Source organism: Nocardia sputi, assembly GCF_023501985.1.
Map to the genome: position 1 here is coordinate 1 of NZ_JAMFLC010000023.1, position 179,362 is coordinate 179,362.

The following is a 179,362-nucleotide window of genomic DNA, read 5'->3' on the forward strand; positions in this document are numbered from 1 at the left end:
CGGACACCGGCTGAGTACGCTGCGGCCTGCACCCACACCCACCACCCGGTGGACTGCGGGATCAACTGACAACTGACGAACAACCCGGGCTCTACTCCCGGGTGGTCGCATTATCGGGGACCGGCCAATTGGAACAGTGATGTACAAAGGACTTGGCAAAAAGCCGAGCCGGGTATGCCCTGACGAGCGCATCCATGAAAGACGGGTGTCCGTTCCATGTGAACGTTGCGTTTGGTTAATTCGTTGGCCTGCGATCCGAAATCTGGACGATGTTTCGTTTCCCGGTTTTCCGGATCCAGTTGCCGATTATGTGATCTTCCCTGCCGCCGCCGTCCGCGGCTCATCCGAGCCGGACGGCCGCTGTCGCGGGCTCCCTTCACCGCCGGCTACCGTCGCCACGGAGTACACGGGCATCCTTGGATTAGGCCGCGTGGGAAATGTGGCGAGCAATATATATTAGTCAACGCGGCGGCTTCTGGAGTCCGCCGAAAACGCGTAGACTTCGAGCAGGTCGGGACTGTATCTGGAGCCCTATCATGTTCGAGAGAAAGAATTCACACACGAAGTTGGCCCGGTTGGCGGCCGCCGCCGGTATGGCCGCAGTTGCTGCGATTCCGGTTGTCGCAGCCGCGGCGCAAGCGCCTACCGCGCAAGCAACGACGCCCACGTCCGCAACCCAACTCGTCGACAGCCCCGGCTGGGGTAACAGCCCAGGTTGGGGTTGGGGTCGAGGCCAAGGCTGGGGTCGCGGCCCCGGTTGGGGTGACGGGCGCGGTTGGGGTAATGGCCCTGGCTGGGGATGGAATCCCGGCTGGGGGAATTGGTGGAACCCACCCGGCTGGGGTGGCTGGGGCGGCTGGGGCAGCTTCTAGCGCCGGTGATCGAGCCCGGACACGCACAGCGTGCCGGGCTCGGTTGCATCGAGGACCGATCATGTGAAGCCAGGTTCGACCGACCGTGCTGCAGCTGGTGACGAGATGAAGATCGTGTGTATCGGTGGTGGGCCGGCCGGCTTGTACTTCGCTATCTCGATGAAACGGCGCGACCCAGCCCATGACATCACGGTGATCGACCGCGATCCCCCCGGGTCCACCTATGGCTGGGGCGTCGTGTATTGGGACGACCTGCTCGACATTCTGTATCGGAATGACCCCGACAGCGCCCAGGCGGTGCGTGCCGGGTCCGTCATCTGGCGTGAACAGGCAATCCACGTGCGCGACAACCAGACCGCGCACTTCGGGGGCTACGGATTCAGCATGGGACGGGCGGCATTGCTCGACGTACTTTCCCGACGGGCGAGCGACCTGGGCGTCGATGTCCAGCACGGGCGAGAGGTCCACGATCTGTCCGGCTTCGACGACACCGATCTCATCGTCGCCTCCGACGGCGCGAACAGCCGGGTACGGCAGCTGGGTGATCATCGTTTCGGCACGTCGGTCACCTTCGGCGAGAACCGGTATCTCTGGCTCGGTACGGACAAGGTCTTCACCCGATTCACCTTCGCCTTCGAACACACCGCGGCCGGTTGGATCTGGTTCCATGCCTACCCGTCGGTCGCCGAAAAGATCAGCACCTGCATCGTCGAGTGCCAACCGCAGACTTGGCATGGACTGGGATTCGATTCGTTGGACAACCTGGAGAACCTGCGTGTCTTGGAGAACATATTCACGCGCCTTCTCGACGGTCACTCGTTGCTCAGCAAGACACGAGGCGAGTTCGCTAGGTGGAGCCGATTTTCCGAGGTAACCAACAAGACCTGGTATCACGACAACGTGGTGCTGCTCGGCGACGCAGCACACACCACGCACTTCACCATCGGTTCGGGCACCCGGTTGGCGATCATCGACGCCGTCGTCCTCGCACAGAACCTGTACGAGCATGCCGAGGTAGCCGACGCGCTGGAGAACTACGATGCGCAGCGGCGCGCTGCACTGCGCCCGATACAGGCCGCCGCCCGTTCCAGCATGGCCTGGTTCGAACACGCCGACCGGTACCTCGACCGCAGCGCCGTGCAGTTCGCCTATGCGATGGCGGCTCGACACGGGCTGCAAATGCCGTGGCGATATCAGCTACACCTGCTCACGCAGGTATCCGCTGTACGCAAGATCCGGCGTGGCATCGACTCCGGACAGCGGTGGTGGCGCGCTGCCCGACGGGGGGAACTCGCGATGGCACAGCCGCCGGGGGTGCCTGGCCGGTGACTCGTCCGGTCCGCCTCATCCCGAGGAACATCGCGCCCAGACCCACGCCGCGGAACCTCACCAGCCGCCGCAGCGCGGACCGAGTTCGGCCCACACCGTTTTGCCGCCGTCGTGGTAGTCGACACCCCAGCAGGTTGCGAGCTGGTCGACCAGGAGCAACCCGCGCCCGCCGGTGTGATCGGGCCGACGGATCCGCGCCGGCGCGGGCGAGCCGTCATCGACCTCCACACGGAACCGGTCGCGGCCGGCCACGATCAACCGGCAGCCACGCGGCGCCCGCGCATGCACGACCGCGTTGCCTGCCAACTCGTCACACACCTGTACCGCGTCCTCCACCCCGACACCGGCGAGCGGCTCGAGCAGACGCCGCACCTCCGCCCGGACCTGCCTCAACGGCACGACCCCGAGGTCCAACTCGACAACACCGCGGTCCACGGATCGACCGGCGTGTGCCGGATTCAATATCGAAACGCCCACCCTGCACCCCTCCTCTCACTCGCCCAGTGCCCCGACCTCCGCGGGGACAGCCATTACTTCGGCGACATACCCCCGCTAGACCCCCGAAAACCGCCGAGAAACCACACATCGGGACCGTCACAGAACGCTTCAGGTGCGGCCCTGTCCTCGGATTAGGATGCCGTCGTGGGATTGCTGTTCGAGACACGTGCGTCGGATTCGCCGTGGATCGCGTCGGTGTGGACCTGCCGGAGCGAGCAGGTCGCTGAGATGACCGCTGTGGCGACCGAGACCTGGGGGCTGGTCTTCTGGGAACAGGAAGGCACAGCGTACGCGTGCGTCACCGGTCCCGAGAGCCGCACCAGCACTGCCCCTGTGCCTGAAGGCGCGACCTTTGTCGGTATCCAGTTCGCGGTCGGCACGTCCCTTCGCGCGGTGGCCGCTCCTTCCCTGCTCGACAGCGGGATCGTCTTGCCCGAGGTAACCGCCCGGACCTTCTGGCTCGACGGTGCTCGCTGGGAGACGCCGCACCCGGACGATGCCGAGGCGCTCGTCGACCGACTCGTCCGAGGCGGAGTCGTGATCCATGATCGCTTGGTAACGGAGGCTCTGCGGGGCCACCGTCCAGCGGTTTCCGATCGGACGCTCGAGCGCCGCTTCCGAGCGGCGACGGGCCTCACCCGAGGCGCGGTGCGGCAAATCGCGCGCGTCCGCACCGCGGCGGCACTGCTGAGCTCAGGTGAGGCCGACAGCGATGTCGCCGGCCTGCTCGGGTATTACGACGAACCCCATCTTGCCCGCGCGCTGCGACGGTACGTCGGGCGCACGGCACGGCAGCTGCGCGGGGGCGTGGGCGGTGCGATCGCGCTCGATCCCGCTTCAGCGAACGACTTTGTAGACGAGTTTGGCCACTCCGTTCGAGTAGGTCGCCGACTCCTCGAGGCGTAGCTGCTGCTTGTCCCGGTCGGCGGTGCTGAACAGGCTTTTGCCCGCCCCCAGCAGCACCGGGAACACGAGCAGGTTGTACCGGTCGATCAGATCGGCGTCCGACAGGCGCCTGGCCAGTTCGGCGCTGCCGTGGATGAAGATCGCGCCGCCGTCGCCCTGCTTCAGTTCGGCGACATCCTCGATCGACCGCAGGATCGTGATCGGACCCCATCCGTCGATCAGGGCGTCGTCGGTGAGGCTGGTCGAGACGATGTACTTGGGGAGTTCCTTGTACGCGACATGATCTTCCGAAGCGGGCCACATCGGGGCGAACGCCTCGTAGCTGCGTCGGCCGAACATCAGCGCCGTGGTCTCGGCGAGTTCCTCCCCCTTGAGCGAGTAGGCCTCGGGCACGAACTCGGTGTCCATCACCCAGCCGCCGCTGCGATGTCCCTCGACCGCGCCGCCTGGCGAGTCGACTACTCCGTCGAGCGACATGAAGCCCGTGTAGACCAGTTCGCGTGTCACAAAATCCTCCAGAGAACGGACGGCGGAGATCGCCGGTGGTCAGTTGATACCGGCTCGGAGCCTACGGGCGGAGAGCTCTGCCGTCTTGGACGAAACCGACACCCACGCCACTCGCGGCATCGACCGCATCGCCGCCTTCCTCCCGTCAGCGGGAGTCATTCCGGGGGTGGCTCGGGGTCCAGCCGAGTTCGACTGATCGGTGGCAGGTGTCGGGGTCGTCGCCGCCGCTGGTGAAAAGAGCGGTGAGCATGGGTGCGCCGTAATCGAGCGCTTCGCGCGGTAAGGGGCCGGTTGCCACGAGGGACACCAGTCCATGGCCGATGGCCCAACTCTGGGTAGCGAGAGCCTGGGGGTCGACGTCGGAGCGGAACCGTCCGATGGTTTTCGCCCGTTCGACGGCGCGCACCAGGCAGTGCAGGGTTTCGTCGGCGGCGGCGGGGTCTTCGAGTGCGAAGTCGGCGTCGAACATGACCCGGTAGAGGCCCGGACCGGCAAGGGCGTTGGAGAGGTACGCGGCCCCGAGGGCGGCGAGGTCTCGGACCGGGTCCGCCGTCAGGGTGACCGCGTTGAGCTCGGCCGCCAGGCGAGTGAACCCTTCCTGGCGCATCGCCTGCCACAGGCCCTCCATCCCCCCGAAGTAGGTGTAGACGGCCATGGTCGACAAACCGGTTCCCGCGACGACCGATCGCAGAGTGATCGGTTCCCGGGCTCGAAGCATGCGCGCCGCCCGCTCGATCAGCTGGGTGCGGACCGCCGGATCTTTCGTTCTGACCACGGCACCACATTACATAGCGATGCTATGTTCAGAATCGTCGATCTTGCGTGAGTGAGGAGTGCGTTATGGCCGTGGAAATGGTCAACCCGGACGGATTGCCGAAACCCGAGGTGTACCGGCAGTTATCGATCGCCACCGGCTCGAGGCTGGTGTTCCTGGCCGGGCAGGTGGCCCGCGACGCTACCGGAAAGCCCGTCGGCGAGGGAGATCTGGCCGCACAGGTCGAGCAGGCCTATCTCAATGTCGGTACGGCCATGGCCGGGATCGGCGGATCGTTCGATGATGTGGCGAAACTGACCATCTATGTAGTCGACTGGTCCCCCGACAAGATGCCGTTGCTCGGCGAAGGCGTGGCCAGGGCGGCCGCGAAGTTGGGTGTCGATCCAGTCAAACCGATCACCCTGCTGGGGGTCGCTGCGCTGGGTGAGCCCGACCTGCTGGTGGAGGTCGAGGCCACCGCTGTTATCGACTGACATGCCACGCACCGCAGGGCGACCTCGGCGGCGGTGAGTCCGCTCGCCGTGCGGAGTTCGAGGCTCCCTCCGAAGCCGGAGCAGACCAGCCCGAGGATCGGATGCCGAGATCGCTTGCCGCTGCGGCCATTACCGTCTGCGGCAGTTGCCACTTCGCCTTACAGGTACCCGGTTCCCGCGCGGCGGGAGACCACGACAGGGCGGCCAGGCGCGCCTGATTCAATGATGTCCGTCCGTAGACCACGGTCCCACCGGCGAGAGTTGATCACGAAATGTCCACCGGGAAAACGGTTTCGTGGCGTGGCGCGGTCGGAATCAGCGGAGAATTCCGCTGGTGGCCGACCGGCCACGGTGGCGATGATGGACTCGAGTGGACGGGACAGGCATGGAGATCAGCGAGTTCTTGACGCGCAAGCTGGAGCGGCGGTTCGAGACGTTCGATTTCGACGGAGACGGCCGGATCGAGCGCAGCGATTTCGAGAGTTCGGCGCGCGCGGTGGCCGTGGAGTTCGGCCACGAACCGGATTCGCCTGCCGCGCACCAGTTGCTGCAACTGAGCTTGCAGCTGTGGGGCCGCCTGGCATCGGTGGGCGATGTGGACATCGACGGATCGGTCGATCTCGCCGAGTACAAGCAGGCTTTCGCGGAAGGCCTGCTGGTGACCGAGGAATCATTCGACCAGGGCTATCGACCGTTCCTCTCGGCGATCATGGCGATCGCCGACGGCGACGGCGACGGCAAACTGAATGCCGAGGACTACGCCCGCTGGACGGGGGCGCTCATGCACCTGCCTGCCGGCGATGCCCGCGAAATCCACCGCAGGCTCGACACCGACGGCGACGGCTTCGTCACCACCGAGGATCTGCTGCAAGCCATCCACGACTATTACTTCGACGAGAATCCGGAAGGTGTCGGCAGCTGGTTGCTCGGCAAACTTCGCGGCTGACGGCAATTCTCGCCGATCGCCGTCGCCTTCAAGTCGTCGATCGGACCGACCGATCGCGCGGCTTCATCCGCGTTCGCCGCCTCCGGACGCGGGTATGTTGCCCAGATCACACGCGAGGCCCCATCACACCCCGACGGCCCATGTCGTCTCCAGTTCGGTACCGCGTTCGCGGCCTGAGAAGGAGGCAACCATGAATCGTTCGGTCACCGTCGTCACCCTTGTGGCAGCGGCATCGATGCTGGGTATCGGGATCTGGTGCCGCATCGACCCGGCTGGTTTCGCCGAATGGGCCAACTGGCCGGAGCACGAGCATTTCCTGCACGACGCGGGCGTCTTCCAGATCGGGATCGGGCTGATGATGATCGCGCCTCGTCATCCGCCTGCGGGAACTGCGCACGCGGAATTCAGCCGCCACGGTCTCGAGGTGAAACCGTGAGGATCCTGCTCGCCGGCGCGACCGGCACGATCAGCTCCGCTTTGATCCCTCTGTTGCGGTCGGCCGGCCATACCGTGCTCGGCCTCACCCGAACAGCCGCCGGCGGCCATCGCCTCGCCGAGTCCGGTGTTCGTCCGGTGGTCGCGGACATCCTGGACGCCGCTGCGCTACGCAACGCCGTCGCGGGTCTGCGTGCGGACGCGGTGGTCCACCAGGCCACCGCGCTCACCAGGACACCGACCCGGCATCGGGACCTGTACGCCACCGACGAACTGCGTGACAAGGGCACCCGCAATCTGCTGCGGGCGGCGGAAACCGTCGGCGCCCGGCAATTCGTGACACAGTCGTTCTTCCTCGGCTACGGCTGGTGCAACCACGGCCCGGCTCCGCTCAGCGAGGATCATCCTTTCGCGCCCCTCGGTCACGGCCCATTCGAGACCCATATGCGCTCACTGCGCTCCAACGAGGAACAGGTGCTCGGATACGGCGGTATCGCACTGCGCTACGGCTTGTTCTACGGGCCGGAACCGGCCACCTTCGGGATGATGGACAGCCTCCGCCGCCGCAGGCTGCCGGTGCCGCGCGAACCCGGGACCCTGCACCCGATACACATCGCCGACGCCGCTTCCGCGACCCTCGCGGCCTTGGCACGTGGCCGGCCAGGCGAGGCCTACAACATCGCCGACCGGGAGCCGGTCGATATGGGCGACTACCTCGATGCTCTCGCGGCCGTGGCCGATGCCCCGCCGCCACGCCGCATCCCCGGGTGGCTGCTACGGGCGACACCTTATCTGCACGCCCTGCTGGTGAGCAGTCACATCCGACTGGACACCGCCAAAGCCGAACGCGAACTCGGCTGGTCCCCCGCCTACCCGACGTATCGGGAGGGCCTGCCCCCTCTCGGTGCCGCGCACGCGCCGAACGAACGCTGAATCCAGCATCCCGCGTCACTGCTCGACGATTGCCCGACCGAATCGAACGAGCGATCGATTTGCATTGCTAAGTTAGCATGCTAAGTTATGGAGGTGGAACCGACTCTGAGCTTCGACCTGCACGTGCTCACCGCCCGTCTGGATCGAGCGGCGGACCGCATTCTGCGAGCCGAGCACGGCGTGTCCTACAGCCGCTTTCTGGCATTGACGTTCGTGGGCGAGTTGGGAGCCTCGACGCAGCGGACTCTTGCCGACCGGCTCGGTGTGACGGAACCGTCGGTCAGTCGCATGGCGGCGGTCCTCTCCGCCGACGGGCTGCTCGACGTGCGCCCCGACCCGGGAGGCGGACGAAGCCGCCGGCTCAGTCTCACCGGCAAAGGGCAGGAGCTGGTAGCCGCGGCCCAGCGCGGCCTCGAAGAGCGGTTGGCGGCAGTCGTCGCCGAAAGCGGCGTGCCCTACGACGAATACGCGCGGCACACCGCGCGATTGCTGGCCACCTTCGAGCGCTTGGAGTCCCTCACATGAATGCCGACGTACCGGTCACACCGGCCATGCAGCGCTCGGTCGTCTCGACAGACGGCACACCGATCGGCTACCGAACCATGGGCAGCGGGCCGGGAGTGATCGTGATCGGCGGCTCACTGTTCACCGCGCAGGACTATCTACCGTTGGCATCGGCACTGGCCGAGTCCTGCACTGTGCATCTCCTCGAACGACGCGGGCGCGGCGCGAGCGGCCCACTCGGGGAGGACTACCTCTTGCGAAAGGAAGTGGACGACGTGCTCGCCGTGCAAGCTGAAACCGGCGCGCGGCTGGCGTTCGGACACAGCTATGGCGGACTCGTCGTTCTCGAGACGGAACGGTCGTCACCGGTGTTCGACCGCGTCGTGCTCTACGAGCCGGGGGTACCCGGCGGCCAGGTAGCCACCGGATGGATGGCCCCCTACCGTGAGCGGCTGGCCGCGGGCGACCCCTACGCCGCCTTCGCCTATTTCATCCAGGGATCCGGTGGCGCGCCGGGATTCGTTGCCAGGCTGCCCCACTGGTATCTGCGCACCGCGTTACGCATCGGATTCCGCGGGCGGCGATGGCAGCGAATGCGGCCGCTGCTCGCAGCCAACCTGGCCGAACACGAGCAATTGGCCGCGCAGCACGACCGGCTGCACGAGTTCGCCGACCTCACCACCGCGACCTTGATCCTTCGCGGAACTCGCACGCCGTCGACAACGCGTACAGAACTCGACGTCCTTGCCCGCACACTCCCCCACGCCACCCTCGACACCATCGACGGACTCGACCACTTCGGACCGGAGGGCAAGTCGGGATCAATCGTTGCGGAACGGGCGGCGGGCTTCCTCCTCGAACGTTGAGAGACGTCCGAGCGAATCTGTGAACTCGATTTCGGGCGGTCTCGAGCGCAGAATCGCGGACGCGGTCGCCGCGATCGTCCGGTCGTCGTCGGCAGTCAGCGCTATGAGGGCTTCCCGTGCCGCGGTGCCCGCAAGCTCGGCGAGCGCCTGCGTGATCCGCAGACGTGTCGGGGCGTCGACAGTGTTGTCGAGCCGGTCCCGCATCGCCCGGACGATGTCGTCGGCACAGGCCGCGTCCTGCGCCAACAATCCCAGCATCTCGGCGGCCTCGACATCGGACCGCCCCTCGACGACCATCTCGAGCAGGGCAGGCATCGCCTCGGCGACACGCCGGGAGCCCAGAGCCAGGGCAGCGCGGTCTCGCACCGTCGCGTCGCGGTCGTCCAGAGCCCTCCTCAGCAGCATCGTCGCCTCCGCGGCGGGCACTGCCGCTATCGCGACAGTCGCCCGCCGCCGGACCTCGACCGCCCCCGAATCCAGACCGACGGCCAGGTCCTTCAACCCCTCACCGGCCGCCCTCGCCAACGACCACCGCAGCGCTCCGGCGACATTCGGGTCGTTCTCCGACAGCGCCGCCTCGACCAGGGCTTCGACCGGCAGCGACGTGCGCTCGTTCTGCGACAGCACCGCTTGCTGACGGCGGGCTCCGGACTCCGATTCCAGCGCGTGCAACAACGTGACGATGCCAAGGACGTCCCCCCACTGCGCGGGCGCGGCCGCGTCGACGCGCTCGAGCTTCCTGAGCAGTTCCTCCTCGGACGCGATCCGCGCTCGCGTGTGCCGGATGAGCTCTCCCACCAATTCGGCCGGAGCGAAACCGGGTTCGTCCAGCGCCCGCTTGGCTTCGTTCAGCGACAGCCCGAGAGTCCTGAGGCACTCGACGTGGAAGAGGCGACGGATGTCGTCGGCGGAGTATTCACGGTAACCACCGGATGTGCGGAGCGTCGGTTTCACCAGACCGAACGCGTCGTAGTGGCGCAGCATGCGGGTGCTGACGCCGGAACGCCGCGAAACCTCACCGATCAACATCCATCGTCTCCTTTTATGCGTCCGGACCGGTCGCGGCGACGCGCTTGGCCATTTCCACCGAGAGGGTGAACCCGCTGTCGGGGTCACGACGCAGCCCCTCGGTGGCCTCCGCATGCGCGCGAACGCGTGGATCCGGATTCGCCATCGCGGCAACCAGAACCGGCGCGGCGGCCTCTCCGAGCGCCGCCAGTGCGCGGCTCAGACTGAGCTGCACATGGTGGTCACCCCGTCCGAGCGCGGTCGCCATATCGGCGGCGAGTTCGCCCTCCGCGCCGGGCGGAACGAGCACCACGGCGGCCCGCCACGCGCTTTGCGCGACCTCGTCGTGTTCGTCGTGCAGCAGTGTCGACACCGCGGGCCAGGCACTCCGGTCGCCGATCTTCGACAGCGTGTGCAGCGCCTGACTGCGGGCCTGGGCGATGTCGGACCGGAGTTCGGCGAGCAGCCTCGGTACCGTGATCTCGGGTGGCAACCGGCACAACGCCCAGGTCAGCATGTCCCGGACGAAGAAATCCGGTTCGACGGCACACCGGGCGGCGAGGATCTCCGCGAGACGGGGATCGCCCAGCGTGCCCGCCGATAGCGCCGCCCGCAGCCGAGCCGACGAATCAGTGTCGGCGAGAGCGTCGACAAGGCGAGCATCCGGCTCGCCGTGGTTGGTTGTGTTCACGACAACCACCTCCTTCGTCGACCACTCAAGTCCTTGTCACAGTGTCAGGGTCAAGCCGTGGAGTCACGCCGAGCCGCGCCGATCCGTCGCGCCGCGCCGATCCGGTTCCGAACGGGCGCGCGGCTCGGTGCGCTCGCGCGGGGATGGACGACGCTTCGGATGCGAGAGCATCCCTCGGGGAACTCGGTGTCATGGGGCCACGCCGAGTGCGTCGGGACAATTCGAGCGCGGCCCGGCAGAGCTATCGGCGGGCGTTGAGTCGGGCGGCCTGGCGCGGCAGGTCATCTCGGAGGTCACTCCGTGATGGGCGGCGCGGTCAGGAACGGCCGCGCCTCGAGTCACTCACCATCCAGCCGCCGACGAGGTCCTCGGTCTCGGCGAAAGGGCCGTCGGTGACCGGCGGTCGGCCCTCGCCTTCGCACCGGACTGACATGCCCTCGGGGGCGAGCGTCTGACTGTCGACGTACTCGCGGTCTCCTCGAGCCGGGCCGCGAAGTCGCGCATGTATTGCATGTGAGCCGAGAACTCCTGCGGCGTCCACTGGTCCATGGGCACGTCGTCGACCGGGGCACCCGTAGTGCTCGAGCAGCAAGTACTTCGTCATTGTGGTCGTATTCGTATCGGTCCCCGAGTTCTACACCACCATCCAGATTTCTCGGTTCTCATCGACGAATCGGGCGGAGTCGACTGTGGTGACCGGCTGCGCGATTCATCTTCTGATGGAAGCGTTCGAGAATTCCGTGCTTGCTCGTCTGTCGGCGGCACCGGACACAATGATCACCGCACTGCTCGAGTACTGCGATCGGGCCGTCGACCGAACGACCATTTCGCATGGCGAAGCCGAGCGGGTTCGTGGCCCGCTCGGCCGTGTCGACTATCTTGATTCGGTTCTTCCCGATATCGATCAGAACGGGGTGAAGAAGAAGCCGAACCAGGCACCTACCGCAGCACCGACCGCGCAGCCGATGACGGCGCCGACGACGAAGAACCAGATTCCGATGGCGATGCCGATCGCGCAGCCGATCGCCGCACCCAGCAAGGCGCCACCGAGCAGGGCATCGTGCATCAGGCCCTGCACCTCGGGTGTGACCGCGGCGGGTGACGGTGTGCCACCTGCCGGCGTCATCGTCAGCGTCCTACCCGACGGGTCGAGCGACGGTGTGACGCTGAAGTTCTGGCCGGTCTCCATACGCAGTGTCGTCGGGATCGTTCCGACAATCGCACCGTCGTCCGCGACCACGTTGACCGCGTCCGGCGTTACTTCGAATCTGCCGGAAGCGAGATCGACGACTGCGCTGCGGTGATCAGCCGCCAGAGTTGTCGTGTAGGCGATAGGCCCATCCACCCCGTTCATCGTGAGGTTTGCCAGGGTGCCCTCACCGTGTGCCGTTGCCATGGCAATGCCCGTTGACGCGATGGCCATCAGGGCGGTCGCCACTAATTTCTTGAATATCATCGGGAGTCCAATCATCGGGACCGATATGTGTTGGATTCCCCCCGGGCGGGCGACGTTGACCGTCAGGTATGATATTTACTCCTCAACTTGTTCTATGTCGATAGGTATCCGGTAGGGAGAATTTTTCGTACTTCAGGTCGAATATTCTCTCCACCTTTCCCCCTTCTTCTATAACAAGTCAGAACGCTCCGCAGCATTCTGTTATCCATCCGAAGCAGCATTCTGTTATCTATTCGCAGCGTCCGGGGACCGTGTTCACCGGTCCGTGGTCGCGGCAGTCGCAGCGGCCGTGTGGTCGCAAAGGGGCAGCAGGTCGGGGCGTTTGGCGGTACGGCCGTCGCCGGAAGACCGCCCGGTCAGCCGTCGCCCCAGCCAAGGGCCGAGGAAAGTCGCCGCCCAGCGCAGCTCGTTCGCCGCCACGGCCAACACACCGCGCTCGGGCAGCGCCGGTTGCAACGGGCTGGTCCAACGGTCGTCGGCGCCGGGCAGCCGCAGCGCGTGGGCGAGAGCGTCGGCGATGCGTTGATGGCCGATCGGGCTCGCGTGCAGCCGATCGGGGCTCCACAGGCGGGGATCGGTGACGACGGCGTGGGGGTTCGTTTCGGCGACGATGACGCCGTGCCGTTGGGCGCATGCGCGGATGCGATGGTTGAGTGCGATGACCCGGCCGCCGATCGGACGCGCCAGCGGGGTGATGCGCGTGACGTCGGGGAAGGTCAGCGTGGCCACCACGGCGCCGTGGGCGGTGAGCGCCGCGAACATGGCATCGAGGTGTCCGGCGACCTCGTCGGCGTCGAATCCCGGGCGCAGCATGTCGTTGATTCCGGCGACCACGGTGACCAGGTCCGGCCGTAATGCGAGGGCGGCCCCGAGCTGTTCTGCGTGGACCTCTCGAGCGAGTTTGCCGCGAACGGCGAGGTTGGCGTAGCGCAAATCCGGATTGATCGCGGCGAGCAGTTCGGCGAAGCGATCGGCCAGACCACGTAAGCCGCCTTGGTCGTCGCGATCGCCGACGCCTTCGGTCTGGCTGTCGCCCATGGCGACGTATCGCGAGTAGGTCGCGGCAGTGCTCGAGCCGGCGATGTCCGCGCCGATGACCGTCGCGTCGAAGTCGCTCACGCCTGCGCCGCCGGACGCCCGAGCTGCGCGGCGGCCTCGGCCTCGATGCGCTCGAACTGCTCCCCCATCCGCGCGGCCAGGGCGTGCGCGGCCGACAGCGGCCGCACCATGACCATGAAGTCGTCGATCTTCCCGTCCGCGTCGAAGTGCAGAAAGTCGCAGCCGGTCAGCTGCTTGCCGTCCACTCTCGCCTCGAACACGAACGCGTGGTCGCGACCGTTCGCGTCGGCGATCTCACGCACATAACGAAAGTCCTCGAAAACGCGGATCACCGCGCGCAGGATCGCCGCGGTCACGGCCTTGCCCGGATACGGCTTGAACGCCACCGGACTGGTGAACACCACATTGTCGGCCAGCAGCGCCTCGATCGCCGCTTCGTCCCGTGCCTCCACGGCTGCCCGGAAGGGATGCACGCCCACCTCCATAGTAAATTAGTTGAGTAGGTACTCCCAACGCTAGTGCGCATCATCAGCGGTGTCCAGGAGTCGGCGCGCAAATATTTGAATAGTCGCATGCGTGGTAATTTGACTGGATGGCGCTACGTAACGCGGTACTGGCCGCCCTGCTGGAGGGCGAAGCGTCCGGCTACGACCTCGCCAAGGGCTTCGACGCTTCGGTGGCCAATTTCTGGATGGCCACGCCTCAGCAGCTCTACAAGGAACTGGAGCGCATGGCTGCCGATGGCCTCATCGAGACCAGGGTCGTGCAGCAGGAGCGCCGCCCCAACAAGCGCCTGCATGCCATCACCGCCGCCGGGCGAGCGGCGCTGCACGAGTTCGTCCGAGCACCCGCCAAGCCCACCGCCATCCGCGACGAGATGATGGTGAAGGTGCAAGGCATGGACGTCGAGGACGCCCCGGCCGTGCGCGCCGCGGTGGCCGACAAGCTGGAGTGGTCGAAGGCGAAACTGGCCCGCTACGAACGCCTTCGCTCGCGGCTGCTGAACGGCCGCAGCGAGCAGGCGTATCTGGTCGAGGCCGAACGCGTCGGCCCCTACCTCACGCTGCTGCGCGGAATCTCGTTCGAGCAGGAGAACATTCGCTGGGCGGAGTTCGCGCTGGCGGTGATCGATCGGCGGATCGCCGCGCACGTATAGCGACTTGTTCCCCGCCCGTTCCACCCTGCCGGTCTCCAGGTCCGCGCAACCGTGGTCCGCGTGTGGCCGATGCGGTGCGTGACCACAGCGACAGTGCGTCGTGAGAACGTCACACATCGGTGCGGTATCTCGTCGAACCAGTGAAGACGGACGCGACCAGAGGAGCCGGTACACCATGACCACCAGATCCGAGCAGGCAGGCGGCTCGGCGGATCCGAGCCTGGGCGCGATCATGGACGAGCGGCGCCGGCTGATCAATCTCGCGTACCGGCTGCTCGGGTCCCTGGCCGAGGCAGAGGATGTCGTTCAGGAGACCTACGCCCGCTGGTACGCCATGCCCCGCCGACGGCAGGACGCCATCGAATCCCCCGGCGCCTGGCTGACGACGGTCGCCGGCCGCATCTGCCTCGACCTGCTCGGCTCGGCACGCGCCCGGCGAGAGCGCTATGTCGGCGAATGGATCCCCGAGCCGCTGCCGGAGCGTACGGAGTGGATCACCGGATGGTCCAGTGGCGGCATGGACGACCCCGCCGACCGAGTCACCCTCGACGAGTCTGTCAACATGGCATTCCTGGTCGTCCTCGAATCGATGACCCCGGCCGAGCGCGTCGCGTTCGTCCTGCATGACGTCTTCGGTTACTCGTTCGCGGAAGTGGCCGAGATCGTCGGCCGCAGCCCGGCTGCCTGTCGCCAGCTGGCTTCCTCGGCGCGTCGGCGCGTTCGCGCGTCGCAGGGCATCGCGGTTCCGCCGCTCCAACGCGCCGACATCGTCCGGGACTTCAAACGGGCGTGGGAAGCCAAGGACATCGACGCCCTTGTCGCCCTGCTCGACCCCGATGCCACGGCGATCGGCGACGGTGGCGGCCTGGTCAGCGCCGAACTCCACCCGATCGACGGAAGCGAGCGGATCGCGCGGGCCGTTGTCGCCATCGCGGCGAAGGCGCCGGATATGGCGATCCTGGAACGTACTGTGAACGGACAGCCCGGACTCGTGATTCAGCAGGCCGGTGCCACCGTGACGGTGATCGCGTTCGATATTTCCGGTGACCGGATCACCCGCCTCTGGGCGATACGCAATCCCAACAAGCTCCGACCCTGGACAAACGGCTGAGGCATACCCCCAACGCAGCGGTGAGCTCACGTCCGCGTCCTGCCGCATCGAGTAAGTCGTCCGTCACGCCACCGCGCCCGAATGACAGCAACTAACCGAACTTACTCGGACACGGTGATCAGGTGTACGCGGCATAGTCTCGTGACGAGGTCGACCCACACGTCAGGATCGGTCGACCACAGGTTGTGGGCCATGCCGGGTAGTTCCTCGAACCTGCCGTGCGGTACCAATGTGGCGAGCTGCCGCAGCGGCCACGACGGACGGATATCGTGCTGCGGGGCGACGAAAGTCATGACCACATCGGAGTCCGCCAGTCGGCGGAGCAGATCCGGTTCGTGGATCCACTCCACGAACGACGCACTCAGTGCGGCGTGGACGCCTGGGTCCCAGTCGATGTCGATGTCGGCTTCCAGATGCCGCGAGGACTCGTACGCCTGCGACCAGGTGCGGTCCTTGTGCAGGCCGTGCCCGGCGACGCCGACAACGGCCCCGACTCGGTCGGGGTGGTCCAGCGCGTAACGCACCGCCAGGTCCGAGCCCCAGGAATGGCCGAGCACTACCCAGCTGTCGACACCTCCGGCTCGCCGCACCGCTTCGATATCGGCGACTGCCTGGCGGAGGTCGTGCGGCCCACCCTGGGAGCGGCCGACGCCCCTGGGCTCCGGGTACCACGCCCGCATCCCGTGTGGCGCGAGCCCGTCATCCTCGAGGTAATGGACGCCGCCCGGTCCACCGGACAGGACTACGACATCCGGACCGTGTCCCGTGACGCCGACGTGCAGCAAGGCACCGTCGTCGGCGGGCACCATCATCGATCGCACATCGCCCCCTGCCGCCACGAGATCGGAGCACCGATTCGCCGTCTCCACCTTACCTATTGCCCCGCAGGCGACCTCCTGCGCGGACGTCGCTGCGCATCCGTCGCTTCCCCTGCGGCCGGTTCCCCGTCCTCGGCGCCATGGCCGTCAGCAGGCGGACGTTCCCGCCTCTAGTCCGGTGAGGATGATGCGCATCCCGGCTCGGAACTCGGCTTCGGGGGTGCTCGTGACCGCCGCGTGGGCGATTTCGATCAGTTTGGGAAACCGCTCGGATGACAGGGCAGCGACCCGGTCGGTGATCGTGGTGGCATCCTCGCCGCGTGCGAGGGACAAGGGCCCAGCGAGTTCGGCCTGGGCGAATCCGGTGACGAATCCGGACACCGCACGAAATGCCACCAGCAGTTCGGCCCCGGACCTGCCGCTGCGCGCGAGCGCCCGCAGAAGGGCTTCGGCGGGCAGCAGTGCCGCCAGATCGACGCTGCGCCGGGTGAGAATCAGCGGGATGGCGTGCGGGTGGGCGCGCACGGCACGCCACATACCCTCGGCGACCGCGAGGACCTCCGCACGCCAGTCCTCGGAGGGTGCGTGATCCCAGCGCGTTTCGTTCATCACGGCCTCCGTGACGAGCTGCTCGAGCCCCTCACGGCCGTCGACGTAGTTGTAGATCGTCATCGCGCCGGTGCCCAATGTCGCCGCGAGGCTGCGCATGGTCAAGCCGGCGAGCCCTTGGTCGTCGACGAGGGCGAGCGCGGCGATCTGTAACTGCTCCCGAGTGAATTTCCGGGGGGCGGGCATACTCCTCCTTGTTTACGTACGAAGTACGTGTTTAACTCTGCATGTTCACGTACAACGTACCTAAATCGAGGTGTCATGACCATGATCATCCGCACCACCTTCCCCTCCGGCGACGACCAGTGCGCCGCCTGGCTGACCCTGCCGGAGGGCCCCGGGCCGCATCCGGTCGTCGTGCTCGTCCACGGCGGGGGCGCGACCCACGAGATGACGCTCGGCCAGTACGAGAAGTGGTTCTCCGAAGCGGGCCTTGCCGTGGTGGCCTTCGACTTCCGCCACCTCGGTGAATCGGGTGGCCTGCCCCGCCAGCTGGTCAGCCATCGCCGGTATGCCACCGACGTCGACTCGGCGCTGGCGTTCGTCGGAACCCACCCCGAACTCGATGCCGGCCGAATCGCGCTGTGGGGAACATCGTTCGGCGCGAGCCATGTACTCGCCGCAGCGGCCCGTCACCCCGAACTCGCCGCGGCGGTCGTGCAGTGCCCGGTGTTCAGCGGGCGCGCGGTGGTCGCCAAAGCGGGAGTGCGGCACCTGGCCCGGTTCACTGTGCCGATCATCTCCGACCTGGTGCGCGCCGCGTTGCGGCTCCCCCGGCGATACGTGCCGCTGGTCGGTCTGCCAGGCGAGGCGGCCTTCGTCACCCAGCCCGGCGCTCTGGAAGGGTGGCAGTCAGTTACTCCCCCTGGCTACCGGTTCGACAACCGCATCACAGCCAGTTCCGGGCTGGGTATGTTGTTCTACAACGCCGCGGCTCTCGCCCCACGCGTGCGATGCCCACTGCTGGTGTGCGCTTGCGACCGCGAGAATCTCATCGATCCCGCCATCGCGGCGAAGGTGGCCGCCACAGCACCGCGCGCCGTCGTCGAGCACTACGACGCCGACCATTTCACCGTCTACCACCCACCGATCGTCGAGCGGGTCGTCGCCGATCAGCTCGACTTCCTCACCACACACCTCGAGTCGAAACAGCGCTGAGCAGAACAGCTTTCAACGCGGCCGCGCGAAGGGCTGCCACCACTGCCGAGGCCGCGACGTGGGCCGAGAGCCCAGCGAGTGCGATCGGGATACCCGCCGATCGCGAGGGCGTTGCTGCCAGCGCTTCGTCGCGCCTCTTCCAAATCCACCGCCGGGGCGATCCCGCGCGAAGGGGGATCGCTCCCGAGTCCTTGACCTCGAGCAAAGTTGAGCTTCTAGCGTCGACGGCGACGAGAGGAGTTCGAATGACAACACTGGTCACCGGCGCCACCGGGAACACCGGCCGCCACGTCGTGACAGAGCTGGTTCGCCGCGGCGAGCACGTCCGGGCGCTGACACGCGACCCCGTTGCCGCTGCGAGGCTTTTTCGCACCGGAGGTCGAGGTGGTGGCGGGCACGCACACTGCCCCGAATACGCTGGGCGCGGCCCTCGACGGCGTCGACCGGCTGCACATCACCGTGACGGCGGGGCTCGCCGAGACCGGCCCCGAGCTGGTGCGGCGAGCGGTGGACGCGGGCGTGCGACGAATCACCGTGGTGTGGGGCGGCGGGGTCGGGCCGGTCGAGCAGGCAGTGGCGGACTCCGGTGTGGAGTGGACGCGCCTGGAACCGCAGGAGTTCATGTCCAACACGCTGACCTGGATCGACTCCGTGCGGACCGAGGGCGTAGTGCGCGAACCGTACGACTCGCCCAGCGCACTGGTGCACGAAGCCGACATCGGAGCCGTGGCCGCGGTCGCGCTGCTGCACGACGGCCACGCGGGGCGGGCCTACAACCTCACCGGCCCGGAATCGCTGACGCCGCGGCAACGGATCGCGATCCTGGCCGAGGCCCTGGACAGAGAGATCACCTTCGTCCCGATCACGCACGAACAGGCCGTCGACAGATTGATCGCCACCGGCGTGTCCCGAGCGGACGCCGAGTACGTCATCGGCTGGTACGCCGCGGCCGATGCGGCCGCCACCACGGTCGTCGACACCGTCGAACGGGTGACCGGCCGACCGGCACGCACCTTCGCGCACTGGGTGGCCGAACACGCCGACCGATTCCGGAGCCCGCGGTCGCCGGGAGCCTGAGGATCGCCGAAGAACATTCGGCGAGTTAGGGCACCGGGCATCCCGTGACAGCCCGATGCCCACCGAGCGGAGGGTGCGAAGATCCGCTCGGTGGGCATACCGCCACGTGTCGGGGACGTGCGCGCCGGGCCAGGGGCGGGGTTGAGGGATCCTGTCCGGCGGGCGAAACGCGTGGCGGGCGGTGCTTCCGTCGAGCGAGCGCGCGGAGTCAGGGGCACAGGTCACGCCGCTCGACGCAAGCAAGTCATCCGGCGGTCACAGCGAGCCTCCGCCGCCGAGCAACCACGGGTTGAAGGTGCACTCCAGATTCGGATGCCCGGCCGGGTCCAGCGCACGCAACGCGATGGACAGTGCCCGTGGCGAGTACATGATCGTGAGGTGATCGGAGACGTCCTGCTCGCATCCTTCCTGCAGGGTGATGTTGTGCACCGTCACGCCGGGCGCCGCCTTCAAGAAAGTCAGATCGTAGGGATTGGTGATTTCGTCGTAGCGGGTGCCGACGATGGTGTAGTCCACGCCGGGGATGGTGTCGCCGTTCTCGTTGAGCTTGTTGACGAAGTCCGAGCCGATCGTCTGCTGGATGCCGGCGTGCCCGACGAAGATCTCGATGAAGCCCAGGATGTCGATGCCGAAGTTGTTGATCGCCCGGCCCAGCGCGCCGATGCCGATCAGGCTGGTGCCGTGGTGGGTGGCGCCGTAGGTGACCAGATTCTTGACCTTGGCCGCGCCGCCCTCGAACTTGGTGTACCAGTTCGACATCGAACCGCCCTGCGAATGCGCGACGATGTCCACCTCCGAGGCTCCGGTCGCGGCCAGCACCCGGTCGACGAACGTAGCCAGCTGCTCGGCCGAGTCCTGGATGTACCCGGTGCCCATCACGCCGGGCAGCACCGATCCGAGACCGCCGCCCTCGAGCAGGTTGGACCGCCCGTAATTGAAGGTGAATGTGCAGAAGCCCGCGTCCTTGATGGGCTGACCCATGAAGGCGAAGCCGTTGTAGGCGTTCATCCAGGTGCCGTGCACCATGACGACCGGGCGCGGGCGTTCGGCGGCCGGCTTGCAGTTCCAGTCGTTGGACCCGGGTGGCGCGGCGTCGGGATGGGTCAACCCGTAGCCGAACGCGGCCAGCCACGAGGTCATCGGCGGACCGTAACCCACGGTGTCGCTGGCGTAGCCGCCGGAGGACCCGGAGCTGCTGCCCGAACCGCCGTAGCAGTCACCGGACCCGTTGCCCGACCCCGCGCCACTGCCCGAGGTACACGCCGAGCCGGTACCCGCGCTGCCGGAGTCGGCTACCGGCGCCACTTTCCGTCCCGCCGCGATGTAGTCGGCCAGTTGCTGCTCGGTCGGTTGCGCCTCCGGCACCGCGTTCGCGCCGGTCGCACCGGCAGCGAGCACCGATACGCTCAGCAGCACCGCCGCCAGGGACGAGCGTCCGTAGGTACTTCGTTTCATTGGTTGCCTTCCTGCAGAACAACGGTGTTCGACGGCCGGCGCCGTTCTTGCCGATCGACGGCGCCGAAGCTGCGCCAACGCTAGAACCGGGGAACGCGACCGCCTACGCGGAACGGCTGGCTCTGGAGACCTCACGAATGCGTTTGTCGCGACTAGGGATTCGGCACAAAGGAGCGCGGGAAGCGCAATTCCGGGAATTCGACGAGTAGGTCGAGACGCACAAGCGGTCAGCCCGAAAACGGTGAATTATCCAAATCACCAGACGGTTACGGTTCCGAAACGGCCGATGGGCTCATCATGGACGAAGCTTCACACCAGCCATCGGTGGCCATCCGATGGCTAACCGCTTGGAGATCCCATGTCCGTCACCATGGTTCCCACCGCCCGCACCGCGGCTCGCGTCTTGCTGGGCGCGCTCGCGGTCACCGCCGCGCTGACCCACCTCCCGTACGCCTCGGCGGAGGGCTCGGGCTCCTCCGCCGCCCCTTCGGCTCTCGGCCCGCTCGGCCCGTTCGGCACGGCGCCGTCGCCTCCGCCGACAGTGCGCGGGCCCGTGACCGCCATCGTCGTGCTCGGCTACGGACTGCTGCCCGACGGCGGCATGCGCCCGGAGTTGGTCGACCGTCTGCACGCCGGCTACCTGCAGGCCCTGCTGGCGCCCTTCTCGCCGATCATCGTGACCGGCGGCAACGCGCGCAACGGCGTCACCGAGGCACGGGCCATGGCCGACTGGCTGATCGCCCGCGCCATCCCGGCCGCCCGGATCCATCTCGAAGCGGAGGCGGGCACGACCGTGCAGAACGCCGCGCACTCGGCCACGATCATGCGCGCGATCGGCGCACGCGACGCCGTGGTGATCACCTCCGCCGACCACGTCGACCGGGCGGTGGACACCTTCCACGACGCCGGAGTCGACGTCGTCGGCACCGTCACTCCCGAGCAGATGCCTGTCCGGATCTGGCGGTTCGGCCCGCTCGCCTGACGCGGGCAGGCCGTGATCCCCCGTTTCGCAACACAGGAGCAATTATGAACGACACCGCGGTGAACGCGGCCGATCAAGCCAGATCCCTGGTCGACCATCGTTACCGTTCCACCCTGCGCTACGAGGTCGAACGGGAAAAGATTCGCGAATTCGCCCGAGCCGTCCAGGATTCGCACCCCGCGCATCGCAGCGAGGCCGCCGCTGCCGAGCTCGGATTTCCCGGACTCGTCGCGCCCGCGACGTTCAGTTCGATAATTCTCACAAGGGTGCAGCGCGAAATTCTGGACACGCTGATCACCGGCTACGATCCGACCCGGATTCTGCACGCGGACCAGGTTTTCGACTTCGGCAGGCCGCTGGTGGCAGGCGACCGCCTGACCTGTGACATCTATTTCGAATCGTTCCGGCACTTCGGCGACTACGACGTCCTCGCGATCAAGAGCGTGCTCATCGACCAGCACGGCGCCGTCGTGCAGACCGGCTCGAGCGCGCTGCTCGCACGCGTCGGCGCACGTCATCCGGGATTGGCCGACGCCGTGCGCAAAATCGCCATGGGACAGGGAGATCCGGGCACACCGCGACCGGCGCGAGGCAACGCCGTCGTTCCGGCCGCCGCCGACTATCTCTCGCCGACGCCCACGCGCCGGGAACCGCGGTCACGCGTCGATTTCGCAGGCCTCTCGGTGGGCTCCGAATTGCCCGTCCGCACCATGCGCCTGTCCCGTGGAGACCTGGTCAACTATGCCGGAGTGACCGGCGAAGCCAATCCCGTGCTGTTCGACGAGCGAATCGCCGTCGCCAGCGGCCTGCCGACCGTGGTCGCGCCGGGCATGCTGAAACTCGGCCTGGCCACCTCGTTCCTGAGTTCCTGGCTCGGCGACCCCGCGGCGATCACCCGTTTCCGCGCGCAGTTCGCGCACAACACGCACTATCTGCGCATACCACCGTTGGGAGCCGGGACGATCCACTTCCGCGGCCGGGTCACCTCGATCGATCCGCGCAGGCGACGGGCCACCCTCGCGGTCGACGCGCGCGCCGACGGGCGCAAGCTGTTCGGCTACGCCGCCGCCGAAGTGCTCTTCGCGTGAGCGGTCGCGGTCACGCGCCGATCAGGCAGCGGTGCCGGATCGCGCATCAGCTCGATCGGGGGCGCCCGCCCGACGACGCGACAGGCCGGTGAGCAGCGCCAGGCGGCGATGGGACGCCAGCCGGGCAGCGCGATCGTAAGTACTGGTGTGTACGAGGATTTCGTCGGCGCCGGTCCTGCTCACCAACTGTTCCAGTTGGTCGGCGACCGAGTCTTCGGTGCCGTACAGATGGCCGCGCAGCCCGTCCTCGAAGAGGCAGCGTTCGCGATCGGTCATGGTGCGTGCCTCGATCTCCGAGGGCGGTGTCAGAGGCGGGAACTCACCGCGGGTGCGCGCGTACGCGGCCGACCACGCCTCCGGCAGCAACAACCGACGCGCCTGCGCGGTGGTGTCGGCGATGACGATCGATCCGGAGACCATCACGTACGGTCGCGCGCCCGGTAAGGCGGGGCGGAACTCGGCGCGATAGCGCTCGATGGCCTCGACCATGTGATCTTCGCCGCCGACCGCGGCGATCACCAGCGGCAACCCGAATCGCGCCGCGCGCTCGGCGCCGGACCCGGTCGCCAGCAGGAAGGCCGGGACCCGCAGCCCCTCGGCGGGCCAGGCGTGCACGCCCTGCCTGCCCTCGGTGAAATACGCCAGCAGTTCGGCCAGCCGGGTGTCGAGGTCTTCCGCGTCACCCTTGTCGTGCCCGAGCGCACGCCGCACGCCGTCGGTGAACCCGACCGAGCGGCCGAAGCCCATGTCGATGCGCCCCGGATAGAGCGATTCGAGCACGCCGAACTGTTCGGCGACCACCAGTGGCTGATGGTTGGGCAGCATCACCCCGCCAGTGCCGATCCGGATGCGGGAGGTCGCGGCTGCGGCCGCGGCCGCGAGCACGGTCGGCGCCGAACCCGCCACGCCCGGCACGCTGTGGTGCTCGGAGACCCAGAATCGGTGATAACCCCACTCCTCGGCGAGCCGCGCGAACTCGACGGTCTCGCGTAGCGCGTCCGGATGGCTCTGGCCGCGCCGGACGCGCGAGCGATCGAGAACGGAGAACCGGACGGAGGACAGCACCGAGGTCATATCGATGTCAACGCGGGCGCGCCGCGCTGATTCCGCCCCCGGCTCAGGAGGTGTCCGCCACTCCGAGCGCCTGCGCCAGCGCCTGCCACGCCTTCGGCAATTGCGCCTGGAAATCCGGCCAGGTGTGCATGCCCTCGGCGGTGTACTCCACGGTGGCGGGGATGTTCAGCTCGGACAGGCGGGCGGCGAACCGTTCGGTGCACGAACGGGCGCCCGCCTCCAGCGCGGCGCCGCCGCCCGCCGTCCGCAGCGCGTCCGCGATCGTCGGAGAGTTCGCGACCGCCACCAGATCGGCGCCGGTCGGCAGCCCGGTGGCCGCCGAGAGGTAGATGGCGGTGCCGCGCAGCGATTCCGCGTGCAGCAAGCTGTCGTGCGCGGCCCATTCCGGTGAGGTCGGCGGGCCCCAGAGGTTGTCGACGTTGCCGCCGCGCGAAGCGACCGTGATCGTGGTCACCGCGTGACCGAGCGAGTCGGCCGTGGAATAGCACCCGCTCATCCCGGCCACGGCGCGATACCAGCCGGGATGGCGCTGGGCGAGCATCATCGCGGCCTGCGCTCCCATCGACACTCCGGCGATGGCCCGGCGCCCGTCGGAGCGCAGCAGCGACTCCACGATGGGCGGAAGCTCGGTGGTGAGGAACGTCTCCCAGCGGTTGAGTCCCAGCGCGGTGTCGTGCCGGACCCAGTCGCTGTACATGCTGCCGGTGCCGCCGCCGGTCAGCACCACGTCGACCGGTTTGCCCGCGAAGAATTCCGCGGCCTTGCCCTTCGACAGCCAGGCCGACGTGGCGTCGCCGTCGACGCCGTCGAGCAGATACAACACCGGACGCGGTCCCTCGCCACCGCCGCGCAGCACATCGACCGTGATGATCCTGCGCATGGCCGAGGAGGCGATCGACAGCCGTTCCCGCCCAGCGGCGACCTTCTCGATCGAGAGCAACCCGGTGCGAGTCATGCCGGGATCGACCGCGGGCGGCGCAGTGGGCGGCGCCGGATCGGCGAACACGGGCGCAGCGGCGACCGCGGCGATGAGGACCATCGCCGCCGCGGTAATCGGCACGCGCGACTTCATCCTGCCAGGGGAGCCTGTTCCGCTCGTCTGGCCGCCGCGCGTTCGCGCTGCTCCTCGAACCGCCGCGCCCGGATCTCGAGGTCGTCGAGGTAGGCGTGCAGTTCCTCGCGCGCACGTTCGCCGTCGCCGGTCAGATCGGTCCGTTCGAACACGTGCCAGGCACGCAGCACGGGACGGACCAGCACATCCAGATGCCGGCGCAGGTCGTAGATACCGTGCTCGGCCGGCAGCACGGCGTTGCGCCGAAAGTTCGGCTGGGTCAGCCCGGGCATCTGGAAGCGCGTGACCACGTCGGTGATCGCGCGCAGCGCCTCGTTCGGCAACAGGTCGAGGGCCGCGGCGCTGATGTTGCGGTAGAAGATCATATGCAGGTTCTCATCGGCGGCGACACGCTGAAGCATACGCTCGGCGATGGTTGCTCGCACGCCGCGCTGGTGTTCCGGTGGCTGATCCTGGTCGCCGACTCCTGCACGGTGACATAAGCGACCGAACACAGGAACTGTTGTCCTTTCTCGGGTTTCACGACTCCGGCGGTCATGTGCGCCATCCTGGTCTGCTCCAGTAGCACCGGATCGACCGCGCGGGTGACCACCAGATAGTCGCGTCACGATGGCGTGCCGGTTCTCCTCGGCCGTCCACCGTCCCACCCAGGTACCCCAGACGCCGTCCAGGGAGAACGACTCCGAGATCTTCCGGTGATACGAGGGAGATTGTCCTCGGTGAGCAGATTCGTGATCATCGCGGTCTGCGCCACTTCGGAAAGCCGGGATTCCCCCGGCTTCCAATCGATTCCGCCGAGGGCAGCGAAATTGCGCCCCTCGTCCCATGGCACGTAATCGTGCGGATTCCAGGATTTTGCTTTGCGCAGATGATGGTTGAGCAGGCGTTCGGCGGTGGGCTCGGGTTCCCGCAGAATTTCGCGATCGGACAACGCGGTGGTCACTCGCACTCCTCAGCTCACCCCCGACAGCAGGGCACACTTCGACGATAGCGGCGAAAGTTCAAGCTGTTCGCCCTATCACGCGATCGTTGGGCGAGTCGACGATGGTCATGTGGCCCGGCTGGGGCGGTTCACAACCCGACGGCTCGCCGGCCTCGCCTACCGGGTACAGCCCCGGTGGCCTGCCCGCCGCCCGCAAGCGGTCCAGCAGATCGTGGGCGCGGCCGGCCAGCTCGGGAATGCGCGCGGTGCGCCCGGTGGTCACCGCGGCGGTCAACGGCACCTCGGCGGCCTCGCCGAGGATGGCCAGCACGTCGTCGGTCATGCTGAACGTTCCGGTTCGGGCAGGCACGTCGTCGATCGGCACCAGCACCGTGCCGCCTGCGGCCGACAGCACCGACAATGCGCGTGAGCCGAGCGGATCGGCCAGCGCAGCCTGGACGCGACGGAGTTTGCGCCGGGCCGCGTCCGCGCCGGTGCCGGGTCTTCGCTCGTCCGGGTGCGCCGGAATGCCCAGCGCCACGACCTGGTACGACCGTGCGATCGGAATACCGGTCTCCCTGGCGAGCTCGCCCACCGCGTGTCCGCCCAGCAGCGCCGAAACCAGCGTCTGGGCCGCGGTCTGATGTTCCCGCGCGACCGCGCGGTGCTCGTCCACATAAGCGGTCGAGGCCGCCACGGTCACCATCTCCAATAGGTGGACCGCCAGCCGCGCACCCGCGAGAAAATGATCGGCCTGGTCATCGGCGACCTCGTCGGCGAGGAATTCCAGTCCGTTGCGGATTTCGTCGTGGTACGCGCCGAGCACCGTTTCCAGCGCTATACCCTCCCGCGCCCAGCGCGAGGCGAAACCGGCGATCTCCGGTGGCCGCACCGCCGCCGGCGCCGGAGGCGGAGCCAGCAGTTCGACGGCGGCCGCCAAACAGTTCCGCGCGGTGGTCGTGACATCGCCGGACACGCCGTGGCCAGGGTGCTCGGCCAGGTGTTCGACGAGTTTCGATGTCAACGTCTCGGTACTCGGTCTCGGCTGCCTGCCCATCATGCCTCCCGAAGGTTAGCGACGGATCGTGATGGAATCGAGATGTGTTCGGCCGAATCAGGTAAGTCATCAGCGGCCGTCCTACCCGTTGGGCGGAATCACAAGCGTTTCGAGGCGATTTCGAGACGGAGGCGAGTCCTGCGCGAACAGCACTACCGGGGCACCGTACTATTCGGATCCGGCCCCTGACCGGGGGCGGACTCACCGATTTCCGGAGTATGCGACCCGGAGTAAGTGACGCAGCGCCGTCCGCGCATTTTCCGGCGCTGCGTCGAGATCACCCTAGATCCGTCCGCCCGCCCTGAGAAGGGCTCGCCGACGCCCTCGGGATGGTTCATCGGCGCCCGTGCCCGGGATTGGGACCTCGCACAACCGTGTCGCCGCGGCGGGCCGAACCCACGCCGTGCTATTAACCGTGAGGCGCACGGGCAAACCTGTGAGCTGTCCCATGACATCCTCCGAACGCCTGTGCGGCAGATCGCACCGCCGATAACATCGAGCGCCGCGCTGCCGTACGGCGTCGCGACGAGTTCGAAGGGCTACACCACATATGAGCGGTACGCGAGAAAAGCTGGATGAGCTGCGGGGGATCCTGGAGCTGGCCGAGGAACCCGCCGGCGAGACCGGCATCGCGAAACGCAAGAACAAGGGCATTCCGAGCGCGCGGGAACGAGTGCGCGCACTACTCGATCCCGGGAGTTTCGTGGAGATGGGCGCTCTGGTGCGCCAGCCCGGCACTCCCGGAGCCATGTACGGCGACGGCGTGGTCACCGGACGCGGCCGGATCGACGGCAGGCCTGTGGTGGTGATCGCGCACGATCAGACCGTCTTCGGCGGCTCGGTCGGTGAGATGTTCGGTCGCAAAGTCGCCCAAGCGCTGGACTTCGCCACCGCCAACGCCTGCCCGGTGGTCGCGATCAACGACTCCGGCGGCGCCCGCATCCAGGACGCGGTCACCTCGCTGGCCTGGTACGCGCTGATGAGCCGCCGTCAGGAAAGGCTGTCGGGTTTCGTACCGCAAGTATCGATCATGCTGGGCAAATGCGCGGCGGGGTCGGTCTACGCCCCGGTGAACACCGACATCCTGATCGCGACCGAGAAGTCGTACATGTTCGTCACCGGCCCCGAGGTGATCAAGGAGGTCACCGGCGAGGAGGTGACCATGGAGGAACTCGGCGGCGCGCAGGTGCAGGCGGCCAACGGCACCATCCACCACGTCGCCGCCACCGAGCAGGACGCGTTCGACTGGGCCAGGACCTATCTGAGCTATCTGCCCTCCAGCTGCCTGGAACAGGGACCGATCGTCAACCCGGGCCTGGAGCCGCAGGTCACGCCGCAGGATCTGGAGCTGGACTCGATCATTCCCGATTCCGATCGGGAGGGTTACGACATGCACGAGATCTTGCTGCGGCTGTTCGACGACGGCGACTTCCACGAGATCAGCGCCGCCACCGCGCAGAACCTGATCACCGGCTTCGCCAGGGTGGACGGACGCAGCGTCGGGGTGATCGCGAATCAGCCCTTGGTGCTCGGCGGCGCCATCGACGCCAGATGCTCGGACAAGGCGACGCACTTCATTCGTCTGTGCAATGTCTTCGGGTTGCCGCTGATCTTCGTCGTGGACACCCCCGGCGTGCTGCCCGGCGTGGAAGAGGAGCGCAGCGGGGTGATCAAGCGCGGCGGGCGGTTTTTCCGCGCGGTGATCGAGGCGACCGTACCTATCGTGACCGTCGTGGTCCGCAAAGCCTACGGCGGCGGCTACGCGGTGATGGGCTGCAAGCAGCTCGGCGCAGACATCAGCCTGGCCTGGCCCACCGCGCGCATCGCCGTGATGGGAGCGGAGAGCGCGGTGAGCATCGTCGGCAAGCGCCAGCTGGCCCAAGTAGCCCCGGAGCAACGCGCGGCCGTGCGGGACTACATGATCGACCAGTACAACGCGACGGTCGCCACGCCGTGGATCGCCGCCGAGCGCGGCTACATCGACGCCGTGATCGAGCCCTCGCAAACCCGGCTGGAGATCCGCAGGGCGCTGCGCCTGCTGCGCGAGAAAGAGGCGAGCGCCGAGCCCAACCCGCGCAAGCACAGCCTCTACCCGGTCTGAGACGACCTCGCGCCTCTGGTTATGTTGCCTCACAACGTAACCGGCCATTCGATGGATTCTTCGGTGATCCGCGCCGAATCGGACCACCCGGCACGCCGATGCCTTACTCTCATCAGCAGTGCCGGGTCCCTTCGTTCGCCGCGTCGTGGCTCGGCACGCGACGTGCCCGCTGCGCCTGTTCCCTACCCTCGCCCGGCGGGCACGCCGCACTAATACTGCAGCCGGTGCGCATGGACCCCGCGACTACGACTGGGCGCGGGTGCCGATCCGTATCGGGTGGGAACCCGGGCGCGGGCACTAGCTGGTCGACGTCATCGGCACGGCCCGCGACGGCCAGTGCGCGGTCCGGCCCGCCCAGTGTTTCCACCGGCACAACGGTCAACCGGTGGCCGAAACAGGGCTGCACCCCTCGAAACCCCGTCCAGCCCTGTTCGTGCGCGAAGGGCATCACGAAGCCCCGGCCTATCCGCGCGGTGCCCGGCCAACTGCATGGTCATGTCGGTGCTCCTCGGAGCCGACGGCGACGTGGACAACGACGCCACGCTGCGCGCATACACCCGACGCGCGGTGGTACAGGCCGAAACCGGAGCTGCGTCGTGGCCCCTGGTCGAGGCCCGTGACCCGAGGGAAACGGTTCTCGATCCGACGGATGGCACGCCTGCTCGGTGTGTCGGCGTGGGGCTGCTACCAGTATGTGAAGCGCAGGGCGGCAACGGTTTCCACGTGCGTCAGCAGCGGCGTGCCGATCTGACAGTGAAGATCGAGCGCGGGGGAGGGTTCACCGCGGGATTGACAGTGCAAGTCCGCCACCGTCACGGGTTGAAAAGATCAATGGGCGATACCGGAATCTATTGGGACAACAGCCCTGCCGAATCATTCTGGCCGACCTGCAACACGAATCGTACTACCGACACGTCTACGCCACCAAAGCCGAACTCGCTGCCGCCGGTTGACAATTGGAACCGAAGATACAACCATGACCGGCGGCACTCCGTCCTCGGGATGCTCAGCCCCATACGCTACGAGCAATCCCTGACAGACGCAGCCAAGGCCGCTTGGAACCCTCTCCACCATTCGGGGTGAACCTCAGCCGAGGCGTTCGCGCGTCCAGATGGCATGCTCGATCGCATCGAGCGGGGATTCAGCGCACTACGTCTTCTTCCCCAGGTGGGCATACTGCCGATCTACCGATGCGCGCCGTATACCTATCCCACGAGGATTCTCACATCACCCCTGCCGGGGGGTAGAAAGTGTCGAGGTTGGCCATGTTCGATGAATGGCATGAGGAATGCGTCAGGAGCCCGCAGTATCCGGCTCCCGAGCCCGGCCAGGACCTTTGGCTACGGCGAACCTGTCAGATTGCCCGGTGCCTGAATCTGGGTTGGCTGTTCTCGACGTGGAGCCTGTCTAAGCTGCGGGATATGCTTGCCCGCAAGGAGAGAGTCGATATCGGCCGGGAAACTCCGCGGCAGATCCTGAAAACCAGAGGGGTGTCGTGGCACGCTAGCAAGACTGGGGATGCCGGTAACGTCCCAGATTTCGCAGCGAAGATGGCACACGTACTCGATCGCCACAATAATCCACCCACTGACGGGCGAGTGGTGTGTGTCGATGAGTTCGGACCGCTGAACTTGCAGCCGCTTGGCAGCTGGTTTCCGCGGCGCCACCTGAATCGATTGTGCGCCACCCACAATCGCACACAGGGAGTGCGGCACACGTTCGATGCGGTGGACCCGGCGACCGGCCAGCTCTACTTCCGAATTCGTGACCGGAACCGCTGGATCGAGTTCCTGGCTTTCCCTGAGTTCCCGCGAGCGCGCCGGCCGCAGGAAGATCCCTATCTGATTCTGGACAACGACGCGGCGCACAAGCACCTCGAGGTACGGGAATGGCACCGGCGACGCGGTCGAGTCGGTGTTCGCGCTTATCTGTCCTTTCCGGTCAACCCGGATCGAGTCCGAGTTCGCCGCAATCGGCGACCACATCCGCCGGAGCGACCAGCACGCCGGGCCGATCCGCAACTTCGCCACCGGTTCAAAGGTCCGGCGCCCGGGTTACCTGACCTGTATTTCTCGACGATGTGACCGACCCCAGAATTCACCGACTAATGATGCCGGAATCAGCTGGCGCAACCAAGAAGATCGAAGCCATGGTGTCGATCGGCGATACGGTACAGCAAAATCCAATGCTGTGAGACCAAAAATCGCGCGGCTTCGCCAAGGGAGAATGCGTCGTCACCTGCCCTCTGGCGTTTTCCGATGCCTCCAGTCACCGGGAAGTCGAGGAATTGTTTTTGTAGTAGTTAAAAGCTTGACAATGTCGCTTGACTGCGTATATTCAGTATCGTCCTCGACGATGAACACACGGTCGGCAAGTTCGAGGGCGAATAAGGATCGGAAAGGAACTGATCATGCTCACCATAACCTCCACTAAGACAAGAAAAGTCGTTGCCTCGGTGGCCGTGGCGCTAGCCGCCTTCGGCACCCTTGGGTTCAGCGCGTCTGCAAATTCCACCACTCACCATCAGCCCGTCGGCAACTACTCCGGCGGCCTTTACGCCGGCTGTTGTTGACAATCCGCTGGCCAGCGGCATGTCCGCTGGCCAGCGGACATCCGCTTCTGTCGCGCCACACTCGGCTCTCTACTCGGTTTCCGCATGTTCGGGCCGAACTGCGCGTTGTTCTACAAATCTCGGTCACCGACGGCGACCTGGGCAGGCACGACCTGAAAACCGCGAAAGTCGAGTCCGTCGGTGCATGTCAGAAATCCTCGCCGAGTCACGCAGGGGATCACCGAGCCCGAGCCCATGCCTTTTAGATCGGAGTATCGGCGATGTACTGGTCTGTCGTCGACGCATTGTGGAGTGCCGCAATCCAGCCATTTCGGCTGCTACTCAGCACGAACGTCGATGTCGGTATCTTGTTCTACCCATTTCTACTGGTCGCCATGATATGGACATTCCGGCGTCAACCACGGGAGGAGAGCCTGACCAGCTATGTGACCTTCCAGCGTGCACTGCTCAGCCGGTCAGGAAGACTGGATATCAGATTCTATTTCACCAACATCATCCTGATGACATTGCTGTACACCTACAGCGATCCTTGGTATCGGCAGGTGCCCCATGTGGTGGAATCGGGCTGGGCGTGGCTGCTCCAGGAACCTCGTCTGTACCTGCTCAACGGTGGATTTCTCGCCAGTACGGTGGTGACCGTCCTTGTCTTCATGGCCGCCGATCTCTCCTTTTTTCTTTTCCATATGCTGATGCATCGGGTGTCGTGGTTGTGGGAGTTCCACAAGATCCATCATTCGGCAACCGAGTTGAATCCACTGACGAGCTTTCGCGCCCACCCGGTGCAGCTCTATCTGACCACCACGGCCGGGGTCGTCTTCTCGGGCGTTGTCCTCGGCAGCGCCGGGTACTTCTCCTCGGGCACGGTACAGGTGCTGTCCTGGCTAGGCTCCAATGTCCTGTTCATTGGCAGCGGAGCATTCCTGCTCGCCGCGCTCCGGCACTCCCACGTGTGGATACATTTCGGTCCCCGGCTCAACCGAATCCTCTACAGCCCGGCCCATCATCAGATACACCACAGCGGCGACAGCGCCGACTACAACACGAACTACGGCGGCCTGCTCGCGCTGTGGGACTGGATGGCGGGAACTCTCATCATTCCCGGACGTGAACGCCCGATCTACTACGGGCTGGGCAGTACCGAGCAGAACAACCAGTACACCAGCATCGCAATGCTCTACACGCGGCCGTTCGTCAATCTGTGGCACCGGGTGGTCAGCCGGCGAGACTTCAACAAGAACGAGTCTGGACGACATCGCCCACGTCTTGGCGACCCGCCGCAACGACACCCTGATCACCGGCCTGTTCACCGAGGCCCGCGCTGACGAGCTCGTTGCCGCGCTCGTTGTTCGAGCCATACCCGCAGGTGCAGTTCGCGACCAAGCCACGGCTGGTGATGGCGATGCTGGAACGGGCAGTGTCGGCGAAGGTGCCGTTTCGGTGGTTCACCGCCGACGAAGCCTACGGTCAGGTCAAGTAGGGGAAACAGCGCCAGCGATCAAGACATGATCGCACTCACGCTACCGGAGATCCGACGCCTCACCATCGCCCTGCTCCTCCCCACCATCCGCTGCACCCACCGCGTCTGGGCATGGTCGACCTGGCGCCGCCGACGACAACACCAAGCCCGCCTATCCCACTACCGACGACGAGGACACCCACTCACCTGACTGCCGTTGCAGCACTAAGCCCCCCACCGAGCCCTCGCAGCGAGACTCAGCCGTGGCCCCAGTTGAGGTCGGCAGCCATCCACTCGGATTCCCACTGTTGCAGCCGCCGCCGATCGAGTCCCCGGCGCACCAGCAGGTAGCTGCCCGCGAGCACGATCGAGACCCCGAGCAGCGCACCCGCGGTGAGCATCACCGCTTTGCTCGCGGGCTGGGACGGCGACGGCGGCTCCACGATCGCGCCGCCGTCGTTCAGCCAAATCGACACGGTGGATCCCGGCTCCACCACCGTCGTCGACTGATAGTCGCCGGTATGGATCACGCCTTCGGCGTCCTTCCAGGACACCCGCGCGGGTACCACCGGTGCGTACAGCGGCGCCTTGCCGGTCTCGATCACGGTGGCCTCCACTTGACGCAAGCGCGCCGTCTCGGCTCGCACAGCAGCCGTCTCCACCTTGTACACCCGGCCGCCGACAGTCACGACGAGCACGGGCACGATGATCAGGAACACCAGGGCGAGCAGGACCGCGCACGCGGTCTGCCAGCGGTCCTCCCTGCGACGCAGCGGATTTCGGTCCAGACCGACGCGCCGGCACGTCCGGCGGTACATGTTCACCGATCCGGTAGACATGACGGTGACTCCTCGTGACGGGATTCGGCGGTGAGGGTGACGAGGGTGTCGAAGAACTCTTCGACGAGGCCGGGCAGGCCCATCGGATCCGGGCCCGCCGCCCAACTCTGTAGCGCCGCGAGCAGCATGCCCGCACCGGCGGCGACGGCGACGGCGGGACGTGGATCCGTCAGCGGGTCCACCCCCAGCCGGGCCGCTGTGATCCGGACCGATTCGCGCTGCCCTTCGATACGGATGCGCTGATAACCGGCGAACAGTTCGGGTTCGTCCTCGAAGCGCTGGAACAGAGCCCAGCGGCGTGCCAGCAGGACGGCACGGGCGCCGCCATACTCGGTGGCCAGCCAATCGCGCACGGCGTTGCGATAGGCGAGCAACGGCGGCTCGTCGGGAGGGCGGCGGCACAGCGCCTCGTTGAACAGATGGACGTCCTGATCGACATCGCCGAGAATCGCCTCCTCGATGGAGGCGAAATGTCTGCTGAAAGTACGCCGAGTGACGCCGGCCCGCATCGCGATGTCCTCGACGGCCACCGCGTGCAGGCCCCGCTCGGTGAGCAGGTCGAACGCCGCGCGCGACAGTGCCTCGCGGCTACGCCGAGTGCGCAGCCGACGACCGTCCAGACCGACACCGTCGTCGCCCATGAGCACATGATACCGCTTATTGTCCCAATGAGACAATAATTCGCCCATCCCCGGCATCCGCATCACCTCATCACAGGAGATGCCCTGTTCAAGCCCGATTCATGCACGCCGAATCCGCGAGGAAGCCCATCCGGTCACCCCCTCGAGCGGTCCGCGGGTTCGTCGACGGTCGGCGGGACACCGTCACGCAGGACCTGAAGCAACCGGCGGGTGTGCTCCGGTTGCGGCGCCAGCAGCGAAAGTTGGTTCAGCACCGCGTAGTACACGTCCAGATCAGCGATCTTGTCCAGATACAAGGCGCTGGTGAGCTGCTGGAGGTAGACGATGTCGGGCAGATCGGTCTCGGCGAAGCGCAAGACGGTGAAGGCGCCGTCGGTGAGCGCCGGGCCGCCCACGTGGTCGGCCAAGATCTGGATGGTGATGTTCGGCTGCGCCTCGATGCGCAGCAGATGGTCGAGCTGGGCGCGCCAGACGGTCGAACCGCCGATCCTGCGGCGCAGCGCGGCTTCTTCGACGATCAGCCACAGCTGAGGCGGGTGCGGGCCGGTGAGAATGTCCTGCCTGCGCATGCGCAGCGCGACCCGACGTTCGATAGACTCCTCCGGCTCGCCCGGATGCGACAGTGTGAGCAGCGAGCGAGCGTACTCCGGCGTCTGCAGCAGCTCGGGTACCGCCCGCGGTTCATAGCCACGGATCCGGCGCGCCGCCTGCTCCAAACCGAGGTAGGTGTCGAACCATTTCGGCAGCCAATCGTTGTCCCGCGCCCACCATCCCGACGCGTTGGCCTGCCGGGCCAGCTCCAGGTACCGCTCCCGCTCCTCCGGATCGGCCACCTCGTAGAAGTCGAGCAGGTCGACCAGATCGCGTTGCCGGCAGCCGGTGCGGCCGAGTTCCAGCCTGCTGATCTTCGAATGCGACCCGCGAATGGCCTCGCCCGCGGCTTCGCGGGTGATGCCGCGATCCTCGCGTAGGCGACGCAGACGACCGCCGAGAACCATGCGTAGCACCGTCGGCCCGCCGCCGGACACCGGATGGGCGCCGAGTCCGGGCGAATCGGGCGCTTGTCGTTCCTTCGAAGCGCGCATGTCCCGAGTCTGCCACGTTCCCCCGGTCGTCATCTATGGTCGAAAGTCCCTGTACGAGCGGGTATTCCTGGTTCCATCAAGGTCATCCGACCGTTCGGTCGGCAATTCACCGACGGCTGGTCCACGATGTCGGGCTCACGCTCGCGCAACGCCGCGACGAGCTCGCGGGTGTACTCGGGTGGCGCGGCGTGCACCGAGAGCAGATTCGCCACCGAGCGGTAGGCCGCGAGATCGGCGTCCTTGTCCAGATACAGGGCGCCGGTGAGCTGCTGGAGATAGACGATGTCGGGCAGATCCGTCTCGGCGAAGCGCAGCATCGTGAACGCGCCGTCGGCCAGCGCGGGGCCGCCGACATGATCGGCGAGCACCTGCACCGTGATGTTCGGCGCGTCCGCGGCCCGCAGCAGGTGCTCGAGCTGAGCCAGCCACACCCGCGAGCCCCCCATCCTGCGGCGCAGCGCGGCCTCCTCGACGATCAGCCACAGTTGGGGTGGGTCCGGCCTGGTCAGGATTTCCTGGCGGCGCATCCGCAAGGCCACGCGCCGCTCGATCGACTCCTCGTCCTCGTGCGGATGAGCGAGCACGAACAGCGCTCGGGCGTAGTCGGGAGTCTGCAGCAGCTCCGGGACGACCCGCGGCTCGTAGCAGCGGATCAGCTGGGCGGCCTGTTCCAGCCCGAGGTAGGTGTCGAACCACTTCGGCAGCCAGTCGGCGTCGCGATGCCACCACCCCGAGGTGTTCGCCTGCTTGGCCAGCCGTTTGAACTCGGCGCACTCCTCCTCGTCGGTGACGCCGTACAGCGCGAGCAGGTCGACCAGGTCCCGCTCCCGGAAACCGGTACGCCCCAATTCCAGCCGGCTGATCTTGGAGTGGGAGCCGCGGATCGCCTCGCCCGCCTCCTCGAGGGAGATACCGCGCGCTTCCCGCAGCCGCCGCATCCGTGCGCCGAGAATCATCCGTAGGGCGGTCGGACCGCCCTCGGCGATGGGAGCCGTTCCGCGAGTGATGGATTCGTTCTGAGGCCGCACTACCGAAGCACGCATGCACCGAGTCTCGCATGTGCACGGCCCACACTCCAGCACCGCGCTCCTCGAATCGGAGCGTATGCGCAGGTGTAAGCACATCCGCAAGATCACCGACGTGACCGCTCGGCGCTCGCCCGCCCTGGGGCATTCAGGAGACGAGACGATCCACGCCGGCTCACGCACCGGAACGCTCGGGAGCTGTTCAGCGCAGCAGCACGTCCGCCGTCGCGCGACCGAACAGCTTGCGCTCCCCGCAGATCGCGGTCAACGCGATGGTTGCGGAGCGGGTGTCCGGATTCAATCGCATGACGCGGCCACGGAATTCGATCGCGCTCGCCTCGGTCGCCGGAACCGGCGCGAACCCGGCGAACCGCACCCCGTACCGCGTCACCGCGGCCGGGTCACCCAGCCACGATGTCAGATACCCGGCTCCAAGACCCATCGTCAGCAGTCCGTGCGACACCACGTCGGGCAGACCGGCACTGCGCGCGACCACGTCGCTGAAATGGATCGGATTCGAATCACCGGACACACCGGCGTAATTCACCAGATCGCCCCGTGAGAGCAGCACCGTTCGCGGGGCGAGTTCCATGCCCACGGACAGGTCCTCGAAAGCGGGGACCGTCCGCGGCGTCCGAGTCTCGTCGGGGGAATCCGGCTGCACCGCCTCGTCGAAGCTCTCGACCAGGCCGCTGTCCTCGCCGAGCTTCCGCGCGGCCGCCGCGTCCGACCGGTCGGTGGCCGACTGCCCGGTCATGATGACGCCCTCGACCGCCGCGCGCAGATCGGTGGCGAGGTCCACCCCGGTCTGCGCCACCGCTGTGGTGTGCGCGGTCTGCAACACTTCCTTGTGCTGGTTGCTCAGCACGTTCCTGGTGACCATGAAGTCCTTGTCACCGAACTGCCGGAACGACTCGATGTAGGAGTCGCATCGCACCTCGTCGCCCGCGACGATCGGACGGTGCACCTGGATCGACTGCTCGGTCTGCAGCACTTGCCCGAGGTCGTAGCCGGTGAGCACGGACTCGAACATCTTGCGCTGCGTCAACATGAGCAAGATCGAGGAGAAGGTCAGCGGCGCGACGAGCCCGTCGAAGCCCAGCGCCATGGCGGCGTCCTCGTGCCGGTGCGCCGGATGGCCGTCCTGTAGCGCTCGCGCGAATTCCCGGATCTTCTCGCGCCCCACCTCGTACGTATCGGTCAGGCGGTAATGCCGTCCCACCAGTGCCTTGGCTTGCTCGGACGCGGTGGTGGTGATGTCGTTCATGTGCCTCTCTCGGGAATTCGGGCGTAACCCCGCCCGGACCGGCCTACCGTACCCAAGCCGCGATGACGCCGCAGGGCGCCCTCGCCAGAGCTGGGCATGCGATCAGTCGGGTCGACGGGAGCCGGTCGCGATTGCGATCCCGGCGGATCGCGTCACCGGAATTCCGCCCGGCGCCGTCGCACGGTCAGCACTCGTCGGGCGCCCGGACCCCGCGCAACCGTTCGTCCAGCCAGAGCATGGCTTCCGGATAGCCGAGCGCACCCGCGATGATGTGCTCACCGAGCACACTACGGTACACCGCGGGCACCCCGAGGCGGCATTGCTCCAGATAGAGATTGCGCGCACCCTCGGCCGGAATCCAGAATTCCTGCTCTCCGTTGTAGATGAACAGCGGCGTCGCCGATTTCATGCCCGCCATCTTGGTCACCCGATAGATGTCCGCGGCCAGCGCCGAATTCAGCGGATCCGGAAAGTTCGCGGCGATATCGATCGGCAGCATGAGCACGCCGATCGCGCCATAGCTGCTGCCGCACATATCCTTCACCGGCGAGGTCGCCACCCACTGGGCGAGATTGTTCATCCTGGCCAGGATCTCCGGCCGTTCGCGGCCGATGCCGAACACCGCGCCCATGAAGATCGCCGACGCGAGGTTGCCGTTCATGCTGCGGGCCAGGATCTCGAAGTCGGCGGGAACCCCGCCCAGCACGGCGCCGACGATCACCTCCGCCAATTCCGGTGCGTATCCGTCGATCAGCTTCACCGCCCCGTGCGTGGCGATCGCGCCGCCGGAATATCCCGCCAGCCCGAACTCGGCGGCGCCGAACTCCTCCGGGAACAGATTTCGCACGGCCCTGATCGAGTCGAGCACGGCGTGCCCGGCCACGATCGGTTCGGCGTAGGCCATCGACGGCCCCTCGTGGTCCGGGATCAGCACGGCGTAACCGCGCAGCGCCGCCACGTGCGTCGTGGGTGGCAGGAAATCGGTGAAGCTGGTGTCGGGGTTGAGCCCGTGCGCGAGAGTGTATCCCGGCGTGCAGGTTCGGCCGAGGGCGTCGATCGGCAGATTGTTCACCACCACCGGCCGCGGGCCCGGGCCCGGCCAGTGCGCGGCGGGGACGATCAGCGTCGCCGTGGCGTACGACGGCGCACCGTGGGCGTCCGTCGTGCGGTACTTCACCAGGAGCGCGCGCTGGATCGGCAACAGCATCAACGGCGCGGTCGTCGCGCGTACGTCGCGGACTTCGATGACCTGCCCCTCGGCCAGTTCGTCCAGGTTCGCAGGCCGCACGTCGAATATCGGGTCGCCGATGGCGGAGGGTAGCGTGGCCAGGCGCAGCGCCGCCAGCGACGGGGACAGCGTAGTCGCCTCGTGCGTGGGCGAGTTCGGCTCCGGCAGCGGTGCGATCGGTGGTGGCGGGATCACCTGATCGATGAGTTGCTGGATTCCGGGCAGCAGCCCGCCGGGCGGCGGCTGCGCGGCGGCTGGTACGGCCGAGACCGAGCCGACAGCGAGCAAAGCGACAGCAATGGCACGCGATATTCTCATGGCACACGCCTCTGGGTGCGAACGGCAACGTCGTCTGGCACCCGGGCGCAATGGCCTTCGACCCCCGAAAATCCCCTGTCAGACCGGAAGCCAGGACGTCAGGCTACGTCAGCGGCCGTGACTCGACGCAAAAAAGCGTCCGAGTTGTGTTCTCGCGTATCCATATCGCAACAACCGGCCGAGACCCGTTTCCGGAGAACGGGTCCCGGCTCGGCCGTCCAGGTATCGACGCTCAGCAATTGCTCGGCGCAGGTTCCCCCCTGAATCGGGCGTCCAACCAGTTCAGTGCCGCGGGGATGCCGAGCGCCGCCGCGGTCAGGTGGTCCGGCACCGGGATCTCCTCGGATTGCACCTTGGCGCCCGCCGCACACCATCGCTTGTCGGTGTTGACCACCGCGTCGATCGGGATGAGACCGTCGATCGGCGAGTGCCACTCGAAGACCGGGGTCTCGGGCACGCCGTCGTAGAGCTCGAGACTGTTCTCCTCGACCACGGCGCGCGCGGTGTCGTCGTTGATCATCGAGGTCGTCTTGGCGAAGTCCAGCGCACCGCGGCCCGCGCCCGTGGAGAGGATGTCGTTGGTACAGCTGTTGGCGATCTGCGCGCGGGCCGCGAGCCCGCGCTCGTTCAGCTGGTCACTGAGCGGGAAGCGCGTCGGATACTCACGCTCCAGCCCGAACCCGGCGGCGAAAGCCAGCCCGAACACCGGGTGCGGGTTCAATCCCAGTCCTTCGAGCATCTTCACCAGATTCATCGGGACACCGCCCATGGCCGCGCCCGCGAGGTCCAGTTCCGGTGCGTATCTCGGCTGCAGGGCCGCCGCCCAGGCGGTGGCCATCCCGCCGCCGGAGTATCCGACCATCGCCACCGGGCTGCGCTGCACGCCGAGTTCGGTGACCTGCTTGACGGCGCGGATCCCGTCGAGCGTGATCTGCCCGCCGAGTTTCGCCGCGCCGTAGGCGAAGTTGGGGCCGAGGTGGTCGGGCAGCGCCACGCTCCAGCCACGCGCCAGCAGGATGTTCCAGCCCGGCGCTTCCCGCACGATCAGGTTCGGATCACCGGTGTAGAGCACCCGGGAGACCGAGCACTCCGAGCCGAGACCGTTGATGATGTGCTGGAACGACAGCAGCGGCCCGTCCGGGCGATGCGCCTTGGGCGTGAGCACCGTGGTGGTCGCGGCGATCGGCTTTCCCTCCGAACTCGTCGACCGGAACCTGACCACGGTCACCGTCGTCTCCGGGAAGATCGCCAGCGGGGGCATCACCCGGGTCGCGATCACGTCGCCGGGCTTGCGGTCGGCGATGTCCGCGGGTGTGGCGTAGAAGGGATCTGGATCGGGATCGGGGTACAACGGCGCGCTGGTCGCCGCGCCTGCCATGCTCGCGACGAGCACCAGGCCCGCGGCCATCGCTCCGATCGCACGTGCGAGACGTCTTCGCCCCACTCCCCTACCCAGCGAACGTGGGCCCTGACTCATCGACGTGTGCCTCCTGCATCGTTCAACGCTGTGCTCATCCTCGGCAACATCACGCATACAGGACATCACCCGACGCGAACATGTTGACAAATCACAAGTTTGGGGCGGCCATGCTGTGAGCGCGGCGCGCCCCGGCTGGTGACTGTACCCGACCGCGCGAGGTCCGTTCTGTGACATTTCCAGCCGATGATCTGGAACATGTTCTCAGCAGTGGCGGGCACTTACCGTCGATCTCACCGGCGCGGCTGCCGCGCCGGCCGGAAGGAGACGGTGGCATGGACGGCGCTGCGCGCAGACTCGCGGACCGCGACGACACCCAGGATCCGCCGAACCGGCGGATCACCGTCTACTTCGACGGACCCACCCCCGAGGACGCACTGATCCTCGAGTACGCCGCGACACGGACCGAGGCGGGGGAATTCACTTCGGCCGCCGTGCACGCCGGGCTCACCGTCACCGTGGACGGCCACGTTCGCCCCGGCCTTCGCAGGCTACCGTGCCGATCGCTCTGGCGCTGAGTACGCGGGCTCAGGGCCGATCGAGCACACCACTCAGGAACGTGAGCGCGTCGGGGAACGCTTCCCTGGCCGCCCCCAGGTGGTCGCCGGGATACCAGCCGACCCGCAGATCGGTCCCGGAGGCGTGCAATTCCGCCACCAGCTCGAGCGTCAGCGGCGCGGGCACCTCGAGGTCGGTCACCCCCTGGCCGAGGTACAGCGGCACCGAATAGCCGCTGGTCGGCACCCTCAGCATCGTGCGCACGGCGGCCAGCAGCGCGGGATCGTCCAACGGCCGCGACAACATGGCGCCGATGCCGATGCCGGACACCTGCGCGTCAGCCTCGGTGGCGCACTCCGTTTCCACGATGCGCAGGACGTCTCGGCCCACCGGTGTCAGGTAGCCGTCGATGTCGAGCTCCGGTGCGCTGTCGCGCAAGCCCGCCAGCAGCATGGCGAAGTAGGTGGTCGTCTTTTGCAGCGGCAGCCGCGGCAGCCAGGGCCCGGCCAGGGGGAAAACCCGATCCAGATTCGACGGCGTCCCGGTCGCGGCCGCGCCGCGCAGATCGAGCTCCGGTGCGTCGCCGGGTGCGAGGTGGGCGGTGAACAGCGCCGCCTGCCCACCCTGCGACTGGCCGAACACCGCCCAGCGCGTGCCGAGCGAGGGGGCGATCGCCCGTGCGGCCCGCACGCCGTCGATGATGCTGCGAGCCTCCGAGGGACCGTCCAGATAGGGGTGAACGCCGGGAGTGCCGAGCCCGACGTAGTCGGAGATCACGACCGCGTATCCCGCGCCGAGCAGAGCCGGGAACACCGAAGTCAGGTAGTAGTCCCGCGGGTGCACCGTGAACGCGCACTCGTCGGCGATCCCGGAGGTGCCGTGCGCGTAGGCGATGATCGGCCAACCACCCTGCGGCGGAGAGCCTTCGGGCAGGTACAGCACTCCGGTGCTCTGCATCGGTCCGCGCGGGCCCCGCGACCAATACGTCAGCCGCTCGGCGGTCGTCGCCCCCTGTACACGCAGCCGCCCGGCCAGCTCCACCCGATCCGTCACGGTGCCGGGCGCCTCGCCCACCCGCGCGTCCGCGGGCCCGGCCAACGCGACCGTCACCGACACCACGACGCCTGCCGCCCCTACCATGATCCGTCCACACCGCACCGACCGACTATCCCGGGTCGGAGCCGTACCGGCAAGCCACCACAATCGGTGGCCCTGCAGGAGAATCTCGCCGGGGCCGCTCGGGCTCGCTAGGCTCGGGTGAGCACGCCGGAAAGTGGTGCCGAGGAGGACACAGGAGGTTCGACCGTGGCGCAGCGGTACCCGCATCGCCTCCTCGCCCGGCGTCGGGCCGCCGCGCTGTTCTCGGCGGGCCTGCTGCCGTGGACGGTGGCCTGCGGCGCCGATGAATCCCCGCCTGCACCGGCCACGGCCACAGCCACGACGGCCCCGAGCGCCCCGCCATCGCCGGTGTCGACACCACTCGCCGCCGTACCGTCCGTCGACCCCTATGCGGGACAGCCTCTGGTGGATCACGTCGCCTGGACCGAGACGGTCGACGGGCCGCGGCTGCTCGTCTTCCCCACGCAGGCCGGTCGGCGGACCACCTTTCCCGGCTCGGACGAACGGGCGTGGCAGGAAGTGGTGGCCCGGTCGGCCGACGCCGACGCACCCGGCATGCGCGACCAGTTCGTCTGTCACTGGGCGTGGGCTCGGCTGGTCCAGCCGGACAAGCCGAGCTGGAATCTGGAACCGTGGCGGCCGGCGGTCGGCTACCCGGCCACCGTCGAAGCACGCTGTAATCCCGGCGGTCCCGAGCGCTGAGCGCGGGCGCCGCCCCGACCGGAAGGAGCGATCCATGCGCGTGGTCATCGCAGGCGGACATGGCAAGATCGCGTTGCTGCTGGCCCCCGTGCTCACCACGAACGGCCACGAGGTCGCCGCGCTGATCCGCGATCCAGGGCACGCCGACGACGTCCGCGCGACCGGCGCCGAGCCGGTGCTCTGCGACCTGGAGAACGCGGGCACCGACGAACTGGCCGAAGTCGTGAAAGGCTGCGACGCGGCGATATTCGCCGCTGGAGCGGGGCCTGGCAGTGGGGTCGAACGGAAATACACCGTCGACCTGGGCGGCTCGGTCCGGCTGGCCGAGGCGGCCGAGCGAACCGGGGTGCGCCGCTTTTTGCAGATCTCCACGATGGGAGCCGGTCGACCCCCTTCTCCCGGCACCGATGAGGTGTGGGCGGCGTATATCGACGCCAAGACCCAGGCCGAGAACGATCTGCGAGGTAGAGAGCTCGACTGGACCATTCTGCGACCCGGCCGGCTGGTCGACTCGCCCGGCACCGGGCTGGTGACCCTCGCCCCGCCCCCGGTCGAGCGCGGCGAGGTCCCCCGCGCCGATGTGGCGGCCGTCCTGGCCGGATTACTGCCCGCCGCGCACACCTTCTCGATGACGCTCGAACTCGTTTCGGGCGGTATTCCGAGTAACCAGGCGATTGCGCAACTGGCCGACTGAGCCGTCGTGAACCTCGCTAGTCCTTTCCGATTGACGCCAACGGTCACGATGGGAGAACAACCGTGTTCAGTCGTATCGTCTCGATGAAGATCCGCCCCGGGTCCCGCGCCGAGTTCCTCGCCGCCATATCACGCAGTGCCGAAGCCTCCGTACGGACCGAGCCGGGCTGTCTGCGCTTCGACATCTGCGCAGATCGGGTGGATCCTCACCGGTTTTTCCTCTATCAGCTCTACACCGACGACGAGGCGGCAGAAGCACACCGTTTCACCGAACATTTTCTGGCCTGGCATGCCGCGGCGGAGCAATTCGTCGAGCCGGGTACACAGATCGACTACAGCACGGACGTCCTCTTCGGACAGGAGTGAAAATTCCTCGCCGTGGCACCGTACCGGCAAACTTTTGGACGTGAAATCCGCACTGCGCACGTGCAATCGATCGTGCAGATGTGCTTGCATCTGAAAGGTACGGCGGCATAAACTCGGTCCCGCAACTCTTTACAGGGGACCACCAGGGGAGGCCGCGTGGGCGAGCCGAAGGCCGAAGCCGCCGTGGGTTTGCCGCCGCCACAAAAGCAGGGGCGTTCGAATGGAACAACCACTTACCGGCGGTCGGTTCGGATCAGCCGACACCGCACTGGCCGACCAGCCAGCGAACGGTAGACATATGAACACATCGTCGGCCCGCAGCGGCCACACCAATACCGCATTCTCCCGAGAAACCGCCGTGGCATACGTCATCCATGCCGTCGAATCCACCGGCGCGGCGACTCGGCACGATTTCGATATCGAACGAATCGTCACCACCGCACACGCGATGGCCGACGACTGGGATCTCGAGGCATTGCAACCCGCGACCTTCTGGCGCATTGCCTCCAGCTTCATCAAGCAGTAGCACCGCCCCGCCGTCCGAGACCGGCGGGTAACGAGTCATCCTGTGCCACGAGCACTTTCGTCGCGTCACCCGACGCCGGTGCACTTCCACCACAATGCCACCGACGCCGGGCGCCGACTTCATGAAGATATTTCCGGCGCGCCGTCGCCATTGATCCGAAGAGCGAACGCCAGATGACCACCTCCGCTTCGGAGGTGGTCATCTGGCGTTTACAGGTCTTCCGGCCGCACGGGATGTTGCCGCAGGACCTCAGTGTGCGTCGGCGTACTTCTCCATGATCTCGATCGACTTGTCCGGACGCTCGGCCTGGACGCTGAGCCGGTCCATGACCGACAGATACAGCGCCAGGTCCTGCCGCCGCTCGAGATACAGCGCGCTGGTCAATTGTTCGAGATACACGATGTCCGGAAGTTCGGACTCGGCGAAGCGCAGGATACTGAAGGAACTACCCGCCGCGGCGTGCTCGCCCGCAGTGAACGGCAGTACCTGGATCGTCACGTTCGGCAGCTTCGCAAGCCTGACGAGGTGCAGCATCTGCTCCCGATGGACCTGCGGTCCACCGACGGGCCGGTGCAGCACCGCTTCATCGATCACTGCCCAGACCACCGGCGGGTCCGAGCGGAACAGGATTTCCTGCCTGCGCTGACGCACCGCGACCCGCCGATCCGTGTCGGCGTCCTCGTGCCCGAGCGCCACGACCGCCCTGGCGTATTCGGGCGTTTGCAGCAGGCCGGGAACAAGATGCGACTCATAGGTACGGATCTTGCTCGCGGCCTGTTCCAGACCGAGGTAGGTACCGAACCACTGGGGCAGCAGGTCGCTGTAGCGATGCCACCAGCCGGGCTCGTTGGCCTGCCTGGCCAGCTCGAGGAACGACTCGCGCTCCTCGGGATCGTGGACGCCGTACAGGGTCAGCAGGTCGCGGATGTCGCGTTCCTTGAAGCCGGTACGGCCCAACTCGAGTCGACTGATCTTGGCATGCGAGCCTCGGATCGCATCACCCGCGGCCTCGCGGGTGATGCCCTTCTTGTCCCGAAGCTTGCGCAACTGGCCGCCCAATGCGATGCGTAGCACAGTCGGACCACGTTCCGCGACAACGGATTGCACGTGACCATCGTCATCGGGTTCAGCGATCATCGAGTTCGTCTCCGATACTCCGGGGTTTGCCCACAGTGTGTCACAACCAGCTGACGGGAGACACACCGTACCGACCGCTAATGCTACCGCTCAGCTAGTCAAATAGTCGAACTCTCCGGCCTTCGCGCCACGGACGAACGCATCGATCTCCGGACGCGTGTAAAGGAGGATACCGCCCTCCGGATCCCGCGAGTTGCGCACGGCCACCTGGCCGTTGGCCGCCTCGGCCACCTCGACGCAGTTGCCGCTGGGATTGCTGAAGGAACTCTTGCGCCAAGTTCCGATGATCTCGTTGGTGGATGTATCCGACATCTTCCCACTCCTCGGTTGCCGCAGTTAGGCGATTCGGTTCGTGCAGATGCACGTTCAAACGTTCTTGCATTTGCACCAACACCGGACGATAGCACGAAGTTCGCGCTCTGTGCGCCCGCAGATTCGGACCATCCGGACGGGATTGTGAAACACGATCACCTCGCCCAGAAACACCGAGATCAGCTCCCCCGTCCGGCCCGCTCGACGAGAGTGAATCTTGTACTGTCGCAGTGCACATCGGATGTACCAGTCATTCGCGACACCTCCACGCGCCCACCCGCACGGCCGTGCCGCGGACAGTTTTTTGCCGAGGAGTCCAACCCCATGCCCGAAGACCACAGCCCCCTCATCCGGACCGACATCCCCCACTCCGCGCGGATCTGGAACTACTGGATGGGCGGCAAGGACTACTACGAGATCGACCGCATCGCAGGCGACGCCGGCATCGAAGTCGATCCGGACATCACCACCATGGCGATGCAGTCGCGCCAATTCCTCATTCGCGCGGTGCGTTACCTCGCCGGCGAGCAGGGCATCCGCCAGTTCCTCGATATCGGCACCGGCCTGCCCACCATGCAGAACACCCACGAAGTCGCCCAGAGCGTCGCGCCCGAGTCCCGGATCGTCTACGTGGACAACGATCCCCTGGTGCTCACGCACGCGCGAGCGCTACTCACCAGCACCACCCCGGAAGGCGTGACCACCTACATCGACGCCGACTACCACGATCCCGAGCTGATCGTCGCCGACGCCAAGCACGTCCTGAACTTCAACGAGCCGGTCGCCGTGATGTTCATGGGCGTGCTCGGCCACGCCAAGACATACGACGATCTGCTCCGGATCGTGCACACCGTGCTGGACGCCGTTCCGTCGGGCAGCTACCTGGTGATGTGGGACGGCACCGACGACAGCAAGGCGTATGTCACGCTGTGCGAGAACTACACCGGCACCGGCGGCACTCCTTATGTCCCCCGCCCACAGGCGCAGATCAAGGCCGTCTTCGATGGTTTGGAGCTCGTAGAGCCCGGTTTCGTGTCGATTACGCAGTGGCGCTCGGGCGCGACCGAGGTCGGGGAGGCCCGGCCGATCTCCGCCTACGGTGGGGTCGCACGCAAGCCGTAAGACCCCTGGACACGAAATTACAAGCGGCACAGTGGCGGTCGCCGGTTCCATACCGGCGACGGCCACCGCTTTTTCTGCGACCGATCGTGCAGATGTACTTGCATCTGTAAGCGACGGAGGCATAGACTCGAAGACGAAATCAGGGAGATACGCAGGGAGTTCGAGCCCGCGTCGCCAGCACGCCGAGCACTCCCTGCCGCACGTTCGGACGCGAGGGGTAGTCGAATGATCGAGCCATTTCGAACTCCCCACCGGGTTGCCGTCATCGATGGCGCCGGTGCCGAAGCCTTGCGCCAATACCCTGCGCCCGATTTCTCCCTGTCCGACTGCGGGGTGGAGCCCCGTGGCCTCACCTACCGGCAGGCGCGCGACATCCTCTATGCCCACGAAGTCCACGGCCCGCAATGCAGGCAGTGGCTAGCCGCCGCCGCCTACTTGTCAGCCGGGCTGGAGGACGAGTAGACGAAGACTTCTTCTGACACGCAAAGACATCCACTCCAGCGCGTACCTCGCTCCAGCACGCTGAGCGGCGTGCGGCGTGCCCAGCGTCGGAGTCACGATCGCCGCATCGCGTAATGCGACGAGCAACCAATCGATCTCACAGATCACTCCCGGTGCCCACGGCCCTTTCGTATAGTGATCGATCGACTCGGGCGCGATTTCTCACACGCCTGGCGTGGCACTTGGAGCGAACTCGTAATGACCTACTCCGCGTTGGATCTGTCCGCCGACTCGTCCGACTCGGTACTGGAAATCGGCGGCCGACCGGCTTCGGCGCCCTTGCAGAACACCGACAGCGTGGCCACGCACATGGTCGGATACCTAGAGAACGTCATGGCTCCGTGCCGCAGCTTGCCCGGCGAACATGTACGCGGCGACGTCACGAAACTCACTCGCAGCTGCCTGAACCTCGCCGCCGAGATGTTCGACCGGCGTACCGTGCCGGACGAGCGACAGCTGGGCCCGGTACGCGCGACGGCCGCCCGCTGGGCCCGCGAGGGCGTGCCACTGAGCACTATCCTGCGCGCTTACCACGAGGGACTGCGCATTGCCTTCGGCCTGGTCACCGCGCGAGCCGAGGCCGACGACGTCGATGAGGTGCTCGTCGCCGCCGATCTGCTGTTGGAGCTGCTGGAGGCGATCACCGCGGCGGTGTCCGACGCCTACGTCGACGAACAGCACCTGGTGGCAAAGGAACATCAGACGGCGACACAGACGCTCGCCTCGGCGCTGCTCAGCGGTCGTGGCAGTTCGGCTCTGGCGCGCCAGACCGGCATTCCGATCGCGGAGTCCTATCAGGTTGTCGCGCTGTCGATTCCGGAGCATCCGGACGAGCGCGATCCGCGCGTCGACGGCAACGTCGCCGCGCGCCGCAAGCTACGGCGGCTGCAATCCGAGCTGGCCACCGTGTTCGCCTCGCGTGCGCTGGCCCTGCTCAGCGCCAAGGGCGGCACACTGCTCATCCCGTTCGGTGACGAGACCGATACCGTCCTCACGGAGACGACACTCGCGCTGCTGGCCGACGCCGCCGAGGTTGCGCTCACCGCCACCGTCGTCCCGACCGATACCGAGCAGATCCCCGAATCGGCCGATCAGGCGCACGAGCTGCTCAATCTCGTGCGCGTCGGCGCCCGGCCGCCCGGCCTCTATCAGATGTCCGATCTGGCAGTGGAATATCAGCTCACCCGCAGCGGCCCGGCGACGCGGCGGATCGCGACCATCCTCGACCCGCTCGACGCCCATCCCGAACTGTTCGACACCATGCGCGCCTACCTCGGCAACGACATGAACCGGCAGCTCACCGCGCGCCAGCTGTACGTGCATCCCAATACCGTCGACTACCGCCTGCGCCGCATCGCCCAGTTGACCTCGATCGATCTGGCGACCTCGGCGGGCATCTCGCAGGCGGCGATCGCCCTGCTCGCCCGCGACCTGGACCGCAGCGTCGCGCGCCGCCTCTGACGTGAGGCGAACCGTGGCCTGTAATGGATTCGTGCTGGTCACCGGACTACGAACTTGCGATCCTGGTAATGCCGCGACGTCTGGATGGTGAAACATGCGAATTTCGGAGATCCTGCGCAGGAAGGGCAGCGACGTGGCCACGGTCGCACCCGACACGACCGTCCGCAGACTGCTGGCCACCCTGGCCGAACGGAACATCGGTGCGGTCGTCGTCTCTCCCGACGGCGACGCGATCGCGGGGATCGTCTCCGAGCGCGACGTGGTACGCAGTCTGCACGCCCGCGGCGCGGCCCTGCTGGACACGCCGGTCTCGGCGATCATGACCTCCGAAGTACGCACCTGCACACCCGACGACCGGGTCGACGGCCTGCGCCGCACCATGACCGAACACCGCATCCGGCACCTGCCCGTGGTGCACGAGGGCAGGCTGGTCGGCATCGTCAGCATCGGCGACGTGGTGAAGAGCGCGATCTCCGAATTGGCGACCGAACGCGAACACCTCGTCGAGTACCTGCAGGGCAGGTACTAGAACTCGCTCGGGTTCCCCAGGTCGGCCGAGAGCCAGCGCTCCGGCCGCAGGAAGACCGCGACCTGCTCGCCGTAGGCCTCGGCCGCCTTCAGATAGGCGTCGACCGATTCGGCGGGCAGGTACCGCGCCGCCATCTCGCGGTGCTGCTCGTCGGTCATCGGGGTGATCCGGGTGACCGGGCCCTCCACACTCACATACCGCACCGTGGGTTCGACCTGCTGAACCATCAGACCGAACCGGCCGGCCTCCCGGATGTAGCGCATCTTCCGTGACTCCGGGCCGGTCAGGATCCACGCCTCGCCACCGGGGCTGTAGTGATACCAGATCGGGAGGGTGAGCGGGGCACGACCGGAACCCGCGGCCACCGAGAACGCGGCCACATGCGGCTGAGCCAGGAACTCTTGACGCTGTTCGGGGGTCAGAGGCATGTCGTCCAGGCTAGTCGTGAAAGCCCTTGTCCGCGAGAAAACTTCGAAGTCCGTACCAAAAATGCGTATCGTGGGTGACGTCCTGGTCACCGGTGAAGGGAGCGTCGCGTTGCGGTCCCCTGCCCCGAGATCGCCGGTGACGCGGGCCGAAGCGGCCACCCGGTTACCGGAGACGCCGCCGTTCGCGCCTACCACGGTCCGGTCGATGTTCCCGGCGCTCACCGCGGCCTCCGAGGTCTACCTCGACAGCGCAGCCACCACCCAGAAGCCGCTGCCGGTGATCGAGGTGATGAACCGCTATCACAGCAACGGCACGGCCAACGTCGGCCGCGGCACCTATCCCTGGGCAACCGGCCTGACCGCCCGGATCGCCCGGGTCCGGGAGCGGACCGCCGCTTTCATCGGCGCGGAACACCTGGACGAGGTGGTCTTCACCGGCGGCGCCACCGCCGCGCTCAACGCTGTCGCGCTGTCCTGGGGCCTGACCGCACTCGCCGACGGCGACCAGATCCTCTACAACGCCAGCGACCACGCGTCGAACGTGTACCCCTGGCAGCACCTGCGCGGGCTGCTCGCCCGGTTCGGACGCCGCATCGACCTGATCCCCTACCGGGTGACCGGCGCCGGTGAGGCGGACACCGACGACATCCTGGCCAAGATCACGCCGCGCACCAGGCTGATCACGGCCGGGCATCTGCACCACGTCTTCGGCGGTCTCAGCACCCTGGAGGAAGTGCGGGGGCGCATCGATCCGGCCATCCTGCTGTGTTTCGACTGCTCGCAGAGCGGCGGGCACCTACCGGTCGACGTGACAGCGCTCGGCGCGGACTTCGCGATCTTCGCCGCGCACAAGATGTTCGGCGCACCGGGCACCGGAATCCTGTACTGCCGCCGACGCGTGCACGACCAGTTGGTGCCGTTCCTGCCCGGCGGCAATTCCGGTGCCCGGCCCGGCCCGGCCGGGCTGGACTCGGGACCGATGCCCGCGCTGTTGGAAGGCGGTACCCCCAACATTGCCGGCATCCTCGCCCTCGGCAGCGCGCTCGAGGTGCTGGAATCACTCGGCATGGGCGTGATCGCCGCGCACAACCGAGCCCTGACCCTGCGCCTGATCGACGGCCTGCGCCCGGTTCCCGGGTTGGAGTTCCTGCCCGGCCCGGCACACGCCGCGTGTGAAGTCGGCTACGGCATCGTCTCCTTCACCCTGGACGGAATCTCGGCCGCCGACGCGGGCTTCGTGTTGAGCGAGCTGGGTTTTCTGGTGCGTACCGGCGCGCACTGCGTCCCCGCCGTGACCGATGGCGCGGACTCGGTGCGAGTCAGCACGCACATCTACAACACTCCCGACGAGATCGACCGATTCGTCGCGTGTGTGCGAACCATTGCCGAGGAGGTCACGTGAGTATCGACATCCCCCGCTACGACCGGCGGTCCGCGTCCAGGGTGCTTGCCGAGTTGGCGCAACCGGGGTTGTTCACCGCACCGGCTCCCGTGCCCCCGCCACGCCGGTTCGAATTCACCTGTACCGCACTACGTCCCGAGACGGACAGTCATCTCACCTATTCGCAGCGGCTGTATCTGGAGCGGTTCATGCGGCCGTGCCGCGCGGATCAGGTGACCAGCGCGACGCACCGGATCGCGTGGACCGACAGCGACGGCATCCCGAATACCGGCCACTTCCGCGCCGACGGTCTCGGCCCCTCGGTACCGATCGCGATGCGTGAGACCGTCCTGGCGCTGTGGCGCCACCTGGACACCGACCCCGGTTTCGCCGCGCGGGTCGCGGCGATCGGACCGGGCGAACACGCCGTGCTGGCGGGCACGACCACCGACCACGATCCGCGCGACATCTTCCGGGTCGGCATCGAGGCGGCGGGGCGCGTGCTGGCACAGCACGCGCTGCTGGCCGCCCAGACCCCGTACCGGGATGCCGCCGAATTCGCCGCGGGGATTCGCGATTCCGGGATCTTCACCGCGGTGGCCACTCGATGGTTCTGGGAGTTGCAGGCTTCGACCTATCGGCGCGGCATGATCCCGGTGACGCTCGTCGCACAACCCGACGGAACCGTCCGCTACACCGCGGAGACCGTGGCGACCCTGCGCGCGATGAAGGACGCCACCATCGCCGACGCGCACGCCGTGATGGAGCGCGCCACCACCGTCGAAGGCCGCACGGTCGCGGAGGCCATCGCCAAGTATCACGACGACCTGGACCTGATCTCCCGGCAATACGCCCTGCTGCCCACCGGAAGCCACCCTTCCTGCCTGGCGGCCACCCCACAGCAGCTCGACAGCGGGCACGTCAGCATCCTCCCGCAGCTGGCCGGCCGGTTCGTCGCGACGTTCACCGAGATCATCGGCCGCTGCGAGATGGTCGAAGTGCGCGCCGAACTGGACGAGACGACCGCCGACCGCGCCGCCACCGCCGAGGACCAGGTGTTCTACGTGCCGGATATGACCTGCAAGCACTGCGTTCGCACGATCGGCGGAGTGCTGGAATCGATGGACATCCGCGTGGTCGAGATCGACCTGGACAGCAAACGGGTTGTGGCCGAGTTCCGGAGCCCGCGCAATCGGGCACGCGCGTTCGAGGCGATCCGGGACGGCGGCTACAATCCGGCCGCGCAGCGTCCCGACGGCGCGGCACGGACTTCGGCCACCGAGCCGTCGGAAGCCGCCGTATGACGCCGTGGCCGCCGGCGCTGCCCGCGAAACTGCATCCGACGGTCCGCGCTTTTCTCGACACGCCGGGCGTCGCGGCGCAGGCGCTGACACGATTCGGGTCGCCTGCGCATCTGCTGTTCCCGCAGATCTACTCGGAGAATCTGCTCCGTCTGCGCACAGTCCTGGAGCGGCACCTTCCCGGATACCGGATCTGCTACGCGCACAAAGTGAACCAGTCCCGGGCGTTCGTCCGCACCGCCGAACGCGAGGGCATCGCCATCGACGTCGCGTCACCGCACGAACTGTCCAGTGCCCTCGGGGCGGGATTCGCGGCGGCGCGCATCGAGGTCACCGGCCCGAAAGGCGAAAGCTTCCTCCACGACCTCGTCGGCCGCGGGGTGACGGTCAACGTGGACAACTCGTGGGAACTGGGCCGCATCGCGGAACTGGCTCCCGGACATCCGAGAATTCCCGTGCTGCTGCGGGTTTCCGGCTTCGGCCCGGGCCAGGTGAGCCGGTTCGGGATGCCGCTCGCGCACGTCGGACAGGCCCTCGATCTGCTGGCTGCGCAGCGCGCGCGGATCGCCTTCCTCGGCTTCGCTTTCCACCTCGACTCGGGCGAGCTCGGCGAGCGGGTGCGGGCGATCGAGGCCTGCCTGCGCTTGATCGAGCAAGCCTACGATCGCGGTCTCGCCCCGTCGGTGCTCGACATCGGCGGCGGGTTCCGTCAAGTGTTCACCGCCGATGCCGAGCGGTTCGACGCCTACGTGCTCGCCCTGCGGGAATCGCTGCTGGGCCGGGGTGAGTCGATGACGTGGGGCAGCAACACCTTCGGCTATCACGTCGCGGGCGGCGCCGTGCACGGCACACCGGTTTTCCACAAGTACGCCAACACCGTCGCGGCCGACACCATGCTCGCGGAGCTTCTCGCCGCGCCGCTGGAGCGGCACGGCGGGCGCACGGTGGCACAGGTGACGGGCGACAATCTGCTGGAGATGTGGCTGGAGCCGGGCAAGGCGCTGGTCGATCACGCGGGCGTCACGGTCGCCACGGTCGAGTTCGTCAAGGAGGTCGCCGACGGCAGCGTGCTGGTGCACGTCGACCTCAGCCGCGACTCCGTGACGCCCGCCGACCAAGAGGTCATGGTCGACCCCATCCTGCTGCCCCGTGCGGGCGACGGGCTCACACCCACCCACGCCACCGCTGAAAGCGGTGGCGGCACAGGCCCGATCGGCGTCTATTTCGCCGGACGTCTGTGCCTGGAGCGAGACCTCATCACCAATCACAAGGTGTGGTTGCCCACCACGCCCCGGCCGGGCGACGCGGTGGTGTTCCCCAATACCGCCGCCTACCACATGGACCTGTCGGCCGCGCGGGCATCGATGCACCCGCTGCCCGTGAAACTCGCCGTCACCCACGGGCCCGACGGATTCCGGATCGTCCGCGACGCCGAGTACGAACCGGATTTCCCCGTCGAGTCGCCGCGATCACGCCATATCTCGCCGCATACCGCCCACCTTGCGACCAGCCCGGTCCGATCCGTCGAGGCTCCCTGATGCGATACGAGCACATCACCGAACTCATCGGCAACACGCCACTGCTGCGGCTCGACCCCGCGGTGCACGGGCTGGCGAACGTAGAGCTCTACGCGAAGTTGGAGTCGCACAACCCGTTCGGCTCGGTCAAGGACCGGGTGGCCTGGGGGATGCTGCGCGACGACCTGGCGGAGATCCGGGCCGGCGCTCGGACGCTCATCGAGGCATCCAGCGGGAACACGGCCAAGGCGCTGCGCGTCCTCGGCTCGATGTACAGCATCGACCTGCGCGCGGTGACCAACCGGATCAAGGTGGCCGAGGTCCGTGACCTGCTGCAGCTGCTCGGGACGGAGATCGTGGAACTGCCCGGGCTGTCGGAGTGCCCGGACCCGACCACGCCGAACGACGTCTACTCGGTGATCGAGGCGACCATGGCGCAGCACCCCGGCGCGTATCGGCATCTGTCGCAGTACACCAACGAGAAGAACATCGAGGCCCACCACCACGGCACCGGACGGGAGATCCATGAGGACCTGGCGGCCGATGGCATCACCAGGATCGATTATCTGATCGGCGGGCTCGGTACCACCGGGTCCACCCGAGGAACCGCCACCTATCTGCGTAAGTACAACCCCGAATTACGCACTGTCGCCGTGGTTTCCGAACGGTCCGACTTCATTCCCGGCATTCGGTCGGAGACCGAGATGTGGGATGTCGGGCTGTTCCAGCCTGATTTCTACGACCGGATCGTCACCGTGTCGGCGGGCGACGCCGTGGACGCGACGCTGCGCCTGGCGACCGGCTACGGCGTCCTGGCCGGGCCGACCAGCGGCGCGGGGTACGCCGCCGCGCTGGAAACGCTCGGCGCGCTCGATCTCTCGGCGACCGATCCGCAAGACCCGATCGTCGCGGTGTTCATCGTGTGCGACCGGCTCGAGCCCTACCTGTCCTACATCAAGAAGCGAAGGCCGGAACTGTTCGGCCGCGCCGGACGCTCAGCCGAGCCGACCGCGGCCGAGCTGGCCGCGGTACCGCGCCTGTCGCCCGAGCAGCTCGCCGAACTGGACCGGACCGCGCGTCCGACCATCGTGGACAGCCGGGGCGCCATGGCCTACCGCATCGGGCACGTGCCGGGCGCGGTGAACATTCGCGACGACCAACTCGACGAGATGTTCGGTCACGGCATCCCGTTCCCGCGATCGCGTCCTGTCGTCTTCGTCTGCCCGGTCGGCGAGCTGTCGGTGCGCTTCGCCGCACGCGCCCGGCAGGCCGGATACGACGCCGCCGGCTTGGCCGGTGGCGTGGTCGCCTGGCGCGATGCGGGCCTGCCTCTGGAACGAGGCTGACCCTCCGGGGATTCGAGGCGGCCGTCACCGCTGCCCGGCGGGGAAGCCGGACAGCAACGGGGCGATCGGTCCGCGGTAGCCGGTGGCGAGCAGTTCGACGGTAGCGGTGAACAGTTCGACGAAGGCGACCGCCGTGTCCTGCGCGAACAATGTGGTGACGTCGGCGCTGTCGGAGAACGCGCCGACCGCCACCGCGAAAGCGGTCTGCAACACCATGAACAGACTGGCCCGGGCGGCGCACGCCCGATCGAGCAGCGCGCGGTGCACGCCGGCGCCGAACGCTACCGGCACGACCGCCCCGGCGCCTGCCGCCCCGGCGCGGCGGACCGGACGTGGACGAGCACAGGGGAATTCGAGCACCGCGGGCCGACCGGCCAGTGTGTTCGCCCAGTAACGCAACTGCTGGGTGGCGCGGCTCCATTCGTCGGAGTAGTCGCAGAGTTGGGCGTGTTTCCCCAAGGTGTAGTCGGCGTAGTCGATCGGCAGGGGCGTCCAGTCCGGCGCGGCCCCGGCCTGCCTGGCGAGGTATGCCGTGCCGAGATCGCGCAGCAGCGGCCCCACCGAGCGTCCGTCGATCGAGATGTGGTGGACCACCAGCACCACTACGAGGTCGTGCGGACCGAGGGCGAACAGCCGGGCGCGCAACGGCAGGTCGGTCGCCAGATCGAACTCGCCCGCGGCGAAATCCGCGATGCGCTGCCGCAATTCGGTTCCGGTGGCCGCGACGACCTCGGCCTTCGGCCTGGCCTCGTGCACCGGAACGATCACCTGGGCAGGGCCCGAGGCGGTCTTCGGATAGCAGGTGCGCAGCGGTTCGTGTCTGGCGACGACATCGCCGATCGCGGCGACGAGCGCCTCCGGCGACAGCGCGGGCCCGGACAGGCGGACCGCTCGAGCCACATTCCAGTCACTCGAGTATCCGGCCCGCGCGGCGTGCCACATCCGTTCCTGCGCGGGGGCGAGGGGGATGTGCGCCGGACGTGGCCCGCGTGCGAGCGGCAGCGGGCGCCACGGCGGCGGGAGGTGCCGAACCGCTGGTCTCGCCCCGTGCACCGCCGTACGCCCGCGTCCGTCGCCGAGCGCATCGGACATGATCACCGCAGCGGAGTTGTTCACGCGCCATTACCCTCCACTACCGAACCACCGAGAGACCCAGGGTCGGTAACCAGACCGAGTAAACCGACAGTTACCACTCTGTGACGGCACGGGATCCGTTTCGGCAAGACGCCGCAGGCCGTGGCGGGTGAGCGCGGCGTCGAGGTACGCCGCCAGGCATTATCGTTGGGCCGTGCAGACAGGTCAGGAATCAAACGACGACGGGAGCCCGCGGATCTGGGGTGGGACGACGCTTACCGAGCGCAGGGAGACGCGACGGACGGCGCTGCTGGAGGCGGCGCTCGATCTGATCGGCGAGTCGGGTGCGAGTGGCGTCACCATGCGTGCGGTGTGCCGCAAGGCCAACCTCACCGACCGCTACTTCTACGAGAGCTTCGCCGGCCGCGACGAGTTGCTGGACGTGCTCTACCGTCAGGTCGCCGACGAGTTCCTGGAGCCGATGACGGCCTTCGCCGCCACCGACGACCCGTCCCGCGATCGCGCCCTATCGGAGATCCTGGTCGACAAGGTGCTCGCCGACCCGCGCAAATCACGGCTGTTCCTGGTCGAGCCGTATTCCAGCACCGGGCTCGGGCAGACCACCTTCGCGGTGATGCCGGTCTTCACCCGGATCATGCAGGACCATCTGTTCGGTCACATCGAGGACCCGGTCAAGCGCAGGCTGGCGGCCGTGACCATGGCCAGCGGGAACGCGGGCATGTTCTCGGCGTGGCTGAACGGCTCGCTGCGCGCCACCCGCGAGCAGATCATCGAGCACTGCGTGGCGACCCTCACCGTGTACCGCTCGCTCTACCGTTCCTGACCGCACGGCCGAGGCCACCGTCAGTCCACGTACTGGCCCCGCCAGTACGCCAGGGTGTTCCTGGTCCGGATGGTGTGGGCGTGATTGGGGCCCAGAGCGCGCAACTCCGCGACCAGCAGGACCTCCAGCTCCGCGATGGCGCGGGCGAGGTCGCCGTGACGAGCGCGGCAGCACACGAGATCGTGGCGGGTGTCGAAGGTGTCCGGGTGATCGGATCCGAGTACGCGCAACCGGTCGGCAAGCAGTTTCTCCAAGTCGGTGATCGCGCCCGCGAGATCGCCGCTGTCGGCGCGGTAGGTGGCCAGCCGACCGCGGGTGAGCAGAGTGTCGGGATGGTCCGGGCCGAGTACCCGCAAGCGATCGTCGAGTAAGCGGGTGAATTCAGTGCCCGCCCCGGCCAGGTCACCGCTACGAGCGCGAAACGCCGCGAGGTTGTTGCGCGCGCCGAGTGTGTCGGGATGGTCGGCGCCGAAGACGCGGAGATAGTCGGCCACCAGTTGTTCGAACTCGGCGCGGGCGCCGAGCAGATCGCCGCTGTCGGCACGCCAGTACGCCAGGCTGTTGCGGGTGCGCAAAGTATCCGGGTGGTCGGCCCCCTGCACGCGGGCGCGATCGGCACGCAGCCGTTCGAATCGGGCGATGGCCCCGGCGAAATCGCCGATGTCGCCGCGATTGGACGCCAGATTATTCCTGGTCCGCAGGGTTTCGGGATGGTCGGGACCGAGCAGTCGCAACTGGTCGGTGAGTAGTCGCTCGAACTCCTCGCCCGCGCCCGAGTGATCACCGCAGCGGGCGCGGTAACTGGCCAACCGGTCGCGGGTGTCCAAGGTGTCGGGATCGTCGGGACCGAAGACCCGCAACCGGTCTTCGAGCAGCAGCTCGAAATCGGCGACGGCGCCGACCAGGTCGCCGCTCTCGGCGAGGTGATAGGCGCGCCGCTCGCGCGTGGTGAAGGTATCGGGGTGGTCGGGCCCCAGTGTCCCGACGAAATCGGGCACCCACGCGGCCCACAGATCGCGATCGTCGGCCGACCTGCCGGTCTCCAGCTTCACCAGGAAGTCGACGGCCAAGGCGGAGGCGCCGTAGGCCAGGCAGTGGCGCACGGCCGAGCCGCGGGCGTAGTCCGCGGCCCGGTCGGTGTCGTCGGCCTGGATCGCCGCGACGAGGGCACGGTGCGCGTCCACGAGGCGCACCCCGAGACGATCGCATTCCGCGCCCAGCGCGGGCAGGAACGCGCTATGGCTCACACCGAGCGACTCGCGGACGGTGCCTGGATGGCTGCGGGTGACCAACGCGCCGAGATTCACGGCGACGTCGCGGATCCGGGCCGCACTGAGGTCGACGCCGAGCGACGACAACGCCGCGTCCAGCAACTCCAGCGGCAGCACGGGGCCGACCCCCGCCGCCACCAGCACTCCGAGCAGAGCCGCCGTCGCACTCGCGGTCTCGGGATCGACCCCGCGCAGCGCCGTCTCGACCCGCAGTGCGATGACCCGGTCCAAACCGATTCCGGAGGCGACCGCCCCGTCGGTCAACCTCGACGCGACCTCCAGCAGGATGCGCGCCACCAGCCAGCCGCCGGAGACCACCCGCGAACCGCTCGCGTCGGTCGGCGTCTCGGCCAGCAGCCGCTGGATCCAGCCGATCCAGTCGACGGGGCCGAGCGGGGCCGTCCCGCGCGCGGAGTCCACCACGGCGGCGATGTCGTCGGCAGCCGGTTCGGCGATTTCGATCCGGTACATGTGCGCCAGCTTCGGATCGTCCTCGACACCGGTCCCTGGCCGGATGCCGACGATCACCCGCACGTGCCGCAGATCCTCGCGCTCGGTCAGATCGACGATCGCGGCCACCAGCAGCCGCCTGGTCCCCTCCTGCGGTTGGTTCAGGCCGTCGAACACCAAGGTGACCCTGCGGCCCGCGGTGGACAGGCGGGCCAGCGGGCGGCGGACCAGGATTTCGAAGATGTCGGACTCGTCTCGGGGCCGATGCGCCCGTGCCGCTCGCGCCGCCTCCCGGAAGCCGGGCAGGCGGGCGTCGAGTTGCACGGCCAGTTCGGCGGCGACCGATTCCACGGAGCTGTTGACCGTCAGGAAAACCGCGGCGGTGATGTAGTCGGGGGTGACGGCGAGTCCGTCGACCAGGCTGGGACGGATCAGCATCGCCAGCAGCGTGGACTTGCCGACACCCGCGGGCCCCAGCACGGCCCGCAGCCGGTGGCTGCCCGCGTCGACGATCGCGTCGAGCCGCTCGCGCACATCGGGCGTCAGCAGCAGACGCCGGGTCAGCTGGTCGACGAACCCGGCCGCGGAACGTCCACTCACCGCGTCGCGATGACGCGCGGTGTTCGGCACCAGCCACAGTCCCGGGTCGACGCCCTGTGTCGTGGATACCGCGCCGGAACTGAAGGAAAGATGTTGCGGCTGTTGATACGTGCACTGCACGGCGATCGGATCGACCAGGTCCGAGGGCAGCAGATTCTCCCCGCGCAGCGGCAGGCCGAGGCCGAAGGTGGCGAGCATGGTGCGGGTGAAGCACCCGGAATACGCCGGCCCGTCGCCTGAGGCGACCAGCAGCTCCATCCGGCCGCCCGACTGCGCCAGGAGATCGGTCCACCGGCGGGCGGCGCCCTGCACACCCTGACCCGCCTCGCAGGCGTCGACGAGCATCACCAGCCCGTCGAGGGCGGCGCGGTCGAGCCGCTCCCTGATCGCCTGGGTCAGGTGGAAAGCGTTGTGCGAGTTCGGATCGCCGGGGGAATCGTGGCCGAGCAAGTAGAAGTCCTCGGCGGTCGTGGCCACTCCGTGCCCGATGAAGCCGAGCAGCAGCGTGGCCTGCTGCTCCGATGCCGCCGCGAAGGCCGTGTCGACCGCGGCGAACATCTGCGCCGCGGTCGGATTCAGGACCGGGCCGTCGAGTTCGATCGCCGATCGCCAGCCGCCGGTCTCGGTCAGGCTCCCGTACAGGCCGTTGGCGAGTTCTTCGGTGAAACCCAATTCTCCCAGCGCCGCGCATTCCGACCCCACCACCAGCGCTAGCCGTCCTCCCATGCAAGAAACATACCTGCGCCACCGCCTCCATTCCGCCCCACCGTCGGACCCGTCGATATCGAAAGGCGCTGTGCGAGACGTAGGGTGGCGATCCGAGAGGCGAAAAAGGAGATCGTGGGATGACCGACCCGGTGGTGGGTTTGACGGGTAGGCTCACATCGCCGATCCGGGGCGCCGGGATGCTGGGCGAGGTCCTGGTGGCGATTCGAGGGGGCACCGAGCTGTACATCGCGCAGGCCACCGAACCGATCTCGGCCGGCGCGGCCGTGCTGGTCATCGCGGTCCATCCGGGGCGCGTCGTCGACGTCGTCCCGTGGATTCCGCTCGACCCGGATCGGCCGCAGCAGACTTGAATTAGCAAGGGAGAAAAGACGTGCTGGGTTACCACGTGCCGGACCCGGACGAGGCGATGCTGGTCAGTGGCGCCAAGAGCCGCGACAACGCGCCGTTCGAAGTGATCATCGGGCGTGGCGCCTGGGTGATCCCGCTGTTTCGCAAGGTGCGCTATCTGTCACTGGCGATGTTCGAGTCCGAGATCAAGGAGCGCTGCGTCACCAAGCAGGCGATCCAGCTCGACGTTCGCGCGGTGATCGCGTTCAAGGTGGCCAACGACACCCAGTCCATCGTGAACGCCGCGCAGCGGTTCCTCTCCGAGCAGGAGCGGGAGATGTCGGTGCTGACCGGGCGGATCTTCTCCGGGCACCTGCGTTCGATCGTGGGCTCGATGACGGTCGAGGAGATCATCCGGGAGCGTCAGAGACTGGCCGACGAGGTGCTGGTCGCCTCGAAAGTCGAGATGAGCAATATCGGTCTGTGGGTCGATTCGTTCCAGATCCAGTCCATCGACGACGGCAACCTCGGCTACATCGCCGCGCTCGCCGCGCCGCACAATGCCGCCGTGCAGCGCGACGCGCAGATCGCGCAATCGCATGCCGCGCAGGCCGCGGCCCAGGCCGAGCAGGAATCCCAGCGCAGGCAGGCGGAATATCAGCGCGAGACGGCGATCCTGCGCGCGCAATACCAGCGCGATATCGACAAGGCCAACGCGGAGGCGGCGCAGGCGGGTCCGCTCGCCGAAGCGCTGGCGTTGCAGGAGGTGCTCACCGCACAGGCCGAGCAGGCGCGCAAGGAGGCCGAGTTGCGCGAGCAGCAGTTGCAGGCCGAGGTCGTGAAACCTGCTCTGGCCGAAGCGGATAGGGTGCGCATCCTGGCCGAGGCCGAAGCCGACCGCACCCGCATCCAGGCCGCTGCCGCCGCGTCGAACAACCGGATCGCGCTGGACCAGATGTTGATCGAACAACTTCCGGAAATCGTGAAGCAGGCGTCGAACGGGTTGGCGAACGCGCATCTCACCGTCCTCAACGGACCGGAAGGGGTGGGCGAACTGGTGAACGGAATGGTCGGTCAGGGACTGACCGTTTTCCATTCGTTGCAAAAGGCGCTTTCCTCCGACGACGGCGAAAAGGCGGGTTAAAGTTGCCCAGTAGCGACGGCGACGAGGAGCGGGTGTTGGTGTCCATCGGGAAATTGGTGTCGTTCGACAGCTCTCGGGGATTCGGATTCATTCGGCCGGAGGACGGTGGACCCGACGTGTTCGTCCACGTCAACGACATCGGTCTGGACGAAGACGAGTTGCGGCAGGGGCGGGTGTTCGAATTCGAGGTGACCGAGGGCGACCGCGGACCCAAGGCGGTCAACCTCAACGTGGTCGGCGCAGCCCCGGCGCCACCTGTCCGGCACAAGGGTAAGGATCGGCCGATTTCGGGACAGCTCACTGTCGCCGAGCACAAACGCCTGATCACCGAGCTGCTCCTGGACGCGAGCCCCGCGCTCACCGCGGGCGAGATCCTCACCATCCGCGACCGGCTCACCGCCTTCGCCGACCAGCACGGCTGGCTGGAGAGCTGACCGGCGAAGTCCACGTTCGGTGTCGGGGTGGCCGCCTACGATCGAGCCGAGGCCGCGACCACAGACCGATGAGTTCGCTCGGCGCGCGCCGTCGGTATGGGTGAGGATCGAACCCGAGGAGGATCGCGTGGACCTACCGGTGATGCCACCAGTACGGCCGATGCTGGCCAAATCCGCGCCCGTGGTGCCGCGCGAGCCGGGCCTGAGTTACGAGCCCAAATGGGACGGCTTCCGCTGCGTCGTGTTCCGCGACGGCGCCGAGGTGGAACTCGGCTCCCGCAACGACCGGCCGCTGACCAGGTACTTTCCCGAGGTCGCCGAGCTGCTGAAGCAGGCGTTGCCACAGCGCTGCGTGGTGGACGGCGAGATCGTGGTGGTCACCGAGCAGGGTCTGGATTTCGACACTTTGCAGAACCGCCTGCACCCGGCCGCGTCCCGGGTCGCCAAGCTGGCCGCGGAGACACCGGCCAGTTTCGTGGCCTTCGACCTGCTCGCGCTCGGCGACGAGGATCTGACCGGCAAGCCGTTCACCGAACGCAGGCGCCTGCTGGAGACGATCCTGGACACCGCGCTCGCTCGCGTCCACCTCACCCCGATCACCCATGACCCCGACGTGGCCCAGGACTGGTTCACCCGTTTCGAGGGCGCCGGATTCGACGGCGTGATGGTCAAGTCCGATGACCTGGCCTATCTCCAGGACAAGCGGGTCATGCTGAAGATCAAGCACGAGCGCACGGCCGACTGCGTGGTGGCGGGCTTCCGCTGGCACAAGGACGGCGTCGGCGTCGGTTCGCTGCTGCTCGGGCTCTTCGACGACGAGGGCCACCTGCACCACGTCGGCGTGGCCAGCAGCTTCACCGCCGCTCGGCGCAAGGAACTGGTCGAGGAGCTCGCGCCGCTGCGGAAGAACGCGCTCGAGGACCACCCGTGGCGGCAGTGGGCCGATGCCGCGGCACAGGCGGCGACGGAGGGCAAGATGCCCGGCGGCGTGAGCCGCTGGACTGGAGGCAAGGATCTGTCCTGGGAGGCGCTGCGGCCGGAACTGGTCGCCGAGGTCCGCTACGAGCACGTGCAGTCGGGCAGGCTGCGCCACGGCGGCAGGCTGGTGCGCTTCCGCACCGACCGGACCCCGCGATCGTGTACCTACGCGCAGCTCGACGAAGTCGCGCCCGCGGAACTGAGCACGCTGTTCGGCGAAGGCGCGGCGCGATGACCGAATCCGTCGACATCGAGACCGACGGCCGGACCGTCACGATCAGCCATCCGGACAAGGTCTATTTCACCAAGCGCGGCGAGACGAAACTCGATCTGGTGCGTTACTACCAGGCGATCGCCGAACCGTTCCTGAGTGTGGTCGGTGGGCGGCCGCTGCTGCTGGAGCGGTATCCGGACGGCGCGTCGGGCAAATCCTGGTTCCAGAAGCGGGTGCCGAAATCCGCGCCGGAGTGGCTGCGCACCGTCGAGGTGTCGACGCCGAACGGCACCACCAGTGACGCCCTCGTCGCACACGATCTCGCCCATATCCTGTGGGCGGTGAACCAGGGATGCCTGGGGTTCCACGTCTGGCCCAACCGCGCCGACAATCTGGACATCGCCGACGAGTTGCGCATCGACCTCGATCCCTCCCCCGGCATCACCTTCGCCGATCTCGTACAGGCCGCTTTCCGCACGAGGGACCTGCTCGCCGAACTCGGCATCGAATCATGGATCAAGACCTCCGGGTCACGCGGCTTACACCTCTACTCCGCGCTGGAACCGAAGTGGGACGGTTATCAGGTGCGGGCCGCCGCGGTAGCGCTTGCCCGCGAATTGGAACGCCGCTATCCGGACGACATCACCGCGCAGTGGTGGAAAGAAGAACGCGGAAACCGGGTATTCATCGATTTCAATCAGAACGCGCCGCACAAAACGGTTTTCGGCGCCTGGTGTGTGCGTCCGAAGGTCGGCGCGCAGGTCTCGACGCCGATCAGCTGGTCGGATCTGGATACGGTGGTGCCCGACGAGTTGACCATCGCGACCGTGCCCGCGCGCTACGCCGAAACAGGCGATCCGTGGGCCGACCGCGCGCCCCAGTCCATCGCCCCGTTATTGGAGATGTCCGACCGGGACATGGCGGCCGGGCTCATGGACGCGCCGTGGCCGCCACAGTACCCGAAGATGCCCAACGAGCCACCCCGGGTGCAGCCCAGCCGCGCGAAAAAGCACGAATAACGGCGCCCGCTATTCGGTCCACAGCACCCACGTGCCGCCGCGGCCACTGACCTCGCACACCAAGGCTCGGCCGTCGGCGGTGCGGCCGGTCTTGGCGCCCGCGGCGTCGCATTTGGATCCGGCCTGCTGCACCGCGGTCGCCACGGTGTGCGGGCCCGACCACTGATAGCCCCCCGCGGTGGTGAGACAGATGAGGGTGCCGCCGTTGGTGGCGCTGCCGATCTTTCCGAGCTGGGCCTCGGTGCAGGGCGCGCCCTTCGTGACCGGTTCCTGACTTTCCGGCGGCGTGGTCGTCACGGCGGGGCTCGGTGCGGCGGTCGTGGTGGTCACCACCCGAGGTTCGACGGTCGTGGGTACCGAGGCAAGAGGTGTCGGCTCGATCGCGGCTGTGCGGTTGGTCAGGTCGGGCAGCCAGTTGTTCGTCAGCAGGACGAATCCGGCCACCGCGGTGATCTCGGCTACGCCGAGCAGCAGGGCGAACATCGCCATGACCCGGCCACGCGGGTGGCTGAAGGCGATGAATCCGAACACGATGGCCACGGGGAACAGCCCGAGCAGGGCCGCCACCAGCGCGACGATCGCGTACGGGTTGACGATCGGCGGAATCTCCACGCGTAGTCGTCCGGTCCTGCGGCGGCTCGGCGGCTGCTCGGGCCAGCGTTCGTCCTCGTCGTCGGGCCAGGGGCCGTCGGGCTCCGGCTCCGGCTCCGACCAGCGGTCTTCCGATGCCTGCGGCCAGCGATCCGTTTCACGCCGTTCTGCCCGTGTCATCCAGGTCCTTTCACCAACACACCGCGCAGGAACCTCGGATTCGTCCGGACCCGCCCCGATATACCGACCCAGAATAGGACGCGCGAGGCGAGAAGTTGATCCGAAGTATCCGATATTCGTGATCGGGCCGTGATAACGAACTCTCCGCGACTCCGGCGAGCCCGTCAGCCGTGGTGCGTGCCGGTCCGTAAGCGCCCGGCCCGACCGCGACGCATCGGAGGTGGATTCGTTTCCGGCCAAGTGACGTCCGGCGGCCGAAACACCGGCAGTAGGCAGCAAGAGCGGGCAATTCGCTCGAGGACGCCGCACCTTGCCCCGGCACCCCGCGGGCATCACTGCCTGCGATCGACCTTCGGCAGCGACTCGGTGACCAGCGTCAGCAACATGTCGCACAGCAACTCGTGCACCTGCTCACGGGTGAGCGTGCCACGGGTGATCCATTCCCGGCCCGCCACCTTGACCAACCCGCCGTAGGCGCGCACCATCGCGCGCAGTTCGGCATCGTGTGCCGACTGGGCCAGCCCCACCATCAGCAGCAGACGCTCGGCCGCCGCGTCGTCGGCCGCGTCCAGGATCTGCTGCACCTCCGGATCGTCACCGACCCCCTCGTGACTGGTCACCTTCACCCAGGTGCTGCCGTGCTCGGCGATGGTGTCCAGCAGCCAGCGCACACTCGCCTCGACGCGCTCGCGCCAGGTTCCGGTGGGCACGATCATGTCGTCGAGCTTGGGCAGCGTCACCATCCGCCGCACCACCGCGAGGTAGAGATCGCGCTTGTTGCCGAAATAGTGGTTGATCAGGCCGCGGGCCACACCGGCCCGCTGCGCCAGTTCGGCAGTGGAGACGGCCGCGTACGGACGTTCGCCGAACATGTCGATCGCACAGGCGAGGATCTGCGCGCGCCGCTCGTCGGGTTCGAGCCTGCGGCGGCGCGGTAGCGCCGGATCGGCGCCACCGCCTGCGGTCGCGCTCGTGGTGTCAGAGAGACCGGGCAATGAGATCCTTCATCACCTCGTTGCTGCCCGCGAGGATGCGTAGCACGCGAGCGCCGGTGTAGAGCTGGGAAATGGGATACTCCGTCATGTAGCCGTAGCCGCCGAACAGTTGCAGGCAGCGGTCCACCACGATACCGAGCTGATCGGTCAGCCAGTACTTCGACATGGCAGCGCTGGGAATATCGAGTTCGCCGCGCAGGTGCTTGTCGATGCAGTCGTCGAGGAAGGTGCGGGAGACCTTGGTGATGGTCGCGCACTCGGCGAGTTCGAACTTCGTGTTCTGCATGGCGAACAGCGGTTTGCCGAACGCCTCGCGGCCCTTGGTGTAGTCCACGGTGAGCTGCACGGCCTTCTCCATCATGGCGACCGCTATGATCGCGGTGACCAGGCGCTCCTGCGCAAGCATCTGCATCATCTGGTAGAAGCCCTGCCCCTCGGCGCCGCCGAGTAGGTTGAAGGCGGGCACGCGCAGGCCGTCGAAGAAAAGCTCGGCGGTGTCCTGGGCCTTGCCGCCGATCTTGTTCAGGATGCGCCCGCGCTCGAAGCCGGGGGTGTCGTCGCCGACTTCGGCGAAGATCAGCGAGACGCCGGCCGCGCCTTTGGTCGGGTCGGTCTTGGCGGCGATGATGATGCCGTCGCAGAGCCAGCCGTTGGTGATGAAGATCTTCGAGCCGGTGATGACGTACTCGTCGCCCTCCCGCACCGCGCGGGTCTTGATGTTCTGTAGGTCCGACCCGGTTCCCGGCTCTGTCATGCCGATGGACAGCACGATCTCGCCGCTCGCGGCCTTGGGCAGTACACGCCGCTTGAGTTCTTCGGAGCCGAATTCGTACAGGTAGGGCGCGATGATCGAGCTGTGCACGGGAATGCCCATCGATCCGTCGCCCGCGCGCGCCTGCTCCTCGATGATCGCGGCCTCGTGGGCAAAGTTCCCGCCGCCACCGCCGTATTCGGCGGGGATCGCCGGGCACAGCAGGCCGAGTTCGCCCGCCCGGTTGTACAGCGCGCGATCGGGATGCCCTTGGGCGACGAATTTCTCCTCATGGGGCACAACCTCCTTCTCGAAGAAGGTCTTCGCCAGGTCTCGTACCGCCTCGACCTCGTCGTCACTCCACGCCGCGCGTGCCATCGCTGGATCCTTTGCTCGCTCCCGGTCCGGCCTCGTCGCCGGTTACGCCCAGATTCCCGAACTATTGGCGAGATGTCAACAAGAGCAGGAGCCATCCGGAGACGGTCCGGACAGTCGATGCCGGCCCAGGGATTTCGGCAACCTTTCGAAAGAGAGACCCGGGGACCTCGGCAATGTCGACGGTGCGCCAACGATGCCGCGCGACCGCGGGTGAGCTGCGCCATATTCGGGCGTTTCACCCCTGCCTCGAGCGGTCAATACTTCGTACTGTCCGTATGGGAATTACTGACGTCTGGCACGACGGCGACGTGCCTTCGGATCGGTAGCCGGCAGCGAACGAGGTAAGGACATGACCGAACTGCTCGACACCACCGAAACGCCCCGCCCCGACCGCACCTGGACGGTCGACCGGGACGGCGCCGATCTCGCTGTCTTCGAATGGGGCGACGTTGCCGCGGACCCCTTGGTTCTGGTGCACGGCCTCACCGATACCCATCACGTGTGGGCCACGGTCGCGGCCCTGCTGGCCGACGGATTCCGGGTGATCACCTACGACGTGCGCGGACACGGGCGGTCGGTCGCCTCCGAAGAGCTGTCGGAGTATCGCCTCGGTCGACTGGCGGAGGACTTCTTCGCGGTGATCGAGGCCGCCAGCCCGAACCGTGCGGTGCACGCGTGCGGCCACGGCTGGGGTGCGGTGCAGCTGTGGGAGGCGGTCTACGACGAGCGCGCCAACACCCGCGTCGCCTCGTTCACCGCGATCGCCGGACCGAACCTCGACCATCTGGGCCTGTGGCTGCGCGCCCTGGCGCCGCGCGCCGGCCGTGAAATCGGCGACCTGGGCTGGTGGCTGCGCGGGGCGCGCTGGGCACTCACCCCCGGCGCGATCGCCCGCAGGCTCTATCCGCCGCGCGTGCGCGGTCTCCTCGTGCGACAGCTCGGCGGTGTCGCGCCGTTGCCCGCGCGGGTGGCACGCACGTGGCGCACCGACCTGGTCGCGGGTGCGCGCATCGCGCACGCCAATCTGCTGCACCACCTGGGCAAGCCGCGGGTGCGGCGTACGGCCGTTCCGGTCCAGTTGCTGGTCGACGCCACCGACCCGTTCATCCCCGCCGCCGTATACGACGCCTCCGCCCGGTGGGTCGACAAGCTGTGGCGCCGCGCCGTTCCGGCGGACCACTGGCTGCCGATCACCGAACCTTTGCTGGTCGCCGAGGCGATCGCCAATTTCGTCGACGACCTGCGCGCCGACCGCGCCGCGATCACCCCGCGCAGCAACTGAGCGATGGTGGTCCGGCGCGTTCACCGGCGACCGGGCGGCTACCCCGCGGGCGGGTTTGCGACAATGGGCCGGTCGATTGCCCAGCTCGCCGAAGGATGTCCATAGCCGCGATGGCAGAAAGCATGATCGATCCCGAAGACCTCGCGACCTGCCTTCGGGTCCTGGAGCACGCCGGAACGCTGGAAAAGGATCATCCCGACTCGATGGCCGTGCAGCGGGCGGTCGGGCACATGTTCAAGAAGCTCAAGCAACGGCGCCGCTCGCAAGCGCGCGAGGCGGTCTCGGCCGCCGACCGCGCGGTGATCGCCGCAACCGCGACCGGCTCACCCAACCGGATCGACGACGAGACCGCGGGCATCCCGATCAGCTCGGCCACGACCGGGGCCAGCGCGGGGACGCTGACGCGCCCGCGGCCCTGCTACATCTGCAAGCAGCGCTACACCCGGGTCGACGCCTTCTACCACCAGCTGTGCCCGGACTGTGCGGCGAGCAGCCACGCGAAACGAGAGGCCCGTGCCGATCTGAGCGGCCGACGAGCACTGCTCACGGGCGGCCGCGCCAAGATCGGCATGTACATCGCGCTGCGGCTGCTGCGCGACGGCGCGCACACCACCATCACCACGCGCTTCCCCAACGACGCCATCCGGCGTTTCGCCGCTATGGACGACAGCGCGGACTGGCTGCACCGGTTGCGGATCGTCGGAATCGACCTGCGCGACCCCGCCCAGGTGGTCGCCCTGGCCGACGACGTCGCCGCCCAGGGCCCGCTGGACATCCTGATCAACAACGCCGCGCAGACCGTGCGCCGCTCCCCCGGCGCCTACAGCGCGCTGGTCGAGGCCGAGTCAGGACCGCTGCCGGCCGGCGCGTTGCCGGAAGTGGTGAGCTTCGGCAAGACCATGCAGGCGCACCCCACCGCGCTGACCGCCTCGCTCACCCCGGCCCTGACCGCCGCCGACGTCGCCGAGCTGGCCTTGGTCGCGGGATCGGCGACGCCGGAACGCATTTCGCGCGGCGTGGCGATCGACGCCGGCGGCCTGGTACCCGACCTCGCACACACCAACAGCTGGGTGCAGACCGTCGCGGAGGTCGATCCCACCGAACTGCTCGAAGTGCAGCTGTGCAACTCGGTGGCGCCGTTCATCCTGGTCTCGCGTCTGCGCCCGGCCATGGCCGCCGCGCGGGCGCGCCGCAAGTACGTCGTGAACGTCTCGGCTATGGAGGGGCAGTTCTCCCGTGCCTACAAGGGCCCCGGGCACCCGCACACCAATATGGCCAAAGCCGCGCTGAACATGTTGACCCGCACCAGCGCGCGGGAAATGTTCGAGCAGGACGGCATTCTGATGACCGCGGTCGACACCGGGTGGATCACCGACGAACGCCCCCACTACACCAAGATGCGCCTGGCCGAGGAGGGGTTCCACGCGCCGCTGGACCTCGTCGACGGCGCGGCGCGGGTCTACGACCCGATCGTGCAGGGTGAGAACGGCACCGATCTGTTCGGCTGCTTCCTCAAGGACTATCAGCCTTCCCCGTGGTAGCCGCCGCTCCAGCGTCCGCCGCGCGGCGAAAGGCTACCCTGGAGAGGTGCTCTATCGGCTGTTGGCCGACGCCGTCGCCGTCACGCATTTCCTGTTCGTGGCCTACGTGGTGATCGGCGGGTTACTCGCGTGGCGCTTTCCGCGCACGATCTGGCTGCACCTGATCGCCGCCGGATGGGGGTTCAGCACGATCGTGGCCGGATTCGACTGCCCCCTGACGCATCTGGAGAACTGGGCGCGCGAGCGCGCCGGCCAGTCGCGGTTGCCGTCGAGCGGGTTCATCGACCACTACATCACCGGTGTGATCTACCCCGAAGACGCGCTCGGATTGGTACGGGCATCGGCGGCCGCGCTGGTGGCGGCGTCCTGGATCGGTTACATGTGGATGATGCGCAGGCGGCCCGCCCCGGCCGTGCGGTAGCACCCGTCCAGCCGATCGAACCGTGCTCCCGCTGTCAGGGGCGGAGGTGGCGTTCGATGAAGTCCGCGACCTGCGCACCGTGCTCGTCCAGGTAGAAGTGCCCGCCGGGGAAGGTCGCCCGGTCGAATTCTCCGCCGGTGTGCGCCCGCCATTCGTCGGCCTGCTCGGGCCGCATCGTCGGATCCTCGGTGCTGACCAGCGCCGCGATGTCTGCGCGCAACGGCTCCCCAGGCTGATAGCGATAGGTCTCGACCGCGCGGTAATCGGCACGCACGGCGGGCAGCACCAGTTCGGCGATGCTCGGCTCGGCGCGCAGCATCTCGAGTGGCGCGGGGTCGAAGGCCAGCCGCACCAGGTCGTCGATGAGGTCGTCGTCGGAGGCCAGGTGCAGCCGCTGCGTCTCCTCGAATGTCGGCGCGGGACGGCCGGACACGAACAGCGTGGCCACCGGCTGCCCGGCACGCTCGAGCCTGCGTGCGGTCTCGAACGCCACGGTCGCGCCCATGCTGTGCCCGAACAACGACAGCCGCGCGACCGGTCCCTGCGCGAGCACCTGCTGGGCGATCCGGTCCGCGAGGACGACGAGGTCGGCGATCAAGTCCTCACCCAACCGGTCCTGCCGCCCGGGATACTGCACCGCGAGCACCGCGACACCCGCCCCGAAGCGCTGCGCGAGGTCCCGGTATGCCGTGGCCGATCCGCCACCCGGCGGGAAACACAGCAGGTGTTGCCGCACGACCGCCTCGGATCGCAGGGTCCGCAACCATTCCGAGTCGGTGATGGCGCCAGCCACGTTCGGTCTCCCTTCTTCGTCGTCGGCCCCGGCGCGAGCCGGACCAGACCACGGTAGCGGCCCGGCCACAGGGGGAGGACGATCAGGGCGTGATGGTCTGTAGCTGATCCACGGTGACGAAGGCGCTCCACGGGCTCGCCGCGACCACGGCGGCCCGAAGATCTACTGCGCCGATGCGGCATCCCGTCCCGGGCGGCGCGCACCGCACCGGGGTCACGGGAGCGGGGCGGACAGTTCAGAAACCGCCGGGACGATGCTGTGCCAGCCGCTGTTCGAGCTCGGCGATCCGCCGCCGATAACCGTCCAACTCGCTGAGACGCGAATGCATTTCGTCGGTGAGCTGGGCGATGCGGCCGAGGTAGCGATGGGCGGGCCGATCGGCCCAGTAGGCGCCGTCGCGGCCGTACTCCACCGCACGATCGACGTCGGCGGAGTCGACTCCCGCGGCGAACGCGTCCGCCGTCGCCGCCGCGAGCGCGACCTCGAGTTGCCGCGCGCGCAACCGCGTGGCCTGGTCGTGACCGGCGGTGCCGAGCGCGGCGCGCTCGGCCGCGAGATCCTGGATCTCCCGCAGGTATCCGGCGTTCTGTGCGTCCTGCACGGCCAGCAGTTCGTAGTCGTGGCTGATCGGTGCGCAGCGAACCCGGTCCGGGATCAAGGCGGTGCGCGTCTGCATGTCGTTACCGAAGGCCGGAATGCTTTCCCGCATCGGGAAGCTCTTGGTCCTGGTCGTCGGCACCGCATATTCCGCACTTCCGGCACGGACGTTCGTCATCGTCGCTCGACCTCACATATCTGAGCCGCGCGCTATCCCAGTGCGGCCGGTCATGCTCTGCCTCGATGTCCGCACGCGGCGGACAGGTCATCGGATCAGCGCGGCGTCCCGCGCCGGTTGCTGCGGCGCAGCATTCGAATATCCTGGCCAATTCGGCGGATTCACGCGCGGGTCGCTATCCTCACTGGCGAGAAGCCCGCTCCGGCAGCTTCTTTCAGCCCTGTGGAGTCCTAGTGGCTCTGACCGGAAACCATCAGATACGAGAAGCCGAAGTCCACTGGATGACACCGCCGACGAGCCGGGGCCCAGCACCTCATCCGCTATCTCGGCGACACACTCGTGCGATCGGACGGCCCGCGCGGCAGCGCCCTCGGCGAAACCACCCGCGCGAGCGCGCTATCGGATCCGTGCACACCCCGCCGTATCGAGCCACAGCGCACCGGCACGGGAGCCGTCCTCATGCGCGAGCCGGAACGCCCCAGGTCGCGTCTCGCAACGGCGGCGCGGCCCCGATATCGCGGTCTTCGCCTGCCGCGGCCGCGACGACCACCGCGGGCGGCGTCTCATAGGGAGCATCTAGGCTGAAGCGAGTGAACACGCACGCACGGCTCGTCCGCGACTACGAGGCCGGTATCGGTGTCACCGCCTCGCCCATCTCCCCCGCGCCCGATCCGGGTAGCAATCTCGCCGCGACACTACCAGTCTGGGCGCTGGCCGCCGGTTCGATCGCGGCGCTGACGGCGGCCGCGAACCGGATGCGGACCGCGCGCGGTCTCGACCCGGTGGCACACCGCATCGATCCGGCCCGCATCACCGCGGCCTTCTCCAGTGAGCGTCTGCTGCGCATCGGGGGCCGGGCGCCGACGTCGTTCGCCGACCTCTCCGGCTTCTTCCCCACCTTCGACGGGTGGGTTCGCACCCACGCCAACTATCCGCATCACCGGGCGCGGCTGCTGGCCGCGCTCGGGCTGCCCGAGTCCGCGCCGGTCGATCTCGCCGTCGCCCAGATGGCCATGCTCCGCGCCTCGGACCTGGAGGATCAGGCCGCCGCGCACGGCGCCATCGCGGTCCGCGTGCGCACCGAGGAGGAATGGACCGCCAGCCCGGAAGGACAGGCCGCCGCCGCGGGTCCGCTGGTGGCGATCGCACCGCGCGGCGACCGCGGCGAGACCGGCCTGCCCGCGGGCGCCGCGCCTTTGCGGCCCCTGCGGGGACTGCGCGTGCTGGACCTGACCAGGGTGATCGCGGGCCCGGTCGCCACACGGGCGTTGGCGTTGCTCGGCGCCGAGGTGTTGCGCGTCGATCCGCCGCGGCTGCCCGAGATTCCCTGGCAATTCACCGACACCTGCCAGGGCAAACGGTCCACATTGGTCGACCTGCGTACCCGCGGCATCGACGACTTGGTCGCCGCCGCCGACGTGCTGGTCACCGGATACCGGCCGGGCGCGCTCGAGCGCGCGGGCGTGCGGGCCGCCGCCCGTCCCGGCCTGGTGCACGGCCGGGTGTCCGCGTGGGGTGAGGCCGGCCCGTGGGGCGGACGGCGCGGCTTCGACAGCATCGTGCAGGCCGCGTCCGGCATCTCGATTCTCGAGGGCGCGCCCGCCGTGCCCGGCGCGCTGCCCGCCCAGGCACTCGACCACGCGTCGGGCTACCTGCTCGCCGCCGGCGTGATCGACGCTTTGGTGGCGCGCCGTGACGACGGCCGAGGACGGGACGTGCGCGTGGCTTTGGCCCGCACCGCGTCCTGGCTGCTCGACGCGCCGGAGCGCACGCCGCGCCACGCCACGGCGGCAGCGCCGAGCGCGGCGGAAGTGGTCCGGCACGGTCAGGTCGTCACCGCGCCGCCCGCGCTCGCCGAATACCCGGATTATTCCTGGCCCGCGCCCGCCTACGGCGCGGATAGTCCCGCCTGGCCACTGCCCGCGCACTGACCCCTCGCGCCGGGGCGCCGCGGAAAATCCTTTGCGGCGCCACCGGTGCGGGCGATGAAATGGTGCTTCTCGCGCCGTCTGAACCGGCATGACGCTCATCGACACCGTTTCGGAAGGAACCCGCGCCGTGGACACCACGCGCGACCGCGTCGCCGAACCGCTGGCAGGCAAGCGCGAGTGGATCGGCCTCGGTGTGCTGGCGCTGGCCTGCCTGGTCTACGCGATGGACATGACGGTGCTGCACCTGGCCGTGCCGATGATCAGCGCCGAACTGCGTCCGACCAGCTCGCAACTGCTGTGGATCATCGACGTCTACGGGTTCATGGTGGCCGGGTTGCTGGTCACCATGGGCACCCTCGGTGACCGCGTCGGCCGCCGCAAACTGCTCATGGTCGGCGCGGCGGCGTTCGCGGTGGTCTCGGTGGTCGCGGCGTTCGCGCCCAGCGCGGAACTGCTCATCACCTGCCGCGCGCTGCAAGGGGTCGCGGGCGCCACGCTTGCGCCGTCCACACTGTCGCTGCTGTTCAGCATGTTCCGAGACACCAGGCAGCGCTCGGTCGCGGTCGGGGTGTGGGTCGGCGCGTTCTCCGCGGGCGGCGCGGTCGGACCGTTGTTCGGCGGCGTGCTGCTGGAGCGGTTCTGGTGGGGCTCGGTGTTCCTGCTCGCCGTGCCGGTCATGGCGTTGCTGCTGGTCCTGGGGCCGAAAGTGCTGCCGGAGTATCGCGACCCGGATGCCGCGCGACTCGACCCGCTCAGTGCCGCGCTGTGCGTCGCGGCGATGATCGCGCTGGTGTTCGGCATGAAGAAGATCGCCCAGGACGGGCTCGGCGGCGGTGCGGCGCTCGCGATCGCCGGTGGTCTCGCGGTCGGCGTCGTGTTCGTGCGCAGGCAACTCGGCAGCCGGGACCCGATGCTGGATCTGCGGCTGTTCCGGTTGCGCACGTTCCGGATCGCGCTGCTGATCAACGTGGTCGGCGTCTTCGTCGCCTTCGGCTACTTCCTGTTCGTGGCCCAGTACTTCCAGCTCGTGCTCGGCCTGTCCCCGCTGGCCGCGGGCCTGGCGATGGCGCCGTCCGGTCTCGGCTTCATCGTCGGTTCCCAGCTGGCCCCCCGCATCGTCCGGGTGGTGCGCCCGGCGTACCTGATCGGCTCGGGCTTGGCGGCCTCGGCTGTCGGGCTGCTGCTGATGACGCGGATCGCCGTGACCGGCGGTGCGCTGCTCGCGCTCATCGCCTCGGTGATCATCGCGCTGGGTCTGGCCCCGGTGTTCGGCATCACCACCGAACTGATCGTCGGCTCGGCGCCCCAGGAGCAGGCGGGCGCCGCCGCGGGCGTCTCCGAGACGGGTGCGGAACTCGGTGGCGCGCTCGGTATTTCGATCCTCGGCAGCATCAGCGTCGCGCTCTATCGCGGCGATCTCGCCGACTCGCTGCCCGCCGGTCTGCCCGGCGAGGCCGGGCGCTCGGTGCGCGACACCCTCGGCGGCGCCGTGCACACGGTCGCCGGCTTGCCCGCGGAGCTGGGCGAGGCGGTTCTGCGTGCCGCGCGGGAAGCGTTCTTGCACGGGGTTCATGTGACGGCCTACATCGCTGCCGTGGCGGCCCTCGCGCTTTCGGTGGTCGCCGTGCTTCGTTTGCGCCACATTCCCGCCGGGGAGCTGTCGAGCGAGCACTAACCCTCGATTCCGGCGAGCACGGCGACCGCCTGTGCCAGGCGGTCGCCGTCCGGCAGGTTCGATTCCGGAACGAGGGTCTGCAGCACCCCGAGCCCCTGAACGAGCACGAAGTACAACTGCGCGAGCGCTCCGGCCTGGTCTTCGCTCAGCTGGGGGTGCGCATGCCGCAGCGCTTCCGCGATGTCCCGATAGGCTCCGGGCAGGCTCTGGGCGAAGTACTTCTGCGACTCCGGCGACCGGGCGACGCGCACCAGGTTCTCCATGCTCGCCAGCATGCTGTCACGATTCTCGATGAACACCGCGGGCATCTCGTTCCACAACGCGGCGAACGCCGCCAGCGGCGCCGTACCGCTGCCCTGGCGAATCTTCGCCTCCATGCTGTCGCCGATAGCGGTGCCCAGCGTGTCGGTCAGCGCCTCGGTGATCAATTGCTCCTTCGAGCCGAAGTGGTATCCGATCGCGGCCAGGCTCACACCGGCCGCCGAGGCGATGTCGCGGGCCGTCGCCTTGGCGACGCCTCGCTCGACGATGACTTTCCGTGCTCCCGCCAGCAGATCCTCGCGATTTCCCATGACCACAGGCTACCGCGTCTCAGACAAACGTACTAGACACATGTACTATCTGGCGCGACCACCTGGTTACCGTGACCTCCGCGCCGCGCCGGGGTCTCGGCTCGCTAGTCTCGTGCCGTGCGGCAGAAGATCATCCTGGACGTCGATACCGGCATCGACGACTCCCTCGCGCTGCTGTACCTGCTCGGTTCCCCCGAGGCCGAGATCGCCGGGATCGCCGCCACGGCCGGCAACGTCGGGGCGGCGCAGGTGGCGGCGAACAATCTGGCTTGGCTCGACCTCTGCGACGCGCCCGAGATCGAAGTGGCGCTGGGCGCCGCCGATCCCTTGGCGATCCCGCTGCGCACCACCGAGGACACGCACGGACCGCAGGGCATCGGCTACGCCGAGCTACCCGTGTCGGCTCGCCGCCTGTCTCCGCGATCGGCCGCGTCGATGTGGGCGGAACTGGCGCGCGCGCATCCCGGCGAGATCGTCGGCCTGTGCACCGGACCGTTGACCAACCTCGCCCTCGCCCTCCGGATCGAACCGGACCTGCCGCTGCTGCTGAACCGTCTGGTGATCATGGCCGGCGCGTTCAACCATCCGGGAAACACGACCCCGACCAACGAGTGGAACGTGCACGTCGACCCGGAGGCCGCCAAAGAGGTCTTCGACGCGTTCGCCGCCGCGCCCGCCGAGCGCAGGCCGATCGTCTGCGCGCTCGACATCACCGAGACCATCGAGATGCGTCCCGAGCACCTGGTCCGCCTCGCCGAACGCGCGAAGAGCTTCCCGGTGGAGATCGTCTCACCGGCCGATCCGCCCTGGAACCGCTCGGCCACGAGCAACCCGATCGTCCGGCACGTCACCGATGCCGTGCGGTTCTACTTCGATTTCCATCACGGCTACGACCTCGGATATCTGGCTCATATGCACGATCCGTTCGCGGCCGCGGTGGCACTGGACCCGGCGCTGGCCCGCACCCGCCCCGCGACAGTGGACGTGGAGTTGGCGGGCGCGATCACCCGCGCCACCACGGTCGCCGACTGGACGGGCATGTGGGGCCGGGAACCCAACGCCGAGATCGTGATCGGCACCGACCCGGAGCTGTTCTTCGACCGCCTGATCGCCCGCGTGGGCGACTTCGCGCGAACGGTGCACCCGCCCGCCGCTCAGGAGGTCCGATGACCGGCGCCGATGACACGGCCTACCTGTCCGCTTTCCGCGCCGGGCTGGGACTGCCCGGCATCATCGACGTTCACACCCATTTCATGCCCGACCGGGTGATGCGGAAAGTGTGGGCGTACTTCGACGCGGCCGGTCCGCTGACCGGCCGCAGCTGGCCGATCACCTACCGCGCCGACGCCCAGGTCCGGTTGAAAACCCTGCGCGACTTCGGTGTTCGCGCGTTCACCGCGCTGGTGTACCCACACAAGCCGGACATGGCGGCGTGGCTCAACGAGTGGACCGCCGACTTCGCCGCACGCACCCCGGATTGCCTGCACACCGCCACGTTCTTTCCCGAGCCGCAGGCGGCGAACTATGTCGGGGAGGCGGTCGAAGGCGGAGCCCGCGTGTTCAAAGCGCACGTCCAAGTCGGCGGCTATCATCCGGGCGACCCGCAGCTGGACCCGGTGTGGGGTCTGCTCGAGGACGCGCGCGTTCCGATCGTCATCCATTGTGGTTCCGGCCCCGCCCCCGGAACGCATACCGGGCCGGAGCCCATCGCCGGCGTGCTGCGGCGGTTTCCGCGCTTGCGGCTGATCGTCGCGCACATGGGCACACCCGAGTACTCCGAGTTCCTCGACCTGGCCGAGAACTACCCGGAGGTGCGGCTGGACACCACGATGGTGTGGACCGATTTCTCCGAGGCCGACGCGCCCTTCCCGAGCCACGAACACGGCAGGCTGCGCGACTTCGCCGATCGCATTCTGTTCGGCAGCGATTTCCCCAATATTCCGCATTCCTATAGTCATTCGATCGAGGCGCTGGAACGTCTCGATCTCGGTGACGACTGGTTGCGCCGGGTCTGCCACCACAACGCGGCGGCATTGTTCGGCATCGAATGACCGGCCGATCGGTTCAGGCAGCCGCCGACTCCTCGGCGACACAGTCCGATCGCGACCCGCGCGCACCACGGCCTCCCGGGCACGAACCGCCGGAACGCTCCGAACCATCGGTGTGTTCGAGTGTGGGTGTGAGATCGAAGGCCGTTCGAGTCGGTGTCGACCTGCTCGCGTGGATTGCCGCACTGACCGGGGCCGCGGGGGTCGCTCTGCACTTCAACGGGTCGTCATCCCGCGTTCTGGCCCTGGCGGCTTCGGGAGCGCCGTATCTGATGAGCTCCACGCTCGTGGGAGCGGCGGCGTTCCTGGCCAGGCGGCACTGGATCGGAGCGGGAGTCGCGATTCTCGTCGGCGCCACCGCGCTGTGGACACAAGCTCCGCTGTACGCCGGTAGCCCCGGCCACGAGGACGGTCACCCGGTCACGGTGATGCAGGCCAATCTCCTCTTCGACGGAGCTGATCCCAGGGCGCTGGTCGACGAGGTGCGCGCGCGGGACGTCGCCGTGCTCACCGTCAACGAGCTCACCCCCGCGGCGATCGAGGATCTCGGCCGCGCGGGCCTCGACCAGTTGTTGCCCTACCGGTATGTCTCCCCGGCCAGAACCGCGGCCGGGACTGGAATCTGGAGCAGCTACCCCTTGTCGGAGACCGTCGAATACGACGGCTACGTGCTCAACCAGCTCTCGGCGACGGCGCGGATCCCCGGCCTCGGACCGGTCACGGTGTACGCCTTCCATCCGGTGCCGCCGGTGTACGGCACGCGGGTCTGGGCCGACGAGTTGTCCCGGCTGCGCGCGATCCTGGAACGATCGCCCGCGGATCGACCGGCGATCGTCGGTGGCGATTTCAACGCGACCTACGACCACCGGCAGTTCCGCGCGTTGCTGTCCGGCCGCTTCGGCGACGCGGCCGAACAGGCGGGAGCCGGACATCTGGTCACCTATCCGACCGACAAGCGCTGGCCGCCGCTGGTCGGCATCGACCACATCCTGATCGCCGGTGGTCGCGCGGGCGCCGTCGACACGGTGGAACTTCCGGGTGCCGACCACCGCGCTGTGGTGGCGCGGGTCTACTTCAACGGCACGCGGCAGTAACCGACACCCGTGCCGCGGGCTTACCGGATCAGCGGCCGTCGAAGGCGCGAAGCAGTTCCTCGGCGGCGAGCGCGGCGGTGAGCGTGCCGTCGCGGACCTGCTTTTCCACCTGCGCCCGAATGGCTTTCACCTCCGGGTTGTCGGCGAGCCTGCGCAGCAACTGGTCGTGCACCATGGTCCAGGTCCAGTCGACCTGCTGGCGGCGGCGCTGCGCATCGAACTCCCCGGCGTCGGTGAGCACCCGGCGGTGTTCGAGCACCGTGTTCCAGAAGCGATCCAGACCGACGCCTTCCAACCCGCTCATGGTCAGCACCGGTGGACGCCACAGCGCGTCGTGCGGGTGGATCAGGCGCAGCGCACCCGCGAGCTCCCGCGCCGCGGCCTTGGCCTCGACCTCGTGTTTGCCGTCGGCCTTGTTCACCGCGACGACGTCGGCGAGTTCGAGCACGCCCTTCTTGATGCCTTGCAGCTGGTCGCCGGTCCGGGCCAGGGTGAGGAAGCAGAACACGTCGACCATGTTCGCGACGGTGACCTCCGACTGACCTACGCCGACGGTCTCCACCAGGATCACGTCGTAACCCGCCGCTTCCAGCAGTGCGATGGTCTCGCGCGTGGCCTTCGCGACGCCGCCGAGCGTGCCCGCGGTGGGCGAAGGCCGGATGTAGGCGTCACGTTCCACCGACAGCCGCGCCATCCTGGTCTTGTCGCCGAGGATGGAGCCGCCGGTCCTGGTCGAGGACGGGTCGACCGCGAGCACGGCCACCCGGTGCCCCTGCGCGATCAGGTACATGCCGAGCGCGTCGATGAAGGTCGATTTGCCGACCCCGGGAACGCCCGTGATGCCGACCCGGTTGGAGGGCGCGGCCGCGGAGCCCGCCTCCGGCGTGAGCTTCAGCAGCAGTTGCTGCGCCAGCGCCCGGTGATCGGCCCTGGTGGACTCCACCAACGTGATCGCCCGCGCCAGGGCGGCCCGCTCGTTGGCGCGGACCGCCGCGGCGAGGGCGTCGACGTCGATCGTCCGGCGCGCGGCCACCCTCGGGGTGTTCCGCGCCGCGGAACCGGCTTCGCTCATTCGGTCGCGGCGGAATCCGCGGCGCCGCTGCCGAGTTCGTGACCGAGTTCGGCGCCGAGCTTCTTCAGCAGGTCGATCGCCGCGTCGGCGATCACCGTGCCGGGCGGGAAGATCGCCGCCGCGCCGGCCTGGTAGAGCTCGTCGAAGTCACCCGGCGGGATGACGCCGCCGACGATGACCATGATGTCGGGGCGCCCGGCATCGGCCAGCGCCTGCCGCAGGGCGGGCACCAGCGTGAGGTGGCCTGCCGCCAGCGACGACACGCCGACGACGTGCACGTCGTTGTCGGCTGCCTGCCGCGCCACCTCTTCCGGGGTCTGGAACAGCGGGCCCACGTCGACGTCGAAGCCCAGGTCGGCGAAGGCCGTGGCGATCACCTTCTGTCCCCGGTCGTGGCCGTCCTGCCCCATCTTCGCGACGAGGATGCGCGGCCTGCGACCCTCCGCTTCGGCGAATTCCTCGACCAGCTCACTCGCCTTCGTGATGTTGCTGACCTTTCCTGCCTCGTCGCGGTACACACCGGAGAGCGTACGGATCTCGGCCTGGTGGCGGCCGAACACCTGCTCGAGCGCGTCGGAGATCTCACCGACGGTGGCCTTGGCCCGCGCCGCGTCGATCGCCAGCGCGAGCAGATTGTTCGCCATGCCGCCCTCGGAAGAGGCCGCTGCGCGGGTCAATTCGGCCAGCGCCCGCCGCACGGCGTCGGGGTCGCGCTCGGCGCGCAGCCGCCGCAGTTTCTCGAGCTGCTCGGCGCGCACCCGCGAGTTCTCGACCTTGAGGACCTCGACCTGCTGGTCTTCCTCGACCTGGTACTTGTTGACGCCGATCACCGGTTGCTGTCCGGTGTCGATACGCGCCTGGGTGCGGGCAGCGGCTTCCTCGATGCGCAGCTTCGGGATTCCCTCGCCGATCGCCTGGGCCATGCCGCCGTGCGCCTCGACCTCGGCGATGTGCGCGCGGGCGCGGTTGGCCAGCTGGTGGGTGAGCCACTCGACGTAATACGAGCCGCCCCACGGGTCGATCGGACGGGTGGTGTTGGACTCCTGCTGGATCAACAGCTGGGTGTTGCGGGCGATGCGGGCGGAGAAGTCCGTCGGCAGCGCCAGCGCCTCGTCGAGCGCGTTGGTGTGCAGCGACTGGGTGTGGCCCTGGGTGGCGGCCATCGCCTCGATGCAGGTGCGGGCGACGTTGTTGTAAGCGTCCTGCGCGGTGAGCGACCAGCCGGAAGTCTGCGAATGGGTGCGCAGCGACAGCGATTTCGCGCTCTTCGGGTTGAACCCCGCGACCAGCTCGCTCCACAGCAGGCGCCCGGCGCGCAGCTTGGCCACCTCCATGAAGAAGTTCATGCCGATGGCCCAGAAGAACGACAGCCGCGGCGCGAACTTGTCGACCTCCATGCCCGCGTCGATGCCGGCGCGAATGTACTCGACGCCGTCGGCGAGGGTGTAGGCCAGCTCCAGGTCGGCGGTCGCGCCCGCCTCCTGGATGTGATAGCCCGAGATGGAGATCGAGTTGAACTTCGGCATCTTCGCGCTGGTAAAGGCGAAGATGTCGGAGATGATCCGCATCGAGGGCTTCGGCGGGTAGATGTAGGTGTTGCGGACCATGAATTCCTTCAGAATGTCGTTCTGAATGGTTCCGGCCAGCTGCTCGGGAGCGACGCCCTGCTCCTCGGCGGCGACGACGTACAGCGCCAGGATCGGCAGTACCGCGCCGTTCATCGTCATCGAGACGCTGACCTGGTCCAGCGGGATGTGGTCGAACAGCTGCCGCATGTCCAGGATCGAGTCGATGGCGACGCCCGCCATGCCGACGTCGCCCTGTACCCGCGGATGATCGGAGTCGTAGCCGCGGTGGGTGGCCAGGTCGAACGCGACCGACAGACCCTTCTGGCCCGCCTGCAGATTGCGCCGGTAGAAGGCGTTCGAGTCCGCGGCGGTGGAGAAGCCCGCGTACTGGCGGATGGTCCACGGCTGGTTGACGTACATCGTGGGGTACGGCCCGCGCACGAACGGCGCGACGCCGGGCACGCTGTCGAGCGGATACCCTTCGGCCGCGATGGCATCCCGGTCGGCCTTGGTGAACACCGGCGGCACATCGATGCCTTCGGGCGTCGACCACACCAGCTGTTGCGGGGCGTACTGGTTGGCCGCCGCGGCGGCGCGCACGTACTTCGTCACCTGGGCCGCGTCGACCGCGGCGGGCTCCGGTGCGCGCTCGGTCAGCGGGACATCGGCGAAACTGCCGATCACGTGCTTGATCTCACGAGTAGTCATCAGGCTCCCACCTTCTCCAGCAGGCCGGACAGCGCGGCGACGGCGTCGATGCGGGCGGCGAGGAATCCGTCCGGCCGCTGCGCGTCCTCGAGTTCGGCGAGGGCTTTCGCCGAGCCGGCCAGCAGCACGGTGGGCACGCCCGCGGCGCGCAGTTGTTCCACCGCCGCACCGGCTTCGGACCCGTAGCGCGTGTCCGATCCGCACAGCACCGCGATCGGCGCCCCGGCTTCGGTTGCCGCGGAGGCGATTGCGCTCACCTCGAGCGGACCGGGGTTGATCGACTCGATGCCGCCCGAGGCCAGCAGGTTCGCGGTGAAAGTGACCCGTACGTTGTGCTCGGCCACCGAACCGAGCGGCACCAGCAGCGCCTTCGGCCGCGCACCGTGTGCGGCGAGGTAGGCGTCGGAGCGGTTGCGCAATTGCTCGAACGCGGCGCCGTAGCGGGCTACCCGTCCGGTCTGCCGCGCCGCCTCCGACAGCGGCTGCTCGGACAGGTTCGGGAATTCGTTCACGCCGGTGACGGCGGTCTTGCGGTGGGCGACATCGCTGTCGCGGGCGGCCTTGGTCACGGCGACGCGCTCGGCGAGCAGACCGGACTCCAGCGCGGCGAGGTAGCCGCCTGCCGCCTCGATCTCCTGGAGGAACTCCCACGCTTTCGCCGCCAGCGCGGCGGTGAGGTCTTCGATGTACCACGAGCCCGCACCCGGATCCAGCACATGGCCCAGATGCGATTCCTCGAGCAGCAGCAGCTGGGTGTTGCGGGCCATGCGGTCGGCGAACGCCTTCGAGACGCCGAGTTCGCCGGGCGGCAGGGCCGAGTCGAACGGCAGCACGGTCACGGTGTCGGCGCCGCCGATGCCCGCGCCGAACGCGGCGAGCGTGGTGCGCAGCATGTTCACCCAGGGGTCGCGCTGGCTCATCATGGCGGCCGAGGTGACCGCGTGCTGCGGCGCACCGCCGAAATCCGGTGCGCCGCACACCTGCGCGACCCGCCCCCACAGCTGCCTGGCGGCACGGAACTTGGCGATGGTGGCGAACTGGTCGTCGGTGGCCGCGAACCGGAACTCCAGTTGCCCCAGTGCGTCCGCGATGTCCAGGCTCTCGGTCAGCGACCGGAGGTAGGCCAGGCCCGCGGCGACGGCCGCGCCCAGTTCCTGTGCGTCGGAGGCGCCCGCGTCGTGGAACACGGTGCCGTCCACGGTGATCGCGCGGACCGTCTCCGGCCGCCCTGCCGCCTGCCCGGCGAGCGCGACGGCCTCGGCGAGGCCGATATCGGCGAGGTCGGCGAAGCGGCTGGTCAACGGTGCGGCGCCGAGGGCGATCCGGATGTCTTCGCGCTCGGGTGCCGCGTACTCATCGAGCACGGCGAACACCCGCGCCGCCGCGGCGGCGGCCTCGCCGCCCGCGTCCAGCGTGAGCGGGGCCAATTCGAACAGCAGGCCCGCCAGGGCGGTCGGCAGATCCGCCACCGGCACGCCGCGCTCCCCCGCGCCGAGCCAGATCGCGCTGATCCCGTTCTCCAGTCCGGCGAGGATCTCGCGATTGGCCGCCGCGGCGTCGTGTCGGACGACCCGCGCGCCGACGAACCAGCCCCGGTGCGGGTCGCGGGTGGCGTCCCGGCCGCGGACGAAGGGGAAGGTCCCGGGCAGCGGCTGCTCCGGCAGCTCGTCGCGCCGGGTGTAGAGCGGGGCGACGGTCAGCCCGTCGTAGGTGGTTTCGTCGAGCAGCCGCTCGGGCTCCTCGGGAAGGTCGGTGACATCGACGCGGCGAGCCTTCGCCAGCACCCCGGCTACACCCTTGCGCCATGCGGCGTATTCGGGCACCTGATCCGCACCCGGATCTGAAGCAATCGGCATAGCTTGCTGTTCCTCTTCCTCAACGCGGACGCACCGGCAGTGTGCGCCCGATTCCCTCACATTCGCCCAGCTCAGCGACTACTTCGGTTAACGAGCATTCGTCCCGCTTCCACTGATGCTAGCGGGCGGATTCGCGGCCGGTTGATCCTGCCCGCCACTACCAACCGGTAACCTGTCGCGGGTGACCGAGCGTGGCGAGGGACCAATCGAATACAGCGCCGATGGGCACGACGCCGATGAACACGACACAGCCGAACGCCGGCGAGGTGGAGTCGTGACGAGGCTGATCCGTGACCCGCGTATCGTCGCGCTGATCGTCGGGGCGGTCGCGTTGTTCGGCGCGGCGCTGCTGGTTCCGCTGCCGTCGCCGCGGCAGGTGCAGGAGTGGGCGACGTCCGTCGGCCCGGTCTTCCCGCTGCTGTTCTTCGTGGTGCACGCCCTGGTGACGGTCGCGCCGATCCCACGCACCGTGTTCACCGTGAGCGCCGGGCTGCTGTTCGGCCCGCTGCTGGGCATCACGCTGGCGGTGGGTGCCACGACTGTCAGCGCGGTGCTGGCGATCCTGCTCGTCCGGGCCCTCGATCGAGATCGAGTCGCCGCACGCCTCACCCATCCCGCGGTCCGCGCCATCGACGACCGTCTCGCGCGCCGAGGCTGGCTGGCGGTGGGCTCGCTGCGGCTGATCGCGGCGGTGCCGTTCTCGGTGATCAACTATTGCTGCGGATTGTCCTCGATCCGGTTCTGGCCGTATCTGGTCGCCACGGTGCTCGGCGTGCTACCCGGCACGATCGGCACCGTCATCCTCGGCGATGCGCTCACCGGGACGACTCATCCGGCGATGCTGGCGCTGTCGGGCGTCTGCCTCGCGGTCGGCATGGCCGGATTGATCTTCGACGCGCGATGGAGAACGGCGCCACCCGCGCCGATGGCCGCCGCCGAGCCCGTCGCCGCGAAGTAGGCCGCGCTCAGTCCGCGGCCAGTTCCACCGGGACCGCGATCACGTCCACCATGGCCCCGTTGCGCAGCACGGTCACGGGCAACTGCACACCGATCGCCTCGGCGAACAATTGACGCTGGATGCCTTGCGCGTCATGCACTTGCGCACGCGCCACGCTCAGCACGAGATCGCCGCGGCGCAGCCCGGCGTGCTCGGCGGGGCCGCCGCGGACCACCTCGACGATGCGCACCCCGGCGCCCTGCCCGGTGCGCGCGGCGACCGGCTCCGGCAGCGGCGCCGGCACACCGACCAAGCCGAGGTACGCGCGCCGGACGCGTCCCTCGGTGTGCAGCGTGCCGATGATCCGGCGCGTCGTCGCGTTGATCGGGATGGCCAGGCCGAGACCGATGCCGGCGACCGCGGTGTTGATGCCGACCACCCGGCCGGCCGAATCCGACAACGCTCCACCGGAATTACCGGGGTTGAGCGCGGCGTCGGTCTGGATCACGTCCTCGATCACCCGCCCGGCGCGGCGGGAGGCGACCGGAACCGCGCGCCCGAGCGCGCTCACCACGCCCGCGGTGACCGAACCGGCCAGGCCGAGCGGGCTGCCGACCGCCACCACCAACTGACCGACCACCAATCGGTCGGCGTCGCCGAGGGTGACCGCGTCCGGGGCGCCGTCGCGTGCGCGCAGCACCGCCAGATCCGACAGCGGATCCACTCCGATCACGTCGAAACGCGACTCCACCCCGTCGGCGAAGACCACCTCGCCCCCGCGCGCCACGCCGATGACGTGCGCGTTGGTCAGCAGATACCCGTCGTCGGTGAAGATCACCGCCGATCCGCTCCCCCGCCTGGTCCGCACACTGGCCACATGCGGCGTCACCGACGCCGCCACCGCGATCACCGTGCGCGAGTAGGCATCCATCGCGGCGTTGTCCACGCCGACCACCACCCTGCTTGCCGGATTGCACTCCTGGGGTCCAGGATGCCTTCAGGGCGCGGGCGACGCACCGTGTTCGCCATAGGCGCAACGGGACCGCTGGGCGCCGGGCGTGTCGTGGTGGCCTGCGCCTGGTGCGCGACCGGCCACCGCCATCTCCGCAGCGGCTTCGCGTTCGGAAGCGACACCGACGCGACTCGGTCCGACCGCGATTCCCGCAGTTCACCACGGACGGATTCGCGCATTCTCCGCTGTCGCTCCCGCACGTGTCGAGCCGAGCCGACGCAAGTCGAGGGGCAGACCCGTCAGGCCGAGGGCAGCCGGTCGAGAAAACCGTGCACATTCGTGATCCGCCCGTCGGCACCCAGGGTGATCACGTCCGACCCCGCGACCGGGGCGCTGCCGTCGGCCGCCGACACCAACTCCCAAGAGAAACGGGCGATGTCGTGGTGGCCGTCGACCTCGCCGAGGCGACGGAACTCGAAGCCGGGGAACTGCGCCTGCGCGCCTGCGATCGCCGCCGCCAACTCGGCGTGCCCGCTCACCTCGGCGAGCGGATCGGTGTACCCGCCGTCCTCGGCCCAGGCAGCCGCGACCGCCGCGGCCCTGGTCTGCTCGTCGGTGGCATTCCACGCGGCGAAGTACCGATCGACCGCTTCCTCGTAGCGCGACATGATGAATCCTCCTGTGCCGTAATTGTTTTCATCCGCCGACCCGCTCTTCCGTTCGGCTGTCTCCAACCTTGCCGTGCCGCGGGCCGCGCGTCGATTACGCGCGAGGTAATGATCGCCGGAAACGAGTGGCGGCCACGCGGCCCGGACTCAGCGCAGTCGGCCCTTCTTCTCGAGGTAGGCCCACGGGATCGCGGCGGCCAGCAGCGTCATCAGGGTCACCGCCAGAATCTCGTACGGCCAGGACAATGCGGCGACGAGGGCGAAATAGATTCCGGAGCAGGTGGCGATCAGCGTGGGCGGCAGGAGGACCGCGGTGATGAAGGTCCAGACCCCGAGTGCCCGGCCACGGTGCGCGTCCAACCGGATCTTCACGGCTTGCTGCAGGTAGCGGGCCTTCTCGTGCGCGAAGCCCGCTTGCTGCGCCACCCCTTCGATGTCGGCGGCGAGAATACGGATCGAACCGTTCAGCTCGTGGCCGGGCACCGTGTCGGCCGTCAAGTGGCGCGCGGCACGGGCCAGTTGCAGCTGGGCCTGCCGGGTGCGCGAGACGACCTGTTCGGTCGCGTTCATCCGCGATATGGTGCCGTGCAGGTCGGGAATCCCGATCGCACGCCCGCGCCGATCGTCGCCGTCCGCCGCCGTCTCGATCTCGTCGTTCATCGCCTCCAGCGCGTCGACGGCGTGGTGGATCACCCGCTCCGACTCCTCGTTCAGCGCCCACAGCAGCGCGTACATCACGCCCTGCGCGGAACCGGCGAGGGCGGGATCGCGGCGCATCTTCGTGACCGCTTTGTCGAACGGGAGGAAATGTTCCGACGGCTGCAACGTCACCAGGAACTCACCGCCCAGTGCGAAGACGATCGTCTCGCGTTCGATGGTCTCGCCGCGCCGGTAGGTGGCGGCCACCGGGAAATAGCGGAAGTTGTCGCTCTCCCACACCTGGGTGCGCGCGGCGGTGAAATCGATGCCGAGCCGTTCCCGGAGCACGGCCGCGGTGTCGGCGTCGTCGGCGGCGAGCGGAATCCAATGCTGCTGAAGCACTTCGGTGTCGAAGTGGTCGGCGGTCACGGCATTGAGAAAGGTCGTCATCGGCTACTGCTGCCCCGAGAACCTGTGTGACGAGGAGCAGGAGCCGACCGGCTGCCGCGGATGGCCGCCGTACACGGTCGGCACGCCCGGGCCGGTGGAGAGGGGGCGATCGGTGGTGGACCGGATCGCCTGATGCTCCAGATAGACTGGGTGAGGCGATATTTCGGCATTTCCGAGCAATGTGGCCATAGCGGGGGCTCCAATACTTACTATCGTTCGGGCTGGCGCGCGCCTCCCCCGGAGAGAGGACGGGCGCGCGGGGACGGGCAGCGTCGAGCCCCGACGAGACCAGACACGGTGACGCCGCGGGCAAAGGACTGCGCATCGGTGGAAATCGGATGCGCCGCCCTTACGCGTCGAAGAACTGAAAGGCGGATTCCGTGCCGCGTCGGGCGATCGGGGCGCCGTTGCCCGGCCGACGGTTACGCACGCAGATCAACAACGCGCCGGCGCAACCCGTTTCACGAGGGCGACCCGGCTGTGGACGTCGATACTGTCATCCGGCATCTGCCGCTCACCTCGCTTCGTTGGTCGACCGGCGCACGAATTGCGCCATCCATCATTAGAAACCCGTCGATCGGGGTACGTCAATCAGTTGCGCAAGTGTTCGACGGCGCGCCACTCGGTGGAAATCTAGCGGCACACTCCGCCCGGACGACCCTGCACGCCAACCGCTTTCGCCGACGCACCGGACAGGCCGGTCGGCGGCCAGCGGTTGCGCCGGCGAACAGGGTCGTGCCACCCTACCGACAGCTTTGGAGGCGGATGTGACCCAGCACGGCGAGCCGCCGGATCTCATCCCGGCGGACCGACTACAGGACGCCGCGGCGGTTTCGGCATGCTCGCGGCCACCGCCCGCTTGCAGATACTCTGGCTGCTCGCCCAAGGCGAGCACGATGTCGGCGCCCTAGCCGCCGCTGTCGGCCAGTCCCTGCCCGCCGTGAGCCAGCACCTGGCCAAGCTCGAACTCGCCGGACTGGTCCGCGCCCATCGCGACGGCAAGCGCAACATCTACGCGATCGCCGACCCCGACATCGCCGACCTCGTCCGGTTGGCATTCCGCCACCACCGCCGGCGTCCCGACTGACCCACCGTCACCCGCCGGACTCGGGCTCGTGTCTCAACGCCTTCGGTAGTACTCGGCCAGAGCGGTGAACGCGGCTTTGGGCTCCCACGGGAGGTCGGGGTAGGTTTCGCCGTGGCGGTCTTCGAAGACTTTGACCACGCCGTAGCTCGCCAGGTCCAAGTCGTCGCGGGGGCTGCCGCTTGGGCGGTGCACGTGGTCGTAGAGCGCGAGAACGAACACGAACGCGCTGTCGACGCCCTCGGCATCGAAGGTTTCCAGCAGTTCGCGTACGTACCGCGCCTGCCCGGGCTCGTCGCGGGCGTATTCGCCGTTCAATCGGACCGGTCCGTGGGTGTCGTCGTATTCGACGATCTCCAGGCCCCTCGCGCCCAGATCGCCCGCGCCCTGGAAGGTCGCCGCGCGGGCCGACACCAACAAGAACGCCATCTACCGGCGCTGGCCCAACCGCTTGGCGCTCGGCGTCGCCGCCTATCGCCTGCTGGCCACGATGGCGCAGCCGCCCGATACCGGAGACCTGCGCGAAGACGCACTCGAACTACTGCGCCAGGTCAACCGCCATTGGAGTTCGCCACTCGGCGCGATCCTGCGCGAACTCATCGCAGCCGCAGGTGGCGCGGCGGAACTGCTGGTCCAGCTGCCGGACCAATCCGGCGATGCCGCCACCGCGCCATGGCTCACCGTCCTCGGCCGCGCGGTGGCGCGAGGAGAAGCCGCTCCCGAATCGCTGCATCCGCGGGTCGCCACCGTCGCCCTTGTCCTGCTCCGCAACGAATTCGTCGTGCGCGGCGCGCCGAGCGCGCCCGACGACGTCCTGGTCGAGCTCGTGGACGAGGTCTACTTGCCGCTGATCCGCCGGCGCGCTCCGGCGTCGAGCTGAAACCGCCCAGCCACCCCTCGGTGGCCTATGGGCGCCCACCCACCCCAAGCGTCTCGGCTCTTTCTCGGCAACCCTGCCGCTGTCGGCGCCAGGACGGTGGCACGCGCGCTGAACAGTGCACTCTTGCGCGCCCCTGGCGCTGAGTCGCGCCGCTCTGCCCGGCACGTGAACACGAGATCAGCACCGAACCCGCCAGTAGGGTTGACCACGGCGTTGCCGGACCTGAATGCTCTGTGTTGACCGCAGCTCGAACGGGGTATGCGAACGATTTCCATCTTCGTATCGCCGAGCTGACGGCGACGACACCGGCGCACTCCTGCTCCGGCGTCCGGACTCGAGGGAGATTCGCGTGACCTACCGCCTGGACGACATCGACTCCGTGAGCGCACGGGGGCATGCCGCGCTAGGGGGGACTCTGGCCATACAGATCGTCTGGCGGTACGACCGTCCGGTGGACATGGCCGCCCTGGAGAGATTCCACGAGGCGTTGCGGCACGGCAGGATGGGGCAGGTGGTCGCGCCCGCGATGCTCTCCGCCGCCGGGGACCGATGGACCACCCGAGCCGAGTTCAGCCCCATCGAGGTCGCGGACGCGCCGATACCCCGTGGCGAACTCGAGGCCTGGATCGCCGAGCAGGGGCGCGCGCGGTTGCGCACCTTCGGCGGGCCGGCGTGGCGGTTGGCCGTGACCGACCTCGACAACGGGGAGAGCGCCGTGTCGCTGCTGGTATCCCACACCATCGCGGACGCCCAAGCATTCTGCGCGGCGATCGCGGAGGCGGTCGCGGGCGAGCGGCTCGATCCGCATTACCGGACCGACGAGTTCGGCAGGCTACGGTTGCTGACCAGCGATCTCCGCGCTGCCACGCGGCGTGCCCGTTTGCTGCCCTCGGCTCTCGGTTTGGCGCTGCGGCTGGCCGTCGCCAGGCGCGGCGCCGAGGCCCGGGATCTCGACGAGCAGGCTCAGGACTTCCGCCTGCCGACGGTCACCGCGACGGTCCCGGCACAGCTCTGGCACGCGGCGGCACGGAACCGAGGTGGAACCGGCACCACGTTGGCGGTGGCGATGATGGCGGCCATCGCCGCCGAGATCGGTCGCACCGACGAGCAAGGCCGGGTCCGCATGATGATGCCGGTCAGCACCCGCACCGCCGGTGATCAGCGCGCGAACGCACTGACCTCGATCGACTTCGAGGTCGACCTCCGTGACGGCGAACCGGCCGACCTCGCCCCGCTGCGCGCGGTGATGAAGGAAAAGCTCGTCGCGGCCGCTGCCGCGGGTCGCAACGTCCCACCGCTGATCCCGGTCGCGGTGGCGCTGCCGCGCGGCCTCTACGCGAAACTGGCGCGGCAAGCCGCCACCGACGCGGTCTCCACGGTGTGCTCCAGCGTCGGAAAGCTCGACCCCGACGTCCTTCGCATCGATGGCCGCCCGGCCTCGGCGATAACGCTCGGCTTGGTCAATCAGAGCCTGAACGACCGGACCGTGCTGACCGAACGCGGCGGCAACCTCTACGTCGCGCTGGTCGAAACCGCCGACGCGATCACGCTGCGCTTCAACGGTTTCCACCCGCCGAAACTCCTCGACGCCGAGCAGCTCACCGAGCTGGTGCGGCGGGCGCTCGCACAGTACGAACTCACGCCGACCTTCTGGTAGCGGTCCGGGCGGCAGGTCGGCTCAGCGGTTGCCGAGTTTCCGCAGCGCCTGCTCGGACGCCGAACCCGGCTCGGCGGCGAACAGGTCCAGCCCGCAACACAACGGCTCGTCGGGCAGCGCGACGAGTTCGCCGTGCAGGACCAGCTCGCCCACCACCGGGTGGTGCAGCGCGTAGGCCCGAGACCGGACCTGCGCGACCGAGCGCTCGTCCCACAGTCGGGCGAAATCGGCGCTCTCCTCCCGCAGGTGATCTATGTGTGCGGTGAGTGCGGCATCCCCTCGATATCGTCCGAGCAGAACGCGCAGATGCGCCACGTGATCGTGCGCCGCCCGCTCCCAACCGGTGCGGTACAGCGCACGTGACCGGGGTTCGCCGAACAGCAGATGCGAGAAGGTGCGGCGGTTCTCCGGCAGCGTGGGAAAGTCACCGAACACCGCCACGGCGAGCTGATTCCAGCCGACGATCTGGGTGTGTCGACCGACCAGCAGGGCGGGGGTCATCACGAACGACTCCAGCAGGCGGAGCAAGCCAGAGGTCACCTCCGGCGCGGCTCGCGTACATGGCCGGGGCCGCCGAGCGAGCCGGTGGAGGTAGGCGAGTTCGTCCCGGTCCAGGCGCAGTGCCGCGCCGACGGCATCCAGGACCTCGTCCGAGACGCGGTCACCGCTGCCCTGTTCCAAACGTGTGTAGTGGGCGACGCTCACGCCCGCCAGCCGAGCCAGCTCCTCCCGTCTCAGGCCCGCGACCCGGCGTACCGTGCCGTAGTCTCGCAGCCCGACGTCCCGCGGGCGCACGCGGGCACGGCGTGATTTCAAGAACTCGCTCAGCTCGGTCCGGTCGTCCACTCCATAACCCTATGTACGCCGGGACGTCCGAGGGTGCTCACACCGTGAGTACCCAGAACGCGGGGCTGGTCCGGCAGCCGGAACGGCTCGATGCTGTCGGACGAGTCACCGTCGCGAACCGGGCATGGCTTTCCGCGCTCGCTCGCCGCCGGTCTCACGATGTCCCCACGAACGAACGGAGCGAACGCGTGCCCCGAACCCTCGGACTCATCGGCAGCGGAATGATCGGTTCCACCATTGCCCGCCTGGCCCTCGCGGCCGGACTCGAGGTCATCCTCAGTAATTCGCGTGACCCTCGGACACTCGCCGCGCTGGTCGCCGAGCTGGGCGAAGGCGCCCGAGCGGCCACACCAGCGCAAGCGGCACGCGCGGCCGATCTGGTGGTGGCGGCCGTCCCGCTGAAAGCCCACGAACATCTCCCCGCCGAGGCGCTGGCCGGCAAGACCGTGCTGGACACCGCGAACTACTACCCCGAACGAGACGGTCACCTGTCCGAACTGGACGACGGCTCCCTGACCTCGAGCGCACTGCTGCAACGCCACCTCGCGGGCTCTCGAGTGGTCAAGGCATGCAACAACGTCACCCCGCACCAGCTGTTGTGCCTGGCCCGTCCCGCGAGCGCGCCGGATCGCAGCGCGCTGCCCATCGCCGGCGACGACGCGGAGGCGAAGGCGGAGACCACCCGGCTGTTGGACCTCCTCGGCTATGACGCGGTGGACATCGGCACACTCGCCACCAGCTGGCGCAGTGAACCGAACACACCGGTCTACGTCCAGCCCTATCTCGGCGAAGTACCCGCGATGAGCGTCGAGGCATTCCTTCGCTGGACTCTCGGGGCACCCGGGATCGCGGTTCCCGCGGCACGGGTGGCCGAGCTCGCCGAGATCGCGGTTCGCCGACCCGCCGGCGAGGCCAGGTTGCCGAGCGACTGACGCCGAACCGGGGAGGAAGGCACTCGAATCTCACCCGGCCGCCTTGGCGTGATGCCGGGCGGCCGCATCTGGACATGCGCCCGACTCGTCCCCCGGATGTGGCACGATCTGGTAGGTGACCAGCAGACCCGCCGCAGCGCAGCATTTGCACGACCTCGCGCGACTACGCCGCGTACGCGACCGTATCGACCGGGAGTATGCGCAGCCGCTGGACGTCGAGGCGCTCGCCCGGGACGCGCACATGTCGGCCGGACATCTCAGCCGCCAGTTCCGGCTCGCCTACGGCGAGTCGCCGTACTCCTATCTGATGACGCGGCGCATCGAACGCGCGATGGCGCTGCTGCGTCGCGGGGACCTCAGCGTCACCGAGGTCTGTTTCGCGGTCGGCTGCTCGTCGCTGGGCACCTTCAGCACTCGCTTCACCGAGTTGGTCGGCGTGCCGCCGAGCGTCTATCGCAGGCAGGAGGCGGACGCGGCGGCGGGGATGCCCGCGTGCGTGGCCAAACAGGTCACCAGACCGATCAGGAATCGAGAAGCGCCGGTTACCGAGCCGCAATTAGCCTGACTGCCATGGACATCACCATTCACTCGAGCTTCCTGCCGCACAACGACGCGGAGGCGGCTCTCGCCTTCTACCGTGACACCCTCGGCTTCGAGGTGCGCAAAGACGTCGGATACGAAGGGCTGCGCTGGCTCACCGTCGGCCCCGTCGACCAGCCCGAAACGTCCATCGTCCTGCATCCGCCGGGCGTCGACCCCGGCATCACCGACGACGAGCGCCGCACCATCACCGAGATGATGGCCAAGGGCACCTACGGCGGCATTCTCTTGGCAACCAAAGATCTCGATGGCGCCTTCGAGCGGCTGGCGGCCCACGACGCCGAGATCGTCCAGGAGCCGACCGATCAGCCGTACGGAGTTCGCGACTGCGCCGTCCGCGATCCCGCGGGCAACCTGATCCGCATCCAAGAACTGCGCTGAGGCGCAGCGCCCCAGCCACGACACCGGGCGATCACCGTCGCATCCGGCACCGGCACGTCGACGCAGACCAGCCGGCCCGCCCCGACCGAACAGATGGAGACACGATGAGCACGGCCACGAGGACGGACCCGCAGTCGACTGCGCCGCACGCTGCCGACAGCCACGATCTGATTCGCGTGCACGGAGCGCGCGAGAACAATCTGAAGGACGTCAGCATCGAGATCCCGAAACGCCGTTTGACGGTGTTCACCGGTGTCTCCGGCTCGGGCAAGAGCTCCTTGGTGTTCAGCACGATCGCCGCGGAGTCGCAGCGGCTGATCAACGAAACCTACAGCGCGTTCGTGCAGGGCTTCATGCCGACGCTGGCACGTCCGGAGGTCGACGTGCTGGAGGGGCTGACGACCGCGATCATCGTGGACCAGCAGCGGATGGGCGCCGATCCCCGCTCCACGGTCGGCACCGCCACCGACGCCAACGCCATGCTGCGCATCCTCTTCAGCCGGCTCGGGAAGCCGCACATCGGCTCCCCACAAGCGTTCTCGTTCAACGTCGCCTCGATCAGCGGAGCGGGCGCGGTGACGGTTGAACGTGCCGGGAAGTCCGTGAAGGAACGTCGCAGCTTCAGCATCACCGGTGGCATGTGCCCGCGCTGCGAGGGCCGGGGATCGGTGTCCGACATCGACCTCACCCAGCTCTACGACGACTCCAAGTCGCTCTCCGACGGCGCGTTCACCATCCCCGGCTGGAAGTCCGACAGTTTCTGGACGGTGCGGGTCTACGCCGAGTCGGGTTTCGTGGACCCGAACAAGCCGATCCGCGAGTTCACCAAACGGGAGATGCAGGACTTCCTCTACAAAGAGCCGACGAAGGTGAAGGTCGAGGGCGTCAACCTCACCTACGAGGGGCTGATTCCCAAGATCCAGAAGTCGTTCCTGTCCAAGGACCGGGAGGCGATGCAGCCGCATATCCGGGCGTTCGTGGACCGGGCGGTCACCTTCGCCGTCTGCCCGGAGTGCGACGGCACCCGGCTCAGCGCGGCGGCTCGATCATCCAAGATCGAAGGGATCAGCATCGCCGACGCTTGTGCGATGCAGATCAGTGACCTGGCCGAATGGGTCGGAGGCCTCGACGAGCCGTCGGTGGCGCCGCTGCTGGCCGCGCTCCGGCACACTCTCGACTCGTTCGTGGAGATCGGGCTGGGCTATCTCTCGCTCGACCGGCCCGCCGGAACGCTGTCGGGCGGTGAGGCGCAGCGCACCAAGATGATCCGCCACCTCGGTTCCTCGCTCACCGACGTCACCTACGTCTTCGACGAGCCGACCATCGGCCTGCACCCCCACGACATCCAGCGGATGAACAACCTGCTGCTGCGGCTGCGGGACAACGGCAACACAGTGCTCGTCGTGGAGCACAAGCCGGAGACGATCGTGATCGCCGACCATGTCGTCGACCTCGGCCCCGGAGCCGGTACGGCGGGCGGCACCATCTGCTTCGAGGGTACCGTCGAGGGCCTGCGGTCCAGCGGCACCGTCACCGGGCGCCATTTCGACGACCGGGCCACTCTGAAGGAGACGGTGCGCAAGCCCAAAGGCACGCTGGAGATCCGCGGCGCCAAGGCGAACAACTTGCGCGACGTCGACGTCGACATTCCGCTCGGGGTGCTCGTCGCCGTCACCGGTGTGGCCGGGTCCGGCAAGAGCTCGCTCGTGCACGGGTCGATCCCCGCGAGCGAGGGTGTGGTGGCGGTGGACCAGACCCCCATTCGCGGCTCGCGGCGCAGCAACCCGGCGACCTACACCGGGCTGCTCGAACCGATTCGTAAGGCTTTCGCGAAGGCCAACGGCGTGAAACCGGCGCTGTTCAGCGCCAATTCCGAAGGCGCGTGCCCCACCTGCAACGGCGCGGGCGTCATCTACACCGACCTGGCGATGATGGCCGGTGTCGCCAGCACCTGCGAGGAGTGCGAGGGCAAGCGATACCAGGCGTCGGTGCTGGAGTACCACCTCGGCGGCCGCGACATCAGCGAGGTGCTCGCGATGTCGGTGCTCGAGGCCGGGGAGTTCTTCGGAGCGGGTGCGGCGCGCACGCCCGCCGCGCACGCCATCCTCGAGCGCCTCGCCGACGTAGGGCTCGGCTACCTCAGCCTCGGCCAGCCGCTCACCACGCTGTCCGGCGGCGAGCGGCAGCGGCTCAAGCTGGCCACCCACATGGCCGACAAGGGCGGCGTCTACGTCCTCGACGAGCCGACCACCGGCCTGCACCTAGCCGACGTCGAGCAACTGCTCGGCCTGCTCGACCGGCTCGTCGACTCCGGCAAGTCGGTCATCGTCATCGAGCACCACCAAGCGGTCATGGCGCACGCCGACTGGATCATCGATCTCGGTCCCGGCGCGGGCCACGACGGCGGCCTGGTCGTCTTCGAAGGCACACCCGCCGATCTGGTCGCCGCTCGTTCCACCCTCACCGGGGAGCACCTCGCGGCATACGTCGGCGCCTGACCGCGCACACGACAGCACCTCCACCGGTAACGCTTTCCCGTATGACCTTCATGCGTTCACTGCTGGTCCTGCTCGCGCTGGATGGCCTCGGCGATCCGCTTGATACGCCGGAGCCTGGCGTCCCACGCCGCGCCCACCGAGGACAGCTGCGCGACCGCGCGGGCCAGTTGCTCCTCGTCCACCCGATACCTCCGCTCCCGGCCTGCGGGCGTGGCATGCACCAAACCGACGCGGTCGAGCACGCCGAGATGTTTGGCGACCGCCTGCCGGGTCACCGGCAGCCGCTCACTGAGACCGGTGGCCGTGCCGCCACCATCGGCCAGCAACAGGTCGAGCATCCGCCGACGGGTCGGGTCCCCGACCGCGGACCACAGGTCGTCGTCGACGGCGGCGGTCACGGGGTCGACACCAGCCGAGCCAGGTACTCCCCGAGCCGGGGAACGAAGGTGTCCCACCCCGTGCTGTGTTCGCGGTATTGCTCCGCAAGCTTCGCGGCCTCCCAGCCCATCTCCCGGAACCCGGTCTCGACGAGCCGGATCCTGGTGCCCGTGCCCGACGGGGTGAGCTCGAACGTCACCAGCAGCGCGTTGGCGGAGTCGTCGACCTTGCCCTCCGGATAGCACCAGCGGAACGAGAACAATCGAGGCGGCTCGGCGTTCACCACGGTCATCGGGACCACTTCCGCCCGGTCACCCCAGACGAGCTCACCGACCGCGCCGGGAGTCACGTCGAACGAGGCGTCGTCGGTCCACCATTCCGAGATGTGCTCGGGGCTGCTGACCACCTCGAAGACCACCTCGGGCGAGGCGTCGACGAATATCTCCCGTTCGATGCTGCCGTACTCCATATCGATCACCCTTCTCCATGTGCAACTTTCGGTTGCACATGAAGCTAGTCCACCGCGCGCCATCACGCAACCATTGGTTGCCCTTTTTCGGTGCACCCCGTGTGATCCGACGGCCGCACCCCTACACGCCGCTGTGTCGGAAGCCCCATCACCACTCGGTTAGCCGCCGGGGTTGGCGACCTGGTCCGGAATCGCCGGGTTCGGTGTCATGGTGCGGCCGTCGCCGCCGAGCGTGAACGTGATGACGACCGGACCGCTGGAGGGGCAGCAATTCGCATCGCTGCCCGCGAGCCACCGATACTGCACCTGCACACCGCGTTCGGTCGAACCGACCACCTTCGTATAGGACGTCGCTTTCGCCGTCGCGGTGCCGAGATAGCCGTCGTGGCTGAAGAACATCACATGCCAGGGTGAACTCGCGGTCCCGCGGGGTGTCGCCACCAGGACCCACAGCAGTGCGGGGCAGGACCCGGCGGGTGCGTCGGTGGCGCTGTCGACGACGTACGACGCGCCGCCCGGCGCGGGCCCGAGCGAGTTCACCGCTTCGGCGACCGCGCTCGAGTCCGGATCGACGCAGCGCCCCTTGCCGCTGGTAACAGGAACTTTCGGGGCGGGCGCCTCGGATGTGTCGCCTCCCTGTGCGGGCGTCGATCGAGTCGCCTCGATGGTGGACCGGCCGGGCTGGTTCGTTCCGGTCGCCGACGTATCCGATTCGCCCTGACATCCCCCCGCAGCGATGCTCACCGCGATCGCCGCCACGACCGCACCGATGATCGTCTTCATTCGCCTCCCTTTCGAATTCCCGACACCTGGGAGTCGGCTCGGGAAGAACGCTGTTACACCCCGGTTTTCGGGGCTTGCGTCCGTAGGACCGGATATGAAGGCGATCACCGCGCCTACCCGGCCGCACAGTTGGCGTCGAAATGTTTCGCGTCACGGTGTTTCGCGACGTTCGCGCGGTGATCGGTAGTGTCGACCGGGTGAGTAGCAGGGTGCGCCGGAAGTTCCACGGCATCGGACGAATCGATCGAGCGATCGGCGGCGTGGTCGCCGAACTGCCTGCCTCGGCGGTCGACCACGGTCTGTTGCGGATTACCGGCAGCGCGAATTTCAGCGGACTGTGGCTGGTCATCGCGGCGCTACTCGCCACCCGCCAGGGCGCGCCGCGGCGGGCGGCGTTCCGCGGTGTCGTCTCCGTCGCCGGCGCGAGTCTCGTCGTCAACGCGGGCCTGAAGCCGCTCGTCGCACGGCGCAGGCCTGCCGCCGAACTGCTGCCCGCGCACCGGCGGCTCACCCCTGCCCCGACGTCCTCCTCGTTCCCTTCGGGACACAGCGCCTGCGCCGCGGCCTTCGCCACGGCCGTGGCTCTGGAAAGTCCGCGCACCGCATTGGTTGTCGCCCCGCTGGCCGCCACCGTCGCGTACTCCCGGGTACACACCGGCGTGCATTGGAGTTCCGACGTGCTCGTCGGAGCGGCCGTCGGTTCCGGTGTCGCCCTGGCCACCCGCCGCTGGTGGCCGGTGCGCGAGTCGGACGAAGCGCAGGCCCGCCCGGTCCGCGAGGTACCCGCGCTGGTCGAGGGCAAAGGCCTTGTGGTCATGGTGAATCCGATCTCCGGCGACCCGAACTACGATCCCACCGACGACGTCGTCGCGGCGTTGCCCGCGGCCACCGTACTGCGCACGCGACCGGACCTGGACTGTGCCGAACAACTCGAGCAGGCCATCGCCGAACACGGCGAACCGGTCTCGGCGGTCGGCGTCGCGGGCGGTGACGGCACGGTGGCCGCCGTGGCCGCGGTCGCGCTGCGCCACGAGTTGCCGTTGGTCGTCATCCCGACCGGCACACTGAATCATTTCGCCCGCGACCTCGGCGTCTACGACCTGCGCGAGGTCATCGACGCCACCGGTGTCGGCGAGGCGGTCGCGGTCGATATCGCCAGCGTCGAGTGCGAGGATGAAACCGGTTCGCGCACCAGGTACCTGATCAACACCGCCAGCCTCGGCGCCTATCCGGATCTCGTGCAGCTGCGTGAGAAGTGGCAGTCGCGCTGGGGGAAATGGCCCGCATTCGCCGCCGCGCTCGTGGTCACGCTGCGCCGGGCCGAACCGATCGAGATCTGCTTGGACGGGCGCTGGCAGCGGGTGTGGTTCCTGTTCATCGGCAACGGCCCCTACCATCCGCACGGCGCCGTGCCCGCGTTCCGCGACCGGCTCGACGCCGGGCTGCTCGACGTACGCTGGCTGCGCGCCGATCTGCGCTGGTCGCGCACCCGTGCGGTGCTGGCGCTGCTGCTGGCGGCGATCGGCCACAGCAAGGTCTACGGCGAGCGCCAGTTACCCGAACTCTTCGTACAGCTACCCACACCGGAGGCGCTGGCCACCGACGGTGAGGTGGTCGGCAAAGCCACCCGCCTGCACTTCGCCATCGCGGGCCAGCTACCGGTCTACCGTCGCGACGAATCGAACCCGCTGTGGGCCGATCGCAGCCGCCCCCATCACCGCAGAGCCCCTTGGTTGCGGGACGTATTCCGGGCCCGCCCGTATCAGCGCCGAGCGGGCGAAGACTGAGCCGGCATTACAGGGCGCGCTATTCGTGGTGATCGCCATGGCACTTCCGGGCTGCACTGCGACCGCCGTTAAGCTCCTGCACCTATGGCACTCAGCGCGACACTGCACAACTTCGCCGTCCAACTGGCCGACGTCGATCGGGGCGTCTACCAGGAGTTGGAGTTGCGGGTAGCGCGTCACCCGTCCGAAACCGCGGAGTTCATGCTGACGCGAGTGCTGGCCTATTGCCTCGAGTACGAGGAGGGAATCGCCTTCAGCGACGGCGGGGTATCCTCCACCGACGAGCCCGCGGTGCTGGTGCGCGACCTCACCGGACGCCTCACCGCGTGGATCGAAGTCGGCGCGCCCGACGCCGACCGGCTGCATCGCGGGAGCAAACTCGCCGAACGCGTCGCGGTCTACACCCATCGTGACCCCGCGAAGGTGCTGGCGCAATACACCGGCAAGCGCATCCACCGCGCCGAAACGATTCCGCTAAACAGCTTCGATCGCGACGTCATCGATGCCGCCGTCGCCGCGATCGAACGCCGTAACATGGTCATCCTCTCCGTCACCGAACGCCTGCTGTACTTGGACATCAACGGCACAGGGCTGAGTACATCGATCCATGAGCATCGGCTCGAGTGATCCTTCGCTCGGCGCCTCGGCGATTGTTTGAGCCTGGTAGGCGTGCTTTTACCCCGCACTCCGCGTCGCTCACAGGGTGCACGGCTAGGTGCGCCCATTCGACGTTCCACGCACGTCTGTTTGTTGTGCCTCCCGTATCGCATCCGCGAGCTGCGACGGCTCGTCCACATACAGGCATATCGTGGTGACAGGCCCTGAGCTGCGCCATTTCTCGATGAAAGCGGGCGTGGCGTCAGTTCGCTGCCGGAGCGAAAGCTCGATGTTGGTGCCTTCATGATTCGGGAGGTGCAGACTGCCGCCCTCGATCACGGGTGCCGTACGCGAATACCGCCGCATGGTCACGACACGCGTTATGTGGTTGACCGGAACCTCGGCGACGACTTTCCCGGTCCGCCGAAGAACGAGCACGCCTCCCGACAAATAGTGCGGATGTACGACATCGTCGGCGATGAACGCGGCCAGCAGTACGAGGGACGACAGAGAGACCACTGCGAGAACGATCTTCAGCCAGACCCACGGAAGAACCAGATGCAGGACCACGACCTCGATCAGTGTGGCGGCCGCGAAGGCGACAGGCATCGTGAGCACGCCCGCTGACGCCGTGAATACCAGCCCGTTCCCTGGATCGGTCTTCCCTCGGATCCACATCCACACCGACCGATATGCCCTGAGCCGCGAACGAGCGAAGCGAAAGATCGGCGACATCATGAAGTCACCGGCTCAGGGTGCGTCGACAAGATCTCGAGAGCACGCAGTACGACCTGGCGCTGAGCATCGTCAGGAATGCATTCGTCGAGCCGGAGACCGCCGATTGTGTCGTCGTCGGGCACAGCGAAGACCGTCTCCGCAGGGAGCGAGCTGCTCAGATGACCGGCGAGCTCATTCGCAGCGAGTTCGATCTGTTCGGCGGCATCCCCGACCCGCCTCCCCTCGAGCTTTCCCCATGCCTGAAGGAGCTGCCGATAGACGACACGCGTGTCAGCGCAGCTCAACATCTGCGCGAACCACGTCAAGACCTGATCCGGCAGAGCGCTCGAAATCGCAAGGACCTCCAGTAGGTCCTTTTCGCGCTCGAGCGTTCGAATCTCTGCCTCGCAGCTTGCTTCCGATCGCACCGTATGGAACGCCGCAACCAGATCCGCTGGAAGAGCGGTCAGCTCCTCTCCTTGGACCGCGGATTGCAGCAGTCGCGTCAATCGCTGTCGCTTCAGTTCCAGCGTAGTGATCTCGCGCTCGCAGCTCGAGATGAGTGCGTGCAGATCGTCACGGAGATCGTCGGCGCCGGTGGTCGATCGTTTCTCGGCCAGGACCGTCGCCACGGAACCAAGCGGTAGACCGTTCTCGGCAAGCCAGCGGATACGCATCAGTCGCGCAAGGTCTTTGAGCGAGTAATCGCGATAGCCGTTTGCGCTGCGCGTGGGTTCTGCGAGTAGACCGAGCCGGTGGTAGTGGCGCACTGCACGAGGTGTCGTGCCCGCGGCCCTCGCGAGTTCGCTGGTTCTCATGCGACCCAGTCTCAACTATGACCTTGCGTCATGGTCAACGCTCCGAGAGTGGCTCGATTACAGGAAGCCTGTTGGCGTCCGCAGCGGTCCCGAGGCGTCAGACACCGAGTTCGTCGCATAGATCGAGGTAGCGGTGGAGGTAGTCGGGCGACGATCTGTGCGCCGACAATCCGACCGTGTCGAACTCGTCCAATCCCGCTGCCGCGGTGACACCCAGAGTCCGCAGCGCCGCATTGATCGTGCTCACGGAGAGCAACGGCCCACCCGCAACGGATACCGTGGCCCACTGCTCTCCGGCACCGGCGAAGTAGTCCGTGAACACCACTGCGAAGGTCGGATCGGGCCTGGCGGACAAGTCGGCGGCGAGTATGCGGAGAACGCCTTCGCGGGGGAACAGCCCAGACGCCTCCGATGGCAACTCGACATAGTCGGCAACCTTCCGCGTCGCTTGCCAAAAGGCCGTGTAGTAGTGCGTGAGATGAAAAAGCGTCAGGCCACCGTGCAGAGGCACCGGCACCAGGTCCCACCGGTCTGCCGCCGCAGTGTCGTGGGTCCCGGGAAGTATGAGCGCGGTAATGGCATGCGGCACAGTGGAATTCTATTGACGGCACGTCCCGGCCGGACCGGCTCGAAGCGTTGTCACGCCGACGTAGCGCGTCTCATCGGATTCGGCGTTCGCACTCTTCGAACGCCGCTCCCGTCTCGAAGCAGTCGTAACGGCCGCTCTGCATGTCACCACTGGTAGGAGGCTCACCACAGAGCAGCCCGCAGCGCTGATAGTTCGGAACGCCGGTGCCGTCGGGCCAGCGACAAGCATCCCTGTCGCAGGTGTAACCACGCGTGTTGGGATCGCGAGGGATCGGATCGCGGCTGTAGGACCACACGAACGCGTCGGCACCCCGCACCTGTGTGCAGTAGGCGGTGCGACCGTCGGCAAGTCGGCCGACCGCCCCGCGCTCCGGGCAGTAGTCGTTCAAGGTGACAGTGGGACCCGATGATTGCGATCCGGACCCACTCCCGGACGGCGGCGCTGCCGCGGAAGTCGCGAACATCGCAGTCAGAAGCACCACCACTCCAACGCCCCCCACGGCCAGCCGACGCCTCACCCCTCGCCCCTTCCTGTTTCGGCCACGAGTGGCACACCTGCGAGAGCCCTACTCACAACTCGCCCAGCCGTGTCCACTCCTGGACCTCGAATCGTGTCAGGCGGTGCACAACTCCCAGCTACCCGCCGGACAGGTCTCGCGATCGCGATTCATCGAAAGCTGTACGCCGAATGGCCGAAGCAATGTCATGGTAGCGCCGCAGATCACCGGCGTGCTCCATGTACAGGTCGGCCTCTGGCGTCTGTCCCGAAGTCGAGAATCCCGAACGCGCCGTGCAGAACACCTCCGTCTCCTGGCCCAGCAGCGCTCCGCCGACATGCGCTCCGACCTGCGCTCGGTCGAATGGCCGACGACCTGGACGGGTGGCGCACCCGTCCAGCCGCTCCCGCTCGCCGAAACACATCTCGCGATGCAGTTGCACCGCGAGCACGGCTGCGCCCGCGAGCGCGCCGCGTTCGCGGCGTTGGTCGCGGCCGGGCGCATCACGCCCGATTCGACCCGAGCACACCGATTTCGGGAGGACCTGATGACTGACAGCGAACGCCACCTGCCGGAAACGGAATGCCTGAGCCTGCGACTCCACCAGCTCACCGCGCGAGCCGGACGAGCGGGCTACCGCCTGCTGCGCGGCGGCTCGGTGCCCTACATCTGGGAACTCGTCGACGCCGACGACGGCGCACCCATCACCGCCGCGATCGACCTCGACCAGATCGAGCAGTGGCTCGACTCGTGAGCGCGATTCAGAAGAGGAAATATCGCTGCGCCATGGGCAGTTCGGTGGCGGGTTGTTCGCGCCAGACCTCGCCGTCGATGCGCACGGTGAAGGTGTCCGGCTCGACCTCGATGCGCGGCATGGCGTCGTTGTGCGGCATGTCGGTCTTCCGCACGCCACGGACGTTGCGGACCGGCGCCAGTTTGCGCTGGACCCGCAACCGGTCGGCGAGGCCGTCCTCGATCGCCTGCTCGGAGACGAAATGCAGCGAAGTGGCGGCGGCGGTCGCCGGGGCGGCGCCGAACATGGGGCGCGGCAGCACCGGCTGCGGCGTGGGAATGGAGGCGTTGGCGTCGCCCATCGCGGCCCAGGCGATCGCACCGCCCTTGAGCACGGCGTGCGGGCGGACGCCGAAGAACGCGGGCTCCCACAGCACCAGGTCGGCGAGCTTGCCGACCTCCACGGAACCGATCTCGTGGTCGAGGCCGTGCGCGACGGCCGGGCAGATGGTGTATTTCGCGACGTAGCGCCGCACGCGGGCGTTGTCGGCGGGGCCGTCGCCCGGCAGCGGGCCGCGGCGGCGCTTCATCACGTGCGCGGTCTGCCAGGTACGCAGCACGACCTCGCCGATGCGGCCCATGGCCTGCGAGTCGCTGCCGATCATCGAGATGGCGCCGAGGTCGTGCAGTAGATCCTCCGCCGCGATGGTGGACGGACGGATGCGGCTCTCCGCGAAGGCCAGATCCTCCGGGATCGAGGCACTCAGGTGGTGGCACACCATGAGCATGTCCAGGTGCTCGTCGAGGGTGTTGATCGTGTGCGGGCGCGTCGGATTGGTCGAGCTGGGCAGCACATTGGGATGGGCGGCGACGGTGATGATGTCGGGCGCGTGCCCGCCGCCCGCGCCCTCGGTGTGGTAGGCGTGGATGCCGCGGCCCGCGATGGCGGCGAGGGTGTCCTCGACGAATCCGGCCTCGTTCAACGTGTCCGAGTGCAGCGCCACCTGCACTCCGGCGGCGTCGGCCACGGTGAGACAGGCATCGATCGCGGCGGGCGTGGAGCCCCAGTCCTCGTGCAGCTTGAAACCCGATGCGCCGGCGCGTAATTGTTCCCACATTGCCTCGGCGCTGACGGTGTTGCCCTTGCCGAGCAGCACGATGTTCACCGGCCAGCCGTCGGTGGCCTCGAGCATCCGCGCCAGATGCCACGCGCCGGGCGTCACGGTGGTCGCCTTGCTGCCCTCGGCCGGGCCGGTGCCCCCGCCGATGAGGGTGGTGATGCCGCCGCCGAGCGCCTCCTCCAGCAGCTGCGGGCAGATGAAGTGCACGTGACAGTCGATGGCGCCCGCGGTGAGGATGCGGCCGTTGCCCGCGATGATCTCGGTGGAGGGGCCGACGACGAGGTCCGGGTGCACCCCGGTCATGGTGTCGGGATTGCCCGCCTTCCCGATGGCGCTGATCCGTCCGTCGCGAATCCCGACGTCGGCCTTGACGATCCCCCAGTGATCGATGATCACCACGCCCGTGATCACGGTGTCGGGAGCGCCGTCGGCGCGGGTCGCGCGGGACTGGCCCATCGACTCGCGCAGTACCTTGCCACCGCCGAACACGGCCTCGTCGCCCGCGCGGCCCGGTCCCCCGCTGCGGTCCTCGGTGATCTCGATCAGCAGGTCGGTGTCCGCCAGGCGGATCCGGTCGCCCGTCGTCGGCCCGAACAGTTCGGCGTACCGCGCCCGGCTCAGCTCACTCATCGCGTCCTATCTCCTGAGCCCTCGTCCGGCTGACACTCCTCGTCGCCTGCGCCTAGTCATCGAGGCGGCCCGGCGGGGTCAGGGTGATCCCGTGGACCTCACGGGCGCCGCCCAACGGCACGAGCCGAACCCGTTGTGCCAGACCGGGCTCGAAGCGCACCGCCGTCCCGGCCGGGATGTCGAGACGGCGGCCGTGGGCGGCGTCTCGGTCGAAGTCCAGGGCCGCGTTCGCCTGCGGGAAGTGCACATGGCTGCCGACTTGCACGGGGCGATCACCGGTATTGAGCACGTCGAGTTCGAGGCCCTCCGCGCCGGAGTTCAGCTCGATGACGCCCTCGGCGCAGAGATACTCGCCGGGAATCATGCCCGGCCTCGGCACGATCCGCAGGCGGCCTCGCTCTGATACCGCATGACGTCCGCCTAGCCGATCGGGTGGTGCACGGTGACGAGTTTGGTGCCGTCCGGGAAGGTCGCCTCCACCTGGACGTCGGGAATCATCTCCGGCACGCCTTCCATCACGTCGGCGCGGGTGAGCACCGTGCGTCCCGAGGACATCAGCTCGGCGACGGTGCGGCCGTCCCGCGCGCCTTCCAGCACGTGGTCGGTGATCAACGCGACCGCCTCCGGATGGTTCAGTTTGAGCCCGCGCGCCTGCCTGCGCCGGGCCAGCTCGGCGGCGTAGCTGAGCAGCAGGCGCTCCTGCTCATGCGGCGACAGTCGCATCCTGGCTCCTCACCGGTTCGCAGTGGCGGGTGACGGACATTCTGGCACGCTCGTTCAGCTGTCGCCGGACGAGCGCTCAGGAAGGCCGCGGCAGATTCTGCAACCGCACCTGACCGCGCGCCACGGTGCGTCCCTGCTCGTCGGTGATCACGACCTGCCACAGCTGTTGCAGCCTGCCGCGATGCAGGGGCGTCGCTTCACCCGACAGCGTGCCCTCGCGCACCGCGCGCAAGAAATCGGTGTTGTTGTTCACGCCGACGACCGTGCCCTGGTCGCCGAACCAGATGCCGCCGGCGATGCTGGCGAGCGTCTCGATGACGGTGCAGTACACGCCGCCGTTCTGGATACCCGCGGGCTGGTAGAGATGCGGTTTCACGACCCATTCGCCGCGCACGCGGTCGGGGGTCAGCTCGGTGTAGCGCAGGCCGATCAGGTCGGCGAAGGTGCCTTCGCTGTAGGCGTTCATCTGCTCCGGTGTGACGCCCGACAGCGAGCCGAACCGCTGCGTCTCCTGCTGTGTCATGCATTCACTGTCGCACAGCTCGCACGGCCCGCCGTCGCGGCCTCACCCGCCGGCAAGCGTGATCGGACGCCCGTTCAACGGCTGAGTCGGCCGATTGCTGTGCGCGAACAGCGTCCGGTACCGCTCCGCGTCGGCGGGGTCCACCGCGACCGGACTGCCGAGCACCGTCCACGAGACGCCCTCGCTGCACGGAGGGGTGGTGAGTGAACCCTCGTACCGGTACTGGTCGACGACGGCCGGCAACAGCGAGCGCAGGTCTATCGGGCCCGGCACGATGGGTCCGACGTCCACCGCTCGCGGCGCGACCGAGAGGATCGGCGCGTAGGCCGAGGGTCCCGGTGTGGCTTGCAGCAGCACGCCCAGCACGGCCAGCTTGCCCGTGGCGCTCTTGTGCACGAAGTGCGCTTCCATCGTGGTGCCCACGCCGTCCACGGTGTGCTCACTGGGCAGATGGAAATGGAACTGCGCGAGTTCGAACGGCACGCCGTCGACCATGACGCGGTTTCCGTTGCCCGGTCGCAGATTCGCCTGCACGGTGTGCCCGTTGTTCCGCAGCGTCACCGCGGGCACCGAGTGATAGTCGATGACGATGTGCTCGGACGACTCGAGCAGGGCGTGACTGGGCAGGTCGACGGGTGACTGCTGATGGCCGCTCTTGCAGGTCAGATAGTCCCGGTCCAGCTCAGCCCAATGGTCGGGCCCCTCGGCGTCGTAGTCCCAGTGCGGCGCGGCGTGCGGAGTCGGCTGGGCTGGACCGGTCCCCTCCCGCTCGCCGGCACCACAGGCGGGCAGGACGAGTACCGCGACAGCGGCCAGCGCGGCCGCGATCGAACGGGGACGGGACGGTCTGATGGTGAGCAAGTCGGTACAACCCCTCGAACTACCGTTGAGCCGCCGCGAACGCCGGTGACTCCGGCGGCGTCATCGGGACTCGGAGATAGGGCGCGCGACGATGCGCGCCGATGGTCGTGACACGGCACCGAGCGCAGCCGCGGCGTGGCGGTGACCTGCCGACGGCGGCCCGGACATCCAATGCTCCTGATGTGCAGGGTGTTCGGCGTTCGTGTCGGCGTCAGCGTAGATCCGAGACATGACGGCACGCCAGAGCCGAGCGGCGCGACATAGTTCACAGCGGGATACAGAGCGGCGGGCCCCACAAGGAGTGGAGCCCGCCGCGGCAAGGGATCGGGGGTCACCGCAGCCCTCGGGACTCTCACGCGATCCGTACGCCGAGAAGTAGTATAGGTCAGGCTTACCTAACTAAGCAAGACCCCGACCGGCGCACCGGCAGCCCCCGCTCGGCCATCGCCGCCAGCAGTCCCTGACCGCGCCGCGCACCGGCGGCGGAATCGGTCCGCGCCAGATCCGGCACGTAAGTCGATGCGCCCGCGACGGATTCACCCACCAGCGACCAGAACCGCCGGGCGCTCAGCCCCGAGCAGCGCGCCATGTTCTGCTGGACGACGGTCAGCGCGGACTCGCAGCGATGCGCCAGCCAGATGTACATCGCCTCCACGCAAGGCAGCGTGACCACACCCGGCCCGCCCGCCAGCGGATCGCCATCGACCACGCGAATCGTGGTGTCCGACAGGCCTGCCCAGTCGATTCCGCCGTCGTTGTCGGTATGGATCCAGAGATTCTCCAACCCCGGGTCCCACGCCCGCTCCTCCGCGACGAGCAGCGCGACCACCCGTCCCACGATCGCGTGGATGAGTGCTGTGGCAACCACTTCCGCTGCGATGTCGGCGCTGATCATCTCCGCCGCGTGCCGCCGGTACATGAGTTCGACCCGCCCCTCGCGCACTCCGTCCGCCAGCTGCCACCAGCGTCGTTTCCCCTGCTCGGCCATCGCCGCGACCGCGTATACCCGAGGATGTTCCGGTTGCAGCGTGCGAAGCCGGGCGCAGGCGCGTCCGAACGCCGTCATCGATCGATGTTCTGGCGTGGTGATGAGCTCGGTCATCGAACCTCCTCCGGGATCGGCTCCGTCGCAGGGCGCGGCGGACACTCGGCCATGCCCGTGTAGCGAAAGATAGGTTAGGCTTACCAGACCCAGCAACCATACCGCTGATTCCAGGAGCAGTTCGACGCCGTGACCCCTCTTGCCACCGTGAGGCGGCGACGTCTTTCCGGACTCCTCGTCTCGACCGTCCTGCTCCTGCTCGCCGTACTCGCCGGTGTCGCGGTCGGCGCGCGCTCCCTCGCGCCGGCAACCGTGTACGACGCCGTGCACCACGCGCTCACCTGCCCCGGCGGACCCTTCACCTGCGCGGCGGGGTCCACCGAAGAGCAGATCGTGCGCGGACTGCGCCTCCCTCGCACCGCGCTGGCGCTCGTCTGCGGGGCCGCCCTCGGCATCGCGGGCGCGCTGATCCAGGGTTACACCCGCAACCCGCTCGCCGACGCCGGATTGCTCGGACTCAACGCGGGCGCGGCGTTTCTCGCGGCGCTGAGCGTGTACCTGTTCGCCTTCACCGCGCCGGAGCAATACATCTGGCTCGCGTTCGCCGGAGCGCTGATCGCCGGGCTGGTGGTGTTCGGGACCTCGTCCGTCGGCGGCGGTAAGGCGAACCCGCTGAGCCTGGTGCTCGCGGGCGCAGCCGTCACCGCGTTCCTCCAGGCGATGACGAACGCGGTAGTGCTGTTCGACGCGTCGGCGCTGGACACCTACCGGTTCTGGGTGATCGGCACGGTCGCAGGCCGCGACGCGGCGGTGTTCTGGCAGGTACTTCCGTTCCTGGCGGCCGGCATGCTGCTGGCTGTGGCGGCAGCGCCGGGACTGAATCTGCTCGGCCTCGGCGACGACGTCGCTCGCGGGCTCGGCGTGCATGTGGGCCGGAGCCGGGCGCTCGGCCTCGCGGCCGTCGTGCTGCTGGCGGGCGCGGCGACGGCGGCGGTCGGGCCGATCGCGTTCCTGGGCTTGGTCGTCCCGCATCTCGCGCGGGTCGTCACCGGACCGGACTATCGCTGGCTGGTCCCCTACTCCGGCATTCTCGGCGCGTTGCTGTTGTTGCTCGCCGACGTGGCCGGTCGGTTGGTGACCCGACCCGGGGAGCTGGAGGTCGGGGTGATGCTGGCCTTGCTCGGCGTGCCGTTGTTCCTCGCGTTCGTGCGGCGGCGAAAGTTGGTGGATCTGTGACGATTTCGCTGCGAAACACGAGCGCGCGGCCCGCACTGCGCGTCGGACCGGTGTCGGCGGTGCTGCGGCCGCGGATGGTGCTGATCGTCGCGGCACTGATCGTGCTGGCGTTCGGACTGTTCTGCCTGGACATCGCGGTGGGCGAGTCCCCTCTGCCGCTCGGGCGCGTGCTGGACGTGCTGACCGGCGGCGGCACCCGGGCACAGCGGTTCATCGTGCTGGAATCCCGGCTGCCGCGCGCGCTGACCGCGCTGGTGGTGGGGCTGGCGCTCGGACTCGCGGGCGCGATCACCCAATCCATCCTGCACAACCCGCTGGCCGCCCCGGACATGCTCGGCATCACCACGGGAGCGAGCCTGGGCGCGGTCGTGGTGCTGGTCGGCACCGGCGGTGCGACCACCGGACTGGCCGCCTCCCTCGGCGCTCCGCTGGCCGCGATGACGGGCGGCCTGCTCACCGCGGTGGCCGTCTACCTGCTCGCCTGGGGACGCACGTCCACCGGCGCGTACGGCGCCACCGGGCTGCGGCTGGTGCTGATCGGCGTCGGCGTCAACGCGCTGCTGATGGCGGGCATCAGCTGGCTGCTCACCCGCGCCAACCTGATCGACGCGCAGCGCGTGCAACTGTGGTTGAACGGATCGCTCAACGCGGCCGACTCCGCGCACCTGGCGCCCGTCGCGATCGCCGCGGGCGCCGCCGCGCTCGTCGCACTGGGCTCCGCCCGCACACTGGCCGCGTTGCGCCTCGGCTCGGACACCACCCGAGCGCTCGGGGTGCGGATCCAGACCCAGCAGGCCGTCCTGATCGGCGCGGCCGTCGTGGCGGCTTCGGTCGCCACCGCCTCCGTCGGACCGGTCGGGTTCGTCGCCCTCGCCGCGCCGCAGATCGCGCGACGCGTTCTGAGCACTCCGGGCGAACCGCTCGTCGGCTCCGCCGTGGTCGGGGCCATCCTGGTGGTCGGCTCGGATGTCGCCTCCCGGACGCTGTTTCCGGTCGACCTGCCCGTCGGCGTCGTGACCGCGGCATTCGGCGGCCCGTTCCTGCTGTACCTGCTCGTGCGTATGAACCGGAAGGCGACGCTGACATGACGATCGCGGACATCACCACCTCCGAAGCCGAGGCACCGGCGAGCGCGACGGGCCACCGGCTCGGCGCCGAGGGGGTCACCCTCGGTTACGGCGACCGGGTGATCGTCGACGGACTGAGCTTGGCAATCGCCCCGGGCGTGGTCACGACCGTGATCGGGCCCAACGGTTGCGGAAAGTCCACCCTGCTGCGTTCGCTCGGCCGTCTGCTGCGCCCGCGCCACGGCCGGGTCCTGTTGGACGGCAAGGCCATTTCGACGATGAAGACCAAGGACGTCGCCCGCATCGTCGGCATGCTGCCGCAGTCGCCGGTCGCCCCGGAAGGACTCACCGTCGCCGATCTGGTCGCGCGCGGACGCCATCCCCACCAGTCCTGGTTCCGGCAATGGTCGGACACCGACGAATCCGAGGTGACGACGGCACTGGAACAGACCGGGATCGCCGACCTGGCCGACCGCGCGCTCGACGAGCTGTCCGGCGGACAGCGCCAGCGCGCGTGGATCTCGATGGCGCTGGCCCAGGGCACCGACATCCTGCTGCTCGACGAGCCGACCACCTACCTGGATCTGGCGCACTCCATCGAGGTACTCGACCTCGTCGACCGGTTGCACGCCGATCTGGGGCGCACCGTCGTCATGGTGCTGCACGATCTGAATCTCGCGATCCGCTACAGCGACCAGCTCGTCGTCATGCACGACGGACGCGTCGTGGCCACGGGGGCCCCGGGCGAGGTGGTGTCGGTCGAGCTGCTGCGCGAGGTGTTCGAGCTGGACGCCACGGTGCTCGAGGACCCGGTGTCGGGGCGGCCGATGATCGTGCCGATCGGCGCCAGGCACGTGCGCGGGAAGGTCGGTGGACCGGCTGCCGCGACCCCGGAATCCGCGCCCTATGAGAAATGACACACCAGCTATTTCATGGTTACGACACCCTGTAGTACGCATCGGCGTCGTTGAGTACCTAAAATTGTGGGATGGCAGGTCTTGGTGAACTCGAGAAAGCGGTCATGGACCAGTTGTGGTCGGCCGACGAACCACAAACGGTCCGGCAGGTGCACGAGGCGCTCGCCGCACGCCGTGAGCTCGCGTACACCACGGTGATGACCGTGCTGCAACGACTCGCGAAGAAGAACCTCGTGGTCCAGCGGCGCGACGACCGGGCGCACCGCTACGCACCCGTGCACACTCGCGACGAGCTCGTGGCCAGTCTGATGGTCGACGCGCTGCAACAGGCCGACGCGGCGGGCAGCCGCGCCGCCGCGCTGGTGCACTTCGTGGAACAGGTAGGCAAGGACGAGGCTGCCGCTCTCCGCGAAGCACTCGCTAAGCTCGAAGCAACCGAGGACGAGGACTCGGCGCCACCGCCGCAGTAGACGTAGACTCCTCGGGCGCCCTGGCCCCACAACGCAGTGAGCTGAGTCGATGAACGCAACCGCGCCGGTCTTCGCCGGACTGGCATTGCTTCTCGCGGGGCCTGCCCCGGCCTTGCTCAGCCGGGCGAGGTGGACCTATCGGACGCCCCGCGCAGCGCTGGTGCTCTGGCAGGCCATCGCGCTCGCCGCCGTGCTCAGCGCGTTCGGCTCGGGGCTGGCCATCGCCGCCGAACTGCTCGTACCCGGCCCCGACGGCCGCCCGACCACCGCGCCGACCAGGGAGATCGACGCGCTCGGCCTGCCGCTGTGGCTGGCGTACGTGTTCGTCTTCGCGCTCACGCTGCTGATCGGCGCCCGGCTGATCTACGCGATCATCCGGGTCGGCGTGCACACCCGCAGGCGGCGGGCGCGTCACCGCATGCTCGTCGACCTGCTCGACCAGAGCGGTCCGCACCGGCGGGCGGCCGACATCCGGGTCTTGGCCGCCACCGAGCCCATCGCCTACTGCCTGCCCGGCCTGCGCCAGCGCGTGGTGCTCAGCGAAGGCACCCTGACCAACCTCGCCGACGCCGAGATCACCGCCATCGTCAGCCATGAGCGTTCGCACCTGCGCGCCAGGCACGATCTCGTACTGGAAGCGTTCACGGCGGTGCACGAGGCCTTCCCCAGGGTGGTGCGCAGCAAGGCCGCGCTCGGCTCGGTCAAACTGCTCATCGAGTTGCTCGCCGACGACTCGGCCGTCAAGGTCACCGGCCCGAAACCGCTGGCCCGCGCCCTCGTCGCGTGCGCGAAATCCACCGCCCCGCAAGGCGCGCTCGCCGCGGGCGGCCCCACCACGCTGATCCGCATCCAGCGGCTCAGCGAGCGGATCGGCGACATCCGCATCGCCGCGGCCGCCTACCTCGGCTCGGCGGCCATTCTGGTGGTGCCGACGCTGGCCGTGGCCGTACCCTGGCTGGTGGAACTGAGTCGGCTGTTCCACGGCTGATTCGCGGACACGTATCCTGGACGTTCGGCTGACCTTCGGCCGGCCACACCTCTCGCTCCACCCGGCGCGCGTCATCGCCCGCGCCGCAGCGCGGTGAACCGCATCGTGCACCGCTCTCCATCCCACCGAACAGCACGTTCGTGTCGAACGCGCTGTGCGACGAAAGGCACACCCACCTCGTGACCTCCTCGACCACCGTCGCCGCGGAGCCCACCGCGACCTTCGCGGATCTGGGCCTGCCCGCCGTGCTCATACAGGCACTGCGACGCGACGGCATCGAGACGCCGTTCCCGATCCAGGCCGCCACGGCGCCGGATGTCCTGGCAGCCAAGGACGTCCTCGGCCGCGGACCCACCGGTTCCGGGAAGACCCTGGCCTTCGGCCTCCCGATGCTCACCCGTCTGTCGGGCGGCGCGGCCAAGCCGGGCCGCCCGCGCGGACTCGTGCTGGTGCCGACCCGCGAACTGGCCGCGCAGATCGAGCGGGCGCTCGACGAACCGGCGCTCGCGCTCGGCCTGCGCGTCGCCGCGGTGGTCGGCGGCGCTCCGATCAAGCGCCAAGCCGACCGCCTTGCCCGCGGTGTCGACCTGCTCATCGCCACGCCCGGACGACTCGCCGACCTGATCGCGCAGGGGTCGGCCGACCTGTCCGACGTGATGATCACCGCCCTGGACGAGGCCGACCACATGGCCGATATGGGCTTCCTCCCGCAAGTGACCAAGCTGCTGGACCGCACCCCGCGCGACGGCCAGCGCCTGCTGTTCTCGGCCACCCTGGACGGGGAGGTCGACAAGCTGGTCAAGCGCTACCTGCGCTCGCCCGTGACGCATTCCACCGCGCCGCCCTCGGCGTCGGTCACCACGATGTCGCATCATCTGCTGTACGTCGGCGACAAAGTGGCCAAACGGAACGTCGCCACCGAGATCGCCGCACGCGACGGGCTGACCATCATGTTCGTCCGCACCAAGCACGGCGCCGACCGGCTCGCCAAACAACTGCGCGGCGCGGGCATCGCCGCGGGCGCGCTGCACGGCGGCAAGGCGCAGAACAACCGCACCCGCACCCTCGCGGCGTTCGCCGACGGCTCGGTGCCGGTGCTGGTCACCACCGATGTCGCGGCGCGCGGCATCCACGTCGACGGGATCTCTCTCGTCGTGCACGTCGATCCGCCGCCGGAGCCGAAGGCCTACCTGCACCGGGCCGGGCGCACCGCCCGCGCGGGCGAGGACGGCGTGGTCGTCACGCTGGTGATGGACGAAGAGCGCCGCGAGGTCGAGACGATGGCACGCAAGGCGGGCGTCGAAATCGACGGAGTCGCGGTGCGTCCCGGCGACAGCACACTGATCGCCATCACCGGCGCGCGCCGCCCGTCCGGCGTTCCGGTCGAGGCGGCGGCCGCGCCCGTACCCGTTGCTGCCACGGATCCGGCGAAAACCGCGCGGCGCAAGCCGGGTAGGCGCGCAGAGCACGCGCCGTCCGGTGGCCGCGGCGGGAAACAGTCCCGGGGCCGGTCGGGCGAGACGGGCCGCGCCGAGCCGGTCACCGCGCCCGCGCGCCGCCGTGGCAACGCGAAAGCCGCCACGGGCGGCACCGTGGTCCGCGGTGTGGGCTCGGGCAAGAGCACGCCCGCACGCGGATCGGGCACGACTAGCGGGTTCTCCAGCCGCGCCGCAAGTCCCGCCTCCGGCGACACGCCGGGGCGGACACGGCGACGCGCCGTACGAACCCAGCAGTCCCCGACCCGAGGCAATCGAACAGCAAACTAATCGGGTGTCGAGTCATCCGGCGGCCGCCGTCGTCTGCGCACTGCTCGCGGCGCTGCTGTTCGCGGTCGCCGCGGTCGCGCAACAACGCGCGGCGGCCGCGGTGCCCGAGGGCGAGTCGCTGGTTCGCGCGCTGCTGCGCAACCCGCGCTGGTGGGCAGGCGTCGGCGGCGACACGGGCGGATACGCCATGCAGGTCGCCGCGCTCGCCCTGGGCGCGGTCCTGCTGGTGCAGCCGATCCTGGTGAGCGCACTGGTCTTCGCGCTGCCGCTGTCCGCCCGGCTCAATCGCCGCCGCGTGACGCCGGGCACCTGGGCGACGGCGCTGGCGCTCACCGCCGCGCTGGCCTGCTTCCTGCTCGTCGGCAATCCGACGGCGGGCAATGCCGATGCGCCGCTGCGGGATTGGCTCCTACCGCTGGGCATTGTGCTCGGCCTGATCGCCGCCGCCACCGCGGCGGGCGTCACCGCGCACGACGCGGGATGGCGCGCGCTGCTGCTGGGCGCCGCCGCAGGCGCGCTGTACGGGCTCGCCGCCGCCCTCACCTCCTACGTCACCGACCTGTTCGAACACGGTCTCGGCCACGTGCTCGGCGGCTGGCAGACGTGGGCGCTGATCGCGGCCGGCGGCACCGGCGTGTACCTGCAGCAGCGCGCCTACCAAGCCGGGCCGCTGACCGCGTCGCTGCCCGCCCTCACCATCGCCGAGCCGCTGGCCGCGGCGTTCGTCGGTTTCGCGGTGCTGGACGAGCGGTTGCGCGCCGATGCGGCCGGGCTCGTCGTCGCGGCGGGCGCGGTGATCGTCATGTGCGCCGCCACCGTCTCGCTGTCCCGCTCCCAAGCGGCCGCCTGAGGCGGCTCGCGCGGAAGAGCCCGCGTCGATCGGCTCGGCGGATATGATCGGTCGAGTGCGCTTTCTCCCCGGTCATCAGCCGCCGTACGACCTGACCTACGACGACCTCTTCCTCGTCCCGAACCGGACGGACGTGGCGTCGCGCTTCGATGTCGATCTCTCGACCAGCGACGGGTCCGGCACCACCATCCCGATCGTCGTGGCCAACATGACCGCCGTCGCCGGGCGCAGAATGGCCGAGACCGTCGCCCGCCGCGGCGGCATCGTCGTCCTCCCCCAGGACCTGCCGATCACCGCGGCCGCCGACACCATCGCGTTCGTCAAGAGCCGCTCGCTCACCGCCGACACCCCCGTCACCCTCGACCCCGACCGCTCGGTCTCCGAGGCGGTGGCACTCATGCACAAGCGCGCGCACGGCGCGGTCGTGGTGGTCGACGCCGGCCGCCCGGTGGGTGTGGTCACCGAGGCCTCCTGCGCCGACGTCGACCGCTTCGCCCGGCTCCGGGAAGTCGCGGTGACCGATTTCGTGCGAGCCCCCGCGAGCACCACCCCGCGTGACCTGTTCGACCTGTTGCACGCAGAGCACGCCGACTTCGCCGTGCTCACCGCCGAGGACGGCACCCTCGCCGGGATGCTGACCCGCACCGGCGCCCTGCGCGCGGGCATCTACCAGCCCGCCGTCGACGCCGCGGGCAAGCTGCGCGTCGCGGCGGCGGTCGGCATCAACGGCGACGTGGCCGCCAAGGCCAAGTCACTGGTGGATTCGGGCGCCGACCTGCTCGTCATCGACACCGCGCACGGTCACCAGGCGAAAATGCTCGAAACCCTCGCGGCGGTGCGCGATCTCGGGCTCGGCGTTCCGTTGGTCGCGGGCAACGTCGTCTCCGCCGAAGGCACCAGGGATCTCGCGGAGGCGGGCGCGGACATCGTCAAGGTCGGTGTCGGGCCGGGCGCCATGTGCACCACCCGGATGATGACCGGCGTCGGCCGCCCGCAGTTCTCCGCGGTGGCCGAATGCGCCGCCGCCGCCGAGGAACTGGGCGTGCACATCTGGGCCGACGGCGGTGTGCGCCATCCCCGCGACGTGGCGCTCGCGCTGGCCGCGGGCGCGTCCAACGTGATGATCGGCTCCTGGTTCGCCGGTACCTACGAGTCCCCCGGCGATCTGCGCGTCGATCGCGACGGCAACGCGTACAAGGAGAGCTTCGGCATGGCCTCCAAGCGGGCCGTCGCCGCCCGCACCGCCTCCGACAGCGAATTCGACCGCGCGCGCAAGGGGCTGTTCGAGGAGGGAATCTCCAGTTCCCGGATGCGGCTGGACCCCGAGCGTCCCGGCGTCGAGGACCTGCTCGACCACATCTGCTCCGGCGTGCGCAGCGCCTGTACCTACGCGGGCGCCCGGACGCTGGCCGAATTCCACGACAAGGCGGTGCTCGGCGTGCAGTCCGCGGCCGGATTCGCCGAAGGACGCCCGCTGCCCAGCGGTTGGTGAGCGCCGACACGCGCATCGCACCGGTACCGGCCCACGCCGCTCGGCACGTGGGCCGGTAGCATGGTGGTTGCCGGACACCGGCACCACGACTCGTTTGCGAAAGGATCCAGTTGTCACCCGCGTCCGAGGGCGCCGTACAGGAGGGCTCCTCTAGCGAGCCGGGTGACGAACCCGGCGTCCCCCTCCCCGCAGTAGTCCTATTCCGCACAGGCCCCGTCCCAGCACCGTTCGGGTGGTGCTGAGGATGTCGATCGCGCTCACCGCGCTCAGCCTGATCGGGTTCATCGCACTCACCGTCGGCACGGCCCTGTTCGTCGCCGCCGAGTTCTCCCTCACCGCGCTGGAACGCAGCACCGTCGAGGCGCACGCCCGCAGCGGCGACGTTCGCGCCCGGATGGTCCGCAAGGCGCATCGCACCCTGTCGTTCCAGCTGTCGGGCGCCCAGCTCGGTATCACCATCACCACGCTGATCACCGGTTACATCGCCGAGCCGGTGCTGGCCAGGCTGCTGAATCCGGTGTTCACCGGCATTGGGCTGAGTGAATCCGCGGCACACGGCATCGCCCTCGCGCTCGCCCTCATCCTGGCCACCTCGCTGTCGATGATCTACGGCGAGCTGGTGCCCAAGAACATCGCCATCGCCAAGCCGCTGGCGACCGCCCGCGTCACCGCCGGACCGATGATCGCCTTCTCGGTGGGGTTCAAGTGGATGATCCACTTCCTCAACGGCACCGCCAACTGGGTGGTCCGCAGGCTCGGCGTCGAGCCCGCCGAAGAGTTGCGCTCGGCCCGCTCCCCGCAGGAACTCGGCTCCCTGGTGCGCACCTCCGCCTTGCGCGGGGCGCTGGACCAGCCCACCGCCCAGGTGATGGACCGCTCACTGCAGTTCGGCGAGCGCAGCGCCGAGGAACTGATGACGCCACGGGTGAAGATCGAATCGCTCGACAAGGACGACACCATCGCCGATCTCATCGACGCGGCGGGCCGCACCGGCTACTCCCGCTTCCCGGTGATCGACGGCGACCTCGACAACACTCTCGGCTTCGTGCACGTCAAGCAGGCGTTCACCCGGCCGGTGCACGCGCGCAGGACCATTCCCCTGCACCGGCTCGCCCAGCCCGTCCCGATCGTGCCCGCCAGCTTGGACGGCGACGAGGTGCTCGAACGCGTCCGCTCCGACGGCATGCAGGTCGCCCTTGTCGTGGACGAGTACGGCGGTACCGCGGGCCTGGTCACCATGGAGGACATCATCGAGGAGATCCTCGGCGACGTCCGGGACGAGCACGACGAGGAGGAGCGCGACGTGCGGCGCGTCTCCGACGGATGGGACTGCTCGGGGCTGCTGCGCATCGACGAGGTCTCCCGGGCGACCGGATACGACGCCCCGGAGGGCGAGTACGAGACGCTGGGCGGCCTCGTCCTGACCAAGCTCGGCCGCATCCCGGTGACGGGCGACGAAGTGGTGCTGCCGAATCCCCGTTCGCAGCAGTGGTCGATGACCGACAGCCACGACGAGGGCGGCTGGATCGCCCGAGTGGAGCGCATGGACGGACGGCGCATCGACCGGGTGCGGCTGATCCCGGTCGACGCAGACGCCCTCGCGACCAAGGAGCACAGCCATGGGTGATGTGTTCGGCGTACTGCTCACCATCGTGCTGCTGGCAGGCAACGCCTTCTTCGTCGCCGCCGAGTTCGCGCTCATCTCCGCCCGCCGCGACCGGCTCGAAGCGCTGGCCGCACAAGGCAAACGCAACGCGAACACCGTCATCCGGGCGGGTGAGAACCTCTCGATCATGCTCGCGGCCGCGCAACTGGGCATCACCATCTGCTCGATCCTGCTCGGCCGCGTCGGCGAACCCGCCGTCGCCCACCTGCTGGAGGGGCCGTTCGAGCTGATCGGCCTGCCCGATCAGCTGCTGCACCCGGTGGCGTTCGCCATCGCGCTGACCATCATCGTCATCCTGCACATCTTGTTCGGCGAGATGATCCCGAAGAACATCGCGCTGGCCGGGCCCGAACGCAGCGCGCTGCTGCTGGTGCCGCTGCACCTGATGTGGCTGCGGCTGGCCCGCCCGCTCATCGCGCTCTACAACCTGGCCGCCAACTTGTCGCTGCGCCTGCTGCGAATCGAGCCGAAGGACGAGCTGGAGGCCACCGTCTCGACGGTCGAGCTGGCCGAAATGATCGGCGAGTCCCGCTCCGAGGGGCTGCTCGACGAGGAAGAGCACCGCCGCCTCACGCAGGCCCTCGGCACCAGCGAGCGGGTGGTGGCCGACGTGATGGTGCCGCTGGACACGACCCGATCGATCCCGCTGCGCGGCAACGGCACCACGCTCGGCGACATCGAGTTCGCCGTCGCCGAAACCGGGTTCTCGCGCTTCCCCGTACGGGCGAGCGACGGCTCACTGGTCGGCTACCTGCACGTCAAGGACGTCCTGGACAAGGTCGCCGACGAGAGCGCCGGTCCCACAACGCCGATCCCGCGCACCGATATCCGCCCTCTGCCGACAGTGGGCATGGGCACCGCCCTCTACGAGGCGCTGGCGCGATTGCGCCGCACCAACAGCCATCTCGGCCGCGTGGTCGACGCCCGGGGCAACACGACCGGCATCGTCGCCCTGGAGGACTTGGTGGAGGAGTTCGTCGGCACCGTCCGAGACGGGACGCACCGGGTGGGCGAATGACGACCTCGGCACTGCGAGGGGTGGGGTGATGCGGGTGTTGCCCGGCGCGCTGTGGCGAGCATCCGCCGCCGCGCATCGGGCCCGGCTGGACGAGCTGGTCGGGCCTTATCTCGAGCGGCGGGCGCAAGGTTCGTCGCACCCGGTGATCGACTTCTTGTTCACCTACTACGGACACAAACCCGCCCAGTTGCGGCGCTGGCATCCGGGATACGGCATCGGCCTGGCGGATGCGGCCGAATACGACGGCGCTCGGGGATATCATCGCGTCGTCACCGGCAATCCCGCTGCGGACGACGTTTTCACGGCCGACCCCGCTTACCTGGACAAACGCCGCGACACCCTCGCGTTCGTCGCCGACCTGTTACGCGCCACCGCATCCCGGCCCGCGCAGCTGTCCTGCTTCGGCCTGCACGAATGGGCGATGGTGTATCGCACCGATGACATCCGCCACCAGAAGGTGCCGCTGCGACTCGGGCGAGCGGGAACCGACACCGTGGTCGAATCGATGTCGCTGCGGTGCACCCATTTCGACGCCTACCGCTTCTTCACGCCGGACGCCGTCGGCCGCAACGCCGAACCGCTCACCCGCGCCGACCAGCTCCGCCGCGAACAGCCGGGCTGCCTGCACGCGAACATGGACTTGTACAAGTGGGGCTTCAAGCTGGTCCCGCTGATCTCCTCGGCACTGGTGCTGGACTGTTTCGAGCTGGCCTGCGCCGCTCGCGAACTCGACATGCGCGCCAGCCCTTACGACCTCGCCGAGTTCGGCTACGAACCGGTTCGCATCGAGACCGCGGCGGGACGGGCGGAGTACGTCCGGGCTCAGTCCGCGTTGGCGCAGCGCGCAACCGGATTGCGCCGGACGTTCCTGAGTGTCTGCGACGACCTTCTGGCGTCGGACGTCGATTCCGCCGCGGTCGAGGGCGCCGGATCAGCTCAACCGTGCTGACAGCGGAAAACTTCGCGAATCCGAACCGGAATCGGCGAAACCCACACCGGAGTTGTTGAGCATCACTACCATTCAGTCAGCTCAGCGGTGACTGTCCCAGTCACTCTGGGTAGTCAACTCGAAAGACGAAGTTGGGGGTCGCGATGATGCGCCCATTGGCCAGTCTGTGCCGTGCCAAACCCTTGGCCCTGCTCACGATCGGCATGGTCACGGCCATGCTGCTGCCCGTGAGCGCCTCGGCGGATCCGCACTCGGAAATCCAGAACACACTGCGGGAATTTCTCGATGTCGGGCGCACCTCGGTGCCCCGCGCCGACTGCGGACCGGGCGCCGCACCCGAGAACGGCCTGCAAGGCGACGTCACCGCCGCGGACCGCGACAGTGGGCGCAGTACCCAGGGCTACCGGTGCAATATCTCCCTCGTCGGCGGCTACGCGGGGCGCGGCGCAGGCATCACTTCCACCAGCTTCGAGCACTGCGCCTACCTGGGCTCGTTCTTTCCCGGCGCCCTGATCAGCGAAGGACGCGGCGTCCAAGTGCTCGACGTGTCCGATCCGGCGACCCCGCGCCCGACGGCCACGCTGACCGAACCCGCCATGCTCGCGGGCACCTGGGAGAGCCTCAAGGTCAATACCAAACGGAAGCTGCTGGTCGGGACCGGTGTTCCGCTGCTCGCGGGCGTGGGCTACCTGTCGGTCTACGACGTCTCCGACTGCGCACATCCGAGGCTGCTCAATCCCGGCCCCGGCACGAATCCGGCGATGCCGCTGCCGATCATCACGCACGAGGGCGGCTTCTCGCCGGACGGCAACACCTACTGGGCCTCGGGGATCGCGCCCGGTTTCGTCAGCGCGGTCGACCTGTCCGACCCCGCCGACCCGCGCGTGGTGTGGCAGGGAGTGACCGGCATCGAGGCGCACGGGTTCGGCATCAGCCCCGACGGCAACCGGATGTATCTCTCCGCCCTCGGCGGGTTCACCGTCCTCGACATCAGCGCGGTGCAACGCCGCGATCCGAACCCGCAGGTGCACCACCTCGGCCGGGTGTTCTGGACCGACGGCTGGGCGACGCAGCACAGTGTTCCGGTCAGCTACGACGGCAAGCCCTACCTCTACACCGTCGACGAAGGCGGCTCCGGGGGCGTCAAACTCGTCGACATCTCCGACGACACCGCGCCCAAGGTAGTCAACAAGATCAAGCTCGAGATCAACCTGCCCCAGCACATCGACAGCAATATCGGCTCCGCCATGGGGGGTTCCGCCTTCGCCTACGAAGCGCACTACTGCGCCGCGGACCGGCAGGAGAACCCGACCGCCCTGGCATGCGGATGGGTGTCCTCCGGCATCCGGGTATTCGACGTCCGCGACCCCTACGCCATCCGCGAGATCGCCTACTACAACCCGCCCGCCCGCACCGGGCAGAACCTGAGCCTGTGGAACTCGCCGCACGCGCTCGCCTCCCTCATCGGCGTTCCGCTGATGAGCGCGCCTCCCGCCGTGCGCGCCGCACTGGAAGGACAATTCCACCCGCTGGACGCCACGACCCCGCGCACCGGTCGTCTCGCCTTCGGCGACGTGTCCACCGACTGGTGTTTCTCGCCGCCGGAATGGCGCGGTTCGCAGCTCTACGTCGCGTGCTCGGACAACGGATTCATGGTGCTGCAACTGGACAACGACGTGTATTCGCCTCCGGCGGACCAGCGGTCGATCGTCGGGTCGTAGTGATGCGGCACTGGGCGCGAACCGCGGCCCTGGCTTCGGCGGCCTTCGCGCTGCTCGTGCTCGGCGCCGGGCTGCGGCCACTGATGTTTCCGGAGCATCCCGCCGCGACAACGCTTCTCGACGAGATCGAGATCGGCTTCGTCCAGGATATGACCGTCCATCACCAGCAGGCGCTGCTCATGGCGCAGCGGCTCGACCGCTCGGTCGATCCGGCGATCGCCCGGTTGGCCGAGCAGCTCGACCGCACCCAGCGCATGGAGATCGGCACCATGCTCGGCTGGCTGCGCCTGGCGGACGCGGCCCCGAGCTCCGCGCACCCGATGGCGTGGATGCACACCGCAGCCGCGCATCGGCACCCGGCAGCGGTCGCACCGACCGCCCCCGCACCGGTCATGCCCGGGATGGCGAGTACCGCGGAGCTGGATGCGTTGGCCGCCGCACGAGGCCGCGACGCGGAAGTCCTCTTCCTCCAGTTGATGTTTCGTCACCACCGAGGCGGAATCGCGATGGCCGAGGCCGCCGACGATCGTCTCCACTCCGGACCGGTCAAGGAGATCGCGCGTTCCATGATCCACGGGCAAGGCCAGGAAGCGGGGATGATGGGGCTGATGCTCACCCAGCGCGGGGCGGCCCCACTGCCCTGACCGCCGGGTCACGACGCCACATGCAGCCCGAATCCGGTCGCGCCTCGCCTCTCGCGCCCAGGCTCGAGACGCAAACTCCGGTCGTAGTCGCCCCCGCTCTGCGGGCGGTAGCGGATCGGCTCCAGCTCCGCCAGATCCGTCATCCGCTGCCGAAGGTCGTGGGCGACCTCGTCGAAGCGCGCGGAGCCGAGCCCGATCGTGCCGTGCACCAGAAACGGCGGCAGCACGTCCATGCCGGTGTAGTAGAGAATGCCGTGGTGGATGGGGAACAGCAGATCATCGACCGGGCCGTTGATTCCGCGATCGGAGTACGACGGCTGCTTGCCCCCGACCGAGACCACGAGCATCGCACGCCTGCCCGCCAGTACGCCCGCCCCGTATCTGGGCAGCGCCTTGCCTCCGGCGCCATAAGCGAAATCGCAGGTGAGGACGCGGTCCACCCACCCCTTCATGATCGCGGGCATGCCGAACCACCACAGCGGGAAATGCAGGACGACGGCGTCGGCCCACAGCAGCTTCTCCTGCTCGACGCGGATGTCGGGACTCAGCGTCCCGCCGCGGTAGGCCACGCCCGAGGCCAGCATGAAGTTGGGCTCCTCGACCCCGCCGAAATCGTCGGTGTCGGCGGCGGCCTTCCAGCCCATCGCGTAGAGGTCGGTGATCCGCACCTCGTGTCCGTCCGCCCGCAACTGGCCCACGGCAACGTCTTTCAGCGAGCCGGTGAGTGAGTCCGGCTTCGGGTGGGCGTACACGACCAGTACGTTCATTCCGGCTTTCGTCACGTCTCGGCGCAACAGCATCGAGCGCGCGGGAATTCCGGCCTGCCGCTGACCTGCGCGGACATGACGCGACTCGGCGTGGCCGCGTCGCCTGGCCGGTCGCCCGGCAACAAACCGTTCGTTCCGCGCGGGTATCGTCGGCGCAACGGCCGCAGAGATTGGGCGAGAGATGATTCGGACCGATGCGTTCACGGTGCCCGCGCATGTGCGCGGCTATCCGGGGGTGGCCTTCGGCGGGTACGTGGCAGGGCTGCTGGCCGCGGCGAGTGGCGCCGCGGAGGTGCGCGTCGACTTCCGGCGCAGAATCGCCGTGGACACCCCCGTAATGCTGGCCGCCGACGACTCCGGCGGCGCGAGCCTCACCGACCCGGACGGCGAAGTCCTCGCTGAAGCGTCCGTGTCGACGCTTGCGGTCACGCCGCGGCCCGCGCCTTCCTGGACGCAAGCCCGAGCCGCAGGAGCGACCGCCGATGCGCTGCGCAAGATGAGCCGCTGCTACGGCTGCGGCGCCGCCTGCGCGCCGGGCCGTGGCCTGCGCCTGTCGCCCTGGGCGATGTCCACGCACGACATGGTCGTCGCCGCCTGGACACCCGATCCCGCTCTCGGCGGCCCCGATGGCCTCCTTTCCACCGAGAACGTCTGGGCCGCTCTGGATTGTCCCGGCGGCTGGGCAGCGATGGCTCTGCGTGACATGCAGCCGGGAGCGGTCACCGCCGCCCTCACCGCCACGCAGCTCGAGCCCGTCCGCACCGGCGACCCCTACCTCTCCTACGGCTGGCCCATCTCCGAGAACGGCCGGAAACACACGGTCGGCGTAGCACTGGCCCGAGCCGACGGCACCCTCTGCGCGCTCGCCGAAGCCCTCTGGATCGAACCGCGCCAACCGCTGCCCTTCGAATGGTGACCCACCTCATCCGAACCTGTCGGTGGCTATCGGTACCGTCCCCGCCATGCCCTCGTCGGTACACGAAGTCCTCATCGAATTGGTCCGGCGCAGACCGACTTTGGTCGCCGAACTCCTGATCTCCACACTCGGGCTATCCCTTCCCGAATTCGATCACGCACGGGTCGATTCGGGCGACCTACCGGACATCGAACCGACCGAGTATCGCGCGGACCTGGTGGTCACGCTCACCGAGGCCGAGGTCCCTGTCCTCGGCATCGTCGTCGAGGTGCAACTGCAACGCGACGACGACAAAGCGTGGAGCTGGCCGGTCTACCTGACGACTCTGCGAGCTCGCCTGCGCTGCCTGGTCCTGCTCGTCGTCGTGTGCCCGAACGAGCGCGCCGCAGGCCACTGCCGCCGTCCGATCACTGTCGCGCCCGGATTCACCCTGTCGCCGATGGTTCTCAGCCCGGCCAACGTGCCCGTCGTCAGCGATACCTCCACCGCGCTCGCGCGCCCCGACCTGGCCGCCCTGTCCGCCATTGCCCACCGCAACGACCCGGAACGCGATTCGATTCTCACCGCCCTCGCCGCGACAGCGCACGACTCCGCGGACGGCAAAAGGTACATTGACCTGGTACTGGCCGCACTGCCCAAAGCAGCGGCCCGGCACTTCCTGGAGATGCTGATGACGACAGACACGTCCCCGTACTACAGCCAGTACTTCAAGCAGCTGTACGCCGACGGCATAACCGAAGGAATCGCCCAGGGCAAAGCCGAAGGTAAAGCCGAAGGAGAGGCCAAAGCACTGCTGACCGTCCTCGCGGCCCGCGGATTCGACGTCCCCGCAGCGCTGGCCTCCGACATCAACGCCTGCACCGATGACGCCCGCCTCACCGCCTGGATCACCCGCGCCGCCACGGCCCACACGCTCGAGGAGGTTTTCGGCGATCGGGATCAGTGAGTGTCGACGAACCGGTACCACTGGCCGTCGAAGGCGGCGTATTCGATGCCGTTGGTGGCCGGTGGACCGAGATGGGGCGGGGTGGCCGGGTCGCGGAAGTAGGCGAAGCCTTCCGAATTCGAGTCTCCCGCTTGGGTGTAGAACAGGCAGCCGCCGTCGCGGGGCGTGATGAAGGTGATGGTGTAGACGCCCAGACGGCCGCGGTGGCCGGGGTGGGCGCAGTCGAGGGCCTGGTCTTCGAGGATGCCGCGCGACAGCCGCCATCCGGTGTCCTCCGGGACGTCGTAGAGCGTCAGCGCCACGAGTACGCCGATGAGCACGGGCGAGGCGAGACTGTGGAACAGCGCGCGGTAGCGCAGCAGGCCGAGCAGTCCGAACAGGACGGCGATCCCGCCGAGCACACCGAGGACCACCCACAGCACGACGAGGGTCGGAAACGTGCCCTCGGCGGCGAGTTGCCAGAACAGCGCCGCGCAGCAGAGCGCGACCAAGGCGGTCAGCAGCCCCATCCACAAGACGAACCAACGAGGAATACGTGACCGTGTGCGCGACGACCCTGCGGAGTTCACGTGTTCAAGATACGAGGGGTCGCGGTTTCGCGCGCGGGATCGGTGACGAAAGCGCCCGGCCCGTGGCCGGTCACGGCGACGCGGCGGTCAGGACAGCGGCGACGAAAGCCGCGGGACCGGTATACGTCCAATTCCGAAGCAGCGCGCCCGAGTTCGTGTGGTCGGCACCGCGCTGCCTGTTGAATTCACGGCGAGCCGATGAGAACTTGCTGTCACGGCACAGTTGGGCCGGTCAGTGTGAAAACAAACATTCCGGAACGTTTGGGCGAATCCGGCCGAAATCGCCGAAATCCCCCGGCCAGTGTGCCTGGCCAGGGGATTCGCTACTACTCGAAGTCGATCGTGCGCCGCACGCTCACAGTGGCGGGAAGCCCGACGATCCGGTGGCCATCCAATTCCAGAACATCGCCGCGCGATTGGCGAGCAATGCCACGATGTCGAGCACAACGCTTCCCATAAATCTTCCTCACAAATCGACGATCTCGTGCGGCACCCAGGGTAACGGACCGATAAACGGGAGTCGAAACTCCTGATCAGCGGGGAATGCGCGAATCCCCCGGCCGACGGACCGGGGGACTCGCGATGCGCGGTGGCTAGACGCAGGCCAGCGCCTTCGCCTCACGGCGACGGCGGTGCAGGATCGGCTCGGTGTAGCCGTTGGGCTGCTTGGTGCCCTCCAAGATCAGCTCCTTGGCCGCCTGGAAGGCGATGCTGCCCGCGAAGTCCGGGGCCATCGCCCGGTAGTTCGGGTCACCGGCATTCTGCCGGTCCACGACCGGGGCCATCCGCTCCAAGCTGGCGACCACCTCGTCGGCGGAGACGATGCCGTGGCGCAGCCAGTTGGCCATCAGCTGGCTGGAGATGCGCAGGGTCGCCCGGTCTTCCATGAGCGCGACGTCTTTGATGTCGGGCACCTTGGAGCAGCCCACGCCCTGGTCGATCCAGCGCACCACGTAGCCGAGGATGGACTGCGAGTTGTTGTCCAGCTCCTGGCGCTTCTCCTCGTCGGTCCAGTTCGGCGCGGCGGCCAGCGGGATCTCGAGGATCTCGTCGACGGTGGCGCGCCGGCCGCCCTTGGCGATCTCCTGCTGCCGCTTGAACACGTCGACCAGGTGGTAGTGCGTCGCGTGCAGGGTGGCGGCGGTCGGCGAGGGGACCCACGCGGTGTTGGCGCCCGCGCGCGGGTGGCCGATCTTCTGGGTGAGCATGTCTGCCATCAGGTCCGGCATGGCCCACATGCCCTTGCCGATCTGCGCCTTGCCGGGCAGACCCGCCGCCAGGCCGGTGTCGACGTTCCAGTCCTCGTAGGACAGGATCCACTGCTGGGACTTCATGTCGGCCTTGCGGACCATCGGCCCGGCCTCCATGGAGGTGTGGATCTCGTCGCCGGTGCGGTCCAGGAAGCCGGTGTTGATGAACACCACGCGCTCGGCGGCGGCCTGGATGCAGGCCTTCAGGTTCACCGTGGTCCGGCGCTCCTCGTCCATGATGCCGACCTTGAGGGTGTTGCGCTCGAGCCCGAGCACGTCCTCGATCCGGCCGAACAGCTCGCTTGTGAACGCGACCTCGTCGGGCCCGTGCATCTTCGGCTTCACGATGTAGACCGAGCCGGTGCGGCTGTTCTTCAGCTTCACCTCCTCGGCAAGGCTGTGCTTGGCGATCAGCGAGGTGATCAGCCCGTCCATGATGCCCTCGGGCACCTCGTTGCCCTCGGCGTCGAGGATCGCGTCGGAGGTCATCAGGTGGCCGACATTACGCACGAACAGCAGCGAGCGGCCGTGCAGCACCAGTTCGCTACCGTCCAGCGCGGTGTACACGCGGTCGGGGTTCATGGTGCGGGTGAAGGTCTTCTCGCCCTTGGTGACCTTCTCCGCGAGTTCGCCCTTCATCAGGCCGAGCCAGTTGTGGTAGCACAGCACCTTGTCCTCGGCGTCGACCGCGGCGACCGAGTCCTCGAAGTCCATGATCGTGGTGACCGCGGACTCGAGCACGACGTCCTTCACGCCGGCGGTGTCGGTGCTGCCGATCGGGGACTGCGGGTCGATCTGGATCTCGATGTGCAGGCCGTTGTGCTTCAGCAGCACCGAGCTCGGCGACTCGGGGTCACCGAGGTAGCCGACCAGCTGGGAAGCGTCGGCCAGACCGATGCTGGTGCCATCCTCCAAACCGACCTCCAGCTCGCCGTCGACGATCTTGTAGGACGTCGAGCCGATGTGCGAGCCGGTGATCAGGGTGACCGAGTCGTCGAGGAAGTTGCGCGCCCACTCGATGACCTTGTCGCCGCGCACCTTGTTGTAGCCGGTGCCCTTCTCCGCGCCGTTGTCCTCGGGGATCGCGTCGGTGCCGTAGAGCGCGTCGTACAGCGAGCCCCAGCGCGCGTTGGCGGCGTTGATCGCGAAGCGGGCGTTCATGACCGGCACGACGAGCTGCGGGCCCGCGGTGACGGCGATCTCGTCGTCCACGTTCTGGGTGGCGATCCGGAAATCGGCGGGCTCGGGGCGCAGGTAGCCGATCTCGGTCAAGAAGTGTTTGTAGGCGGCTTTGTCGTAGTTCGCGCCGGGGTGCTCGGCGTGCCAGGCGTCGACCTTGCCCTGGATCTCGTCGCGTTCGGCCAGCAGAGCGCGGTTGCGCGGAGCGAGATCGTTGATGACCTGCTCGGCGCCGGCCCAGAACGCGGCGGAATCGACGCCGGAACCGGGGAGCGCCTCGTTCTCGACGAACTCGTGGAGAACGCGTGCCACCTGGAGCCCGCCGACCTGAATCCGCTCTGTCATCTACTGCCTCACTTCCGAAAAAGCCGAGTGGGAAAACAGTGCCATGTTACCCGTGGGTAGTGGTGCTACCGCGCGCCGGGTCGTCCGGCCGTCTGCCCATATCCGTCCGCCGCACCGAGGTGAGCTGGTCCTTCACCCGTCGGGTCGTCGAGCCGTCGGCGGTCGGCCGGACCGGCCGCTTGATCGTAACGCCCGCCCGATTTAATGTACTGATCGGAACATTAAGAGACAGGCAGGAGTTCAGGTGCCACTCACCGACAAGGTCGCCGTCGTCACCGGGGGGAGCCGGGGTCTGGGCAAGCAGATGGTTCTCGCGTTCGCCGAGGCGGGCGCGGATGTGGTGATCGCCAGCCGCAAACTGGACGGGTGCGCCGCGCTCGCCGAGGAGGTGACGCGGCGGTTCGGCCACCGCGCGCTGCCGGTGGCCTGCAACGTCAGCGACTGGTCGCAGTGCGACGCCTTGGTGGAGACCGTCTACGACGCGTTCGGCCGGGTCGACGTGCTGGTCAACAACGCGGGCCTCTCGCCGCTGTACCCGAGCTTGGACCAGGTCACCGAGGCGTTGTTCGACAAGGTCATCGGGGTGAACCTCAAGGGCCCGTTCCGGCTGTCGGCCCTGATCGGCAGCCGCATGGCGGCTGACGGCGGCGGCTCGATCATCAACATCTCCTCGATCGAGGCGACCAGGCCGGAGCCGTTCGCGGTCCCCTACTCCGCGGCGAAGGCGGGTCTCAACGCGCTCACCGGCGGGCTTGCCCAGACGTTCGCTCCCACCGTGCGGGTCAACACCATCCAGTGCGGCCCATTCGCCACCGACATCGCCACGGCGTGGCCCGACGAGCTGCGCGCGGAACTCGCCGAGCACAACGCGTTGCGCCGCGTCGGCGAACCGGAGGAGGTCGTCGGGGCGGCGCTGTTCTTCGCCACCGACGCCTCGGCGTTCTGCACCGGCGCCACCCTCGCGGTCGACGGAGGTTGGCGATGAAGGCGCTGACTTACGAAGGTCCGCAGCATATTTCTTACAGCGATCGACCGGAACCCGCTCTGCCCGGCCCCGACGGCGCGATCGTCCGGGTCACCGCGGCGGGCATCTGCGGCAGCGATCTGCACATCTACGGCGGACACGGATTCGTCGCGGGCGCCGGGTACGGCGTGGGGCACGAAGCGGTCGGCGAGATCGTCGAACTCGGGCCGCACACCCGCGGGTTATCGGTAGGCGACCGCGTGCTGGTCGCGGCCTCGGCAGGCTGCGACAGCTGCCCGCAGTGCCGCGCCGGGAAGGTCACCGCCTGCGCTCGCCACCCGCTGCCGGTCGACGCCTGCTACGGGCTCGGCGGCGCGCTGGCGGGGTGTCAGGCCCAGTCGCTGGCCGTCCCGCACGCCGCGGGCAATCTGGCGAAACTGCCCGACGAGGTGAGCGACACCGCCGCCGTAGCGCTCACCGACAACGCGCCCACCGCGTGGTACGGAGCCCGCCGAGCCCGGATCGCGCCGGGCGACACCGTGGTGGTGATCGGGCTCGGGCCGGTCGGTCTCATGGCGGTCCAGTCGGCCTTCGCGATGGGCGCGGCGCGGGTGCTCGGGGTCGACCTGCTGGCCGAACGCCGCGAGCGCGCCGCCGGCCTGGGCGCCGAGCCGGTCGAGTCGGACGACCCGAAACTCGCGATCCGCGAAACACTGCGCGGCGGAGCGGATGTCGCGATCGAGGCGGTCGGGGCGGACGAGACCATCAAGCTGGCGATCAGCGCGGTCGGACACGGCGGCCGGGTCAGCGTGATCGGCGTGAGCCACAATCGCGCCTATCCGTTCCATCTGATGGCGGCGCAGGTGAAGGACCTCGAGTTCCACATCGGATTGTGTTCGATCCAGTACGAACTGCCCGCGCTGCTGAAACTCACCGCGGGCGGCAGGTTGCGGCCGGAAGCCGTGGTCACTCACCACCTCCCGATGTCCGAAGGGCCCGCCGCGTACCGGATGTTCGCCGAGCGCGCCGACGGGGTGGGCAAAATCGTTCTGGATCCGTCGCGATGACCGCTCCGTCGCGCAGGCGCGGCCGCCCGCCCGCCGCCGAATCGACGGCGAGCGATACCAGGGAGCGGATCGTGGGAGCGGCGATCGACCTGTTCGCCGAACAGGGTTTCCACGGCACCGGCGTAGCCGAGATCGGCGAACGTGCCGACGTGCAACGCGGCGCGCTGTACTACCACATCGGTTCCAAAGAGGAACTGCTGTGGCAGATCCTGCGCGACTATATCCAGTTGATGCTGGCCGATGCCGAACAGATCGCCGACGGGCCCGGCGATCCGGTCACCAAGCTGCGCGAGCTGATCCACAGTCACGTGCGGCTGATCATCCGTCATCAGCGCGAGGTGGCCATCCAGGTGCGCGACGTCGGCGCGCTCACCGGCGAGCGCGCCGCGCAACTGCAGGACCTGCGCGACCGGGTGCAGCACTGCTGGCAGCGGGTCGTCGACGCCGGTCACGCGGCGGGGCTGCTGCGCACCGACGACCACGTGGTCACCAACAGCGTGCTCGGCATGCTGAACATGGTGTCGTTCTGGTACCGCCCGCACGGTGACCGCTCGCCCGGCGAGATCGCCGACATCCTCGCGACCACTTTGCTCGACGGCGTGGTGACCGGCACCGCGCGGGACACGAAAGGCTGACCATGGCTTGGGATTTCGAGACCGACCCGCAGTACCAGCGCAAGCTGGACTGGGCGGCGGAGTTCGTCCGCACCGAGGTGGAGCCGATGGATCTGCTCTACCTCAATCCGTACGACCGCACCGACACCGAGGCCATGGCGCTGCTGCGGCCGCTGCAGGAGCGGGTCAAGGAGCAGGGCCTGTGGGCCTGCCACCTCGGACCGGAACTGGGCGGCCCCGGCTACGGGCAGATGAAGCTCGCACTGCTCAACGAGGTGCTCGGCACCTCGGTGTGGGCGCCGTCGGTATTCGGCTGCCAGGCACCGGATTCCGGCAACGCGGAGATCCTCGCCCACTACGGCACACCGGAGCAGAAGAAGACCTATCTCGAGCCGCTGCTGGCCGGGGAGATCGGCTCCTGCTACGTCATGACCGAGCCGACCGGCGGCTCGGACCCGACACTGTTCCGTACCCGCGCGGTGCGCGACGGCGACGACTGGGTGATCAACGGCGAGAAGTGGTTCAACTCCAACGCCCAATTCGCCGCCTTCCACATCGTCATGGTGGTGACCGACCCGGACGTCGGTCCGTACCAGGGCATGTCGATGTTCATCGTGCCCGCCGACACCCCCGGTCTGGAGATTGTGAAGAACTTCCACGTCGCCGGGTTCAGCGAGCACGAGGGCCATCTGCGGTTCACCGACGTCCGCGTTCCCGCCGACCACCTGCTAGGTGCCGAGGGCCAGGGCTTCGTCGTCGCGCAGACGCGACTGGGCGGCGGCCGCGTGCATCACGCGATGCGCACGGTCGCCATGGTCGGTAAGGCGTTCGACATGATGGCCGAGCGGGCGGTGTCGCGCCCGATGCGCGGCGGCACGCTCGCCGGACTGCAGATGACCCAGGAACGCATTGCCGACAGCTGGATCGAGATGGAGCAGTTCCGGCTGCTGGTGCTGCGCACGGCGTGGCGCATCGACAAGGAGCAGGACTACAAGAAGGTGCGCAAGGACATCGCCGCCATCAAGGTCGCCATGCCCAAGGTCATGCACGACATCGCCCAGCGGGCGCTGCACCTGCACGGCGCGCTCGGCGTCAGCCAAGACCTGCCGTTCGTGGACATGCTCACCTACGCCGAGGTGATGGCGCTGGCCGACGGCCCCACCGAGGTGCACAAGGTCACCCTCGCGAAAGAGGTCCTGAAGGACTACGCCCCCTGCGACCCGGTGTACCCGAGCGGCTACCGGCCCGCGCTGCGCGAAAAGGCGCGCGAACTGGTCGCCCGGCGTCTGGAGCACGTCGTCGGCAACCTCTGAGCGCAGGGAGGCGTGTTTCCGCTCGGGCACTCCCCGATCGGATGACATCGTTCCGATTCGTCGACGCCGCCACCGCTGGCCCCCATAATGCGATGGAGGGCGAAACCTCTGCACAGTGACCTGCACCGGTCGCGCGACCACGCTGCGAGGAGAAGTCATGGTATCCGCACGCAGGATCGCTCGATCGCCGATCACCTGGGCCGTGGCGGTGCTGCTGGTGGCGGGGCTCGGCGTGGGGCTTGCCGCATTCCAGCCGTGGCGGCTGTTCACCGACACCACCGTCCACGAGGCCGCGCCGTCCGCCGCGCCGGCGCGCCCGGGCGATGCGCCGCCGCAGCCGCGGGTCATCGCGCGGGGCGCGTTCGTCTCCCACGAGCACGCCACCTCGGGTTCGGTCGTGGTGCTGCGGCTGCCCGATGGCGGCACGGTGCTGCGGCTGGAGAATCTCGACACCTCCGATGGCCCTGACCTGCACGTCTGGCTCACCGACGCGCCGGTGCGTGAGGGTCGCGACGGGTGGTTCGTCTTCGACGACGGCGCGCACACCGACCTGGGCGAGCTCAAAGGCAACCAGGGCGACCAGAACTACACCGTTCCCGCCGACGCCGACCTGGCACAGCTGACCAGCGTCGCGATCTGGTGCGACCGGTTCGACGTCTCCTTCGGCGCGGCCGAACTGCGACCGGTCTGATCGCGGCGCGGCCGCCCGGCGGCCCCGGCCGCACCGCCGAAAAATGACCCGACAACGGCGGGTGCGCTGTGCCACCATGTGTTTCGACAACGACCACCGCCTCGAGGTGGTCGCCGAGCAGTGGAGAGGAGGGGCGGCAGTGATTCCGGATACGACGAAGCGAATGGATGCCGAGACGGCGCGACCGTCGGCCGTGGGCTACGCGTTCGGCGAACCGATGCGGGCACCGCACGGCAAACCGGGCGACAGCCGCCTCCAGGCCCTCGGCTGATCGCCGAATTCCTCTCCTCCTTCGCTCCATTCCGCACGAAACATGGTGATTCCCATGACGTTCCGCCGTGCCGCCGATCAGGCGGCGATAACCGCCGACAACTGGATACACACCGGGGTCCTCGTCCTGAACGCCTCCTACGAGGCGCTCGACGAGATCAAGGCCGATCGGGCCGTGGTGCTGCTGGTCGCGGGAGCCGCGGAGTCGGTCGCCGACCGCGAGCCGCACTTCCCCATCCGGTCGCGGCACGTGGAACTCGTACTGCCACAGACGATTCGGCTGCTGCGCTACGTGTATCTGGAGCACACCGTGCTGGTACACGACGAGAGCAGGGCCACGCTGGCGGGCGTTCTGCGCCGCGACAGGAACCGCTGCGGTTACTGCGCGGGGTGGGCGCGCACCGTGGACCACATCCGGCCGCGGTCGCGAGGCGGCCCGAACACCTGGAGCAACCTGGTGGCCTGCTGCGCGCCGTGCAACGCGGCCAAGGCGGACCGCACCCCGGAGGAGGCGGGCATGCGCCTGCTCTGGGAGCCGAAGGCCCCCACCCATCAGGTCCGGCAGCAGCGCCGGATCTGGAAGCAACTCGCCGCGACCTGACCACGACCCGAGAAAGGAGAAGATCGCGATGACGCGCACCGAGACCACCGCCGTCGCGGAGCTGACCTTGGCCGACCTGCTCCCGCTCTCGGATTCCCGAGGGTGGCACCGGGCGGCCTGCCGCGGCGACCCCAACCACGAAGCCTGGTTCCCGTACCCCTCGCAGGACTTCGATTACGCGCGGGAGGTCTGCGCGCGCTGCCCCATCCGGGACGCGTGCGGTGACTTCGCCGCGCGCACCGGGCAGTCGGGTGTCTGGGGCGGGCACGAGTTCGACCGCGGACGAGTGATCCGCCACTGAGGTTCCGTCGTCGCGCAGCTTCCGGTGCGACGGCGGGCCGGTGCTGCCAACCGGCTCGCTCCCGGGCAGGGGAGCCTTGCCGAGTTCGTCGGGAGCCGGTGACCATACACTGAGGCGCGTGGGCACTCATCGCAGCGGAACCAGGTCCCGGGGCGTCAGCAAAGGTCCGGTTATCGTGATGGTCGCCGTTGCGTTACTGGCCGCGATCGTCGTCGGCTGGTTTCAGTTGCGCGATCGCGCGGCGAGCCAGGACAGCGCGGCGGCGGCCGAATGCGTAGAGGGGCCCGCGACCCTCTATGTGACGGCCGATCCGAGCATCGCGGCGCAGGTGCGGGCCGTCGCGGACAGCTACAACGCCACCCAACCCAAAGTGCGCGACCACTGCGCTCGGGTCACCGTGACGGCGCAGCCCTCCGAGGCGATCGTCGCCGCGTTCACCAGCGGCAAACCGTGGGATCAGGCGCTCGGGCCGCAACCGGCGCTGTGGATCGCCGATTCGACCCGTTCGATCGAATCCATGCGCGTCCCGGGCCTGATCGAGGGCGCGCCGGTATCGATCGCCGCCAGTCCGATCGTGCTGGCGGTGCCGGAGGAACTGCACCGCGCACTGGAGCAGGCGGAGGCCTCCTGGGCGGATCTGCCCCGGTTGCAACAGGGTTCGCTCGGCGAGATCGGGCTGAGCGGATGGGGCGGGCTGCGGCTGGGCCTGCCCGCGGGTGACGCCACGCTGGCCGCGGCCGCGGCGGTCGGGTCCGCGGTGTCGGGCGCCGAGCCGCTCAGCGAGCAGGCGGCGCAGTCCGGTCAGGTCGTCGCCGCTGTCTCGGGGCTCGCCGCAGACGCACCGCAGGTCTCGGACACCGCCGCCGCGCTGACCGAGATCACGACGCAGGACGCGCCGATGCACGCGATTGTGGCTACCGAACAGCAACTCAGAGGCCTGCCCGGCGTCGTCGCATTCCGCCCCGCCGGATCGGCGCCGGTAGCGGATTATCCGGCCGCCTTGATGTCCGGCGCCTGGGTGGACAAGACGCAGAACCTCATCGCCGGGCGATTCACCGACTACCTGCGCAGGCCCGAGCAGGCCCAGGCCTTCGTCACCGCGGGTTTCGGCGGTGCGCCGCAGACCACGGCCGCCGTCCCGACCCGCGCCGCACTCGACAAGGTACGCGCCACCCTGGCGAATCCCGTTCTCGGCGTGCGGTCCACGGTCCTGGTCGACGTGTCGGCGTCGATGGGGACCGCCGAGGGCGCGACGACGCGACTGGCGAACGTCCTGGCCGCCCTGAACTCGACCATGACGGTCATGCCACCCGATTTCGGCCTCGGGGTATGGACCTTCGGCAAGAACCTCGACGGCAACAACCCGTACCGGGTGGCGGCCGCCACCGCCTCGCTCAGCCCCGACCAGCGGACGAAGATCAGTACCGCGCTGAGCGCAGTGCGGCCCGGTGAGAGCAAATCCGACCAGGCGTACCCGTCCCTGATCGCGGCGTACAAGAGCGCGGCCACCGGGTACACGCCGGGCCGCACCAATTCGGTGCTGCTGATCACCGACGGGCCCGACGACGATTCCACGGTCACCGGCGCCCAGCTGGCCGCCGACATCGCCGCGGCGACCGACCGTGCCCGACCGGTGCGCGTCGACGTCATCGTGCTCGGCGGCAGCGGCACCCAGACACTCCAGGCTGTGGCGCAGCAGACCGGTGGGAGTTACACCCGGCTGGCGAGTACCGACGATATCGCCTTCGGTTCCGCCGTCGTCGAGGCGCTCACCACACCGTAGCCGCCTCCGAGTACCCCGGAGGCACGGCCGGTGCGGACATCAATTCGCGTACGCCTCCAACGGCGGACAAGCGCACACCAGGTTTCGGTCGCCATAGGCGCCGTCGATCCGGCGCACCGGCGGCCACACTTTCGCCCTGGCATGCCCGAGACCGCGGGGATAGACGGCCACTTCCCGGCTGTAGGGGTGCTCCCAGTCCCCCACCAGCGACGCCGCGGTGTGCGGCGCACCGCGCAGCGGGTTGTCGGTCGCCGGCCACACGCCCGCGGCGACCTGGTCGATCTCCGCGCGGATCGCGATCATCGCCTCGATGAAATCATCCAGCTCGGCGAGGTTTTCGCTCTCGGTGGGCTCTACCATCAACGTGCCCGCCACCGGGAAGCTCATGGTGGGCGCGTGGAAACCGTAGTCCGCCAGGCGTTTTGCCACATCGTCGACGGTGACGCCGGTCTGTTTGGTGATCTCGCGCAGGTCGAGGATGCACTCGTGCGCCACCATGCCGTGCTCGCCGGTGTAGAGCACCGGGAAGTACTCGTCCAGCCGCCGCGCAATGTAGTTCGCCGAGGCGATCGCCGACAGCGTGGCCCGGCGCAGTCCGTCGGCGCCCATCATGCGGATGTAGGCCCAAGTGATAGGCAGGATCGACGCCGAGCCGTACTTCGCCGCCGACACCGCGTGCGATCCCGATTCCAGCGGGTCGCCGGGCAGGTACCGCGCCAGGTGCGCGCGCACGGCGACCGGGCCGACGCCGGGACCGCCGCCGCCGTGCGGGATGCAGAACGTCTTGTGCAGGTTCAAGTGGCTCACGTCGCCGCCGAACCGGCCCGGCCTGGCGAGGCCGACCAGCGCGTTCAGATTCGCGCCGTCCACGTACACCTGGCCGCCCGCGTCGTGCACCAACGCGCACAATTCGGCGACCTCGTGCTCGTAGACGCCGTGCGTGGAGGGGTAGGTGATCATGATGCAGGCCAGCCGGTCGGCATGGTCGGCGATCTTGGCCCGCAGGTCGTCGAGGTCGACGTCGCCGTTGGCGCGGCACTTCACCACCTCCACGCGCAGCCCTGCCATGGCCGCCGACGCCGCGTTGGTCCCGTGCGCGCTGGACGGGATCAGGCAGGTGTCGCGGTGGGTGTCACCGCGGTCGAGGTGGTAGCGGCGGATCGCCAGCAGCCCGGCGTACTCACCCTGGCTGCCCGCGTTGGGTTGCAGGCTCACCGAGTCGTAGCCGGTGATGTCGGACAACCAGCGTTCCAGGTCCGCGATCACCTTCAGCAGACCTGGGGCGTCTTCGACCGGCGCGTAGGGGTGCACGCGCGCGAAGCCGGGCCAGGTGATGGCCTCCATCTCCGCGGTGGCGTTGAGCTTCATGGTGCAGGAGCCGAGCGGGATCATGCTGCGGTCCAGCGCGATGTCTTTGTCGGACAGCGTGCGCAGGTACCGCAGCATCGCCGTCTCGGTGTGGTACTTCGTGAACGCGGGGTGGGCCAGGAACTCCGAGGTGCGGTTCTCGATCGCCGCGACGGGCGCGGGCGCCCCCGGGTCCGGCGACACCGCGGTGCCGAAGGACTCGAGCACGGCCGCGACATGCGCGTCGGTGGTCGCCTCGTCGCAGGCGATGCCGACGTGGTCGGCGTCGACCAGCCGGAGATTGATGCCGCGCGACTTCGCTTTCGCGACAACGGCTTCCGCGCCACCGGGCACGTGCGCGAGCACCGTGTCGAAGAAGCTGTCGTGCACGACCGCGCCGTCCAGACCGGCCGCGATCGCCGCCGCGTGCCCGTGCACCCTGCGGGCGATGGCCCGCAGACCGTCGGCGCCGTGGTAGGAGGCGTACATCGCGGCCACGACGGCCAGCAGCACCTGCGCGGTACAGATGTTGGAGGTCGCTTTCTCCCGCCGGATGTGCTGCTCGCGGGTCTGCAAGGCGAGGCGGTAGGCGACCGCGCCGTCGGCGTCCACCGAGACGCCGACCAGGCGGCCGGGCAGTTGCCGGGCCTGCGCCTGCCGCACCGCGAGGTATCCGGCGTGCGGGCCGCCGAAGCCGAGCGGGACGCCGAAGCGCTGGGTGGTGCCGAAGCAGACGTCGGCGCCCTGCTCACCGGGCGGGGTGATCAGCGTCATCGCCAGCAGGTCGGCGCCGATCGCCACCAGCGCGCCGCGATCGTGCGCCGCCGCGATGAGGCCGGTCCGGTCGAGAATCCGGCCGGAGGCCCCCGGCGTCTGTGCCAGGACACCGAAGAACTCCCCGTCGGGCAGTTCGCCCGTGGACAGATCCGCCTCGACGATCTCCAGGCCCAGCGGCTCGGCCCTGGTGTAGAGCACTGTTCTGGTCTGCGGGAACAGGTCGGTGTCGATCAGTAGCCGGGCGGAAGAGGACCGGCCCGCGCGACGCAGCAGCGTCATCGCCTCGGCGGCGGCGGTGGCCTCGTCCAGCATGGACGCGTTGGCGACGTCCATGCCCGTCAGCTCCGACACCATGGTCTGGAAGTTGAGCAGGGCCTCGAGCCTGCCCTGGCTGATTTCGGGTTGGTAGGGGGTGTAGGCGGTGTACCAGGCCGGGTTCTCCAGGAGGTTGCGCACCAGCACCGGCGGGGTCAGCGTGTCGTAGTAGCCCAGGCCGATCATCGAGGTGGCCACGGTGTTCGACTTCGCGAGCGCCGCGAGTTCGGCGAGCACCTCGTGCTCGGAGCCCGCCGCGGGCAGTCCGGCAAGGCCGTCGCTGTCCAGGATGCTCGCCGGGAGCGCCTCGACGGCCAGCTCGTCGAGCGACGGCACGCCGACGACGTCCAGGATCCGGGCTAGTTCGTCCCGGTCGGGTCCGATATGGCGGTCGGCGAATGAGCGAGTCACAACAGCTCCCAAGGTCGGGCGGGTCGACCGGGCGGTCGACGGGTACCTGCCCTCCCCCTCTGTCGTGGCGCCTGAGAGATTCGGGTGCCGCGACCGGTGGCCGAGCCCCTTTCCCCATGGGCGGGCGGCTCGAAGCCACCGCTTTCCAGAGGCGCCGAAGCCCGCACGGTCCCTGTTGCCTGAGAGATTGACGGGGAGGTGCTGCTCCTTCGGCGCTCGGACTCGTTTCGAGACCGAGACTCTCCCGCACGGCGGCGACGCACCGTCAGTTTATGCCGCCGCCACGCCGGGGCGCGCCACCGGACCCCGCCTGGGCCGTGTCGTCCTGGTCACTCGCCAGACCGAGGGAGAATGACCGTCAGACGGCCAGGCCCGCGCGCAACCTCGTCGCGGCGAGCACGATCGACTCCGCTTGGATGCCCACCAGACGAGCCAGCGGTACCGCGACACCTGGCGCGTTCTGCTCCACGTCGGCGCACCACTGGTCGAATATCGCGGCGAACCGGTCGCGCTCGGCGGCCAGCACCGGTGCGGCGTCGCGAGCGTATTCGTCCTCGAGCAGACGCAGCAGCATGCCGCCCAGCCGCAGGCGCAGCATCGCGGTCCAGTCGTAGCGCCCGACGAATATCTCGCCCCTGGTCGCGATGCGGTTGCGTTCCGGTGCGGCCTGTCTGCTCACCGCGAGACCGGGCAGCCCCGCGACCAGCGCACGGACCGACCGCTCGAACGGGCTACGGCCGCTCAACCGGCCGTCGACGCGGGCGAGCACCTCGGAGGCCACCTCGGCCATGGCCCGGTAGTCGGCGGCGGTGGCGTCGAGCAACTCGCCCAGTACGCGGTCGCCCGCCGAGGCGTCGCCGATGCGCGCGTCGACCCAGAGCGGCAATTCGCACACCAGGATCGCCGTGCCGTAACGCGCCGCGTAGTCGCGGCAGCCACCCCCGCCCAGCGCGGCGACCGAGTCCAAACCCTGCGCGGCGAGCAGGTCGGCCATCGCCGCGAAGGATGGCAGTTCGAAGACTCCGGGGGCCAGCGTGCGGGCGCCGGGTGAGTCGGGTTCGCCGTGGTAGATCGGCACGTCGGCGGCGGCGAGGCGAGCGGTCAGCGCCGACCAGTACTCCGGGTCGCCGCCGGATGTGTAGAAGAACCCGCCGCCGAATTCGGCGTTGTGCAGCGAGGCGATCAGTACGGGCCGCGTGCGGTCGATCAGCGACATCATCGCTCTCGTCTCCGGGAGCGGGATGCCCACGCGGCGGCCACGCCACACGGTCGGGAAGCACCATTCCGGTTGCTCGGCCGCGGGTGGGCGGTAGAAGCCGCGTGCGACGCCGGTCCTGGTGTGCGGACCGGCGAACCACCCTTCGTTCAACCGGGTTCCGTCCGGGTCGACGCACAGCACGAAATGCCACGTCGCGCCCACGGTCGCCGTCTCGTCCACGACCATCCGGCCGAGCAGGTGGCGGATCGTGGCCATGCCGATGGGCTCGTTCGGATGCGGATTGCCGAAGACCAAGATGTGCCGGTCACCCGATCCGACCGTCACCTCGCGGATCGGGTCGCCCCCGCGGGAGCGTCCGAGTTCGGTGATGGAGATCCGGTCGGGATGGCCGGCGGCCAGTGCGTCGGCGAATCCGTTCAGTTCGTCGACGGTCGGGAACGCGTCGATCCGGCCGATCGGCCCGACGAGCCCGGTGATGTCGCCCAGTCGCACGGCGGCCCCCCTCTCGCTGCCGCCACGGCCCGGTCACCCCGCCGGACGGCGCTCTCACACACGCACGGCCGGGAGACTGCCCCGCTCTACCCGGCCGTGTGTGCGCATCACCTGTTTCTTTCCGCGCCGAACGGCGCGGGGTCTAGCCGGTCTTGCGGTTCATCCGCGCCTTGCGGCGGAACGACAGCTCGTCCTCGGGACGTTCGGTGATCGCCGACGCGCGCTCCGCGGGGAAATTCGCGATGGCGCCGGTCAGTTCGCGCATGGCGCCGCTGACGGCTATCCCGAAGACCCCCTGCCCGCCCTGCAGTAAATCGACGACCTCTTCGGCCGAGGTGCACTCGTAGACCGAGGTGCCGTCGGAGAAAAGCGTGATCCCCGCCAGGTCCTGCACGCCACGGCTACGCAGATGATCCACGGCTATCCGGATGTTCTGCAGCGAGATGCCCGCGTCGAGCAACCGCTTGACGATCTTCAGGACCAGAATGTCCTTGAACGAGTACAGCCGCTGACTTCCCGACCCCGCCGCGCTCCGGATGGAAGGCACCACCAGACCGGTGCGCGCCCAGTAGTCGAGCTGCCGGTAGGTGATTCCGGCCACCTGGCATGCACTGGGAACGCGATAGCCGACCAGATCGTCAGGTACCGAGTCGTCGGGGAACAGGCCTGGCTGTACCACATCCTGCGATTGCTCTGCCACTGACCACTCCCTTGCCTCGCCGACGCATTCCCAGCCTCATCAATGACCCGGCTCCGTCACCGACCGAATCGGTGCGGATTCGGCCGAAACGGTCGTGGCCCAACTGTCGAGATTACTCCCCACGATTGTCCAGGGAGCGACGTCATCGAGCCAAACGCGACGCGCGGTAAAAGTCTCGACCTCTACTTCAGCTGTCGGTCGCCTTGAAGTCGTCGGGGGACACCGACTCGAGGAACTCCTTGAACTTCTCCACCTCGTCCTCACGCTCGTCCGGCATCACCAGCCCGGCCTCCTCCAGAACCGACTCCTCGGCATGGATCGGGCAACCCACCCGCAAGGCGATCGCAACCGAATCCGACGGCCGCGCCGAGATCCGCAGATCGTTCTCGAAGACCAGATCCGCGTAGAAGGTGCCCTCCTGCAGATCCACGATCCTGACCTCCTTGAGGGTGTGCCCCAGTTCGGTGATCAGGATCTTGATCAAGTCGTGCGTCAGCGGGCGGATCGGCGTCACCCCCTCCTGCTCGAGGACGATCGCAGTCGCCTCGGCTTGCCCGATCCAGATCGGCAGATACCGGTCGCCCGCCACTTCGCGGAGCAACAGCACGGGCTGGTTCTGTGGCTGCTCGACACGGATGCCGATCACGCGCATTTCGCTCATCGCACTGCCTCCCATACTCGCCGCCGGCCCGGCATGACCGCTGCAGAGCTCGCCGTACCACGAGTCTAGGCGAACCCGCACCGGTCCAGCGATCCGTCTGCACAGCCGAAATCACAGTGCCGGTTCGGCGAAACCTCCGAGCCCGGGGCGCGCCGGGGATCAGCCCCCGAGCGACCCCCGGACCGAGGACTTCACCAGACAGGTGTGCAGGGTCAGCGACAGCGCGGCCAGTTCGCGCACCGTCTCCTCCGCGCGGGCGCGCGCACCCGCGTCACGGCTCTTCGCGATCGGGGCGACGATCTGCGCCACGAGCGCGGCTTCGCGGTCGGCGGCGAGTTTGAAGGCACGCAGATGCCGTGCCTCCAAACCGAATTCGGCCATCGCCCGCGCGGTCTTGGCAAGCGTGACCGCATCGGCGTCGAAGTAACCCGCCGGACCGGGCGTGATCAGGTTCGCCCGGATGAGATCGATGAGGAACCTCTCATCGATCCCGGCCTGGTCGAGCAGATCAGCCCGGGTCACCCGGATTTCGTGATCGAACCGCAGATCTTCCGGGGAGACCTCGCTCGGCACGACGCCGAGCCGCCGAGGCGGGGGCACCGGGCGCCCGCCACGGTCGGAACCCGGTACGGCCTGTTCGGCATCGGGTGCGCCGGGTCCGGGCTCCGGCGCCCCGGACCGGACGGAGTGCGCTCGGGCGCGGGCTTCCCGCACGCCGAGCGTCGCCGCACCGCTGTCGATGGCCTCGAGCTGTTCCTTGATCACCTTCAACGGCAGGTACTGATCGCGTTGCGCGGTCAGCACGAACCGGAGCCGTTCGACATCCGCCACGGAGAATCTGCGGTAGCCCGAAGGCGTCCGCTCCGGCCGGATCAAGCCCTCCGCTTCCAGGAAGCGGATCTTGGAGATGGTGACGTCGGGAAAGTCGGGGCGCAGCAGGTCGAGCACGGAGCCGATCGACATCCCTCCGCGTGCCCACTGCGCCGCACCGGTCACAGCGCCAGGTCCTTCATGATCACGAGCCTTTCATGAGGTATACGACCCAGCGCCGACGTTGTCATAGACTCCCCGCGCCCGCCGACGAGTCGGTCACCTGGGCGCGCGGTCCGGTGAGGAACACCAGCCGGAACTTGCCGATCTGCACCTCGTCACCGTTCTGCAGTTCCGAGGAGTCCACCGGCTCCCGGTTCACGTACGTGCCGTTCAGGCTGCCCACGTCGACGACCTGGAACGAGTCGTCGTCCTGACGGAACTCGGCGTGCCGACGGCTGACGGTGACGTCGTCGAGAAAGATGTCACTGTCGGGGTGACGGCCGGCCGACGTGGTCGGCTGATCCAGCAGGAACCGCGAGCCCGCGTTCGGGCCGCGCTTGACGACCAGGAGGGCCGCGCCAACGGGCAGACCCTCGACCCCTTGGACCGGCTGCTCGCCGGTCTGCTCTCCGGAGCGCGACGCGTCGACCTCGTTCAGGAAATCCGCGCGGAAGACCGACGTCGTCTCGGCCGCGGTCTCCCCGTAACCCGGGTCTTTGTTCTCGCTCACCGTTTCTCTCCTCCTCGAACCTGATTATCCCATGCAAGCAGGTGATACCTCTGGCACCACGACCTGCCGTCGAGTCTCTCGGATTCCCGGCGGGGGCGCCGGGGCATCTGTTGGCATTGACCGTACCCTGCCGGGCCGCACCCGTGCAGGTAGAACTGGGAAGGCTGCTTCAGCCCCCGATAACTCCTTGATAACCTGCGGCATCCAGCAGTTCACCGAGTGTCGCGTCGAGGCTCGCCGCATCGCGAACCTCCAACTCGAACAACCACCCCTCACCGTAGGGGTCGGCGTTCAACGTCTCCGGCTCCGAGGTCAGCTTGTCGTTCACCGCAACGACTTTCGCGCTCAGAGGGGCGTAGATGTCCGACACGCTCTTGGTCGACTCCACCTCCGCGATGCTGTCCGCGGCGGCCACGTCCGCGTCCGTCTCGGGCAGCTGCACGAACACAACGTCACCGAGTTGAGACTGGGCGTAGTCGGTGATGCCCACCCGCACCCGGGTCGGGGCGATCCGGCGTACCCACTCGTGCTCCTCGGTGTAGAGCAGATCCTCGGGGGTCTGGGTCACGGGCCGTCCTTTCTTTTGAACGTTGCACGCAAACTCTATCGGCTACGCCGTTCGGTGCCCCACAGCCGGTATCGCTCTTGCGACCGCGATGGCTCTAGCGGTGTAGAGCACGCCGGTCCACACATAGACCGCCGTGCCCCAGATCAACAGCGCCCCGCCGAAGGCGCGCCCGAAACCGGCGGCCGCCCAGTCCATCTGCCCGGCCAGCAGCCAGGGCAGGGCGGACATCAGCGCGAAGGTGGCCGCCTTGCCCAGGTAGATCACCTCCGGCGGAGGCAGGTCGCGGCGTTTGTACACCGGCAACGTCGCGGTGAGTACGAGGTCGCGCCCCACCAGGATCGCCGCCACCCACCACGGCATCAGACCGCGGATCACGAAGGCCGCCAGCGTGGTGACCAGATAGAGCCGGTCGACGAACGGGTCCAGCAGCTCCCCCAGCCGCGAGGACTGGTCCAGCAGCCGGGCCAGTTTGCCGTCCAGGAAGTCGGTCAGGCCGCTGGCGACCAACAACGCGAACGCCCAGCCATCGGCCCGCTCGATCAGCAGCAACCACAGGAACAGTGGCACGCCCAGCAGGCGCAGCACGCTCAGCGCGTTCGGCACGGTCAGGATGCGGTCGGCGAAGACGCCCCGCACTCCGCCGGCGCGTTCCTCCGGTTGCGCTGTGCCCGATTCGGTTGTCACGACCCGTGCATACCCCATCGACCCGGTTCCCCGCCATCTCCACGCGCCGAATTTCCGGCTATCGGCGCGCCGGGCCCGTGCGAGGATGGTTTCCGCCACAACGCGGCGGTGACAGAATGATCGGAAAATTTTCTCATCGTGCGGGCCGCTGTGTGGCGCCCGCAACTCGCTGACCTCGTTCCGCAGGCGTGGGCGGCTGCGCACCAGGCAGGGCACCGGCCAGCCGAACCCCTACCTGGATCCCGCTGGCCCACGACATCGGCCGCCGGTTCGAGGCGAAGGTCGACGGCGACACCCACGGATTGATCATGGACGTGTTCGACATCCCGGCCACCGCGCACTACATCGGTGGATGCGTGATCGGCGACAGCCCGCAGACCGGCGTGGTCGACCCGTACCAGCGGGTCTACGGTCATCCCGGCCTGCATGCGGCGGACGGGTCGGCGGTGACCGCCGACCTCGGCGTGAACCCGTCGTTGACGATCACCGCGCAGGCCGAGCGCGCGATGGCGTTCTGGCCCAACCGTGACGAGCCCGAGACCAGGCCGGAGCTGGGGTCGCCCTACCGGCGCATCGCCGGCGTCCCCCGCGCGTCCCGCGGTCCCCGCGTCGGGACCGGGCCGCGCTGCGGCTGCCGATCGAGCCCGTGCCGCCCCGCGCGCCGGTGCGGTGCGGCGACACCACGCGGCGGTGGCGGTCCGCACCGGCTAGCGTGATCCGTTGTGTCAGACAGTGGTATCGACCTGCGCTCCTACGTGCCCGCCGAGGAGGTCCACGCGCGGGGCCGCGCGCTGCGTCAGCGGGTTCCGGTCATCGCCAGGGACAGGGAGGCGACCAGCGTGCGGCGGCCGGGCGTGCTCGACTTCGTCGAGGCGAGCAACGCCGGGCGGCTGCCGCACCTGATACCGCTGCGCATCGGGCGGATGATCAGCTCGCCGTTCACCTTCTACCGGGGCGCGGCGGGTTTGATGGCGGCCGATCTGGCGGGTGGCCCGGACAGTGGGCTCCCGGCCCAGCTGTGCGGTGACGCGCACGCGGCGAACTTCGGCCTGTACGGCACGGCGCGCGGCGAGATCATCATGGACATCAACGACTTCGACGAGACCGTCGAAGGACCCTGGGAATGGGATCTGGAGCGCCTCGCGGCCAGCCTGGTACTGGCCGGGCGCGAGGCGGGCGCCGACGAGGACGAGTGCCGCACCGCGGCGCGCGATGCCGCCCGCTCCTACCGCCTGGCCGTGGACGAGCTGGCCGCGATGCCGTTCATGACGTCCTGGTGCGCGCTTCCGGACGAGTCGGTGATCACCCAGGCCAAGGCCGACGCGCTGCTCGACGATTTCCAGAAGGCCGCCAAGAAGGCGCGCAAGAACACCAGCGCCAAAGTGGTGGCCAAGTGGACCGCGCACCTGGAAGATCACCAGACCGGCATCCGCAAGCACCGCTTCGTCAGCGATCCCCCGATTCTCACCACGGTGGACGAGCGCGTCGCCGAGGCGGTGATCGGCGGGCTGGAGCGCTACGCCGACACCCTGCCCGAGTCGCGGCGCAACCTGCTGGCTCGATTCGCCGTGTCCGACATCGCTTTCCGGATCGTCGGGACCGGAAGCGTCGGCCTGCGCACCTATCTCGCGCTGCTGCACGGCAACGACGGCGAAGCGCTTGTCCTGCAGGTGAAGCAGGCCCCTTCCGCGGCACTCGCCCCGTTCCTGCCGACGCCCCCGGTGCGGCACGAGGGTGAGCGAATCGTGCGGGGAGCCAGGCTGGTTCAGTCCGAATCGGACATCCTGCTCGGATGGACGTCTCTCGATCCGGACGGAGGCGGCGCCGAAATGCCGTTCATCGTACGGCAATTCCGCAATCTCAAGGGCAGCATCGATCCCGCCGAGCTGCCCGCGAGCGACCTCGACGACTACGGACGGCTGGCGGGCGCGTTGCTGGCCAGGGCTCACTCCCGCTCGCTGGATCCGCGTCTGCTGTCGGGATATCTGGACGGCGACGAGCGCTTCGACGACGCGGTGGCCGCCTTCGCCGTGCGCTATGCCGACCGCACCGAAGCCGATCACGCCGAGTTGCTCGCGGCCGTGCGGGCGGGCCGGATCCCGGCCGAAGAACCGGCGTAGAGCCCGCGCGACGGGAGCGGCGCCGACAGCCGACACGCCATGCGTCGGCGTGCGCGCGGCGAACCCGTTGCGCCACCTCGTATCCTGTCCTCTGTCGAGTGTCGACGTGAAGGGCGGTCGCCAATGCTCGTGCGAGTCCAGAACGCCGCAGGCACCAATGCCGAGCGCGCGCTGATCGATTGGTTGCGCACCTGGAAGGACCCCGACAGTCCGCATGGTGTCGCGACGATCACCTGCAGCCTGTTCCACAAGAATCGGCTGCACCAGTTCGACGCTGTGATCTGGACGCCGACCAGCTGCGTGGTGATCGAGGCCGACGCGCTCGTCTCCCGCCAGGACGGTGTGCTGGAGGTCCCGCTGAACGGGCCGTGGTCGATCAACGGCGAGCCGGTCGCGACGGAGAGCCGCGATCGCCGCACACCGGTGGACAAGTCCCGCGAGCACACCTTCGCGTTGCAGGAGTGGCTGGCCGCCCGTGGTCTCGGGCAGCGCGTCGTCCACGGCGTCGCGCTGTTGGTCACGATGCCGGGCGCTCAGCTCCAGCTCGAACAGCGATGGGCCGATCCGAGCTTCGACGTGATCCTCGGCGACGATCCCGGCCGCTTGCGGCACTACTTCGAAGCCCTCGCCGCGCAGGAGAAGCACCTCTGGACGGCCAACGACGTCGCCGTCGCGTTCCGCGGACTCGGCATCCTGCCCTATCTCCCCGCCCCGCAGGACCTGCTCAACGAGGGCTTCCTCGGCCCGATCGACATCACGCTCTGGCACGGCGGTCCCAACCAGGCGCAGGCCGAGGCGTACGCGGAGGAGCTCGCGCAGGCCGAACGGGAGGCGCAGGCGTCCGCCTTCGCCATCCGGGCGCCGTGGTACAGCCCGTGGAAGCTGTATCCCCGAGAGGCCGGTGACCTCGACTTCGGCCGGGCGGTGATGCGTACTGTCCTGGCGATCGGGATGGTGGTCGGCTTCGTCTGGATCGTGTGGTTCGTGGTCACCGCGATCACCGCGTACGGTCCGGGCTGACCGGCCGCGGTGTAGCGCGGACGGCCTGGCCTGCGCGGGCGCAACCTGACCAGTGCCCGCGGCAGAAGCCCGCGGTCCCCGACCAGGGCGTCTGTTACGAGGGCGCCGAGATCGGCTGGTTCCGGTCGAAGACGCTCGCGTCGTCGAGCATGGCGGCGCGCAGCATCGACTCCGGCACACCCATGGCCTCGACCAGCGTCAGAGCGTGCGGCCGTAGCCGGTCGACCAGCTCGTTGACGCCACGGCGGATCGCTTTCGCCCGCTCCACCGACATGAACCGGTGCATGATGAACCAGGCCTGGTTCTCCTCGATGGTGGTGTAGACGAACAGGTCGCACATCCACTCGGCGAGTTCGCGCGCGTCCGGATCCTCGATGTCGGCGATGCCCTCGATGAACGCCTCGAGCACGAGGCGCTCGATATGCGCCGACCCCGCGGCCAGGATGTGGTCCTGGGCGTTGTTGAACGCCTCGAACGGACCGGTCTCCTCGGCCCTCGCGCGCAGCCGGTGCGCCGCCGTGCGGACCAAGTAGTCCTCGCGGTCGGCGAACAACTGCAGCTGCACCGACCGGCGCGACAGATCGCCTTCATCGATGGACTCGCCGCTGCGGTCGCGCAGCGTCTGGATCAGCTGACGCACGCCGGATCGCTTGCGCACCACGTCACCGGCCATGGTCGCGGCGAAGCGCACCCAGCCCAGCGCGTCCAGGTCGCGCACCTCATCGGCATAGGCGGTGAGCAATTCCTTGGCCACCAACTGGGTGAGCACGACGTTGTCGCCCTCGAAGGTGGTGAACACGTCGGTGTCGGCCTTCAAGGTGACCAGCCGGTTCTCCGTGAGATACCCCGCGCCGCCGCATGCTTCGCGGCATTCCTGGATGGCGCGAGTGGCGTGCCTGGTCTGCGCGACCTTCAGGCCGGCGGCGCGCTTCTCCAGCGCGCGTTGCGCGCCCGCCTCGAGATTCTGGCCGGTCTGCACCAGGTGCATCCGGCGCACCAGGTCGTTCTGCGCGAAGGCGAGTGCGTAGGACTTCGCGACCAACGGCAGCAGCCTGCGCTGATGGCTGCGGTAGTCCAGCAGCACCGTCTCCACCCCGGTGTCCGGGTCGGAGAACTGGCGGCGCTGCAGCGCGTAGCGCACCGCGATGCTCAGCGCGACCCGCGCGCCGGCCGCGGCCGCGCCACCGACGCTGACCCGGCCGCGCACGAGGGTGCCGAGAGTGGTGAAGAACCGACGGCTCGGGTTCTCGATCTCGGAGCTGTAGGTGCCGTCCGGCGCGACGTCGGCATAGCGGTTGAGCAGGTTCTCCCGTGGCACTCGCACGTGATCGAAGACGATGCGCCCGTTGTCCACGCCGGGCAGGCCGCCTTTGAGACCGTCGTCATAGGTGGTCACGCCGGGCAGGTCGGCGCCGTTCTCGTCGCGGATCGGCACCAGCAGGCAGTGCACGCCTTTGTTCTCGCCACGGGTGATCAACTGCGCGAACACCGCGGCCATCCTGGCGTGTTCGGCCGCGCCGCCGATGTAGTCCTTGCGGGACGACGGAGTGGGCGAGTGCACGACGAATTCCTGGGTCTGCGGATCGTAGGTCGCCGTCGTCTCCAGGTTCGCGACGTCGCTGCCGTGCCCGGACTCGGTCATGGCGAAGCATCCGAGCAGGTCCAAGGAGATCAGGCGCTCGATGTACTCCCGGTGCCGTTCGGTGCCGAGGTTCTCCACGGCCCCGCCGAACAGCCCCCACTGCACGCCGGCCTTCACCCACAGCGACAGATCGGCGTAGGCCAGCATCTCCATGCCGACCACCGCCGCTCCCGGCTCGCTGGTGCCGCCGTTCTCCCGGCGGAAGCCGCGCTCGGCGAACCCCATCGTGGAAACGGCCTTCATCTGGTCGAGCACCCGGGCCCGAGCGGCCTTGAAGTCGAGGTAGGGGTCGCCGGTGAACTCCTCCCCGGCCAGCAAGATCCGGGCTTCCTCCCGGACGGCCGCCCAAGGTCCGTCGAGTGCCGCGCGTAGGTGGTCCGCCGTCGTTGCCGTGCCGCTAGTCATAACTCGACGATAGCCCCGTACACCGGCGGCAAACCGTGATGCGCGACAAGTCCGCGGGAGGGTCTTGCTAGACCGTTGAACAACTGTTTAATATACTGAACATGTGTTTAATCAACAGCCCGTTCCGCAAGGATCCACCGAGGACCTGACCACCGCGGCCCGCATTCGCGATACCGCGATCGAGGTCTTCGGCGAACACGGATTCCAAGTCGGAGTCCGCAAGATCGCCGCCGCCGCCGGCGTCTCCCCCGGGTTGGTCAACCATCACTTCGGTTCCAAGGACGGCCTGCGCGCCGCCTGCGACGAGCGGGTCCTGCAGTTGATCCGCGACGAGAAGGTCAAGGCGATCACCGCGTCGTCCATGAAGGCGGGGATGCTCGAGTCTCTGGCCGAACTCGAGTCGTACGCACCGCTGGTCGCCTATATGGTGCGCAGCCTTCAGGCGGGGGGACCGATGGCGGAATCATTGTTCGAGCACATGGTCGCCGACGCCGAGGGGTACCTCGAGCGGGCGGTTCAGGCGGGCGCCATCAAGCCGAGTCGCGACCCCGCGGCGCGCGCGCGTTACCTGATGATGCTGAACGTCGGCGCGACCATGCTGTACATGCAGATGCGCCAGCACCGCGACGAAAAGATCGACTATCGCAAGGCGATTCGCGAGCTCAGCGATGAACTCACCCCACCGGCCCTGGAGTTCTACACCCAGGGTCTGCTCACCGATCCCACGATCTTGGACACTTTCACCAAGGAGAAGTGATGTCCGACATCATCGAAGTCCGCGGCCTCCGCAAGACTTTCGGTCACGTCACCGCGCTGGACGGCCTCGACCTCACGGTCGCCGAAGGCGAGATCCACGGCTTCCTCGGCCCCAACGGCGCGGGCAAGTCCACCACCATCCGGGTGCTGCTGGGCATCCTGCGCGCCACCGGAGGACAGGCCCGGCTGTTCGGCCGCGATCCTTGGGCCGACGCGGTCGCCCTGCACCGCGAATTAGCCTATGTGCCGGGCGATGTCACGCTGTGGCCCTCGCTCTCCGGCGGCGAGACCATCGACCTGCTCGGCCGGATGCGGGGCGGCATCGACGAGAAACGGCGGGACGAGCTGATCGAGCGCTTCGACCTCGACCCCCGCAAGAAGGCGCGCACCTACTCCAAGGGCAACCGCCAGAAGGTCGCGCTGGTCGCCGCACTGGCCTCGGACGCGCGGCTGCTGCTGCTGGACGAGCCGACCTCGGGCCTGGACCCGCTGATGGAACAGGTCTTCCGGGAGTGCGTGCACGAGGCGCAGCAGCGCGGCGCGACCGTCCTGCTGTCCAGCCACATCCTGTCCGAGGTCGAAGTGCTGTGTGAGCGGGTGACCATCATCCGGGCCGGCCGCACGGTGGAGAGCGGTTCGCTGTCGGAGCTGCGCCATCTGTCCCGCACGTCGATCACCGCCGAATTGACCGGCGACGCGGGCGATCTGAGTCGCATCCCTGGTGTGGCGGACATCGAGTTCGATGACCACACGCTGCGCTGCCAGGTCGACAACGAACACCTCGGCGAGCTGATCCGGGTGCTCGGCGATGCCGGCGTGCGCAGCCTGACCAGCACCCCGCCGACGTTGGAGGAGCTGTTCCTGCGGCATTACCACGTCGACGGCCACAGCACCGAGACCGCGACGGCCACCGGGGAGCAGGTGCGAGCATGACCACCGCCACCGCCACCGCCATCGCGGGCCGCGCCGCCGCCGCGCCGGTATTCGGCGTATCCGGCGACTTCGCGGGCACCGGGCGATTGCTACGGCTGTACCTGCGGCGCGATCGGGTCGTGCTGCCGCTGTGGACGCTGCTCATCGGCCTGATGCCCGCCTTGCAGGTCGTCAGTGTGAAAGATCTGTACGACAACCAGGCCGCCCTGGACAGTTTCGCGCGCACCACGGCGGACAGTCCCGCGCTGATCGCCATGTACGGACCGGTCTTCAGCTCCGCGCTCGGATCGATCGGCACCTGGAAAGCCGGCGCGATGTACACCATGATCGCCATCGCCACGGTGCTCACGGTAATCCGGCACACCAGGGTGGAAGAGGAGACCGGGCGCGCCGAACTGGTGGGCGCCACCAGCATCGGACGCTACGCAGGTCTCACCGCCACGCTGATCATGACCTACTCCGGGGCGCTGCTGGCCGGGATCGTGTGCGCTGTGTCGCTGTCCGCCGCCGACCTGCCCGGCGCGGGATCGGTGTCCTTCGGCGCCGCCCTCGCGGCTTCCGGCATCGTCTGGGCGGCCGTCGCGGGAGTCGCCGCCCAGGTGAGCGCCGGTGCGCGAGTGGCTCGCGGCGTGGCGTTCAGCGCCCTCGGCGCGGCCTTCGCCCTGCGGGCCGTCGGCGACGCCGGAAACGGCGTGCTCTCCTGGTTCTCGCCGATCGGTTGGTCGCTGCAGATCCGTCCGTACGCCGACGAACGGTGGTGGGTGCTGATCGCCTCGGCCGCCGTCGCGGTGCTGGGCACCGCTGTCGCGTACGCGTTGCTCGGCAACCGCGACATCGGTTCGGGGCTCATCGCGGAGCGCCCCGGGCCACCCGCCGCCGCGCCCGGCCTGTCCGGCCCGTTCGGTCTGGCCTGGCGGTTGCAGCGTGGCACCCTGCTGGCCTGGACGGTGGGCTTCGCCCTGTACGGCCTGCTGATCGGCGGCGCGGTGAGCAGCGTCGGCGACATGCTCGACGGCAGCGCGTCCATTCGTGACATGGTCACCCGGATGGGTGGCTCCCAGCAGCTGCAGGATTCCTTCGTCACCTACGCGATCACGATGCTGGCCGCGGCCGCGGCCGCCTACTCGGTCTCCGCCGCCCTGCGGCTGCACGACGAGGAGTCCAGCGCGCGGGTGGAGGCCACGTTGTCCGGCGCCGTCGGCCGCGGTCGCTACGCGCTGAGCCACATCGGCTTCGCGCTGCTGGGTCCCGCGGCGGCGCTGCTGGTCTCCGGTGTGGCGATCGGCATCGTGTACGGCGCCTCGGACGGCGATCTCGGTACGAAGTTGCCCCAGTCGATCGGCGCCGCGGCTGTGCAGGTGCCCGCGGTCTGGGTCGTCACGGGCATCGCGGTGGCGCTCTACGGTCTGGCGCCGCGGTTCGCTCCGGTCGCGTGGGGTGTGCTCAGCACCATGGTGGTGATCTTCTTCGTCGGTTCGCTGGACGGGCTGCCGCAGTGGATGGTCGATCTGGTGCCGTTCGTCCATCCGCCGAAGGTGCCCGGCGCCGAGTTCCATGCCCAGCCGGTGCTGTGGCTGCTCGCGGTCGCCGCGCTCCTGCTCGGTATCGGCGTCGCGGCGTTCCGCAGACGTGACCTGCGCTGACGACGCCCTCCCGGCCCGCGCGAAGCTTCTTCGCGCGGGCCGCTTCCCGTCAGGGGGCAGTTCGGCTCGCGGCGCGGCAGGATCGGCCAATACGGTCACCGGGACCCGATTTGCCGTGCCGTGCGCCATCGCAGGCGAACCCATCGACGAGGACCATGCCGAGAATCACCCAGTTCATCGCCGCGCTCACCACCTGTCTGATCGGCGCGGCACTCGCCGCGCCCGGTGCGGCTGCCCAGCCGGACCGCACCGAACAGCCACCGCGGTACGCCCCGACCATGTTGATCCTGGATGCCTCCGGCTCGATGCTGCGGCCGGATCCTGCGGGCACCATGATGGACGCCGCCAAGAACGCCGTCCGCGCCTTCGTCGGGTCCGCCCCCGCCGAGTCGAAGGTCGGGCTCGTGGCATACGGCACGAGCACCGGGAGCGCGGAGTCGGACAAGGCCGCCGGATGCCGGGACGTCCACCTGCTGCGGAGGGCCGACCCGCTCGACAAGGTCGCGCTGACCGCCGCCGTCGACGGCATCCGGGCGCGTGGCTGGACGCCCATGGGCCCCGCGCTGCGTACGGCCGCCGACGCCCTGCCCGGCTCCGGTCCGCGCTCGATCGTGCTGGTCTCCGACGGCGAGGACACCTGCGCCCCACCTGACGCGTGCGAAGTGGCGCGGGAAGTGAAGCAGCGCGGGATCGATCTGGTCGTGCACGCGATCGGGTTCGCGGTGGACGCCGCCGCCCGATCCCAGCTGACCTGCATGGCGCAGGCCACCGGCGGCACCTACACCGATGCCGCCGACGGGCGGGCACTGGAGCGGGTCCTGCCGCGCGTGAGCGCCGCGGCCCTGCGCAACTACCGCGCCGCGGGAACGCCCATCACGGGCACGAGCAGTCACGAGACCGCACCGATCGCCGCGCCCGGCCAGTACCTCGACACCATCGGACAGCGCGAGAAGCGGTACTGGTCGGTGGACGTGTCCGCGGGCGCGACCGCCTATTTCAGTGGCACGGTGTCGTTTCCCCGTCTCCGGGACGTCTCCGCCACCGACGACATGAACACACTGCAACTACGCGTCTACGGCGCGAACGGTCAGGACTGCCACGTCTTCGAATCCGAGCTGACCACCAAATCCAGTGACGGCGTGGCGCTCACCATCGCCAAAGCCTTCGACGGCGCGACCAAGGAGCGCGGCGGCAGCGACGACTGCCGCGGCGGCGGCCGCTATTCCTTCGGGCTGACCTGGGACAAGGTCTCCGCCGGAGTACCGGAGCGTTTGCCGATCGAACTGCTGGTGGGCATCGAGCCTGCCGCGGCCGCCACGGGCACAGCCCCCACGACGACGCCGACCGCGTTCACCGAGCCGACCGGATCGGACACTCCCGTGTCCGGCGGCGGATCGTTCAACGTGGCCGCGCCGCTGACAGGTAGCGGCCGCTACAGCGACACCCTGCGGCAAGGCGAGTTCGTGTTCTACCGTGTCCGGCTGGACTGGGGTCAGGGCCTGGCCTACCGGGTGCGCTTCGTCGGCAACGGCGGGCGCGGGCTGGGCAACCTGTCCAATATCAACACCACGCTCTACAACCCGATCCGCCAGGAGATCGGCTCCGACTTCGCCGCCTACACCGGCACCGACCAGGTGTTGCCGAACCAGGACCCGATGGCGACGGTTCCGATCCGCTACGCCAACCGGACCGCGGGCGACAGCAAGGCGCGCAGGCAGGCGGTGCCGGGCTGGTACTACATCGCGGTGAAGCTCGGCTCCACCTTCGAGGAGGGCGACGCGGCGCCGGTGCCGATCCGGCTGGATCTGAGCGTCACCGGCCATCGGGAACCAGGGCCGACGTACTCCTCCGGCGTCGCCGATGGCGTCTTCGGGGAGAAAGCCGATACGCAGCGGGCCGCGCAGCGCACGGAGGCAGCGGGCGCGGACTCCGGGCCGAGAAGCCGATGGCCTCTGTTCGCGGGACTCGGCGCGACCGCCGTCGTCGTGGTCGGCGTCATCGCGGGTGTGGTGGCGCTGCGCAGACGCGATTAGTGTGCTGAGTTGTCGATTCGCGTTTCTACTATCGGCTGTGGCGGTGCCCAGCCCGAATTCATACAGGCCTGCCCTGCCTCAGCCGATCCGACAAGTCAGCCCCGTCCGGGTGTCTGCCGCCCGGTGCGGGCTCGGAAATACTCACCAGGAGACACCCTCAATGAGCACACGGCATCGCTGGATCACCGTCGACGGCATCGAAACTTTCTATCGAGAAGCGGGCCCCGCCGACGGCCCGATCGTCCTACTGCCCCACGGCTACCCCTCGTCGTCATTCGAATTCCGCGACCTGATGCCCGCACTCGCCGATCGTTGGCGGACGATCGCACCGGATCTGCCCGGTTTCGGCTACAGCGATGCCCCGGCGAACTTCGCCTATACCTTCGACGGCTACTCGGTGTACCTACGCCGCTTCGTCGAGACGCTCGACCTCACCGAATACGTGATCTACCTCCACGACTACGGCTCCCAGTTCGGACTGCGTCTGGCGATCGACGCACCCGAACGAGTCCGCGGCCTCATCGTTCAGAACGGCGATATCTACGAAGACGAACACGGACCGAAATACGCACCTCTCAAGCAGTTCTGGAACAATCCCACCGAGCAGGGCCGGACCGACCTCGCGGCAGCGGTCAGCGAAGCGGGCTTCCGGGGCGAGTTCCTCGGAGAGTTACCCGACCATCTCGCCGATCGGGTGAGCCCGGACCTCTGGAAACTCGCGTGGTCGGTGACGAGCCCACCGCAACGGCAGGCCAACCTCGTGAATCTCCTCGCCGACCAACGCCATACCGTCGCTTGGTTCCCTATCCAACAGGCCTACCTGCGCGAGCATCGCCCACCGACCTTGATCATCTGGGGCCGCAACGACGGCTACATGCCCGAACCAGCTGCCCGCGCCTATCACCGCGACCACCCCGATGCCGAACTCCACGTCTTCGACGGTGGCCATTGGCTGCTCGAAACGCACCTCGACGAGGTCGTCCCACTGATCCGCGAATTCCTCGGCCGGTTGTAGGTGATGTTGTCAGGCGAATCTCGCTAGATAACCAGCAGCCCACAAGGTGTACTGGCGGTGCATGCCGCGTAGTGTCCGAAGTAGGCCGGTACGCACGTGCGCGATCGCGCGCGTAGAAAAACGAGGGGCATCGCCGCGTTCACGATCATTGATGACACCGGTTGACATTTTCACTCCCGCCGGCTGTCCGAGTTGGGACTCTACGCACTCTTCCACGAATCCGGCCTTGTGGCCGTAGCAGCAGTGACCCGACATCCCGGCCGGAAGTCAAGCAACCACCCGTACCAACACTCATCAGCCGGATATCGTTGTGATGATTCGTTTCTCGAACCAGTGATGAGCGTATGGCTCGTCATTGAAGGCGGCGGTTTCCGTGAAGCCGTAGGAGCGGTAGAGGTTGATGGCGGGAGTCAAGGCCTTATTGGTGTCCAGGAGGAGCGTGCTGTGCCCGAGCCGGGCGGCCCGCGCTTCGAGTTCGGCGAGAAATCTGCGGGCGAGGCCGAGATTGCGAACATGGGGAGCTACCCACATTCGTTTGATTTCCGGTGGCGTGCAGGGCGGCAGTTTCAGTCCGGCACAACCGACGGGTTGACCGTGGAGGCGAGCGATCAAGAGCAGGCCGTGCGGAGCCGCTAGTTCATTCGCGTCGGGCAGCAGGCTTTTGGCAGGATCGAATCCGGTATCGAAGAGTTCCCGCATTTCGGCGTAGTAGGACTGCAAGCAGTATTCGGCGTCGGGGTGATCGGGAGCGACGGTGTCGAGGGTGACCATGGTAGCGGTCAGCAGTCGGCCCACTTCCTCCATTGCCGTCACAAGTCGGTCACGCTGGGCGGGGTTGAGCGGCTCGAGCAGACGGCCCGCCAGCTCGTCGCTGCGTTGATCGAGAAGATCACGTTCGATCCGGCCGATGGGGGTAAGTCGCACAGTGCGGACTCGTCGGTCATCGGCTTGCGGTTCGACGGTGATCAGCCCATCGGCCTGCATGGAGCGCAGTAGCCGGCTCATGTAGCCGGAGTCCAGGCCGAGCCGTTGCCGCAACCAACGCACGTCACGCCCTGGTTCGTCGATCTCCCAGAGCAGTCTCGCCTCTCCGATGGGTCGGTCCATACCCAGGTAATCGTCTTGGAGTACGCCGACCCGCTCGGTGACGATGCGGTTGAACTGACGCACCTGGTCGATCTGCCCCTTGTTCATTTATCTGACTTTAGTCAGATACTTCAGTCCTTGCCAAGTGGCCTCCAGCTGACTCCCCTGCTGCAGATGACAAGGTGCAGATCGGGTGTGCATCGATAGAAGAGCACGGGTCTGTCCCTCGGGTTTCGATGGCCCGATACCGCTAGAGCCGGTTGAAGCAGCCCGCGTCCACGGCAGGTGCGTCGCAGGCGGCGCGCAGCCGGTGATCCGTGACGGTGGCGGCATGCCGCGGATCGGACTGTGGGTGTCGGACGGCATCTGTCGTGGATTGTGGCTTGCCGACAACGCCCGGCGGCACCGTCGATGCGTCACCGGGTGTGCTCGATCCCCAGTTTCCCGGCCAACCGGGTGAGGTAGGCCCGCACGTCCTCCACCGGACGGTCGGGCAACCCGAAAACCGCTTCGGTGACGCCGGATTCGGCCCAGCGCGTCAATTGCTCGGCGTCGTAGCGACCGGCCAGCGCGACGACGTCGGGCCTGCCTGCGCGGTCGTGCTCGTCCCAGATCCGCCGCAACGAAGCGATTTTCTCGTCCAGGCCGTCCTCGGTCGGCGTGGTGATCCAGCCATCGGCGTGTTTCGCCAGCCAGGTGAAGTTCTTCTCGGTGCCCGCCGCACCGAGCAGGACCGGAATGCGCTTCTGCACCGGCTTCGGCCAGGACCAGCTCGCGCCGAAGGTGACGAACTCGCCGTCGAAGCCGGCCTCCTCCTCGGTCCACAGCACCCGCATGGCCTCCAGATGCTCGCGCAGCACGGTCCTGCGCTTGCCCGCGGGAACACCGTGATGGGCGAGTTCGTCGGTATTCCAGCCGAATCCGACGCCGAGGCTGACCCGGCCGCCGGACAGGTGGTCCAGCGAGGCGATGGTCTTGGCCAGCGTGATCGGATGGTGTTCCGCGGGCAGCGCCACCGCGGTGGACAGCCCGATGCGCTCGGTCACCGACGCGGCGGTTCCGAGCGCGACCCACGGGTCCAGGGTGCGCAGATAGCGATCGTCGGGCAGGCTCGCGTCGCCGGTGCGCGGGTGCGCCGCCGCACGGACCACCGGGATATGTGTGTGCTCGGGCACATAGAACGTGTCGAACCCGGCACGCTCCGCGGCCAGCGCCGCATCCGCGGGGGTGATCCCCCGATCGCTGGTGAACAACACGATTCCGTACCGCACCGTACGCGCTCCCATCGCTGAAACTAGAACAAGTTCTACCACGATTCGGCGTTCCGACCAAGGGCGCAGCGCGACCGGCCCGCCCGCCCGCGACCCGCACGGATGCCAAGGGCACGCCGGATGACTAGGTTCGCCTCCATGAGTCCTGACGCATCTTCCGTAGGCGATGTGACCACCGGACGGGTGGATCACCTCGGCTGGCGTCGCGGGCTTCGCCTGCGGCGCGCCCGGCCGATTCCCGTCGTCAGCCAGGCCGTGGGTTTGCTGGTCGCGGACCGGCAGGCGACCGCGGACACCATCGTCACCGCGCCGACGCCGTTGCAGCCGATCGATCTCACCGACGACGCCCGGGTCACCGAAGTCCTCGATCTCGCCGTCCGGGTCGGCGAGGTGGTGCTGTCCTCCGGCACCGGCGTGGTGGACACGACCAACGCGGTGCGCTTCATCGCCGCCACCTACGGGCTGTCGCGCTGCAGCATCGACGTCACCTACGACGCCATTCGTATCTGGGCCGACCGCGGGCCCGCGCTGCCACCGGCCAGCACCATGCGGATCGTGCACTACCGCGCCCTGGATTTCACCCGGCTCGCCGCCGTGGACCGCCTGACCCGCCGCATCCGCAACGAAGTGGTCCCGCCGGGCGAGGCTCGCGCCGCGCTCGACGCGATCACGCAGGCGCCGCACCCCTACCACCGGTGGACCGCCACCGCCGCGTGGTCGCTGATGGCGGCGGCGATCGCCGCGCTGCTCGGCGGCGGTGCCGTGGTGGCCGCGGTCAGCTTCGCGACCACCGCGGCGATCGACCGCACCAATCGCGTCCTCAATCGCTATGGTCTGCCGTTCTTCTTCCAGCACATGGTCGGCGGCGCCATCGCGGCGATCCCGGCCATCGTACTGGCGGGCCTGGCCGCGCGCCTGCGGATCGATGTCGACCCGACCCTGATCATCGCGGCGGGGATCACCGTGCTGCTCAGTGGGTTACAGCTGGTCGGCTCGGTGCAGGACGCGATAACCGGCGCACCCATCACCGCGACGGCCCGCATGCTCGAGGTGATGATGATGACCGGCGGCATCATCGCGGGCATCGCGCTCACCCTGCGCATCGCCGACCTGCTCGACGCCACCGTGCCGCCGGTGTACCTAACTTCCGCCGGCGACATCACCGACCTGCCGGTGAAGATCGTGGCCGGCGCGGTGGCGGCGTTGGCGTTCGCGCTCGCCTGCTACGCCGAACGCCGGGCCCTCGCCGCGGCCGCGGGCAGTGGCGCGGCAGGCACCATCTGTTTCCTGCTCATCCAGCAGGCCGGGTTCGGTCCGGTGATGTCCTCCGGCGTCGCCGCGACGCTCGTCGGCCTGGCGGGTGGTCTGATGGCCCGCCGTGCGCTGACTCCCCCGCTGGTCGTCGCGGTCGCGGGCATCACGCCGCTGCTGCCGGGCCTCAAGGTCTATCGAGGGCTCTACGCACTGCTCAACGACGAACTGCTGATCGGAGCAAACCAGCTGCTGTCGGCCTTCGGCATCGGCTGCGCGCTGGCGGCAGGCGTCACCCTCGGCGAGTGGTTCGACCGCACCGTGCGCAGACCGCGGATTTTGCGCCGGTTCGGCTCGGTGCGGCGCCCGATCGTGCGGCGTCGCCGCCGGTCGGCGCCCGTGCACTGAACCGCGAGGTGCATGCGCGGCCAACGCCCGCCCGGTAACCTCATATCGAACTGGTCAGGGTGGCCTCCTTCGGCGGCGGCCCCGGTGTGAGGTGAGGTGTTTCGGATATGTCGGAAGCAGTGCCGTTCTCGACGCAGATCCGCACCGCCACCGCGCAACAGCATGCGGAGGCGGAGAACTCCCGCTTCATGAGCGACATGCTCGGCGGATCGCTCGGCGTCGATTCGTATCACCGCTACACCGGCCAGCTCTGGTTCATCTATCGCGCGCTCGAGGGCCGGTGGGCGACGCTGGCCGACGACCCGGTGGCCGGACCGTTCATCCGGCCCGAGCTCGCCCGCACCGCGGAACTGGAGCGCGACCTCGCACATCTCATGGGCTCCGACTGGCGTGCCGGCCTGGAACCCCTGCCCGCGACCGCGGCCTACGCCGAACGCATCGATGAGTGCGCGCGCAATTGGCCCGCCGGGTACATCGCCCACCACTACACCCGGTACCTGGGCGATCTGTCCGGCGGACAGGTCATCCGCGGCACTGCGGAGAAGTTGTGGGACCTGCCGCATCGCGGCGACGGCGTCCGTTTCTACGTCTTCGACGGCGTCGGCAATCCCGCGGCGTTCAAGCGGGAGTACCGCAGTCTGCTCGATGGCCTGCCGCTCGACGATCTGGAGCGCCGCCGCGTGCTCGATGAGGGGCGGCGTGCCTTCGCGATGAACACCGCGCTCTTCGAGGAGCTCGCCGAGGAATTCCCCGCCGCGCAGTAGCCGGCCGAACGCATCGTGCTGGGCGGAGCGGCATTTCGGCCGTCGTGCGCGAACGACGCGGACGTGCGACAGTCATGGCATGAGAGCGCGCCGTCGCATCGCCGTGGTCCTTGCCGGTCTTGTAGGCGTCGGTCTGGTGGGGGGTTGTGGCACGACATCCGATCCCGGCGCCGGTCCCGGCTCGTCGACTGCGGCCCGGATAGTGCCGTTGATCTCGACGAACGACTTGCGTCCCGCACAGTCGGACGAAGTGCACCTGTTCGGATTCAACGATCTGCACGGGAATCTGCAGCCGCCGGGGGGGTCCACCGGAAAGATCGCGGGGCACGACGCGGGCGGCGCCGCCTATCTCGCCACTCATCTGGCGCGGCTGAAGGCCGCGTATCCCTCCAGCGCCGTGCTGGCGGCCGGAGACAACATCGGGGCCAGCCCCTTGGTCTCCGGGCTGTTCCACGACGAGCCGACGATCACCTTCCTGAACAACGTCGCGGTGGCGGCGTCGGCGGTCGGCAATCACGAATTCGACGATGGGGTACTGGAATTGGCGCGCTTGCAGCGGGGCGGCTGCGCGGTGGACGGATGCTCTCCCGGCGCGCCGTTCACGGGCGCGCGGTTCCCCTATCTGGCCGCCAACGTCGCGGACGCCCACGGCGACCTTCCGCCCGCGCTGCGGCCGTGGACGTTGCTCGAAGTGGGCGGGCACAAGATCGGCGTCATCGGGACGGTGACGCCGGACACGGCCCAGATCGTCCTGCCCGAGGGGATCCGGGGCTACTACTTCGGTGACCAAGCCGCCGCGATCAACCGTCATGTGCCGGAGATGAAAGCGGCGGGCGCCGAGGCGATCGTGGCGCTGGTGCACGACGGAGGCGCGCAGCGGCCCGAGAGCGACGCACCCCTGGACTACAACGGATGCGCGAACGTCACCCCGAACGTGACCGGGCTGGCCGAGCGGATCGACCCCGCCGTCCGCGCGGTGTTCACCGCCCACAGCCACCAGCCCTACGTATGCACCGTCGGCGGCAAGGTGATCACCCAGGCGGCCTCGTACGGCCGGCTCATCACCGATGTCACGCTGCGTTTCGGCGGCGACGGCGTGCAGGCGTCGGCGGTCAACCGAGTCGTGACCCGCGAGGTGACGCCCGATGGCCCCACGACCGCGCTGATCGATTTCTACGCCGAGCAAGCACGGCCCCGCGCGGGCCGCGTCGTGGGCGCGACCGCGGATGCTCTCCCGCACAACCCGCGCCCGGCGGGCACCTCGCCGCTGGGCGACGTGATCGCGGATTCGATGCTGTCGGCCACCGCGGGGCCCGCCGCCGCCGTGGCCGCCTTCATGAATCCCGGCGGTGTCCGCGCCGATCTGAAGCAAGGACCGATCACCTACGGCGACATCTTCACCGTCCAACCGTTCGGCAACCAGGTCGTCACGCTCACCCTGACCGGCAGTCAGATCCTGCGTTTGCTGGAACAACAGTGGGACGACTCCGGCAATCCGACGGTGCTGTCTCCCGCCGGCATCACCTACGCGTACTCCGACATCGCACCCAAGGGCGCGAAGGTGGTCCCGGACAGTGTCCGGATCGCCGGCGCGACGCTGAACCCGGTCGCCACCTATCGCATCACGACCAACAGCTTCCTCGCTTCCGGAGGAGACGGGTTCACCGTCTTCACCGAGGGCACCGAAACCACGGTGGGTCCGACCGATCTGGACGCCTTCGAGACGTTCCTGCGCGGCAAGCCGCCGCTGCGTACACCGCCCGCCCGCGTGGAGAAGAAATAGCCGGATGGAAGTAGCCGTACCGGACGCTGCCAGATTGCTGGACACTCGACCAGAATGTCGGTAACTGGAAATTCCTGTAACACATACCGTTTGACCTGCACCGACAGGTGATCAGTCCCACAAGCCGAACGGGTCATGATCGCTTGCCGGTGCCGCGCACGGTCGATTACTGTTCAGTAATAAGTCAGGACGAAGGTGTTCCTACTTTCGGCCCGACGTCTGTCGCTGGGGGCCGAATCAACGCTGTCCGCATTCATTGCCGCATGCCGGATGACTTGTGCGACAACATGGTTCGAGTGAACAGCAGGAGAGTGCGATGGCCACTTACATCGTGACGGGCGGAACCGGATTCTTGGGGCGGCGGGTCGTTCAAGACCTTCTGGATCGCGACGCCGAGGCGATCGTCCACGTGCTGGTGCGTGAGACGTCCCTGGCGAAATTCACCGACATCGCGGCGGGCTGGCGCGGCGCCGAACGAGTCTTCGCGCTGATCGGCGATCTCACCGTCGACGGGCTGGGACTGGCGTGCGAGGCGCCGCGGGCCGACCACGTCATACATCTGGGCGCCGTCTACGACATGACCGCCGACGAGGACACCGCGCACGCGGCCAACGTCACCGGCACGCGCTCGGTGCTGGCCTTGGCCCGCGAGCTGGGCGCGGTGCTGCATCACGTCTCCTCCGTGGCGGTCGCGGGCGACCACAAAGGCAAGTTCTTCGAGGAGGATTTCGACCTCGGCCAGCAACTGACCTCGCCATATCACCGCACCAAGTTCGCCGCCGAGAAGCTCGTGCGCGAATCGCGCGGCGTGCGCTGGCGGGTCTACCGGCCCGCGATCATCGTCGGCGATTCCCGCACCGGTGAGATGGACAAGATCGACGGCCCGTACTACTTCTTCAGCGCGATCGCGAAGCTGAGCGCGCTACCGTCCGATCTGCCGTTGCCGCTGCCCGACCTCGGTGCGACGAATATCGTGCCGGTCGACTATGTCTCGGCCGCGATGGTGGAACTGATCCGCCGCCCCGGCCTGGACGGACGCACCTTCCACCTGGTCAACCCGGAGCCGCAGCCGTTCGGTGAGGTGTACGGCGCGCTCGCCGCCGCGGCGGGGGCACCGACCGGCGTGGGCACGGTTCCCGGCAGCGGACTGGCGCTCAGCGGCCTCGCGCAGATCCCGGGTATCGCTTCCGTGCGCGATTTCCTGCTCGAGCAGGTGGGCATCCCCGCCGAAGTCGCTCCGCACACCTCGTTCTCCGCGGAGTTCATCAGCGACTCCACTCGCGCCCAGCTGCGCAGCTCCGGTCTGACCGTGCCGCCGTTCGACAGCTACGCCGAGCGGCTGTGGCAGTACTGGCGCGACCACCTCGACCCGCAGCGTGGACGCGTGTCCATCACCGGTGACCCGCTCGCCGGGCGGATCGTGCTGATCACGGGCGCGTCCTCCGGTATCGGGCTGGCCACCGCGCACGCCGTCGCGCGGCGCGGAGCCACGGTCGTGATGGTCGCCCGCGGTCACGACGACCTGGCGGCCGCCGCCGACGCCGTGCGCGCCGAAGGCGGTGTCGCGCATACCTATCCGTGCGACATCACCGACTCCGAAGCCGTCGAGAAGCTCGTGCAGTGCGTCCTCGACGACCACGGTCACGTCGACTACCTGGTGAACAACGCGGGCCGCTCGATCCGCCGCTCCGTGCTCAACTCCACCGACCGGATGCACGATTTCGAGCGCACCATGGCGGTGAACTACTTCGGCGCCGTGCGGCTCATCCTCGGACTGCTGCCGTCCATGCGGGCACGCCGGTTCGGGCACGTGGTCAACATCTCCTCGATCGCGGTGCAGACCAAGGTGCCCCGGTTCGCCGCGTACGTGGCGAGCAAGTCGGCGCTGGACAACTTCAGTGAGATCGCGGCGGTCGAGAACCGGGATGCCGGTGTCACGTTCACCTCGGTGCGGATGCCGCTGGTGCGGACCCCGATGATCGCGCCGACCGATCTGTACCGGTCGCTGCCGGTGCCGGATCCGGAACAGGCCGCCGCGATCGTGGTTCGTGCGCTGGAGGACCGGCCGCACCGCATCGACACCCCGGTCGGCACCTTCGCCCAGGCGGTCGAGTTGCTGATGCCGTCGGTGAAGCGCCAGATCATGCACCAGGGCTTCCGCATGTTCGGGGAATCCAGCGCCGCTCAGGGCGACTCGGACCGCCGTTCCGGCGCCGATTCGCCGACCGCTGCCGCTCCGGCGCCCAGCCGTGGCCCGCTGTCCGCTCTCGCCCCGGTGGTCATGCCGCTCATGGCGTTGCCCGCACCCGCGGCGCGCCTGGCCCGCGTGGTCCCCGGCTTGCAGTGGTAGCTGCGCGACCCACGACCGACGGTGGGGCCGCCCTCGGACGGCCCCACCGCGCGGATTCCCGGTTCCGCGACGTCACACCCGGTCCACCGCGAACTCGACGGCCGGCCACATAGCCCACCGGTAGTCGGTGTGCGCAGCCGGACGGATCCCGCCCTCGCACACCGGATCACCGCTCGCGCAGTAGTTTCCGGTCCGCCAGGCGTAGTGCTGCGGCACATTCCAGCCGATCAGCCGGATGGGATCGCCGAACAGCAGCACCGCGGCCACCCGGGATTGCAGCTGCGCGGGCAGCGAATGGATGCCACCGAGCGCGGTCACCACGCCGGTGCCGAGCACCCCGTGCGTCACGACCGCGCCTTGCGAGAAGCCGACCAGCACGAACCGCTGCCCCGGGCACCTCGCCGCTTGCCACATGATGTGGGCGGTCATGTCCTGGGTGCCGCGGCTGATCGAGGACGGGTCGAGCAGGTCGGCGGGATAGTCCACCCGGTAAGCCTGCGAATCGGCTGGAAGTGCCTGCCACAGTGCGTCATAGAACGGGTCGCCCACCACCGAACCCAGATATCCGGGTTCGTGGGTGCCTCTCGCGACGACGACGTCGACCGACGCGCACGACGTCGCCCATGCGTGCAATCCCGTCGCGGCCCCGAATCCCGCGACGAGCAGCAGCACAGCGAATGCCCTTACTACACGCCACTTCTCGAAGTGAATTACCTTCCGGTTGGCCATCGTACTCACCTACTCACGCCGTTGTGAGACAGCCGATCGACACTTGTCAGTGACAATTACTCGCTATATCCGCGAAGGTAAGAACGGCGGAAGGGGCCGTCAAGGAACTCCACCCGACCGATACGGAGTCAGCGCCGAATCGTGTTCTACGGATTCCTACGGCACGAGAACCGCTGCGCCCGTGAATCGTCCGTGCGCGAGATCGGTCAACGCTCGATCGGCCCTGTCCAGGGAGTACCCGTGCGTGGTCAGATGTATCCGGTGTTCGCCGGCGAAAGCCAGGAATTCGCGGGCGTCAGCGCGGGTATTCGCGGTGACGGAGCGAATTTCGCGCTCTTGGAACAGATGCCGCTGATAGTTCAGCGCCGGAATGTCGGTGAGATGGATACCGGCGATGGCCAGGATCCCGCCGCGATCCAGTGCCGCCAGCGCGGCTGGCGCCAACTCGCCGACCGGCGCGAACAGGATCGCCGAATCCAGCAGCACCGGAGGCGGTTCCGCCGCGCCCCGCACCGACGCGGCCCCCAGCGCGGTCGCGAGCTCCCGGGCAGCGGGATCGCGTGTCATCACGTGCACCTCCGCTCCTCGGGCGGCGGCTACCTGAGCGGCGATGTGGGCGCTGCCGCCGAAGCCGTAGATGCCCAGCCGCCCGCCCGGCGGCACGGCGGCCCGCAGCAGCGCGCGGTACCCGATGATGCCCGCGCACAGCAGTGGGGCGGTGTCCGCATCGGAGTATCCGGAGGGCAGCCTCAGCGCGTAATCCCATGGCACACAAGCTAATTCGGCATAACCGCCGTCGGCGTCCCAGCCCGTGTAAGCGGAATGCGGACAGAGGTTCTCCGCCCCGCGCAGGCAGAACTTGCATTCCCCGCAGGTGTGCCGCAGCCAGGCGATTCCCACCCGATCCCCCACCGCGAAGCCCTTTCCCTGCGCGTCTCGCCCGACCACGACGACCTCGCCGACCACCTCGTGCCCCGGCACCACCCCGGTGCGGCGCACCGGAAGATCGCCTTCGGCCACATGCAAGTCGGTCCGGCACACGCCGCAGGCCAGCACACGCACCATCAGATCGCCGGGTCCGGGTACCGGGACAGGCGTGCGCTCCGCGTCCAGCGGGCCGGTTTCGATCGGGCCGGGCCTGCGCACCCGCCAGCTACGCATGAAGGTGTTACCGCCGTGGAACTCGCTCATCATCGCCTCACCTCACCTCGCCTCACCTCGCATCGCTCGGATCGACCCGGATCACCCATCCCGACCTGGCGGAATACGCCGGAATCACCCTACTCGGCGAAACCCGCCACACCGGACGACGACACCTGATACGTTTCTGTATCGAGTACATTCCTGTATTCGATGCCGGGTCGAGGCCGAACCGAGGAGGTGCCCGATGACGTCCGATGCCGCGCAGGCCGCGCCCGCCCGGGTCACCCGCCGCCGCGCCGAAACCAGGAACCGGCTGCTCGTCGCCGCGTACGAGGCGTTCGCCGAGGAGGGCTTCGGGCGCGCCACCGTGGAGCGGGTGTGCGAGCGCGCCGGATTCACCCGTGGGGCGTTCTACTCGAATTTCAGCTCACTGGACGAACTGTTCCTGGCCATGTGGGAGCAGCGCTCGACGACGATGCTCACCGAGGCGAGCGCCATCCTCGACGAGATCGCGGCCGAGGGCACCGACGACGTGCGCACCGCGGTCGAGCGCCTGGAACGAGCTGTCCCGGTGGACGAGAGCTGGTACCGGATCACCGCCGAATTCACCGCGCACGCCCTGCGCACTCCCGCGCTGCGCAGGGTGATGGCCGCCCGCGAGGAGGCCATCGTCGCCGCGCTCATGCCCACGATCGTCGCCGCGCTCGCGCGCGGCGGCCGCACCGTGCCGGATCCGGAGGCGTTCGGCCAAGCACTCATCGCCGTCCATGACGGCACCAGCGTGCAGGTGCTGATGGAGCCGGACAGCCACGTCGTGCGCGAGCGCCGCACCGAACTCTTCCACCACGTCGTGCTGGCCTACAGCACCGCAACCGAAGGATCGACATGTCTCACCACAGTCCCGAAGTGACGCCGGAGGCGGACGTCCTCGTCGTCGGCGCCGGGCTGGCCGGCCTGGTCGCCGCGCACGAATTGGTCAAGGCGGGCCGCACAGTGCACATACTCGACCAGGAGAACCGCAACAACCTCGGCGGCCAGGCGTTCTGGTCGCTCGGCGGGCTGTTCTTCGTCGACAGCCCCGAACAGCGGCGCCTCGGCATCGAGGACTCCTACGATCTCGCCTTGCAGGACTGGCTCGGCTCGGCCGGGTTCGACCGCGACGACGAGGACAAGTGGGCCCGCCAGTGGGCGCAGGCGTACGTGCGGTTCGCGGCCACCGAGAAGCGGGAGTACCTCCGCGAACTCGGCCTGCGCGTGACGCCGCTGGTCGGCTGGGCCGAACGCGGCGGCGCCCGCGCCGACGGACACGGCAACTCGGTGCCGCGCTTCCACCTCACCTGGGGCACCGGCCCCGAGGTGGTCCGGGTCTTCGCCGAGCCGGTGCTCGAGGGCGAGCGGCGTGGCTTGGTTCGTTTCAGCTTCCGCCATCAGGTGGACGAATTGGTCGTGGAGGACGGCGCCGTCGTCGGCGTGCGCGGCACGGTGCTCGAGGACACCGATCTGGATCGCGGCCGCGCTTCGTCCCGGACCGGAGTCGGTGAGTTCGAATTCCGCGCCGAGGCCGTCATCGTGGCCTCCGGCGGAATCGGCCACAATCACGAACTGATCCGGCGCAACTGGCCCACCGAGCGGCTCGGCCCCTGCCCGCAGACCATGATCTCCGGCGTGCCCGCACACGTCGACGGCCGGATGCTCGGTATCACCGAGACCGCGGGCGGCGCCATCGTCAACCGGGACCGCATGTGGCACTACACCGAGGGCATCGTCAACTGGGACCCGATCTGGCCCGACCACGCCATCCGCATCATCCCCGGACCGTCCTCGCTGTGGTTCGACGCGAACGGGAAGCGTCTGCCCGCGCCGTGTTTCCCCGGATTCGACACCAACACAACGATGAAGGAGATCTTGAAGACCGGCTACGACTATTCGTGGTTCGTGCTCACCCAGTCGATCATCGAGAAGGAGTTCGCGCTGTCGGGCTCCGAGCAGAACCCGGACATCACCGGCAAGGATCTCAAACTCACTCTGAAAAGCCGCGTGGCCAAGGGCGCCCCTGGCCCGGTGGAAGCCTTCAAACAGCACGGTGTCGATTTCGTCGTCGCGGATACGCTGCGGGAACTTGTCGCGGGCATGAACAAGATCGCTCGCGGTCCTGAGCTGGACTACGACGACCTGGAACGCCAGATCGTGGCGCGCGACCGGGAAGTGGCGAACAAGTACAGCAAGGACAGCCAGCTGATGGCGATGGCCAACGCACGCCGGTACATCGGCGACAAGGCCGGCCGGGTCGCCAAACCCCACCGCATCCTCGACCCGGCCGCGGGTCCGCTGATCGCCGTTCGGCTCAACATCCTCACCCGGAAAACGCTGGGCGGCTTGCAGACCGACCTGAATTCCCAGGTGATCAGGCCGGACGGTACGCCGTTCCCGGGTCTGTACGCCGCGGGCGAGGTCGCCGGTTTCGGCGGCGGCGGCGTGCACGGGTACAACGCGCTGGAGGGCACCTTCCTCGGCGGGTGCATCTTCTCCGGCCGGGCCGCGGGTCGTGCGCTGGCCACGAAACTCGCCTGAGCGCTACGCCCCGCAGCGGGAGGCGACCCTGCCAGGTCCCGTCGAGGTGGCCAGGGATGGCGCCGACGACGCGAACGACGGCGCGCCGACGTAGAGCCGGGCACCCGCCGAGTGGCTCCCCGGTTCCGCCGTGACGCCGGGGATCTCGGCCTCGTTGCCGAAGACGTCGGTCACCCGAGCCGTGAACGGGCCGAGCCCCGATCCGGAAATCGTCCAGTAGTTGTCGGCCCGGCGGGTGAGCGGTCGCCACGGTCCGCCCGCCGCCGGGCGAACGGCCGCCTCGCGCAAGGGGTTTCCGGTGCCGCCGAACAGGATGCCGAACCAGGTCCTGGTCGAGTCCGGTCTCACCTCGTAGGTCAGTTCCCGAGCAGGCTGCGGGTCGCGAACCAGCCGGTAGCGGACTTGCGTCACGCCGGCGGCGGGATCGGCGATCTGCTCGAACGCCGCCGCGCTCAAATCAAGTTGTCCCGCGGCGCATGCCGCGCAGCGATCGACCACCAGTGCCCGGACCGACCCGTATGGACCCTGGATGTCCAGATACGCCCCGCAGAGATCGGCGCGCCCGTAGTCGGAGGTGGACAGCCCGGCATAGTAGCCGTCCGGCGGCAGCTCGCGGAAGGAACACGACACCTGCTCGCCGAACACGGAGTAGCGCGCCTCGACGGCCACGTCCGGGCCGATCGGGGCGAAAGTCACGGCGGACACCGGAAAACGCGACGGCGCGGACGCCTCGTTCGGCGAGTTCCCGGCAACGCAGGTCGGCGCCGACGGCCGCACCAGCCAGACGACCACCGCGACGGTGGCCAGCACGCCTGCCGCAAACCACAGCCATTCGGAACGCAATGGCCGCTCTTGAATGGGTACCCGGTGCATCGCTTCCCCGACTCCGGCTCACCTGCTCGCGAACTGTTCATCCTGACTGCACCAGGAAAGCAGCCCGACCGCTCGTGCACCTGGCGAACGAAAATTCTTCACTGTGAAAGATTCCCAGTTCAGCAACAACCCGGCTATTGCAGCTGTCGCGGGCGCAGCGGCGCCGGCCGATCGGAAATGATCCGGCGCTTTCGGCGAACGACGCCGGGCCTGCGCGGTGCCGCTAGCGTCCGCGCGCGTGCCGGGGAAAGAGGTCTTGCCCCGCCTCGTGGGCCACGTCGACCAGCGCGCGGGCCAATCGCGCGGTATCCGGCACCGCTCGGTCGGCGCCGATCCGGATCGACAGCGACACCGCGGCCACCGCCGCGCCGCGACCACGGATCGGCACCGCCACGCACGTGATGCCGGACACGGTCTCCTCGTTGTCGACCGCGACACCCCGCCGGTTTCGGATGCGGCCGAGTTCGCGATGCAGTTCGGCGCGGTCGGCGAGCGTGCGCGCGGTCAGCTGCGGCAGGCGATCCCGGAAGGATGCCTCCACGATGCTCGGCTCCAACGTGGCCAGCAGCGATTTGCCGAGAGCCGTGCTGTGCGCGGGCATCCGGCCGCCCAACCGTGTGGGCACGGTCGCGGCGAACCGGCCGCCGACCTTGTCGAGATACAGCACGTCGCGCCCGTCCAGGACGCCGACGTGGCCGACCATGCCGGTCTGCTGGCACAGATCGTGCAGCAGCGGACTCACCGCGTCCCGGATCTCGTTGTGGTCGGCGGCGAGTCCGCCCAACTCCAGCGTGCGCAGGCCGAGCCGGTAGCCGCCGGGCGCGTGCGCGAGCCAGCGCAGCCGGATCAACTGGTCGAGGATGCGGTGCACGGTGGACCGTGGCAGCCCGGTGCGTTCGGCGAGTTCGACAAGAGTGAGCGTCGGCGTCGCGGCGTCGAATGCCTCCAGTATCAGCGTCATCCGCTCGATCATCGACACCGGTGGCCGGCCCGGCCGCGCTGCCTGCCCGGAACCGGGCCATAACTCCCCGGGTTCGGGATCGGTCATCACCTCGACCGTCATTGCCAACCTCCACGCGTGTTCGCGTAGAGCTTAGGAGTATTACCACCAGACATGGGTGATTCGAGCATCCTTTCGGCGCGGCGGCGCCGACCGGGCGCGGCGCGGCGCGGACGAGCGCCTCCCGCGCCGATCACCTGTGCACACGTGGCCGCGCCGGTGCAACCGCTACGCGGGCCCGTGTGCGGCATCCGCGAGGCTGAACAGCCACTCACGGGTGTACCGTTCGGCCAGCAGCGGCAAGTAGTTCGTGACGGTGGCGTGGTCGGCGAAACGGTCGTACGACGAGTACAGATGATCCTCGATCGCGGCTTCGCTGACGCCGTCGAATTCGTCCTCCAAGCGCTGTGCGGCCGCTTTCAAGGCGATTTCCTGGTCGAGAAGGCTTTCGTGGTTCGAGTGGTGGGTGGCTGGACGGTCGGTCATCGCGAATTCCCCTGGTCGTGACGAGATCGGTGCCTGGGACGCCGTCGTAGCAGCGATAGCGCCCGTCACGCGGGTACCCGGTCGTGCCGGTTCGACACCCCATCCGCCATCCGGTTCCGCAGACGAGGCCTGAATCGAGCTTCCACGCCGACACCCGCGGTCGTTCTCACAGCCGGCCGTAGCCTACCGGTGCGCCGCGCCCACACCGGCAAAGTAGAACACGTTCTTGTCCGAATGGCCCGCGCGTGCCAGGCTCTACAGATGGATCTCGACGCCATCGAAGCCGTCCGCCGACTGAAGTACCGCTACTTCCGGACCCTCGACCTCAAAGAGTGGGACGAGTTCGCCGACACCCTCGCCGTCGACGCGAAAGGACGCTACGGCACCCATGCCATGGGTGAGCCGCTGCACCTCGACGGCCGCGACGCAATCACCGCGTTCATGCGGGAGAACCTCGGTCCCTCGGTCGTCACGGTCCACATCGCCAACCATCCGGAGATCGGCGTCGACGGCGAAACGGCCACGGGATCCTGGGCATTCGAGGACACCGTGATCGCCACCGAGTACGGAGTGCTGATCCGAGGGGCCGGCTACTACACCGACACCTACCGCCGCGACGCCGACGGCGAGTGGCGCATCGCCTCCACCGGTTACCGGAGAATCTACGAATCCATGCAGTCGCTGGCGGACACGCCCAGCTTCCAGCTGCTGTCCAACATGTGGGCGCCGAAGCCCTGACCGCCGGGCGTAAATCGGTCCACTATTCGCCCGGTGGCGCTGGACGGTCCACCCGCGCCCGGCGGATGCTGCGGATATGCCCTCCCTAGCGCCCGGCGAGTTCGCCCCCGAAACCACCTACCTGAACACCGCCTCCTATGGCCTGCCGTCCACCCGCGCCCTGACCGCGGTGCGCGACGCGAGCGCGACCTGGGCGACCGGCCGGGGTGGGCCGACAGCCTCGCTGGATCAACTGGTCCCCGGCCTGCGCGCGGGTTTCGCCCGGCTGCTCGACGGCGCGGCGGCCGACGACATAGCGCTCGGCAGTGGTGTCGCGGGCCTCATCGCCCCCGTGGCCGCCGCGCTGCCCGCGGGTGCGGAGGTGCTGCTGCCGGAAGGCGAATTCGCTTCGGTTTCCATGCCTTTCGTCTATCGGGGTGATCTCGTCGTGCGCTTCGTCCCCTTGGCGGAGCTGGCCGCACAGGTGCGGCCGGAGACCGCGCTGGTGGCCGTGAGCGTGGTGCAGTCCGCAGACGGCCGCGTCACCGATCTGGCCGAGCTGCGCGCTGCCACCCGGGCCGCCGGCGCGCGCCTGCTCGTGGACGCCACCCAGGCCGCCGGCTGGTTGCCCTTGCGCTTCGCCGACGCGGACTACTGGGTCTGCGCCAGCTTCAAATGGCTGATCGGCGCGCGCAGCGTCGCGTTCCTGGCCACGACGCCCGAACTCGTCCCGCAGCTGCGTCCGATCGGGTCCAGCTGGTACGCCGCCGAGGACCGCTGGGCCGAGCTCTACCATCCGACCGCACTGCCCGCGACGGCGCGGCGGTTCGACACGACACCCGATTGGCTCGGCGTCGTGGCGGCGGCGGCCGGGCTGTCCCTGATCGAGGAACTCACCGTCGACAAGATCGGCGCGCACAACGTCGAACTCGCCGACCGGTTCCGCGCGGGGCTGCGACAGCTGGGTTTCGAGCCCGTCACGGAACGTTCCCCGATCGTTTCCGTCCCCGGCGCGGGAAACATGGCGGCCCGGCTCGAACAGGCCGATGTGATCGTCTCGGCGCGTGGGGGCGGTCTGCGATTCGCCTTCCACCTCTACAACAGCGACGACGACGTCGAACGCGCGCTGTCCGCGCTGCGGGCCGGATAGTCCGGCGCGCAGCGGGGCAGCGCGACCCCCGGCGTTCGGTCAGTGACCAGAGCGCTGTGCCGGCGCGGTGATCAGCGGGAGATCGAGCGCGGTGAGGATGCCTGCGGGGGCGGCGACCACCGCGGGGACGGCGTTGACGATGCGCATGCCGGTCGCCAGCAGGGTCGCGTGGTTGTGATCGCCGTTGCCGCTCGAGGTCACCAGGTCCATCGCGTAGCTGGGCTCGCCGGTGATCTCCACGCGGTAGGAGCCCTCGGGGTGCGCGGGCTGCGGCCAGTCGGGGCACAGATCCGGCCGCAGCCGGGTCACGTGCTCGAGCACGGTGACGGGCACGTCACCGACCATGCCACGAACCTCGAATCGCAACGCGGCCGCGGTTCCCTCGGCGATGTGTCCCGTCGCGATGTCGAACGACTCAGGAGCCGGAATCCGTTCGTAGGTCTCGGTGACTGCGTCGAGGGTGACCCCGATCCCGGCCGCGAGTTGACGGACCGTGCCGCCCCAGGCCAGCGACAGCACCCCGGGTTGCAACAGCATGGGAATCTCGTCGACGGGCTTGCCGAAGCCCATGATGTCGACCATCACCGCACGATTGTCGTAGCTGGCGTAATCGACGATCTCGAGGCAGCGCACCTGGTCGACACGCAGGCAGGTCCCCGCGAGCGCGAGCGGCAGCAGATCGTTGGCGAAGCCGGGATCGATGCCGTTCACCCACAGCGACGAGTTCCCTTGCGCGGCGGCCTCCCGCACCGGCTGAAGCAGCTCGTCGGGCAGCACGCCTTGGGGGTACTGGAAGAACACCGGCGCGCACGCGACGACGTTGATTCCGGCGGCCAGGATGCGCTGGAGGTCCTGCACGGCCTCCACCAGCCGGTTGTCGGTCATGGAGCAGTAGACGACGCAGTCCGGACGCGACGCGAGCAATGACTCGGCGTCGGTCGTCGCGGTGACCCCGACCGCACGGTCGAGTCCCGCGAGCAGGCCCGCGTCGGCTCCGTCTTTGGCGGGCCCGGAGACCCACACGCCGGTCAATTTCAGTTCGGGATGGGCGATGACGCCGGCCAGGGCATGTCTGCCCACATTGCCGGTGCCCCACTGCACTACGCGATATGTCATGTCACAGATCCGGAATCGGGAGGTCGAGGTTCGGGACGATCAAGCCGCCGTCGGGCTCGAGGATCTTGCCGGTGAGGTACTTCCCTGCGGGCGATACCAGATAGAGCGCGGCCGCGGCGATGTCTTCGGGTTCACCGATGCGGTGCAGGGGCGTCTTGGCCTCCAATTCGGTGCGCATGGCGTCATTGCTCGCGACGATCTCCAGCGCGGAGGTCAGGATCGAGCCGGGTGCGATGGCATTCACCCGGATACGGGGGTTCAGGTCCAGGGCGGCGAGCTTGGTGTAGTGGGCGAGAGCGGCCTTGGCGGTGCCGTATGCCGCGAACGCACGCCCCGGCAGCCGCCCCATCGTGGAGGTGATGTTCAGAATGGAACCGCCTCCCGCGGTTTCGAGCATGCGCGGCACGGCGGCCCTGACCAGTGCGTGCGCATTGACGACGTTGAAGTCGAAGGCCTGCGCCAGCGCCTGCGGCGTGGTGTCCAGCAGCGGGCACGGCAGTGCCCCGCCCACGTTGTTGACCACGATGTCCAGCCGCCCGAAGCGTTCGACCGCCGACGCGGCGAGGGCCGCCGTGGCATCGGCGTCGCTCAGGTCCGCAGGCACCACATGGGCCTGTCGCCCGGCAGTGGCGATCCGCTCGGCGACCTCCTCGAGCTGGCTCTCCGTGCGTGCGGCGATGACGACGTCCGCGCCCGCCTCCGCGAACGCGACCGCAATCGCCGCGCCCAGACCGCGGCCCGCACCCGTCACTATGGCGACCTGATCGTCGATTCGGAACCGATCCAGGATCATGCGCACTCCCTACTGTCGAATATTCGACAGGATAATGATCTAATATTCGTCATAGTAAGTCGCTCGCTCGATAGAGAACAAGAGGTTGTGCCGATGCCGGACCGGTCCGCCTCGCCACCGACGCGTCGCGTCGTCGACATCGTGTCGCTGCTGGCGACTTCCGGGGAGCCGATCAGCGTCGCGGGCATCGCCGAGCGTCTCGGCATCGCCCGCGCGACCGCGACCGCGATCCTGGCCGAACTGGACGCGGCCGGTTGGGTGGCTCGCGACCAGGCTCGCGGCTACGTAACCGGGCCAGCCCTGGCCGGGTTGCACGGTGCCGCCCTCCCGCACGGCGTCGGCGATCTCCTCGCCGGCCTCGCCGCCCGGACCGGGTACGGCGCCACGTTCAGCCGCATCGAACCAGACCGGCTGACGGTGCTCGACGTGCGGCACGGCGTCGACCGTGTCGTTCCCGGAATCCCGGTGGGCCAGCGCATTCCGCTCCAGTTCCCGGCCGGTGCCAGCGTGATGCCGTGGCGGCCTGCGAGCGAGCAGAACGCCTGGCTGCGCACCGCCACCGATGACGATCAACGGACCGCCGGTGAGCTACTGACGCTGGTACGCGATCGTGGGGTGGCCGTCTTCCGGCCACGCGCCGACGACGCGGGGATGGTCGATCTGCTCGCCGATCTGCTCGGCGCGGTGGGATCCGAACTGCTGCAACCTCATTTGCGCACTCGCGCGCTTCGGCAGCTCGCCGCGCTCACGTCACGGCCCTTCACCCGGGCAGAGCTGGATTCGGAGGAGGTATTGCCGCTGAGTTATCTGGCGGCGCCGGTTTTCGACGCTCGCGGCACCGCGGCCTACGAAGTGCAGCTGGGACCGTTGCGCGCCGCGACAACGCGAGCCGAACGCGAGCATTTCATTGATGCGACACGCAGCGCGGCGAATGAATTGACGAACGCACTCGCCGTCGATCGGTAAGAAAGTAATTCCGGGATAAACGACGAAAGGCCCTCAACAGTGTTGAGGGCCTTTCGTGAAGGATGTTCCGGCGGTGTCCTACTCTCCCACACCCTGTCGAGTGCAGTACCATCGGCGCTGGCAGGCTTAGCTTCCGGGTTCGGAATGGGACCGGGCGTTTCCCTACCGCTATGGCCGCCGTAACTCTATGAAACTATCCACACACCCCCGCGCGCTCCCACCCACCAACCCCACCCAGGTAAAGAAAGGGGAGGTTCATGGGAAAAAGCCGGGGTATCTGTGTGTTGTTTCAGATACCGCACAGTGGACGCGTAGCAACCTTTGTCAGTAAGTCCTCGGCCGATTAGTACCGGTCACCTCCACACGTTACC

At 68.4% G+C, this 179,362-nt stretch carries 170 protein-coding genes, 1 rRNA gene, 4 pseudogenes and 1 riboswitch; of the genes and pseudogenes, 97 read left to right on the top strand and 78 right to left on the bottom strand.

All coding sequences use genetic code 11. From position 1 onward, the window contains the following. The first annotated feature begins 1,031 nt into the window (after positions 1–1,031). Complete coding sequence (locus tag M8859_RS27535; protein ID WP_249645035.1) at positions 1,032–2,201, top strand: FAD-dependent monooxygenase; 1,170 nt, start codon at positions 1,032–1,034, stop codon at positions 2,199–2,201. Between the two features lie 57 nt (positions 2,202–2,258). On the opposite strand, the gene M8859_RS27540 is transcribed toward M8859_RS27535, so the two are convergent. After that, positions 2,259–2,636 carry an ATP-binding protein gene (locus tag M8859_RS27540; protein ID WP_195141337.1) on the bottom strand — a complete coding sequence of 126 codons (378 nt, stop codon included), beginning with the start codon at positions 2,634–2,636 and terminating at the stop codon, positions 2,259–2,261. Between the two features lie 291 nt (positions 2,637–2,927). On the opposite strand from M8859_RS27540, the gene M8859_RS27545 reads away from it, so the two are divergent. After that, positions 2,928–3,605, top strand: a complete 678-nt coding sequence (locus tag M8859_RS27545; protein WP_249645074.1) for a helix-turn-helix domain-containing protein — start codon at positions 2,928–2,930, stop codon at positions 3,603–3,605. On the opposite strand, the gene M8859_RS27550 is transcribed toward M8859_RS27545, so the two are convergent. Beyond that, the gene (locus M8859_RS27550) at positions 3,537–4,112 is read right to left on the bottom strand and encodes a dihydrofolate reductase family protein (RefSeq protein WP_249645036.1); all 576 of its coding nucleotides are present in this window, start codon (positions 4,110–4,112) and stop codon (positions 3,537–3,539) included. The genes M8859_RS27545 and M8859_RS27550 overlap by 69 nt on opposite strands. 145 nt (positions 4,113–4,257) lie before the next feature. After that, the gene (locus M8859_RS27555) at positions 4,258–4,887 is read right to left on the bottom strand and encodes a TetR/AcrR family transcriptional regulator (protein WP_249645037.1); all 630 of its coding nucleotides are present in this window, start codon (positions 4,885–4,887) and stop codon (positions 4,258–4,260) included. Between the two features lie 65 nt (positions 4,888–4,952). Here M8859_RS27555 and M8859_RS27560 point away from each other — a divergent pair, with 65 nt between their 5' ends. The 6 genes from M8859_RS27560 to M8859_RS27585 all read left to right on the top strand — a co-directional run bounded on the left by M8859_RS27560 (position 4,953) and on the right by M8859_RS27585 (position 9,044). Next, on the top strand, positions 4,953–5,360 hold the full coding sequence (locus M8859_RS27560) for a RidA family protein (protein ID WP_159930482.1): 408 nt from the start codon (positions 4,953–4,955) through the stop codon (positions 5,358–5,360). Between the two features lie 370 nt (positions 5,361–5,730). Further along, a complete protein-coding gene (locus M8859_RS27565) occupies positions 5,731–6,306 on the top strand; it encodes an EF-hand domain-containing protein (RefSeq protein ID WP_249645038.1) in 576 nt (191 codons plus the stop codon). 190 nt (positions 6,307–6,496) lie between these two features. After that, a complete protein-coding gene (locus M8859_RS27570; protein WP_159926530.1) occupies positions 6,497–6,742 on the top strand; it encodes a hypothetical protein in 246 nt (81 codons plus the stop codon). Further along, on the top strand, positions 6,739–7,674 hold the full coding sequence (locus M8859_RS27575) for an NAD-dependent epimerase/dehydratase family protein (RefSeq protein ID WP_159926528.1): 936 nt from the start codon (positions 6,739–6,741) through the stop codon (positions 7,672–7,674). Before M8859_RS27570 ends, M8859_RS27575 begins: the two co-directional genes overlap by 4 nt. An 87-nt stretch (positions 7,675–7,761) precedes the next feature. Then, positions 7,762–8,199, top strand: coding sequence for a MarR family winged helix-turn-helix transcriptional regulator (locus M8859_RS27580; protein WP_159926526.1), 438 nt, complete (start codon positions 7,762–7,764; stop codon positions 8,197–8,199). Next, positions 8,196–9,044, top strand: coding sequence for an alpha/beta fold hydrolase (locus M8859_RS27585; protein ID WP_159926524.1), 849 nt, complete (start codon positions 8,196–8,198; stop codon positions 9,042–9,044). The genes M8859_RS27580 and M8859_RS27585 overlap by 4 nt, the downstream gene beginning before the upstream one ends. Here the strand turns inward: M8859_RS27585 and M8859_RS27590 are convergent. From M8859_RS27590 to M8859_RS27615, 6 genes and pseudogenes are all read right to left on the bottom strand, one after another. Beyond that, a complete protein-coding gene (locus tag M8859_RS27590; protein WP_159926522.1) occupies positions 9,000–10,073 on the bottom strand; it encodes a MerR family transcriptional regulator in 1,074 nt (357 codons plus the stop codon). The genes M8859_RS27585 and M8859_RS27590 overlap by 45 nt on opposite strands. 13 nt (positions 10,074–10,086) lie before the next feature. Then, positions 10,087–10,752 carry a HEAT repeat domain-containing protein gene (locus M8859_RS27595; protein ID WP_195071470.1) on the bottom strand — a complete coding sequence of 222 codons (666 nt, stop codon included), beginning with the start codon at positions 10,750–10,752 and terminating at the stop codon, positions 10,087–10,089. Positions 10,753–11,080: 328 nt separating this feature from the next. Beyond that, a pseudogene (locus M8859_RS27600) lies at positions 11,081–11,347 on the bottom strand (YciI family protein); the annotation flags it as partial. Between the two features lie 300 nt (positions 11,348–11,647). Further along, on the bottom strand, positions 11,648–12,139 hold the full coding sequence (locus M8859_RS27605) for a DUF8020 domain-containing protein (RefSeq protein ID WP_223516195.1): 492 nt from the start codon (positions 12,137–12,139) through the stop codon (positions 11,648–11,650). A 315-nt stretch (positions 12,140–12,454) separates the two neighbouring features. Next, positions 12,455–13,318 carry an SGNH/GDSL hydrolase family protein gene (locus M8859_RS27610; RefSeq protein WP_249645039.1) on the bottom strand — a complete coding sequence of 288 codons (864 nt, stop codon included), beginning with the start codon at positions 13,316–13,318 and terminating at the stop codon, positions 12,455–12,457. Continuing rightward, entirely contained in the window at positions 13,315–13,731 is a 417-nt protein-coding gene (locus tag M8859_RS27615; RefSeq protein WP_159926580.1) for a nuclear transport factor 2 family protein, read from the bottom strand. The genes M8859_RS27610 and M8859_RS27615 overlap by 4 nt, the downstream gene beginning before the upstream one ends. A 119-nt stretch (positions 13,732–13,850) precedes the next feature. On the opposite strand from M8859_RS27615, the gene M8859_RS27620 reads away from it, so the two are divergent. Together M8859_RS27620 and sigJ are read left to right on the top strand one after the other, a co-directional pair. Further along, a complete protein-coding gene (locus M8859_RS27620) occupies positions 13,851–14,414 on the top strand; it encodes a PadR family transcriptional regulator (RefSeq protein ID WP_159926518.1) in 564 nt (187 codons plus the stop codon). Positions 14,415–14,589: 175 nt separating this feature from the next. After that, complete coding sequence (sigJ, locus tag M8859_RS27625) at positions 14,590–15,525, top strand: RNA polymerase sigma factor SigJ (protein WP_195071469.1); 936 nt, start codon at positions 14,590–14,592, stop codon at positions 15,523–15,525. 101 nt (positions 15,526–15,626) lie between these two features. Here sigJ and M8859_RS27630 read toward each other — a convergent pair whose 3' ends face one another. Next, entirely contained in the window at positions 15,627–16,337 is a 711-nt protein-coding gene (locus tag M8859_RS27630) for an alpha/beta fold hydrolase (RefSeq protein WP_249645040.1), read from the bottom strand. Between the two features lie 153 nt (positions 16,338–16,490). Then, entirely contained in the window at positions 16,491–17,138 is a 648-nt protein-coding gene (locus M8859_RS27635; protein WP_159926514.1) for a TetR/AcrR family transcriptional regulator, read from the bottom strand. A gap of 75 nt (positions 17,139–17,213) precedes the next feature. Here M8859_RS27635 and M8859_RS27640 point away from each other — a divergent pair, with 75 nt between their 5' ends. Both M8859_RS27640 and M8859_RS27650 read left to right on the top strand, forming a co-directional pair. Continuing rightward, positions 17,214–18,110: an alpha/beta hydrolase gene (locus M8859_RS27640; protein ID WP_201295271.1), complete on the top strand. Its 897-nt coding sequence runs from the start codon at positions 17,214–17,216 to the stop codon at positions 18,108–18,110. A 348-nt stretch (positions 18,111–18,458) separates the two neighbouring features. Next, complete coding sequence (locus M8859_RS27650; RefSeq protein ID WP_249645041.1) at positions 18,459–19,187, top strand: Rossmann-fold NAD(P)-binding domain-containing protein; 729 nt, start codon at positions 18,459–18,461, stop codon at positions 19,185–19,187. Between the two features lie 255 nt (positions 19,188–19,442). Here the strand turns inward: M8859_RS27650 and M8859_RS27655 are convergent, their stop codons facing one another. Then, positions 19,443–20,642 carry an esterase/lipase family protein gene (locus M8859_RS27655; protein WP_159926510.1) on the bottom strand — a complete coding sequence of 400 codons (1,200 nt, stop codon included), beginning with the start codon at positions 20,640–20,642 and terminating at the stop codon, positions 19,443–19,445. A gap of 358 nt (positions 20,643–21,000) precedes the next feature. Here M8859_RS27655 and M8859_RS27660 point away from each other — a divergent pair, with 358 nt between their 5' ends. After that, a complete protein-coding gene (locus M8859_RS27660) occupies positions 21,001–21,624 on the top strand; it encodes a YdcF family protein (protein ID WP_159926508.1) in 624 nt (207 codons plus the stop codon). A 44-nt stretch (positions 21,625–21,668) separates the two neighbouring features. Beyond that, entirely contained in the window at positions 21,669–22,712 is a 1,044-nt protein-coding gene (locus tag M8859_RS27665) for a fused (3R)-hydroxyacyl-ACP dehydratase subunits HadA/HadB (RefSeq protein ID WP_249645042.1), read from the top strand. 21 nt (positions 22,713–22,733) lie between these two features. Here the strand turns inward: M8859_RS27665 and M8859_RS27670 are convergent, their stop codons facing one another. The 4 genes and pseudogenes from M8859_RS27670 to M8859_RS27685 form a co-directional block, all read right to left on the bottom strand. Then, on the bottom strand, positions 22,734–23,786 hold the full coding sequence (locus M8859_RS27670; protein ID WP_249645043.1) for an LLM class flavin-dependent oxidoreductase: 1,053 nt from the start codon (positions 23,784–23,786) through the stop codon (positions 22,734–22,736). Between the two features lie 43 nt (positions 23,787–23,829). Then, positions 23,830–24,858, bottom strand: a complete 1,029-nt coding sequence (locus tag M8859_RS27675; RefSeq protein ID WP_249645044.1) for an alpha/beta hydrolase — start codon at positions 24,856–24,858, stop codon at positions 23,830–23,832. Further along, a pseudogene (locus M8859_RS27680) lies at positions 24,855–25,807 on the bottom strand (acyl-ACP desaturase). Before M8859_RS27680 ends, M8859_RS27675 begins: the two are co-directional and overlap by 4 nt. A 52-nt stretch (positions 25,808–25,859) precedes the next feature. Then, positions 25,860–26,840: an RsbRD N-terminal domain-containing protein gene (locus M8859_RS27685; protein WP_223516210.1), complete on the bottom strand. Its 981-nt coding sequence runs from the start codon at positions 26,838–26,840 to the stop codon at positions 25,860–25,862. A 547-nt stretch (positions 26,841–27,387) separates the two neighbouring features. Between M8859_RS27685 and M8859_RS27690 the strand changes: the two genes are divergently transcribed. Next, a complete protein-coding gene (locus M8859_RS27690) occupies positions 27,388–28,938 on the top strand; it encodes an acyl-CoA carboxylase subunit beta (protein WP_159926500.1) in 1,551 nt (516 codons plus the stop codon). 495 nt (positions 28,939–29,433) lie between these two features. Next, positions 29,434–30,021 carry an integrase core domain-containing protein gene (locus tag M8859_RS27695; protein WP_159926498.1) on the top strand — a complete coding sequence of 196 codons (588 nt, stop codon included), beginning with the start codon at positions 29,434–29,436 and terminating at the stop codon, positions 30,019–30,021. Positions 30,022–30,278: 257 nt separating this feature from the next. Here the strand turns inward: M8859_RS27695 and M8859_RS27700 are convergent, their stop codons facing one another. After that, on the bottom strand, positions 30,279–30,968 hold the full coding sequence (locus M8859_RS27700) for a hypothetical protein (protein ID WP_249645045.1): 690 nt from the start codon (positions 30,966–30,968) through the stop codon (positions 30,279–30,281). Positions 30,969–31,770: 802 nt separating this feature from the next. Here M8859_RS27700 and M8859_RS27705 point away from each other — a divergent pair. After that, on the top strand, positions 31,771–32,832 hold the full coding sequence (locus tag M8859_RS27705) for a sterol desaturase family protein (RefSeq protein ID WP_159926494.1): 1,062 nt from the start codon (positions 31,771–31,773) through the stop codon (positions 32,830–32,832). Between the two features lie 38 nt (positions 32,833–32,870). Beyond that, positions 32,871–32,984, top strand: a pseudogene (locus M8859_RS27710) (IS701 family transposase); the annotation flags it as partial. A gap of 239 nt (positions 32,985–33,223) precedes the next feature. Here M8859_RS27710 and M8859_RS27715 read toward each other — a convergent pair. The 7 genes from M8859_RS27715 to M8859_RS27745 all read right to left on the bottom strand — a co-directional run bounded on the left by M8859_RS27715 (position 33,224) and on the right by M8859_RS27745 (position 40,777). Next, positions 33,224–33,805, bottom strand: coding sequence for an Rv1733c family protein (locus M8859_RS27715; RefSeq protein ID WP_159926492.1), 582 nt, complete (start codon positions 33,803–33,805; stop codon positions 33,224–33,226). After that, positions 33,787–34,446 (bottom strand): TetR/AcrR family transcriptional regulator, encoded by a 660-nt coding sequence (locus M8859_RS27720; protein WP_159926490.1) that lies wholly within the window; start codon positions 34,444–34,446, stop codon positions 33,787–33,789. Before M8859_RS27720 ends, M8859_RS27715 begins: the two co-directional genes overlap by 19 nt. 134 nt (positions 34,447–34,580) lie before the next feature. Further along, complete coding sequence (locus tag M8859_RS27725; protein ID WP_195071464.1) at positions 34,581–35,531, bottom strand: Sco1979 family transcriptional regulator; 951 nt, start codon at positions 35,529–35,531, stop codon at positions 34,581–34,583. Positions 35,532–35,560: 29 nt separating this feature from the next. Further along, the gene (locus M8859_RS27730; RefSeq protein WP_249645046.1) at positions 35,561–36,574 is read right to left on the bottom strand and encodes a Sco1979 family transcriptional regulator; all 1,014 of its coding nucleotides are present in this window, start codon (positions 36,572–36,574) and stop codon (positions 35,561–35,563) included. Positions 36,575–36,758: 184 nt separating this feature from the next. Then, positions 36,759–37,823 (bottom strand): fused (3R)-hydroxyacyl-ACP dehydratase subunits HadA/HadB, encoded by a 1,065-nt coding sequence (locus tag M8859_RS27735; protein WP_159926488.1) that lies wholly within the window; start codon positions 37,821–37,823, stop codon positions 36,759–36,761. A 184-nt stretch (positions 37,824–38,007) separates the two neighbouring features. Then, entirely contained in the window at positions 38,008–39,369 is a 1,362-nt protein-coding gene (locus M8859_RS27740) for a lipase family protein (protein WP_159926486.1), read from the bottom strand. Positions 39,370–39,601: 232 nt separating this feature from the next. Continuing rightward, positions 39,602–40,777 (bottom strand): lipase family protein, encoded by a 1,176-nt coding sequence (locus M8859_RS27745; RefSeq protein WP_159926484.1) that lies wholly within the window; start codon positions 40,775–40,777, stop codon positions 39,602–39,604. A 344-nt stretch (positions 40,778–41,121) separates the two neighbouring features. On the opposite strand from M8859_RS27745, the gene M8859_RS27750 reads away from it, so the two are divergent. Continuing rightward, the gene (locus tag M8859_RS27750; RefSeq protein ID WP_159926482.1) at positions 41,122–41,364 is read left to right on the top strand and encodes a hypothetical protein; all 243 of its coding nucleotides are present in this window, start codon (positions 41,122–41,124) and stop codon (positions 41,362–41,364) included. A gap of 10 nt (positions 41,365–41,374) precedes the next feature. Here M8859_RS27750 and M8859_RS27755 read toward each other — a convergent pair whose 3' ends face one another. Beyond that, a complete protein-coding gene (locus M8859_RS27755) occupies positions 41,375–42,484 on the bottom strand; it encodes a lipase family protein (protein ID WP_159926480.1) in 1,110 nt (369 codons plus the stop codon). Between the two features lie 165 nt (positions 42,485–42,649). On the opposite strand from M8859_RS27755, the gene M8859_RS27760 reads away from it, so the two are divergent. From M8859_RS27760 to M8859_RS27775, 4 genes are all read left to right on the top strand, one after another. Continuing rightward, entirely contained in the window at positions 42,650–43,165 is a 516-nt protein-coding gene (locus tag M8859_RS27760) for a DUF2599 domain-containing protein (protein WP_236565539.1), read from the top strand. A gap of 34 nt (positions 43,166–43,199) precedes the next feature. Next, positions 43,200–43,859, top strand: coding sequence for an SDR family oxidoreductase (locus tag M8859_RS27765; protein WP_159926478.1), 660 nt, complete (start codon positions 43,200–43,202; stop codon positions 43,857–43,859). Positions 43,860–43,921: 62 nt separating this feature from the next. Continuing rightward, positions 43,922–44,224 (top strand): putative quinol monooxygenase, encoded by a 303-nt coding sequence (locus tag M8859_RS27770; RefSeq protein ID WP_159926566.1) that lies wholly within the window; start codon positions 43,922–43,924, stop codon positions 44,222–44,224. Positions 44,225–44,522: 298 nt separating this feature from the next. Further along, positions 44,523–44,750, top strand: a complete 228-nt coding sequence (locus M8859_RS27775; RefSeq protein ID WP_195071461.1) for a hypothetical protein — start codon at positions 44,523–44,525, stop codon at positions 44,748–44,750. 249 nt (positions 44,751–44,999) lie between these two features. Here the strand turns inward: M8859_RS27775 and M8859_RS27780 are convergent, their stop codons facing one another. Both M8859_RS27780 and M8859_RS27785 read right to left on the bottom strand, forming a co-directional pair. Continuing rightward, positions 45,000–45,887 carry a Sco1979 family transcriptional regulator gene (locus tag M8859_RS27780; RefSeq protein WP_159926474.1) on the bottom strand — a complete coding sequence of 296 codons (888 nt, stop codon included), beginning with the start codon at positions 45,885–45,887 and terminating at the stop codon, positions 45,000–45,002. A gap of 90 nt (positions 45,888–45,977) precedes the next feature. Beyond that, entirely contained in the window at positions 45,978–46,199 is a 222-nt protein-coding gene (locus M8859_RS27785) for a DUF397 domain-containing protein (protein ID WP_159926472.1), read from the bottom strand. A 324-nt stretch (positions 46,200–46,523) separates the two neighbouring features. On the opposite strand from M8859_RS27785, the gene M8859_RS27790 reads away from it, so the two are divergent. From M8859_RS27790 to M8859_RS27805, 4 genes are all read left to right on the top strand, one after another. Continuing rightward, positions 46,524–47,321 (top strand): SAM-dependent methyltransferase, encoded by a 798-nt coding sequence (locus tag M8859_RS27790; protein ID WP_159926470.1) that lies wholly within the window; start codon positions 46,524–46,526, stop codon positions 47,319–47,321. 225 nt (positions 47,322–47,546) lie between these two features. Continuing rightward, the gene (locus M8859_RS27795) at positions 47,547–47,783 is read left to right on the top strand and encodes a hypothetical protein (RefSeq protein ID WP_249645047.1); all 237 of its coding nucleotides are present in this window, start codon (positions 47,547–47,549) and stop codon (positions 47,781–47,783) included. 237 nt (positions 47,784–48,020) lie between these two features. Beyond that, positions 48,021–49,283, top strand: coding sequence for a PucR family transcriptional regulator (locus M8859_RS27800; RefSeq protein WP_195071460.1), 1,263 nt, complete (start codon positions 48,021–48,023; stop codon positions 49,281–49,283). A 94-nt stretch (positions 49,284–49,377) separates the two neighbouring features. Next, positions 49,378–49,812 carry a CBS domain-containing protein gene (locus M8859_RS27805; RefSeq protein ID WP_159926464.1) on the top strand — a complete coding sequence of 145 codons (435 nt, stop codon included), beginning with the start codon at positions 49,378–49,380 and terminating at the stop codon, positions 49,810–49,812. On the opposite strand, the gene M8859_RS27810 is transcribed toward M8859_RS27805, so the two are convergent. Next, on the bottom strand, positions 49,809–50,240 hold the full coding sequence (locus M8859_RS27810; RefSeq protein ID WP_159926462.1) for a pyridoxamine 5'-phosphate oxidase family protein: 432 nt from the start codon (positions 50,238–50,240) through the stop codon (positions 49,809–49,811). The genes M8859_RS27805 and M8859_RS27810 overlap by 4 nt on opposite strands. Before the next feature lie 70 nt (positions 50,241–50,310). Between M8859_RS27810 and M8859_RS27815 the strand changes: the two genes are divergently transcribed. From M8859_RS27815 to M8859_RS27830, 4 genes are read left to right on the top strand one after another with little or no spacing between them, the layout of a single operon-like run. Next, entirely contained in the window at positions 50,311–51,642 is a 1,332-nt protein-coding gene (locus tag M8859_RS27815) for an aminotransferase class V-fold PLP-dependent enzyme (protein WP_236565538.1), read from the top strand. Beyond that, positions 51,639–52,925 carry a heavy-metal-associated domain-containing protein gene (locus M8859_RS27820; protein WP_159926460.1) on the top strand — a complete coding sequence of 429 codons (1,287 nt, stop codon included), beginning with the start codon at positions 51,639–51,641 and terminating at the stop codon, positions 52,923–52,925. The genes M8859_RS27815 and M8859_RS27820 overlap by 4 nt, the downstream gene beginning before the upstream one ends. Beyond that, positions 52,922–54,460, top strand: coding sequence for a type III PLP-dependent enzyme domain-containing protein (locus M8859_RS27825; protein WP_159926458.1), 1,539 nt, complete (start codon positions 52,922–52,924; stop codon positions 54,458–54,460). The genes M8859_RS27820 and M8859_RS27825 overlap by 4 nt, the downstream gene beginning before the upstream one ends. Then, positions 54,460–55,785, top strand: coding sequence for a pyridoxal-phosphate dependent enzyme (locus M8859_RS27830; RefSeq protein WP_159926456.1), 1,326 nt, complete (start codon positions 54,460–54,462; stop codon positions 55,783–55,785). The genes M8859_RS27825 and M8859_RS27830 overlap by 1 nt, the downstream gene beginning before the upstream one ends. A 24-nt stretch (positions 55,786–55,809) precedes the next feature. Here the strand turns inward: M8859_RS27830 and M8859_RS27835 are convergent, their stop codons facing one another. Beyond that, a complete protein-coding gene (locus M8859_RS27835; RefSeq protein ID WP_249645048.1) occupies positions 55,810–56,901 on the bottom strand; it encodes a condensation domain-containing protein in 1,092 nt (363 codons plus the stop codon). 172 nt (positions 56,902–57,073) lie between these two features. Between M8859_RS27835 and M8859_RS27840 the strand changes: the two genes are divergently transcribed. Beyond that, positions 57,074–57,703: a TetR/AcrR family transcriptional regulator gene (locus M8859_RS27840; RefSeq protein WP_249645049.1), complete on the top strand. Its 630-nt coding sequence runs from the start codon at positions 57,074–57,076 to the stop codon at positions 57,701–57,703. Positions 57,704–57,723: 20 nt separating this feature from the next. Here the strand turns inward: M8859_RS27840 and M8859_RS27845 are convergent, their stop codons facing one another. Beyond that, positions 57,724–60,750 (bottom strand): tetratricopeptide repeat protein, encoded by a 3,027-nt coding sequence (locus M8859_RS27845; RefSeq protein ID WP_249645050.1) that lies wholly within the window; start codon positions 60,748–60,750, stop codon positions 57,724–57,726. 119 nt (positions 60,751–60,869) lie between these two features. Here M8859_RS27845 and M8859_RS27850 point away from each other — a divergent pair, with 119 nt between their 5' ends. From M8859_RS27850 to ligD, 5 genes are all read left to right on the top strand, one after another. Continuing rightward, positions 60,870–61,103, top strand: coding sequence for an NfeD C-terminal domain-containing protein (locus M8859_RS27850; protein WP_159926450.1), 234 nt, complete (start codon positions 60,870–60,872; stop codon positions 61,101–61,103). Positions 61,104–61,123: 20 nt separating this feature from the next. Continuing rightward, entirely contained in the window at positions 61,124–62,224 is a 1,101-nt protein-coding gene (locus M8859_RS27855) for an SPFH domain-containing protein (protein WP_159926448.1), read from the top strand. Between the two features lie 2 nt (positions 62,225–62,226). Beyond that, positions 62,227–62,658: a cold-shock protein gene (locus M8859_RS27860; RefSeq protein ID WP_283780132.1), complete on the top strand. Its 432-nt coding sequence runs from the start codon at positions 62,227–62,229 to the stop codon at positions 62,656–62,658. Between the two features lie 127 nt (positions 62,659–62,785). Beyond that, positions 62,786–63,871 (top strand): ATP-dependent DNA ligase, encoded by a 1,086-nt coding sequence (locus tag M8859_RS27865; protein WP_195071457.1) that lies wholly within the window; start codon positions 62,786–62,788, stop codon positions 63,869–63,871. Further along, positions 63,868–64,869, top strand: coding sequence for a non-homologous end-joining DNA ligase (gene ligD, locus M8859_RS27870; protein WP_159926446.1), 1,002 nt, complete (start codon positions 63,868–63,870; stop codon positions 64,867–64,869). Before M8859_RS27865 ends, ligD begins: the two co-directional genes overlap by 4 nt. Before the next feature lie 9 nt (positions 64,870–64,878). On the opposite strand, the gene M8859_RS27875 is transcribed toward ligD, so the two are convergent. The 3 genes from M8859_RS27875 to M8859_RS27885 all read right to left on the bottom strand — a co-directional run bounded on the left by M8859_RS27875 (position 64,879) and on the right by M8859_RS27885 (position 67,764). Then, positions 64,879–65,640 carry a DUF4190 domain-containing protein gene (locus M8859_RS27875; RefSeq protein WP_249645051.1) on the bottom strand — a complete coding sequence of 254 codons (762 nt, stop codon included), beginning with the start codon at positions 65,638–65,640 and terminating at the stop codon, positions 64,879–64,881. A 332-nt stretch (positions 65,641–65,972) separates the two neighbouring features. Continuing rightward, positions 65,973–66,635 (bottom strand): TetR/AcrR family transcriptional regulator, encoded by a 663-nt coding sequence (locus tag M8859_RS27880; RefSeq protein WP_159926442.1) that lies wholly within the window; start codon positions 66,633–66,635, stop codon positions 65,973–65,975. Beyond that, positions 66,619–67,764 carry an acyl-CoA dehydrogenase family protein gene (locus M8859_RS27885; RefSeq protein WP_195071455.1) on the bottom strand — a complete coding sequence of 382 codons (1,146 nt, stop codon included), beginning with the start codon at positions 67,762–67,764 and terminating at the stop codon, positions 66,619–66,621. The genes M8859_RS27880 and M8859_RS27885 overlap by 17 nt, the downstream gene beginning before the upstream one ends. Positions 67,765–68,113: 349 nt before the next feature. Between M8859_RS27885 and M8859_RS27890 the strand changes: the two genes are divergently transcribed. The 3 genes from M8859_RS27890 (at position 68,114) to M8859_RS27900 (ending at position 71,008) form a co-directional block, all read left to right on the top strand. Beyond that, positions 68,114–69,046, top strand: a complete 933-nt coding sequence (locus M8859_RS27890; protein WP_159926438.1) for an alpha/beta fold hydrolase — start codon at positions 68,114–68,116, stop codon at positions 69,044–69,046. Positions 69,047–69,156: 110 nt separating this feature from the next. Then, complete coding sequence (locus tag M8859_RS27895; RefSeq protein ID WP_249645052.1) at positions 69,157–70,587, top strand: SDR family NAD(P)-dependent oxidoreductase; 1,431 nt, start codon at positions 69,157–69,159, stop codon at positions 70,585–70,587. Positions 70,588–70,633: 46 nt separating this feature from the next. Next, complete coding sequence (locus tag M8859_RS27900) at positions 70,634–71,008, top strand: DUF2784 domain-containing protein (protein ID WP_159926434.1); 375 nt, start codon at positions 70,634–70,636, stop codon at positions 71,006–71,008. Positions 71,009–71,042: 34 nt separating this feature from the next. Here M8859_RS27900 and M8859_RS27905 read toward each other — a convergent pair whose 3' ends face one another. Both M8859_RS27905 and M8859_RS27910 read right to left on the bottom strand, forming a co-directional pair. After that, positions 71,043–71,801 (bottom strand): thioesterase II family protein, encoded by a 759-nt coding sequence (locus M8859_RS27905; RefSeq protein WP_236565536.1) that lies wholly within the window; start codon positions 71,799–71,801, stop codon positions 71,043–71,045. A gap of 235 nt (positions 71,802–72,036) precedes the next feature. Then, positions 72,037–72,576, bottom strand: a complete 540-nt coding sequence (locus M8859_RS27910) for a hypothetical protein (protein WP_195071453.1) — start codon at positions 72,574–72,576, stop codon at positions 72,037–72,039. Positions 72,577–73,166: 590 nt separating this feature from the next. On the opposite strand from M8859_RS27910, the gene M8859_RS27915 reads away from it, so the two are divergent. Both M8859_RS27915 and M8859_RS27920 read left to right on the top strand, forming a co-directional pair. Continuing rightward, complete coding sequence (locus M8859_RS27915; RefSeq protein ID WP_159926430.1) at positions 73,167–74,507, top strand: CoA transferase; 1,341 nt, start codon at positions 73,167–73,169, stop codon at positions 74,505–74,507. Positions 74,508–74,595: 88 nt separating this feature from the next. Beyond that, positions 74,596–76,182 carry an MFS transporter gene (locus M8859_RS27920; RefSeq protein ID WP_283780133.1) on the top strand — a complete coding sequence of 529 codons (1,587 nt, stop codon included), beginning with the start codon at positions 74,596–74,598 and terminating at the stop codon, positions 76,180–76,182. Here the strand turns inward: M8859_RS27920 and M8859_RS27925 are convergent. After that, entirely contained in the window at positions 76,179–76,754 is a 576-nt protein-coding gene (locus tag M8859_RS27925) for a TetR/AcrR family transcriptional regulator (RefSeq protein ID WP_159926426.1), read from the bottom strand. The genes M8859_RS27920 and M8859_RS27925 overlap by 4 nt on opposite strands. A gap of 117 nt (positions 76,755–76,871) precedes the next feature. On the opposite strand from M8859_RS27925, the gene M8859_RS27930 reads away from it, so the two are divergent. The 3 genes from M8859_RS27930 to M8859_RS27940 all read left to right on the top strand — a co-directional run bounded on the left by M8859_RS27930 (position 76,872) and on the right by M8859_RS27940 (position 79,896). Beyond that, positions 76,872–77,924, top strand: a complete 1,053-nt coding sequence (locus M8859_RS27930) for a nucleoside hydrolase (RefSeq protein ID WP_159926424.1) — start codon at positions 76,872–76,874, stop codon at positions 77,922–77,924. Continuing rightward, entirely contained in the window at positions 77,921–78,805 is an 885-nt protein-coding gene (locus tag M8859_RS27935; RefSeq protein ID WP_159926422.1) for an amidohydrolase family protein, read from the top strand. Before M8859_RS27930 ends, M8859_RS27935 begins: the two co-directional genes overlap by 4 nt. A 128-nt stretch (positions 78,806–78,933) precedes the next feature. Beyond that, complete coding sequence (locus M8859_RS27940) at positions 78,934–79,896, top strand: endonuclease/exonuclease/phosphatase family protein (RefSeq protein ID WP_195140030.1); 963 nt, start codon at positions 78,934–78,936, stop codon at positions 79,894–79,896. 28 nt (positions 79,897–79,924) lie between these two features. Here M8859_RS27940 and meaB read toward each other — a convergent pair whose 3' ends face one another. Genes meaB through M8859_RS27955 form a run of 3 tightly spaced genes read right to left on the bottom strand, consistent with a single transcriptional unit; the run spans position 79,925 to position 85,100 of the window. Further along, positions 79,925–80,968, bottom strand: coding sequence for a methylmalonyl Co-A mutase-associated GTPase MeaB (gene meaB / locus M8859_RS27945; protein WP_195071450.1), 1,044 nt, complete (start codon positions 80,966–80,968; stop codon positions 79,925–79,927). Then, positions 80,965–83,244, bottom strand: coding sequence for a methylmalonyl-CoA mutase (scpA, locus tag M8859_RS27950; protein ID WP_159926416.1), 2,280 nt, complete (start codon positions 83,242–83,244; stop codon positions 80,965–80,967). Before scpA ends, meaB begins: the two co-directional genes overlap by 4 nt. Further along, entirely contained in the window at positions 83,244–85,100 is a 1,857-nt protein-coding gene (locus M8859_RS27955; protein ID WP_249645054.1) for a methylmalonyl-CoA mutase family protein, read from the bottom strand. Before M8859_RS27955 ends, scpA begins: the two co-directional genes overlap by 1 nt. Before the next feature lie 274 nt (positions 85,101–85,374). Here M8859_RS27955 and M8859_RS27960 point away from each other — a divergent pair, with 274 nt between their 5' ends. Next, the gene (locus M8859_RS27960) at positions 85,375–86,058 is read left to right on the top strand and encodes a TVP38/TMEM64 family protein (protein ID WP_195071449.1); all 684 of its coding nucleotides are present in this window, start codon (positions 85,375–85,377) and stop codon (positions 86,056–86,058) included. Between the two features lie 7 nt (positions 86,059–86,065). On the opposite strand, the gene M8859_RS27965 is transcribed toward M8859_RS27960, so the two are convergent. The 3 genes from M8859_RS27965 to M8859_RS27975 form a co-directional block, all read right to left on the bottom strand. Continuing rightward, on the bottom strand, positions 86,066–86,968 hold the full coding sequence (locus M8859_RS27965; RefSeq protein WP_195071496.1) for a S1C family serine protease: 903 nt from the start codon (positions 86,966–86,968) through the stop codon (positions 86,066–86,068). A gap of 320 nt (positions 86,969–87,288) precedes the next feature. Continuing rightward, positions 87,289–87,657: a nuclear transport factor 2 family protein gene (locus tag M8859_RS27970; RefSeq protein WP_159926410.1), complete on the bottom strand. Its 369-nt coding sequence runs from the start codon at positions 87,655–87,657 to the stop codon at positions 87,289–87,291. Between the two features lie 147 nt (positions 87,658–87,804). Beyond that, a complete protein-coding gene (locus tag M8859_RS27975; protein WP_195071448.1) occupies positions 87,805–88,746 on the bottom strand; it encodes a CorA family divalent cation transporter in 942 nt (313 codons plus the stop codon). Positions 88,747–89,584: 838 nt separating this feature from the next. On the opposite strand from M8859_RS27975, the gene M8859_RS27980 reads away from it, so the two are divergent. After that, positions 89,585–89,833 (top strand): ArsR/SmtB family transcription factor, encoded by a 249-nt coding sequence (locus M8859_RS27980; protein ID WP_159926406.1) that lies wholly within the window; start codon positions 89,585–89,587, stop codon positions 89,831–89,833. A 33-nt stretch (positions 89,834–89,866) separates the two neighbouring features. Here M8859_RS27980 and M8859_RS27985 read toward each other — a convergent pair whose 3' ends face one another. After that, positions 89,867–90,259 (bottom strand): hypothetical protein, encoded by a 393-nt coding sequence (locus tag M8859_RS27985; RefSeq protein WP_249645055.1) that lies wholly within the window; start codon positions 90,257–90,259, stop codon positions 89,867–89,869. Positions 90,260–90,281: 22 nt separating this feature from the next. Here M8859_RS27985 and M8859_RS27990 point away from each other — a divergent pair, with 22 nt between their 5' ends. Both M8859_RS27990 and M8859_RS27995 read left to right on the top strand, forming a co-directional pair. Then, positions 90,282–90,710 (top strand): TetR-like C-terminal domain-containing protein, encoded by a 429-nt coding sequence (locus M8859_RS27990; protein WP_249645056.1) that lies wholly within the window; start codon positions 90,282–90,284, stop codon positions 90,708–90,710. 349 nt (positions 90,711–91,059) lie between these two features. Further along, positions 91,060–92,367, top strand: coding sequence for a hypothetical protein (locus M8859_RS27995; RefSeq protein ID WP_195071446.1), 1,308 nt, complete (start codon positions 91,060–91,062; stop codon positions 92,365–92,367). Between the two features lie 21 nt (positions 92,368–92,388). Here M8859_RS27995 and M8859_RS28000 read toward each other — a convergent pair whose 3' ends face one another. After that, positions 92,389–93,213 (bottom strand): helix-turn-helix domain-containing protein, encoded by an 825-nt coding sequence (locus M8859_RS28000; protein ID WP_159926400.1) that lies wholly within the window; start codon positions 93,211–93,213, stop codon positions 92,389–92,391. A gap of 188 nt (positions 93,214–93,401) precedes the next feature. On the opposite strand from M8859_RS28000, the gene M8859_RS28005 reads away from it, so the two are divergent. The 4 genes from M8859_RS28005 to M8859_RS28020 all read left to right on the top strand — a co-directional run bounded on the left by M8859_RS28005 (position 93,402) and on the right by M8859_RS28020 (position 97,624). Beyond that, positions 93,402–94,145, top strand: coding sequence for an NADPH-dependent F420 reductase (locus tag M8859_RS28005; RefSeq protein WP_195071445.1), 744 nt, complete (start codon positions 93,402–93,404; stop codon positions 94,143–94,145). A gap of 115 nt (positions 94,146–94,260) precedes the next feature. After that, on the top strand, positions 94,261–94,710 hold the full coding sequence (locus M8859_RS28010; protein ID WP_159926396.1) for a helix-turn-helix transcriptional regulator: 450 nt from the start codon (positions 94,261–94,263) through the stop codon (positions 94,708–94,710). Positions 94,711–94,715: 5 nt separating this feature from the next. Beyond that, complete coding sequence (locus M8859_RS28015) at positions 94,716–95,126, top strand: VOC family protein (RefSeq protein WP_159926394.1); 411 nt, start codon at positions 94,716–94,718, stop codon at positions 95,124–95,126. Between the two features lie 104 nt (positions 95,127–95,230). Beyond that, positions 95,231–97,624, top strand: a complete 2,394-nt coding sequence (locus tag M8859_RS28020) for an ATP-binding cassette domain-containing protein (RefSeq protein WP_249645057.1) — start codon at positions 95,231–95,233, stop codon at positions 97,622–97,624. A 56-nt stretch (positions 97,625–97,680) separates the two neighbouring features. Here the strand turns inward: M8859_RS28020 and M8859_RS28025 are convergent, their stop codons facing one another. The 3 genes from M8859_RS28025 to M8859_RS28035 form a co-directional block, all read right to left on the bottom strand. After that, a complete protein-coding gene (locus M8859_RS28025; RefSeq protein ID WP_159926390.1) occupies positions 97,681–98,022 on the bottom strand; it encodes an ArsR/SmtB family transcription factor in 342 nt (113 codons plus the stop codon). Further along, on the bottom strand, positions 98,019–98,471 hold the full coding sequence (locus M8859_RS28030; protein WP_159926552.1) for an SRPBCC family protein: 453 nt from the start codon (positions 98,469–98,471) through the stop codon (positions 98,019–98,021). Before M8859_RS28030 ends, M8859_RS28025 begins: the two co-directional genes overlap by 4 nt. A gap of 159 nt (positions 98,472–98,630) precedes the next feature. Then, positions 98,631–99,254, bottom strand: a complete 624-nt coding sequence (locus M8859_RS28035) for an LppP/LprE family lipoprotein (protein ID WP_249645058.1) — start codon at positions 99,252–99,254, stop codon at positions 98,631–98,633. Positions 99,255–99,451: 197 nt separating this feature from the next. Here M8859_RS28035 and M8859_RS28040 point away from each other — a divergent pair, with 197 nt between their 5' ends. Then, the gene (locus tag M8859_RS28040) at positions 99,452–101,041 is read left to right on the top strand and encodes a bifunctional phosphatase PAP2/diacylglycerol kinase family protein (RefSeq protein ID WP_236565533.1); all 1,590 of its coding nucleotides are present in this window, start codon (positions 99,452–99,454) and stop codon (positions 101,039–101,041) included. Positions 101,042–101,125: 84 nt separating this feature from the next. Then, positions 101,126–101,668: a YaeQ family protein gene (locus M8859_RS28045; protein ID WP_249645059.1), complete on the top strand. Its 543-nt coding sequence runs from the start codon at positions 101,126–101,128 to the stop codon at positions 101,666–101,668. Positions 101,669–101,752: 84 nt separating this feature from the next. Here the strand turns inward: M8859_RS28045 and M8859_RS28050 are convergent, their stop codons facing one another. The 3 genes from M8859_RS28050 to M8859_RS28060 all read right to left on the bottom strand — a co-directional run bounded on the left by M8859_RS28050 (position 101,753) and on the right by M8859_RS28060 (position 103,762). After that, positions 101,753–102,376: a hypothetical protein gene (locus M8859_RS28050; protein ID WP_249645060.1), complete on the bottom strand. Its 624-nt coding sequence runs from the start codon at positions 102,374–102,376 to the stop codon at positions 101,753–101,755. Continuing rightward, the gene (locus tag M8859_RS28055; RefSeq protein WP_159926382.1) at positions 102,373–103,173 is read right to left on the bottom strand and encodes a MerR family transcriptional regulator; all 801 of its coding nucleotides are present in this window, start codon (positions 103,171–103,173) and stop codon (positions 102,373–102,375) included. The genes M8859_RS28050 and M8859_RS28055 overlap by 4 nt, the downstream gene beginning before the upstream one ends. Before the next feature lie 97 nt (positions 103,174–103,270). Continuing rightward, positions 103,271–103,762, bottom strand: coding sequence for a hypothetical protein (locus tag M8859_RS28060; protein WP_159926380.1), 492 nt, complete (start codon positions 103,760–103,762; stop codon positions 103,271–103,273). Between the two features lie 833 nt (positions 103,763–104,595). Between M8859_RS28060 and M8859_RS28065 the strand changes: the two genes are divergently transcribed. Then, positions 104,596–105,012: a hypothetical protein gene (locus M8859_RS28065; RefSeq protein ID WP_159926378.1), complete on the top strand. Its 417-nt coding sequence runs from the start codon at positions 104,596–104,598 to the stop codon at positions 105,010–105,012. A gap of 7 nt (positions 105,013–105,019) precedes the next feature. Here the strand turns inward: M8859_RS28065 and M8859_RS28070 are convergent, their stop codons facing one another. The 6 genes from M8859_RS28070 to M8859_RS28095 form a co-directional block, all read right to left on the bottom strand. Beyond that, positions 105,020–106,741 (bottom strand): urease subunit alpha, encoded by a 1,722-nt coding sequence (locus tag M8859_RS28070; RefSeq protein WP_159926376.1) that lies wholly within the window; start codon positions 106,739–106,741, stop codon positions 105,020–105,022. Positions 106,742–106,793: 52 nt separating this feature from the next. After that, a complete protein-coding gene (locus M8859_RS28075; protein WP_195071495.1) occupies positions 106,794–107,105 on the bottom strand; it encodes an urease subunit beta in 312 nt (103 codons plus the stop codon). A gap of 56 nt (positions 107,106–107,161) precedes the next feature. Continuing rightward, entirely contained in the window at positions 107,162–107,464 is a 303-nt protein-coding gene (locus M8859_RS28080; RefSeq protein WP_040778027.1) for an urease subunit gamma, read from the bottom strand. Between the two features lie 76 nt (positions 107,465–107,540). Then, positions 107,541–107,987, bottom strand: a complete 447-nt coding sequence (locus tag M8859_RS28085; RefSeq protein WP_159926363.1) for a PaaI family thioesterase — start codon at positions 107,985–107,987, stop codon at positions 107,541–107,543. Between the two features lie 42 nt (positions 107,988–108,029). Next, positions 108,030–108,848 (bottom strand): carbonic anhydrase, encoded by an 819-nt coding sequence (locus M8859_RS28090; protein ID WP_236565532.1) that lies wholly within the window; start codon positions 108,846–108,848, stop codon positions 108,030–108,032. Positions 108,849–109,239: 391 nt separating this feature from the next. Next, on the bottom strand, positions 109,240–109,950 hold the full coding sequence (locus M8859_RS28095; RefSeq protein ID WP_195071440.1) for a hypothetical protein: 711 nt from the start codon (positions 109,948–109,950) through the stop codon (positions 109,240–109,242). A gap of 129 nt (positions 109,951–110,079) precedes the next feature. On the opposite strand from M8859_RS28095, the gene M8859_RS28100 reads away from it, so the two are divergent. From M8859_RS28100 to M8859_RS28160, 13 genes are all read left to right on the top strand, one after another. Continuing rightward, positions 110,080–111,126, top strand: a complete 1,047-nt coding sequence (locus tag M8859_RS28100; RefSeq protein ID WP_249645061.1) for a FecCD family ABC transporter permease — start codon at positions 110,080–110,082, stop codon at positions 111,124–111,126. Beyond that, positions 111,123–112,214, top strand: coding sequence for a FecCD family ABC transporter permease (locus M8859_RS28105; RefSeq protein WP_236565531.1), 1,092 nt, complete (start codon positions 111,123–111,125; stop codon positions 112,212–112,214). The genes M8859_RS28100 and M8859_RS28105 overlap by 4 nt, the downstream gene beginning before the upstream one ends. Continuing rightward, positions 112,211–113,110 carry an ABC transporter ATP-binding protein gene (locus M8859_RS28110; RefSeq protein WP_159926357.1) on the top strand — a complete coding sequence of 300 codons (900 nt, stop codon included), beginning with the start codon at positions 112,211–112,213 and terminating at the stop codon, positions 113,108–113,110. The genes M8859_RS28105 and M8859_RS28110 overlap by 4 nt, the downstream gene beginning before the upstream one ends. Positions 113,111–113,181: 71 nt before the next feature. Then, the gene (locus M8859_RS28115) at positions 113,182–113,580 is read left to right on the top strand and encodes a BlaI/MecI/CopY family transcriptional regulator (RefSeq protein ID WP_040866505.1); all 399 of its coding nucleotides are present in this window, start codon (positions 113,182–113,184) and stop codon (positions 113,578–113,580) included. Between the two features lie 49 nt (positions 113,581–113,629). Further along, entirely contained in the window at positions 113,630–114,568 is a 939-nt protein-coding gene (locus M8859_RS28120; protein ID WP_159926355.1) for a M56 family metallopeptidase, read from the top strand. Positions 114,569–114,747: 179 nt separating this feature from the next. Then, positions 114,748–116,334 (top strand): DEAD/DEAH box helicase, encoded by a 1,587-nt coding sequence (locus M8859_RS28125; protein WP_159926353.1) that lies wholly within the window; start codon positions 114,748–114,750, stop codon positions 116,332–116,334. Positions 116,335–116,338: 4 nt separating this feature from the next. Next, positions 116,339–117,184 (top strand): DMT family transporter, encoded by an 846-nt coding sequence (locus M8859_RS28130; RefSeq protein ID WP_249645062.1) that lies wholly within the window; start codon positions 116,339–116,341, stop codon positions 117,182–117,184. A 55-nt stretch (positions 117,185–117,239) separates the two neighbouring features. Then, a complete protein-coding gene (locus M8859_RS28135; RefSeq protein ID WP_159926349.1) occupies positions 117,240–118,676 on the top strand; it encodes a GuaB1 family IMP dehydrogenase-related protein in 1,437 nt (478 codons plus the stop codon). 244 nt (positions 118,677–118,920) lie between these two features. Continuing rightward, the gene (locus M8859_RS28140; RefSeq protein WP_195071439.1) at positions 118,921–120,303 is read left to right on the top strand and encodes a hemolysin family protein; all 1,383 of its coding nucleotides are present in this window, start codon (positions 118,921–118,923) and stop codon (positions 120,301–120,303) included. Next, the gene (locus tag M8859_RS28145) at positions 120,296–121,360 is read left to right on the top strand and encodes a hemolysin family protein (RefSeq protein WP_195071438.1); all 1,065 of its coding nucleotides are present in this window, start codon (positions 120,296–120,298) and stop codon (positions 121,358–121,360) included. Before M8859_RS28140 ends, M8859_RS28145 begins: the two co-directional genes overlap by 8 nt. A gap of 28 nt (positions 121,361–121,388) precedes the next feature. After that, positions 121,389–122,309 (top strand): 3-methyladenine DNA glycosylase, encoded by a 921-nt coding sequence (locus tag M8859_RS28150; RefSeq protein ID WP_249645063.1) that lies wholly within the window; start codon positions 121,389–121,391, stop codon positions 122,307–122,309. Positions 122,310–122,452: 143 nt separating this feature from the next. Further along, on the top strand, positions 122,453–124,030 hold the full coding sequence (locus tag M8859_RS28155; RefSeq protein ID WP_321212610.1) for an LVIVD repeat-containing protein: 1,578 nt from the start codon (positions 122,453–122,455) through the stop codon (positions 124,028–124,030). A 2-nt stretch (positions 124,031–124,032) separates the two neighbouring features. Further along, a complete protein-coding gene (locus M8859_RS28160; protein ID WP_249645064.1) occupies positions 124,033–124,674 on the top strand; it encodes a DUF305 domain-containing protein in 642 nt (213 codons plus the stop codon). Positions 124,675–124,682: 8 nt separating this feature from the next. Here the strand turns inward: M8859_RS28160 and M8859_RS28165 are convergent, their stop codons facing one another. Then, complete coding sequence (locus tag M8859_RS28165) at positions 124,683–125,441, bottom strand: NAD(P)H-dependent oxidoreductase (protein ID WP_249645065.1); 759 nt, start codon at positions 125,439–125,441, stop codon at positions 124,683–124,685. Positions 125,442–125,622: 181 nt separating this feature from the next. Here M8859_RS28165 and M8859_RS28170 point away from each other — a divergent pair, with 181 nt between their 5' ends. Together M8859_RS28170 and M8859_RS28175 are read left to right on the top strand one after the other, a co-directional pair. Next, positions 125,623–126,357: a PaaI family thioesterase gene (locus M8859_RS28170; RefSeq protein WP_159926320.1), complete on the top strand. Its 735-nt coding sequence runs from the start codon at positions 125,623–125,625 to the stop codon at positions 126,355–126,357. Positions 126,358–126,403: 46 nt separating this feature from the next. Next, positions 126,404–127,303 carry a hypothetical protein gene (locus tag M8859_RS28175; RefSeq protein WP_249645066.1) on the top strand — a complete coding sequence of 300 codons (900 nt, stop codon included), beginning with the start codon at positions 126,404–126,406 and terminating at the stop codon, positions 127,301–127,303. Here M8859_RS28175 and M8859_RS28180 read toward each other — a convergent pair. Together M8859_RS28180 and M8859_RS28185 are read right to left on the bottom strand one after the other, a co-directional pair. Continuing rightward, complete coding sequence (locus M8859_RS28180) at positions 127,297–127,812, bottom strand: hypothetical protein (protein ID WP_159926318.1); 516 nt, start codon at positions 127,810–127,812, stop codon at positions 127,297–127,299. The genes M8859_RS28175 and M8859_RS28180 overlap by 7 nt on opposite strands. Before the next feature lie 653 nt (positions 127,813–128,465). Next, positions 128,466–130,646: a malate synthase G gene (locus tag M8859_RS28185; protein ID WP_249645067.1), complete on the bottom strand. Its 2,181-nt coding sequence runs from the start codon at positions 130,644–130,646 to the stop codon at positions 128,466–128,468. A 244-nt stretch (positions 130,647–130,890) separates the two neighbouring features. Here M8859_RS28185 and M8859_RS28190 point away from each other — a divergent pair, with 244 nt between their 5' ends. The 9 genes from M8859_RS28190 (at position 130,891) to M8859_RS28230 (ending at position 138,250) form a co-directional block, all read left to right on the top strand. Continuing rightward, positions 130,891–131,631 (top strand): SDR family NAD(P)-dependent oxidoreductase, encoded by a 741-nt coding sequence (locus M8859_RS28190; RefSeq protein WP_195140003.1) that lies wholly within the window; start codon positions 130,891–130,893, stop codon positions 131,629–131,631. Beyond that, entirely contained in the window at positions 131,628–132,677 is a 1,050-nt protein-coding gene (locus M8859_RS28195; protein WP_249645068.1) for an alcohol dehydrogenase catalytic domain-containing protein, read from the top strand. The genes M8859_RS28190 and M8859_RS28195 overlap by 4 nt, the downstream gene beginning before the upstream one ends. Continuing rightward, positions 132,674–133,312 carry a TetR/AcrR family transcriptional regulator gene (locus M8859_RS28200; RefSeq protein ID WP_159926310.1) on the top strand — a complete coding sequence of 213 codons (639 nt, stop codon included), beginning with the start codon at positions 132,674–132,676 and terminating at the stop codon, positions 133,310–133,312. Before M8859_RS28195 ends, M8859_RS28200 begins: the two co-directional genes overlap by 4 nt. Before the next feature lie 2 nt (positions 133,313–133,314). Further along, positions 133,315–134,604: an acyl-CoA dehydrogenase family protein gene (locus M8859_RS28205; RefSeq protein ID WP_159926308.1), complete on the top strand. Its 1,290-nt coding sequence runs from the start codon at positions 133,315–133,317 to the stop codon at positions 134,602–134,604. A 157-nt stretch (positions 134,605–134,761) separates the two neighbouring features. Continuing rightward, on the top strand, positions 134,762–135,295 hold the full coding sequence (locus M8859_RS28210) for a DM13 domain-containing protein (RefSeq protein ID WP_195071432.1): 534 nt from the start codon (positions 134,762–134,764) through the stop codon (positions 135,293–135,295). Positions 135,296–135,338: 43 nt separating this feature from the next. Then, positions 135,339–135,566, top strand: a complete 228-nt coding sequence (locus tag M8859_RS28215; protein ID WP_159926304.1) for a hypothetical protein — start codon at positions 135,339–135,341, stop codon at positions 135,564–135,566. Positions 135,567–135,620: 54 nt separating this feature from the next. Then, complete coding sequence (locus tag M8859_RS28220; RefSeq protein WP_159926302.1) at positions 135,621–136,166, top strand: HNH endonuclease; 546 nt, start codon at positions 135,621–135,623, stop codon at positions 136,164–136,166. Between the two features lie 28 nt (positions 136,167–136,194). After that, positions 136,195–136,467 (top strand): WhiB family transcriptional regulator, encoded by a 273-nt coding sequence (locus M8859_RS28225; RefSeq protein WP_063019924.1) that lies wholly within the window; start codon positions 136,195–136,197, stop codon positions 136,465–136,467. A 178-nt stretch (positions 136,468–136,645) separates the two neighbouring features. Then, positions 136,646–138,250: a VWA domain-containing protein gene (locus M8859_RS28230; RefSeq protein WP_159926542.1), complete on the top strand. Its 1,605-nt coding sequence runs from the start codon at positions 136,646–136,648 to the stop codon at positions 138,248–138,250. Between the two features lie 39 nt (positions 138,251–138,289). Here the strand turns inward: M8859_RS28230 and gcvP are convergent, their stop codons facing one another. The 8 genes from gcvP to M8859_RS28270 form a co-directional block, all read right to left on the bottom strand. Next, complete coding sequence (gene gcvP / locus M8859_RS28235; RefSeq protein ID WP_249645069.1) at positions 138,290–141,100, bottom strand: aminomethyl-transferring glycine dehydrogenase; 2,811 nt, start codon at positions 141,098–141,100, stop codon at positions 138,290–138,292. 156 nt (positions 141,101–141,256) lie between these two features. Continuing rightward, positions 141,257–141,357: riboswitch (glycine riboswitch) on the bottom strand. 101 nt (positions 141,358–141,458) lie between these two features. Further along, entirely contained in the window at positions 141,459–142,811 is a 1,353-nt protein-coding gene (locus M8859_RS28240; protein ID WP_159926298.1) for a M14 family zinc carboxypeptidase, read from the bottom strand. Positions 142,812–142,953: 142 nt separating this feature from the next. Then, positions 142,954–143,511 carry a MerR family transcriptional regulator gene (locus M8859_RS28245; protein WP_039797830.1) on the bottom strand — a complete coding sequence of 186 codons (558 nt, stop codon included), beginning with the start codon at positions 143,509–143,511 and terminating at the stop codon, positions 142,954–142,956. 187 nt (positions 143,512–143,698) lie between these two features. Further along, positions 143,699–144,172 (bottom strand): bifunctional nuclease family protein, encoded by a 474-nt coding sequence (locus M8859_RS28250; protein WP_040866482.1) that lies wholly within the window; start codon positions 144,170–144,172, stop codon positions 143,699–143,701. A gap of 159 nt (positions 144,173–144,331) precedes the next feature. After that, positions 144,332–145,135 (bottom strand): transcriptional regulator FtsR, encoded by an 804-nt coding sequence (gene ftsR, locus M8859_RS28255; protein WP_159926540.1) that lies wholly within the window; start codon positions 145,133–145,135, stop codon positions 144,332–144,334. A 94-nt stretch (positions 145,136–145,229) separates the two neighbouring features. Further along, positions 145,230–145,715, bottom strand: coding sequence for an oxoglutarate dehydrogenase inhibitor Odhl (gene odhI, locus M8859_RS28260; protein ID WP_159926296.1), 486 nt, complete (start codon positions 145,713–145,715; stop codon positions 145,230–145,232). Between the two features lie 169 nt (positions 145,716–145,884). After that, entirely contained in the window at positions 145,885–146,283 is a 399-nt protein-coding gene (gene gcvH / locus M8859_RS28265; RefSeq protein ID WP_159926294.1) for a glycine cleavage system protein GcvH, read from the bottom strand. 42 nt (positions 146,284–146,325) lie between these two features. Beyond that, positions 146,326–146,919, bottom strand: a complete 594-nt coding sequence (locus M8859_RS28270; RefSeq protein WP_236565544.1) for a CDP-alcohol phosphatidyltransferase family protein — start codon at positions 146,917–146,919, stop codon at positions 146,326–146,328. Between the two features lie 211 nt (positions 146,920–147,130). On the opposite strand from M8859_RS28270, the pseudogene M8859_RS28275 reads away from it, so the two are divergent. From M8859_RS28275 to M8859_RS28285, 3 genes and pseudogenes are all read left to right on the top strand, one after another. Then, positions 147,131–147,616, top strand: a pseudogene (locus M8859_RS28275) (GMC oxidoreductase); the annotation flags it as partial. Between the two features lie 73 nt (positions 147,617–147,689). After that, positions 147,690–149,087, top strand: a complete 1,398-nt coding sequence (locus M8859_RS28280) for a DUF2252 domain-containing protein (protein ID WP_195140000.1) — start codon at positions 147,690–147,692, stop codon at positions 149,085–149,087. A 123-nt stretch (positions 149,088–149,210) separates the two neighbouring features. Continuing rightward, a complete protein-coding gene (locus M8859_RS28285) occupies positions 149,211–150,107 on the top strand; it encodes a nuclease-related domain-containing protein (protein ID WP_195071427.1) in 897 nt (298 codons plus the stop codon). A gap of 94 nt (positions 150,108–150,201) precedes the next feature. On the opposite strand, the gene M8859_RS28290 is transcribed toward M8859_RS28285, so the two are convergent. Then, positions 150,202–152,154, bottom strand: coding sequence for an acyl-CoA dehydrogenase family protein (locus M8859_RS28290; RefSeq protein ID WP_159926286.1), 1,953 nt, complete (start codon positions 152,152–152,154; stop codon positions 150,202–150,204). A 103-nt stretch (positions 152,155–152,257) separates the two neighbouring features. Here M8859_RS28290 and M8859_RS28295 point away from each other — a divergent pair, with 103 nt between their 5' ends. From M8859_RS28295 to M8859_RS28315, 5 genes are all read left to right on the top strand, one after another. After that, entirely contained in the window at positions 152,258–152,911 is a 654-nt protein-coding gene (locus tag M8859_RS28295) for a TetR/AcrR family transcriptional regulator (protein WP_159926284.1), read from the top strand. Then, positions 152,911–153,843, top strand: coding sequence for an ABC transporter ATP-binding protein (locus tag M8859_RS28300; RefSeq protein ID WP_159926282.1), 933 nt, complete (start codon positions 152,911–152,913; stop codon positions 153,841–153,843). The genes M8859_RS28295 and M8859_RS28300 overlap by 1 nt, the downstream gene beginning before the upstream one ends. Further along, positions 153,840–155,486, top strand: a complete 1,647-nt coding sequence (locus M8859_RS28305; RefSeq protein ID WP_195071426.1) for an ABC transporter permease — start codon at positions 153,840–153,842, stop codon at positions 155,484–155,486. The genes M8859_RS28300 and M8859_RS28305 overlap by 4 nt, the downstream gene beginning before the upstream one ends. A gap of 155 nt (positions 155,487–155,641) precedes the next feature. Then, complete coding sequence (locus M8859_RS28310; protein ID WP_195071425.1) at positions 155,642–157,519, top strand: vWA domain-containing protein; 1,878 nt, start codon at positions 155,642–155,644, stop codon at positions 157,517–157,519. A 160-nt stretch (positions 157,520–157,679) separates the two neighbouring features. Then, positions 157,680–158,534: an alpha/beta fold hydrolase gene (locus tag M8859_RS28315; RefSeq protein WP_159926276.1), complete on the top strand. Its 855-nt coding sequence runs from the start codon at positions 157,680–157,682 to the stop codon at positions 158,532–158,534. Positions 158,535–158,828: 294 nt separating this feature from the next. Here M8859_RS28315 and M8859_RS28320 read toward each other — a convergent pair whose 3' ends face one another. Both M8859_RS28320 and M8859_RS28325 read right to left on the bottom strand, forming a co-directional pair. Beyond that, positions 158,829–159,728, bottom strand: a complete 900-nt coding sequence (locus M8859_RS28320; protein WP_159926274.1) for a bifunctional helix-turn-helix transcriptional regulator/GNAT family N-acetyltransferase — start codon at positions 159,726–159,728, stop codon at positions 158,829–158,831. 308 nt (positions 159,729–160,036) lie between these two features. Beyond that, on the bottom strand, positions 160,037–160,891 hold the full coding sequence (locus M8859_RS28325; protein ID WP_159926538.1) for an LLM class F420-dependent oxidoreductase: 855 nt from the start codon (positions 160,889–160,891) through the stop codon (positions 160,037–160,039). Between the two features lie 138 nt (positions 160,892–161,029). Between M8859_RS28325 and M8859_RS28330 the strand changes: the two genes are divergently transcribed. From M8859_RS28330 to M8859_RS28345, 4 genes are all read left to right on the top strand, one after another. After that, a complete protein-coding gene (locus M8859_RS28330) occupies positions 161,030–162,550 on the top strand; it encodes a threonine/serine exporter family protein (protein WP_195071424.1) in 1,521 nt (506 codons plus the stop codon). A 107-nt stretch (positions 162,551–162,657) separates the two neighbouring features. Next, complete coding sequence (locus tag M8859_RS28335; RefSeq protein WP_159926272.1) at positions 162,658–163,314, top strand: biliverdin-producing heme oxygenase; 657 nt, start codon at positions 162,658–162,660, stop codon at positions 163,312–163,314. Between the two features lie 79 nt (positions 163,315–163,393). Continuing rightward, a complete protein-coding gene (locus tag M8859_RS28340) occupies positions 163,394–165,097 on the top strand; it encodes a bifunctional metallophosphatase/5'-nucleotidase (protein ID WP_195071423.1) in 1,704 nt (567 codons plus the stop codon). Between the two features lie 316 nt (positions 165,098–165,413). Further along, positions 165,414–167,447 (top strand): SDR family oxidoreductase, encoded by a 2,034-nt coding sequence (locus tag M8859_RS28345; RefSeq protein ID WP_249645070.1) that lies wholly within the window; start codon positions 165,414–165,416, stop codon positions 167,445–167,447. A gap of 72 nt (positions 167,448–167,519) precedes the next feature. Here the strand turns inward: M8859_RS28345 and M8859_RS28350 are convergent, their stop codons facing one another. Continuing rightward, on the bottom strand, positions 167,520–168,176 hold the full coding sequence (locus tag M8859_RS28350; protein ID WP_159926266.1) for a cutinase family protein: 657 nt from the start codon (positions 168,174–168,176) through the stop codon (positions 167,520–167,522). A 156-nt stretch (positions 168,177–168,332) separates the two neighbouring features. Continuing rightward, positions 168,333–169,337: a zinc-binding alcohol dehydrogenase family protein gene (locus tag M8859_RS28355; RefSeq protein WP_195071494.1), complete on the bottom strand. Its 1,005-nt coding sequence runs from the start codon at positions 169,335–169,337 to the stop codon at positions 168,333–168,335. A 226-nt stretch (positions 169,338–169,563) separates the two neighbouring features. On the opposite strand from M8859_RS28355, the gene M8859_RS28360 reads away from it, so the two are divergent. Together M8859_RS28360 and M8859_RS28365 are read left to right on the top strand one after the other, a co-directional pair. Then, positions 169,564–170,229, top strand: coding sequence for a TetR/AcrR family transcriptional regulator (locus M8859_RS28360; RefSeq protein ID WP_159926264.1), 666 nt, complete (start codon positions 169,564–169,566; stop codon positions 170,227–170,229). Beyond that, positions 170,205–171,890 (top strand): FAD-binding dehydrogenase, encoded by a 1,686-nt coding sequence (locus tag M8859_RS28365; protein WP_195071421.1) that lies wholly within the window; start codon positions 170,205–170,207, stop codon positions 171,888–171,890. The genes M8859_RS28360 and M8859_RS28365 overlap by 25 nt, the downstream gene beginning before the upstream one ends. 3 nt (positions 171,891–171,893) lie before the next feature. Here M8859_RS28365 and M8859_RS28370 read toward each other — a convergent pair whose 3' ends face one another. The 3 genes from M8859_RS28370 to M8859_RS28380 form a co-directional block, all read right to left on the bottom strand. Further along, positions 171,894–172,733 (bottom strand): expansin EXLX1 family cellulose-binding protein, encoded by an 840-nt coding sequence (locus M8859_RS28370; RefSeq protein WP_249645071.1) that lies wholly within the window; start codon positions 172,731–172,733, stop codon positions 171,894–171,896. A gap of 253 nt (positions 172,734–172,986) precedes the next feature. Beyond that, positions 172,987–173,826 carry an IclR family transcriptional regulator gene (locus tag M8859_RS28375; protein WP_195071419.1) on the bottom strand — a complete coding sequence of 280 codons (840 nt, stop codon included), beginning with the start codon at positions 173,824–173,826 and terminating at the stop codon, positions 172,987–172,989. 165 nt (positions 173,827–173,991) lie between these two features. Beyond that, entirely contained in the window at positions 173,992–174,249 is a 258-nt protein-coding gene (locus tag M8859_RS28380; RefSeq protein WP_195140482.1) for a three-helix bundle dimerization domain-containing protein, read from the bottom strand. 261 nt (positions 174,250–174,510) lie between these two features. On the opposite strand from M8859_RS28380, the gene M8859_RS28385 reads away from it, so the two are divergent. Together M8859_RS28385 and M8859_RS28390 are read left to right on the top strand one after the other, a co-directional pair. Further along, positions 174,511–174,987 (top strand): nuclear transport factor 2 family protein, encoded by a 477-nt coding sequence (locus tag M8859_RS28385; RefSeq protein WP_159926256.1) that lies wholly within the window; start codon positions 174,511–174,513, stop codon positions 174,985–174,987. A 76-nt stretch (positions 174,988–175,063) separates the two neighbouring features. Then, positions 175,064–176,116 (top strand): aminotransferase class V-fold PLP-dependent enzyme, encoded by a 1,053-nt coding sequence (locus M8859_RS28390; protein ID WP_159926254.1) that lies wholly within the window; start codon positions 175,064–175,066, stop codon positions 176,114–176,116. 39 nt (positions 176,117–176,155) lie between these two features. On the opposite strand, the gene M8859_RS28395 is transcribed toward M8859_RS28390, so the two are convergent. Both M8859_RS28395 and M8859_RS28400 read right to left on the bottom strand, forming a co-directional pair. After that, on the bottom strand, positions 176,156–177,232 hold the full coding sequence (locus tag M8859_RS28395; RefSeq protein WP_249645072.1) for an NAD(P)H-dependent amine dehydrogenase family protein: 1,077 nt from the start codon (positions 177,230–177,232) through the stop codon (positions 176,156–176,158). A gap of 1 nt (position 177,233) precedes the next feature. After that, entirely contained in the window at positions 177,234–178,025 is a 792-nt protein-coding gene (locus M8859_RS28400) for an SDR family oxidoreductase (protein ID WP_159926250.1), read from the bottom strand. Between the two features lie 93 nt (positions 178,026–178,118). Here M8859_RS28400 and M8859_RS28405 point away from each other — a divergent pair, with 93 nt between their 5' ends. Continuing rightward, complete coding sequence (locus M8859_RS28405; RefSeq protein WP_249645073.1) at positions 178,119–178,991, top strand: helix-turn-helix domain-containing protein; 873 nt, start codon at positions 178,119–178,121, stop codon at positions 178,989–178,991. Between the two features lie 65 nt (positions 178,992–179,056). On the opposite strand, the gene rrf is transcribed toward M8859_RS28405, so the two are convergent. Beyond that, a 5S ribosomal RNA gene (gene rrf, locus M8859_RS28410) occupies positions 179,057–179,173 on the bottom strand. Between the last annotated feature and the right edge of the window lie 189 nt (positions 179,174–179,362).

Bases quoted from the DNA above. Each gene is read 5' to 3' on its own strand.
- M8859_RS27535 (WP_249645035.1), top strand. From the start codon at position 1,032: ATGAAACGGCGCGACCCAGCCCATGACATCACGGTGATCGACCGCGAT.
- M8859_RS27545 (WP_249645074.1), top strand. From the start codon at position 2,928: ATGACCGCTGTGGCGACCGAGACCTGGGGGCTGGTCTTCTGGGAACAG.
- M8859_RS27560 (WP_159930482.1), top strand. From the start codon at position 4,953: ATGGCCGTGGAAATGGTCAACCCGGACGGATTGCCGAAACCCGAGGTG.
- M8859_RS27570 (WP_159926530.1), top strand. From the start codon at position 6,497: ATGAATCGTTCGGTCACCGTCGTCACCCTTGTGGCAGCGGCATCGATG.
- M8859_RS27580 (WP_159926526.1), top strand. From the start codon at position 7,762: ATGGAGGTGGAACCGACTCTGAGCTTCGACCTGCACGTGCTCACCGCC.
- M8859_RS27585 (WP_159926524.1), top strand. From the start codon at position 8,196: ATGAATGCCGACGTACCGGTCACACCGGCCATGCAGCGCTCGGTCGTC.
- M8859_RS27590 (WP_159926522.1), bottom strand. From the start codon at position 10,073: ATGTTGATCGGTGAGGTTTCGCGGCGTTCCGGCGTCAGCACCCGCATG.
- M8859_RS27605 (WP_223516195.1), bottom strand. From the start codon at position 12,139: ATGGCAACGGCACACGGTGAGGGCACCCTGGCAAACCTCACGATGAAC.
- M8859_RS27620 (WP_159926518.1), top strand. From the start codon at position 13,851: ATGGCGCTACGTAACGCGGTACTGGCCGCCCTGCTGGAGGGCGAAGCG.
- sigJ (WP_195071469.1), top strand. From the start codon at position 14,590: ATGACCACCAGATCCGAGCAGGCAGGCGGCTCGGCGGATCCGAGCCTG.
- M8859_RS27630 (WP_249645040.1), bottom strand. From the start codon at position 16,337: ATGATGGTGCCCGCCGACGACGGTGCCTTGCTGCACGTCGGCGTCACG.
- M8859_RS27635 (WP_159926514.1), bottom strand. From the start codon at position 17,138: ATGCCCGCCCCCCGGAAATTCACTCGGGAGCAGTTACAGATCGCCGCG.
- M8859_RS27640 (WP_201295271.1), top strand. From the start codon at position 17,214: ATGACCATGATCATCCGCACCACCTTCCCCTCCGGCGACGACCAGTGC.
- M8859_RS27655 (WP_159926510.1), bottom strand. From the start codon at position 20,642: ATGAAACGAAGTACCTACGGACGCTCGTCCCTGGCGGCGGTGCTGCTG.
- M8859_RS27660 (WP_159926508.1), top strand. From the start codon at position 21,001: ATGTCCGTCACCATGGTTCCCACCGCCCGCACCGCGGCTCGCGTCTTG.
- M8859_RS27665 (WP_249645042.1), top strand. From the start codon at position 21,669: ATGAACGACACCGCGGTGAACGCGGCCGATCAAGCCAGATCCCTGGTC.
- M8859_RS27670 (WP_249645043.1), bottom strand. From the start codon at position 23,786: ATGACCTCGGTGCTGTCCTCCGTCCGGTTCTCCGTTCTCGATCGCTCG.
- M8859_RS27675 (WP_249645044.1), bottom strand. From the start codon at position 24,858: ATGAAGTCGCGCGTGCCGATTACCGCGGCGGCGATGGTCCTCATCGCC.
- M8859_RS27685 (WP_223516210.1), bottom strand. From the start codon at position 26,840: ATGATGGGCAGGCAGCCGAGACCGAGTACCGAGACGTTGACATCGAAA.
- M8859_RS27690 (WP_159926500.1), top strand. From the start codon at position 27,388: ATGAGCGGTACGCGAGAAAAGCTGGATGAGCTGCGGGGGATCCTGGAG.
- M8859_RS27695 (WP_159926498.1), top strand. From the start codon at position 29,434: ATGTCGGTGCTCCTCGGAGCCGACGGCGACGTGGACAACGACGCCACG.
- M8859_RS27705 (WP_159926494.1), top strand. From the start codon at position 31,771: ATGTACTGGTCTGTCGTCGACGCATTGTGGAGTGCCGCAATCCAGCCA.
- M8859_RS27715 (WP_159926492.1), bottom strand. From the start codon at position 33,805: ATGTCTACCGGATCGGTGAACATGTACCGCCGGACGTGCCGGCGCGTC.
- M8859_RS27720 (WP_159926490.1), bottom strand. From the start codon at position 34,446: ATGGGCGACGACGGTGTCGGTCTGGACGGTCGTCGGCTGCGCACTCGG.
- M8859_RS27725 (WP_195071464.1), bottom strand. From the start codon at position 35,531: ATGCGCGCTTCGAAGGAACGACAAGCGCCCGATTCGCCCGGACTCGGC.
- M8859_RS27730 (WP_249645046.1), bottom strand. From the start codon at position 36,574: ATGCGTGCTTCGGTAGTGCGGCCTCAGAACGAATCCATCACTCGCGGA.
- M8859_RS27735 (WP_159926488.1), bottom strand. From the start codon at position 37,823: ATGAACGACATCACCACCACCGCGTCCGAGCAAGCCAAGGCACTGGTG.
- M8859_RS27740 (WP_159926486.1), bottom strand. From the start codon at position 39,369: ATGAGAATATCGCGTGCCATTGCTGTCGCTTTGCTCGCTGTCGGCTCG.
- M8859_RS27745 (WP_159926484.1), bottom strand. From the start codon at position 40,777: ATGGCCGCGGGCCTGGTGCTCGTCGCGAGCATGGCAGGCGCGGCGACC.
- M8859_RS27750 (WP_159926482.1), top strand. From the start codon at position 41,122: ATGGACGGCGCTGCGCGCAGACTCGCGGACCGCGACGACACCCAGGAT.
- M8859_RS27755 (WP_159926480.1), bottom strand. From the start codon at position 42,484: ATGGTAGGGGCGGCAGGCGTCGTGGTGTCGGTGACGGTCGCGTTGGCC.
- M8859_RS27765 (WP_159926478.1), top strand. From the start codon at position 43,200: ATGCGCGTGGTCATCGCAGGCGGACATGGCAAGATCGCGTTGCTGCTG.
- M8859_RS27775 (WP_195071461.1), top strand. From the start codon at position 44,523: ATGAACACATCGTCGGCCCGCAGCGGCCACACCAATACCGCATTCTCC.
- M8859_RS27780 (WP_159926474.1), bottom strand. From the start codon at position 45,887: ATGATCGCTGAACCCGATGACGATGGTCACGTGCAATCCGTTGTCGCG.
- M8859_RS27785 (WP_159926472.1), bottom strand. From the start codon at position 46,199: ATGTCGGATACATCCACCAACGAGATCATCGGAACTTGGCGCAAGAGT.
- M8859_RS27790 (WP_159926470.1), top strand. From the start codon at position 46,524: ATGCCCGAAGACCACAGCCCCCTCATCCGGACCGACATCCCCCACTCC.
- M8859_RS27795 (WP_249645047.1), top strand. From the start codon at position 47,547: ATGATCGAGCCATTTCGAACTCCCCACCGGGTTGCCGTCATCGATGGC.
- M8859_RS27800 (WP_195071460.1), top strand. From the start codon at position 48,021: ATGACCTACTCCGCGTTGGATCTGTCCGCCGACTCGTCCGACTCGGTA.
- M8859_RS27805 (WP_159926464.1), top strand. From the start codon at position 49,378: ATGCGAATTTCGGAGATCCTGCGCAGGAAGGGCAGCGACGTGGCCACG.
- M8859_RS27810 (WP_159926462.1), bottom strand. From the start codon at position 50,240: ATGCCTCTGACCCCCGAACAGCGTCAAGAGTTCCTGGCTCAGCCGCAT.
- M8859_RS27825 (WP_159926458.1), top strand. From the start codon at position 52,922: ATGACGCCGTGGCCGCCGGCGCTGCCCGCGAAACTGCATCCGACGGTC.
- M8859_RS27830 (WP_159926456.1), top strand. From the start codon at position 54,460: ATGCGATACGAGCACATCACCGAACTCATCGGCAACACGCCACTGCTG.
- M8859_RS27845 (WP_249645050.1), bottom strand. From the start codon at position 60,750: ATGGGAGGACGGCTAGCGCTGGTGGTGGGGTCGGAATGCGCGGCGCTG.
- M8859_RS27850 (WP_159926450.1), top strand. From the start codon at position 60,870: ATGACCGACCCGGTGGTGGGTTTGACGGGTAGGCTCACATCGCCGATC.
- ligD (WP_159926446.1), top strand. From the start codon at position 63,868: ATGACCGAATCCGTCGACATCGAGACCGACGGCCGGACCGTCACGATC.
- M8859_RS27875 (WP_249645051.1), bottom strand. From the start codon at position 65,640: ATGACACGGGCAGAACGGCGTGAAACGGATCGCTGGCCGCAGGCATCG.
- M8859_RS27885 (WP_195071455.1), bottom strand. From the start codon at position 67,764: ATGGCACGCGCGGCGTGGAGTGACGACGAGGTCGAGGCGGTACGAGAC.
- M8859_RS27890 (WP_159926438.1), top strand. From the start codon at position 68,114: ATGACCGAACTGCTCGACACCACCGAAACGCCCCGCCCCGACCGCACC.
- M8859_RS27895 (WP_249645052.1), top strand. From the start codon at position 69,157: ATGGCAGAAAGCATGATCGATCCCGAAGACCTCGCGACCTGCCTTCGG.
- M8859_RS27910 (WP_195071453.1), bottom strand. From the start codon at position 72,576: ATGACGAACGTCCGTGCCGGAAGTGCGGAATATGCGGTGCCGACGACC.
- M8859_RS27920 (WP_283780133.1), top strand. From the start codon at position 74,596: ATGACGCTCATCGACACCGTTTCGGAAGGAACCCGCGCCGTGGACACC.
- M8859_RS27925 (WP_159926426.1), bottom strand. From the start codon at position 76,754: ATGGGAAATCGCGAGGATCTGCTGGCGGGAGCACGGAAAGTCATCGTC.
- M8859_RS27935 (WP_159926422.1), top strand. From the start codon at position 77,921: ATGACCGGCGCCGATGACACGGCCTACCTGTCCGCTTTCCGCGCCGGG.
- meaB (WP_195071450.1), bottom strand. From the start codon at position 80,968: ATGAGCGAAGCCGGTTCCGCGGCGCGGAACACCCCGAGGGTGGCCGCG.
- scpA (WP_159926416.1), bottom strand. From the start codon at position 83,244: ATGACTACTCGTGAGATCAAGCACGTGATCGGCAGTTTCGCCGATGTC.
- M8859_RS27955 (WP_249645054.1), bottom strand. From the start codon at position 85,100: ATGCCGATTGCTTCAGATCCGGGTGCGGATCAGGTGCCCGAATACGCC.
- M8859_RS27965 (WP_195071496.1), bottom strand. From the start codon at position 86,968: ATGGATGCCTACTCGCGCACGGTGATCGCGGTGGCGGCGTCGGTGACG.
- M8859_RS27970 (WP_159926410.1), bottom strand. From the start codon at position 87,657: ATGTCGCGCTACGAGGAAGCGGTCGATCGGTACTTCGCCGCGTGGAAT.
- M8859_RS27975 (WP_195071448.1), bottom strand. From the start codon at position 88,746: ATGACGACCTTTCTCAATGCCGTGACCGCCGACCACTTCGACACCGAA.
- M8859_RS27980 (WP_159926406.1), top strand. From the start codon at position 89,585: ATGCTCGCGGCCACCGCCCGCTTGCAGATACTCTGGCTGCTCGCCCAA.
- M8859_RS27985 (WP_249645055.1), bottom strand. From the start codon at position 90,259: ATGGCGTTCTTGTTGGTGTCGGCCCGCGCGGCGACCTTCCAGGGCGCG.
- M8859_RS28015 (WP_159926394.1), top strand. From the start codon at position 94,716: ATGGACATCACCATTCACTCGAGCTTCCTGCCGCACAACGACGCGGAG.
- M8859_RS28020 (WP_249645057.1), top strand. From the start codon at position 95,231: ATGAGCACGGCCACGAGGACGGACCCGCAGTCGACTGCGCCGCACGCT.
- M8859_RS28030 (WP_159926552.1), bottom strand. From the start codon at position 98,471: ATGGAGTACGGCAGCATCGAACGGGAGATATTCGTCGACGCCTCGCCC.
- M8859_RS28035 (WP_249645058.1), bottom strand. From the start codon at position 99,254: ATGAAGACGATCATCGGTGCGGTCGTGGCGGCGATCGCGGTGAGCATC.
- M8859_RS28045 (WP_249645059.1), top strand. From the start codon at position 101,126: ATGGCACTCAGCGCGACACTGCACAACTTCGCCGTCCAACTGGCCGAC.
- M8859_RS28050 (WP_249645060.1), bottom strand. From the start codon at position 102,376: ATGATGTCGCCGATCTTTCGCTTCGCTCGTTCGCGGCTCAGGGCATAT.
- M8859_RS28055 (WP_159926382.1), bottom strand. From the start codon at position 103,173: ATGAGAACCAGCGAACTCGCGAGGGCCGCGGGCACGACACCTCGTGCA.
- M8859_RS28065 (WP_159926378.1), top strand. From the start codon at position 104,596: ATGCGCTCCGACCTGCGCTCGGTCGAATGGCCGACGACCTGGACGGGT.
- M8859_RS28070 (WP_159926376.1), bottom strand. From the start codon at position 106,741: ATGAGTGAGCTGAGCCGGGCGCGGTACGCCGAACTGTTCGGGCCGACG.
- M8859_RS28075 (WP_195071495.1), bottom strand. From the start codon at position 107,105: ATGATTCCCGGCGAGTATCTCTGCGCCGAGGGCGTCATCGAGCTGAAC.
- M8859_RS28080 (WP_040778027.1), bottom strand. From the start codon at position 107,464: ATGCGACTGTCGCCGCATGAGCAGGAGCGCCTGCTGCTCAGCTACGCC.
- M8859_RS28085 (WP_159926363.1), bottom strand. From the start codon at position 107,987: ATGACACAGCAGGAGACGCAGCGGTTCGGCTCGCTGTCGGGCGTCACA.
- M8859_RS28095 (WP_195071440.1), bottom strand. From the start codon at position 109,950: ATGACCGAGCTCATCACCACGCCAGAACATCGATCGATGACGGCGTTC.
- M8859_RS28110 (WP_159926357.1), top strand. From the start codon at position 112,211: ATGACGATCGCGGACATCACCACCTCCGAAGCCGAGGCACCGGCGAGC.
- M8859_RS28115 (WP_040866505.1), top strand. From the start codon at position 113,182: ATGGCAGGTCTTGGTGAACTCGAGAAAGCGGTCATGGACCAGTTGTGG.
- M8859_RS28120 (WP_159926355.1), top strand. From the start codon at position 113,630: ATGAACGCAACCGCGCCGGTCTTCGCCGGACTGGCATTGCTTCTCGCG.
- M8859_RS28140 (WP_195071439.1), top strand. From the start codon at position 118,921: ATGTCGATCGCGCTCACCGCGCTCAGCCTGATCGGGTTCATCGCACTC.
- M8859_RS28145 (WP_195071438.1), top strand. From the start codon at position 120,296: ATGGGTGATGTGTTCGGCGTACTGCTCACCATCGTGCTGCTGGCAGGC.
- M8859_RS28150 (WP_249645063.1), top strand. From the start codon at position 121,389: ATGCGGGTGTTGCCCGGCGCGCTGTGGCGAGCATCCGCCGCCGCGCAT.
- M8859_RS28155 (WP_321212610.1), top strand. From the start codon at position 122,453: ATGATGCGCCCATTGGCCAGTCTGTGCCGTGCCAAACCCTTGGCCCTG.
- M8859_RS28160 (WP_249645064.1), top strand. From the start codon at position 124,033: ATGCGGCACTGGGCGCGAACCGCGGCCCTGGCTTCGGCGGCCTTCGCG.
- M8859_RS28165 (WP_249645065.1), bottom strand. From the start codon at position 125,441: ATGAACGTACTGGTCGTGTACGCCCACCCGAAGCCGGACTCACTCACC.
- M8859_RS28170 (WP_159926320.1), top strand. From the start codon at position 125,623: ATGATTCGGACCGATGCGTTCACGGTGCCCGCGCATGTGCGCGGCTAT.
- M8859_RS28175 (WP_249645066.1), top strand. From the start codon at position 126,404: ATGCCCTCGTCGGTACACGAAGTCCTCATCGAATTGGTCCGGCGCAGA.
- M8859_RS28180 (WP_159926318.1), bottom strand. From the start codon at position 127,812: ATGGGGCTGCTGACCGCCTTGGTCGCGCTCTGCTGCGCGGCGCTGTTC.
- M8859_RS28185 (WP_249645067.1), bottom strand. From the start codon at position 130,646: ATGACAGAGCGGATTCAGGTCGGCGGGCTCCAGGTGGCACGCGTTCTC.
- M8859_RS28195 (WP_249645068.1), top strand. From the start codon at position 131,628: ATGAAGGCGCTGACTTACGAAGGTCCGCAGCATATTTCTTACAGCGAT.
- M8859_RS28200 (WP_159926310.1), top strand. From the start codon at position 132,674: ATGACCGCTCCGTCGCGCAGGCGCGGCCGCCCGCCCGCCGCCGAATCG.
- M8859_RS28205 (WP_159926308.1), top strand. From the start codon at position 133,315: ATGGCTTGGGATTTCGAGACCGACCCGCAGTACCAGCGCAAGCTGGAC.
- M8859_RS28210 (WP_195071432.1), top strand. From the start codon at position 134,762: ATGGTATCCGCACGCAGGATCGCTCGATCGCCGATCACCTGGGCCGTG.
- M8859_RS28215 (WP_159926304.1), top strand. From the start codon at position 135,339: ATGACCCGACAACGGCGGGTGCGCTGTGCCACCATGTGTTTCGACAAC.
- M8859_RS28220 (WP_159926302.1), top strand. From the start codon at position 135,621: ATGACGTTCCGCCGTGCCGCCGATCAGGCGGCGATAACCGCCGACAAC.
- M8859_RS28225 (WP_063019924.1), top strand. From the start codon at position 136,195: ATGACGCGCACCGAGACCACCGCCGTCGCGGAGCTGACCTTGGCCGAC.
- M8859_RS28230 (WP_159926542.1), top strand. From the start codon at position 136,646: ATGGTCGCCGTTGCGTTACTGGCCGCGATCGTCGTCGGCTGGTTTCAG.
- M8859_RS28250 (WP_040866482.1), bottom strand. From the start codon at position 144,172: ATGAGCGAAATGCGCGTGATCGGCATCCGTGTCGAGCAGCCACAGAAC.
- ftsR (WP_159926540.1), bottom strand. From the start codon at position 145,135: ATGTCGATCGGCTCCGTGCTCGACCTGCTGCGCCCCGACTTTCCCGAC.
- M8859_RS28285 (WP_195071427.1), top strand. From the start codon at position 149,211: ATGCTCGTGCGAGTCCAGAACGCCGCAGGCACCAATGCCGAGCGCGCG.
- M8859_RS28290 (WP_159926286.1), bottom strand. From the start codon at position 152,154: ATGACTAGCGGCACGGCAACGACGGCGGACCACCTACGCGCGGCACTC.
- M8859_RS28300 (WP_159926282.1), top strand. From the start codon at position 152,911: ATGTCCGACATCATCGAAGTCCGCGGCCTCCGCAAGACTTTCGGTCAC.
- M8859_RS28305 (WP_195071426.1), top strand. From the start codon at position 153,840: ATGACCACCGCCACCGCCACCGCCATCGCGGGCCGCGCCGCCGCCGCG.
- M8859_RS28310 (WP_195071425.1), top strand. From the start codon at position 155,642: ATGCCGAGAATCACCCAGTTCATCGCCGCGCTCACCACCTGTCTGATC.
- M8859_RS28315 (WP_159926276.1), top strand. From the start codon at position 157,680: ATGAGCACACGGCATCGCTGGATCACCGTCGACGGCATCGAAACTTTC.
- M8859_RS28320 (WP_159926274.1), bottom strand. From the start codon at position 159,728: ATGAACAAGGGGCAGATCGACCAGGTGCGTCAGTTCAACCGCATCGTC.
- M8859_RS28330 (WP_195071424.1), top strand. From the start codon at position 161,030: ATGAGTCCTGACGCATCTTCCGTAGGCGATGTGACCACCGGACGGGTG.
- M8859_RS28335 (WP_159926272.1), top strand. From the start codon at position 162,658: ATGTCGGAAGCAGTGCCGTTCTCGACGCAGATCCGCACCGCCACCGCG.
- M8859_RS28340 (WP_195071423.1), top strand. From the start codon at position 163,394: ATGAGAGCGCGCCGTCGCATCGCCGTGGTCCTTGCCGGTCTTGTAGGC.
- M8859_RS28345 (WP_249645070.1), top strand. From the start codon at position 165,414: ATGGCCACTTACATCGTGACGGGCGGAACCGGATTCTTGGGGCGGCGG.
- M8859_RS28350 (WP_159926266.1), bottom strand. From the start codon at position 168,176: ATGGCCAACCGGAAGGTAATTCACTTCGAGAAGTGGCGTGTAGTAAGG.
- M8859_RS28355 (WP_195071494.1), bottom strand. From the start codon at position 169,337: ATGCGTAGCTGGCGGGTGCGCAGGCCCGGCCCGATCGAAACCGGCCCG.
- M8859_RS28360 (WP_159926264.1), top strand. From the start codon at position 169,564: ATGACGTCCGATGCCGCGCAGGCCGCGCCCGCCCGGGTCACCCGCCGC.
- M8859_RS28365 (WP_195071421.1), top strand. From the start codon at position 170,205: ATGTCTCACCACAGTCCCGAAGTGACGCCGGAGGCGGACGTCCTCGTC.
- M8859_RS28375 (WP_195071419.1), bottom strand. From the start codon at position 173,826: ATGACGGTCGAGGTGATGACCGATCCCGAACCCGGGGAGTTATGGCCC.
- M8859_RS28380 (WP_195140482.1), bottom strand. From the start codon at position 174,249: ATGACCGACCGTCCAGCCACCCACCACTCGAACCACGAAAGCCTTCTC.
- M8859_RS28385 (WP_159926256.1), top strand. From the start codon at position 174,511: ATGGATCTCGACGCCATCGAAGCCGTCCGCCGACTGAAGTACCGCTAC.
- M8859_RS28390 (WP_159926254.1), top strand. From the start codon at position 175,064: ATGCCCTCCCTAGCGCCCGGCGAGTTCGCCCCCGAAACCACCTACCTG.
- M8859_RS28395 (WP_249645072.1), bottom strand. From the start codon at position 177,232: ATGACATATCGCGTAGTGCAGTGGGGCACCGGCAATGTGGGCAGACAT.
- M8859_RS28400 (WP_159926250.1), bottom strand. From the start codon at position 178,025: ATGATCCTGGATCGGTTCCGAATCGACGATCAGGTCGCCATAGTGACG.
- M8859_RS28405 (WP_249645073.1), top strand. From the start codon at position 178,119: ATGCCGGACCGGTCCGCCTCGCCACCGACGCGTCGCGTCGTCGACATC.